This window comes from Stenotrophomonas sp. 05N423 (assembly GCF_056397145.1).
In genome coordinates, this window is the sequence record NZ_JBFTMV010000002.1 from 282647 (window position 1) to 509714 (window position 227068).

The following is a 227068-nucleotide window of genomic DNA, read 5'->3' on the forward strand; positions in this document are numbered from 1 at the left end:
CAGCCCGGGGTCAGGCGCTTGATGTCGTCGAAATTGGCCAGCGCATCGGTGGCCACGACCTGGATCGGAGCGAAGCCGGAGCCGTCGCTGACATTGACGAAGGCCAGCCCGTTGGAGGCACGGACCGTGCGAACCCAACCGCGAACCGTGACTTCTCCGCCTTCCGGGATCTTCCCGGCCAGGGCGTGCGCAACGCTGACCACCGTCATGACTTGAATCCTCTGCTGATCGACTCGATCTGTGAACACGGAATTCTAGCGGCTGCGCGGCCGGACAGGCGAGGAATCCGCCATCCGGGGCTCGTACAGCCGGGTTTTCCTATAATCGCCCCCGCAATTCCCCGGAGTCGTTCCCCCATGGCCATCCATCTCACTCCCGTCGCCTTCGCCCGCGTCCAGCGTTTCGTCGAGCAGACGCCCGGCGCGCTGGGCCTGCGTTTCGGCGTGACCCGCACCGGCTGCTCGGGCTGGGGCCACATCACCGACCTGGCGCGCGAACAGCGCGAGGACGACACCGTGTTCGAACAGGACGGCGTGCGCATCTTCGTCGACGCCGACAGCCTGGCCCTGGTGGACGGCACCGAGATCGACTTCGGCAAACAGGGCCTGAGCGAGACCTTCACCTTCAACAACCCCAACGCCACCGCCGAGTGCGGCTGCGGCGAGAGCTTCACCACCGACGAAACCCACCGCTGAGGCGGAGCGGGAGGGCGCCGCCTCGGCCGCGCCCGGCGGTTCACTGGCAGCAGGCCAGCGGCCGCGCCGCGCGGCGGCGGTCCAGCCAGGTCGCCGCGATCCACAGCAGCAGGCCGATCGCAGCGGTAGCCGCACCCACGTAACCGGTGGAGGCATGGCCGTAGCCGGCGCCAATCGCCATGCCGCCAAGCCAGGGGCCGAGCGCATTGGCGGTATTGAACGCGGCGTGGTTGGAGGCTGCGGCCAGGGTCTGCGCCTCGCCGGCCGCGTCCATCAGCCGGGTCTGCAGGGCGACGGCGAGCGCGCCCATGGTGCCGACCGCGATGATCGCCGGGGCCATGGCCCAGCCCGAGCGGGCGGCCAGCGGGAACAGCATCAGGACCAGGATCGACCACGCCAGCAGTACGCCAGCGGCGCGGAACTGCAGGCGGTCGACCAGCCAGCCGCCGGCCACGTTGCCGATGATCGCGCCCACGCCGAACAGGCCCACCGCCACCGGCATCCAGCGCTCGTGCACGCCAGTGACGTTGACCAGGGTCGGCGCCAGGTAGGTGAACACGCAGAACATGCCGGCGAAGCCGATCGCGCCGATCGCCAGCGCCAGCCACACCTGCGCGCGGTTGAAGGCGCGCAGTTCGCGCATCGGCGAGGTGCGGACCTCGTCCGGATCGGGGCGGAGGTGGCGCGCGACCATCGCCACGGTGGCCAGTGCCAGCAGGCTGACCAGGGCGAAGGCGGTGCGCCAGACGAACTGCTGGCCGAGCCAGGTGGTCAGTGGGTTGCCGACCAGGATGGCGACGGACAGGCCCAGCAGCACCCGCGAGACCGCTGCGCCGCGCTGCTCGGGCGGGCTGATCGAGGCGGCCACCAGCATCGCCACGCCGAAATAGGCGCCGTGCGGCAGACCGGCCACGAAGCGCGCCAGCAGCATGGTGGCGTAGTTGGGCGCCAGAGCGCTGGCCAGGTTGCCGGCCGCGTAGAAGCCCATCAGCCAGAGCAACAGGGTGCGGCGGCTGACGCCGGCGCCGGCGAAGGCCAGCAATGGCGCGCCGACCACCACGCCGATGGCGTAGGCGCTGATCAAGTGGCCCACCTGGGCCTCGCTGATCGCCAGCCCGCGGCTGATGTCCAGCATCAGGCCCATGCTGGCGAACTCGCTGGTGCCGATGGCGAAGCCGCCCAGGGACAGGGCCAGCAGGATGAGGGTGCGTTGCCGCGGGTTCAGCGTCGCGGCCAGGGAAGAGGGGGAGGGCACGGCGTATCCGGGATCGGCGTGGAAACGGTTCCCGATTGTAATATTGCGGCGCAGCAAAGAATGTGCCGGAGCCGGCGCGCAGGGCGAACGCTGTGTTCAGGCCCGGATCGGTCCCGCACAGGGTCGACTTGTCTGGCGCGCGCGTGCAGTGGATAATGCGCGGCTCCCTGCGCTCCTTGTGCGGGGATCCTTGCCCCACCGCGTTCCATGGCGGGGGGCTGTCCGGCCCGACAGGGCTACATCCGAAAGGTAGAAAAACATGAGTCGTCATTACGAAGTCGTGTTCCTGGTCCACCCGGACCAGAGCGAACAGGTCCCGGCCATGGTCGAGCGCTACAAGTCGCTGGTCGAGAACGGCAACGGCAAGATCCACCGTCTGGAAGACTGGGGCCGCCGCCAGCTGGCCTATCCGATCCAGAACCTGGTCAAGGCCCACTATGTTCTGATGAACATCGAAGCCGACCAGTCGGTGCTGAACGAACTGACCGAAAGCTTCCGCTTCAACGACGCCGTGCTGCGCAACCTGGTCATCAAGCGTGACGAGGCCGACACCGAGCAGTCGCTGATCATGAAGAGCAAGGACGAGAAGGGCGACAAGCCCGAGCGTGGCGAGCGCCGCCGTCGCGACGACGACGAAGCTGCCAATTCCAACAATGAAGAAGCCGGCGACGACGCCGCCTCTGCCGAATAAGGAGTCAGCTCATGTCCAAGTTCTTCCGTCGCCGCAAGTTCTGCAAGTTCACGGCTGAAGGTGTGAAGGAGATCGACTACAAGGATCTCAACACCCTGCGCCAGTACCTGACCGAGAACGGCAAGATCGTGCCGAGCCGCGTCACCGGCACCAAGTCCAAGTACCAGCGTCAGCTGTCCACGGCGGTCAAGCGCGCCCGTTTCCTGGCGCTGATCCCGTACACGGACAACCACGACGTCTGAGAACAGAAGTGAGTGGCGGCGCGAGCGCCGCAGAAGTGAGGAGTGAGATGTTTTCTCTCGCTTCTCACTCCTCTTGACTCACTCCTGGCCTCACCCCGTCCATTCGGACAGCAAGCGTTGCGGTGCACCTACGGTGCATCGCTAACGAATAACGGAGCAAGAAAATGAAGCTGATTCTTCTGCAGAAAGTGACCAACCTGGGCAACCTGGGCGATCTGGTCGACGTGAAGCCGGGCTACGGCCGCAACTACCTCGTGCCGCAGGGCAAGGCCGTGCCGGCCACCGAGGCCAACGTTGCTTCCTTCGAAGCCAAGCGCGCCGAGTACGAAGCCAAGGCCAAGGCCTCGCATGACGGTGCCGAAGCCCGCGCCGCCAAGTTCGCCGACGCCAGCGTCACCATCGGCGCCCACGCGTCGACCGAAGGCAAGCTGTACGGTTCGGTCGGCCCGCGCGACATCGCCGAGGCTTTCACCGCCGCCGGCCTGCCGCTGGAAAAGAGCGAAGTCATCCTCGGCGAAGGCGCTTTCCGCGCTGTCGGCGAGTACGACGTCGTCATCAAGCTGCACGCCGACGTGGAAGCCACCGTCAAGGTCATCGTCGAAGCCGACGCCTGATCCCTGCGGTTCAAGCTGTATCCGGAACGGGCGCCGCAAGGCGCCCGTTCTTTTTATCCTTTCCCCCGTGGCGGCGGGGCATGCCCCCGGGCCGGCGCCCTGGCGGGAGAGGGGCTTATACTCCCTGCGGATTGCGATCCACCCACCCCTGATTCCCCGGAAAACCCACGGTGCCGCCCCCTCGGCCCGGCACTGGAACCTCCTGCCACATGCGTCTATCCACGATCAAACTTTCCGGTTTCAAGTCGTTCGTCGATCCCACGACGCTGCACCTGCCGACCAACATGACCGGCGTGGTCGGGCCCAACGGCTGCGGCAAGTCCAACATCATCGATGCGGTGCGCTGGGTGATGGGCGAAAGTTCGGCCAGCCGCCTGCGTGGCGATTCGCTGACCGACGTGATCTTCTCCGGCTCGGCCGGGCGCAAACCCGTGTCGCAGGCCACGGTCGAACTGATCTTCGACAACACCGACCACACCATCGCCGGCGAGTACGCCGCGTTCAACGAGATCTCGGTCAAGCGCCTGGTCAGCCGCGACGGCAGCAGCAACTACTACCTCAACGGCACCAAGTGCCGGCGCCGCGACATCACCGACCTGTTCCTCGGTACCGGCCTGGGCCCGCGCAGCTACTCGATCATCGAGCAGGGCATGATCAGCCAGATCATCGAGGCGCGCCCGGAAGACCTGCGCGTCTACCTGGAAGAGGCGGCCGGCATCTCCAAGTACAAGGAGCGCCGCAAGGAGACCGAGACCCGCATCCGCCATACCCGCGAAAACCTTGACCGGCTCAACGACCTGCGCGAGGAAATCGGCAAGCAGCTCGAGCACCTCCGCCGGCAGGCGCGCCAGGCCGAGCAGTACCAGGCCCTGCAGGAAGAGCGCCGGGTCAAGGACGCCGAATGGAAGGCGCTGGAGTACCGCGGGCTGGATACCCGCCTGGGCGGCTTGCGCGAGGCATTGGCGCGCGAGGAAACCAAACTGCAGCAGCTGATCGCCGAACAGCGCGAAGCCGAGAGCCGCATCGAGACCGGCCGCGTGCGCCGCGAGGAAGCAGCCGAGACGCTGGCCCGCGCGCAGGCCGACGTCTACCAGGTCGGCAGCACGCTGGCCCGGCTGGAACAGCAGATCCAGCACCAGCGCGAGATGGCGCAGCGCCTGCACAAGGCGCGCGACGAGACCCGTCAGGCCCTGGCCGAGCTGGGCCAGCACATCAGTGGCGACGAAGCGCGGCTGATGGTGCTGCGCGAGGCGGTGGCGGACGCCGAGCCGCAGCTGGAACAGCAGCAGGAAGAGAACGAATTCCGCCAGGAAGGGCTGCGCGAAGCCGAGGCCGCGCTGCACGACTGGCAGCAGCGCTGGGAGGCGCACAACCGCAATACCTCCGAAGCCACCCGTTCGGGCGAAGTGGAGCGCACCCGCGTCGATTATCTCGATCGCCAGATCCTGGAGGCCGACCGCCGCCGCGAGGCGCTGGCGGCCGAGCGCGCCGGTCTCGACGTGGAAGCGCTGGCCGAGGCATTCGAGCAGCTGCAGCTGCAGCACGAATCGCAGGCCGCGGCGCTGGACGAACTGAACGAACAGGTGGAACTGCGCAAGGAAAGCGCGGCGACGCTGCAGGAGCGGCAGCGTACCAGCCAGGCCGAACTGGCCGAAGTGCGCAAGCAGGCGCAGGCCGCACGCGGTCGACTGTCTTCGCTGGAAACCCTGCAGCAGGCCGCGCTGGGCCAGGAGCAGGGCGCCGCGGTCGCCTGGCTGAAGGCGCAGGGGCTGGATTCGGCCGCGCGTGTCGGCGAGCGCATCACTGTCGAAAGCGGCTGGGAAAACGCGGTGGAAAGCGCGCTGGGCCAGTTGATCGAGGGCGTGCTGGTCGATGCGCCCGAAGCGCTGGTCGATGCGCTGGGCGAACTGGGCGAGGGCCGCATCGCGCTGGTGTCCGATGCCGGAGGCAGCGCCGATTTCGCGCCGACCTCGCTGGCCGCGCGCGTGCAGGGACCGCTGGCGATCCGTCGCCTGCTGGCGCGCCTGCATGGTGCCGAGGATCTGGCCGCCGCGCGCGACCTGCAGCGACGGCTGGACGAGGGCGATTCGATCATCACCCGCAACGGCGAGCGCCTCGGCGAAGGCTGGGTGCGGGTGTCGCGGCAGGGCGCGGCCAAGCAGGGTGCCCTGCTGCGCGAGCGCGAGATCGTCACCCTGCGCGAGCAGATCGAAGGCCTGCAGGAGCGCGAAGGCGAACTCGAGCGCCAGCTCGGTGCGTTCCGTGAACAGCTGCTGGCCGCCGAGCAGCAGCGCGAGGAAGCGCAGCGGGCGCTGTACCAGGCCCATCGCGGCGCTTCGGAACTGGCCGGGCAGATGCAGAGCCAGCGCGGCCGGCTGGAATCGGCGCGCACCCGCATCGAGCGCATCGAGGCCGAACTTGCACAGTTGCTGGAAGCGCTGGACAACAGCCGCGAGCAGGCCGGCGAGGCGCGCGTGCGGCTGGAAGACGCCGTGTCCAGCATGGGCGACCTGGAAACCACGCGGCAGGCGCTGGAAGGCGAGCGCCGCCAGCTGACCGAGGCCCGCGATCTGGCGCGCGACGCCGCGCGCAACGTGCGCGACGGCATGCACGCGCTGGCGCTGACCCTGGAATCGCAACGCGCGCAGATCGCCTCGCTGTCGCAGGCGCTGGAACGCATGAGCACCCAGCGTGGCCAGCTGGACACGCGCCTGGGCGAGCTGCATTCGCAGCTGGACCAGGGCGACACGCCGGTGCAGGCGCTGGAGGTCGAGCACCAGAACACCCTGGGCGAGCGCGTGCGCGTGGACCGCGTGCTGGCCGAGGCGCGCGCGCAGCTGGACGGCATCGATGCCGAGCTGCGCACGCTGGAGCAGACCCGCCACCAGCGCGACGAACAGGCGCTGGCGCAGCGCGAGCGCATTTCCCAGCGCCGGCTCGACCAGCAGGCGCTGGTGCTCAGCGCCGAGCAGCTGCAGGCGGCGGTGGAGAAGGCCGGCTTCGTGCTGGAGGACGTGGTCAACACCCTGCCCGAGGAGGCGCGCATCGGCGAATGGGAGCAGGCGGTGCAGCAGATCGATGCGCGCATGCGCAGGCTGGAGCCGGTCAACCTCGCCGCCATCCACGAGTACGGCGAGGCCTCGCAGCGCTCGGAGTACCTGGAATCGCAGAACGTGGACCTGACCACCGCGCTGGAAACGCTGGAAGAGGCGATCCGCAAGATCGACCGCGAGACCCGCGGCCGCTTCAAGGACACCTTCGACCGCGTCAACGCCGGCGTGCAGGCGCTGTACCCGCGCCTGTTCGGCGGCGGCCACGCCTATCTGGAACTGACCGGCGAGGACCTGCTCGACACGGGCGTGACCATCATGGCGCGCCCGCCGGGCAAGCGCGTGTCCAGCATCTCGCTGCTGTCCGGCGGCGAGAAGGCGATGACCGCTGTGGCGCTGGTGTTCGCCATCTTCCAGCTCAACCCGGCGCCGTTCTGCCTGCTCGACGAGGTGGACGCGCCGCTGGACGAGGCCAACGTCGGCCGCCTGGCCAACATGGTCAAGGAGATGAGTGAAAAGGTGCAGTTCCTGTTCGTCAGCCACAACAAGGCGACGATGGAAGCCGCACACCAGCTTTCCGGCGTCACCATGCGCGAGCCGGGCGTCAGCCGCCTGGTCAGCGTGGACCTTGAGGAAGCCGCGCGTTTGGCGGGCGCGGCCTGACGTGCCATTCTTTATAGACCTGAACACGTTGACCGGAGAACCCACCGCATGTCCGACATGGCACTGTTGCGTATCGGCATCCTGGCCGCCGGAGTGCTGCTGATCGCGGCGATCTTCCTGTTCGGGCGGCCGAAGAAGCCGGCGCAGGGCAAGCGCCGCGAGCCGGTGGAAAGCGGCGAGCGGCCACGGCGCGAACCGGTGCTGGGTGCGGAGGGCGAAGGCGGCGACGCGCCGGCCGATGCGGAAGCCGGCGCCGAAGTGGCCCAGCAGGAACTGGGATTGCCGGATGTGGAAGCGGCCGGCAGCGAACTGGGCAAGCGCGCCAATCAGGATTTCGACAAGATCGTCTCGCTGTACGTGGCCGCGCGCGCCGGCCTGTCGCTGCGCGGCGAGGATATCGTGGTCGCCGCCGAGAAGACCGGCCTGGTGTTCGGCTACATGAATGTCTTCCACCGCCTGGTCGAAGGCCACTCCGAGCGCGGGCCGATCTTCAGCATGGCCAGCATCATGAAGCCGGGCAGCTTCGACATGGCCCACATCCGCGAGATGGAAACCCCGGCCATCGCCTTCTTCCTGACCCTGCCGGCGCCGATGACCGCGCTCGATGCCTGGGAGAAGATGCTGCCCACCGTGCAGCGCATGGCCGAGCTGCTGGACGGCGTGGTGCTGGACGACAGCCGCAACGCGCTGGGCCGCCAGCGCATCGCCCACATCCGCGACGAACTGCGCGCCTACGACCGCCAGCACCAGGCACCGCCGCTGACCAAGCCGCCGCGCTGGTGAATCCGGCCGGATGAGCCAGGAAGGGGCGCCGCTTGCGGCGCCCCTTTCCGTTTCCGCTGCCCGCCACACGCATTGCATACACCCGTGCGCGGGTAAAATCGGCGCATGACTTCCGACGCCACCGCCCGCCAGCGCATCGCCGAACTCCGCCAGCAGCTGGCCACGGCCGCACAGGCCTACCACGAGCGCGACGAGCAGCTGATTCCCGACGCCGACTACGACCGGCTGATGCGCGAGCTGGAGGCGCTGGAAGCGGTGCATCCGCAGCTGGACAATGCTGATTCGCCCAGCCACCAGGTCGGCGGCAAGCCGTCCTCGCGCTTCGCCGAGGTGGTGCACGCGATGCCGATGCTGTCGTTGGGCAATGCCTTCAGCGACGAGGAGGTGCGCGACTTCGTGCGCCGCATCGACGAGCGCCTGCATCGGCGCCATCTGCTGTTCTCGGCCGAGCCCAAGCTCGACGGCCTGGCGATCAGCCTGCGCTACGAGGATGGCGTGTTCGTGCAGGGCGCGACCCGCGGCGACGGCGCCACCGGCGAGGATGTCACCGCCAACCTGCGCCAGATCCGGGTGATTCCCGCCCGGCTCGACGGCGAAGGCTGGCCGGCGGTGCTGGAGGTGCGCGGCGAGATCTATATGCCGCGCGCGGATTTCGAGAAATACAACGAGCAGGCGCGACTGCACGGCGGCAAGGTGCTGGCCAACCCGCGCAACGGCGCGGCCGGTTCGCTGCGCCAGCTCGACCCGAAGGTCAGCGCGCAGCGACCGTTGAGCTTCTTCGCCTACGGCACCGGTGAGGTCGACGGCGGCGGACTGCCGGCCACGCATTCGGCGACGCTGGCGCAGCTGGCGCAGTGGGGGTTCCCGGTCAGCGACCTGTGCCGCGTGGTCGAGGGCGCCGATGGCCTGCTCGACTACTACCGCGACATCGGCGCGCGCCGCGACGGACTGGCCTTCGACATCGACGGCGTGGTCTACAAGCTCGACGACCGCGACGGCCAGCAGGAGATGGGTTACGTCGCCCGTGCGCCGCGCTGGGCCATCGCGCACAAGTTCCCGGCGCAGGAACAGACCACCACGGTCGAGGCGATCGAGATCCAGATCGGCCGCACCGGCGCGGCCACGCCGGTGGCGCGCCTGCAGCCGGTGCAGGTGGCCGGGGTGACCGTCACCAATGCCACCCTGCACAACGCCGACCAGATCGCGCGGCTGGACGTGCGCGTGGGCGATACGGTGATCGTGCGCCGCGCCGGCGACGTGATTCCCGAAGTGGTCAGCGTCATCGCCGAGCGCCGCCCCGAAGGTACACAGCAGTGGACGATGCCCGCGGCCTGCCCGGTCTGCGGCGCCGAGATCGTGCGCGAGGAGGGCGCGGCGGTGTGGCGCTGCTCGGGCGAACTGAGCTGCCCGGCGCAGCGCAAGGAAGCCATCGCCCATTTCGCCTCGCGCCGCGCGATGGATATCGACGGGCTGGGCGACAGGTACATCGAGACCCTGGTCGATGCCGGCATCGTCCGCGGCGTCGCCGACCTGTACCGGCTCACCCGCGACCAGCTGCTGCACCTGAAACTGGTGCTCGACGCTGACGACTCGTCCGCGCTGGCCACCAGTCTCAAGCCGCACCTGCAGGCCGAAGGCAGTGGCGCGGTGCTCAATGCCGTGCTCAGGCTTGAGGGTGAAGGCGGCAACTGGCGCGCGCAGGCGTTGGCATTGCCGGTGGCCTTCGAATGGAACACGAAGAAGATCGCCACCAAGTGGGCCGACAATCTCATCGCCGCCATCGACGCCAGCCGCGACGCCACGCTGGAGCGGCTGCTGTTCGCGCTGGGCATCGAGCATGTCGGCGAGAGCACCGCCAAGGCGCTGGCGCAGTGGTTCGGCGACCTGGAGCTGATCCGCCATCTGCCGTGGCCGCTGTTCAAGCGCGTGCCCGACATCGGCGGCGAGGTGGCGCGCTCGCTCGGCCACTTCTTCGAACAGGAAGGCAACCAGCAGGCCATCGATGCCCTGCTGCAGGTCGGGCAGGTCCGCATCCGCGACACTCACCTGCCATCGGCGCGGCTGCGCGAGGGGCTGGACCTGCCGCAGTTGCTGGTCGAGGCCGAGATTCCCGGCATCACCCGCCTGCGCGCCGAGAAACTGGTGGCCATGCTGCCGTCCAGCCAGCAGATCCTCGACGCCGAACCGGAGCGCTTCGTCGCCGCCGGTCTGCCGGAGGACACCGCGCGCGGGTTGGCGCAATGGCTGGATAGCGACAACCATGGGCAACTGCTGCTCAAGGGCGAAGAGAAAATGCAGCAGTTGCTGGAGCTGGCGCCGGTGCAGGCCGCGCAGGCGGCCGGACCGCTGGATGGCCAGACCGTGGTGCTGACCGGCACGCTGTCGGTGCTGACCCGCGACGCCGCCAAGGCGCGGCTGGAAGCGCTGGGCGCCAAGGTCGCCGGCAGCGTGTCGAAGAAGACCGCTTTCGTGGTCGCCGGCAGTGAGGCCGGCTCCAAGCTGGACAAGGCCAACGAACTGGGCGTGGAGGTGTGGGACGAACCGCGCCTGCTCGCCTTCCTCACCGGACAGGGACAACAGCCATGAACCTGCGCTTCCGCCTCGCCGCACCCGAGGATTTTCCCCGCCTGCTCGCCATGGTGCGTGCGTTCTATGCCGAGGACCAGATCGCCTACGACGCGGCGCTGGTCGAGCCCGGCCTGCGCACGCTGCTGGCCGAACCGGCCTGCGGGGCGGTGCTGCTGCTGGAGGGCGACGACGTGGCCGAGGCCGGCTATATCACCCTGGGCTGGTGCTTCAGCGTGGAGCAGGGCGGCCGCTTCGTGCTGCTGGACGAGCTGTACCTGGCGCCCGCCGCGCGCGGCCGCGGCTGGGGCCGGCTGGCACTGGCGCTGGCGCGCGACTGGGCGATCGTCGAGGGCGCGAGCGTGATGCGGCTGGAAGTGAACCACCACAACGCCAGGGCCAGGGCGCTGTACCTGTCGGCCGGCTATCGCGACGACGAGCGCGACATCCTGACCCTGCCGCTGGCCGCCACACCGAAGGGACTGCATCCATGAAAAAACGACAGGACAGGCGCTTTTCACAGCGAAGCCGCCCGCAGGGGGGCGCACGGCCGGTTTCTGCTCCTGCAGAACCGGCATTCCCGCCATCCATGGCGGTCAGGTGTGCGCCATGAAAAGACGGCAGGACAGCCGTTTTTCACGGCGAAGCCGCCCGCAGGGTGGCGCACAGGGATGTGCGCCATGATCGAGGCCCTGCGCCGGCGCGCGCGCCTGAATGCCCTGATCCGCGATTTCTTCGCGCGCCGCGACGTGCTGGAAGTGGAGACGCCGATCATGTCAGCGGCCGGCAACACCGAGCCGAACATCGATGGCTTCCAGACCCGCTTCAGCGGCCATGTCGATGCCGGCTCGCCGGTACGCTGGCTGCGCACTTCGCCCGAGTATCCGCTCAAGCGCCTGCTCGCCGCCGGTGTCGGCGACTGCTACGAACTGGGCCGGGTATTCCGCAACGGCGAGGCGGGTGCCCGCCACAACCCCGAGTTCACCATGCTCGAGTGGTACCGCGTCGGCTGGGACCACCACCGCCTGATCGGCGAGACGGTGGAACTGGTGCGGGCGGCATTGGCGATGGTCGGGCGCGAAGCCGCGCTGCAGGTGCTGACCTATCGCGAACTGTTCATCGACGCGGTGGGCGTGGACCCGTTCAGCGCCGACGAAGTGCGGCTGCGCGAACCGCTGGCCGGCATCGGCATCAATCCCGAAGGTCTCACCCGCGACGACTGGCTGGACCTGCTGATGACCCATCGCATCCAGCCGCATTTCCCGGACGACCGCATCACCGTGATCCACGACTGGCCGGCCACGCAGGCCGCGCTGGCCCGCATCCGCCCGGGCGAGCCTGCGCTGGCCGAGCGCTTCGAGCTGTACCTGGGGGCGGTGGAGCTGGCCAATGGCTACCACGAGCTGAACGACGCTGCGGAACAGCGCCAGCGCTTCCAGCGCGACCTTGCGGTGCGTGCCGCGCGCGGCGACGTGCAGCCGCCGCTGGATGAGCCGTTCCTGGCCGCACTGCCGGCATTGCCGCCGTGCGCCGGCGTGGCGGTGGGCGTGGACCGGCTGCTGATGGCGCTGGCCGGTACCGGCCGCATCGCCGATGTGCTGGCCTTCGATTTCGCCTGCGCCTGAGCGCGTCTTTCCACGGCGGCGGCATGGGGGCGCTGGCCTTCCCGCATTCCGCGTCTTGCCGTTTCTGCTGCATCGCTCGTGCATGTATTGCCTGCGCGCCGTGGATGATGCTCTGATCACGTCTGCGGATGCAGAGTCTGTATCCACGGAGTCCATCGGATTGCAGGGTGGGAAGGTCGGATGAAAGGTGTTTGCGGCCCATTGCTGTGGCTGATGCCGATGCTGGCCCTGGCCGGGCAGGATGATGCGTCGCCCGCGGATGCGCCGGTGGTGCGTTGCGAATCGGACGGCAGCGCACTCCAGCGTTGCGCGATGGACGTGTCGCGCGGCGTGCAACTGGTGCGCCAGCTTTCCACGCAGAGCTGCATCCGCGAGACCAGCTGGGGCGTGGAGGAGCGGGGCGTGTGGGTCAGCCTCGGCTGCCGCGCCGAATTCGCCGCTGAACAGCCGGCGCCCGGGCCGCGCCTGGTGCGGCGCATGGTGCGTTGCGAATCCAAGGGCAGGACCGTCACCTGCCCGGTACTGCTGCGTGGCGCGCCGGTGCGCTTGATCCGCCAGCAGTCGCTGCTGCCATGCCGGGAAGGGCGCACCTGGGGATACGGGCGCAACGAGATATGGGTGAGTCGCGGCTGCCAGGGACAGTTCGAGGTCGGCGCTGAGGATGGCTCCGGGTTCGTTGACGTCCCGCGCCAGGTCACCTGCGAATCGAAGAGCGAGATGCGCAGGGAATGCGGGGTGAGCGTCGAGCGCAGGGTCACCTTGGTCAGGCAGTTGTCCAATGCCGCCTGCGAGGAGGGCCGCAGCTGGGGCTGGGACCGCACCGGCATCTGGGTGGACAAGGGCTGCCGCGCCGAGTTTTCCGCCGACTGACGGCGGCACCGATACAATGGCGCCATGAACGAGAACCACGCCATCGATTACGCCCGCTACGACCATATCCGCCCGATCCGCTGGACCGGCGACGCGCTGGAACTGCTGGACCAGCGCAAGCTGCCCTTCGTCGTCGAGCATGTGCCGTGCCGCGACAGCGATGCGGTCGCCGGGGCCATCCACGCGCTCACCGTGCGTGGTGCGCCAGCCATCGGCATCGCTGCCGCCTGGGGCGTGGTGTTGGCCGCGCGCGAGGTCGACGCCGATGATGGCGCCGCTGCGTTGCATGCGCTGGCGCCGGCGATGGCGCGTCTGAATGCCGCGCGTCCGACCGCGGTCAACCTGGCCTGGGCGCTGGCGCGCATGCGCCGCGTGCTGGCTGATGCCGGCAGCGACTGGAAGCAGGTGCTGGCGCTGGAAGCGCAGGCCATCGCCGACGAAGACCTTGCCGCCAACCGCCACATGGGCGCGCTGGGCGCCGGCCTGATCGCGCCTGGCAGCGGCGTGCTGACCCACTGCAACACCGGCTCGCTGGCCACGGCCGGCTTCGGCACCGCGCTGGGCGTGATCCGCGCGGGCATGGCGCAGGAGCGCATCGCACGCGTGTTCGCCGGCGAGACCCGGCCGTGGCTGCAGGGCGCGCGCCTGACCGTGTGGGAACTGCAGCAGGACGGCATCGACGCGACGCTGGTCGCCGACTCTGCCGCCTCGCACCTGATGAAGACCGGCGCGGTGCAGTGGGTGATCGTCGGCGCCGACCGCATCTGCGCCAATGGCGACACCGCCAACAAGATCGGCACCTACCAGCTGGCCATCGTCGCGCGCCATCACGGCGTGAAGTTCATGGTGGTGGCGCCGTCCTCGACCGTGGACATGGGCACCGCGCATGGCGATGAAATCGAGATCGAACAGCGCGACCCCGGCGAGCTGTTCGGCGTCGGCGGCGTGCGCACCGTGGCCGAAGGCATCCAGGCCTGGAACCCGGTGTTCGACGTGACGCCGGGCAGCCTGATCGATGCCATCGTGACCGAGAAGGGCGTGATCCTGGATCCGGATATCGAGGCCATGCGCGCCGCGTTCGGCGGCTGAATCCGGCCGCCCGCGCGCCGTCCGCATCGGCGCGGGCGGCCGCCGCCGGGCGGCGCTCCGCGCAAACCGGCGCAAGTGGCCGCGAAGGGCGGCTAAGTCCCTGATTTATTCCGTTAAAAGTACTGCCGCCTGAGGCGGCAGACGGCGCCGTGTGGTAAACTCGGCCACTTGAATCGGGCTTGTGCCGGGACCGCCCACAAGGGCCGTCGGCGCCGCTCCGGACCGCTACCAGAATACGGAATCCGAATGGCAGAAACCGCCAAGGAAATCATCCAGGTCAACCTGGAAGACGAGATGCGCAAGAGCTACCTCGATTACGCCATGAGCGTGATCGTGGGGCGCGCGCTCCCCGACGCCCGCGACGGCCTCAAGCCGGTCCATCGCCGCGTCCTCTTCGCGATGCAGGAGCTTGGCGCGCACGCCAACAAGCCGTACTACAAGTCGGCGCGCATCGTCGGTGACGTCATCGGTAAATACCACCCGCACGGCGACAGCGCGGTCTACGACACGCTGGTGCGCATGGCGCAACCGTTCTCGCTGCGCTACATGCAGATCGACGGCCAGGGCAACTTCGGTTCGGTCGACGGCGACAGCCCGGCGGCGATGCGTTACACCGAGTCGCGCCTGTCGCGGATCAGCCACGAGATGCTGGCCGACATCGACAAGGAAACCGTCGACTTCCAGCCCAATTACGACGAGAAGGAACTGGAGCCGACGGTCCTGCCGACGCGCTTCCCGAACCTGCTGGTCAACGGTTCGGCCGGCATCGCGGTGGGCATGGCCACCAACATCCCGCCGCACAACCTCACCGAATCCATCAATGCCTGCATCGCGCTGATCGACAACCCGTCGATCGACGTCGACGGCCTGATGGAATACATCCCGGGCCCTGATTTCCCGACCGCGGGCATCATCAACGGCACCGCGGGCATCATCAACGGCTACCGTACCGGCCGCGGCCGCGTGCGAATCCGCGCCAAGGCCGACATCGAAGTGGCCGACAACGGCCGCGAATCGATCATCGTCACCGAGATTCCGTACCAGGTGAACAAGGCGCGGCTGATCGAGAAGATCGCCGAACTGGTCAAGGAAAAGAAGCTCGAGGGCATCAGCGAGCTGCGCGATGAGTCCGACAAGGACGGCATGCGCATCTACATCGAGATCAAGCGCGGCGAGTCCGCCGAGGTCGTGCTGAACAACCTGTACCAGCAGACCCAGATGGAGTCGGTGTTCGGCATCAACATGGTGGCGCTGGTCGACGGCCGCCCGAAGCTGCTGAACCTCAAGGAGATGCTGGAGGCGTTCGTCCGCCATCGCCGCGAGGTCGTCACCCGCCGCACCATCTTCGAACTGCGCAAGGCGCGCGCCCGCGCGCACGTGCTGGAAGGCCTGACCGTCGCGCTGGCCAACATCGACGAGATGATCGAACTGATCAAGACCTCGTCAAACCCCGCCGAGGCCAAGGAGCGCATGCTCGCCAAGGTGTGGACGCCGGGCCTGGTCGGTGCGCTGTTGGGCGCTGCCGGCGCCGAGGCCTCGCGACCGGAAGACCTGCCCAAGGGCATCGGCCTGGTGAACGGCAGTTACCAGCTGTCCGACGTGCAGGCCACGCAGATCCTGGAAATGCGCCTGCACCGCCTTACCGGCCTGGAGCAGGACAAGCTCACCGAGGAATACAAGCAGCTGCTGGAAGTGATCGCCGGACTGATCCACATCCTGGAAAACCCGGACCGCCTGTTGCAGGTGATCCGCGAGGAGCTGGAAAGCGTGCGCGCCGAGTACGGCGACGCGCGCCGTACCGAGATCCGCCACAGCGAGGAAGACCTGGACATCCTCGACCTGATCGCGCCGGAGGACGTGGTGGTGACGCTGTCGCGCGCCGGCTACGTCAAGCGCCAGCCGGTATCGGCCTACCGCGCGCAGAAGCGCGGTGGCCGCGGCCGCAGCGCGGCGGCGACCAAGGACGAGGATTCGATCGAGCAGCTGTGGCTGGTCAACACCCATGACACGCTGCTGACCTTCACCAGCTCCGGCAAGGTGTTCTGGCTGCCGGTGTACCAGCTGCCGGAAGCCGGCTCCAGCGCGCGTGGCCGCCCGATCATCAACTGGATCGCGCTGGAGAACGGCGAGCGCGTGCAGGCGGTGCTGCCGGTGCGCGAATACGACGACAACCATTTCGTGTTCTTCGCCACCCGCAACGGCACGGTGAAGAAGACTCCGCTGAGCGAGTTCGCGTTCCGCCTGGCGCGCGGCAAGATCGCCATCAACCTGGATGAAGGCGATGCGCTGGTCGGTGTCGGCCTGACCGACGGCGAGCGCGACATCCTGCTGTTCGCTTCCAACGGCAAGACTGTCCGCTTCGGCGAGGACAAGGTCCGCTCGATGGGGCGTACCGCTACCGGTGTGCGCGGCATCAGGATGGTCAAGGGCGAGGAAGTGGTCAGCCTGATCGTGGCCGAAAGCGCCGGCGGCGGCGAGGATGAGAGCGAGGACGACAGCGGCGTCGAGGACGTGTCGAGTGAGAGCGGGGCGGTCGAGGGCGGCGAGATCGTCGAGTCCACCGACGATGCGGGCGTGCAGTACATCCTCACCGCCACCGAGAACGGTTATGGCAAGCGCACCCCGCTGGCCGATTACCCGCGCAAGGGCCGCGGCACGCAGGGTGTGATCGGCATCCAGACCAGCGAGCGCAACGGCAAGCTGGTCAGTGCGGTGCTGCTGGGCACGGGCGACGAAGTGCTGCTGATTTCCGATGGCGGTACCCTGGTCCGCACGCGCGGCTCGGAAATCTCGCGCGTGGGCCGCAACACCCAGGGCGTGACCCTGATCCGCCTGTCCAAGGGCGAGAAGCTGCAGGCGGTCGAACGCCTGGATGCCTCGCTGCAGTCGGCCGACGATGCGGACGAAGAGACTGTCGTGGGCGACACGGAGCAGGCAATAACGCCGGAAGCGCCGGAAGCCTGATCGACAGCGGTTGAAATGAGGCAGGGAAAAGGCGCCGGTGAAAGCCGGCGCTTTTTTCTTGTCGCCATCCACGGCGACAACCTTGCGGGCCATTGGCGGGCGACGTCAAAAACCGCTCCGGCGGTTTTTCTGTTGTCTTCTTTCCCTGCCACTGATGAGCCGGGGTGTGGGCTGTCATCGAGTGACGCGCAGGTACGGGGCTCCCCCCCTTGCTGGATGAACAGCAGGCGCCGGCGAAAGAGGGGCCATCGTCGAGACGAAAAAAAACAGCAGGCCAAAGGCCTGCTGTTCGATGTAATGGTGCGCCCGGAGAGATTCGAACTCCCGACCGCCTGGTTCGTAGCCAGGTACTCTATCCAACTGAGCTACGGGCGCACTTTACTTTCAATTTTCTGACGGGGAACGCTGCAAGAGCAATGTTCCGACTGGTGCGCCCGGAGAGATTCGAACTCCCGACCGCCTGGTTCGTAGCCAGGTACTCTATCCAACTGAGCTACGGGCGCGTCGTCAGGAGCGGAATTATGCGGATATGACGCGCATGCGTCAATGCTTTTGTGAAATTTTCCTAAGACGATGCCGATGCCAGCGCGGCGGCCACGATTGCCGGTGATTTCATCCAGCTGAAATGGTCGGCGCGCGCGCCCAGTTCGTTACCGCACATGATCCGCAGCGTCGCCGGTGCGGCCGGCATCTTGGACAGCAGGTGGCGCATGGAGCCGGCGGGGGCGAGCCAGTCGGCATCGAACAGCAGCGCATGCACCGGCAGCGCGAGCGCCTGCATCGCCGCTTCCAGGTCGACCGACAGGCCCGTCGCGGCATAACGGCCGCTGAGGCCGACGCGGGCCCAGTCGCGGATCAGGCCGCGTGCCTCGGTGCCGCCGAAACCGAGCCTGCGCCCTGGCAGTGCGCCGCGCCGTTGTGCGAGCCATGGCAGGAAGCGGTAGGCCAGCGGCAGCAGCCAGCGTCGGGGTGCGGGAAAACCATGCCACCACGGAGTACCGCTGGCGACCAGCCAGAGCGCGGCGAACGCACCCGGATGCAGGCCCGCATGGCAACACGCGAGTTGCCCGCCCAGGCTGTGCCCGCCCAGCCGCAGCGGGACGCCGGGCACCGCCATGCGGGCGGCTGCTTCGGCAGCGGGGATGTCGTGCAGCAGCAGTTCGCGGTAGCCCCAGTCGGTGTTCCGGTCGGCGCGCAGGCTGCTGCTGCCGTTGCCGCGCCATTCGTGGACGAACACGGCGACGCCGCGCGCCGCCAGTGCGTCGGCCAGCGGCAGGTAATGGCGGGCGGCCACACCGAGCGCGGGCAGCCACAGCACGGCCGCCCCGGGCCGGGGCGGTACATGGGCGAGCAGTTCGAAGCGATGTCCGTCCGCCGCGGTGACGTCGAGCGTGATGTGGGCGTTCATGCCGGGCCGGCCGCGCCGAAATGATCCAGCACCATGACCTCGCCGCGACCGGGCTGGTAACCGCCGCGCAGGCCGCGCGCCACATAGTCGATGGCGGCCTCGCAGGCGTTGGGCAGGGACAGCCCGCGGCACAGCTGCGCGGCGATGGCCGAGGCCAGCGTGCAGCCGGTGCCATGCGCATCCACCGGCAGGCGGACGTGGCTGAACTCCTCGCCGGTGACGCCATCGAAGTAGCGGTCGATCACGCGCGGGCCTTCGTCCAGATGCCCGCCCTTGAGCAGCACGGCCCCGGCGCCCAGGCCGAGCAACGCGGCGGCGGCATCCTCGGCTTCGGCGGCGCGGGTGATGGGGCGTTCGAGCAGCAACTCGGCCTCGGGCGTGTTCGGCGTGAGCAGCGTGGCCAGTGGCAGCAGGCGCCCGCGCAGCGCCTGCAGGGCACTGGCTTCCAGCAACCGGGCGCCGCTGGTGGCGACCATCACCGGGTCCAGCACGACCTGTGGCGGGCGATGTTTTTCCAGGACATCGGCGACCAGGTGGATCACCTCGGCGTTGGCGAGCATGCCGAGCTTGACCGCATGGATGTCGAAGTCGTCGAAGCAGGCGTCGAGCTGCGCCTGCAGGAATTCCAGCGGGGGCACATGCACGGCGGTAACGCCGCGGGTGTTCTGCGCGGTCAGCGCGGCGATGGCCGACAGGCCATGCACGCGGTGCGCGGCGAAGGCCTTGAGGTCGGCCTGGATGCCGGCGCCGCCACCGGAATCAGAACCGGCGATGGTGAGGGCGGAAACGGGGGTGGAAGGCGTCATGCCCGGATTGTGCAGTGTTTCGCCTGCCGCTGCCGTCAGGGCGCGGTGTACAGGCGTCGCGACAGCCGGTAGACGATGTAGGTGGCGCCGGTACAGCCGGTCAGCAGCGCTGGCGCGAGCAGGGCGTCATAGCCGAAACGCTGGAACAGCCACGCGCCGATGACGCCGCCGGCGAGGAAGCCGCCGATGATCAGGCCACTGAGCGTCAGCCGCCGTACCTGCAGCGGCAGCCCGCGCAGCAGATGGCCCAGGCCGATGCCCAGGTCGGTGAACATGCCGCTGAGGTGGGTGGTGCGCACCACTGCGCCGCTGAAGGTGGTGACCATGGCGTTCTGCAGGCCGCAGGCCATGGCCGCGGCCAATGCGCCCCAGATCTGCTGCTGCTTGAACAGCGGGATCGCCGCCAGCAGCAACAACGACTCGAGGGTCAGCACCACGCCGTAGCGCCGGCCCAGCCGCAGCGCGCCGTCCTGCACGATGAGCCCGCTCAGCATCGCGCCCAGCGAGAACGCGATCAGCATGCCCCACAGGTGCGCGACGCTGCGCCAGTCGCGCTGCACCAGCGCCATGCCGAGCTGGCTGGTGGTGCCGGTGAGATGGCTGACGGCCTGGTGCTCGAAACCGAGGAAGCCGACCACGTTGACCATGCCGGCCACGCAGGACAGCGCGATCGCGCCGATCCACACCCAACGGGGAAGCTGTATGCCCATGTCGCGGACAGTATCGCCGATCGGTCAGAAGCCGCCGTTGGTCGCGATGCCGGAGAAGGTGCCGGCCTGCGGGTCGTACACCGCGCCCCAGAACGCGGAGCCGCCGTCGCAGACCCGTACCGCTTCGCGCGCCGGGTTGGTCTTGTCGTGGTCGGGCAGGGTGAAGGCATTGATGTAGATCAGCTGCCGGCCCTGCGCGATGAAGCCCACGTACTGGCGTCCGGACTGCGCCGGTTCGGCGATGGTGGGCTGCAACTGCTGCAGCCGGCTTTCCAGCGCGTCGATCTGCGCGCGGCTGGGGGCCCAGTAACCGCTGACGCCATCGGCATGCCGGGCCGGACTGTCGCGCGAACAGGTGTCGAGCACCTGGGCAGCGACGATCGGGCGCGTGACCACCCACGACTGCCCGGCCTTGATCGCCGTCGGCACGCTGCCGGGGCGGGTGTTGGCCGGCGTGCAGGCCGTCAGCGCGAGGGCGCCGGCGGCCAGCAGGGCGAGGGCGTGGTGCGTTCTCACAGGACCTCCGACGCGTAATCGGCCAGCCGTGAGCGCTCGCCGCGGCGCAGGGTGATGTGCGCGCTGTGCGGCCAGTTCTTGAAACGGTCCACGGCGTAGGTCAGGCCCGAGGTGGTTTCGGTCAGGTAGGGCGTGTCGATCTGCTCGACGTTGCCCAGGCAGACGATCTTGGTGCCGGGACCGGCGCGGGTGATCAGGGTCTTCATCTGTTTCGGGGTGAGGTTCTGCGCCTCGTCCAGGATCAGGTAGCGCGACAGGAAGGTGCGCCCGCGCATGAAATTCAGCGAGCGGATCTTGATGCGCGAGGCGAGCAGGTCGTTGGTGGCCGCGCGGCCCCAGGCGCCGCCTTCCTGGTTGTGGGTGAGTACTTCCAGGTTGTCGGTGAGCGCGCCCATCCACGGCGTCATCTTCTCTTCCTCGGTGCCGGGCAGGAAGCCGATGTCCTCGCCGACGCTGACCGTGGCGCGGGTCATGATGATCTCGCGGTAGCGCTGGGTATCCATGGTCTGCGCCAGGCCGGCGGCCAGCGCCAGCAGGGTCTTGCCGGTGCCGGCGGTGCCGAGCAGGGTGACGAAATCGATCTCCGGGTCCATCAGCGCGTTGAGCGCGAAATTCTGCTCGCGGTTGCGCGCGGTGATGCCCCATACCGAATGCGCGCCGTGGCGGAAATCGTCGACCAGTGTCAGGGTGACGCGGCCGTCGGCCTCCACCTTGGCGACCTTCAGCTCGACCTCGTCCTCGCCCGGCAGGTAGACGTACTGGTTCGGGAACCACTGCTCGTCGTCGGTGGTGCGCACCTCGTAGCTGGTGCGGCCCTTGTCGCTCCAGCTGCGCAGGTCGCCGGAATGCTTCTTCCAGAAATCCTCGGGCAGGGGCGTGGCGCCGGTGTACAGCAGGCTGAAGTCGTCCAGCGCGCGGTCGTTCTCGTAGTCCTCCGAATCGATGCCGGCGATGGCCGCCTTGATGCGCAGGTTGATGTCCTTGGAGACGAACACCACCGGCACGTCGGGCGTCTGCTCCTTGAGCGCAAGGATCGCGCCGAGGATGGCGTTGTCCGGGATCACCGCGCCGAAGCTCTTGCCGGCCTCGAAATGGCTGGTCTGGAAATACAGGTGGCCGGCGCTGCGCGCGCCGCGCAGCTGCAGCCCATGCGGCAGCACCAGCGGGACGCCCCTGGCGATGCCGCCGATGCCGGAGGCTTCGATCAGTTCATTGAGGAAACGGCTGACCTGGCGCGCGTTGCGGCTGGCCTCGGAGGTGCCCTTCTTGCCGTTGTCCAGTTCCTCGATCACCTGCATCGGCAGGTAGACGTCGTGCTCCTCGAATTTGAACAGCGCGGTCGGATCGTGCATCAGCACGTTGGTATCCAGCACGTAGATGCGCTTGCCTCGGGTCATCGTCGATTCCTGGTTACGGGCAGGGAAAAACCGCCACGGCCTGCGGGGCAGGTGCGCGGCGGACGAGGTGGGCGATGGGGTTCACTTGGACTGGGCGGCCTTCAGCGCGTCGAGCACGGCATCGGCATGGCCGGCGACCTTGACCTTGCGCCATTCCTGCACCAGCGTGCCGTCGGGCGAGACAAGGAAGGTGCTGCGCTCGATGCCGCGCACCTGCTTGCCGTACATGTTCTTCATGCGGATCACGTCGAAGGCGTTGCACAGCGCCTCGTCGGCATCGCTGATGAGCGGGAACCTGAAACCCTGCTTTGCGCAGAAGTTGTCGTGCGACTTCACCGAATCGCGCGAGACGCCCATCACTACCGCGCCGGCGCGCTTGAACTTCGGCAGCAGGGCGTTGAAGTCGATGCCCTCGGTGGTGCAGCCCGGGGTGCTGTCCTTCGGATAGAAGTAGAGCACCAGCCAGTGGCCGGCCTGCGCGGCGAGGGTGGTGGTGTCGCCGCCGGACAGCGCCAGCGGCAGGTCGAGGGTGGTGCGGTCCAGGGTATCGCCGATGTTCATCAGATCCTTTCCGGAGCCTGGGGTATTTCGATTGCAGTTACATGAAACGCCGCACGCCCGTGACGGGCGCGCGAATACTCAGAATTTCATCGGATCCATGATCGCGTCCAGGTTGAGGTGGTCGCAGAACTCGAGGAAATCGTCGCGCAGGGCGGCGATGTGCATGTTGGCCGGCACGCCGATGGTGATCTGTGCGGAGAACATCTCCGCACCGGTCTGCATGGCCTGGTAGCGGGTACTCTGCAGGTTCTCGATGGTGATGCCCTGGCGGTCGAAGAAATCGGCCAGCTGGAACAGGATGCCGGGCTTGTCCGCGGCGATCACCTCGACGATGTAGGGCAGCAGGTTGGACTGGGCCTGCTTGGCGGCGGTGCGGTACCACACCAGCTTCAGGCCTTCCTCGCGCTCCAGCCGGGTCAGCATCGCCTCGAGCTTGGCCACCGAATCCCACGAACCGGTGGCCAGCGTGGTGACCGAGACGTCGCGACCCACCGTGGACAGCCGCGCATCGACCAGGTTGCAGCCGCTGTCGGCGATACGGCGGGTGACGGACAGCAGGGGGGACTCCGGATGCGTCGTGTAGGCGTTGATCAGGAGGTGGTTTTCGGTCGGCTGCGGCCGCGGGGTGCTGTTGGTCAAGGTGGTTCCGGGATGCTCTGTGAGTCTGAACGGCGCCGGCGCTGGCACGTTCGCTGGCACCCAGCATACTTGCCCGTGCTTTCGACCGGCAAGTAACATGCCCCCGGTCACGAACCCGCCTCCAGGCGGGATTCCCAGCCCCCACGAAGAACGGCGTTTTCCTTGTCCATTTCCGGCCTCATCACCGCCCTGGCGACGCCTTTCCTTGCCGATGGCGCGCTCGATACCGAGGGTTGGCAGCGCCTGCTGGCGCTGCAGGTGGCCGGCGGCGCGCAGGGCGTGGTGGTAGCCGGCTCCACCGGCGAGGCGGAGATGCTGTCCGCGGCCGAGTGCGACGCCCTGCTGTGCGCGGCCGTGGACCTCATCGGCGGCCGCATGCCGGTGCTGGCGGGCACCGGGCAGTCCGGTACCGCGAAAACCATCGAGGCGACCCGCCGCGCCGCGCGCAATGGCGCCACCCATGCGCTGGTCGTCACGCCGCCTTATGTGCGCCCGACCCAGGAAGGGCTGCGCCAGCATTATCTGGCCGTGGCCGACCAGGGTGGCCTGCCGGTGGTGCTGTACAACGTGCCTGGCCGCACCGGCTGCGACATGCTGCCGGAAACCGTGGCCGGACTGGCCTCGCACCCGAACATCGTCGGCATCAAGGAAGCAGTCGGCGACATGGCGCGCATGAAGGCGCTGCTGGCGCTGCGCGGCGATGGCTTCGCCATCCTTGGCGGCGACGATGCCAGTGCCGCGCGCTCGATGCTGGCTGGCGCCGATGGGATGGTGTCGGTCGGGTCCAATGTCCTGCCCGGCACTTTCCGTACCCTGTGCGACCTGGCCCGTGCCGGCAACCACGCCGCCGCCGAGGCCTGGGACGCGCGCTTGCAGCCTTACCACGATTTCTTCACCCTCGAGTCCAATCCGATCCCGGTCAAGGCGCTGCTGCAGCGTCTGGGCATCGGCCATGGACTGCGCCTGCCGCTGTTGCCGCTTTCCGCCTCGCATCATGCCGCCGCCGACCATCTGGCGGCCGACGTGGGCGCGCTGGAAGAACTATCCAGCCACTGAACTTGCAGTGGCCAGAACCAGGAGATCCACCATGCGTCATTCCCGTTCCGCCGTACGCGCACTTTCGCTGGCATTGCTCGCCATCGCCACCACCGTCACCGCGACCGGCTGCTTCCATCGCGGCGCGCGTGGGGACTATGCACTGGCGCCGGAAATGCGTCCGCTCGAAGTACCGCCGGATCTGAACCTGCCCAACACCGCCGGTGCGTCGCAGGTGCCGGCGCTGGCGTCTGCCGCGCGTCCGGCCCAGGCCGCAGCGGCCCAGCCCGCGCAGGGCGGCTTCACCGTCAAGGGCAGCCGCGACGAGGTGTTCGGCAAGGTCGGCGATGCGCTCGCCACCGTCGAGGGTGTGACCATCGCCAGCCGCGCGCAGCTGCTGGGCTCGTACGACGTGGCCTACGAAGGCAGCAACTTCCTGGTGCGCGTGGTCGGCGTCGAGGCCGGTGCCTATGTGTCGGCGGTCGATCCGCGTGGCCTGCCGGCCACCGATCCGGCGGCGATCAAGCTGCTCGGGGCATTGAAGGCCAAGCTGGCGCAGTAAGCGCTGGCATCGCGGCCCGTGGCGGTGTCCGCCACGGGCGCGGTTGTCCACGGCGGGCTGCATCGCCGGCGACAGGAACACCGGAAACAAAAAGGGCGCCGATGGCGCCCTTTTTCATGTGGCCCGCCGGGCGGGTCAGCGTTCCAGCAGCTTGAGCTTGTCCGGCTTGCCGTCCCATTCGGCGGCATCGGCCGGTGGGTCCTTGCGCACGGTCAGCACCGGCCAGGCCTTGGCCAGTTCGGCGTTCAGTGCGACGAAGCCTTCCTGCCCCGCGGGCACGTCGTCCTCGGGGTAGATGGCGTTGACCGGGCATTCCGGCTCGCACAGGGTGCAGTCGATGCATTCGTCCGGGTCGATCACCAGGAAGTTGGGGCCTTCATGGAAGCAGTCCACGGGGCAGACTTCGACGCAGTCGGTGTGTTTGCACTTGATGCAGTTTTCGGTGACGACAAAGGGCATGGCGGGGTCCGGCGTTGAACCCCGCAATTCTAGTTCAGTAAGCGGAAGATGGGCGCAGGCATTCTCATTCCGCGCATGGATGGCGCAGGGGAGTGCCGGACGTTGGCCGGCAGCCGCACGATGCGGGGTCGGTGAGGTTGGAGGCCTGCGGCCGGCACTACGGGCAGGTGGGCAGGCAGACTTTTTTCGGCGCCGCCTCTGGTGGCCCAAGGGAAGGCCGGCAGGATTGCGGACAACAAAAAAACCGCCGGGAGCGGTTTTTGACATCGCTTGTCGATGGTCCGAAGGGGTGCCGCCAGGGATGACGGCAACAAAAAACCCCGCGCATGGCGGGGTTTTTTGATTTCGCGGACGGAGTTGGCGCTCCCTAGGGGACTCGAACCCCTGTTTTAGCCTTGAGAGGGCCACGTCCTAACCACTAGACGAAGGGAGCGTTTGGTCGCGTCCGGCGAGCGCGCTAGTATATGCACCTGTTTGCCGCTCGGCAACCCTGCAACCCCAACCGGAATCGCCACCATCAATTCCACAGTTACAACGCCGTTCACCCTGCGCGTCATCCCGCGCGACCAGCACACCATTTCGCGCAAGGACGTCAGCCCGAACGCACTGCGTGTGCTCTACCGCCTGCGCGAGGCCGGGTTCGGTGCCTATCTGGTCGGTGGCGCGGTCCGCGACCTGCTGGTGGGGGGGCGACCCAAGGATTTCGACGTGGCCACCGATGCCACGCCGGAGCAGGTCAAGCAGCTGTTCCGCAACTGTCGGCTGATCGGCCGCCGCTTCCGCCTGGCGCACGTGGTGTTCGGCCGCGAGATCATCGAGGTCGCCACCTTCCGCGCCAACAGTGACGACGGCAGTGGCGACCGCGAGGTCGAGAACGGCATGCTGGTGCGCGACAACGTCTACGGCAGCATCGAGGACGACGCGGTACGCCGCGATTTCACCTGCAACGCGCTTTATTACGCCATCGAGGACTTCTCGGTGCGCGACTACGTCGGTGGCTTCGAGGACGTGCTGGCGCGGCGCATGAAGCTGATCGGCGATCCCGAGCAGCGCTACCGCGAGGACCCGGTGCGCATGCTGCGCGCGGTGCGCCTGGCGGCCAAGCTCGATTTCGAGATCGAGGCGGCCACCGCCGCGCCGATCGCGCGCCTGGCCAGCCTGCTGGAAGAGGCCGCGCCGGCACGGCTGTTCGAGGAAGTGCTCAAGCTGTTCCTGTCCGGCCACGGCGTGGCGAGCTTCGAGGGATTGGAGCGCCATGGCCTGCTGGCGGCGCTGTTCCCGGAGAGCGCGGCTGCGCTGAAGAGCAACCGCAGCGGCGCGCTGCGTCGCTTCGTGGTCGAGGGGTTGCGCAGCACCGACGAGCGCGTGGCCAACGACGAGCCGGTGTCGCCGGCCTTCCTGTTCGCACTGCTGCTGTGGCCGGCGTTCTGCCGCGCCCTGATCGCGCTGCAGCGGCAGGGGCTGGCGCCGGAAGAAGCGCAGCGCCGCGCCGCCGACCGGGTCACCCTGCACCAGCTCACCACCATCGCCCTGCCGCGCCGGTTCTCGCTGCCGATGCAGGAGATCTGGCTGCTGCAGTCGCGTTTCGCCTCGCGCCAGCGCAAGCGCGTGTTCCGTACCTTGACCCACCCGCGCTTCCGCGCCGCGTTCGATTTCCTGGTGCTGCGCCAGGCTGCGTCCAGCGAGCATGCGGCCGACATCGAGTTCTGGCGCGAAGCGCAGCAGCAGTCCGGGCGTGAACTGGAATCGGCGTTGGATTCGCTGCATGTCGAAGGCATTGCCGAAGAGGGTGCTCCCAAGCGCCGTCGCCGTCGCCGCCGTCGCAGCAGCGGCGCCGCAGCGGGCGAGTAAGCCGCATGGTCATGGCGTGCGTCGGGCTGGGCGCCAACCTCGGCGACGCGCCGGCGACCGTGCGTGCGGCGATACAGGCGCTGGCGGCGTTGCCTGGTTGCCGGCTGCTCGCCGCCTCGCGGCTGTACCGCACGCCGGCGTGGGGCAATGAAGACCAGCCGGATTTCATCAATGCCGCGGTGGCGCTGGAGACCGCGTTGCCGGCGCCAGCGCTGCTGGAGCGGCTGCTGGCCACCGAACAGGACTTCGGTCGCGTGCGCCTGCCGGGCGAACGCTGGGGGCCGCGCACCCTCGATCTGGACCTGCTGCTGTATGGCGGGCAGGTGATCGACCTGCCGCAGTTGAAGGTGCCGCACCCGCACCTGCACGAGCGCGCCTTCGCCCTGCTGCCGCTGGCCGAGGTGGCGCCGGATGCGTCGATTCCCGGCCATGGAACGGTGCGTGGCGCGCTGGCCGGCATCGAAACCTGCGGTATCGCGCCGATAGGGGGATAATGCGCGGCTCATCACCGATCGTTATCCCCACATGAGCACCCACGCAGACAGCAAGCCCTGGACCGTTCCGGCGCTGGCCGAGGCCAAGCGCAATGGCCAGAAACTGGTGATGTTGACCGCCTACGACGCGGGCTTCGCCCGTGCCTTCGACGCCAACGGGGTCGACCTGATCCTGATCGGCGACTCGCTGGGCATGGTGGTGCAGGGCCACGATTCGACGCTGCCAGTCACCGTGGCCGACATCGCCTACCACACCACCGCCGTGGCGCGCGTACTGCAGCGCGCCCTGCTGGTGGCAGACCTGCCGTTCGGCGCCGACGCCACGCCAGAACGCGCGTTCGAGGCTTCGCTGCAGCTGCTGCGCGCCGGCGCGGAGATGGTCAAGATCGAGGGTGCCGGTTTCAAGCTGGATGTGATCCGCTACCTGGTCGAGCGCGAGATCCCGGTGTGCTCGCACCTGGGCCTGACCCCGCAGTCGGTGCTGACCCTGGGCGGTTTCAAGGTACAGGGCCGGGGCGAGGCCGCCGAACGGCTGCGCGCCGATGCGCGTGCCGTGGCCGAGGCCGGTGCTGCGCTGCTGGTGCTCGAATGCGTGCCGTCGCCGCTGGCTGCGCAGGTCACCGCCGAGGTGGCGATCCCCACCATCGGCATCGGTGCCGGCGCCGGCTGCGACGGCCAGGTGCTGGTGATGCACGATTTCCTCGGCCTGGACAGCGGCCACCGCCGGCCCAAGTTCGTCAAGGATTTCCTTGCCGAAGGCGGTTCGGTGGCCGGCGCCGTCCGCGCCTACGCCGACGCGGTGCGCGCCGGTACCTTCCCCGACGCGGAGCATGCGTACGCATCATGATCGAGACCGTCACCGAACTTTCCCGGCTGCGCGCCATCGTCGGCGGCTGGAAGCGCGAAGGCCTGCGGGTGGGCTTCGTGCCGACCATGGGCAACCTGCACGCCGGCCATTATTCGCTGGTGACGCTGGCGCGGCAGCATGCCGACCGCGTGGTCTCCAGCGTGTTCGTAAACCCGACCCAGTTCGGCCCGAACGAGGATTTCACCCGCTATCCGCGCACGCCGGAGGCCGATACCAGCGGCCTGGAGCAGGCCGGCTGCGACGTGCTGTGGCTGCCCACGGTCGAATCCATGTATCCGTTCGGCGTCGAACTGGCCGCCAATGTCCACGTGCCGGGCGTGAGCGCGCTGCTTGAAGGCGCGCACCGGCCTGGCCATTTCGACGGCGTATGCACCGTGGTCTCGCGCCTGTTCAACCAGGTGCAGCCGGACATGGCCGCGTTCGGCCGCAAGGACTACCAGCAGCTGGCGGTGATCCGGCAGATGGTGGCCGACCTGGCATTCCCGATCGAGATCGTCGGTGGCGACATCGTGCGCGAGGACGACGGCCTGGCGATGAGTTCGCGCAACCAGTACCTCACCGCGGACACGCGCCCGCAGGCCGCGGTGATCCGCCGCGTGCTGCTGGGCATGCGCGAGGCCAGCCTGGCCGGCACCCCGCGGGCACAGGTCGAGGCGGAGGGCGCGGCGCGGCTGCAGGCGGCCGGGTTCCAGGTGGATTACGCGGTGGTGCGCCTGCCGGATCTGGGCGAGCCCGGCGACGGGACGGCCGGGGCCCGCGTGGCGCTGATCGCGGCCAAGCTGGGCAATACCCGCCTGATCGACAACATCGAGTTCTGAACCGGCAGCCGCCGGGACTTTTCCTGTCCCGGCCGATGTGGCCGGATGTCATGCGATGGCGCCTTCGTGGCGCCATTTTCATGTCCGGCCGGCCGGGCTGGACAGCCCATGTTGCAGTGCGGGCAAGGGCCCGCGCCGGTGCTAGACTGCGTGCTTTCTTCCGTAGTTTTCCGGCACCGCCATGCAACTTTCCCTGCTCAAGACCAAGATCCACCGCGCCACCGTCACCCATTCGGAGCTGAACTACGAAGGCTCCATCGCGATCGACGGCAACCTGCTGGAAGCCACCGGCATCCGCGAGTTCGAACAGGTGCACATCTGGGACGTGACCAATGGCGCGCGTTTCTCGACCTACGCCATCCGCGCCGAAGCCGGCAGCGGCGTGATCTCGCTCAACGGCGGCGCCGCGCGCCACGTGCAGGTCGGCGACGTGATCATCATCGCCGCCTTCGCCAGCATGAGCGAAGCCGAAGCCGACAGCTTCCAGCCCAGGCTGGTCTATGTCGACGGCAGCAATCGCATCACCCACACCAACCACTCCATCCCCACACAGGCCGCATGACCAAGCACAACGGATTGACCGCATTGCACGCCCACGCCCAGCGTCTGCAGGGCACGGGTATTCCCTCGCTGTTGGCCGCCGAGCCGGACCGGGTGAAAACCCTGGCGCTCAAGGTCGGTCCGTTGTACGTGAACTTCGCGCGGCAGAAATACGACCGCGCGGCCCTGCAGTCGCTGCTCGATCTGGCCGCCGCGTGCGATGTCGCCGGCGGCTTCGCGCGCCTGTTCGGCGGTGAGAGGATCAACATCACCGAAGACCGCGCCGTGCTGCACAGCGCACTGCGCGGCGATGCCAGCCCGAAGGCGTCGGCCGAACATGCCGAAGCGGTGGCCGTGCAGCAGCGCATGGGCGAACTGGTCAAGGCGCTGGAAGCCAGCAGCGTCACCGACATCGTCAGCGTCGGCATCGGCGGCTCCGACCTGGGCCCGCGCCTGGTGGCCGACGCGCTGCGCCCGGCCAGCGGTGCGCGTTTCCGCGTGCACTTCGTCTCCAACGTCGATGGCGCGGCGATGCAGCGCACGCTGGCCGCGCTGGACCCGGCGACCACCGCCGGCATCCTGATCTCCAAGACTTTCGGCACCCAGGAGACCCTGCTCAACGGCGCGATCCTGCGCGACTGGCTGGGCGGCAGCGAGCGCCTGTACGCGGTCAGCGCCAACCCGGAGCGCGCTGCCAAGGCGTTCGACATCGCCGCCGCGCGCGTGCTGCCGATGTGGGACTGGGTGGGCGGCCGCTACTCGCTGTGGTCGGCGGTGGGCTTCCCGATCGCGCTGGCGATCGGTTTCGAGCGCTTCGGCCAACTGCTGGCCGGCGCGGCGGAAATGGACGCGCACGCGGCCAGCGCGCCGCTGGAGCGCAACCTGCCGGTGCTGCATGCGCTGACCGATATCTGGAACCGCAATGCGCTCGGCTGCGCCACGCATGCGGTGATGACCTACGACCAGCGCCTGGCGCTGCTGCCGGCCTACCTGCAGCAACTGGTGATGGAAAGCCTGGGCAAGCGGGTCAAGCTCGACGGCAGCCCGGTCGATGCCGACACCGTGCCGGTGTGGTGGGGCGGGGTGGGCACCGACGTGCAGCACAGCTTCTTCCAGGCGCTGCACCAGGGCACCAGCATCGTGCCGGCCGATTTCATCGGCTGCGTGCATAACGATGATCCCTATACCGTCAACCACCAGGCGCTGCTGGCCAATCTGCTGGCGCAGACCGAGGCGCTGGCCAATGGCCAGGACAGCGACGATCCGCATCGCCAGTACCCGGGCGGCCGCCCGAGCACGCTGATCCTGCTCGACGCGCTGACCCCGCATGCGCTGGGCGCGCTGATCGCCATGTACGAGCACGCGGTCTACGTGCAGTCGCTGGTATGGGGCATCAATGCCTTCGACCAGTTCGGCGTCGAACTGGGCAAGCAGTTGGCCAACCAGCTGCTGCCGGCGCTGCAGGGCGGGGCGGTGGAAATCGCCGACCCGATGACGCGCGAGGCGCTGGCGCAGCTGCGCGGCTGATCCGCGCAGTACGGCAACGACGAACGCCGCGCAGCGATGCGCGGCGTTTTTTTATTCCCGCCATCCCTGGCGGGAACCCTTCGGGCCATCGGCGAACGATGTCAAAAACCGCTCCCGGCGGTTTTTTGTCCTGCAGCCGAACCCGCGGAGCTGCCCTGTAGAGCGGGGCATGCCCGCTGAGGCTCTACGGGAAATGCCCCGGTGCTCTACAAGGCGCCTGAGGGCACGTGGTCAATCGCCGGAACGTCGCGCCTCGCTCGGCGCGCGTCCGGTCCAGCGCTTGAACGCGCGGCGGAATTCGCGCGCGTCGTTGAAGCCCAGCCGGCCGCCGATGGCGACGATGGACAGCTTCGGATCGCGCAGCAGTTCCATCGCGCGCTTGGTGCGCACGCGGTCGTGGACCGCACTGAACGAGGTGCCCTCATCGGCCAGCTGCCGGCGCAGGGTGCGTTCGCTCAGGTGCAGCGCGGCGGCCATTTCGGCCATCTGCGGGTTTTCGCGCAGGCGCGTGCGCAGGTGGCTTTCCAGCGCGGCGGTGGTTTCCCCGCACGGCGGCTGCACGTCCATCTGCATGCGGCACAGGGTCATCACCTGGTTCGAGGTCGCCGGGTTGTAGCTGGCGAAGGGCAGTTCCAGCCAGCGCCGTTCGATCACCAGCGCGTGCCGCGGCTGGTCGAAACATATTTCGCAACCGAACAGGTCGCGGTAACGCTGCGCGTAGCGCGGCGCCGGATAGCCCAGCTCCAGGCGCCGCGGGTGGAAGCCGGCGCCGACCAGTTCGCGGACCAGCTGCAGCACGCTGGAGAACAGCTCCTCGCAGAGGAACGGCAGCAGGTCGCGCGCCTCGTCCGGCGCGGTGGCGACCGCGGCGACGCAGCCGTCGCCGTGCTCGGCCAGGGCGATGTCCATCAGCGCGCCGCTGTTGCGCTGGTAGGCCAGGCCGACCCGCACGGATTCGCCGAAGTCGGGAGCGGTCTTCATCGCCAAACCGAGCAGCCCGAAGTTGCCGAGGTTCTGCCGGTCGCCCAGTACCAGGCCAACGCCCTCGACCGACAGCGAGGGCAGGGCGCGGCGGATCACGGTGATCGCCTGCCGGTACGACATGCGCGTGTCGGGATTGCTGATTTCCTCGGGTTGCAGACGGGTTCCGGCAAACCAGCCGGTGCAGTCGATTCCCCGCTCGGCGGCGAACTGCATCAGGCCGCAGAGGATGTTGGTAGGCCGGTCGACGGCGGACAGGTCGTCGCCGATTGCGGTGTTCAAACGCATCCGAAGTCCTTCCGATTGTCCGTTTTGCCCCCCTTTGTATGCCGCTTATGCCCTTCGCGCAATGTATCCATACGCACCAGACTGCGGCGCAGACTTGGCGAGCACGTACGGGAGAGAATTCATGCAACGCAGCATTTTTGTCGGCACGATCGGCGCTCTTGCGCTCCTCCTGTCCGGTTGCCAACAGAAGGCCCCCGACGCGCCGGCACCGCCGGCGGGCGACGCCGGCTTCGCCAGGGTCCTGCAGGAAAAACTGCTGGACGCCAAGCCAGGCGACGTCATCGAAGTACCGGAGGGCACCTTCCAGTTCGACCGCAGCCTCAGCCTGCGGGTGGACAACGTCACCCTGCGCGGGCAGGGCATGGACAAATCCATCCTCAGCTTCAAGGGCCAGAAAACCGGCGCCGAAGGCCTGCTGGTGAACGCCAACGGCTTCACCCTGGAGAACCTGGCGATCGAGGACAGCAAGGGCGACGGTTTCAAGATCAGCCAGTCCGAGAACGTCACCATCCGCGGCGTGCGCGTGGAGTGGACCGGCGGGCCGAAGACCAGCAACGGCGGCTACGGCCTGTACCCGGTGCTGTGCAAAAACGTGCTGATCGAGAATTCGGTGGCGATCGGCGCCTCGGATTCGGGCATCTACGTCGGCCAGTCGCGCGATGTGATCGTCCGCAACAGCCGCGCCGAGCGCAACGTGGCCGGCATCGAGATCGAGAACACGATCAACGCCGACGTCTACGACAACGTGGCCACCGGCAACACCGGCGGCATCCTGGTGTTCAACATGCCGGCGCTGACCCAGCAGGGCGATGCGGTCCGCGTGTTCAAGAACAAGGTGGTGGCGAACAACCTGGACAACTTCGGCGCCAAGGGCACGCCGGTGGCCAGCGTGCCGGCCGGCAGCGGCGTGGTGATCAACTCCAACGACAACATCGAGATCTTCGACAACGACATCGCCGACAACCAGACCGCCAACATCATCGTCTCCAGCGTGTATTCCACCGGCTACAAGGACGACAAGGCCTCGGGCGAGTTCGATCCGTACCCGGAGCGCATCCATATCCACGGCAACCGCCTGTCCGGCGGCGGCGACTCGCCCGACCGGATGGACTTCAAGGCCTTGAAGGTGGCGATGTACGGGCTGACCGGCCACTTCCCGGACGTGCTGTTCGACGGCTACGTCAATCCGCAGCGCAAGGAAGGCCCGCAGATCTGCCTGCGCGACGTGTCCGGCGTGCTCAATGCCGACGGTCCCGGCGGCTACAAGAACCCGAGCAAGGACGCCAAACCCTACGACTGCACGTTGCCGTCGTTGCCGGCGATCGACCTGAAGCGCGGTTGAGGTGGGGCGCATGGCGTTGCATCGAATCCCCCTGAAGCTTGCCGGGCTGGCCGCGCTGTTGATCCTGGCCGCCTGCGCACGCACCCCGGCGCCGAAGCCTGTGCATTTCTTCGCCGAGGGCATGCCCGAGCGCCTGTCCGACTGGAACGTGGTGTACGTGGCCGACGGCAGGCTGAGGCTCAACGCGCAGGTGCTGCCCTACGACCTGGATTCGGCGCTGTTCACGGACTATGCGCACAAGCTGCGCACGGTGTGGATGCCGGAAGGCGCGTCCGCACGCTACCAGCCGGACGAAGCGATGGATTTCCCGGTCGGCACCATCATCAGCAAGACCTTCTATTACCCGCGCGGCGAAGGCGACACGGTACTGCGCAGCGACGACGCCGGCGCCGAGCCGGATGGCGGGCTGACGCTGGGCAAGGTCCGGCTGGTGGAAACGCGGTTGCTGGTGCGCCGCGCGTCGGGCTGGATCGCGTTGCCCTATGTGTGGAACGCCGAGCAGAGCGAAGCCCGGCTGATGCGCACCGGCGACCTGGTGCCGTTGACCCTGGCAGGCAAGGACGGCAGGCACGAGCGGATCGAGTACATGGTGCCGGACGAGAACCAGTGCGCCGGCTGCCACGGCGTCGATCTCAAATCCAAGGAGATTTTCCCGATCGGTCCGAAGGCGCGGCATCTCAACCACGACTTCGCCTATGCCGATGGCAAGGCCAACCAGTTGCGGCACTGGCAGGACGTCGGCTACCTGGGCGAGGTGCCCACCGGCGAACTGCCGCGGAACGTCGCCTGGAACGACGGCGCGGCTCCGCTGGAAGCGCGCGCGCGTTCGTACCTGGACATCAACTGCGGGCATTGCCACAGCCAGAAGGGCGCGGCGCGCACGTCGGGCATGTGGCTGGATTCGAACACCCACGATCCGCTGCGGGTAGGCCGCTGCAAGCTGCCGATCGCCGCGGGGCAGGGCACCGGCAACCGGGCCTGGGACATTGTGCCCGGCAAGCCGGACGATTCGATCCTGACCTACCGGATGGAGAGCACCGACCCCGGCGTGATGATGCCGGAACTGGGGCGCAGCCTGGTCCACGAAGAGGGCGTGGAACTGATACGGCAGTGGATCGCGGCCATGTCCGCGCAGGAGTGCGGCGCGTAGCGCGGGGCAGGCACACACGCAATGGAAAGGGCGCGGCCTTGGCATTGCCGCGCGCAACCATCGGCAAGGGAACTCAATGGGAAAGGGGAACTCGATGACCTACAACAGATTGTCGCGCGGCGTCCGCAAGGCGCTGCTGACCTCGCTGCTGGCTTCGCCGGCATTGGCCGCACAGGCGCAGGCGCAGCATCCGCCGCCAGCGCAGCCCGAAGCGATCGAGCTGGACCGGATCGTGGTGACCGCGCAGAGCCGCGAGCAGGAGCTCAAGGACGTGCCCATCGCCCTGCAGGTGATCGGCGAGAACGTCATCGAACAGACCATGGCCGAGAACCTGGGCGACCTGGACAGCTTCGTCCCGGGCCTGTCGATCAGCGATGAGCAGCCGACCCAGGCCAGCTTCAAGCTGCGTGGCCTGAGCACCGGCGATTTCGGCATCGGTACCGATCCGACCGTCGGCGTCTATGTCGATGGCGTCTATGCCGGCCGTGGCGGCGGCACGGTGCTGCCGTTCCTCGATGTCGAACGCATCGAAGTTCTCAAAGGCCCGCAGGGCACCCTGTTCGGGCGCAATACCGCCGCCGGCGCGGTGTCCATCGTGACCAAGCGGCCCGGCAACGAACTCGAAGGCCGTGCGCGCGTGCGCATGGGCAATTACGGCAAGCAGTATTTCGACGGCATGCTCAACCTGCCGGCCGGCGAAACCACGGCCTTCCGCATCAACGCGATGAGCAGCCAGACCGATGGCTGGATGAAGGATGCCGCCACCGGCAAGCCGCTGGACGATGGCCGCAACTGGGCCACGCGCGCGGCATTCCGCTGGGACATCGGCGACAACACGCAGATGCTGCTGAGCTGGGACCATGAGGACATGGACCAGCGCTCGCGTCCGGCCATCGGCATCGTCGCGTTGCCGCCGGCGCCGGGCGTACCGCCGGTGCCCGCCGATCCGGCGCAGTACCAGAACCCGATCGGCCATGCCGCCTACACCGATGTGCCGGACAACAACGAGACCCGCAAGTTCGATGGCGCCACCCTGATCCTCGACCATGCGTTCGAGTGGGGCCACCTGAGCTCGATGACCTCCTGGCGCAGTTTCGATACCTACAACCGCGCCGAGGAAGACGGCACCAACCGCCGCGAACTGTACCTGGACACCATCAACATCGAGGACAACACCACCTGGTATCAGGAGTTCAAGTTCAGCGGCAACACCGAACGGCTGGACTGGGTGGCCGGTGCGAGCTGGTTCCAGGAGAAGGCCAGCCAATCCAGCGTGGTCGATTTGACCAGCGACAGCATCAATACCGCCGCCGCGGGTCTGTACGGCATGCCGCTGTTCGGCATGCTGCAGGAGGCGGCGGACTACTACGGCATCCCGGTGCAGCTGTTCGGCCATCCGTGGCGCGAGGCCTATGACAACACGGTCGACTCCACCGCCTATGCGGCCTTCGGCGATGTGATCTGGCACGCCACCGACAAGCTCAACCTGACCTTCGGCCTGCGCTATACGCGCGATGAGAAGAAATTCACCTGGTTCAACGACCACCACCGCGCCGACGCGCTGAACCAGGCATTGCAGACCCTGGAGCAGTACGGCGTGCTGCCGCAGCCGGTACCGTGCGAGGCGTTGGGCCTGTGCGCGATGGATGAGGATGGCGACGGCCTGATCCCGCTCGACGCGGCGTTCCTGGCCGGCTTCGACCTGGCCTTCAGCGACCCGATCTCGATGGCCAACAAGGGCGTGACCAACCGCGCCAGGCATGCGTGGAGCGACTGGAGCCCGCGCCTGGTCATCGACTACCACCCGTCCGACGACACCATGCTGTTCGCCTCGGTGGCCAAGGGCTACAAGGCCGGCGGCTACAACGTGTTCTCGCCCGGTGCCGCCTTCGACAACGAAAGCGTGTGGAATTTCGAGACGGGCATCAAGCGCGATCTGCGCGACCTGCGCATCCAGTACGAAGCCTCGGCGTTCTACTACGTGTACGACAACCGCCAGGCGATCCGCCTGGATACCTCGGCCGACATCCCGCGTTACGTGGTCAGCACCAGCGACCTGACCGCACGCGGCGTGGATTTCAGTGCGCGCTGGCAGGCCAGCGACCGCCTGAGCGTGGATTTCGCCGCCGAATGGATCGACTCGACCTACAAGGACTTCATCACCCCGGACGGCGTGGATCTCAGTGGGCAGCCGACCGGCGAGGCCAACCTGTCCTTCGCCGCCGGCGCGGCCTACACCCTGCCGCTGGGCGGGCATGGCGACCTGACGTTCTCGGCGCGCCATTCCTATGGCGGACGCGGACGCTGCAATTCAGGCTCCTCCAGCCAGGGCAACTGCGGGCGCTATGCCACCTTCACCATCGGCGAGGAACGCAACCGCACCGACCTGTACCTGCGCTGGCGTTCGCCGTCCACGCAGTGGAGCGTGGCGGCCTACGTCAACAACGCGTTCGACAACCGCTACGTGAACGGCTTGTACACCTATGGCACCACGGTGGTCGGCACTACCGCCGCCGGCGTCAGCGAGCCGCGCTTCTATGGCATGGAGCTGGCGTACCGGTTCTGAACCGGCTTGCCGCTAAAGCCCCCGCCGGGCAATACCCGGCGGGGGCTGGCCAGCGAAACCCCGGCGGGGCGCTGCCCCGCGCTGCAAGGCGCGGAGCAGACCTTCGCCGCTGCGCTGGACGCGGCAACACGTGCCGGCCCATCCTCCCGATGCAATGCCGGATCACCGGCTTCCACAGGCTTCACCGCATGGACACCATCACGCCCGTTTCCGAACTGCGCCCGACCCTCGACCGCCTGCGCACCGCCTGGCAGGCGCACAAGCCGGACCGCGCGCAGCGCAGCGCCGACCTGCTGCGCCTGCGCGAGGCCCTGAAGCGGCGGCTCGACGTGATGGCGCAGACCATCGCGGCCGATTTCGGCCACCGTTCGCTGCACGAATCGCGCATCGCCGATGGCATGACCGTGCTCAACGAGATCGACCACCTGCGCCGGCACCTGCGCGGCTGGATGAAGCCGCGGCGCGTCGGCGTTGGCTGGCGTTTCCTGCCGGCGCGCGCGGAGATCCGTTCCGAGCCGGTCGGCGTGGTCGGCGTCATCTCGCCATGGAACTATCCGGTCAACCTGGCACTGATCCCGCTGGCCACCGCCATCGCCGCCGGCAACCACGTCTATCTGAAACCCTCCGAGCACACGCCGCGCACGGCGGCCTTCCTGCGCGAACTGCTGGCCGAGGTGTTCCCCGCCGGGCGCGTCGCCGTCGCCGAGGGTGGCGCCGACGTGGCCGGCGCGTTTGCCGCGTTGCCGTTCGACCACCTGGTGTTCACCGGGTCCACCGCGGTCGGGCGCAAGGTGATGGCCGCCGCCGCGCCGAACCTGACCCCGCTGACGCTGGAGCTGGGCGGCAAGTCGCCGGCCATCGTCTGCGACGACTATCCGCTGGAGCAGGCCGCGGCGCGGCTGGCGACCGGCAAGTGGTTCAACTGCGGGCAGACCTGCATTGCCCCGGACTATGTACTGGTCGGCGCGTCGCGCCGCGATGCGCTGGTGCAGGCGCTGCGCGGACAGGTGCACGCGCGCTATGGCGAGGGCCTGGCCGGCAACGGCGACTACAGCCGCATCATCAACGCAGGCCAGTACGCGCGCCTGCAGGGCTATGTGGACGATGCCCGCGCGCGCGGGCTGGAAGTGATCGTGCTGGGCGAGGCCGATCCGGAACAGCGCCTGTTCCCGCCGACCCTGGTGCTGGAGCCGGGCGACGATGCGACGGTGATGCAGGAGGAAATCTTCGGGCCGGTGTTCCCGATCCGCAGCGTGCGTTCGCTGGACGAGGCCATCGGTTACGTCAACGCGCACGACCGTCCGCTGGCGCTGTACCCGTTCAGTCACGACCGTGCCAGCGTGGAGAGGATACTGAGCGGCACCCTGGCCGGTGGTATCTCGGTCAACGACACGCTGTTCCATTTCGCCATCAACAATCTGCCATTCGGCGGCATCGGCCCCAGCGGCATGGGCGCCTACCACGGCCGCGTCGGCTTCGATGCGATGAGCAAGCAGCTGCCGATCCTGTGGCAGGCCCGCCGCACCGGTGGCGACCTGCTGAAGCCGCCGTACCGGCAGGCGCAGTGGCTGATCGACCTGATCGTGCGTTGACGCGACCTGGACTTGGGTAGGAGCGCACTTCAGTGCGCGAAGGCTTTCCCGGGAATGCCCCATCGCGCACTGAAGTGCGCTCCTGCACGGGAGTTCATTGCTCGCGGACGGCAGGCACAAAAAAACCGCCGGGAGCGGTTTTTGACATCGCTTGTCGATGGCCCGAAGGGTTGCCGCCATGGAGGGCGGCAATAAAAAACCCGCCATCCGGAGCCGTGAGGGGAGGGAGACAAACGGCGCGGTACTGCTGGCGGGTCGAGTTGATTCTTGCTCAGTTTATGTTGCTTTGCAACATCAGTGTTCTTCAGGCGCCTGCCGCGGCGTGGCGTTGGCTTCGGCGCGGTTCAGGCGATGGTTGAGTGCGTCCAGGCGCGCGTTGAGCGCTTCGATGTCCGAGCGGCTGGGAATGTCCATGCGCCGCAGTACCCGATGCACCCGGTCCTCGAAGGATTTCTCGACCCGGTCCCAGGTGCCGGCCGCGCGCTCGCGGGCCTGCTCCAGCGTGCTTTCCACCGAATCGCGCAGGTTCCCACCGCGGGCCGGATCCTCGCGGTTGCGCGCCTCCATCGATTCGCCTTCCCTGACCAGCGATTCGAACAGCCGGCCGCCCTCGGCCTGGGCCCGCGACAGCGCACCGAGCCCGGCCAGCCAGACCTGCTGCGCCGATCCGGCGAGGGTGCGGCCCGTGCGTGCGTTGCGCTCCTGCGCGGCCGCGCCCGGGTCGCGGCCGGCATCATGGTGTTCGTGGGTATTCATGGCGGTGTTCCTCCGTGCAAGGCGACCGGGAATACCGTAGCGGCGGCGATGCCTGCGCCGCGTGATGGCGCCCGGCATCCGGGCAGCTTCGTTCAGCCCAGCTTTTCGGCCAGCACCCGCTGGATCTCGGATTCGACCATGCCCTTCATCGCCGACAGCAGGAAGCCGAGCTCGGCCTTCACCCGCACCGCGCCGGGCAGCATCTCGATCACGCCATCGACGCCGGAACGGGCGAAATGCAGGTTGGCGCCTTCCCAGCGGGCATTGACGTCGAAACGCTCCTGCAGCTTGCGGGCGACCTCGGCGATGGCGTCGCGGGCGCGCTCGTCGGACAGGGAATGGGCGTGGCGGATGTCGATGGTGGACATGGGAAGCTCCTGGCGGGCGGGCATGGAACAAGGGTGCGGCATTGTGCGGACACGCGTCGCGCAGTCCAAGTCCCGCGACCACCTTCTGCATGTCCTGCCAACCTGCTAGGCTGCCGCCGGTGCGCACCCTGCAAGTCCATTTCAGCAATCGCCAGCAGCCCGATCAGTCCCTGGCGCCGGGGGTGCAGCGCATCGTCCGCGATGCCAGCGGGCAGGTCAGGCTGGGCGACGACAGCGTCGGCCCGTTGCTGCTGGCGCGCTTCTGTACCGACGAACGCGGTGTCTGGCTGCAGGTGGCCAGCGGCAGCCGCGGCATTCATGTCAACGGCCGCCCGGTGCGGCGCATGGCCTTGCTGCGCGCCGGCGATTCGGTCTATGCCGACGGCGTGGAGATGCTGCTGCGCGGGGAGTGCGAGCCCGTCGTGCAGCCGCCGGCGGCGGCCGGCGATGACGGCGAGGACCTGCGCGTACTGCTGCGCGGCGTCGGCGGCCGCCACCACGGCCGCTGCTATCCGCTCGACCGGCCCCGCACCATCGGCCGCGATGGCACGGTGGACGTGGTGATCGACGATCCGGTTTTCCCCGAGCGGCAGGCACGGTTCGAGCGCCATGGCGACCGGGTGCTGCTGCGCGACCTCGGTTCGCCGGAAGGGTGCCGGGTCAACGGCGTCGCGGTCCGGCACTGCTGGCTGCAGGGCGGCGACCAGGTGGTGTTCGAGGGCAACCAGCGTTTCGTGCTGGAAGTCCCGCTGGATGCCCATTCGGCGGTGTTTTCCGCCGCGGCCGATGCTCCTGGCGCGGAGCAGGAGGCACGCGCGGACGACCTCCCGCCGCCGCGCGCGCGGCGCTGGCCGTGGCTGCTGCTCAGCGCGCTGCTGCTGGGCGGCGCGATCAGCGCGTTGCTGTTGTTCGGCGTCCGCTGACGTCCTTTCCGCTTCCCTGCGGAACCGCCTTCCCGGCATCCGGGCACGCCCGGTCCGGATTGGCTGCAGATGCAACTTTTCCTGTGTCCCCAAAGCCTGTTGCGCTGCGGCATACTTGGGGTTCCCCTCGGACAGGTGTGACATGACGCGCGCGTTCAATTTCAGTGCCGGCCCCGCGACCCTGCCGGAATCGGTCCTGCGCCAGGCGCAGGCGGAGATGTTGGAATGGAACGGCGTGGGCGCGTCCATCGTCGAGATCAGCCACCGCAGCGCCGATTTCATGGCGGTCGCGGCGCAGGCTGAAGCCGACCTGCGTGCCCTGGTCGGCATCCCCGACGACTACGCCGTGCTGTTCCTGGGCGGTGGCGCGACCACGCAGCAGGCCCTGCTGCCGTTGAACCTCGCCGCGCCGGGGCAGCGCGTGGACCATGTGGTCAGCGGCCACTGGGGCAAGACCGCGGTCAAGCAGGCGCGGCCCTACGTGGACGTGAACATCGCCGCCGACGGCGAGGCCGGCGGCTTCCGCGACATTCCCGCGCGTGCGCAATGGCGGTTGTCCGACGACGCGGCCTACGTGCATATCACCGCCAACGAGACCATCCACGGCGTCGAGTTCCGCGACGTGCCGGACGTGGGCGCGGTGCCGCTGGTGGCCGACTTCAGTTCGTCGATCGCCTCCGAGCCGATCGACGTTTCGCGCTATGGCGTGATCTACGCCGGCGCGCAGAAGAACCTCGGCCCGGTCGGCATCGCCGTGGTCATCATCCGCCGCGACCTGCTCGAACGCGCCGGCCAGCCGCGCGCGGACATCTTCGACTACCGCTCGCACGCCGCGCGCGATTCCATGCTCAACACCCCGCCGACCTGGAACTGGTACCTGCTCGGCCTGACCGTGCAATGGATGCTGGCGCAGGGCGGCACCGCCGAATTCGCGCGCCGCAACGCGGCCAAGGCGTCGCTGGTCTACGCGGCCATCGACGGTTCCGGCGGTTTCTATCGCAACGAGGTGGCAGCGGCGGTGCGTTCGCGGATGAACATCCCGTTCTTCCTGCCCAGTGCCGAACTGGACGCGCGCTTCGTCGCCGGGGCCAAGGCCGCCGGCCTTCTGGCGCTCAAGGGCCACAAGGCGGTCGGCGGCATCCGCGCCTCGCTGTACAACGCCATGCCGCTGGAAGGGGTGCAGGCATTGGCGGCATTCATGCACGACTTCCAGCAGCGCAACGGCTGATCCGCACATCCCGCCGCGCGCACCGCGCCGGCACGCAACAGGCAGACGAGAACCATGGCATCCAAGCCACCCAAGACCACCGCCAAGGCGAAGCAGGCACCCACGAAGAAGGCAGCCGCCAGGGAAATGGGCATCGCCGTGGCCAAGCCGGTGCTGGCCGACGTGCGTGCCAAGATCGACCAGATCGACCGCAGCATCCAGTCCCTGATCGCCGAGCGCGCGCAGTTCGCCCACCAGGTCGGCAAGGCCAAGGGCAAGCTCGCCGCCGCCGTCGACTACTACCGGCCCGAGCGCGAGGCGCAGGTGCTGCGCATGGTGGTCGACCGCAATGAAGGCCCGCTCTCGGACGAACTGCTGGTGCACGTGTTCCGCGAGATCATGTCGGCCTGCCTGGCGCAGCAGGAGCCGCTGAAGATCGGCTACCTCGGCCCGGAAGGCACCTTCAGCCAGCAGGCCGTGCTCAAGCATTTTGGCCGTTCGGCGCTGGGCCTGCCGCTGGCCAGCATCGAGGAAGTGTTCCAGGAAGTGGAAGCCGGCAATGCCGACTTCGGCGTGGTGCCGGTGGAGAACTCGGGGCAGGGCACGATCCAGATCACCCTGGACATGTTCCTGACCTCCAACCTCAAGATCTGCGGCGAAGTGGAACTGCGCGTGCAGCAGTTCCTGATGTCGCGCGGCGGCCGGCTGGAGGATATCGAACGCGTCTACGCGCACCCGCAGTCGTTCATGCAGACCTCGGCATGGCTGCGCGCCAACCTGCCCAAGGCCGAAAAGATCCCGGTGTCGAGCAATGCCGAAGGCGCGCGCCGCGCGCGCAACGCCGACGATGCGGCGGCGATCGGCGGCGAGAGCGCCGGCCATGTGTATGGCCTGAAGAAGGTGGTGACCAAGCCGATCCAGAACGACGCGGACAACACCACGCGCTTCCTGGTGATCGGCCGCCAGTTCTTCCCGTCCTCGGGCCATGACCGCACCTCGGTGCTGGTGTTCATCCACGACAAGCCCGGTGCGCTGTTCGACGTGCTCAGCCCGTTCGCGCGCCACGGCATCAGCATGAACCGCATCGAGTCGCGCCCCTCGCACCAGGCCAAGTGGGAATACGGTTTCTTCATCGACCTGGCCGGCCATATCGAGGACGCATCGATGCAGGCGGCGCTGGCCGAGCTGGAAGCGCATTCGGCGCAGATCAAGGTGCTGGGGTCATATCCCGTCGCCGTGCCGTGAACCGCTGAAGCCCCTCTCCCCACGGGAGAGGAGTCGGGGAGAGGCAGGGGCGAAGCCCCTCGCAGATCCGGACTCCCCGGGGCTTGGCCTCGTACCCTCATCCGCCCTTCGGGGCACCTGCATACGGCACATCCCTGTGCCGTACCCTCCGGGTGGCTTCGCCGTGCAGTCCGGCAATCCTGCCGGACTGTCTCCCGGCAGGGAGGGAGAAGGAACAATGGACAACCAGAGAGAGCCCGCATGACCTCCCAGCCCCACTGGATCGCAAGCAAAGGCCAGCCCTTGCAGGGCACGCTCGATATTCCCGGCGACAAGTCGGTGTCGCACCGGGCAGTGATGTTCGCCGCGCTGGCCGATGGCGTATCGCACATCGATGGTTTCCTCGAAGGCGAGGACACCCGCGCCACCGCGGCGATCTTCGCGCGCATGGGCGTGCGTTTCGAAACCCCGTCGCCGTCGCGGCGCATCGTGCATGGCGTCGGCGTTGATGGCCTGCGGGCGCCTGACGGCGAACTGGACTGCGGGAACGCCGGCACCGGCATGCGCCTGCTCGCCGGCCTGCTGGCCGCGCAGCCGTTCGACACCGTGTTGGTGGGCGATGAATCGCTGTCCAAGCGGCCGATGCGCCGCGTCACCGGCCCGTTGGCGCAGATGGGCGCGCGCATCGATACGCAGGACGACGGCACGCCGCCGCTGCGCATTCATGGCGGCCAGCCACTGCACGGCATCGACTACGAGCTGCCGGTGGCCAGCGCGCAGGTGAAATCGGCGGTGCTGCTGGCCGGCCTCTACGCGCAGGGCGAAACCTCCGTGGTCGAGCCGCACCCGACCCGCGATTACACCGAGCGCATGCTGCGCGCCTTCGGCGTGGAGATCGCGTTCGAGCCGGGCCGGGCACGCCTGCGCGGCGGCCAGCGGCTGCGCGCCACCGACATCGCGGTGCCGGCGGATTTCTCCTCGGCCGCGTTCTTCATCGTCGCCGCCAGCGTCATCCCCGGTTCGCAGGTGCGCCTGCGCTCGGTGGGCCTGAACCCGCGCCGCACCGGCCTGCTGGCCGCACTGCGGCTGATGGGCGCGGACATCACCGAGGAGAACCATGCCGAACACGGTGGCGAGCCGGTGGCCGACCTGGTCGTGCGTCACGCGCCGCTCAAGGGCGCGGAGATTCCGGTGGAGGTGGTGCCGGACATGATCGACGAGTTTCCCGCGCTGTTCATCGCCGCGGCCGCGGCCGACGGCCCGACCGTGGTGCGCGGTGCGGCCGAACTGCGGGTGAAGGAGTCCGATCGTCTTGCGGCCATGGCCACCGGCCTGCGCACGCTGGGCCTGCGCATCGACGAGACCGACGACGGCGCCACCATCCATCCGGGCCCGCTCGGCAGCGGCACCATCGAAAGCCATGGCGACCATCGCATCGCCATGGCGTTCTCCATCGCCGGCCAGCTGAGCGGGGGACAGGTGCGGATCAACGATGTCGCCAACGTCGCCACGTCCTTCCCCGGCTACGATCAACTGGCGCGCGACGCCGGTTTCGCGCTGGCGGCCGGCTGATCAGGACGTGCTACGGGCCGGCAGCATGCCGCTGCCGGCCCGTTCGCGTAATCACAGTGCGCTCAGTGCGCGGTGCGGAAGTCCACCGGGACGCGCACCACGGTGGCTACGGCGCGGCCGTTGCGCACCGCCGGCTCGAACTTCCAGCCACCCAGCGTGTTCAACACCGCGCGGTCCAGGTCGCGGCTGCGTTCGCCGTCGTGCGACACGATGCTGGCGTCGGTGACCTTGCCCTGCGCATCGACCTGCAGGCTGGCCACGACGCTGCCTTCGACCCCGGCGCGCAGCGCGGCAGGCGGGTAGGCCGGAGCAGGATTGCCGGCCAGCGGACGTGCCTGGCGGTCATGCACTACAGCCGCCGGCCTGCGCTGGCTGTGCGATGCGGCCGCGGGAGTATGCGCGGCCGCTGTTGCATCCGCCGTCGGCGCTATGACGACCGGCGTGGTTTCCACACTGGCAGGAATCGGGGTGGCCCGCTCGGCGTGCCGCCACATCAGGGTCAGCACGCCGACCAGGATCGCCAGAAGCAGGGCCATCCACAGCAGGGGCGAGGTGGAAGGGCTGCGTGGTTGCCCGCTCTGCGCGGCGGCATTCAGTTCATGGGCATGGGTGGCACTCATGGTCAGGCTCCTTATGCGTCCAGTGACGCTTGGAGTCTGGCCCGGTGTGCGGGGTGCGGGTGTCAGCGCGACGTCAATGCGCCGCCCGCGGGTCCGCCGCAGTTCAGCGTGCGCCGCGGGTGGCGTTCAGTTTACTGGGCCGGTTGGAAATCGAAGGGGATTTCCAGGCTGCCGGCCATCGGCTGGCCATTGCTCTGCGCCGGCTGGAAGCGCCAGCCGCGCACGGCGTCCAGCGCCGCGCGGTCGAGGTCGCGCGAGCCGCTGCGCTGGATGATCTTCGCGTCCAGCGGCATGCCGCTGGCGTCGACATCCACGCGCACCACCACGGTGCCGCTCTCGCCGCGCCGCAGTGCGGCCGGCGGATAGGCCGGAGGCGGGCTTTGCCCTGGCAGCGGCACCGGGCGGTCGCTCGCCGCGGCGGTGGGCGGTGCTGCGGTGGGAGCGGAGGGGGCTGCGGCCACGGGCGATTCGGGTAGTGGCTGCGGCGCAGGCGCGCTCTCCACCACCTGCGGGGCTTCTTCGGCCGGCGCTTCCGGACGCGCATCGGGCATGTCGCTGGCGCCGCTGCCGGCGGGCAGCGGTTCGGGCAGGGGCATGGCCTCGTCGGCCTGGACCTGTGGCTGCGCCGGGTCGGCCCGGTAGAAATCGTTGTGCCGGCGCGCGTTCAACCACACCAGCACGAACAGCAGCAGGCCGGCGCAGAAGGCGATGCCAGCGATCTTCAGGGCGTTGCGGGGCAACTGGAAGGTGATGTTCTGGTCGGAGCGGGAAGCGGGCATGGGCAGCGCAGGCGGGGAGCTTGACCGGAAGGAACGTCCGGATTCTGGCACAGGAAGGTGCCGGCGCGCGGCAGAGCGGCGCGGTTCGGGCGATAATCGCGTTCCGTATCCGTTTACAGTGCCGCCCCATGCTCGATCCCGCCCTTCTCCGACAGCAGCCCGCCGAACTGGCGCAACGCCTGCGCGACACGCGCGGCTACGAACTCGACGTGGCCGCGATCGAGTCCCTGGAGGCCGACCGCAAGTGCATCCAGGTGCGCACGCAGGAACTGCAGAGCCTGCGCAACAGCCGTTCCAAGGCGATCGGCCAGGCCAAGGCCAAGGGCGAGGACGTGTCGGCGATCATGGCCGAAGTAGCTGGCTTCGCCGACGAGCTGAAGGCCTCGGAAGTCCAGCTGGACGAGCTGCGCGCGCAGATCGAGGCGCTGTCGCAGGGCATTCCCAACCTGCCGGCCGACGACGTGCCGCGCGGCAGGGACGAAAGCGACAACGTCGAACAGTCGCGCTGGGGCACGCCGCGCACGTTCGATTTCGCGGTGCTCGACCACGTCGAACTCGGCGCCCGCAACGGCTGGCTGGACGGCGAGACCGCGGCCAAGCTGTCCGGTGCGCGCTTTACCGTGCTGCGCGGGCCCATCGCCCGCCTGCACCGCGCGCTGGGCCAGTTCATGCTGGACCTGCACATCAACGCGCACGGCTACGAGGAAACCAACGTGCCGGTGCTGGTCAACGCCGATTCGCTGCGCGGCACCGGCCAGTTGCCCAAGTTCGAGGAAGACCTGTTCAAGACCGCGCTCGGCGACGCCACGCGCTACCTGATCCCGACCTCGGAAGTGCCGCTGACCAATATCGTCCGCGACGAGATCGTCGAGGCCGAGCGCCTGCCTCTGCGCATGACCGCCCATTCGATGTGCTTCCGTTCCGAAGCCGGCAGCGGCGGCCGCGATGTGCGCGGCATGATCCGCCAGCACCAGTTCGAAAAGGTGGAACTGGTGTCGGTGTGCCGCCCGGAGGAAAGCGACGCCGAGCACCAGCGCATGACCGCCTGCGCCGAGACCGTGCTGCAGAAGCTGGGCCTGCCGTACCGGCGCATGCTGCTGTGCACCGGCGACATGGGTTTCTCGGCGATCAAGACCTACGACCTGGAAGTTTGGCTGCCCTCGCAGCAGACCTACCGCGAGATTTCCTCGTGCTCGAACTGCGGCGATTTCCAGGCCCGGCGCATGCAGGCGCGCTGGCGCAACCCCGCCACCGGCAAGCCGGAGCTGGCGCATACGCTCAACGGTTCGGGCGTGGCCGTGGGCCGGGCGATGATCGCGGTGATGGAGAACTACCAGAACGCCGATGGCTCGATCACCGTGCCCGAGGCGCTGCGCGCGTACATGGGCGGGGTGGAGCGGATCGGCTGAGGCTGGCCGTCATCTTCGTCTCTCTGAAAGGCCCGCAGCGATGCGGGCCCTTTCGTTTGCAGGCCCGCAATGCCGCCCTGTAGAGCGGGGCAGTTCCCTGCTGGAACCGTCCCGGCGAAGCTGCCGCCGGGAGCAGTACGTGGCATATCGGACCGATCGTGGCCTGATTTGTAAAATCAGGACAAAGGTGGTTGAATTTACCGATTCGTTCCAGTTGTGGGATCAATCCATGCAGGACCTCAACGACCTCTACTACTTCGCGATGGTGGTGGACCATGGCGGCTTCGCCGCCGCCGAGCGCGCGCTGGGCATCCCCAAGTCGCGCCTGAGCCGGCGCATCAGCCAGCTGGAGACCGACCTGGGCGTGCGCCTGCTGCAGCGTTCGACCCGTCGTTTCGCGGTGACCGACGTGGGCATGAGCGTGCACCGCCACGCACAGACCATGCTGGCCGAGGCGCAGGCCGCGCGCGAGGTGGTGGACCGCCTCAGCGCCGAGCCGCGTGGGCTGGTGCGCGCCAGCGTACCGGTGTCGCTGGCGCAGATGCAGTTGCCCAAGCTGCTGCCGAAGTTCCTCGAGCAGTACCCGAAGGTGCGCCTGCAGCTGAACATCAGCAACCGCCGCGTGGACATCATCAACGAGGGCTACGACGTGGCGCTGCGCGTGCGTTCGCGGCTGGATGACGACGGCAGCCTGGTGATGCGCAGCTTCGGCCAGGTGCAGGAGCTGTTGGTGGCCAGTCCGAAATACCTGGACCGCGCTGGCCGCCCGAAGACACCGGACGACCTGGCCCAGCATGTCACCCTGAGCATCAGCGAGGACGAGGCGCGGCAGCGCTGGGAACTGCACGGCCCGGGCGGCGTGGTCAGCCGCGTGGACCTGCAGCCGCGCGTGGCCGGCTTCGATTTTCCGCTGCTGCAGAGCATGGTCAAGGACGGCTTCGGCATCACCATGCTGCCGGAAACGGTCTGCGCCGACGCGGTGCGCAACGGCGAGCTGGAGGTGGTGCTGCCGGACTGGTCGCTGCCGCAGGGTATCTGCCATGCGGTGTTCGCCTCGCGCCGCGGGCTGCTGCCGGCGGTGCGGGTGTTCATCGACTTCCTGGCCGAGCACCTGCCGCCGCAGCTGGAGGCCTCGCGCCTGGATTGCGGTGGTGCCTGCGAGCGCGCCAAGGAGAAGATCCGCGCCTCCACCATGGGCGCGCTGGCGATCGAGGCCGGTTGAGCAGAATCGGCGGCGGCGTGCGAGAATGCGCGCCCCTGGCCGGTGCGCAGGCATCGGCACGACAGTCACGGGCAGATGGCCGAGCGGTTTAAGGCACCGGTCTTGAAAACCGGCGAAGGGTCAAACCTTCCGTGGGTTCGAATCCCACTCTGCCCGCCATCCTGGCGACCCGGGCGCTTGCCGCGCCGGGCGCGTTCCCGGGACTCTTCCGGACTCCGAGCCATGCCGACACTGCGTCCATCGCGCCCGCAAGACGATGCCCGCGTCATCGACATCTGGCGCCGCGCCGTCGATGCCACGCATCCCTTCCTCGCCGCCGCCGACCGCCAGGCCATCGAGGCCGAGGTCCGCGGTTTCCTGCCCCATGCGCCGCTGCTGCTGGCGGTGGACGCGGACGACGTGCCGATGGCTTTCATGCTGGTCGTGGATGGCCACATGGAGGCGCTGTTCGTCGATCCGGCGCATCACGGCCGCGGGCTGGGGCGCCGGCTGGTGGAGCAGGCGCTGCGCGAATACCCGCGCCTGGGTACCGACGTCAACGCACAGAACCCGCAGGCGATGGCGTTCTACGCGCGGCTGGGCTTCGTCGAGACCGGCCGTTCGCCGCTCGATGGCCAGGGGCGGCCGTATCCGCTGGTGCATCTGCGCCACGCCGGCGCACCGGCCGTATCGGAAGACACACGATGAACGCAGCGATGGCCGGCCCCGGTCCGGAAACCGACCAGCGCTGGATGCGCCACGCGCTGGCGCTGGCCGAGCGCGCGCAGCGCGAGTTCGACGAGATCCCGGTGGGCGCGGTGCTGGTCGGTGCCGACGGGCAGCTGTTGGGCGAGGGCTGGAACCTCAACATCGTTCGCCATGATCCCAGCGCACATGCCGAGATCGTGGCGATGCGCGAAGCCGGGGCACGGCTCGGCAATCACCGGCTGGTCGGTTGCACGCTGTACGTGACGCTGGAGCCCTGCGCGATGTGCGCGATGGCGCTGGTGCACGCGCGAGTGGCGCGCGTGGTGTATGCAGCCACCGATCCGAAGACCGGTGCCTGCGGCAGCGTGTTCGACCTGCTCGGCGACCCGCGCCACAACCATCGCGTCGAGGTCGCAGGCGGTGTGCTGGCACGCGAGGCGGGCCTGCGCCTGACCAACTACTTCCGCGCCAAGCGCGGCCGGCCGCTGCTGCCGGACGACGGCGGCTGACGTCCCGGGAACGCGCGGCCGGGCGGACGTGCGGCGTATCATGAAGGCCCGATATCCCGCCGGCGCCGTTGCCGCCGGCCCCCGCACGAGGCGCTACATGACGGACAACAGCACAGGCAACGACCGGTTGATCTGGATCGATCTGGAAATGACCGGGCTGGACACGGACAACGATTCGGTCATCGAGATCGCCACCGTGGTCACCGATGCCCAGCTCAACGTGCTGGCCGAAGGCCCCGAGTTCGCCATCGCCCATCCGCTGGCGACGCTGGAGGCGATGGACGAGTGGAACCGCAACCAGCACCGCCGTTCGGGCCTGTGGCAGCGCGTGATCGACAGCGACATCACCCTCGGCCAGGCCGAGGCGCGGACCATCGCCTTCCTGCAGGACTGGATCAAGGCCGGCGCCTCGCCGATGTGCGGCAACTCCATCTGCCAGGACCGTCGCTTCCTGCACCGGCAGATGCCGCGCCTGGAGCGCTATTTCCATTACCGCAACCTGGACGTTTCCACGGTCAAGGAACTGGCCCGGCGCTGGGCACCGGCCATCGCCTCGGGCGTGGGCAAGAATTCCAACCACACCGCACTGAGCGACGTGCACGATTCGATCGCCGAACTGCGCCACTACCGCCAGTACATGGGGGCGCTGGCCGGGTTGCCGGAGACGGTTTGAGCACGATGGGCGAACTGGCGCCGACGCTGGCCGACAGCCCGCTGGACATGGCCGACCTGCGGCGTGCGGTGGCGCTGCTGGAAGCGCCGACGCTCAGCGCGCGCATGGCCAACCTGGTCGGCTCGCCGCTGGAGTTCGCCGTGCGCCGCCTGCCTTCAGGCGTATCGAAACGCATCCAGGGCGCGACCGAGGCCGCGCTGCACAAGGCTGCGCAGGCCGCGTTGTGGAGCATGGACAGGAAGCAGCCCGGCAAGCCGGCCTCGCCGCGGCTGCACAAGCTGGCCGCCGCCGCGTCCGGCGCGCTGGGCGGTGCCGGTGGCCTGCCCGCGCTGGTGATCGAGCTGCCGCTGTCCACCACCATCATCATGCGCGCGGTGGCCGACATCGCCCGCAGCGAAGGCTTCGACCTGGATGACTTCGCCACCCGCCAGGCCTGCCTGGAAGTGTTCGCGCTGGGCGGCAATTCGGATGGCGACGATGCCAGCGAAACCGGCTATTACCTGGCGCGCGGCTTCACCACCGAGCTGATGCGGCATCTGTCGGCGGAACTGGCCGGCACCACGCTCAGCAGCAGCCACGGCCTGTTGCTCGGACTGGGGCCGAAGGAGGCCGGCAAGTGGCTGGCGCGGATCGTGGAGAAGATCGCCGCCCGCTTCGGCGTGGTGGTCTCCGAGAAATTCGCCGCGCAGGCGGTGCCGGTGATCGGCGCGGTGGCCGGCGCCACCTTGAACACGATGTTCACCGGCTACTACCAGGACATGGCGCGCGGGCATTTCATCGTCCGCCGTCTGGAACGCAAGCACGGTTTCGATACCGTGCGCCTGGCCTATGGCGCCATCAGCGGACGCATGACGGCCTGATTCCGCGCCGGGTGGTAGCGTGGCGGGCCGGAGACATGGAGAGGCCCGCGATGAGCATTTTCGACCTGCGCGTGGAAACCGAGCGGCTGCTGCTGCGGCCGCCGTCGGCGGAGGACTTCGATGCGTTCGCCGCGTTCTGCGCCGACCCGGTGGCGATGGAGCACCTGGGTGGCGTGCAGGCACCGCCGGTGGCCTGGCGCAGCCTGGCTGCGTTGACTGGCAGCTGGCAGTTGCTGGGCTATTCGATGTTCTCGGTGATCGAGAAGGACAGCGGGCGCTGGGTGGGCCGGGTAGGGCCATGGCAGCCGCATGGCTGGCCGGGACCGGAAGTGGGCTGGAGCATCGTGCCGGCGCGCTGGGGCCGCGGCTATGCGCCCGAGGCCGCGCGTGCCGCCATCGACTGGGCGTTCGATACGCTGGGCTGGAGCGAGGTGATCCATACCATCGCGCCGGACAACATCAATTCGCAGGTCGTCGCGCGCAAGCTGGGCTCGCAGGTGCTGCGCGCCACGCGCCTGCCGCCGCCGCAGGAAGTTGAGGTCGATGTGTGGGGGCAGTCGCGGCAGGCGTGGCAGGCCCGCCGCTGAGGCATCGTTTCAGCGGCATCCATCGGCGGGCGAGGGGCACTGGCCCGTGCCCGCTGGCCGGCCGCTGATCCGTCGTCGCCGCAGTTGACGGCGTCACGCCGGTGCGCGCCGGATTCTTCCGTGGATTTTGCTGCGGTCGCAGCTTTACCAAACGGCCCCGATTCCGGTCAGATGGCCGGATCGCGCGCCACGTCGGCGGCGTGGGGAAGCGTGTCGTTGAGCAATCCAGGTGCTGCGTTGACGGTGTATGGCATGTCCACTTCGGGCAACTGCCACAAGGTCCGCTTGTTGCTGGAGCAGCTGGGCACGCGCTACCGCTGGGTCGAGGTGGACAGCGCCGGCGGCCAGACCCGCACGCCGGCCTTCCTCGCGCTGAATCCGAACGGCAAGGTGCCGCTGGTCGAACGCGACGACGGGCGCGTGCTCGCCGAATCCAACGCGATCCTGTTCTGGCTGGCCGAGGGCACGCCGTTCCTGCCGGCCGATGGCTGGCAGCGCGCGCAGGCGCTGTCGTGGATGTTCTTCGAGCAGTACAGCCATGAGCCGTACATCGCGGTGGCGCGTTTCATCAGCGGCTGGACGCCGCCGGATTCGCCGCGACGGCAGGAACTGCCGCGGCTGCGCGAGCGCGGCCACGCGGCGCTGGCGGTGATGGAACGGCATCTGTCGGAGCATGACTGGTTCACCGGACCGGACTACGGCATCGCCGACATCGCGCTGTACGCCTATACCGCGGTCGCCGCCGATGGCGGCATCGAACTGTCCTGCTGGCCGGCCATCGGCCGCTGGCTGCAGGCGCTGCGCGCCCAGCCCGGCTTCGTGGCCATGCCCGATCCGCCGCCGGAGGTGCTGCGCAACTTCGCCGCGTCACCCTGATCCGCCCCTTTTCCCAACCTGCCTGCACCGTGGAGTCCCGCCTGATGTTCGCCCGTGTACCCAATCCCATTCCGGCCCGCATGAAGGGTCTGAACCGCGCCGAGATCTGCGATACCAATTTCATCGAATTCGTGAAGGGCCTGGCGCAGGGGCCGGCCGGCGCGCCGCAGGAGGGAGCCCCGGTGCTGCCGGGCAGCGGACTGGACGTGCGGGGATTCCGCGAGCTGTTCGAATCGCAGCTGATCAGTCGCCACCTGGACCTGATGGCGCGCGTGCTGCGCGTGCAGAACAAGGTCTTCTACACCATCGGTTCGTCCGGCCACGAAGGCAATGCGATGGTGGCCCGTGCCGCCCGCCATACCGATCCGGCGTTCCTGCATTACCGCTCCGGCGGCTTCATGGCCGAGCGCTTCCGCAAGCTGCCGGGCATGGACCCGATCATGGACTCGGCGCTGAGCTTCGCCGCCAGCGCCGAGGACCCGGCCAGCGGCGGCCGCCACAAGGTATGGGGCAGCAAGCCGTTGTGGGTGCTGCCGCAGACCTCGACGATCGCCTCGCACCTGCCCAAGGCCATGGGCACGGCCATCGCCATCGAGGCCGGCAAGCGGCTCGGCCTGTCCCTGCCGGTGCCCGAGGACAGCATCGCCATCTGTTCCTTCGGCGATGCCTCGGCCAACCACGCCACCGCGCAGACCGCGTTCAACGCGGCCTCGTGGACGGCCTACCAGAAGCTGCCGGCACCGGTGCTGTACGTATGCGAGGACAACGGCATCGGCATCTCGGTGAAGACGCCCGGCGGCTGGATCGCCGAGAGCTTCCGCAACCGTCCGGACTTGGACTACTTCTTCGCCGACGGCCTGGACCTGGCGGCCGGTTATGCCGACGTGGAGCGCGCGGTCGAGCACTGCCGCCGCACGCGCCGGCCGACCTTCCTGCACCTGCGCACCACCCGCATCATGGGCCACGCCGGCACCGACTTCGAGATCGAATGGCGCGCGCTGGAGGAACTGTGCGCGGTGGAGGCCAGTGACCCGCTGCTGAGGTCCGCGCAGATCGCGGTCGAGTCTGGTGCGATGAGCGCCGGGGAGGTGCTGGCGTTGTACGAAAGCACCCGTGCGCGCTGCTTCGAGGCCGCCGAGGACGCGGACAAGCGCCCGCGCCTGACGGCATTGAAGGACGTGATGGCGCCGCTGGCGCCCTATACCCCGGACAAGGTGCGCGCCGAGGCGACCCGTGCCGACTATGGGCAACGCCGTCTGGAAGTGTTCGGCAGCGAGGCATCGCTGCCGGAAAACCTGCCGCCGCGGCACCTGGCCATCCAGATCAACCAGGGCCTGCACGAGCTGTTCTGCAAATACCCGGAAACCCTGCTGTTCGGCGAGGACGTGGCGCAGAAGGGCGGCGTCTATACAGTGACCAAGGGCCTGCACAAGGCCTTCGGCCCGCGCCGGGTGTTCAATACCCTGCTCGACGAGACCATGATCCTGGGCATGGCCCAGGGCTTCGCCAACATGGGCATGCTGCCGGTGCCGGAAATCCAGTACCTGGCCTACCTGCACAACGCCATCGACCAGGTGCGCGGCGAGGCCTGTTCGCTGCAGTTCTTCTCAAACGACCAGTACCGCAACCCGATGCTGATCCGCATCGCCGGGCTGGGCTACCAGAAGGGCTTCGGCGGCCATTTCCACAACGACAACTCGATCGCTGCCATCCGCGACATTCCCGGCCTCGTGGTCGGCTGCCCATCGCGCGGCGACGACGCGGCGATGATGCTGCGCACGCTGGCGGCGCTGTCGAAGGTGGACGGGCGCGTATGCGTGTTCCTCGAGCCGATCGCGCTGTACATGACCAAGGACCTGCACGAGGCCGGCGACGGCCAGTGGCTGTTCCCGTACCCGGCGCCGGAGCAGGCGCTGGAACTGGGCCAGGGCCGCGTCTACGGCGAGGGCAACGATGATCTCCTGGTCATCACCTACGGCAATGGCGTGCCGATGGCGCTGCGCGCGGCCAGGGCCATCGAGGCAGCGCAGGGCTGGAAGGTGCGGGTGGTGGACCTGCGCTGGCTGGTGCCGCTCAACGCGGCCTACATCGCCGAACAGGCGCGCGGCGCCAGAAGGATCATCGTGCTGGACGAGGGCCGTCACAGTGCCGGCGTGGGCGAGGGCGTGATCACCGCGCTGGCCGAGGCCGGTTTCGGCGCGGTGCCGCTGCGCCGGGTCACCGGCGCCGACACCTACACGCCGCTGGCCGGTGCCGCATTGCTGGTGCTTCCGGGCGACAATGACGTGGTGAGCGCCGCAGCCGAGCTGGCGCGTGGATAACGATTCGTATGTGCGGACTGGCGGGAATCCTGCAATCGCAGGCGCGGTTGCAGGAGGCGGAACTGGTGGCGCTGGCCGGCGCGATGGGCGATGCGCTGGCCCATCGCGGCCCGGATGACCGCGGCGTCTGGGCCGATGCCGCCGCCGGCGTGGCGCTGGCGCACCGGCGGCTGAGCATCCTCGACCTGTCGCCGCTGGGTCACCAGCCGATGGCGTCCAGCGATGGCCGCTACTGGCTGGCCTACAATGGCGAGATCTACAACTTCGCCGCGCTGCGCGCCGAGCTGGAACCGCTCGGCCACGGCTTCCGCGGCCATTCCGATACCGAAGTGCTGCTGGCCGCGGTCGTGCAGTGGGGGCTGGAAGCGACGCTGCGGCGCTGCAACGGCATGTTCGCCATCGCCCTGTGGGACCGTCGCGAACAGCGTCTGTCGCTGGCCCGCGACCGCGTCGGCAAGAAGCCGCTGTACTACGGCTGGGCCGGCGACACGCTGGTGTTCGGCTCCGAGCTGAAGGCGCTGTGGCGCCACCCCGCCTTCGACAACGGCATCGACCGCGACGCGCTGACCCTGCTGCTGCGACTGGACTACATCCCGGCGCCGCACTGCATCCACGAGCGCGCCTTCAAGCTGATGCCGGGCCGCGTGCTGCACCTGGACGCGGCGACGGTGGCAGCCGGCGCCGCCGCGCACCGGCCCGGACAGGCGCAGGTGGCGTACTGGGATGCGCGCGAACGCATGGCCGCCTGCCTGGCCGCGCCGTTCACCGGCAGTGAGGCCGAGGCCATCGACGCGCTGGATGGACAGTTGCGCCAGGCGGTCGCGCTGCGCATGGTGGCCGACGTGCCGGTGGGCGTATTCCTGTCCGGCGGCACCGATTCGGCCATCGTCGCCTCGATGATGCAGGCGCAGAGCGCGCAGCCGGTGCACAGCTTCAGCATCGGCTTCGAGGACTCCGACCACGACGAGGCGCCGCTGGCGAAAGAGGTGGCCCGCCATCTGGGCTGCGACCACACCGAGCTGTACGTCAGCGGCGCCGACGCCCTGGCGGTGGTGCCGCAGTTGCCGGCGATGTTCGACGAGCCCTTCGCCGACGCCTCGCAGGTGCCGACCGCGCTGGTCGCGCGGCTGGCGCGGGGCGGTGTCACCGTGGCCCTGTCCGGCGATGGCGGCGACGAACTGTTCTTCGGCTATACCCGCTACCAGCGCGCGCTGCGCAACTGGCGCGCCCTGCAGCGCGTGCCTGCGCCGCTGCGGCGCTGGCTGGGGCGCCATGCCCACGCCCAGGGCGAGGATTCGCGTGCTGGCGGCCTGGCCGCGCTGCTGGCCGAGATAGGCGCGACCGGCATCGGCGATGTCTACCGCAACCGCATCTCGCGTTGGCGCGACCCGGCCGCGGCGGTGCGCGGCGCGCGCGAGCCGGCCACCTTCTACAGCCAGCCCGATCCGCTGCGGGGGCAGGGCAGCCCGGCAGACGCGATGATGCTGGCCGATTTCACTACCTATCTGGCCGACGACCTGCTGTGCAAGGTCGACCGCACCAGCATGGCGGCGAGCCTGGAGGCGCGCGCGCCACTGCTGGACGGGAACGTGGCCGAGTTCGCCTGGTCGCTGCCGCTGGGCATGAAACTGCGCGACGGCACCACCAAATACCTGCCCAAGCAGGTGCTGCGGCGCTATCTGCCCGATGCGATGGTGTTCCGCGGCAAGCGCGGCTTCGGCGCGCCGGTGACGCAGTGGCTGCGCGGCGACCTGCAGGCCTGGGCCTGCGACCTGCTCGATCCGCGGCGGCTGCAGCAGGACGGCGTGTTCGAGGAAGCCGCGGTCTCGGCGCTGTGGCAGCGCTTCGGCCAGGGCGAGCGCAAGTGGCATACCCACCTGTGGAACGTGTTGATGTTCCAGGCCTGGCAGGCGCACTGGCAGGCGCAGCGGGCACAGGTCCACGCCGCCTGAGAATCCCTGCGGCCTTCACCGGCCGCGAAGGAGCGGCCGGCTAGGCTGGCCCGATCTTTCCCGGAGCGAGGTCGTCATGGAACCGTATCGCATCGCCGTACTCGTGGGCAGCCTGCGCAAGGAGTCCCATAACCGCCGGTTGGCGCTGGCCCTGGAAAGACTGGCCGGCGAGCGCGCGCGCTTCGATTACCAGCGCATCGACGATATCCCGCTCTACAACCAGGACCACGACGGCGACTTCCCGGCGCAGGGCACCCGCCTGAAGGACGGAATCCGCAAGGCCGACGCGGTGCTGTTCGTCACTGCCGAATACAACCGCTCCATCCCCGGCGTGCTCAAGAATGCCATCGACACCGCCTCGCGCCCGTATGGCGATGGCGCCTTCGACGGCAAGCCGGCGGCGGTGATCGGCACCTCGCCCGGCGCGGCCGGCACGGCGATGGCCCAGCAGCACCTGCGCAACGTGCTGGTGTTCGTGAACCTGTCGGTGATGGCCCAGCCCGAAGCCTTCCTGCAGTACAAGGAAGGGCTGATCGAGGCCGACGGCAGCGTCGTCAACGACGGCACCCGGCGCTTTCTGCAGGGCTATGTTGACCGCTTCCTGGACTGGGTCGGGACACATCACCGGCGCTGAAGGCCGCTGTCGGGCGATAATCGCGTCTCCGGCGCCCCTGGTGGCGCCGGGTGCGTTCTGCCGGCTCCGGCTCCCGGCCCTTGCGATGCTGGCCCGGCGGCCACATTCACCGGCTGCGGACAGGTTGTCCACAGAGCTATCCCCACACCGAGAGCCGGCGTCCGCCTACCATGGGCGCCTGGCTTTTCCGCAGTAGCAGGTTCCCATGTCCGCCCGTCCCAGCTTCCGTTCCGACCGCAACGACCGCGCAGAGCGCGGCGAACAGCGCATCGACAGCCTGCGCGTGCCGCCGCATTCGGTCGAGGCCGAACAGGCGGTGCTGGGCGGCCTGATGCTGGCACCGGAGGCCTACGACCGGGTCAACGAGGCGCTGACCGAAAAGGATTTCTACCGCCGCGACCACCAGCTGATCTACCGTGCCATCCGCGAACTGTCCGAGCGCGACCGCCCGTTCGACGCGGTGACGCTGGGCGAGTGGTTCGAGTCGCAGGGCAAGCTGGAACAGGTCGGCGACGGCGCCTACCTGATCGAACTGGCCAGCACCACGCCGTCGGCGGCCAACATCGGCGCCTACGCCGAGATCGTGCGCGACAAGGCGGTGCTGCGGCAGCTGATCCAGGTCGGTACCGACATCGTCAACGACGGCTTCCAGCCCGAGGGCCGCGACAGCACCGAACTGCTGGCTACCGCCGAGAAATCCGTGTTCGCCATCGCCGAGCAGGGCGCGCGTGGGCGCACCGACTTCGTCGCCATGCCCGGCGCGCTGAAGGATGCGTTCGAGGAACTGCGCAACCGCTTCGAGAACGGCGGCAACATCACCGGCCTGCCGACCGGCTATAACGATTTCGACCAGATGACCGCCGGCCTGCAGCCGACCGACCTGATCATCCTTGCCGCGCGTCCGGCAATGGGCAAAACCACCTTCGCGCTGAATATCGCCGAGTACGCGGCAATTAAGTCGAAGAAGGGCGTGGCGGTGTTCTCGATGGAAATGTCGGCCTCGCAGCTGGCGATGCGCCTGATTTCCTCCAATGGCCGCATCAACGCCACGCGCCTGCGTACCGGCCAGCTCGAGGACGAGGACTGGAGCCGCGTCACCAGCGCCATCCGCATGCTCAAGGAAACCAAGATCTTCATCGACGACACCCCTGGCGTGTCGCCGGAAGTGCTGCGCTCCAAGTGCCGCCGGCTCAAGCGCGAGCACGACCTGGGCCTGGTGGTGATCGACTACCTGCAGCTGATGAGCGTGCCGGGCAACAGCGAGAACCGCGCCACCGAGATCTCGGAGATATCGCGTTCGCTCAAGGGCCTGGCCAAGGAACTGAACGTGCCGGTGATCGCGCTGTCCCAGCTCAACCGCTCGCTGGAAACGCGTACCGACAAGCGCCCGGTGATGGCCGACCTGCGCGAATCCGGCGCCATCGAGCAGGACGCGGACATGATCGTGTTCATCTACCGCGACGAGTACTACAACAAGGAAAATTCGCCGGACAAGGGCCTGGCCGAGATCATCATCGGCAAGCATCGCGGCGGCCCGACCGGCTCGTGCAAGCTGAAGTTCTTCGGCGAATACACCCGCTTCGACAACCTCAGCCACGACAGCGTCGGTTCGTTCGAGTAACGGCTGGCACAGGCTTCAGCCGCTTCCCCATATGTCGCCCAGGGCGCGGGAGAAATTCGCGCCCAGCACCTTCTCCACCGCGCGCGGCGTGTGCCCGCGACGCAGCAGGGCCTCGGTCACCAGGGCGAGCCTGCGCGGGGTGTTGGCGTCGGGCAGGTAGGGCGTGCGGTTCTCGCCCGGCGCACCGGTGCCGGCGAGCCTGCGCTCGCGCATCTGTTGGTCCATCTCGCGGATGTCCTCCTCGCCCACGGGGAAGAACAGCGCGTCCGTGCCGATGCCGACGTGGTCCTCGCCGCAGACGCGCAGCGCGTGCTCAATGTGTGCGATGTAGTCGGCCAGCAGTGGCTGGCGGCTGTCCTCGGTGAGGAAGGGAAGCATGTAAATGCCGACCACGCCGCCCTTGTCGGCCATCGCCCGCAGCTCCGCATCGCGCTTGTTGCGCGGATGGTCGAAGACCGCGCTGCAGCCGGCATGGGTGATGAGCGGCGGCGTGCGGCTTGCTTCGATGCCTTCCTGGGTGGTGCGCGCGTTGGAATGGCTCAGGTCCAGCGCCACGCCCTGTGCGTTCATCCGCGCGATGGCTTCGCGCCCGAGCGGACTCAGACCGAGCGCTGCATCATCCAGGCAGCCGCCGCCGAACGCGGAGGCATGGTTGTAGGACAACTGCATGACTCGTATGCCGAGGCCGCGGAACAGGTCGATGCGCTCGACCCTGTCCTCCAGCATGGTCGTGGCCTCGAACGAGAAGATCAGCGCGACCTTCCCCTCGCGCCTGGCGCGCGCCATGTCGTCCCGGGTGACGACTTTCAGGAACAACCCCGGATGGGACTCGACCAGTTGCTGCGCCCGGGCGATATCGGCCACGGCGTCCTCGAATGAGCCGGCCGCACCGCCGAGCGTGGTCTTGATCACGCTGATGCCCGATTCGCGGATCTGGCGCAGATGCAGGGCCTGATCATCGTCGTGCAACAGCGCACCGACCGAGGCCAGTGTGTTGGCGTCCACGACCAGGGCGCGGGCGTACAGCGCGGCGCTGTCGGTGACGGGAGCGGTGAAAGCGGCGTGGGTTCCCGCGATGGCTGGAGGCAGGGCCAATCCTGCCAGCATGCCGCTGCCCCATCCCAGAAACCGGCGGCGTGACGCGTCCGTACCCATGGAGCTCCCTTCCCGGCGATGACAGGAACCGATGATGGGCCATGGCCGCCGTGCGGTACAGGCAAGGCCCCGCGCGCTGCGCGGGGCCGGTCTTCCGCCGTTCAAGAGGCGATCACGCCGCCTTCTTTGCTGCCGGCTGGCGGAGTACGTATTGCAGCAGGCCGCCGTTGTGGGTGAGGCCGGACCGCTTGCGCGGCACTGCCGCGCGGTCCGGTCGAACGCCCTGCGCGCTGCGCGGGGCCGGTCTTCCGCCGTTCAACAGGCGATCACGCCACCTTCCTGGCTGCCAGCTGGCGGAGTACGTACTGCGGCAGGCCGCCGTTGCGGGTGAGGCCGGACCGCTTGCGCGGCACTGCCGCGCGGTCCGGGCGAACGCCCCGCGCGCTGCGCGGGGCCGGTCTTCCGTCGTTCAAGAGGCGATCACGCCGCCTTCTTTGCTGCCAGCTGGCGGAGTACGTACTGCAGCAGGCCGCCGTTGCGGAAGTACTCCACTTCCTTCGGCGTCAGCAGCAGCACGTGCGCCTGGAAGGTGGCGCGGCTGCCGTCGGTGCGGGTCGCGGTGATGGTGGCGCGCTTGGCCCTGCCATCGTCCAGCCCGGTGACGTCGAAGGTCTCCGAGCCATCCAGGCCCAGCGTCTGCGCGTTCTCGCCCGGCAGGAACTGCAGCGGCAGCACGCCCATGCCGACCAGGTTGGAGCGGTGGATGCGCTCGAAGCTCTCGGCGATCACCGCCTTGACCCCGAGCAGGTTGGTGCCCTTGGCCGCCCAGTCGCGCGAGGATCCGGTGCCGTATTCCTTGCCGGCGACCACCACCAGCGGCGTGCCCGCCGCCTTGTACTTCATCGCCGCGTCGTAGATCGACATCTTTTCCGGCGGCTGTGCGCCGAAGTACAGGGTGTTGCCGCCTTCCTCGCCGCCGAACATCAGGTTCTTGATGCGGATGTTGGCGAAGGTGCCGCGCACCATCACGTCGTCGTTGCCGCGGCGGCTGCCGTAGCTGTTGAAGTCGACCGGCTGCACGCCGCGCGACTGCAGGAAGCGGCCCGCGGGCGAGTCCTTCTTGATGTTGCCGGCCGGGGAGATGTGGTCGGTGGTGATCGAGTCGCCGAACAGCCCCAGCACGCGCGCGCCATGGATGTCGGCGATGCTGCCCACGGCCATGGTCATGCCGTCGAAGTAGGGCGGGTTCTTGATGTAGGTCGAGTCGCCGTTCCACCGGTAGGCCTGGCCTTCCGGCGATTCGATCTGTGCCCAGCGGCTGTCGCCCTTGAACACGTCGGCGTAGTTCTGCTTGAACATCTCCGGGCCGACGGTGGCGGCGATCACGTCGCCGATCTCCTTGTTGCTCGGCCAGATGTCGCGCAGGTAGACGTCGTTGCCGTCGCGGTCCCTGCCCAGCGGCTCGCGGGTCAGGTCGATGTTGACCGTGCCGGCGATGGCGTAGGCCACCACCAGCGGCGGCGAGGCCAGGTAGTTGGTCTTGACCTCCGGGTGTACGCGGCCCTCGAAATTGCGGTTGCCCGACAGCACCGAGGCCACCACCAGGTCACCGGCCGCGATGCCGGCGCTGACCTCGGTGGGCAGCGGGCCGGAGTTGCCGATGCAGGTGGTGCAGCCGTAGCCGACCACGTAGAAGCCCAGCTTCTCCAGTTCCTTCAGCACGCCGGCCTTTTCCAGGTAGTCGGTGACCACGCGCGAACCCGGCCCGAGCGAGGTCTTGACCCACGGCTGGCGGGTCAGGCCGCGCGCGGCGGCGTTGCGGGCCAGCAGGCCGGCGCCGATCATCACCGCCGGGTTGGAGGTGTTGGTGCAGGAAGTGATCGCGGCGATCACCACCGCGCCGTCGCGCAACCGCACCTTGCGGCCCTCGACTTCGATGTCGGCATGGCCCTTGGTCAGTTGTTCGTTGCCGACCGCGGCGCCGCCGCCCTCGCTGATGAAATCGGCGATCTCGTCGTTGCGGCGGTCGCGGTTGACGGTCAGTCCGCCCAGCGCGTCGGCGAAGTTCTGGCGCACGTCCTGCAGCAGCACGCGGTCCTGCGGGCGCTTGGGGCCGGCCAGCGACGGCTTCACTTCGCCCATGTCCAGTTCCAGCGTGGCGCTGTACTGCGCATGCGGGCTGTCGGGCTCGTGCCACAGTCCCTGCGCCCGGGCGTAGGCCTCGACCAGCGCGATCTGCACGTCGCTGCGCCCGGACAGGCGCAGGTAGTTCAGCGATTCGGCGTCGATCGGGAAGATGCCGCAGGTGGCGCCGTACTCCGGCGCCATGTTGGCGATGGTGGCGCGGTCGGCCAGCGGCAGGTGCTGCAGGCCGTTGCCGTAGAACTCGACAAACTTGCCGACCACGCCGAGCTTGCGCAGCATCTGGGTGACCGTCAGCACCAGGTCGGTGGCGGTGGCGCCTTCGGGCAGGCGGCCGGTGAGCTTGAAGCCGACCACCTGCGGAATCAGCATCGACGAGGGCTGGCCGAGCATGGCGGCCTCGGCCTCGATGCCGCCCACGCCCCAGCCGAGCACGCCGATGCCGTTGATCATGGTGGTGTGCGAGTCGGTGCCGAATACCGTGTCCGGGAACGCCCAGCGGGTGCCGTCGACGTCGCGTTCCATCACCACGCGGGCCAGGTTCTCCAGGTTCACCTGGTGCACGATGCCGGTGTTCGGCGGCACCACCTTGAAGTTCTCGAACGCCTTCTGGCCCCAGCGCAGGAAGCTGTAGCGCTCGCGGTTGCGCTCGAACTCGATGCGGCCGTTGACATCCAGCGCGTCGGGGCGGCCGAATACATCCACCTGCACCGAGTGGTCGATCACCAGTTCGGAGGGGATCAGCGGGTTGATCTGCTCGGCGCGGCCGCCCAGGCGGGTGACCGCATCGCGCATCGCTGCCAGGTCCACCACGCAGGGCACGCCGGTGAAGTCCTGCAGCACCACCCGTGCCGGCATGAAGGCGATCTCGGTGTCCGGTTCGGCCTTCGGATCCCACTTGGCCACCGCCTCGATGTGTTCCGGGCCGACGGTCTGGCCGCCGTCCTCGTGCCGGAGCAGGTTCTCCAGCAGGATCTTCATCGAGTAGGGCAGGTGCGAGATGTCGAAGCGCTCGCCCAGCCTGGGCAGGCTGCAGTAGGTGTAGGTCTGGTCGCCGATGGTGAGTTGGCTGCGGGTGGAGAACGAATCGCTCATGGCTGACTCCTGTTGCGGATGGCGTGCGACGGCGCGAAGGCGCGCCCGCTGGCTGGGGCGGAGCCCCGTTCAGTAACCGGTCGCCCGAGTATGGACGATCTTCCCGTGGGCGAGGCCGCGCATGGCCTTCAGCATACGCACCGGTTTGTTGCAGTCATGTCACGGGGCGGGCGCCAGCCCTTGTGCCGCAAGCCTCGCGCCATCGTGGACGGGGCAGGCGGGGTTTGGGTATGCGGGTGGAGGTATGTATAATTCGTACATACTTTGGAGGGCGCCCGATGGAAGCCACCGTTGCTGAACGCGGACAGATCACCCTGCCCAAGGCCGTACGCGATGCGCTCGGCCTGACCAAGGGCACGCTGCTGAAGGTCGAGCTGGAAGGCAGCCGCATCATCCTGCGCAAGAGCGTGGACGACGCCATTTCCCGTGCCCGCGGCAAGTTCGCGCTGGATGGCTTCGAGTCGGCCGAGCAGGCCGTGCGCGATGTGCGCGACGAGGCCGGCGAGGCATGATCGCGGTCGACTCCCCGGTCCTGATCGAACTGCTCAGCGACGGCCCCCGCGCCGACGCGGTGGAGGCCTGCCTGCGGCAGGCCCTGGTCGGTGGCCGTGTGGTGGTCTGCGGCACGACCCTGGCCGAGATCTGCGCCTCGCTGCGTGGCGGCGCGCAGGTGCAGGAAGCGCTGGAGGAGATGGGTATCCATTTCAGCCCGCTGGAGGCCAAGTCCGCGCTGCGCGCCGGCGAGATGCATCGCCGCCACCGCCAGCGCAACGCCGGCGACACCCGCCGCATCGACGATTTCATGGTCGGCGCACATGCGCTGCTGCAGTGCGACGGCCTCATCACCTGGAGCGACACGTTTTACCGCGACTACTTCAAGGGCCTGAAGCTGATCGTGCCGCAAGCCTGAGCCCATACCCCATTCCTCATCCGTACCACCCCGGGAGTTGTCATGTTGGAAGCCTACCGCCACCACGTAGCCGAGCGCGCCGCGCTTGGCATCCCGCCGCTGCCGCTGAGCGCACAGCAGACGGCCGACGTCATCGAACTGCTGAAGAACCCGCCGGCGGGCGAGGCCGGGTTCCTGCTCGACCTGATCACTCACCGCGTGCCGGCCGGCGTGGACGATGCCGCCAAGGTCAAGGCGTCGTATCTGGCCGCCATCGCCTTCGGCAGCGAGAAGAACTCCCTGATCAGCCGCGAGCGCGCCACCGAACTGCTGGGCACCATGCTCGGCGGCTACAACGTCGCGCCGCTGATCCAGCTGCTGGACGACGCCCAGGTCGGCGCCATCGCCGCCGACGCGCTGAAGAACACCCTGCTGGTGTTCGATGCGTTCCATGACGTGCAGGAAAAGGCCAAGGCCGGCAACGCCAACGCGCAGGGCGTGCTGCAGAGCTGGGCCGACGCCGAGTGGTTCACCGGCAAGCCGGAAGTGCCGCAGAGCCTGACCATCACCGTGTTCAAGGTGCCGGGCGAGACCAACACCGACGACCTGTCGCCGGCGCCGGACGCCACCACCCGCCCGGACATCCCGATGCATGCCCTGGCGATGCTGAAGAACAAGCGCGACGATGCGCGGTTCACCCCGGAAGAAGACGGCAAGCGCGGCCCGATCCAGCAGATCCTCGATCTCAAGGACAAGGGTCATCTGGTGGCCTACGTCGGCGATGTGGTCGGCACCGGCTCCTCGCGCAAGTCGGCCACCAACAGCGTGCTGTGGTGGACCGGCGATGACATCCCGTACATCCCGAACAAGCGCGCAGGCGGCGTGTGCCTGGGCGGCAAGATCGCACCGATCTTCTACAACACCATGGAAGACGCCGGTGCGCTGCCGATCGAGCTGGACGTGTCGAAGATGGAGCACGGCGACGTTGTCGAGCTGCGTCCGTACGAAGGCAAGGCGCTGAAGAACGGCGAAGTGATCGCCGAGTTCGAAGTGAAGTCCGACGTGCTGTTCGACGAAGTGCGCGCCGGTGGCCGCATTCCGCTGATCATCGGCCGTGGCCTGACCGCCAAGGCGCGCGAAGCGCTGGGCCTGCCGGTCACCGACCTGTTCCGCCTGCCGGTGCAGCCGGCCGATACCGGCAAGGGTTACTCGCTGGCGCAGAAGATGGTGGGCCGCGCCTGTGGCCTGCCGGAAGGCAAGGGCATGCGCCCGGGCACCTACTGCGAACCGAAGATGACCTCGGTGGGCTCGCAGGACACCACCGGCCCGATGACCCGCGACGAGCTGAAGGACCTGGCCTGCCTGGGCTTCTCGGCCGACCTGGTGATGCAGTCGTTCTGCCACACCGCCGCCTACCCGAAGCCGGTGGACGTCAAGACCCATCACACCCTGCCGGAGTTCATCTCCACCCGTGGCGGCGTCTCGCTGCGCCCGGGCGACGGCGTGATCCACAGCTGGCTCAACCGCATGCTGCTGCCGGACACCGTCGGCACCGGTGGCGACTCGCATACCCGTTTCCCGGTGGGCATCTCGTTCCCGGCCGGTTCGGGCTTGGTCGCCTTCGCCGCCGCCACCGGCGTGATGCCGCTGGACATGCCGGAGTCGGTGCTGGTGCGCTTCAAGGGCCAGATGCAGCCGGGCGTGACCCTGCGCGACCTGGTCAACGCGATTCCGCTGTACGCGATCAAGTCCGGTCTGCTGACCGTGGCCAAGGCCGGCAAGAAGAACATCTTCTCCGGCCGCATCCTGGAAATCGAAGGCCTGCCGGACCTGAAGGTGGAGCAGGCGTTCGAACTGTCCGACGCCTCGGCAGAACGTTCGGCAGCCGGTTGCTCGGTGCGCCTGAACAAGGAGCCGATCATCGAATACCTCAACAGCAACATCACGCTGCTGAAGTGGATGATCGCCGAGGGTTACCAGGACGCCCGCTCGCTGGCGCGCCGCGTCGAGAAGATGGAAGCCTGGCTGGCCGACCCGCAGCTGCTCGAACCAGACGCCGACGCCGAGTACGCCGCCGTCATCGAGATCGACCTGGCCGACATCCACGAGCCGATCGTGGCCTGCCCGAACGATCCGGACGATGTGAAGACCCTGTCCGAGGTGGCCGGCGCCAAGATCGACGAAGTGTTCATCGGTTCGTGCATGACCAACATCGGTCACTTCCGCGCCGCTGCCAAGCTGCTGGAAGGCAAGCGCGACATCCCGACCCGCCTGTGGGTGGCACCGCCGACCAAGATGGATGCCTCCGAGCTGACCAAGGAAGGCGTGTACGGCACCTTCGGTGCCGCTGGCGCGCGCATGGAAATGCCGGGCTGCTCGCTGTGCATGGGCAACCAGGCGCAGATCCGCGAAGGCTCCACCGCGATGTCGACCTCGACCCGCAACTTCCCGAACCGTCTGGGCCGCAACACCAACGTGTACCTGGGTTCGGCGGAACTGGCGGCGATCTGCTCGCGCCTGGGCCGCATCCCGACCAAGGAGGAGTACATGGCGGACATCGGCGTGATCAATGCCAATGGCGCGGAGATCTACCGCTACATGAACTTCGACCAGATCGCCGACTACAAGGACGTGGCCGACACCGTCGCGGCGTAAGCCGCGCGGAACGCAGCAAAGCGGAAAGCCCGGCGCAGGCCGGGCTTTCTCTTTTCCGTGTCCCTCGATGTCGCGTCCGATACCGGCGAGCACCGCGCCCGCCGCGCCGTCACTCTCTGTGCTCCATCCATCGGGAGAGCAGGACATGAAGGCATTGCACGACAGGACCGTATTGATCACCGGTGCCAGTTCCGGCATCGGCCGCGCTGCCGCGCTGCTGTTCGCCGCCGAAGGCGCGCGCGTGGTGCTGGGCGCGCGGCGTGGCGCCGAACTGGAGACGCTGTCGGCGCGGATCCGCGCGATGGGCGGTACCGCCACCTGGCTGGCCGGCGACGTGCGCGAGGAGGCGTATGCGCAGGCGCTGGTGCGCCATGCCGAGGACACGTATGGCCCGCTGCACGCGGCGTTCAACAATGCCGGCGCGCTGGGGCCGCTGCAGCCCACGCCCGACGTCGCGCTGTCCGATTGGCAGCACGCGATGGACGTCAACCTGACCGCCGCCTTCCTTGGCGCCAAGCATCAGATTCCCTCGCTGCTGCGCGCTGGAAGCGGCGCCAGCCTGGTATTCACCTCGACCTTCGTCGACCACACCGCCGGTTTTCCGTGTACGGCCGCGTACGCGGCGAGCAAGGCCGGCGTCATCGGCCTGGTGCAGGCGCTGGCGGCCGAGTTCGGGCCGGCCGGGGTGCGGGTCAACGCGCTGCTGCCTGGCGGCACCGACACACCGATGGCGCGCGAGATGAATCCCGACGAGGCTGCATTGGGTGCGGTGGCGCGCCTGCATGCGCTGCGGCGGCTGGCGCAGCCGGAGGAAATCGCGGCTGCGGCGCTGTTCCTGGTGTCGCCGGCTTCCTCGTTCGTCACCGGTACGGCGATGCGGGTGGACGGCGGTGTGTCGATCCAGCGCGGTTGAGCCGGTACGGGCACGAGGCTGTGCCGTCAGCGGTTCGGGTCGCGCTCCGGGCTGGGGCGCTTGAGCAGCTTGCGCTGCAGCGAACGGCGGTGCATGCCGAGCAGGCGCGCGGCGGCCGAGACGTTGCCGCCGGTTTCGTGCAGTGCCTGCTGGATGTGCTCCCACTGCAGGCGGCTGATCGGCGTCATCGCATCGGGCGGTTCGATTTCCTCGTGTTCCTCGCCGCCTTCGTCGGCCTCGCCCAGCGCGCGCAGGATCATCGGCACGGTGGCGGGTTTGGGCAGGTAGTCGTCGGCACCGAGCTTGATCGCTTCCACCGCGGTGGCGATGGAGGCATAGCCGGTGACCAGCAGGATGCGCATGTCCGCGCGCAGCGTGCGCAGCGGCTGGATCAGCGCCAGTCCGGATTCGCTGCCGAGCTTGAGGTCGATCAGCGCGAACGCCGGCGGTGAGCGCGTGGCCTGTTCCAGCGCGCTGGCGATGTCGTGGGCGGTGGCGGTCTCGATCTCGCGGCGGGCCAGGCTGCGCTGCAGGGTGCGCAGGTACAGCGGATCGTCGTCGACCAGCAGGCCGTGGGTGGAAAGGACGGTCATGTGTTGTTCGCTTCCAGATGGGCAAGGGGCAGGCGGAAACCGACGCGCGCGCCGCGGCCTTCGGCCGGGCGCATCCACAGTTCCCCATGCAGTCGTTCGATGGTGGCATGCGACAGCGCCAGGCCCACGCCCATGCCGTCGGTCTTGCCGCTGTTGAACAGGGTGCCCGGCAGGGCGGCGTGAGCGGCATGGTTGGCGTTGAAGCCGGGGCCATAGTCGCGGACTTCGCCATACAGCTGTCCGTCGCGGATGCGGATGTCCAGGTCCACCTGCTCGTGTCCGGTCTGCTCGCCGGCGTCGGCGGCGTTGTTCAGCAGTACCTGCAGCAGGTGGCCGACGCCCGGATCCAGCGCGAGCTGCAGCGGGGCGTCGGCGTTGCGGTGCAGGTGTACGGTCGGGCGTACCAGCCGCCATTGCTCCAGCACGTTGCCGATCGACACGCGGGCGCGGCTGCGCGCGCCCTCCGCAGGTGCCGCCAGCGCCAGCACCCGCTCGCGGCACTGCACGAGCAGGCCGCGCAGGGTGTCCATGTCCTCCTGCATCGCCGGGTCGCCGGCATACTGCTCGGCGATGTCGTCGGCGAGCAGGGTCATGGTCGCCAGCGGAGTGTTCAGCTCATGCGCCACCGAGGCCGCGTGCGTGGCCAGCGCGACGATGCCCTCGTTGCGCACGAAGCGCTCGCGCAGCAGCGCCAGCTGGTTCTCGCGTTCGCGCAGGGCGGCGGCCAGGCGCGTGGAGAACACCAGCACGACCACGCTGGACAGCAGGAAATTGGCTGCCGCACCCCACAGGTGCAGGCTCATCGAATCGAAATGGCCGCCGCGCAGCGGCAGCCCGAACACCGCGCTCACCGCATAGCCGGCCACGCAGGCCGCGGCCACCGCATGGGTCCAGCGCAAGGGCAGGGCGAGTGCGGCCAGCGCGATCAGGATCAGGAACAGCGAGCCGAACGGGTTGGCGATGCCGCCGCTCCAGCCGACCATCCAGGTCAGCACGGTGACATCGACCAGGATGTGGCCGAAGGCGGTGACCGGCGCCGGGTCGCTGTCGTGTACGCGCAGCTGCACGTACAGGTTGAACAGCGCCAGCATGCAGACGCCGCTCCACAGCGGCAGCAGCGGCAGGTCCAGCCCCAGCAGCCAGGTGGCGACGAGGATCGCGCTGGCCTGGCCGGCGGTGGCCAGCCAGCGCAGGCTGCACAGGGTGCGCAGGAACGAGGTATCCGGGGAATCCATGGGATGCATCGTAATGCGTCCGGGGCCATAGGCGCTCGCGGGGGTTCATGCGATGGGACGGGCGGGCGCGCTAAAATGCGCGCCATGCACGACGCCGTCACCCGCCCGACTCCTCCCGCCGACGCCACGGCCTGGCCCCGCCGCATCACCCATGCCGTCGACATCGGCGGAGTGAAAGTCGGCGGTGGTCATCCGGTGGTCGTCCAGTCGATGACCAATACCGGCACCGCCGATATCGCCGCCAGCGTCCGCCAGGTGGCCGAGCTGTGGCGCGCCGGTTCGGAGATGGTGCGGCTGACCGTCAACAACGCCGAATCCGCGGCGGCCATCCCGCGCATCGTCGAGAAGCTGCGGATGATGGGCATCGACGTGCCCCTGATCGGCGATTTCCACTACAACGGCCACCAGCTGCTCACCCAGGAGCCGGCCTGTGCCGAAGCGCTGGCCAAGTACCGCATCAACCCGGGCAACGTCGGCTTCGGCAGGAAGAAGGACACCCAGTTCGCGCAGCTGATCGAGTTCGCGATCCGGTACGGCAAGCCGGTGCGCATCGGCGCCAACTGGGGTTCGCTGGACCAGGCCCTCGCGGCGAAGCTGATGGACGAGAACAGCCAGCGCGAGCAGCCGTGGGACGCCGGCCGCGTGCTGCGCGAGGCGCTGATCCGTTCGGCGCTGGATTCGGCGCAGACCGCGGTGGAGCTCGGCCTTCCGCGCGAGCGCATCGTGCTGTCGGCCAAGGTCAGCGGCGTGCAGGAACTGATCGCGGTCTACCGCGACCTGGCCAGCCGCTCCGATTTCGCCCTGCACCTGGGCCTGACCGAGGCCGGCATCGGCAGCAAGGGCATCGTCGCCTCGTCGGCGGCGCTGGCGGTGCTGCTGCAGGAAGGCATCGGCGACACCATCCGCATCTCGCTCACGCCCGAACCGGGCCAGCCGCGCACGCAGGAAGTCATCGTCGCGCAGGAACTGCTGCAGACCACCGGGCAGCGTGCGTTCACGCCCATGGTCACGGCCTGCCCGGGTTGCGGCCGCACCACGTCCGAGTTCTTCCAGGAACTGGCCAAGGTGGTGCAGAACCACGTCCGCGAGAAGATGCCGGTGTGGCGCGTCAGCCACCCGGGTGCGGAGAACATGACGCTGGCGGTGATGGGCTGCATCGTCAACGGCCCTGGCGAATCGCGTCATGCCAACATCGGCATCTCGCTGCCCGGCACCGGCGAGGCGCCGGCCGCGCCGGTATTCGTCGATGGCGAGAAAAAGGTGACGTTGCGGGGCGAGAACATCGCGCAGGAGTTCGTGGCGCTGATCGACGATTACGTCGAGAACCGCTATGCGCGCCACGCCGGCTGAGTCCCGTCGCGAAGCGGCCGGCGTGCGCGACTGGCTCGCGCACAACGCCTGGCGCATCGTCGTGCTGTTCTTCTGCCTGCTGTTGCCGCTGGCCGGTTTCGTGACCCTGGCCGACGAGATCCACGAGGCCGAATCGCTGCATTTCGACCAGGCGCTGTTGTGGCGCATGCACGGGCTTGCCTCGCCCGCCCTGGATGCTTTTTCCGTGCTGATGTCGCGGCTGGGCTACCAGTGGGGCGTGATTCCGCTGGACCTGCTGCTGGTCGCCGCGCTCGCATTCCAGCGGCGCTGGCGCGACACACTGTTCGCGGTCACCGCCTGCGTCGGCTCGGCGCTGTTGAACATCGGCAGCAAACACTTGTTCCAGCGCGAGCGCCCAAGCCTGTGGGAATCGATCGCGCCAGAAAGCACCTTCAGCTTTCCCAGCGGACACGCGATGGGTTCGATGACGCTGGCCGCTACTGCGGTGTTCCTGGCGTGGCATACGCGCTGGCGCTGGCCGGTGCTGATCGCAGCGGTCGTTTTCGTGCCCTGTGTCGGCTTGTCGCGCGTCCATCTGGGCGTGCATTACCCGTCCGACATCCTCGGCGGCTGGTGCGCCGCGTTGGTGTGGGTGACCGGCGTGCACGCGCTGCTGTTCCGCCGTCGCTGGTCGCCATTGGCTGCGGCGAATCCCTAATTGCATGCGAGGGATGCACTGATGGTTGCATGCCGCGCTGGCGTACAACGTGTCAGTGTCGGCCACCCGGCGCCGAGCAGGGCCGGGTCACATGCGGGCAGGGGAGTTGTCCGCGCGTGTCGTTCCCCGTGGGGCGGGGCCGACATCTTTGATTGATAATAGGCGTGGCTTGCGCGATGGCGGGCATTGGGACCCGCTGCCCGGTACCCGGGGATCCGGAGCACAGGCCAGGCTGCAACCGTCATTGGGGTGTCGGGGAGGAAGCAGGTTTTGACCATCAAGGTATTTCTCATAGACGACCATGCGCTGGTGCGCACCGGTCTGCAGATGATCCTCGCCGGCGAGACCGGGATCGAGGTCGTTGGTGCCGCCGACAGCGGTGAAGCGGCGTTGCCGCAGATTCGCCGGCTGCGGCCGGACGTGGTGCTCTGCGATCTGAACCTGCCGGGGCTGAGCGGGCTGGAGATCACCGAGCGCATCGTCAAGGGTGACCATGGCACGCGCGTCATCATCGTATCGGTGCTGGAAGATGGTCCGATGCCCAAACGGCTGCTGGAGGCCGGGGCCTCGGGCTATGTCGGCAAGGGCGGCGATGCCAGGGAACTGGTCCGCGCCATCCATGATGTCGCCCAGGGGCGGCGCTATCTGGCCAACAACATCGCCCAGAACCTGGCCCTGTCCAATATCGGCGGCGACGTGTCGCCCTTCGATGGGCTCTCGCCGCGCGAACTGGAAGTGGCCCTGCTGCTGGTGCAGGGACGCCGCCAGGAGGAGATCGCCCGCCGCCTCAGCCTGAGCGCAAAGACCGTCAACACGCACAAGTCGCGGCTGTTCCAGAAGACCGGCGTGCAGGACAACATCGCACTGGCCCGGCTGGCGGCCCAGTACGGCGTGGGCGATCCGTCGAAGGCGATCTGATCCGTCCCGGCCGCGCTGCCCGAAGTGGAGCCCACAAAGATATGCGCCATGAAGAAGCGGCCCGAAGGCCGCTTTTTCATTCCAGGGCGTGATGCGCTCAGGCGATCTGGTCCGTCATGCGGTGCCGGAGGCAGATGAAAGGACGGCAGGAAAGGTGGTTGTGCGGTAACGCCGCCCGAAGGGAGCGGGGCACACGGGAAAGTGCGCCATGAAAAAAGCGGCCCGAAGGCCGCTTCTTCATTCCAGGACGCGGTGCGCTCAGGCGTTGCGATGCGGCTCGTCCGCGTTCGCCTCGGCATCGGCCGTCGCGACCGTGGCTTCCCCGGACTCAACGTTCGGGACATGCGGCGCCTCGACGGCAACCTCGCGCTTTTCCTCGCTTACCGGTGCCTGCGCCGCCGCTTCGGCGAACAGCTGGCCGTTCTCCGGCAAGGTCGGTTCCGGTGCGGCCGGGGCGATGGCCACAGCAGCAGGCGCAACGGCAGCCGGTTCCTCGGCGACGACGACCACTTCCACCGGCGCGGCGGGTTCGGCGGCGGCGACCGGTTGCGGGCGGGTTTCCGGCTGCACCGGCGTGGCGACCGGCCGCGCAGCTTCCACCACCACCACCGGTTCGGCGACAGGCGCAGCTACTGCCGCTTCCACCACCGGTTCCGGCTGGGTGGGGGCGACTGCAACGGCGACGGGCTCGATGGCCGCAGGCGCGGTTTCGGCCGCGACGACAGCCTGTCCGATGGGCTCGACCTGCTGTGCGACAGGCGCATCGGTCTGCATGGCGCGTGGCGCGCGGGCAGGCGCTTGCACGATGGCCGGCTCGTCGTCGAAATCGAACTCGGGCTGGGCCGCGGCTGGCACGGCTGCCGGTTCGCCGGCCTCGTGGCCGATGTCATCGCCCTCATCGGCGATGTCATCGTCATTGCCCAGCACATCGGTATCGGCGTTGCCGGTGCCTTCCGCATTGCCGCGGCGGCGGCGGCGGCCACCACGGCGACCGCGACGGCGGCGGCTGGCGCCGTCGCCATTGGCGTCATCGGCGGCGGGAGCTGCATTGGCGTTATCGGCGCTGGCGACAACTGCCTGTTCGGCCAGGGCGGCCACCGGCGCGCTGTCTTCCACGACCACCGGCGGCAGTGCCTTGACCGGCGCTTCAGGCGTTTCCGCGCCCACGGCGGTGACTACCGTGGCAGCGACGGCGACCGGGGCGACCTGCGCGGCAGGAGCGACCGGACGCGGGGCTTCGGCCTGCGGCTGCCGTGCTGGCTTCTCGCTCACCGGTGCGGTGGCCTTGTCCGCTTCCTGCTGCGGCCGGGGCTGCTTGGGCTGCTTCTGCTGCTTGGGCTGCTGCTGTTCGTTGTTGCGTTGCGGCTTGCCCTGCTGCGCCTGCTGTTCATTGCGCTGCTTGGGCTGCTGCTGGCCGGCATTCGGGTTCTGGCCCTGCTGCGGGTTGCCGGCGTTCTGGCGACGGTCGTCACGACGCTCTTCGCGGCGCTGCTGTTCGTCGCGGCGGTTGCCGTTCGCGTTGCCGCTGTTGCGTGCCTGCTGGCCGTTGTTGCCGTTGCCATTGCGGCCGTCGCGGCGCTGGTTGCGGTCGTTGCGGTTGCCGCGGCCATTGTCCTGGCGCGGCTGCGGCTGGGCTGGCGCGGCCGCAGACTCGCCACCGAAGACACGCTTGAGCCAGCCCATCACGCCGCCACTCGCCGGAGCAGCGGGAGCCACCGCGGCGACAGGTGCCGGAGCCGGCGTCGGTTCCGGAATCTCGCGCACCGGAGCCGGCTGGCTGTGCTTGACATGGGTCACCGCCGGCGCCGGCGGGATGTTCAGCTGCGCCTTGGTCAGGGCGTGCACCGGCAGCTTGCGCGGGGTGCCGCGCTGGTAGCTCGGCTTGCCCGATTCCTCGCCCAGCTCGTTCTCGCGCAGGCGGGTGACTTCATAGTGCGGGGTGTGCAGCTGCTCGTCGGCGACGATGATGATCGGCGCGTCGTGGCGCTTTTCGATCTCGCGCAGTGCACCGCGCTTCTCGTTGAGCAGGAAGTTGGCGATCTCGACCGGCGCCTGGACCAGCACCTGCCCGGTGTTCTCCTTCATCGCGTGCTCTTCGGCGACGCGGATGATCGACAGCGACAGCGACTCGACGCTGCGCATGCGGCCCTGGCCGTCGCAGCGCGGACAGACGATCTGGCTGGATTCGCCCAGGCTCGGGCGCAGGCGCTGGCGGCTCATTTCCATCAGGCCGAAGCGCGAGATGCGGCCCAGCTGCACACGGGCGCGGTCGTACTTGAGGGCGTTCTGCAGGCGGTTCTCGACTTCGCGCTGGTGCTTGTTCGAGGACATGTCGATGAAGTCGATCACCACCAGGCCGCCCAGGTCGCGCAGGCGCAGCTGGCGGGCCACTTCCTCGGCGGCCTCCAGGTTGGTCTGGAACGCGGTGTCCTCGATATCGCTGCCCTTGGTGGCGCGCGCCGAGTTCACGTCCACCGCGGTCAGCGCCTCGGTCTGGTCGACCACGATCGAGCCGCCGGACGGCAGGCGCACGTTGCGCTCGTAGATCGCCTCGATCTGCGATTCGATCTGGAAGCGGTTGAACAGCGGGATGTCGTCCTTGTAGTGCTTGAGCTTGCGCAGTGTCTGCGGCATCACCTGCTGCATGAACTCGCGCGCGGTCTCGTACAGCTCCTCGGTGTCGACCAGGATCTCGCCGATGTCGGCGCGCAGGTAGTCGCGAAGGGCGCGCACGATCAGGCGCGATTCCTGGTAGATCAGGAACGGCGCCGGCTTGGCCAGCGCGGCCTCGGCGATGGAGCGCCAGACCTGCAACAGGTAGTCCAGGTCCCACTGCAGCTCTTCGGCGTCGCGGCCGACGCCGGCGGTGCGGATGATCACGCCCATGTCGTCGGGGATGTTCAGCTTGTCCAGCGCGTCCTTCAGCGCGGCGCGGTCCTCGCCCTCGATGCGGCGCGAGACGCCACCGGCCGACGGCGAGTTGGGCATCAACACCATGTAGCGGCCGGCCAGGGAGATGAACGTGGTCAGGGCGGCGCCCTTGTTGCCGCGCTCTTCCTTGTCCACCTGGACAACGATTTCCTGGCCTTCGCGCAGCAGCTCGCGGATGCCGGCCTTGTTGTGGTCGATGCCAGCCTGGAAGTAGTCGCGGGAGATTTCCTTCAGCGGCAGGAAGCCGTGCTTGTCACCGCCGTACTCGACGAAAGCAGCTTCGAGGGAAGGCTCGAGCCGGGTGATGCGGCCCTTGTAGATGTTGGACTTCTTCTGTTCCTTGGACGGCTGTTCGATATCGATGTCGTACAGGGTCTGGCCGTCCACGATGGCCACGCGCAGCTCTTCAGCCTGCGTGGCATTGATCAGCATTCGCTTCATTGTGCGTTCCTCGCGCGCTGCTACCGCGCGGAACGCCATGGCGTTTCGCCTCTGGACACGGGTCGCTGCCCCTCGCGCAGGCGCGGGTAGGGCGGCTTGGGTTTCCAGCGCTACGACACCACGGCAGGCCGCGGGAGCGCTTGTGTACTTGGTTTCAGGTGTTTCGGGGCCGGCGGCCGCCCCGGCCGGGGCCAGGGCGTCGCACGGGACATGTGTTTTCGTCCAGCTCGGATGCTTTTGGCATCCGGCGATGGCCGGGAGCGCCGACGAGCCGCTAACATGGCCGCCCCGGGGGCGGTGGCCGCGCACTGTGCCGGATCCGTCGGAAGCCGGGCTTCTGGCCCTGGTCAACTTCCAACGAAATCAAACCCTTATATCGCTCCCCGAGTGTAACAGAATAAACAGGCAGATGACTGACTCCGAAGACCGCCGCATACCGCCTGCGGGCAAATCCAGCGTGCGCCTGATCAAGGTTCCGGAAGACCGGGCCGGGCAGCGCCTGGACAACTTCCTGCTGGGCCAGCTCAAGGGGGCCCCGCGCAGCCTGGTCTACAAGCTGGTGCGCAGCGGCCAGGTACGGGTGAATGGCGGCCGCGCCAAGGCCGAGCGCAAGCTGGAGGCGGGCGAGGAGGTGCGCGTGCCGCCGGTCAATCTCGCTGAGGTGGGAGACAAGGTCCCGCCGCCGACCGGTTTCCTGCAGCGCATGGAACAGGCCATCGTCTTCGAGGACGCGCGGCTGCTGGTCATCAACAAGCCCTCGGGAGTAGCCAGCCATGGCGGCAGCGGCATCAGCCATGGAGCGATCGAGACCATGCGGGCATTGCGCCCGAACCAGAACCTGGAGCTGGTGCATCGCCTGGATCGCGACACCTCGGGGCTGCTGGTCATGGCAAAGAAGCGTTCGGCGCTGACCGAACTGCAGGCACTGCTGCGCGAGGACCACGACGGCAAAGGCCCCGGCGGCATCCGCAAGCGTTACCTCACCCTGCTGGCCGGGCGCATGCCCGATGGGGTGATGAGCGTGGACGCGCCGCTGCACATCGGCCTGCGCCAGGGCGGCGAACGCCACGTGCAGGTGAACGCGGCCGGCAAGCCGTCGCTCAGCCACTTCAAGGTGCTGGAGCGGCGTGGCGGCCATTCCTATTGCGAGGTGCGGATCGAGACCGGCCGCACCCACCAGATCCGCGTGCATGCCCAGCACATCGGCCACCCGGTCGCGGGCGACGACAAGTACGGCGATCCTGCCGTCAACAAGCGGTTCCGCGAGCAGATCGGGCTGAAGCGGTTGTTCCTGCACGCCGCTTCGCTGGAGTTCGCGCTCGACGGCGGCAAGACGCCCTATGTGCTCAATGCGCCGCTGGCGCCGGAACTGGTCGAGGCACTGGACAGGTTGAGGTGAGGTGAAAGGGGGAGTGCCGTCCGCTGGGCAGCACTACTGCTCTCACCACTTGAACAGCACCAGGCTGAGCGCGAGCGTCGCCATGCCGGCCACCAGCCCGTACACCGTCTCGTGGCCGCGCGCATAGCGCTTGGCCGCCGGCAGCAGTTCGTCCAGGGCCAGGAAGACCATCACCCCGGCGATCATCCCGAACACGATACCGAAGGTGGTGTGCGAGAGCGAGCCGGCCAGGGCGAAGTAACCCAGGGCGGCGCCCACCGGCTCGGCCAAGCCCGACAGCAGGCTGGCGGTGAAGGCATAAAGCTTGTTCCCGGTGGCGAAATACACCGGCACCGCGATGGCGATGCCTTCGGGGATGTTGTGGATGGCGATGGCGAAAGCCAGCGGCATGCCTACCGACGGGCTTTCCAGCGTTGCGAAAAAGGTCGCCAGGCCTTCGGGGAAATTGTGCGCGGTGATCGCCACCGCGGTCAGCAGGCCGACCCGCCGGACATAGCCGCGGTTGTCCTCGCGGAACAGCGGATCGCGCTTGTCCAGGCTTTCGTGCGGATTGGGGATCAGGTGGTCGACGGCGAGGATCAGCGCCATGCCGGCGAGGAAGGAAAACGTGCCGAGGGCGAAACCCAGCCGCTCACCATGCGCCAGCGCGAATGATGCGATCGACTTGTTCAGGATTTCCGACAGCGACACATACACCATCGCGCCGCCGGCGAACGCCAGCCCGAACGCCAGCAGGCGCGGTTCCGGGCGTCGGGAAAACAGCACCATCAGGCTGCCGATGGCGGTTGCCAGGCCGGCGGCCAGCGTGAGCGCAAACGCGATCCACAGATGTTCGGTGGAAACGGCCGGCATGGGCGACGCGCTCGCGGAGATGGGGGGCGGTCAGGCGCCGCGCCGCATGCGCTCCTCGATGGCGAAGCAGCTGTCCGGCTTGGGCTCGGGCGGGTTGAAGCTTACCGGCACCTGGATGGTGGTCGGCACGGCCTGGCCGTTGCGGGTGGCAGCCTTGAACTTCCACTCGCGCACGCGGTGGATCGCCGCGTCGTCCAGTTGGCTGTTGCCGCTGCTGGTGAGCAATGCGACCTCGGTGGGGGCACCCTGCGGGCCGACCACGACCTTGAGCACGCTTTGCCCACCGACGCCGCTGCAGGCCAGTTCGACGGGGTAATCCGGTGGCGGGGTCTGAACCGCCGCCACTTCGGTGGGGGCGATCACCGGCGGCGCCGGTTCGGAAGGGCCACAGGCGCTGAGCGCGACGGCGGTGGCGAGCGAGCCCAGCAGGAGATGCGCTTTCATGTCATTGCTCCACAAGTGCGGATGCCTTGGCGGCACAGATGAAATCGTTCTCGCTCAGGCCGCCCACGTCATGGGTGGAGAAGCGGACGATCGCCCGGTCGTAATGGACGCCCAGGTCGGGGTGGTGGTCCTCGCGGTGCGCGACCCAGGCCAGGGCGTTCACGAACGCCATGGTGCCGTGGTAGTTGTCGAAGCGGAATGTACGCATCAGCGCATGGCCGTCCTCGGCCAGTTCCCAGCCGGCAACCTGCGGCAGCAGTTCGGCCAGCCGTGCCTCGCCGAGGCGGTGCTCGCTGCCTTTGCGCGGAATGCAGTGCGCCTGCGCCAGCGGAATCAGATCTGCCATGGGGTACCTCCATCGGACAAGGGGCTGAACGGCGTCGCGCGTGGAATCAGTGTCCCATCAGCAGCAGCCAAGACACGGCTAGAATACCCCGCATGATCCAGATTTCAGATACCGCGCAGAGCCATTTCCGCAAGCTGATCGAACGCGAGGCCGTGCCCGGCATGGGCGTGCGCCTGAGCGCGGTCGAACCGGGGACGCCACGCGCCGACGCGCGCCTGGAGTTCGCCGAACCGGCCGACCTGCTGGGCGACGAATGGGCGGTGGATTGCGACGGCTTCACGCTCTATGTGTCGGCCACCAGCGTGGCATGGCTGGACGGCGCCGAGATCGACTATGTCACGCAGGCGGCCGGGACCCAGCAGCTGACCATCAAGGCGCCGAAGATCAAGGGCGAAGCGCCCGGCGAGGCAGCGTCGATGGTCGAGCGCGTGCACTGGGTCATCGAGAACGAAGTCAACCCGCAACTGGCGTCGCATGGTGGCCGGGTGGCGGTGCAGGAAGTGTCCGCCGACGGCGTGGTGCTGCTGCGTTTCGGCGGCGGCTGCCATGGCTGCGGCATGGCCGACGTAACCTTGAAGCAGGGGATCGAGAAAACCTTGATGGCCCGGGTGCCCGGCGTCACCGCCGTGCGCGATGCGACCGACCACGCCAGTGGCCAGGCGCCCTACATTCCGCGCGACGGCGCGGGCTGAGCGACCTGCCACGTGCCGGTGACGACGGTTGCCGACCTGATCGATCTGCTGGCCGCCCGGCGCAAGGCCAGCATCCTGCACGATCGTCGAACCGGCTTTCCCTATAGCTGGAGTGCTTGGCTGCGTGGAGGTTCGCGCGCGGACGGCATGGCATTCGCAGGTACCGACGCGGCGGCTGCGGCACCGCCATGGCAGGGGTGGCGATCCCGCGGCAGCGGACGCGGGTTGTCGTTCCAGCGGGCGCTGCTGCATCTGTTCCGCTGGGCGGGCGACGATCCGCCTCCCGACGACCAGCGCCGGGTCCGCTGGTTTTCCGCTTTCTGCAGCATTGCCCTGCATCTGTTGTTCGCCGTGCTGCTGGTATGGGTGGCGCTGGTGCGCAGCACGGTGCCGGAGCCGGGTGCGGAGGAGGGTGAACGCGTGCAGGTCGAGTACATAGGCCGGGGCACGCCGGAGGAAGAAGGCGGCGGTGCGCCGCAGGCCGCTGGCGCGCAGTCGTCCGCCGGTGCGCTGGTGCGGGGGGGCGGTGCGGCCGAAGCCGCGGTCTCCACTTCAGCTGCGGTCTCCACGTCGTTGTCGCAGCTGCAGTCCACACCGCCGGCGCCGCAGGACGGCGATGCGGGCACGGAGTTGGCCGCGATGCCGGTGGACATGTCCCGGCCTGCACCGGACACGGCGGCGGAACAGACGCTGCAGGTCACCGAAGTGCCGCGGCCGACCACCGATTTCGTGCTGCCGCCGCCAACGGTGGCAGCGCCGGCGCTGCGGGCGCATGAGCCCCAGGTGCGCGAACGCACCGTCGAGACCGCGGTGGAGCAGCCGACGCCGGTACGCACGCTGCCGACGCGCGACGTCGCGACGAAGGTGCCGGCGATGCCGCAGGTGCAGGTGCGCGAGCGGCAGATCGAGATCGTGCCCACGCAGCCGGTGGCGATGACGCAGGTCCGCCCGCGCGAGTCGGAAGTGCGCCTGAAGAGCGCCGAACCGGCGGTGCGCGAACGGCAGATCGAAACCGCGCCACGCCAGGACGTGACGATGGCGACGATGCCGGCGCGCGAAAGCAGCGTGCAGATGAAGACGGCGGACGTGGCGGTGCGCGAGCGGCAGATGCCGGGCGTCGCCGATGCCGCTCCTGCGCCTGCCACGGGTTCCGGCGTGGCACCGACGCAGGCTACCGAAGGCGGAGCGCAGGCGTCGCCGTCTGCGCAAGGGGCGGGGGCGAGCGGGCGGGCAGCGAAGACTGCGTTGCAATCGGGCACCAGCACGGGCGCCGGACCACGGCCGCAGGACCGCAGTGGCGGTTGGGCGGCACCGGTCCGTTCGGACGACTGGGGCGCCTCGCAGCGGCAGGCAGCCGGCGGCAGGGGCGCCGCGTCCGACCAGGGGCATGGGCTGTTCAACAACGATGGCAGCGCGCGCATGGCGGGCGACGCGGGAAAGGACACTGCGCCGGCGGGGCGGGGCGCGCCGGGCGGCGAGTCGGACAGCTGGAGCCGTGAGCAGATCGACCATGCCGGCACCTGGCTCAAGCGCCCGCCCTATGAGCACACGCCCACGTCGTTCGACAAATACTGGGTGCCCAACGAATCGTTGCTGGCCGAGTGGGTGCGCAAGGGCATCAAGAGCATCGACATCCCGATCCCGGGCACCGAGAACCGTATTTCCTGCGTGATTTCCGTCCTGCAGTTCGGCGGCGGCTGTGGCCTGAGCAACCCGAACATGCAGGAGCAGCCGGCCAGTGCGCGGCCACCGCCGGATATCCCGTTCAAGAAAGCGCTGCAGGACGACAACGGCAGCCGTTGAACGGCGCCGTGCCCAATCCCGCTGCATTGAACGTGGATTCCTGGGGGTTTCTGCTGCGCTGGATGGCCCGCGCCACGGCGGGCATCAGGAGCACGACGCAGACGGAAAGCGCGATGGTTCCGGCCGCTGCCGCGGGGCCGATCCATGTCGGATCTGTCTTGGGCATATCGGGCCGAGCGCGGATGCAAAGGAATCCGACAAGGCTGGCCAGCAGGGAAACTACGGCAGCCGCCGCATGTCTCCTGAAGGATGGTGGCGATGCTGCAGTCATTGCCGCCTCGACCAGGAAGCCTGGATCAACGGCGCCGGCACGGGGAGTGCCGGCGCAATGCGATCACTTCAAACCGTGCAGGTCGCGCAGCTGGCTCGGGCGCGAGCCGAAGTAGGCGGCCAGATCGGAGATGTCCTGGTCGCTCAGGCCGGCGGCCTGCGGCGACATCAGCATGTGCTCGCGGTCGCCGCCGCGGTAGGCCTGCAGGGCATGGGCGAGGTAGTCGCCATACTGGCCGCCGAGCCGCGGATAGCTGGGGTCGATCGGGGCGTTGCCATCGGCGCCGTGGCAGTCGATGCAACTCTGGCCGGTGGCCTTGCCCTTGCTGTTGGCCAACTGCTCGCCGGCGGCGATGCGCCCCTGCGGCAGGCCGGCCGAAGAACTGGAACCGTGTTCGCCGCTGGCATGGCCTGGATCGGCAGCGGATTTGCCGGTGGACTCCACCTCCGACTGCGTGCAGGCGGCCAGGGCACAGGCAGCGAACAGTGCGATGGCGAGACGCGAAGCGTGCTTGGCTTTCGACATGAGCGGTGCTTACTTGAGAGTGGACAGATAGGCGGAGAGATCAGCGATGTCCTGCGTGCTGAAGCTCATCGATTGCGCCTGCATGGTGGGATGCCTGCGCTTGCCTTCGCGGTATTCGGTCAACGCCTGGGTCAGGTACTGCGCCGACTGCCCGCCGATCTTCGGCACGCGGTAGCTCGGGTAGGCGTTCTTGTAGCCGGTGATGCCGTGGCAGCCCTGGCAGGTGTAGGCCAGGGTACGGCCGGCTTCGGCGTTGCCTGCGGCCTGCGGCGATGCCGCGGCGGCAGGAGCGGAAGGTTCAGGCTGCTGCGGATCGGCTTGGGCGGCGGCCCCGAACGGCAGGGCGAAAGCCAGGGCGAGACATACGGCAAACGGCTGCGAGCGCATGGTTTCCTTGTCCGGTATGCGGGTCTGTTGGTTCCGCCGTGGGACACGGAACGGTTCGAGTATAGCCCGCGCATTCACCAGTTCGGAACCATTCATGAATGCTGCGGTGCAGCGTACAGGCATGACCTTTGGGGCATGGTGTTACCGTGGGGTGGTGCAATACTTTGCTACAACACCAGCCACTGCATCTCCAGGGACCCCATGATGTCGCGACTCCTCACTCCGTACGGCCGCACCGGAAGCTGCGCCGCCGCTCTCCTCGTCACCACGGTGTTGCTGCTGGGAGGCTGCAAGGCCGGCGGCGAAGAGGCCAAGGACAACAAGCCCAAGGAAGAGCAGAAGGCCAGCGACGCGGTCCCGGTCGAAGTGGCCAAGGCGGCGCGGCGTGCCATCGCTGCCAGCTATACCGGTACCGCCTCCCTGGAGCCGCGGGCCGAGTCGCAGGTGGTCGCCAAGACCTCGGGCGTGGCGCTGGCGGTGATGGTCGAGGAGGGCCAGCGCGTCAGCGTCGGGCAGCCGCTGGTGCGGCTGGATCCGGACCGCGCGCGCCTGACCGTGGCGCAGAGCGAGGCGCAGATGCGCAAGCTGGAGAACAGCTACCAGCGCGCGCAGAAGCTGGTCCAGCAGCAGCTGGTCAGCGCCGCCGACGTGGACCAGCTGCGCTTCGACCTGGAGAACGCGCGCGCGCAGTACCGCATGGCGACGCTGGAACTTTCCTACACCACGGTGGTGGCGCCGATCTCCGGCGTGGTCGCCTCGCGCGACATCAAGCCGGGCAACTTCGTGCAGATCAACTCGCCGATCATCCGCATCGTCGATGCCGGCAAGCTGGAAGCCACGCTCAACGTGCCCGAGCGCGAGATCGCCAAGCTCAAGCCGGGGCAGGCGGTGGAACTGATCGCCGATGCCCTGCCGGGCCGCAAATTCGCTGGTGCCGTGGATCGCGTGTCGCCGGTGGTGGATACCGGCACCGGCACGTTCCGCGTGGTGGCCTCGTTCTCGGGCGAGAGCGAACTGCAGGCGGGCATGTTCAGCCGCCTGAGCATCAATTACGACCAGCGCGCCGATGCGCTGGTGGTGCCGCGCACCGCGCTGCTGGAGGACGGCGGCGAGCCTGCCGTGTACGTGGTGCGCGAAGGCAAGGCGGTGCGTACCCCGCTCAAGCTCGGCTACGACGATGCCGGTTGGATCGAAGTGCGCGAAGGCCTGAAACCGGGCGAGGAAGTGGTCGTGGCCGGCAAGGCGGCGCTGCGCGAAGGCAGCGCGGTGCAGGTGATCGGGCAGGAGAAGGAAAAGGCGGTCGCGTCCACCGCTGCCGCCAAGGCGCCGGCCGCACAGGCGGCCAAGCAATGAGTGCGCGCGACCCGTCGGTTCCCGGCGGTGGCGGTTTCGACCTGATCGAGTTCGCTACCCGCCGCCGCGTCACCATCGCGATGATGACGCTGACACTGGTGTTGTTCGGTGCCATCTCGCTGTCGAGCCTGAAGGTCGAACTGCTGCCCGACCTGAGCTATCCCACGCTGACCGTGCGCACCGATTATGAAGGCGCGGCGCCGGCCGAGGTGGAGACGCTGATCTCGCAGCCGGCCGAAGAAGCGCTGGGCATCGTCAAGGGCCTGCGCAAGCTCAAGTCGATTTCGCGCACCGGCCAGAGCGACGTGGTGCTGGAATTCGCCTGGGGCACGGACATGCAGCAGGCCGGGTTGGACGTGCGCGACAAGATGGAGACGCTGCAGCTGCCGCTGGAGGCCAAGCCGCCGGTGCTGCTGCGCTTCAATCCGTCCACGCAGCCGATCATGCGCCTGGCACTTTCTTCCAAACAGGATGGCGGCAGCGAAACCGACGCGGTGCGCCGGCTGATGGAACTGCGCCGCTATGCCGACGAGGATCTCAAGCGCAAGCTCGAGCCGGTCAGCGGCGTGGCCGCGGTCAAGGTCGGCGGCGGCCTGGAAGACGAGATCCAGGTGGACATCGACCAGCGCAGGCTGGCGCAGCTGGGGCTGTCGCTGGACAGCGTGATCCAGCGCCTGCAGCAGGAGAACGTGAACCTGTCCGGCGGCCGCCTGGAGGAAGGCTCGCAGCGCTACCTGGTGCGCACCGTCAACCAGTTCGCCACGGTCGAACAGATGCGCGAGATGCTGCTCAACACCGCAGGCGGCTCGGGCGCGGCCGCGGCGGGCGAGAACCGCCAGCTGATGACCGCGATCCTGGGCAGCCGCGATCCGAACGTGATCGCCGCCATGCGCAGCGACGGCAGCGGCGGCGGCACCTCGCCGGTGCGGCTGAAGGACGTGGCCGAGGTGCGCCAGGGCTACAAGGAGCGCGAGGCCGTGATCCGCGCCGGTGGCCATGAGGCCGTGGAGCTGGCCATCTACAAGGAAGGCGACGCCAACACCGTTTCCACCGCCGATGCGCTGGAAAAGAAGCTCGAGGCGATCCGCAAGCAGATGCCCAAGGACATCGAGATGACCACGGTGGAGGACCAGTCGGTCTTCATCCGCCATGCGATCAAGGACGTCAAGATCGATGCGGTGATCGGCGGCCTGCTGTCGATCCTGATCATCTTCCTGTTCCTGCGCGACGGCTGGAGCACTTTTGTCATCTCGCTGTCGCTGCCCATCTCGATCATCGCCACGTTCTTCTTCATGGGCCAGCTCGGCCTGAGCCTGAACGTGATGTCGCTCGGCGGCCTGGCCCTGGCCACCGGCCTGGTGGTGGACGATTCGATCGTGGTGCTCGAATCCATCGCCAAGGCGCGCGAGCGCGGCATGGGCATCCTCGAGGCCGCGATCAAGGGCACGCGCGAAGTGTTCATGGCGGTGGTCGCCTCGACCCTGACCACGATCGCGGTGTTCCTGCCGCTGGTGTTCGTCGAGGGCATCGCCGGCCAGCTGTTCCGCGACCAGGCGCTGACCGTGTCGATCGCCATCGCGGTGTCGCTGGTGGTGTCGATGACGCTGATCCCGATGCTGAGCGCGCTCAAGGGCCGTCCGCCGTTGGAGTTCCCGGCCGAGGATCCGCGCCAGCCGTGGCGCCCGGAGCGTCGCTGGCAGAAGCCGGCCGCGTTCGCCGGCCGTGGCATCGGTGCGATGTTCCGCTACGGCTTCTACGCCTCGGCATGGCTGGTGGTGCGCATCTTCCGCGGCATCGCCGCGGTGGTCGGCCCGGTCATGCGCAAGGCCAGCGACATCGCCATGGCGCCCTACGGCCGTGCCGAGCGCGGCTACCTGCGCCTGCTGCCCGCCGCGCTGGCGCGGCCGTGGCCGGTGCTCGGCGGCGCGGCGCTGGCGTTCGCGCTGACCCTGGCGGCGCTGCCGATGCTGGGTGTGGATCTGATCCCGCAGCTGGCGCAGGACCGTTTCGAGATGACCGCCAAGCTGCCGCCGGGCACGCCTTTGGCGCAGACCGACGCGCTGGTGCGCGAAGTGCAGCGCAGGCACGCCGGCGAAGACGGCGTGCGCCTGCTGTACGGCGTTTCCGGCACCGGCACGCGCCTGGACGCCAGCCCGACCGAGAGCGGCGAGAACATCGGCAAGCTGTCGGTGGTGATGAACGACACCTCGCGCGAGCCTGAGCTGACCGAGAAGCTGCGCCAGACCATGAAGGCCTGGCCGGCCGCGCAGGTGGATTTCGCGCGCCCGGAACTGTTCGCGCTGTCGCCGCCGCTGGAGATCGAGATCGAGGGCAATACGCTGGAGTCCATCCGCGTGGCCGGCAACAAGCTCGCCGGCATGCTGCGGCAGAACGCACACTACGCCGACGTCAAGTCGACGGTGGAGCAGGGCTTCCCGGAAATCCAGGTCGTGTTCGACCAGGAGCGCGCCGCGGCGCTGGGCCTGACCACGCGCCAGATCGCCGATGCGGTGGTCAACAAGGTGCGCGGCAACGTCGCTACCCGCTACAGCTTCCGCGACCGCAAGATCGACGTGCTGGTGCGCGTGCAGGAGTCCGAACGTTCCTCGGTCGAGGACATCCGCCGCCTGATCGTGCACCCGACCGGCGGCAAGCCGGTGGAGCTGTCGTCGGTGGCCGAGGTGGTGGCGACCACCGGGCCGAGCGAAATCCATCGTGCCGACCTGCGCCGCGTGGCCATCGTCTCGGCCAATCTGCGCGATATCGACCTGGGCACGGCGATCACCGAAGTGCAGAAAATGGTGGCCGACAGTCCGCTCGGCACCGACGTCGGCATGCACATCGGCGGGCAGGGCCAGGAACTGGGCGAATCGATCCGCTCGCTGCTGTTCGCCTTTGGCCTGGCGGTGTTCCTGGTGTACCTGGTGATGGCCTCGCAGTTCGAATCGCTGCTGCATCCGTTCGTCATCCTGTTCACCATCCCGCTGGCGCTGGTCGGCGCGGTAGGTGCGCTGTTGCTGGCGCGCTCGCCGGTGTCGGTGGTGGTGTTCATCGGCCTGATCCTGCTGGTTGGACTGGTGGTGAAGAACGCCATCATCCTGATCGACAAGGTCAACCAGCTGCGCGAGGAGGGCGTGGCCAAGCGCCAGGCGCTGGTGGAGGGCGCGCGCTCGCGCCTGCGCCCGATCATGATGACCACGCTGTGCGCCGTGTTCGGCTTCCTGCCGCTGGCGCTGGCCTTCGGCGAAGGCGCGGAAGTGCGCTCGCCGATGGCGATCACGGTGATCGGCGGCCTGCTGGTCTCCACCCTGCTGACCCTGCTGGTGATCCCGGTGGTGTACGACCTGCTGGACCGCAAGCCGGACGCGTTCTATGCCGAACGCGGCCGCCGCGCGCGGCAGCAGGCCGAACAGGTCGAGCAGGTGCTGGCGCACGAGCATGACGTGCTCGGCAAAGGCGCGGTCGACGGCGACGGACTGAAGGGCTGATGCGGATGAACATCACCGAGCTGTCCATCCGCCGTCCCGTCACCACCATCATGCTGTTCGTGTCGATGGTGGCGATCGGCCTGATCGCCGCCTTCCGGCTACCGCTGGAAGCCGAGCCGGAAGCGACCATTCCCTTCTTCTTCGTGTCCCTGCCGTATCCGGGATCGACGCCGGAGGAAGTGGAACGCAACGTGCTGCGACCGGTGGAGGAGGCCATCGCCACGATGCCGGGCATCAAGTCGATGAACGCCCGCGCCAACGCCGAGGGCGCGCAGATCCAGGTCGAGTTCAGCGACTGGAACCGCGATATCGCGATGGCCGCGTCCGAGGCGCGTGAGCGCATCGACGCGGTGCGCGACCAGCTGCCGGACGATTTCCGCCGCTACTTCGTGCAGCGCTGGAGCACCAGCGACCGCGAGGCGATGAGCCTGCGCCTGACCAGCGACGAAGACCTGACCGCGCGCGCCGACCTGATCGAGCGCAGCATCAAGCAGCGCCTGGAACGCCTGCCCGGCGTGGCCCGCGTCGAGGTCGAGGGCGTGGCCAAGCAGGAGGTGCTGGTGGCGCTGGACAAGGACCGGCTGAGCGCGCACGGGGTGGCGCTCAACGAACTGGTGCAGAAACTGCAGGCGGCGAATTTCTCGGTGTCGGCCGGGCAGATCACCGAGGCCGGCCGGCGCCTGCGCGTGCAGCCGCGCGGCGAACTGCTGGAGCTGCAGGCGCTGCGCAACCTGCCGATCGACAAGCGCGGCACGCGGCTGTCGGACATCGCCGAAGTCAGCCTGCAGCCGCAGCGCATGAACTACGTGCGGCAGATGGAAGGCAAGCCCAGCGTCGGCGTGGACGTGTACAAGGAGCGCTCGGCCAACCTGGTCGATCTCTCGCGCGCGGTGCGTGCCGAGATCGAGCGGTTGAAGGAAGACCCGGCCATGCGCGGCATCGGCATCGAGGTCACCGACGACCAGGGGCAGGCGGTGACCAGTTCGCTGCTGGCCCTGGCCGAGGCCGGCGCGATCGGCCTGCTGCTGTCGGTGATCGTGCTGTACGCCTTCCTGCGCCACTGGCCATCGACGCTGATGGTGTCGCTGGCCATCCCGATCTGTTTCATCATGACGCTGGGGTTCATGTACTTCGCCGGCATCACCATGAACATCATCTCGATGATGGGCCTGCTGCTGGCGGTGGGCATGCTGGTGGACAACGCGGTGGTGGTGGTGGAGAGCATCTACCAGGAGCGGGAGAAGTATCCCAACCAGCCGTCGATGGCTTCCATCATCGGCACCCGCCACGTGGCCATCGCGCTGTCGGCCGGCACGCTGTGCCACTGCGTGGTGTTCCTGCCGATGATGTTCGGCGAGAAGAACATCATCACCATCTACCTGTCGCAGTTGGCGGTGACGATCTCGGTCTCGCTGCTGGCCTCGTGGCTGGTGGCGGTGAGCCTGATCCCGATGCTGTCGGCCCGGATGAAGACCCCGCCGGCGCTGAAGTCGCCGTTGATCAACCGCCTGCAGGAGCGCTACGCGCGCGCGCTGCGCTGGACGCTGCAGCATCGCGGCTGGGCGGTGGGCGGCATCCTCGCCATCACCCTGGCCAGCGTGTACCCGATGACGCATACGCAGGGCGGCGGCGACGATGGCGATCCGAGCGAGGTCAACATCTTCTACCAGTGGCGCGGCGCCTATTCCAAGGAGGAAATGGGCCGGGAGGTGGCGCGGGTGGAGGATTTCGTCAATGCGCACCGCAAAGACTTCCACATCGACCGCGTGTTCAGCCGCTACAGCGAGCAGGGCTGGGCGCAGACGCGCCTGTTCCTGGACATCGAGGACCAGGTGCTGAGCGAGAAGATCAAGGAGGAAGTGCGCAAGGGATTGCCGCAGTCGGCGCGCGCCAAGATCGGCATCGGCTGGCCCGGCGGCATGGGCAGCGACGGGCAGGGCATCCGTTTCAGCCTGGTGGGCGATTCGACGCAGACGCTGAAGGAACTGGCCGACGACATCGTGCCGATGCTGGCGCGCGACCCCAAGCTGCGCGACGTGCGCGTGGACACCGGCGACGCCAACACCGAGCTCGCGGTGCGGGTGGATCGCGAACGCGCCGCGGCCTACGGCTTCAGCGCGCAGCAGGTGGCGCAGTTCGTCGGCATGGCGCTGCGCGGCTCCTCGCTGCGCGACTTCCACCGCGACGACGTCGAGATCCCGGTCAATGTGCGCTTCGCCGGTTCGGAGAGCTACGGCGTCGAGGACCTGTCGTCCTTCATGGTGCGCACCGCCGGTGGCAAGGAAGTGCCGTTGCTGGCGATGGTGGAGGTGGGCGTCAATCCGGCGGCCAGTTCGATCCAGCGCCTGAACCGGCAGACCATGCTGCGGGTCGAAGCGGGGCTGGCCAAGGACGTGCCGATGGACCAGGCGCGCAAGGCCATCGAGACCACGCTGGAGGGGGTGCAGTTCCCGCCGGGTTACGGCTATACCTTCAACGGCGCCGGCTTCAACATCAACTTCGACGGCATGCAGCAGATGGTGAACAGCATCTTCATCGCGCTGATCCTGATGGTGGTGATCATGGCCGCGGTGTTCGAGTCGCTGCTGTTCCCGGCCGCGATCATGTCCTGCGTGCTGTTCTCCATCTTCGGCGTGTACTGGCTGTTCTGGATCACCGGCACCGAGATGAACATCATGGCGGTGATCGGCATCCTGGTGCTGATGGGCGTGGTGGTGAACAACGGCATCGTGATGATCGAGCACATCAACAACCTGCGCCGGCGCGGCGTGGCGCGCACCGATGCGCTGGTGGAGGGCAGCCGCGAACGCCTGCGCCCGATCATGATGACGATGGGCACGGCGATCCTGGCGATGATCCCGATCGCGCTGAACACCAAGACCGCCGAGGGCATGCCGCCCTATTACCCGATGGCGCGCGCCATCGCCGGCGGCCTGGCGTTCTCCACCGTGGTCAGCCTGCTGTTCCTGCCGACCATCTACGCCATCCTCGACGACCTGCGCACGGGAACCGCGCGCCTGGTGCGTCGCGCGCGGGGGCTGTCGCCGGTACGGGAGGCGGAGCCCGTTCCCGCCCAGGACTGAGGCTGTCGCGCTCCCGCCATTCCGGCGGGAGCGTTTTTCCAGGAGATCGCGGATGACACATGCACTTCCCCCGGGTGGCCGGCTTGCCGGTCTCCTGTACCTGATTGTCGTCGTCACCGGATTCTTCTGCCTGGCCTATGTGCCCGGGCAGCTCGCCGGTCCCGACGCGCAGGCCGTGCTGGACAACGTGGTCGCCCGGCAGGCGCTGTTCCGGCAGGGCGTGGCGGCTTTCGTCGTCGAGCAGGTGGCCTTCCTGCTGCTGGCCCTGGCGCTGTACCGCGGTTTCAAGGATGTGAACCGCGCGGCCGCGATGCTGATGGTGGCGTTCGTGGCGATGGCGGTTCCATTGGCGCTGGCGGCGTTGTCGCACCGGCTGCAGGCGCTGTCCCTGCTGACCGACGCCGACAGCGCGCAGCTGCTGTCGCCGGAACAGCGCCAGCAGCTCGCGCATGCGGCGCTGAAGGCGTACCGCGGGGGCATGCAGCTGGTGCGCGTGTTCTGGGGGCTGTGGCTGCTGCCGCTGGGCTGGCTGGTGCTGCGGTCGCGGCGCCTGCCGCGCGTGCTGGGAGCCCTGCTGGTGCTGGGAGGGCTGGGCTACGTACTGGATGTGTTCGCGGAACTGCTGGTGCCGGGCTACGCGGCCTGGTGGATTTCCGGCTACATGACGCTGCCGGCAGCGCTGGGCGAGATCGGCACCTGCCTGTGGCTGCTGCTGTTCGGGCTGCGCGCAGGGCGTACGGCCGCAGCACCGTCTCCTGCTTCCTGAGGCCGCCATGCAGACGAATTCCCGCCGCGCGCTGTCCGATCCGCCGTTCCCGCTGCGCCTGAAGCTGTCCGCGCTATGGGCGAGCCTGACCTTCTGCTACCTCTACGGCGACTACTTCGGCCTTTACCGGCCCGGCAAGCTGCAGCACATGCTCGACGGTGCCGGCCCGATGGGACCGAGCAGCCAGGGCTCGCTGCTGTTCGTCGCCCTGCTGCTGGCGGTGCCGGGGCTGATGGTGTTCCTGTCGCTGGCGCTGCCGGCGCGCCTGGTCCGCTGGCTCAACATCGGGCTGGCATTGTTCTACGCGGCCTTCGTCGCGCTCACCCTGCCGGGCGCCTGGTGGTTCTACCTGGCCTACAGCGGCATCGAGATCGTGCTGTGCCTGCTCATCGCGGGCATGGCCTGGCGTTGGCCGCGGACCTGATGGCCGCTGCGGAGCAAGGTGTCGTTACACCAGCTTGCCGTAGACGGTGAAGCCGGTCAGCCACAAGCCGAGCATGCTGCCGATGTTGGTCAGCATGAAGGTCAGCACGATGCGGGTGACGCGGTTGCGGTACCAGCCTTTGAGCGTCTGTGCATCGTCACGCAGTTGCAGGAAGTCGGCGTAGGCTGGCCGGCGCAGGCGCGTTTCCACCAACGCGGAGAAGGCACCGGTTGGAATGCTCAGGCGGAACGGCTTGAACGGCGCCACGACGACCGCGGTCAGGATGCTCAGCGGATGGCTGCCGGCCAGCAGCGCGCCGAGGCCGGCCAGGCCGCCGGTATACAGCGCCCAGATCGCCAGCATGTGCGCGCCCATGTCCATGCCGCCCTTCCAGAAACCGACGCCGATGCCGGCCAGGACCACGGCGAGAATGGTCAGGGTGATCCATGGGATGTTGCGCTTCTTCGGCACCGACTCCAGTTCCTGGCGCAGCAGGCCGGGAGCTTCGGTGTCGGTTTCCAGATGGCGCGCAAGGCCGGCGAGGTGGCCAGCGCCGACCACCGCCAGCACGTTGCGCTGGCCGTCGCTGCGTTCCTCGCGCAGGCGCGTGGCCATGTAGCGGTCGCGCTCGCCGATGATGCTCTCGTACAGCGCCGGACTCTCGCTGGCGAATTCGCCGAAGCTGGATTCGAGCATGTCGCCCTGCTTGAGCTTCTCGATCTCTTCCTCGCCCACGTCCTCGGAGGAAAACAGGCCGGCGCCGAGGCCGGCGATCAATTTCAACTTGCCGAAGAAACCCAATCGCTGTGAAGCGCGACGAAAGGTCAGGCCGACGTCGCGGTCGATCAGGTGCACCGGCAGGCCATGCTCCTGCGCCAGCGTCACCGCGCGCTTGAGCTCGGCGCCGGGTTCGATGCCCAGCTGCTCGGCGAGCCGGCGCTGGTAGGCGGCCAGGGCTAGGTTGGCGGCGAACAGCGCGATGCGGTTCTTGCGGATCACCTCGATCAGGTCGAGCTGGGCCAGCGCGTCCGGGTTGGTCAGGGCCTGCAGGCGCTGTGGATCGAGCTCGACCGCGACGGCATCGTACTGGCCGCTGCCGATGGCCTGTTCCACGGCCTGCACGCTGGCGGCGGAAACATGGGCGGTGCCGAGCAGGGTATAGCGCACGCCATCGCGTTCGACGATGCGCAGCGGCTGGCCGGCGAGCAGTCCGCCGCCGGTTTCGGAGAGGGTATCGGTCATTGCGTCATTCATTGGAGGGGGCGGCGTCGGCGCCATCGCCGAGCGCGCGTTGCATCTGCACGGTATCGAGCCAGCGGCCGTGCTTGCGGCCCAGGCCGCGGAACACGCCCACCAGGTGGAAGCCGAAGCGTTCGTGCAGCTTGATCGAGGCGGTATTGGTGGGTTCGCCGATCACCGCCACCATCTGCCGGTAACCGCGCGCGGTGCAGGCGTCGATCAGCGCCTGCAGCAGCGTGCTGCCCACGCCCCGGCCCTGGAAGCGGGCATCGACGTAGACCGAGTTCTCCACCGTCCACTGGTAGGCGATGCGGCTGCGGTAGGTGTTGGCGTAGGCGTAGCCTGCGACCTGGCCGTCGACTTCGGCGACCAGGTAGGGAAAGCCGCGGGCGAGGATGTCCTGCATGCGCCGCTGCATCTCTGCCTCGTCAGGTACCTCGTATTCGTAGGTGTTGACGAAGTCGGTCACCTCGACCGCGTAGATCGCGGTGATGGCGGCGATGTCGGCCGCGCCGGCATCACGGATGTGCACGGCCATGCGCAGGTTTCCCGGTCAGTCGATGTAGCGCTTGAGCAGATCGCCGTAGGCGTCGATGCGGCGGTCGCGCAGGAACGGCCAGATACGGCGCACGTGTTCGCTGCGCTGCAGGTCCACCTCGCAGACCAGCACGGTCGGTTCGCCACCGGCTTCGGCCAGGAACTCGCCCTGCGGGCCGAGCACGTGGCTGTTGCCCCAGAACTGGATGCCCGACGCGCCAACGTGCTTGTCTGAAGCGATGGGCGACGGCTCGTGGCCGACGCGGTTGCACGACAGCACCGGCAGGCCATTGGCCACGGCATGGCCGCGGTGGCTCAGCACCCAGGCGTCGCGCTGGCGGTTCTTCTCGTCCTGCACGTCGTCCGGGTCCCAGCCGATGGCGGTGGGGTAGAGCAGCAGTTCGGCGCCGGCCAGCGCCATCAGGCGCGCGGCTTCCGGGTACCACTGGTCCCAGCACACCAGCACGCCGAGGCGGCCGATCGAGGTGTCGATCGGCTTGAAGCCGATGTCGCCCGGGGTGAAGTAGAACTTCTCGTAGAAGCCAGGGTCGTCCGGGATATGCATCTTGCGGTACTTGCCCAGCAGGGTGCCGTCCTTTTCGAACACCACGGCGGTGTTGTGGTACAGGCCGGCGGCACGGCGTTCGAACAGTGAACCGACCAGCACCACGCCATGCTTCTTCGCCAGCGCGCCCAGACGCTCGGTGCTCGGGCCAGGAATCGGTTCGGCCAGGTCGAACTCGTCCACCGATTCGTGCTGGCAGAAATACGGGCCGTTGTGCAGTTCCTGCAGCAGCACCAGCTTCGCGCCCTGCGCGGCGGCTTCGGCGACGCGGGCCTCGATGACGTCCAGGTTGGCGGCGGCATCGCCGTGGTTGCGTTCCTGGATCAGGGCGACGGTCAGGGTGTGGCGGGAACTCATCCGGTTACAGGTCCTGCGGGGAGAGCGCGCATGGTAGCGCGGAAGCCGTTGCGGCATGCCTGCAACGGCTGAACGCGTGACCGCCGGCCTGGCGCCGCGCGGTCACGTGGATGGCCGGCGTCAGCCGGCCAGCAGGCCGGCTGGCAGCTGCATGGTGATGCAGTGCAGGCTGCCGTTCTGCCAGATCAGCGGGCGGCAGGGTACCTGTACGATCTCGCGGTCCGGGAAGGCCTGCGCCAGCACATCGCGCGCGGCGTCGTCGGCAGGGTCGCCATAGGCAGGCATCAGCACCGCGCCGTTGACGATCAGGAAGTTGGCATAGGAGGCGGCGAGGCGGCGGCCCTCGTCGAGTACCGGCTGCGCCCACGGCAGCGGGTACAGACGATAAGGCTGGCCGTCGCGGGTGCGCAGCGCGGCCAGTTCCGCGCCCATGGCCTGCAGTTCGGCGTAGTGCGAATCCTGCGGGTCGTCGCAGTCCTGGTAGACGATGCTGTCGGCCGAGGCGAAGCGGGCGAGGGTGTCGACATGGGCGTCGGTGTCGTCGCCTTCCAGATAGCCGTGGTCCAGCCACAGCACGCGCTGCTGGTGCATCCACTGCGCCATGTCGGCGCTGAGCGATGCGCGGTCGCGCTCGGGGTGGCGTTCGTGCAGGCACTGCCAGGTGGTCAGCAGGGTGCCTTCGCCGTCGGTGTCGATGGCGCCGCCTTCCAGTGCGAACGGAATGCTGCGCACCTGCGCGTCGTTGAACGCGCCGGTTTCATGCAGCACGCCGACCAGCTGGTCGTCCAGACTTGCCTCGAACTTGCCGCCCCAGCCGGTGAAACGGAAATCCAGCAGCTGGAAGCCGCCATCGGCGCGCTTGAGGGTGATCGGGCCGGAATCGCGCAGCCAGGTGTCGTCGTACTGCGCGCCGATGAAGCGCACGCGCTCCATGTCGATGCGGTTGGAGCGCAGGCGCATTTCCGCATAGGTCTCGATGTCGTCGTCGGCCACGCAGATCAGCACCGGCTGGAAGCGGGTGATGGCGGCCACAAGGGCGATATAGGTCTCCTCGACCTCGGCCAGGCGGTCAGCCCAGTCGGTATCGGCGTGCGGCCAGGCGATCAGTACGCCCGACTGGGCTTCCCATTCGGCGGGAAAACGAAGTGCATCGGTCATTGCGGGGGATACTCGGGTCATGGCCGGACCGGAATCCGGGCGTTCTTCCGCCTCCCTGGAACGGGAGGCGCGGGTGGGAGGTGTCGTCCCGGCGGCCGCGAGGGGCCGATTCCGGGCGGCGCGGATCAGCGGATCGGCGGCTTCGGTCCAATCTCGTCGGGGCCGGCGTGGTTGGCGACCACGTCGATCACGCGCTGCTTCTCGAAATAGACGGTGAAGGCTGGATAGACCCAGCGGTTGATCGTCGGCCACTGGCGCTTCTGGCCGCCGCGCGGTTCGAGGCGTTCGGCGGGGGCGCCGAAACGCGCTTCCACCTGGCCCATCGCCTCGCCGCGCACCGGCAGCGCACCGGCCGGCTTTTCCTGCGCCCGCTCGATCAGCAGGGTATCGGCCATTGCCGTAGGGGCCGCGATGATCGCGGCGGTCAGGGCCAAGGCCCGGATGGTCTGCTTCATGGTCGCTTCTCCCTGGAGGACAAGTGGCGATTACAGCAAAAAAACGGCGGCAATAAAGCGGCAGGCGGCCCTGTTCCATGCAGCCGACGACGCCCATGCAGGGTAGTCCTGATGGATGGAAGATGCGCGGCCCGCCGCGAGCGGAAGAGGAGGATGCAAAAAGCCGCCCGGAGGCGGCTTTCTGCAAAGGCTGGAACCCTCGCGGATTCCGTTGGCGGCTTGCGCCGGCCGGCTCAGCGCTGGCGAGCCTTGAAACGCGGGTTCGACTTGCAGATCACGAAGATCTTGCCGCGACGGCGAACAACCTTGCAGTCACGGTGACGGGCCTTCGCCGACTTCAGGGAGGACAGGACTTTCATGGCATACCTCGGCGGATACGTTGGAGTTCTACAGGGAGCGTAGCCGCGGATATGCAGGTTGACGCTCGTTCAAGCCCGCCATTCTACGGGGTAATTCCATGTGGGTTCAAGTGGTTGCGTCCAATCGGCGGCGGCGGGGCCGGGCCGGGCGCTAGAATGGCCGGATTCCCGTCCCGATACAGGCCCCAGATGAGCCCACTTCCCCCCGTTCTCACCATCGACGGCCCGTCCGGGGCCGGCAAGGGTACCGTCAGCCGTATCGTCGCGCACCGGCTGGGCTGGCATTACCTGGATTCGGGGGCGCTGTACCGGGCGGTGGGCGTGGCTGCCAGCTGGGCGGACATCGACACATCGGACGCCTCGGCGCTGGTGCGCTGCACCTTCGATACCCGCATCCGCTTCGTCGAGCGTGGCGAGAGCCTGCGGGTGCTGGTCAACGATACCGACGCGACCGATGAGCTGCGCCTGGAGACCACCGGGGCGCTGGCCTCGGCCATCGCGGCGATCCCGGAGGTGCGGGCGGCGCTGAAGGAGCGCCAGCGCGCATTCAGGATGTTGCCCGGGCTGGTCGCCGACGGTCGCGACATGGGGACGGTGATCTTCCCCGACGCCCCGTTCAAGGTGTTCCTGACCGCCAGCGCCGAGGAACGTGCGCAGCGACGGCATAAACAGTTGAAAGAAAAAGGGGTTTCGGTTAACTTTGACGACCTCCTGCGCGAGATCATGGCCCGCGACGCCCGTGATGCACAGCGCGCAGTGGCGCCCCTGAGGCCGGCCGATGACGCCGTCCTCATCGACACCAGCGGTATCGGCATCGACGAAGTCGTTGCCAAGGTGCTGGGCCTGCTTCCCTCGCAGGAAGCGTGACCCGCGGTTCCGTGAGAGCGGCCGGTGACGGCCGCCGTCGCACAAACCGAAGTTGTACAAGGCTCCGTCGTGCAGGGTGCACGGCGGTTTTTCCACTCTACACACGGCCGCTTGCATGGGGTCGACCAACAGGCGGGCGGTACGCATTCCCCGAAGGGAACGAGCTGCCCATGTGTTCAATTGAGTAAATCCAATGACCGAATCATTTGCAGAACTGTTTGAAGCCAGCCAGGCCAATCTGGCCAAGCTGAAGCCGGGCGCCATCGTCGTCGGCACCGTCGTCGACGTCCGCGGCGACGTGGTGGTGATCAACGCCGGTCTGAAGTCCGAAGGCATCGTGCCGATCGAACAGTTCCGTAACGACGCTGGCGAAATCGACGTGGGCGTGGGCGACCAGGTGAAGGTCGCGCTCGACTCGATCGAGAACGGCTTCGGCGAAACCGTCCTGTCGCGCGAGAAGGCCAAGCGCGCGATGGTGTGGGACGAGCTGGAAGAAGCGTTGGAGAAGAACGAGACCATCACCGGCCGCATCAGCGGCAAGGTCAAGGGTGGTTTCACCGTCGACATCAAGGATGTCCGCGCGTTCCTGCCGGGTTCGCTGGTCGATGTGCGCCCGGTGCGCGACCCGGCCTACCTGGAAGGCAAGGAGCTGGAATTCAAGCTCATCAAGCTGGACCGCAAGCGCAACAACGTCGTGGTCTCGCGCCGCGCTGTCGTCGAGAGCGAGCACTCGGAAGAGCGCGAGCAGCTGATGGACAAGCTGCAGGAAGGCGCGATCCTGAAGGGTGTCGTCAAGAACCTGACCGACTACGGCGCGTTCGTGGACCTGGGCGGCATCGACGGCCTGCTGCACATCACCGACATGGCATGGAAGCGCGTGCGCCATCCGTCCGAAGTCGTGAACGTCGGCGACGAGCTGGACGTGCGCGTGCTGAAGTTCGACCGCGAGCGTAACCGCGTTTCGCTGGGCCTGAAGCAGCTGGGCGAGGATCCGTGGGACAACATCTCGCGTCGTTACCCGGCCAACAGCCGCGTGTTCGGCAAAGTCTCCAACGTCACCGATTACGGCGCGTTCGTCGAGATCGAGCCGGGCGTCGAAGGCCTGGTGCACGTCTCCGAGATGGACTGGACCAACAAGAACGTCAACCCGTCCAAGGTCGTGCAGGTCGGTGACGAAGTCGAAGTGATGGTGCTGGACGTCGACGAAGAGCGTCGCCGCATCTCGCTGGGCATGAAGCAGGTTGCCGCCAATCCGTGGGAAACCTTCGCCGCCACCCACAAGAAGGGCGACAAGGTGTCCGGCCAGATCAAGTCGATCACCGACTTCGGCATCTTCATCGGCCTGGACGGCGGCATCGACGGCCTGGTCCACCTGTCCGACATCAGCTGGAACACCACCGGCGAAGACGTCGTCCGCAACTTCAAGAAGGGCGACACCCTGGACGCCGTCGTCCTGGCCGTCGATCCGGAGCGCGAGCGCATCTCCCTGGGCGTGAAGCAGCTGGAGCAGGATCCGTTCGGCCAGTACATGGCCGCCAATCCGAAGGGCTCCAAGGTCGAAGGCGTGGTGAAGGAAGTCGACGCCAAGGGCGCCGTGATCGAGCTGGCCGACGGCATCGAAGGCTACGTTTCGGCCCGCGACATCAGCCACGATCGCGTGGACGACGCTTCGCAGCACCTGAAGGTGGGCGACAAGGTCGAAGCCAAGTTCGTGGGCATGGACCGCAAGGGTCGCACCATGCAGCTGTCGATCAAGGCCAAGGATGAAGCCGAGACCGCCGAAGCGCTGGCCGAGTACAACAAGTCCTCGATCGAAGCCGCTGCCGGCACCACCAGCCTGGGTGCGCTGCTGCGCGCGCAGCTGGGTGGCAACAAGTCCGAGTAATCGGCCTTGAGCTTGTCGTAGATGCAACCTGGGCGGCCCGGACGAAAGTCCGGGCCGCTTCTGGGGTTTTACCTTCGTGACGAGTCCGCAATGACCAAATCCGAGCTGATCGAAATCCTTGCGCGCCACCAGGCGCACTTGAAGGCCGATGATGTCGATCTGGCCGTGAAGTCGTTGCTGGAGATGATGGGCGGTGCGCTGTCTTCCGGCGACCGCATCGAGATCCGTGGTTTCGGCAGCTTCTCGCTGCATTACCGGCCGCCACGCATGGGACGCAACCCGAAGACCGGCGAATCGGTCGCGCTTCCGGGCAAGCATGTCCCGCATTTCAAGCCGGGCAAGGAGCTGCGCGAGCGCGTGAGCGACGTCGTGCCGCTGGAAAGCGACCCCGCCTGAGTTTCTTGTTTCCGTCATCCGCGGCGGCAACCCTTCGGGCCATCGGCAAGCGATATCAGAAACCGCTCCGGCGGTTTTTTTGTTTCCGCCATCCATGGCGGCAACCCTTCGGGCCATCGACAGGCGATGTCAATAACCGCTGCCGATGGTTTTTTTGATCCGCCTGCTGCGGATCGGCGCCACGGCCGTTAAGCTAGTGGCTCTATGGACATGGAGCAGGCTGCCGCATGAAGGCTGTCCGTCTGTTGATTCTGCTGGCCGTCCTTGTCGGCGGCCTGGTGATAGGTTCGCTCAATTCGCAGCCTGTCGATATCAGCCTGGCGTTCTGGGCGCTCCGGACCACCTCCGGAATCGCGATCATCGTTTCGCTCCTGCTGGGAGCGCTGGTGGGCGGTGGGCTGGTGCTGGCGGGAATGGTCATTCCCCTGTACGCCAGGCTCCGGCGGGCCAACAAGGTCGCAGCAGGCGCGGTGACCGCACCTGCACCGCAGACTCCTTCCCCTTTCGACGGACGCTGATCGACGATGGCCTTCATCAGTGAATGGTTCTGGTTTTTCCTGTTCCTGCCGATCGCCGCGCTGTGCGGCTGGATCGTCGGCCGGCGCGGCGGGCAGCGCCACAGCGAAAACCAGGTCAGCCGCCTGTCGAGCACCTATTTCCGCGGCCTGAACTATCTGCTCAACGAGCAGCCGGACAAGGCCATCGAGCTGTTCCTGCACATCGCCGAGCTGGACAAGGAAACCTTCGAGACGCAGCTCGCGCTCGGGCATCTGTTCCGGCGCCGTGGCGAGGTGGACCGTGCGATCCGTCTGCACCAGGGGCTGGCCAACCGTCAGGACCTGTCCGATGGCCAGCGCGTACAGGCCCTGCTCGCCCTGGGCGAGGACTACATGAAATCCGGCCTGCTGGACCGCGCCGAGACCGTGTTCACCGATCTGGCGCGCCTCGACCAGCGCGCGCCGCAGGCCTTGAAGCACCTGATCGGCATCTACCAGGCGGAACGCGACTGGGAAAAGGCGATCGAGAACGCAACCCGCTACGAGCAGGTCACCGATGAGCCGATGGGCAAGCTGATCGGCCAGTTCGAGTGCGAACTGGCCGAGCGCCACCGTGCCGCCGGGCGACTGGACGAGGCGCGCGCGGCCATCGGCCGCGCCAACGCGGCCGATGCGATGAGCGTGCGCGCCGGCATCATCGAAGGGCGCCTGGAAAGCGACTTCGGCAACGACGAGGCCGCGGTGCGCGCCTTCGAGCGGGCGGCGCGCAACGATCCGGACTACCTGCCCGAGATCCTGCCGCAGTTGCTCAAGAACTACCGCAACGTGGGCGACCTGGCGGGCGCGCGCGCGTTCCTGGCGGAGATGACCGAGCACTACCGCGGCATCGCGCCGGTGCTGGCCCTGTCGCGCCTGATGGAAGAGCAGGAGGGGGTCGGTCCCGCGCGCGCCTATCTGGGGCGCCAGTTGAAGGACCGTCCGTCGGTGCGCGGCGAATCGGCGCTCATCGACCTGACCCTCGCCGAGGGCGCCGACCCCGTGGCGACCTTGCAGGACCTGAAGCACATCACCGACCAGCTGCTGGTGCGCAATCCAGCCTATCGCTGCACCCGCTGCGGCTTCGGCGCGCGCACCCACCATTGGCAGTGCCCGAGCTGCAAGGAATGGGGGACGGTCAAGCCCCTGCTGAACTACGCGGTGCTCTGATCCATGCAGTCGGCATGGATGGTTCCGGGGCTGCTGGCGGTCGTTCTGGTCGCCGCCTTGCTGACGGCCATGGCGCGTGCCTATGCGCTGCGCCGGCAATTGCTGGACCAGCCCGGGGAGCGCAGGAGCCACGCGGTCGCGACGCCCCGCGGCGGCGGTATCGCGATCGTCGTCTCGCAGCTGCTGGCCTACCTTTGCATCGGCGTGCTGTTCCCGGGAGTCGCCGCCACGCTGGCGGTCTTTTCCGGCGGGTTGGTGATGGTGGCGGGAATCGGCTGGTGGGACGACCATCGGCCGTTGCCGGCGCTTCCCCGCCTGGGAATACATGTGCTGGCCGGCCTGCTGCTGGGGGCTCTGGTCTGGCACTGGACGGGCGAGGTGTCCAGGGCAGGCTTCAGCGCGCTCCTGGCCATCGCATTGATCAACGTCTGGAATTTCATGGATGGCATCGATGGCCTGGCCGCGTCCCAGGCGCTGCTGGCTTCGGTTGCATATGCCTTGCTGTTGCCGGCCCCCGTTGCCGGACTCGCACTGATCCTGGCTGCCGGCGTGCTGGGGTTCCTGCCGTTCAATTTTCCAAAGGCCAGGATCTTCATGGGCGATGTCGGCAGCGGTGCGCTCGGCTATCTGCTGGCCGGGCTGGTGGCATTGGGGCTGGGGACGCAAAGCGCGCCCTGGACCACCCTGTTGATACCATTGGCTGCTTTCCTCGTCGATGCCGGCCTTACCCTCGCGGGCCGCATGTCCAGGGGGGAGCGCTGGATGGAGGCCCATACCCAGCACCTGTACCAACGCTGGGTGAAATCCGGCTGCAGTCACGCCGCGGTCACATCCGGCTACGCATTGTTCGGCGTTGCCGGAATCATGCTCATGCTTGTTTCCATCCGGCTTTCCTCACCCTGGAGCCATCTGGCTGCCATGGCATGGGGGGCGGGGGCAGTGAGTCTCTGGTTTGTTCTCCGGAACAAGTCCATCGATAAGGAAGAATGAGCAATGGCGGTCTGGCGACGACAGCTGGCAGGAAATTTCCCGCGCATCGCGGTGATGTTGCACGACCTGATCATGGTGTGGGCATGCTGGCAGCTGCTGCACGTGGCCCGATACGCGATGCTGGATGTCGCACCGGTCGTCCCCCTGCTGAGCTTCGACATCGTGATGGTAATGCTGCTGCAGGCTTTGGCTTTCCGGTACGTCGGCCTGTACCGGGGACTCTGGCGCTTCGCCAGCGTCACCGACCTGGTGAACATCTTCAAGGCCTGCTTCATCGGCGTGGGCGCGATCGTTCTGGTATTCAGCTACAGGCGCCTGAATGGCATTCCCATGTCAGTGCTGGCGATCTATCCCTTCGCGCTGGCAGCCCTGCTCGGCGGGCCGCGCCTGCTCTATCGGGCGTGGAAGGACTACCAGTCGATCCACTCCGATGCGCGTGCGCGCCGGGTACTGGTGCTGGGGGCCGGGCATGCCGCCGAGGCGCTGGTCAAGGACCTGCGCCGATCGGGCGACTACGAGCCCGTTGGCCTGCTGGACGATTCCCCGCACCTGAAGGGTGCGAAGCTGCAGGGTATCCCAATCCTGGGAAGCATTGCGGACGTGGCTTCCGTGGCAAGGGAAACCGCGGCGAAACTGTTGGTGATCGCCATCCCCACGCTGGATGCGGCGGGGATGCAGCGGATCGTGGCGCTCTGCGAGAGCACCGGTCTGCCATTCAGGACCGTGCCGAGGTTGAGCGACGTCCTGGAAGGAAACACGCTGCCGGGGCAGTTGAAGGAAGTGGCCATCGAGGACCTGCTCGGCCGCAAGCCGATACAGCCCGACTGGGAGCTGATTCGTGGCTGGTTGCGCGGACGCACGGTGATGGTGACCGGAGCCGGAGGATCCATCGGCTCCGAGCTTTGCCGCCAATGCGCGCGCCATGGTGCGGGAAGGATCGTGCTGCTGGAAATCAGCGAGATACTCATGCTGAACATCCAGAGCGAGCTGTGCCGTAATTTTCCGCATCTGGAAATCGAGTGCGTCCTGGGTGACTGCGGAGATCCGGCGGTCGCTCGCCGTGCGCTGGCACTGTACCGCCCGGATACCGTATTCCACGCGGCCGCCTACAAGCAGGTCCCGCTGCTGGAAGGGCAGATGCGCGAGGCCATCCGCAACAACACGTTGGCGACGGAGTGCGTGGCCCGGGCCTGTCAGGAACATGGCGTGGACAACTTCGTGTTCATCTCCACCGACAAGGCGGTCGACCCGGCCAATGCGCTGGGCGCGACCAAGCGCTATGCGGAGATGATCTGCCAGAGTCTCAATGAGAAAAAGGGTACCCGCTTCGTCACCGTCCGCTTCGGCAATGTGCTCGGTTCGGTGGGCAGCGTGGTTCCTCTATTCCGCGAGCAGATCCGCAAGGGCGGGCCGGTGACCGTGACCCATCCGGAGGTCAGCCGGTATTTCATGACGATTCCCGAGGCCTGCCTGCTGATCCTGCAGGCGGCGGCCTCCTCCTCGCGCGGCGCGATCTACATGCTGGACATGGGCGAGCCCGTGCTCATCCGGGTACTGGCCGAGCAGATGATCCGTCTTGCCGGAAAGCAGCCGGGTATCGATATCGCCGTCGTGTACACCGGGTTGCGTGCGGGCGAGAAGCTGCATGAGCGCCTGTTCTATTCGGACGAGAACAGCCGGCCCACCGCGCACCCCAAGGTGCTGGAGGCTGGAGTCCGCGAGTTCTCGACCGAACGCGTGCTGGGCAGCCTGGTGCGGCTGCGCGAGGCGGTGGCCAGTTATGATGCCGAGGCCATGCAGGCGATCCTGGCCACGGTCATACCCGAGTATTCGCCAATGCTGGAAACGGCTAGGCCGAGCACGAAAACGAATATTGTTCCGTTTCCCAAAGAGGCTGGTAGGAACTGATGTCCCGACGCATTCGCAAGGCGGTTTTTCCTGTCGCAGGTCTTGGCACGCGCTTCCTGCCCGCCACCAAGACCGTCCCCAAGGAGATGCTGCCGATCATCGATCGACCGTTGATCCAGTATGCCGTCGATGAGGCGATCGAAGCCGGTTGCGACACCCTGGTGTTCATCACCAATCGTTACAAGCATGCGGTCGCGGACTATTTCGACAAGGCCTATGAGCTGGAGCAGAAGCTCGAGCGGGCCGGCAAGCAGGAGCAATTGGAAATGATCCGCCATGTACTGCCCGAGGGCGTGCGTGCGATCTTCGTGACCCAGGCCGAAGCATTGGGCCTGGGTCATGCGGTGCTGTGTGCCAAGGCTGTGATAGGCGATGAGCCGTTCGCGGTGCTGCTGCCGGACGACCTGATCTGGAACCGCGGCGCCGGTGCGCTCAAGCAGATGGCCGATCTCAACGAGGCCAGTGGCGCCAGCGTGATTGCGGTGGAAGACGTGCCGCATGAGAAGACGGCCAGTTACGGCATCGTGGCCACCGAGGCGTTCGATGGCCGCAAGGGCCGCATTTCGCAGATTGTCGAGAAGCCGAAGCCCGAGGACGCGCCAAGCGATCTGGCGGTGGTTGGCCGCTATGTGCTGAGCCCGAAGATCTTCGAGTTGTTGGAGCAGACCGGCAGCGGCGCGGGTGGCGAAATCCAGTTGACCGACGCGATCGCGACGCTGCTGAAGACCGAAGAGGTGGATGCCTACCGCTTCGAGGGCACCCGCTTCGATTGCGGGACGCATCTGGGGTTGGTGGAGGCGACGATCCGCTTCGCGCTGGACAACCCGAAGCTGGCCGGCCCGGCGCGCGAGAAGCTGGCGGCGATGCTGGCGGAATAACGGATTTTCAAGCACTCCGCTCGCGGCGCCTTGATTGATACGTGATGGGTGGGATGGCTGGGCCTTTGCAGGACATGCCGTAAACCCGTCCATGGGGCTCGATGGCACCATCCATGGCGCCAACGGCCCTGCAAAGGCCCAGCCATCCCGCCTGTCAGGTTTCCTGCGGGCCCGGACGGGGAGGGCGGAATCAAAGGCAGAAACAGAAAAGGCAGCCGATGGCTGCCTTTTCTGTTTCCAGAGCGAAAGTATCCACGCATGGCGTGGATCTACTGCTCTTGATTCCGCCTTTGCCCAACCCTCCGCCGCGCGGAATGTTGGGTGGCACGGGTGGGTGAGGCTGGCCGCCGGGACTGTCAGCGGCATGGATGCCGCTGCCAAGCCTGCAGGGATGTACTTGCGACGTGTCCCGGGCAGCCTCACCCACCTGGGCCATTCAGTACGCCGACATCCCGACCGGCAACGCTTTGAGCGTTACAGCGCCTCGAAAATACCTGCCGCGCCCATGCCGGTGCCGATGCACATCGTCACCATGCCGTACTTCTGCTGGCGGCGGCGCAGGCCGTGCAGGATGGTGGCGGTGCGGATCGCGCCGGTCGCGCCCAGTGGATGGCCCAGGGCGATGGCGCCGCCCAGCGGGTTGACCTTGCCCGGGTCCAGGCCGCAATCGCGGATCACCGCCAGCGACTGCGCGGCGAACGCTTCGTTGAGCTCGATCCAGTCCAACTGGTCCTGGGTCAGGCCCGCCTGCTTCAGCGCCTTCGGAATCGCGGCGATCGGGCCGATGCCCATCACCTCCGGGCGCACGCCGGCCACCGAGAAGCTGACGAAGCGGGCCAGCGGGGTCAGGCCGTAGTCCTTGATCGCCTGTTCCGAGGCCAGCAGCACCGCGCCGGCGCCGTCGCTCATCTGCGAGGAGTTGCCGGCGGTCACGGTGCCGCCGAACTGGCCGTTGCGGAACACCGGGCGCAGCTTGGCCAGGCCTTCGGCCGAGGAATCCGGGCGCGGGCCTTCGTCGGTGTCGGCGATCCTGTTGCGGGTGATGATGCGCTGGCCATCGGCCAGGTCCGGCAGGTGCGAGACGATCTCGTACGGGCTGATCTCGTCCTTGAACTCGCCGTTCTGGATCGCGGCCATGGCCTTCTGGTGCGAGGCCAGGGCAAAGGCATCCTGTTCCTCGCGCGAGACCTTCCACTCTTCGGCGACCTTCTCGGCGGTGATGCCCATGCCGTAGGCGATGGCAACGTGGTCGTTGTCGAACACGCTCGGTGCCATCGCGATCTTGTTGCCCATCATCGGCACCATCGACATCGACTCGGTGCCACCGGCCAGCATCAGGTCGGCGTTGCCCAGGCGGATCACGTCGGCGGCCTGCGCCACGGCCTGCAGACCGGAGGAGCAGAAGCGGTTCACGGTCTGTGCGGCGATGGTGTTCGGCAGGCCGGCCAGCAGCACGCCGATGCGCGCCACGTTCATGCCCTGCTCGGCTTCCGGCATGGCGCAGCCGATGATCGCGTCATCGATGCGGTTGACGTCCACGCCCGGGGCCTGGGCGACGACGCTGCGCAGTACGTGCGCAAGCATGTCGTCGGGGCGGGTGTTGCGGAACATGCCCTTGGGCGCCTTGCCAACCGGGGTGCGGGTGGCGGCGACGATGTAGGCGTCCTGGATTTGCTTGGTCATTGCAGTGATCTCTTGAATAGGGTGTGGAAGAGGTTGCCGGTCAGCGGCCGGCATTGCCGATGTCTTCCGTCAGTTCCGCAGCGGCTTGCCGGTCTTGAGCATGTGCGCGATGCGGGCCTGGGTCTTTTCCTGCTGGGCCAGCTCGACGAAGTGCCTGCGCTCCAGGGTCAGCAGCCACTCTTCGTCCACCAGGGTGCCGCGGTCGACCTTGCCGCCGCACAGCACGGTGGCGATGCGCTCGGCGATCTCGTAGTCGTACGGACTGATGAAACGGCCTTCCAGCATGTTGACCAGCATCATCTTGAAGGTCGCGATACCGACGTCGCCGGCCACCTGGATGCGGCGTGCCGGCAGCGGCGGACGGTAGCCGGCTTCGGCCAGGGCACGCGCTTCGGCCTTGGCGATGTACAGCGCCTCGTAACTGTTGAACACGACCTTGTCGGTGCCACGCAGCAGGCCCAGCTCCTTGGCGTTGACCGCCGAGTTGGACACCTTGGCCATCGCCACGGTCTCGAAGGTCTTCTTCAGTTCGGCGAACACGTCGCCGCCCGGGCCCGCAGCCTGCGAGGCGCGCACGGCCAGTTCCTTCAGGCCGCCACCGGCCGGCAGCAGGCCGACGCCGGCCTCGACCAGGCCGATGTAGCTTTCCAGGAAGGCCACAGTCTTGGCACTGTGCATCTGGAATTCGCAGCCGCCGCCCAGGGCCAGGCCGCGCACGGCGGCCACCACCGGCACCAGCGAGTACTTGATGCGCTGGCTGGTGCGCTGGAAGTTGGCCACCATCTCTTCGAACTGGTCGACCTTGCCGGCCTGCAGCAGGCCCAGTGCACCGGCCAGGTCGGCGCCGGCGGAGAAGGGTTCCTTCTGCTGCCAGATCACCAGGCCCCGGAAGTCCTTCTCGGCGCGGCTGACGCATTCCTGCAGGCCGTCCAGCACCTGGTCGGACACGGTGTTCATCTTGGTCTTGAAGCTGACCACGGCGATGCCATCACCGTCGTGCCACATGCGCAGGCCGTCGTTCTCGAACACGGTCTCGCCCGGCGCGAACGTCTCGCCCAGCAGCGGATCCGGGAAGCGCTGGCGCTGGTACACCGGCAGCGAGGAGCGCGGCAGCTTGGCGTTGCGCGACGGGCTGTAGCTGCCTTCGGCGGCATGCACGCCGTCGCGGCCATCGAACACCCAGTCCGGCAGCGGGGCGTTGCTCATGCTCTTGCCGGCGACGATGTCATCGGCGATCCACTGTGCCACCTGCTTCCAGCCGGCGGCCTGCCAGGTTTCGAACGGGCCCAGCGACCAGCCGTAGCCCCAGCGGATGGCCAGGTCGACGTCGCGCGCGGTCTCGGCGATGTCGGCCAGGTGGTAGGCGCTGTAGTGGAACAGGTCGCGGAAGGTCGCCCACAGGAACTGCGCCTGCGGGTGCTGGCTCTCGCGCAGCCTGGCGAACTTCTCGGCCGGGTTCCTGATCTTCAGGATTTCGACCACTTCCGGGGCGGCGGCGCGGTCGGCCGGGCGGTAATCCTGCTTCTCCAGGTCCAGCACGACGATGTCCTTGCCGACCTTGCGGAAGATGCCGGCGCCGGTCTTCTGGCCCAGTGCCCCCTTGGCGATCAGCGCGTCCAGCCACTTCGGCGATTTGAAGAACTCGTGCCATGGGTCGTTCGGCAGGGTATCGCCCATGGTCTTGATGACATGCGCCATGGTGTCCAGGCCGACCACGTCGGAGGTGCGATAGGTGGCCGACTTCGGGCGGCCGACCAGCGGGCCGGTCAGGCCGTCCACTTCATCAAAGCCCAGGCCGAACTGCTGGGTGTGATGGATGGTGGACAGGATCGAGAACACGCCGATGCGGTTGCCGATGAAGTTCGGGGTGTCCTTGGCATACACCACGCCCTTGCCCAGGGTGGTGACCAGGAATTCTTCCAGGCCTTCCAGCACGGCGGCATCGGTGGTGGTGGCCGGGATCAGTTCGGCCAGGTGCATGTAGCGCGGCGGGTTGAAGAAGTGCACGCCGCAGAAGCGGTGGCGCAGCTGCTCGGGCAGCACGTCGGCCAGCTTGTTGATGCCCAGGCCCGAGGTGTTGGAGGCCAGCACCGCGTGGTCGGCCACGAACGGCGCGATCTTCCTGTACAGGTCCTGTTTCCAGTCCATGCGCTCGGCGATGGCCTCGATGATCAGGTCGCAGTCCTTCAGTTGCTCCAGGCCCGATTCGTAGTTGGCCGGGGTGATGGCTTCGGCCAGCGACTTGCCGGCCAGCGGCGCGGGGCTCAGCTTGCCCAGGTTGGCGATCGCCTTCAGCACGATGCCATCGGCCGGGCCTTCCTTGGCGGGCAGGTCGAACAGCACGGTGTCGACGCCGGCATTGATGAGGTGGGCGGCGATCTGGGCACCCATGACGCCGGCACCCAGCACGGCGGCGCGGCGGATCAGCAGGGAATTGGACATGGTGTAGGCCTTTGTTGGTACCGGGTGGAATCAGGGGGAGGAGGGCGGGGTGGCGCCATGCGTACTGGCGCGGAACCCGGCCTCGGCGAAGTGGATCAGTTCGTAGGCGGCCTTGCTGCGGTGGGCAGCCTCGCTGATACCGTGCGGGCGCTTGATCAGGCCGAAATCGGCCATCGCATAGGTCAGTGCGCCGGCGAGGAAATCCAGCCGCCAGTACAGTTCCTCCTTGCTCAGGCCGGGCACGCAGGCGCCGATGGCCTTGCCGAACTCGCGCAGCACGTGGCCGTAGTGGTCGGAAAGGAACTTGCGCAGGTTGTCGTTCTTCTCGGCGTAGGCGCGGGCGATCACCCGCACGAAGGCGCCCCCGCTCTGCCGGTCCTGGGCCATCGCAAGCGCCGGTTCGACGAAGGCGGCCAGCACCGCCAGCAGATCGCCCGGATGCCTGGCACGGGCCTGCTCCAGCTGGTCCAGGCGGGCGGCGGTCATCTCGTCCATGCGGCGGCGGAATACCTCGTTGACGAGGTTTTCCTTGGAGCCGAAGTGGTAATTGACCGCGGCGATGTTGACGTCGGCGTGACTGGTCACCTGCCGCAGCGAGGTGCCGGCGAAGCCGTACTGCGCGAACAGTTCCTCGGCGGCGCCGAGGATGCGGTCCTTGGTAGAGAAGCTGGCGGGTTTGCCCATGGCGATGGAGTCAATCAAACGATTGTTTGGATGCTACGCCCGCCGGATGGGTCGGGTCATGCTGCCATGCAGCATCATTTATCTGCCGCTGTGCAAAATCCCGGGGCACCCGTTAGAATTGAGAACCGCAATTCAGGCTAAGCCCGCGTCCGCACGCGGGTTTTTTTCATGTACCCTCGGGCCCGACCGGCCCCAAATCCGGAGAATTCCCATGGCGCTGGAGCGCACCCTTTCCATCATCAAGCCCGATGCCGTCGCCAAGAACGTGATCGGCGAGATCTACGCCCGCTTCGAGAAGGCCGGCCTGAAGGTCGTGGCCGCCAAGTACAAGCAGCTGTCGCGCCGCGAAGCCGAAGGCTTCTACGCCGTGCACCGCGAGCGTCCGTTCTTCAACGCGCTGGTGGAGTTCATGATCTCCGGCCCGGTGATGATCCAGGCCCTGGAAGGCGAGAACGCCGTGCTGGCCCACCGCGACCTGCTGGGCGCCACCAATCCGAAGGAAGCCGCGCCGGGCACCATCCGCGCCGACTTCGCCGAATCCATCGATGCCAACGCCGCCCACGGTTCGGACTCGGTCGAGAACGCCGCGATCGAAATCGCCTACTTCTTCGCCGCCACCGAAGTGGTTTCGCGCTAAGTAGCAGTCAAAGGTTGAAGCCGTGAACGAGGTCGTACAGTCCCCCGCCGTCCAGCCGCTGCCGAAAACGGCACCGACCGCTGGCAAGCAGAACCTGCTCGACCTTGATCGCGCGGGCCTGGAGAAGTTCTTCGTCGAGACCCTCGGCGAGCAGAAGTTCCGCGCCCACCAGGTGATGAAGTGGATCCACCACCGCTACGTCACCGATTTCGACCAGATGACCGACCTCGGCAAGTCGCTGCGCGCCAAGCTGCAGCAGCATGCCGAGGTCGTCGTCCCCGGCGTCGTGTTCGACAAGCCCTCCGCCGACGGCACCCACAAGTGGCTGCTGGCGATGGGCATTGACGGCAAGAACGCCGTCGAAACCGTCTACATCCCCGACAAGACCCGCGGCACGCTGTGCGTGTCCTCGCAGGTCGGCTGCGGCCTGAACTGCACCTTCTGTTCGACCGCCACCCAGGGCTTCAACCGCAACCTGACTACCGCCGAGATCATCGGTCAGGTGTGGGTGACGGCGCGCCACCTGGGCAACGTGCCGCACCAGATGCGCCGCCTCACCAACGTGGTGATGATGGGCATGGGCGAGCCGCTGATGAATTTCGACAATGTCGTGCGCGCGATGAGCATCATGCGCGACGACCTGGGCTATGGCCTGGCCAACAAGCGCGTGACGCTTTCGACTTCCGGCCTGGTGCCGCAGATCGACCGGCTTTCGGTCGAGAGCGACGTGTCGCTGGCGGTGTCGCTGCACGCGCCGACTGACGAGCTGCGTGAAACGCTGGTGCCGCTCAACAAGAAATACCCGATCGCCGAACTGATGGCGTCCTGCGCGCGCTACCTGCGCGGCAACAAGAAGCGCGATTCGGTGACCTTCGAATACACCCTGATGAAGGGCATCAACGACCAGCCCGAACATGCCCGCCAGCTGGCGCGGCTGATGCGCCAGTTCGACAACGCAGTGCAGGCCAAGGACTCCGGCAAGGTCAACCTGATCCCGTTCAACCCGTTCCCGGGTACCCGCTACGAGCGTTCGGACGAAGAGCAGATCCGGGCCTTCCAGAAGATCCTGCTCGACGCGCAGGTGCTGACCATGGTGCGCCGTACCCGCGGCGACGATATCGACGCCGCCTGCGGCCAGCTCAAGGGGCAGGTGATGGACCGCACCCGCCGTCAGGCCGAGTTCAACCGCCTGCTGCAGGCCCAGGATGCGCTCCCGGCACAAAGGGACGCGCTTGGCTGAGCGCCTGCTCGCATCGGTGCTGGTCCTGCTGCTGCTCGGTGGCTGCGGGCATGGCGCCAAGGCGACCAAGGCGACCAAGGTCCGCTGGGGCCAGCAGATGGCGCAGCCGTTCGACGTGCACGATGACCCGCAGGCGCGTACGCGCCTGCGCTACCAGGAGCTGCTGCGGCTGGCCGGAGACCGGTTCGGCCGGGGCGAACTGGATGCCGCTTTCAATCACGCCCGTTCGGCGCAGAAGCTTGAGCCGGCCAATCCCGCGGCCTATACGATGCAGGCGGTGGTCGAGGGGCGGCGCGGCAGGATGGAGGCGGCTGGCGAGCTGTATCGCCGCGCCGCGGAACTGGCGCCCCGGCAAGGGGATGTGCTGAACAATTACGGTGCCTGGCTGTGCGCCAGCGGGCACCCGGCCGAAGCGCTGGTCTGGTTCGACCGCGCGGTGGCCGCCCCTGATTACCAGGGGCGGGCCGATGCGTTGGCCAATGCCGGTGGCTGCGCGCTGGATGCGGGGCAGCGCGAGCGGGCGGGGCAGGACCTGCGGCAGGCACTCGAACTTGCGCCTGACAATGCCTATGCGCTGGAGTCGATGGCGCGCAGCGAGTTCCAGCAGGGGCGGTATTTCGAGGCGCGGGCGTTCTACCAGCGGCGTCTGGCGGCTGCGCCAGCCACGGTTTCCGTGTTACAACTTGCCATTCAGATAGAAGAACGGCTGGGCGACAGGAGTGCCGTCGGCCGATACCAGCAGCGGTTGCGTGAGGAGTTTCCTGCCGGCGCAACCCCGAATTCCCAGGGCTGATGCATTGTGAGCAATGATCCGGGTATGAACGCTTTAGAGGGGGCGGTGGGCTGCGGGGAGCAGCTTCGCCAGGCGCGTGAAGCGGCCGGTCTGTCGTTGGCGGATGTCGCGGGGCGGTTGCACATGCCGGTGCAGGTGGTTGCCGCGCTGGAGGAGGAGCAATGGGAGCGGCTGGGGGCGCCGGTCTTCGTGCGTGGCCAGCTGCGCAGCTATGCGCGCCTGCTGGGCGTCGATCTGGGCGGGCTCCTGCAGCAGGCGCGGATCGCGCCGGTCGAACCGCCCAAGCTGGTCAGCCATACGCATACGCCGCGCGTCCGCCGCGTAGCCGAGAGCCTCGGTCGCCGGGCGGTGTACGTGGTCATCACTGCCGTGCTCGCGGTACCGGTCTGGTATGCCTTCCAGAGCAAGTTCGGCGATGTCCCGCCCAGCACCGCGTCGTTGGACGTGGTACCGGATGCGGCGTCGGTGGCGGCCGCACAGCACGCTGGTGGTACGGCTGCGGATGAAACCGCGGTACGCCCTGGGCCCGAGCGCGCGCCGTACATCGCATCGATGGCGCCGCTTGCGCGGCAGGCGGCGGAACCGCAGGCCTCCGCGGCATCGCCGGGCTTGGCCCTGGATTTCCGCGGTGACAGTTGGGTGGAAGTCTCCGCGCCGGACGGCTCCATCGTCGAGAAGGCCCTGATCCGGGCTGGCGAGAAGCGCAGTTACGCGGCCGGTCAGGTTGCGCGCATGAAAGTAGGTAACGCCTCGGAGGTCGACTTCCGCCAGGATGGCGGCAGCATCGATCTGGCACCGTATACAAGCGGTAATAATGTGGCCCGCTTTACGGTATCCTCTGACGGCTCCGTGGCGCCGGTTTCGCACTGAAACAAGCGCAGATCAAAACAACAAGGCTCCCCCGGCAGGATTGGAGCGAGAGTTACGCATGGCGATTGACGACCTGCTCGACGAGCATGAACAAGGCGAACGTGTCCGCACCTGGCTGCGCCAGAACGGCGCTGGAATCATTGGCGGAATCATCCTCGCGCTGGCCCTGATCGGCGGCTGGAGGTGGTGGCAGAACGAACAGGTGGGCAAGCTGGCCGAGGCCAACAGCCGCTACGACGCCGTTTCCCGCAGCCTGCAGTCCAAGAACCTGGACGAGGCGGTCAAGGAAGTGGCGGCGCTGGAAGGCAGCAAGGCCGGCATCTATGCCGATCTGGCGGCGCTGGAACTGGCCAAGGCACAGGTCGAAGCCGGCAAGAACGAAGATGCGATCAAGACCCTGCGCGGGTTGAAGGTCGAGGGCGAGTTCAAGACGCTGATCGACCAGCGCATCGCCCGCCTGCTGATCGAGACCGGCAAGCCCGCCGAAGCGCTGGCGCTGCTCGGCAATGCCGACGACAGCGCGGGTCTGGAGATCCGTGGCGACGCCCTGGTGGCGCAGGACAAGCGCGAGCAGGCGCGCGATCTGTACACGCAGTCGCTGGCCAAGCTCGACGTGGCCGCTCCGCAGCGTCGCCTGCTCGAAATCAAGCTGATGGACGCCGGCGGTACCGTCGCCGATCCCGCGGCGGAGAAGATCTGATGAAACTCAAGCATGTCGCGGGCATCGCGCTGGTCGCGGTGGCGCTGAGCGGTTGCTCGACGGTGAAGGGCTGGTTCGCCGGCAAGGATGCCGAAGCCAAGAAGGCGCTGGAACCCGTCGAGCTGGTCAAATTCGAACCCACCCTCAAAGTCGACAGGATCTGGTCGGCGAACGTCGGCAAGGGCGAAGGCCGGATCGGTGTGCGCCAGGCCCCGGCCGTGGCCGATGGCCGGGTCTATGCTGCGGCGGTGGAGGGCGGCGTGCACGCACTCGACCTGCAGACCGGCAAGCAGATCTGGGAATACAAGCCGGCCAAGGAAAAAAAGAAGGCCAAGCTGCGCCTGTCCGGTGGCCCGGGCGTGGGCGATGGTCTGGTCGTGATCGGTACGCTGGACGGCCAGGTGATCGCACTCGACGCGGCTGACGGCAGCGAGAAGTGGCGCGCGCGCGTGCCGGGCGAAGTGATTGCCGCACCGGCGGTTGCGCAGGGCCTGGTGTTCGTGCGCAGCAACGATGGCCGCACAACGGCGCTGGATGCCACCAATGGCGAGCGTCGCTGGTTCAACTCGCAGGAACTCCCCCCGTTGACCGTCCGCGGCAATGCACCGGTGGTGGCCGGCCCGGGCGTACTGTTCATCGGCAACGATGACGGCACGCTGAGCGCGCTTGCGATGCAGGATGGTCGTCCGTTGTGGGAGCAGACCATCGGTACGCCGGAAGGTCGCACCGAGCTGGAGCGCATGGCCGACGTGGACGGCGCCCCGGTGCTGGAAGGCAACAACCTGTACGTGACCAGCTTCAAGAACGAGACCATGGCGATCGAAGGCCCGAGCGGCCGTCCGCTGTGGTCGCGCGACCATGGCGGCGGTGGCGGCGTGGCGGTGTCGTCCGGCAATGTCGTGGTGACCGACGGCAAGGGTACGGTCTTCGGCCTGGACAAGACCTCCGGTTCGGCGATGTGGTCGCAGCAGGCGCTGGCGCGGCGTTCGGTGACCGGCCCGGCGATCCAGGGCGACTATGTCGTGGTCGGTGACTACAAGGGTTACCTGCACTGGCTGCATCTGGGCGACGGCGCCCTGGCCGCCCGCGAAAAAAGTGGACGCGACCGGGTGATCGCGCAACCCATCGTCGCCGACGGCGTCCTGCTGGTGCAGAACGTGGACGGCAAGCTGACCGCCTGGCGGTTGGCGAATTAAGGAGTCCTAGCGATGCTGCCTTTGGTCGCCCTGGTTGGACGGCCGAATGTCGGCAAGTCCACCATCTTCAATGCCTTGACGCGTACGCGTGACGCCCTGGTCCATGACCAGCCCGGCGTCACCCGCGACCGCAACTACGGCGTCTGCCGGCTCGACGAGGACAATCCGTTCCTGATCGTCGATACCGGCGGCATCGCGGAAGAGGAGGAAGGCCTGGCCGGCGCCACCGCGCGTCAGGCCCGTGCCGCCGCCGCCGAGGCGGACCTGATCCTGTTCGTGGTCGATGCCCGCGACGGCACCTCGGCACTGGACGACGAGATCCTGTCCTGGCTGCGCAAGCTGTCGCGTCCAACCCTGCTGCTGATCAACAAGATCGACGGCACCGACGAGGATGCGGTGCGCTCGGAATTCGCGCGTTACGGCTTCGGCGAGATGCTCACGGTTTCGGCCGCGCATCGCCAGGGGCTGGACGACCTGCTGGCGGAAGTCCTCGAGCGCCTGCCGGAAGAAGGCACGACCGAGACCCTGGACAACGATCCGGCACGGGTGCGCATCGCCTTCGTCGGCCGCCCCAACGTCGGCAAGTCCACACTGGTGAACCGGCTGCTGGGTGAGGAGCGCATGATCGCTTCCGATGTACCCGGCACCACCCGCGATTCGATCTCCGTGGACCTGGAGCGCGACGGGCGCCTGTACCGCCTGATCGACACCGCCGGCCTGCGCCGCAAGTCGCGCGTGGACGAGGTGGTCGAGAAGTTCTCGGTGGTCAAGACGCTGCGTTCGATCGAGGAATGCCAGGTCGCGGTGCTGATGCTGGATGCCAGCGAGGGCGTCACCGACCAGGACGCCAGCGTGCTCGGCGCCGTGCTCGATGCCGGCCGTGCGCTGGTGATCGCGATCAACAAGTGGGACGGGCTCACCGACTACCAGCGCGAGCAGGCCGAGACCCTGCTGTCGCTCAAGCTCGGCTTCGTGCCCTGGGCCGAGGTGGTGCGCATCTCCGCCAAGCATGGTTCGGGCCTGCGCGAACTGTTCCGCGCGGTGCATCGCGCGCATGCTTCGGCCACGCATGAATTCAGCACCAGCGAAGTGAACAAGGCGCTGGAAATCGCCTACGAGAGCAACCCGCCGCCCAGCATCCGCGGCCATGTCTCCAAGCTGCGCTACGTGCATCCGGGCGGCTCCAATCCGCCGACCTTCATCGTGCACGGCACGCGGCTGAAGGAGCTGCCGGATTCGTACAAGCGCTACCTGGAGAACTTCTTCCGCAAGCGCTTCAAGCTGGTGGGCACGCCGGTGACCTTCCTGTTCCGCGAGGGCGCCAATCCCTACGAGGGCAAGAAGAACGTGTTGACCGAGCGCCAGGTCAAAGCCAAACGGCGCCTGATGAAGCACGTGAAAGGCCGGAAGTGATCACGCAGGGGCGGCCGCAAGGCCGCCCTTCCTGCTTGTGGCCTGCACATGGCTGGATGGGTTTTCGCCAGCGCCCGGGGCATGGCCGATAATCCCGCCATGAGTATTCGCGAACTGACTCCGGAACAGGCCCATGCCCGCCAACTGGCCGGCGCGTTGGTGATCGACGTGCGCGAGGCGCACGAACGCGCCGGCGGCATGGCCGAAGGCGCGCGGGGCGCGGCCAAGGGTGAACTGCTGGTCGATCCGGCGCTGTTTCTGCCGTCGCCGGAGCAGGAGATCGTCCTGCTGTGCCAGAGCGGCAGGCGTTCGGCCGATGCGGCCGCGGCGCTGTCGGCCGCCGGCTACACCGATGTTGCTTCGGTCGCGGGTGGAACGCTGGCGTGGCGGGCGGCGGGGTTGCCGCTGGTGCAGCCCGAACTCGACGTCGGCGAACGCGACTTTTACGACCGCTATTCGCGGCACTTGCTGCTGCCGCAGGTGGGCGAGGCCGGGCAGCGGCGCCTGCAGCGCGCGCGCGTGCTGGTCGTCGGTGCCGGTGGGCTGGGTGCGCCGGCGGCGTTCTACCTGGCCGCGGCCGGCGTAGGGCGGCTGCGCATCGTCGATGACGACGTGGTGGAGCGCAGCAACCTGCATCGCCAGATCATCCACACCGAGGCAGGGGTCGGCATGCCCAAGGTCGAGTCGGCGCGGGCGCGCCTGCTCGCATTGAATCCGCATATCGAGGTGGAGGCGATCGGGGAGCGGATGACCTCGACCAATGTCGATGCCTTGATGGAAGGCGTGGACGTGGTGCTGGATGGCTCGGACAACTTCCCGCTGCGCTACCTGCTCAACGATGCCTGCATCAAGCACGCGCGGCCGCTGGTGTACGCGGCGATCGAGCGCTTCGACGGCCAGGTCGGCGTGTTCGATGCCGGCCGCCGGCGTGGGCAGGCGCCATGCTATCGCTGCCTGTTCCCAGAGCCGCCGCCGCCGGCGTTTGCGCCCAACTGCGCCGAGGCCGGCGTGCTCGGTGTGTTGCCGGGGCTGGCCGGGGTGATGCAGGCCACCGAGGTGCTCAAGCTGCTGCTGGAGATCGGCGAGCCGCTGGCCGGGCGCCTGCTTCGCTTCGATGCGCTGGGCATGCGCTTCCGCGAGACGCGCGTGCATCCGGATCCCGATTGTCCGCTCTGCGCACCGGGCCGCGCATTCCCGGGCTATATCGACTACGCCGCGTTCTGCGCGGCCAGCGACAGCCACTAGCTGCGGTTCCGGTCGTCGCATGCGCCCTTTGTGCCTGGCGCGAGCTTCCGTGCCACAAGTCATGGCGACTTGTGGACAGGCCTCCCGGTAAGGCTGACCAGCCTCACTGGCCGGGCATGCCGCCGCTGCCTAGTTTCGCTGCCCCGGCTTCATCGCCGACATGATCGGGTAGGAAACATGCAGCACCCCCTGCGCACGGGTACGAAACGATGGCTGGGCCTCTTCTTCCGCCCACGGCGGCGCCGTCACGCCGGCCTGGTGTTCGCGCTCCTTTGTTGCTGCGCCTGCGCCACGGCGCAGGCCGCGGACCCGTGTCCCCAGCTGCGTCAGCAGACGATGGCGTCCGAACTGCCTGTGCGGATAGCGGCCTTCGCCTGCCGCGAGAACCTGGACTGGTTCCGCCCCTTCATCGACGTGGACGGCCGCAGCGGCGGCCTGACCGTCTACGAAGCCGAAGACAGCCCGCTGGCCGATGGCTCCAGCGCATGGCGGCGGGTGGCGGCCTACTGGCGCGAAAGCGGGTTGGCCTATCCCGGCATGAGCCGCTGTGCCGGGTCGTCGTCCGCATGCCGTGCATTCGTTGTTGACACCCCGTGGTCGGCGGCCTTCATTTCCTGGGTAATGCGCCAGGCCGGTGTCGGCGGCTTCCGTGGCTCGGCCCGGCATATCGACTACGTGCGCGACGCCTGGCGCGACACGGGGAATAACCCCTATCGGGCGATGCCCCCGTCCGGCGCGGCGCCGGCCCCGGGCGATCTGCTGTGCTCGGTGCGCGTGGCCACGCGCGCGTATGGCTACCGGCAACTGGCGGGCGTGCTCGATGGGCCACCGGGCGGCCTGCCGATGCATTGCGACATCGTGGTCGGCAGCGTGGACGGCATCCTCTACATGGTCGGCGGCAATCTGCAGCAGGCGGTCACCCTGCGCATGCTGAAACTGGATGCGGATGGCCGGCTTGCCGGGTTGCCGATGCGCGACAGGGCAGATGCCCCATGCAGTCCCGACGTACCACAGGCCTGCAACGCCAACCGCCAGGACTGGGCCGTGCTGCTCAAACTCAAGCCCGGCGTAGTGGCGCTACGCGTGCGTCCGGCCATGCGCCTGGCGTCCGTCGCATCGGAGCTGGCCACTTGTGGCGACAGCGAGGAAAACCCGACGTGCGCTCCGGCGGACAGGGAGGTGCCCGACGAGGTGGCAGGATGAGCCGGTGTCGTGACGCCATGGCCGTGCTTGCCCCGGCACGACGCCAGGGCAATCGTGCGAGGCCCGCGCGGGGCAGGCCCGGGTGTCGCGCCCGGGCGGCCGAATCGGGGACAATAGCCAACCCGTTCCCGTCCCCACGCCCATGACCCTGCCTGCCGAAGCCTCCGCGGCGACCTCCCGCATCCTCGATGGCCGCCGCATCGCCGAAGAACTGCTCGACGATCTGAAGCTGCGGGTGGATGCGCGCCTGGCCGCCGGCGGCTCGCGCCCGGGACTGGCGGTCGTGCTGGTCGGCGGCGACCCGGCCTCGGCGGTGTATGTGCGCAACAAGCGTCGTGCAGCCGAGAAGGTCGGCATCGAAGCTTTCGACTACGACCTGCCCGAAGGCACCACCGAGGCGCAACTGCTGGACCTGATCGACCAGCTCAATGCCGACCCGAAGATCCACGGCATCCTGATCCAGCTGCCACTGCCGGGCATCCCCGACGCCAACCGATTGATCCAGCGCATCGATCCGCGCAAGGATGTGGACGGCTTCCACCCGCAGAACGTGGGGCACCTGGCGCTGCGCGAGTTCGGCCTGCGCCCGTGCACGCCACGCGGCATCATTACCCTGCTGTCGCATACCGACCAGCCGGTGCGCGGCCGCAACGCCACCATCGTAGGGGTCAGCAACCATGTCGGCCGGCCGATGGGGCTGGAGCTGCTGATCGCTGGCTGCACCGTCACCAGTTGCCACAAGTTCACCCCACGCGACGAACTGGAGCGTGCGGTGCGCAACGCCGACATCCTGGTGGTGGCAGTGGGCATCCCGCAGCTGGTGCCGGGCGAGTGGGTCAAGCCGGGCGCGGTGGTGATCGACGTCGGCATCAACCGGCTGGACGACGGCCGACTGGTCGGCGACGTAGGCTTCGAGGCGGCGTCCCGTCACGCCAGCTGGATCACCCCGGTGCCGGGCGGCGTCGGCCCGATGACGGTGGCCACGTTGATGCAGAACACCATCGAAGCGGCCGAAGCGGCCGGCTGAACCGGCCACCGGCAATGCCGGCTGCCAGCCGGCAAGCAGGAAGCCCTGCCGGATTTCACGAGGTTGCCGGCATTGGCCGAACTGCTGAACGACGCACGCCGGCGCGACACTGCGTCGCACCGGCCCCCTGCCATCGGCGCCCGAACAAGGGTAAAATGACGCGCTTCCCCACATCTCGGGTATGCCGATGCTGCGCATCCAGGCTGAAGCACTGACCTACGACGACGTTTCGCTCGTCCCCGCCCACTCCACGATCCTGCCCAAGGATGTCGATCTCGGCACGCGGCTGACCCGCGGCCTGCGGCTGAAGCTGCCGATCGTCTCGGCGGCCATGGATACGGTCACCGAATCGCGTCTGGCCATCGCTATGGCCCAGCTCGGCGGCATCGGCATCATCCACAAGAACCTGTCGCTGGAGCAGCAGGCGGCCGAAGTGGCCAAGGTCAAGAAATTCGAGTCCGGCGTGATTCGCGACCCGATCACGGTCGGCCCGGAGACAAGCATCCGCGAGGTGTTGGCGTTGACCCAGTCGCACAACATCTCCGGCGTGCCGGTGGTGGGCAGCGACGGCCTGCTGGCCGGCATCGTCACCCACCGCGACATGCGCTTCGAGACCGAGCTGGACGATCCGGTCCGCCACATCATGACCAAGAAGGACCGCCTGGTCACGGTGAAGGAAGGCGCGGCCTCGGACGAAGTGCTGTCGCTGCTGCATAAAAACCGCATCGAGAAGGTGCTGGTGGTCAACGACGCGTTCGAACTGCGCGGCCTGATCACCGTCAAGGACATCCAGAAGAAGACCGACAACCCGAACGCGGCCAAGGACGCGGCGACGCGCCTGCTGGTCGGCGCGGCGGTGGGCGTCGGTGGCGACACCGATCGCCGTGTCGAGGCGCTGGTCGCCGCCGGCGTGGACGTGCTGGTGGTCGATACCGCCCACGGCCATTCGCAGGGCGTGCTGGACCGCGTGAGCTGGGTGAAGAAGCACTTCCCGCACGTGCAGGTCGTCGGCGGCAACATCTGCACCGGCGAAGCCGCGCTGGCGCTGCTCGACTGCGGCGCGGATGCGGTCAAGGTCGGCATCGGCCCGGGTTCGATCTGCACCACGCGCGTGGTCGCCGGCGTCGGCGTGCCGCAGGTCACCGCGATCGACCTGGTCGCCGAGGCGCTGCAGGACCGCATCCCGCTGATCGCCGACGGCGGCATCCGCTATTCCGGCGACATCGGCAAGGCGCTGGCTGCCGGCGCGTCGACGGTGATGATCGGCGGCCTGCTGGCCGGCACCGAGGAATCGCCGGGCGAGACCGAACTGTTCCAGGGCCGTTCGTACAAGAGCTACCGCGGCATGGGCTCGCTGGCGGCGATGGAGAAGGGCTCCAAGGACCGGTACTTCCAGGATGCGGCCACCGCTGACAAGCTGGTGCCCGAAGGCATCGAAGGCCGCGTGCCGTACCGTGGCCCGGTCGGCGGCATCATCCACCAGCTGATCGGCGGCCTGCGCGCGACCATGGGCTATGTGGGCTGCGGCAACATCGAGGACATGCGCAGCAAGCCGAAGTTCGTGAAGATCAGCGGTGCCGGCCAGCGCGAGAGCCACGTCCACGACGTGCAGATCACCAAGGAACCGCCGAACTACCGCGCCTGACGCGGGACGAGCAAAGAGGAACGAGGACCGGCGTCCCGTTCCTCTTTCTCTATACGCCGCCGGCATCTGCATCGCCCCGTTTCCCGACTCATCGATCCGTTCCAGGCCCCATGACCAACATCCACAACGACAAGATCCTCATCCTCGATTTCGGCGCGCAGTACACGCAGCTGATCGCGCGCCGCATCCGCGAGTTCGGCGTGTACTGCGAAATCTGGGCGTGGGACCACGACCCGGCCGAGATCGCCGCGTTCGGCGCCAAGGGCATCATCCTGTCCGGTGGCCCCGAATCGACAACCGAGGCCGGCGCGCCGGCCGCGCCGCAGGAAGTGTTCGACAGCGGCCTGCCGCTGCTGGGTATCTGCTACGGCCTGCAGACCATGGCCAAGCAGTTGGGCGGCGGGACCGAGGCGGCCGACCAGCGCGAGTTCGGCCATGCCGAAGTGAAGCTGCTGGGCAATGACGGCCTGCTGGGCGGCCTGTCCGACCACAACGGCGAGCCGCGCCTGGACGTGTGGATGAGCCACGGCGACCATGTCACCCACGTGCCGCCGGGCTTCGCCATCACCGCGGTGACCGACCGCATCCCGGTGGCCGCAATGGCCAACGAGGATAAGCGCTGGTACGGCGTGCAGTTCCACCCGGAAGTGACCCACACCAAGCAGGGCTCGGCACTGCTCAAGCGTTTCGTCACCGGGATCTGCGGCTGCGCCACGCTGTGGACCGCGGCCAACATCATCGACGACCAGATCGCCCGTGTGCGCGAGCAGGTCGGCAGTGACGAGGTGATCCTGGGCCTGTCCGGCGGTGTCGATTCGTCCGTCGTGGCCGCGCTGCTGCACAAGGCCATCGGCACGCAGCTGACCTGCGTGTTCGTCGATACCGGCCTGCTGCGCTTCCAGGAAGGCGACCAGGTCATGCAGATGATGGCCGAGAACATGGGCGTCAAGGTCGTGCGCGTGAATGCCGCCGACCGTTACTTCAAGGCGCTGGAAGGCGTCAGTGACCCGGAAGCCAAGCGCAAGATCATCGGCAACCTGTTCGTCGAGATCTTCGACGAGGAGTCGAACAAGCTCAGCAACGCCAAGTGGCTGGCGCAGGGCACGATCTATCCGGACGTGATCGAGTCGGCTGGCAGCAAGACCGGCAAGGCGCACGTCATCAAGAGCCACCACAACGTGGGCGGCCTGCCGGAAGACATGAAGCTCAAGCTGGTCGAGCCGCTGCGCGAGCTGTTCAAGGACGAAGTGCGTCGCCTCGGCGTCGAACTCGGCCTGCCGCGCGCGATGGTCTACCGCCACCCGTTCCCCGGCCCGGGCCTGGGCGTGCGCATCCTGGGCGAAGTGAAGCGCGAGTACGCCGAACTGCTGGCCAGGGCCGATGCGATCTTCATCGAGGAACTGCGTGCGGCCGACCTGTACGACAAGACCTCGCAGGCGTTCGCGGTGTTCCTGCCGGTGAAGTCGGTGGGCGTGGTCGGCGACGCCCGCGCCTACGAATGGGTGATCGCGTTGCGCGCGGTGGAGACCATCGACTTCATGACCGCGCACTGGGCGCACCTGCCGTACGATTTCCTCGGCCGCGTGTCCAACCGCATCATCAACGAGCTGCGTGGCGTCTCGCGCGTGGTCTACGACATCTCCGGCAAGCCGCCGGCGACGATCGAGTGGGAATGATTCCGGTTGATCTCACGACGTCTAATGCAGTGCCAAGGTGGCAGTAAATCCCTTTATTTATAGCGGTTTATCGTCCATTTCCGTCTCGCGCGGACTCGTAGCAGCCCGCAGGTTTTGACGGTATCGCGGACGGTATCAAAAATTGTCGTCGATTTCGGTGGCGCTGATACCGTAAGCCTTGCCTACGGTGTCGGCTACGGTACCGTGGATTTGTCATCGCAATCCATGGCACCGGCCATGCTCACCGACACTGAGCTGCGGGCACTCAAGCCTACCGGGAAGATCTACAAGGTCGCCGATCGAGGCGGGCTGAACGCTGCTGTCACGGCAACTGGTCAGATCAGTTGCCGCTTCGACTACAAGTTGCATGGGCGACACGGGACGCTGGTGATTGGTCGGTACGATCCGAGTATCAAGACCCGTCAAGCGCGCGGCCCAATGACGTTGGACTACGGCATGCGTTTGTCGTTGGCCGAGGCGCGCTTTCTGCTGGATCATGCCCGCAGAACTCTGCAGCATGGGCAGAGCGGCCGCGGGGGTGACGTCGAGCACCAGCCAGGCGATGAACGCTCTAGGTACTCCCGGCTGAGCGGTGCGACCTACGAGGAGGTGGCCCGGACCCACCGACTCACGCGCACCGCGGTGGAGCGCCGGATCAAGGAGGTGGTGCGGCAGGTGAACCGATGCGTGGGCGTTCCGGGGCTGACCGAAAGTCCAGGGCGGGTCGAGCGTTCGAGCGTGGATGCGCGCGTGCCGCAAAGGGCAACATCGCGCACTGCGCTTGCCGCGCGTGCTCAGGGTGCCAGGCACCGGCGGCTGTCGGGATATGTCCGGCGGGCGTTCCATGCTTCAGCGTATGGAAGCCGCGGGGCAGGCCGTCGAGGCTTCTCCCCAGGGATGAGTTCTCCGGCCCAGGAAGCGCTACTCTTTTCCGAAGCCACGCTCCTTCTACAGGAGACCTACCGATGCTCGACCAGTCCCGTGTCACATCTGGCTATGACGTCGAGATCCTCGTCGGCGAGCGACACCTCAGCTACATCCTGCTGACGTTGGTCGACGCGGGCAGTATTCCTACGAGGGTCTGGGATGTTCCTGTTTCCGGTCCCAAAGTCGACCGGGCCTATGACCCGCATCTCGAAGCGGATCTGCTCGACATCCGCCTCGCGGATCACGACCCGTTCGGGGTTGAGATTCTCTTCGATCACCCGAGTGGCGCCGATGTGCGGGTGCACTTTCTCGCAGGCATAGAGGGGGATCTGTTCGTTCGGCTCTCGCCTCGGACCAAGCACGACGATGACGGCTTTCTCAGCGGAGCCGAGGCTGTCGTTGAGGTGGTGGATTTGGTGAGCCCGGGTCTTACTGATACGGACCCTACGAGCAAGTTCTACCGACCGAAAGTGCTCGCCACGCTGAAGGCCAAAGTGGATCGAACGATAGACCTTGGCGGCGTGGCTGCCTTCCGGCGCGTTCACGATTTGGTGGTTCGAAAGCTGCCCGCGGAGGGTGACCATGCGGCCGCCTACGGCCTCTATCTCAATCTCCGCCTGCGGAATGGCCCCGAGGAGAACGCGTTCGTTCCGGCGCGCGGCAATGCGACGGCAGGCCTCAACTTCCTTCCGGCCGATAGCGACCAGGCAATGGCGACACGTCCGGGCCTGTACAGCGATCTGGCTGCCGATGCCTGGCACCGGTTCGCAGTGATCGACGAGAGCGGAAACGTCTCTCACCCCTGGCACAAGGACCCCTATGACAAGGGGAGCAAGAAGCTCGGGTCCATCGTGGGCGTGTCGGTAGGCCCGGGACTGGCACCGAATTCCCTTCGAATCGACATTGAGGTCGAGTACACCATTGAGTACTTCCCCGATCCGAATGGACATCTTGTACTCAGGCTGACGCCGAGCGAGGGGCCTCAGGGCGCATTTCGCTGGCACATCGATGCCGATTTCCATGCTTCCCTCGGCTGGGAGCTGATCGGGCTGGTAGCGTTCATGGGGCTCTTCGCGATTGGGGGAGGGATCTTCGGCCTCGGTCTCGGAGCGGCCATATCGGCGGGCGTGATCGGCGGAATGCTCGGGGATGCCCTGACGCACGGTCTTCTCAACTACCTCTACGCCGGCCAAGCCGAGGCGGAGATGGATGCTGGGCTTCCCGACGTGGTGAGCGGAAGTGTGGCGGTACAGCGGCGGCGGTGGGATCCGTTCTACACCACGATCCATCAGGTGGGGATGAGGCCCGACGGGGCGCTCATAAATGAAGCGGGGCTGGCCCTCTGGGGACGTGCGCTGGTGGATCGCAAGATCGAGGTCGTCCCGCATGTGGTGATTCGCGACAAGCGGGCGACGGGTCCGAACCCTCCCACGCACCTTCGATACCGGGTCTCGGATGCACCTGCGCATGGTGAGGAACTCAAGCAGGTGGCGCCCGGTACGGTCCGCGGCGAGTTCGATTGGACGGCCGATCAGCCCGAACCCGATCTTGTCGACGTGTCCGTGGATACGCTGGCGGCGCGACTGGCTCAGGGGGGCCTACTAGGTGACATCGCCTATCACGCCAAACGCATCGATCTCAGGCAAGGGCAGGTGCATGCAATCCTTGGAATCAGCGATCGCGAGGTGCGTGAGACGACGAGCAGGGTCCTATGGGCGTTCGAGCGTGCTCGCCGGATCGAGATCCGCGCCAACGAGGGCGACGCGATTCGAGCGGAAGTGGCGCAGGAATTTGGGAGCGCGGGTGAAATGCCAACTCAGGAGGAGTTCGAGAAACGCGTGTCGGAGGTGATTGCCGCGCGCGCAGCGCCACTCGTGGATGAGTATCGCAAGACGCGGCTGGCTGGCGATGTAGAGGTGGCGCTCAAGCCGCTGTTTCGCCTGAGCATGGCTCCGGAGTACTTTGCGGCACTCCAAAAGCTAGGCGTCCTGCACCTTGAGGGCCTGGAGCTGATCACCATGCGCGCACCGGGGCATGCGGGCTTCATGTATTACCGCGATCATCCCGACGGTGACCTGCGGGATAACCTGCTTTCCCGGCCGCGCTATCGTGAAACGGATCTTGGCCCTGAGTTGCTCTGAGACGGACGAGGCAGGGTAGGAACTCGCACCGCGTTCGCGCCGTGTTTGAGCTTGAACGGCTCATACGCGTCAGCCTGAACAGGTGCCAGAAGCAGCGGACGAAACCCGACCAAGCCGTTGCTGGTGGCAAAACGGGAAGATTCGAAGGCTGATTCTCCTTGGACCTGCGGTCGCAGTTGCGCCAATCCTCGACCCTAAGGTTGTCCATACCGTTCTTCCCTCAAGGGCGAAAGGGTTGCAGCGACGTAGAGAGATCCGGCACATCACACACTGAGTGCCATGACGTCTCAGGGTAGCTCGCTTGTTTTCACGGTATCGAGCACGGTGTCGCTTGAGGGTGTGTTCGGTATGTAATTGATGCTAAAGGAATATTTTTGTGTGGTCGAGGATCGGGTGGGAGTGATCCTGGTTTCCAGGTTTTTCATGTGGCGCTGGAATGGCGATAAATCACTTTGATTGAAGTGGTTTATCGTTCCTCGTCATTTCGTTCCGTCTTGCCGCAATCCCCGGGCTTTGCCGGTACCGCCGGTTGTATCGCGAGCTGTCTTCGGTTTCGGTGGGTTGCCCGCGGTTTTGCAGGCGCCGGTGTTGCGCGTACGGCGGCCCGATACGGCGCAGCGAAAAAAAAGAAAAAAAGATCCTGCAAGTCGCGAGTCCTCTTCACGTCTGAAGCCTTCGAGCGATAGACAAATCCACTGGCCGGAGGGGCTTGGGGCGTGGCCGTTTTGCGGAAGAGCGCCGGCTACGGTCCGCCAAACGGCACGCTTCGCACTCCCGCCGCTTGGTTCCTGGCATGCCGCGAAAACGGAGCACAACCGACGGTTGGCAACGCCGCCGGAGAGTCGGTGCAAGGGCAGTATCGCGCCGGCATCTGGCTGTGATGGCGCAGGAATCCCGGCGCGACTCCGCCTGTTTCCCGCAGCACCGGCACGACCGGAATCAGCGCCCTCTACTTGCGGCCATCGCTGTATACAATCGCCGGATATTCAGGGGAACGGTGGGGACATGCAGGACGCTCCGCGAACTTCGCTCATGTGCGGCAGCACGCCAGAAAAATCGATCCCCGTCCGGGAAGTGCGAGGCGCTCCGTGAATCCTTTTACGCGATGGCTGAGAAGCGCCCCGTCGTCCAATCCGGTCGACCGGCGCAATGCGCCGTTCATCCAGCTGATCCTGCTGTTCTTCGGCATCTTCGTCCCGATCAACAAGGCCATCTTCCTTTATGCGGTCAGCACGGGACAGGCCGCGCGGCCGGGGGGGCTGCAGCTGTCCGCGGATCTCGCCACCGACGTTCTGCTCGTCGCCTCGGCGTGGGTGGCCCTGTGGTGCATCCGCCGTGGGCGTTTTCGCCAGGGCGTGGCGCTGTTCCTCTTCGTGGCGTCGATATGCGTGGGCATCGCCTACGCCAGCGTCGGGCTGATGCGGGTCGGGCTCGACCCGATCCCGCTGCTGCTGTTGTCGCTGGCCGGCCTGGTGATGGGGCGGCGGACGCTCTGGCTGATGTTGGGATCGCTGGTCGCAATGCTGCTGGCCTGCATGGTGTTGGACATGGTTCGCGCCGATGCCGGAGCGCCGGCCGCCACCATCGGCAAGACCGTATCCATCGGCGGGATCTGGATGATCATTGCGCTGGTGCTGGATCGCACCGTGGCCGCGCTGCGATCCAGCCTGGAGGAATCCGAGCAGCGCAGCCGGGCGCTGGAACGGGCCTATGCGCGCCTGGAGGACGAGATCGACGAGCGTGAGCGCACCCGCGAGCAGCTGATCCACTCGCAGAAGATGGATCTGGCCGGAAGACTGGCCAGCGGCCTTGCGCATGACTTCGACAACGTTCTTTCCGTCATCCTCGGCTACGCGCAACAGCGCGACCGGCTGCTCACGGAGGGAGGGGGGCCGGCGCTTGCATCGGTTCTCGAACGCGTCGAGCTGGCGGCCCGCCGCGCGATGGCAATCAGCAGGAAGCTGCTGAACTTCAGTCGCCTGGACATCTCGCAACCGGAGACGTTCGATGCAGGCGTCGTCCTGCAGGAACTGCAACCGATGCTCCGCCAGTTGCTCGGACCCGAGGTGCAGCTGGTACTGGAGCGCGTGGATGCCGCTCTGCCCGTGCACATGGACAAGGGCAACTTCGAACTGACGATCCTCAACATCGCCGGCAATTCCCGCGATGCTCTCCCAGGCAAGGGAACATTCCGGCTCCTCGCCCTGCGCGACGACGTGGCCGGCCTTCTCACCTTGGTGCTCAGCGACGATGGTCCGGGAATACCGGAATCGATAAGGGGCAGCGTGTTCACGCCGTTTTTCACGACCAAGCCCAAGGGCGAAGGAACCGGGCTGGGCCTGTCCGTGGTGCGGGACATCGTGATGGAGGCGGGGGGCGATATCGGTATCGAATGCCCGCCGGCGGGGGGGACATCTATCCGGATCGCGCTTCCGCTGGTGGCCTTCGCCGGGTAAGCCAGCGTCGGTGATGAGGCATCTCCGTCGTCGAGATGCATGGCCGATCGCGCGGCACCGTGAAGAAGAGGGCGCCGGAAGGCGCCTCTTCTATGATCCGGGCCGATCGTCAGAAGTGGTAGATGAAAGCGATGGATTCCTCCAGTTGGTTGCGGCTGCCGAACTGCCGCACCAGCGGACTGGAGGCCGCGCCGCCGAGCAGGCGCGAGTAGTCGAGCGAGAGCGCGAATCCGGTGTGCTGGCTGGTAGGGACGAAGGCCGAGTAGTTGGCCGACAGCTGCTGGCTGCCGCCGCCGGGTGACCAGGTGTCGGTCTGCAGTTGCGTGGCCGACTGTGCGGACACGCCGAAGTAGCGGTTCATCGCGGCGTGGTTCATGCCGCGCCAGCCCAGTTCCAGTGAATGCTGGATGTACCAGATCTGCGGCAGGTCCTGGTCGTAGTAGGCGCCCAGATAGGTGCCGCTGCCCTTGAGGTCGTGGCCGAGCCTGGCACCCAGCGCACTGTGCGGGGTGAACTGGTATTCGGTATAGAGGCCGCCATGTATGCGCGGTGACAGCGAGGGTACCTTGCCCGCCAGCTGTGGGCCCAGGTCGGCGCGGCTGCGGCCCCAGAGGTAGTCGCCGTAGATGCCCACTTCCCATGGCCCTTCATGCGGCAGGTGCAGGGTCAGGCCGTCGGTGCTGGAAAGCTCCCCAATGCCCCGCATCTCGATATCGAAGAACGGCACCGTCTGCCACTGGCGCTGGTCGGAGCCGAGCCAGTTGGGCAGGTACTGGCCACCGATGCCGAGCGCGATGTTGATCTTCCTGTCGCCATCGGTGGGGACATCGTCGGCTGCCCGCGCCTGCATCGGCAGCAGGAAGGCGTTGGCGATGCCCAGGGACAGGAGCAGGGGAAGCCGGGAAGAAGAGGGAAGCATCGGAGCGGCGCGCGGTGGGGAAACGTGATGGACCGCAGCATGCGGCCTGTGGTTCCCGACGTCCATGGCGGAATGCATGAACATTTTTTCGACATCACTTAACGCTTCAGCACTGGCTCCGCCCTGCGGGTGAAGAGAAAGGGACGCGAAAGAAACGCTGCCTAGAGTGCCTCCTCAAGCGGATACGACGCTTTCCGAAGATGCTGGAGCGATGCATGCGTTGGACCATCCTGTGTGATTTCGATGGCACGGTGAGCGTGGAGGACGTGATCGACTCGCTGTTGAACGAGTACGGCCGTCCGGGTTGGCAGCAACTGGAAGACGACTGGCGGGCGGGCCGCATCGGCTCGCGGCAATGCATGCGCGGGCAGGTGGAACTGCTGGAACTGGATCGCCCGACGCTGGACGCGCATCTGGACGCGGTGCGCATCGACCACGGCTTTCCCGACTTCGTCAGGCATGCCGTTGCCGCCGGGGTGCCGCTGCGCATCGTCAGCGATGGCCTGGACCATGCGATCCATCGCATCCTCGCCCGGTACGGCCTGCAGGACCTGCCGGTGTCGGCGAACCACCTGGTCGCACGCACGCCCGACCGCTGGACGCTGGAGTCGCCGCTGCAGGCCGAAGGTTGCGGCAGCGGTACCTGCAAATGCAGCTTCGCCGCGCCAGGCCGCAGGCGCGACGACGAACGCGTGCTGCTCATCGGCGATGGCGCTTCCGACTTCTGCGTCGCCAACCGCGTCGATTTCGTCTTCGCCAAGAACCGGCTCATCGAGCATTGCCGCGCCGCCGGCATTCCCTACATGCCCATCACCGGCTTCCAGGATGCCATCGAACTGCTGCCGCGCCTGCTCGATGGAAGCCTGGTGTCCCCCCATTTTCCGTTGCCGGCCGCGCTGCCGGCCTGACCGCCTCGAACCCACCAGGCCATCCCGATGAATGCATTCGACAAGAACGTTGCGCCCCTGATCGACGACTCCCAGCTGCTCGCCGACGAGGCGCGCTACAGCTCCTTCGGCGACACCGTGCACTATGTGGACCCGCCGAAGATCTTCCACCGCTGCGAAGGCAGCTACATGTTCGACGCGCAGGGCACGCCGTTCCTGGACCTGCAGATGTGGTATTCGGCGTGCAATTTCGGCTATTCCAACAAGCGCCTGAACGATGCGTTGAAGGACCAGGTCGACCAGCTCCCCCAGGTGGCCAGCCAGTACCTGCACCCCACCCGCGTGCAGCTGGCCAGGACCATCGCGGTGGATGCGAAGGAAAAATTCGGCCTTGATGGCCGCGTGCATTTCAACGTCGGCGGCGCGCAGGCGATCGAGGATTCGCTGAAGATCGTGCGCAATGCGCGCGGCGGCAAGAGCCTGATGTTCGCCTTCGAGGGCGGCTACCACGGGCGCACCCTGGGCGCCTCGTCGATCACGTCCAGCTACCGCTACCGCCGCCGCTACGGCCACTTCGGCGAGCGGGCGATGTTCATCCCGTTCCCGTATCCGTTCCGCCGTCCGAAGGGCATGACCCCGGACGAGTATTCGGACCACTGCGTGTGGCAGTTCGAGCGCCTGTTCGAAAGCGAATACAACGGCGTGTGGGATCCCAAGGTCGGCCAGGCCGAGTACGCCGCGTTCTACGTCGAGCCGATCCAGGGCACCGGCGGCTACGTGATCCCGCCGCGCAACTTCTTCACCGGCCTCAAGCGCGTGCTGGACAAGTACGGCATCCTGATGGTCGTCGATGAAATCCAGATGGGCTTCTGGCGCACGGGCAAGCTGTGGTCGATCGAGCATTTCGGCGTGACCCCGGACGTGCTGGTGTTCGGCAAGGCGTTGACCAACGGCCTGAACCCGCTGTCCGGCCTGTGGGCGCGCGAGGAACTGATCAACCCCACCGTGTTCCCGCCGGGCTCCACCCATTCCACCTTCAACTCCAATCCGCTGGGCACGCGCCTGGGCCTGGAAGTGCTGAAGCTGGGCAGGGAAATGGACTACGAGCGCACCGTGCCGGAGAAGGGCGCCTACTTCCTCGATGGCCTGCGCGGGCTGCAGAAGAAACATCCGGAAATCGGCGACGTCGATGGTCTGGGCCTGGCGCTGCGCGCGGAGATCTGCCAGGCCGACGGCTTCACCCCCAACAAGGAACTGCTCGACCGCATGGTCGACATCGGCCTGGCCGGCGACCTGCTCCACGACGGCAAGCGCATGGGCCTGGTGCTGGATGTAGGCGGTTGGTACAAGAACGTCATCACCTTCGCGCCGTCGCTGGACATCACCCATGAGGAAATCGATACCGCGATTGCCTTGCTGGACCAGTTGATCACCAAGGCCAGGTAACCGACGGTCCTTGCCCTTGTCGCGTCCCGCACGCCATGTGCATGCAGGGGCGCGCAGGTTCCGGACCGGACATGCAGCAACCAACCAGGAGGACGCATGATGAACGCAGTGCCGGACGTGGACGCCATCCGTGCCACGATCAATGAACTCATCCTCACGCACATGCAGGGCAAGGTCGACGCGGCGATACTGACGCCGCAGGCGACGTTGAAGGACATCGGTGTGGCCTCGCTGGATGCGGTCGAACTGATCTTCGATCTCGAGGAGAAGTTCGATTTCACCTTCCCCGACAGCCGCGCCGACAGCCTCGGCAGCGACACCCTGCAGGACCTGGTCGATGCCGTGGTGCAGGGGTTGCGCGACAAGGACCAGGCCGCCGGAGGCTGAGATGCGCGCCGATGCACAACGGGTGGTCGTGACCGGAATGGGTGCGGTCAGCCCCTTCGGCCTGGGCGTGCCGGCGCTGTGGGCCGGTTTGATCGAGGGCCGCTGCGCCATCGCGCCGCTGCGCCACGAGCGCGCGGCCGAGATGCGCGTGCGCGTTGCCGCGCAGGTGCCGGAGGACTACACGCCCGAACCGCATTTCAGCCGCGAGGTGCTGCCGCAGCTGGACCGCGTAGCGCAGTTCGCCCTGTTGGCGGCCGGCGAAGCGATCGCCCAGTCCAGCCTCGATTTCGGGTCCGGCGCCAGCGCCGAGCGCACCGGGTGCATCGTCGGTACCGCGGTGGGCGGCGAGAACACGCAGGACGAGCAGTCGCGCCGGCTCTATGCGGAGAATGCGCAGCGCCTGCACCCGCTGACCATCATCCGCGCCATGACCAATGCGGCAGCCAGCCAGATCAGCATGCGCCACGGCCTGCATGGCCCGAGTTTCGTCGTCGCCAGCGCCTGCGCGTCCAGCAACCACGCCATCGCCCAGGCGGTGCAGTTGATCCGCGCCGGTGCGATGGACGTGGCGCTGGCCGGCGGCAGCGAGGCCAGCCTGAGCTATGGCGCGATGCGTGCCTGGGAGGCGATGCGCGTGCTCGCCGACGATACCTGCCGGCCGTTCAGCGCTAATCGCAAGGGACTGGTGCTGGGCGAGGGCGCGGCCATGTTCGTGCTCGAATCGCTGGAACACGCGCGGCGGCGCGGCGCCACGGTGCTGGGCGAGATCGCTGGCGTCGGCATGAGTTCGGACGCCGGCGACATCGTCGCGCCGGACATGGCCGGCGCCGCATCGGCGATGAGGACCGCGCTGGCCGATGCGGGAATGGAGCCCTCGCAGGTCGACTACGTCAACGCGCACGGTACCGCCACACTGGCCAACGACATCAACGAGGTGCGCGCCATCGCGCAGGTGTTCGGTGCGCATGCGCGCGAGGTGGCGGTGTCCTCGACCAAGTCGATGCACGGCCATGCGCTGGGCGCGTCCGGCGCGCTGGAGCTGGTGGCGGTGCTGCGCGCGATGGCCGAGTCGCGCGTGCCGCCCACGATCAACATGGACAGCCTCGACCCGCAGTGCGAAGGCGTGGACCACGTGCTGGGCAGTGCACGCGCCATGCCGGTCGCCGCCGCACTGAGCAATTCGTTCGCCTTCGGTGGCTTGAACGCGGTGCTGGCGCTCCGGAGTGCCTGAGCGGAAATGAACGGCCGATACGACACCGCGCTGGAACCGGGCAGCCTTGTCCGGCAGTTCGTCGCGCATCCGCCACAGGGCTTCGAGGCTGCGTTGTCCGCCGCGGGCGTGCCCGTGTTCCTTGCCGACTACGACCTGACCACCACCCTGGACGAGGCGATGTGCCGGCGCCTGCAGGCATTGCCCGGCCATGGCCGCTGGCAGCATTGGCTGCGCTGGAGGACGCGCTTCATCGGCTGCACCGCCACCGAGTACATGCCGTTGCCGCATGGGGTCGACCCGCAGGTGCTGGTGGCCGAACTCCTCGATCGCCACGGTCGCGACAGCCGGCTGCTGATCGTCAAGGATCTGGCCGTGGACTCGCCGTTGCTGGGGGTGCGCGAGAACCGCCACGCCGGCGCCTTCGTCGAGGCCCTGCGCGAGGGCGGCTTCGTACTGCTGGAAGGCATGCCGCTGGCCTGGGTGGCGATCGATTTCGAATCGGTGGACGAGTATCTGTCGCGCCTGTCGGCGAGCCGGCGCAAGGACATCCGCCGCAAGCTCAAGGCGCGCGACGGGCTGGAGATCCGCTGCGTTGAAACCGGCGACGCCTGGTTCGACGAAGCGGCGGTGCGCCGCTGCCATGCGCTGTACCTCAACGTCCATGCCCAGAGCCAGGTGCATTTCGACCTGCTGACCGGAGACTATTTCAGGGCGCTGCTGCAGGACGGCGACAGCAGCGGCCGCATGTTCCTGTACTTCGAGGGCGACACGCTGATCGGCTGGAACCTGTGCTACCTGTACGAAGGCAAGCTCGTGGACAAGTACGTCGGCTTCCTCTACCCGCAGGCGCGCGAGCGCAACCTATATTTCGTCAGCTGGATGCACAACCTGCAGTACGCGCTGGATCATGGCCTGAGCCATTACGTCGCCGGCTGGACCGATTCGCGCATCAAGCGCTACCTCGGCGCCAGCATCACCCCGACCTGGCATGCGGTGCGCGCGCGCAATCCGCTGCTGCGGGCGCTGCTGCGCCGCTGCGCGCACCTGTTCCAGGGCGAGGCGGACGGTGGAGGCTAGGGGGCTGGGCGTGGAAACTGACACCGTGCGCATGCCGGTCGTACTCGATCTCGATGGTTCCGTGCTGCCGCTCGGTGGCGAACGGGTCGTCGCGCTGCAGGACTGGCAGGAGGAACTGCGCTTTGCCTGTTCGCGCGCCAGCCTGCGCCGCTTCTCGGCCCTGCTCGACGCACGGTTGCCGTCCCGCCATGGCACGGTGCTGTCCGGCAGCGGCGACTTCCATCACCTGAGCTACCCGCTGCTGCAGCGGTTGGATGCGCGCTGCCAATACCAGCTGGTGGTGCTGGACAACCATCCGGACAACATGCGCTACCCGCTCGGCATTCATTGCGGTTCCTGGATCAGCTGGGCAGCGGCATTGCCGCAGATCAGCCACGTGCACGTGCTGGGCATCACCTCGCACGACATCGGCGGCGCGCACGCCTGGGAGAATCGCTGGCGGCCGTTGCTGTCGGGCAGGCTCACCTACTGGAGCATGGGCGTGCCGGTGCACTGGGCGCGGCACATGGGCCTGGGCCGCGGCTTCCGCAGCTTCGATTCGCCCTCTGCGCTGGTGGAGGCTTTCGTCTCGGAGCAGCAGCGACGGCCGCAACCGACCTATCTTTCCATCGACAAGGATGTGTTCGCCGAAGAGGTCGCGCGCACCAACTGGGACCAGGGACGCTTCCGCCTGGGCCACGCGCTGGCGGTGATCCATGCGCTGCACGAAGGTGGGCTGGTGGGCAGCGACATCACCGGCGAGGTCTCGCAGTACCGCTATCGCAGCTGGATCAAGCGCCTGTTGTCAGCGCTTGACGGGCAGCCGGAGATTCCCGGCCAGACCCTGCACACATGGCAGGCGCAGCAGCGCGAAGTGAACCTGCGCCTGCTGTCGGCGCTGGCCGAAGTGCCGGGCGCGGGGCCGCGCTGAGATGGACATGCACGGCTGGGCACCGGTGGTGTGGCTGGCCGATCATGCGGTCGCGCCGGTACTGCAGCGATTGGGGCGCCACGACGATCCCCACGACATCGCCATCGCACTGCTGCTGACCGCGTTGCAGCTGACGTTGATCGCCGGCGTGTTCCGGCCGCTGGAAAGCCTGTGGCCGGCCGAGCGCTGGCACGACCGGCGCCTGACCCGCGTCGACCGAACCTACACCCTGCTGATGCTGCTGGGGCTGTTCCCGTTGTTCAGCTATCTGGTGCTGGCACCGCTGGCTTCATTGGGCGGCGCCGCCGAAACGGTGCAGGGGCCGCATGGCCTGCGCGCCTGGGTGCCGTGGTTCCAGCAGCATCCGTGGCTGCTGTTCTCGGTCTATTACCTGCTGTACGACTTCGTCTACTACTGGATGCATCGCGCCCAGCATGCGGTCCCGTGGTGGTGGGCGCTGCACAGCCTGCACCACAGCCAGCGCCAGTTGAGCTGCTGGTCGAACGACCGCGGCAGCTGGCTGGACGGCATGCTGCAGTCGGTGATCCTGGCCGGGGTGGGGCTGCTGGCAGGCGTGGAGGCCGATGAGTTCGCCGCGCTCATGCTGATCGGCGAGCTGGTGCAGAACTATTCGCACACCAACATCCGTTTCGGTTTCGGCCGCTGGGGCAGCCGCGTGGCAGTGGATCCGCTGTTCCATCGGCTGCACCACATGATCGTGGATCCGCGGCGGCCGGGCCTGCACAACTGCAACTTCGGCCAGGTGTTTGCATTCTGGGACGTGCTGTTCGGCACCGCACTGCATGGCGAGCCGATCCGCCCGACCGGCGTGGCCGACCCGGTGGTCGATGCCGACAACCAGCGCGGCGTGCTCGCCATGCAGTGGCATGCGGCGCGCCGCTTCTGGGGCACGGTGCGGCGGCCGCTGGGCTGGAAGTTCGGCGAGGTGGCCTTCAGCGAGGACTGCGAGCCTATTCCGGTCGAACATGTTTCCGTCCAGCATGTCGCCGTCGGGCAGGACGCGCAGCCTCCCGTCGAAGGGGCGGGGCAAATACCGTAGGTGCCGGGCTTGCCCGGCACGGGGCTTCACCGGGAAAGCTCCATGCGGGGCAAGCCCCGCATCTACAGGGGAAAGCGCGGTGCGCAGGTTCTCGACGTAGGTGCCGGGCATGCCCGGCACGGGCTTCATCGGGAAGGCTTCATGCGGGGCAAGCCCCGCATCTACGGGGCGAGCGCGGCGCGCAGTTCCTCGACGATGACCTCGAAGCGGGCGTTGTCCAGCCACGGGCTGTTGCCGATGGTCAGCGTGCGCGCGGCGAAGTCGCGTGCGTTGGGCATGCCCAGGGCGGGAACGATGCCGCGCAGGTAGGCGTAGTCGGGCAGGGCATGGATGAACATGCGGCTCACGCCGAGTCCGCGCGTCCACAACCGCCGCAGGGCGGCGTCGCAGTGGTCGGCATCGGCGAACCGCAGCATCAGCACCGGCCATATCCCTCGCGCTCCGGGCGGGTCGTCGTGGACCTGCACGCCCGGCAGCTCCTGCAGCCGGGCGTTCCAGACGCGCGCGCGGGTGCGGCCCTCGTCGAGGAAGGCCGGCAGGCGCGCGGCGGCGCGGTTGCCGATGGCGCGGCGCCAGCGGCCGACACGGTGTTGCGGGATCTGCAGTGGAAAGACATCGCCGACGGCGGCTTCAGGATCGCCAGCGGCCAACGCGCGCCGCAGCGGCCGGCCGTAGGCCAGCGGCAGCAGCGAAGGTCGATAGCACGCGGCGAGCCCGAGCAGCTCCACGCTCCGCCGCAGTTCCCAGCGCCAGTCGGTGCGGATGTGCTGCCGTGAGATCCGCGCCAGCAATGCGCGCAGGTCAGGGTCGCGGGCGAGCAGCAGGCCGCCTTCGAACAGACTCAGGCCCTTGCCGGCGGCGAGGCTGAAGATGCCGATGTCGCCGCGCAGGCCGACGCTGCGGCCGCGATCGACGGCACCCAGCGCCTGCGCGGCATCTTCGATGACGAAGATGCCATGGCGACCGGCGATGGCGCAGGCGCGCTCCACGTCGGCGACGCGGCCGCCGAGGTGGGTTGGAATCACCGCCAGCGTGTCGACATCGCAGAGGGCCGTGAGCGCGTGGTGGTCGAAGTCGAATTGCCCCGGCGCCAGATCGCACAGCCGCAGCTCCAGCCCGAGGCTGTGCACGGCGATGGCGACCAGCGGGCAGGTATAAGCGGGTACGATCACCGTGCGTCGCTGTGGTTGCAACTGCTGCAGGGTCTGCAGCGCGATGCGCAGCGCCGAGGTGCCCGAGCACTCCAGCTGCATCGGCGGCGTGCCGAACAGCCCGGCCAGCGTTTCGCCCAACGGGCCGCTCCCCGGCAGGAAATCCCGCCACCGCAGCGGCAGCCCCGCGGTGGGCGGCAGTTCGCCGGGAAAGCGCCGGCTCATCCCGGTATGTCGCCGGCTTCGGCCGGCGCGTGCGGATCGTCGGACTCGGCGACACCCAGGCAGACGATGCCGGCCACGATCAGCACCGCGCCAAGCAGGTGCAGCGGGCCGACCGGCTCGTGCAGCAGCCAGGCCGAGAGCAGCAGCACGCTGACTACCTCCAGGTGCGAAGCGGCGAACGCAGGCCCGATCGGGGCATGCTTGAGCAGGCTCATCCAGGTGAAGAACGCGCCGATGTAACCGAGGATGGCGCCGTACACCCAGGGCTGGGCCAGTACGCGCAGTACCCAGGCGAGGTTGGCTTCCACCGGCAGCGCGCCGTCGCCGGCCAGCTTGAAACACAGCTGGGCCAGCGTGTCGAAGGCCATCAGCAGCGGGAAGCCGACCAGGTACAGGCGCCTCATCCGGCTACTCCCACCACGGCCACGCCGAGGCTCACCAGCAACATGCCGGCCACGCGCAGGCGGGTCAGGCGTTCCTTGAACAGGAAGCGGCCGGCGAGCATCAGCGCAACGATGTTGATCGAGCCGAGCAGCACGCCGCGCGAGAGCGGCACCAGCGACAGGAAGGCGATCCAGACCACGAACTCCAGCACGTAGCAGGCGATGCCCAGGCCCAGCCACGGCCGCGACAGCATGTGCTTCCAGCGCGCGATGCCTTCGCCGGCATCGGGATCGCCCGCCGCCGCCTTGAACGCAAGCTGCCCGCCGGTATCCAGCACCACGTTGAGCAGCCACAGGGTGACGACGAGCGCGGACATCAGGCGGCGTCGGCCAGCGCCCGGCCGACGGCGATGGCGTTGAAGAAGTTGGCGCTGCGCTCGATCAGCAGGCGCCGTTCGCGGTCGATGGTGATCATGTGGTAGCTGTTTTCCAGGATCAGCATCTCGGTGGGGCCGGCGACGCGTGCGGCCACCAGCCGGGCGTTGTCGAGGCTGGCGATGTCGTCCTCGCGCGCGTGCGCGATCAGGCAGGGGGCGACCACCTTGGGCAGGCGGGGCTTGACCCAGGCCGCCAGCCCGTACATTTCGGCCAGTGCCGGCCATGGGTTGCCGGGCAGGCCGGCGGCGGCGCTGTCGCCGGACAGCATCGAAGCGCTGACCTGGGCACGGATGCGTTCGTCGCGCAGCCCGTACGGCGGCTCTTCCATGAACATGCGGTTGCGGCCGATGCCCAGCCGCTTCAGCAGGGGCAACAGGAACGACAGCCGCGCCACCGCCGGAATGTTCCAGCCGTCATAGCGGAAGGTGGCGCCGTATACGCCGACGCCCGCGACAAGATCCGGGCGCTCGGCGGCCAGCGCCAGCGCCAGCACCGCACCCATCGACAGCCCGCCGACGAACAAGGTGTCCACCCGCGAACGGAGCCGTTCGGCGGCGCATTCGACGCCGGTGTACCAGTCCTGCCAACGGGTGGTGATCAGCTCCTCGACGCTGCCGCAGTGGCCGGGCAGCTGCACGCCCTGCACGGTGAAACCGGCGTTGGCCAGGCCCTTGCCAAGCAGGCGCATCTCCATCGGCGTGCCGGTCAGGCCGTGGATCAACAACACGCCGCTGCGGCCGCCTTCGAACAGAAACTCCTGGGAACCGGGCATCGTCACGCATTCACCTTCCTGCAGTTGGGCGAAGGATCGCAGCCGGCCTTTTCGCCAGCCTTTCAGACCCTGCAATGGACCTGCAGGTATTCATGAACGGTAACAGTGGATGCTGCGCAGCGCCGGGCGGTGTCCGGCGGGACTCCACCGGCAGAGCCACAGCAGGGTGTTGCCCAGTTCTACAGGGCGAGCCGGGGCAGCAGGACGGAAACCTTCAGGCCGTGCGGAATCGCGGCCTGGTAGTGGATCGTGCCGTGGAAGTGCTCCACCGCCTCATGCGCGATCGCCAGCCCCAGCCCTGTGCCGTTTTCCTGGGTGCCAGCCACCCGGTAGAAACGTTCGCCCAGGCGTGCCATCGCCGCCTCGGGAACGCCGGGGCCATCGTCCTCGACGTAGAGTTCGACCTGGTCGCCGCGGGCGGCGACGCCGACGGTGACCGTCGCACCGCGACCGGCGTAGTGCAGGGCGTTGTCGATCAGGTTGTCCAGCGCTTCCTGCAGCACCGGCGCATAGCCGGGAACCCGCAGGGTTTCGTCCGGCGGCTGGTAGCCCAGGTCGACGCCGGCGCGGATCGCCTCGGGCACGCGCATCGCGACCCACTCCGGCACCAGCGCGGTCAGGTCCAGCGTCTCCACCACCGTCGGCACCGCCTGCGCGCGGGTCAGCGCCAGCAGCTGGCCGGAGACGCGGGCGGTGCGCTGGTTGAGGCGGCGCACGTATTCCAGCGCCTCGGTGCGGGTCTTGTCGTCGGTGGCGCCCAGCGCGCGGTCCACGTGCAGGCTGATGCCGGCCAGCGGCGTGCGCAGCTGGTGCGCGGCATCGGCGACGAACCGCTCCTGCAGCGCGATCATTTCCGCCAGGCGGCCGAACAGGCCATCGATGGTCTCGATCAGCGGCAGGATCTCGCGCGGCACGTCCGGGCTGGAGATCGGCGCCAGGTCGCGCTTGCGCTCGGCCAGTTGCCGGGTCAGCGGGCGCAGGATGCGCAGGCCGTGATTGACCCCGAACCAGACCAGCGCGCCGACGCACAGCATCAGCAGGGCCATCATCGGGATGGTGATCATCAGGATTTCCTGGGCGCGCTGGCGGCGGTCGTCGAAAGTCTCGCCGACGGTCACCGCCAGCCGGTCGCCCGGGTCGGTGGCGCTCTGGATGCACAGCGTGGCCAGGCGCACCTTCTGCTGGTTGAGGTGGGCGCTGTACAGCAGCGGGGTCGAATCGATGCAGTCCTGCGACTTGGCCACGGCGGTGAAGTCGGCATTGCTGACCAGGGTGCCATGGCGCAGGCTGTCCACGTTGAAGTAGCCGTGGCCGTCGGGGTCGTATTCGAGCAGGAAGCGTGCCTGCGGCGACAGTTCGCCGCTCAGCGGCATGGTCTGCAGCATCCGCGCGAAGGACTGCGTGTCGTCGAGCAGGTTGCGGTCGTGCAGGTGGTTGGAATAGGACAGCGCGATGCGGTAGGTGATCACCGCGTTGAGCAGCAGCAGGGCCAGCATCGGCAGCGCCAGGAATGCCAGCAGGCGCCGGCGCAGGCTGGGATGGCGCGCGCGCAGCGTGCTCACTCGGCCGCTTCCTCCAGCATGTAGCCCAGTCCGCGCACGGTGCGGATGCCCATGCCGCCGGGGCGCAGCTTGCGCCGCAGCCGGTGCAGGGCGATGTCCAGGCCGTTGTCGGTCAGTTCCTCGTCCCAGCTGCACAGCGCTTCGACCAGCTGTGCGCGCGAGCTGATGCGGTCCGGGCGCGTGGCCAGCGCCGAGAGCAGGCCGAACTCGCGCGCGGTGAGCTCCAGCGGATCGGTATTCATCCAGACACGATGCCCCGGCAGGTCCAGGCGCAGCCTGCCGATGCGCAGTTCCGGCTGCCCGTTGCTGGTGACGCGGCGCAGCTGGGCGCGGACCCGCGCTTCCAGTTCGTCCACCGCGAAGGGTTTGATCAGGTAGTCGTCGGCGCCGAGGTCAAGGGTGCGTACCCGTTCCTGCAGGCCGTCGCGCGCGGTGACCACCAGCACCGGCAGGCTGTCGCCGCGCTGGCGCAGGCGCTGCAGCACGGCAGTGCCCTCCAGCGACGGCAGGCCCAGGTCGAGGATGAGCATGTCGTAGCGGGTTGCGGCCAGCGCCGCGTCGGCCTGTGCGCCGTCGCCGACGTGGTCCACCGCGTGCCCCTGCCGCTGCAGCGAGGCACACACGCCGGCGGCGATGTCGCGGTCGTCTTCGGCAACCAGGATGCGCATGCGATCGTTCCCCGCTCGGGACCAGAGGCCATGGGCGGCAAGCGTGGCATGGCCGGTGTCCAACCAATGTCGGCGTGCCGGTGCCGGCATTGCCGCCGTTCACGATGGCGGCAGTATCGGCCGGGCCGGCTTTCAGGGCGCTTTCGGCCGCGCCCGGCGCGCCAGCACCGCTTCGCGGTGGGCGATATACGCATTGGCGGCGAGGATGATGGCCGCGCCCAGCAGGGTCCAGCGGTCCAGCGTCTCGCCGAACAGCAGCCAGCCCAGTACCACCACCAGCGGCAGCTGGGTGAAGCTGATCGGGGTCAGTGCCGAGACTTCGCCCAGCCGGAGCGCGCGCGTCCACAGCAGCTGCCCGACCGTGCCCAGGATGCCGGTGGCCAGCAGCCACAGCCAGGCGATGCCGGTCGGCCAGGTCCATACGAACAGTGCCGGCACCAGCGACAGCGGCACCCAGAACACATAGGTGTAGAACACCACCGTGTCCGGGCCGTCGACGCGGGTGAGCTGCTTGATCTGGATCGACACCAGCGCGCTGAGCATGGCCGCCGATACCGCGATCAGGCTGCCGGCCTGGAAGCCGTGCGAGCCGGGCCGCACGATCACCAGCACGCCGATGAAGCCGGCGATCACCGCTGCCCAGCGGCGTACGCGTACGATCTCGCCCAGCCACAGCACCGCGGCGATGGTCACGAACAGCGGCGTCGAATAGGACAGCGAGACCGCCTGCGACAACGGCAGGTGGCCCAGCGCCCAGAAGGCGCACAGCATCGAGGCCAGGCCGATCGCGCTGCGCAGCAGGTAGCGCGGCAGCTGTTGCGTGCGCAGCGGTGCGTGACCAGGGCGCAGCAGTACCGGCAGCAGGGCGAGCAGGCCGAAGGCGTTGCGGAAGAACGCCACTTCCTGGGTCGGCACGTAGGCGGTCGCCAGGCGGATGGCGATGGCCATCAGGCCGAAGGCCATGGCGCTGCCGAACATCAGCAGCGCCGCACGCAGCGGGGCAGGGGGGGCGGCGGCCGCGACGGCGCTCACCAGCGCGCGCCGACCAGCCGCGGTTCGGGTTCGATCGGCACGCCGAAGGTCTCCAGCACCGAGGCGGAGATGCGGCGCGCGAAGGCCAGCAGGTCGGCGCCGCTGGCGTTGCCGTGGTTGACCAGCACCAGCGCATGGTCCGGCGATACGCCTGCATCGCCCTCGCGCCGGCCCTTCCAGCCGCAGGCCTGGATCATCCACGCCGCCGACAGCTTGCGGTTGCCGTCGTGGTCGCCGGGGAATACCGGCAACGCCGGGTATTGCAGGGACAGCACTTCGGCCTGTTCGCGCGGCAGTATCGGGTTCTTGAAGAAACTGCCGGCATTGCCGAGCACGTCGGGGTCGGGCAGCTTGCGGCGGCGGATGGCGATGACCGCGTTGGCCACGTCGGCGGCCACCGGCAGTTCCACGCCCATGGCCTGCAGTTCCTCGCGGATGCCGGCGTAGTCCAGGCGCAGCTCGTGCAGCAGCGGCAGGCGGAACTGCACGGCGGTGATCAGGTAGCGGTCGGCTTCGCGCTTGAACAGGCTGTCGCGGTAGCCGAAGCGGCAGGCCGCCTGGTCCAGCTGCACCCATTCCTGCTGCCGGGTATCCCAGGCTTCGACGGCCTGGATGAACTCGCCGACCTGGGCGCCATAGGCGCCGATGTTCTGGATCGGCGCGGCACCGACGGTGCCGGGGATCAGCGCCAGGTTCTCCAGCCCGGACAGGCCTTCGGCCAGAGACCAGAGCACCAGCTCGTGCCAGACCACGCCGGCGCCGGCGCGGACCACGGCATGGTCGGCGCGGTGTTCGAGGATGGCGACCTCGCGGTTGTCGAAGCACAGCACGGTGCCTTCCGGGTCGGCGGCGAGCAGCACGTTGCTGCCGCTGCCCAGCACAAGCAGCGGCGACGGCGCCACCGCGGCCAGCGCCTCGGGCAGGGCGGTCGCGTCGGTCACGCGCAGCAGCCGCGGCGCACGGGCGGTGACGTGGAAGGTGTTTAGGGAGCGCAGCGGCGCGTTTTCGGTCAGCGACCAGGGTGCAGCGGTTGTCATAGCGGGGCGACGGCGCCTCGGGACGGGGCCTCGCGGCGGCGGCGGATGGCATCCACGCATTCGCCGATCAGCGCCGGGCCGCGGTAGATCAGGCCGCTGTAACACTGCACCAGGGTCGCGCCGGCGGACATCTTCGCCACCGCGTCGGCGCCGGACTGGATGCCGCCCACACCGATCAGCGGGATGCGCTCGGGCAGGCGCGCGCGCAGGCGGCGCAGCACCAGGGTGGACTGGCCCAGCAGCGGCGCGCCGGACAGGCCGCCGGTTTCGGCCGCACGCCGGTCATGTTCGACGCCTTCGCGGCCGATGGTGGTGTTGGTGGCGATCACGCCATCCACTTCCAGTTCGCCCAGCACGCGCGCGGCTGCTTCGATGTCACGGTCGCTCAGGTCGGGGGCGACCTTGACCAGCATCGGCACGCGCCGGCCATGCTGGGCAGCGAGGTGTTCCTGCGCTTCGCGCAGGCCGCCGACCAGCCGCCGCAGCGCCTGCTCTTCCTGCAGTTCGCGCAGGCCGGCGGTATTGGGCGAGGAGATGTTGACGGTGATGTAGTCGGCCAGCGGGTACACCTTCTCCATGCAGGCCAGGTAATCGGATAGCGCGTCCTCGTTGGGCGTGTCCTTGTTCTTGCCGATGTTGATGCCCAGCGGGCCGGTGCGCTGGCTGCTGCGCTCGACATTGCGCACCAGCGCATCGACGCCGGCGTTGTTGAAGCCCATGCGATTGATGATGGCCGCGTGCCGAGGCAGCCGGAACAGGCGTGGCTTCGGGTTGCCGGCCTGCGGGCGCGGGGTGACCGTGCCGATCTCGACGAAGCCGAAGCCCAGGCCGAACAGCGCGTCGATGTGCTCGCCGTTCTTGTCCAGCCCGGCCGCCAGTCCGACCGGGTTCGGGAAGTCCAGGCCGAACGCCGAGGTCGGCATCGGTGCCGGCCGCGCCGCGAGCAGCGGCGTGGTGCCGGTGCGCCAGGCCAGTTCCAGCGCGGACAGCGTCAGGCCATGGGCGCGTTCGGCGTCGAGGGCGAACAGGAAGGGGCGGGCAAGCGGATACATGCTGTTTCAGTCCAGCGTGCCGATGAAGGCACGGGTTCGGTATTCGAAGGCGACCCGTCCGTCCACCGCATGGGCATCGAACAGGGCGCGCAGGGCCTCAAGCATCGGCGCATGCCGTGGATGGCCGGCCTGCGGCGCGTAGGAGGAAGAAAGAAGGCGGCCGCGCAGGCCGTCGAAGTCCAGGTGCTGGGTGTTCGGCAGCTGGACCATGCCGCGCAGGCCATCGCCGAACCAGGCGCGCATTGTCGCGTCGTCCTGGTAGCGCTCGGCCACCGCGCTGTAGTCGGTACCGTAGTCCAGCAGCAGTTGTTCGTAGGCGGACAGGAACGGCGAGACGTCGAGCAGGCGCGAGTTCCAGTACACCAGCGCCATCCCGCCCGGCCGCAGGATGCGTCGCCATTCCGGCCGCACCGCCTCGGTGTCGAACCAGTGGAAGGCCTGGGCGACGCTGATCAGGCCGACGCTGGCATCGGTCAGGGTGGTGGCCTCGGCCGTGCCGGCGGCGAAGCTCAGTTGCGGGTGGTCGGGAGCCAGCCAGCACTCGGCGGCCTCGCGCATCGCGGCATTGGGCTCGACCGCCACCACCGGGTGGCCGGCGTCAAGGAACATGCGGGTGGAGATGCCGGTGCCGGCACCGATGTCGGCGACCGGCGTGGTGGCCGGCATGCCGATGTCACGATGCAACCAGTCCAGCAGCGCCGCCGGGTAGCCGGGGCGATAACGGACGTAATCCGCTACCCGGTTGCTGAAACGCTCGGTCGGATCGGTGTGCACGCCGGTCTCAGGAGCTCAGCGCGGCCAGCCAGGCCAGACCGCCGAAGAACAGGACGAAGGCGAGGATGCCAAGCACCCACATCGCCACCGACACCCAGCCCAGCACCAGACCGGTGATGGCCAGACCGTCGCCATCGAGCTGGCCATTGCTGCGGCGGATCTCGCCGCGCGCCATGTGGCCGAAGATGATGCCGCCGATGCTGCCCAGGAACGGCAGCAGGGTCCAGCCGAGAATGCCGGCGACCAGGGCGATCACGGCATAGCTGCTGGTCTGTCGTGGTGCGGGAATGCTCATCGGTGGGTCTCCAACGGGGGCGTGAACGTAGTGAACCGCAGGAGCGCACCAAGGTGCGCTCCTGCGGGAAAAGGACTCCCGCGGGGCGGGAGCCCGGCACCATCACAGGTCGAACTTGATGCCCTGGGCCAGCGGCAGCGAATCGGAGTAGTTGATGGTGTTGGTCTGGCGGCGCATGTAGACCTTCCACGCGTCCGAGCCGGACTCGCGGCCGCCGCCGGTTTCCTTCTCGCCGCCGAACGCACCGCCGATCTCGGCGCCGGAGGTACCGATGTTGACGTTGGCGATGCCGCAGTCGCTGCCGGCGGCCGACAGGAACTTCTCGGCCGACTTGAGGTTGGTGGTGAAGATCGAGGAGGACAGGCCCTGCGGCACGCCGTTCTGCATGTCGATGGCCTCGTCCAGGGTCGAGTACTTCATCACATACAGGATCGGGGCGAAGGTCTCGTGCTGGACGATCTCGTCGCTGTTCTTCAGGCCGGTGACGATCGCCGGCAGCACGAAGTTGCCCGGACGGTCGATGGCGGTGCCGCCGGTCTCGATGGTGCCGCCGGCGGCCTTGGCCCTGGCGATCGAAGCGAGGAACTGCTGCACGGCTTCCGGGCTGTTCAGCGGGCCCATCAGGTTGGCCGGGTCGGTCGGATCGCCGATCTTGCCTTCGACCTGCTTGTACGCCTTGACCAGCGTGGCCAGCACGTTGTCGTAGATCGATTCGTGCACGATCAGGCGACGGGTGGTGGTGCAGCGCTGGCCGGCGGTGCCGACGGCGCCGAACACGATGCCCGGCACGGCCAGCTTCTGGTCGGCGGTCTCGTCCAGGATGATGGCGTTGTTGCCACCCAGTTCCAGCAGGCAGCGGCCCAGACGCGCGGCCACCTTCTGGTTGACCAGGCGGCCGATCCGGGTGGAGCCGGTGAAGGAGATCAGCGGAATGCGCTTGTCGTCCACCAGCTTTTCCGACAGTTCGGTGCCGGCATCATTGATCAGGAAGAAGATGTCGGGGAAGCCGCCTTCGCGCAGCGCCTCGTTGCAGATCTTCATGGAGGCGATCGCGGTCAGCGGGGTCTTGTTGGACGGCTTCCAGATGCAGACGTCACCACAGATCGCCGCCAGGAACGAGTTCCATGCCCACACCGCGACCGGGAAGTTGAAGGCCGAGATGATGCCGACCAGGCCCAGCGGCTGGTACTGCTCGTACATGCGGTGGCCCGGACGCTCGGAGTGCATGGTGTAGCCGTACAGCATGCGGCTCTGGCCCAGTGCGAAGTCGGCGATGTCGATCATCTCCTGCACTTCACCGTCGCCTTCCGGCTTGGACTTGCCCATTTCCAGCGCGACCAGCGAACCCAGCGCGTCCTTGTGACGGCGCAGCGCTTCACCGCACAGGCGCACGGCTTCGCCGCGGCGCGGTGCCGGGGTGGTGCGCCATACCTTGTAGGCCTCCTGGGCGCGGGTGACGATGGTCTCGTAGTCGGCGTCGGTGGTGGCCTGGACCTCGGCGATCACTTCGCCGGTGGTCGGGTTCTGCGGCTTGAGAACGCCCGCGCCGGTGGCGGTGGACCATTCGCCATTGCCCAGATAGGTGCCAGCGTTGGAAGCGTCGAGGCCGAGCGCCTTGAGCATTTCGAAGGACATGAAATCTCCTGATTGCTTTGCGTTGGGGGGCGCAGCCGCTGGCAGAGGTGGGGTGCGGCATGCAGAACCCCGATTTTAGCAGAGCCGCGCATGTTTCTTGGCGCTGGGTGGATGCCGGATGCGGCGGCGGCATGCCACAATACGCGTCCGCAGGCCCCGTAGCTCAGCTGGATAGAGCGGTCCCCTCCTAAGGGACAGGTCGCACGTTCGAATCGTGTCGGGGCCACCATCGTTCCGCTTGCCGCGCGATGCCTGCGGCGGCCGCCGCCTCCTGCGCAGACCGCCTCCATGTCCGCCAGCACTCCCCACCTGCGCCGTTACCTCGGGCCCACCGGGCTGGAGTGCCACGACTATGCGCAGTGGGTGCTGCCGGTGCGCGGCGAGCTGCAGTTCGAGGTGGGTGGCGCCGGTGGCCATCTGGATGGGTTGCAGGGCGCCTTCGTCGCGCCCGGCCGGACCCATGAGCTGGAAGCGCTGGGCGACCACTGCTGCCTGATCGTCGACTGTCCGGCAGGCGTGCTCGACGACGACACGCTGGAACATCTGTACCGCAAGCCCTGGCTGGCGTTGCCGCTGGAGATGCGCCAGCGCCTGCAGGGGTTGCCGGCCAGTGGGCTGGCGGGCGATCCGTTGCCGCGCCTGCTGCGGCATTTCGCCCCGGCGGGCAGCGGTGCGCGGCTGCAGGGCGTGTGCATGGCCGTGGTTTCGGCGCCGGGGCTGGACTGGTCGGTGGCGCGCATGGCGGCCATTGCCGGGGTCAGCGGCAGCCGCCTGCATGCGCTGTTCGTCCGCGAATTCGGGCTGCCGCCGCTGGCCTGGGTCGGTGCCGCGCGCCTGCGCTGGGCCAAGCGGCAACTGCTGGGCAGCGATGCCAGCATCAGCGACATCGCCCAGCGCGCCGGCTATTCCGAACAGAGTGCGTTCACCCGCGCGCTGCGGCGGGAAAGCGGGCGCACGCCGCGACAGTGGCGTGCCCGGCAGTAGCCTCGGTCAAGACGTGCCGCCGGGGCGGTGCCTACACTGCGCGCCCTTCTCCATGGCAATGGTGCGGCAGGCGTGAGTCGTTCGATGAGTGTCGGGATCGCCAACGGCGTGGCCTCCGGGGCGCTGTGGGGCGTGGTGTTCCTGGCTCCGGCCATGCTGGCTGGATTCGCGCCGCTGCAGCTGGCGGCCGCGCGCTACCTGGTCTACGGCGCCATCGCGCTGGTGTTGCTGGTGCCGCGCTGGCCGGCGCTGCGTTCGCGCATCGGCCGCGCCGAATGGGGCGCGCTGGCCTGGCTCAGCCTGCTGGGCAACCTGCTGTATTACGTGCTGCTGTCCATTTCGGTGCAGTGGAGCGGTGGTGCGGCGGCGTCGCTGATCGTCGGCATGGTGCCGGTACTGGTGGCGGTCACCGCCTCGCGCGAGCCGGGGGCGCTGCCGCTGTCGAAACTGGCGCCGGCGCTGGCCCTGTGCGTGGCCGGGGTGGTGCTGATGGGGTGGGCCGCGATGGCCTCTTCGCATGTGCACACCGGTGCCGGGCAGCGCCTGGTGGGCCTGCTGTGCGCGGTCGGCGCGCTGGTGTCGTGGACGGTGTACTCGGTGGGCAATACGCGCTGGCTGGCGCGCTGCCCGGAGGTGTCCGGGCATGACTGGTCGTTGTTGACGGGTGTGGCGACAGGCGGCCTAGCGCTGCTGGTGGCGCCGCTCGCGTTCGCTGGCGGAGGGCAGGGGCGTCCGCCGACCGAGTGGGGGCAGTTCTGGTTGGCGGCCGCGGCGGTGGCGGTGCTGGCGTCGATCCTCGGCAACGCCTGCTGGAACCGCGCCAGCCGCGCACTGCCGCTCACCCTGGGCGGGCAGATGATCGTGTTCGAGACCTTGTTCGGCCTGCTTTACGGCTTCCTCTGGCAGCAGCGCTGGCCGTTGCCGCTGGAGCTGCTGGCCGCGGGTTGCCTGCTCGCCGGCGTGGTGCTGAGCGCGGCCGCGCATCGGCCCGCGGCCGAGGCACTGGCTCCGCATTGACCCGGCGTGGTGGGGCGGATGCGCCCGTTCCGCGCAGTTCCGGCGGACGGGGCTTCCCGGTGGGCGCTCCGCAGGCGGTCGCAGCACGGGGTGGCGCGATCGCCGGTCCCGATCCAGGAAGCGGCGTTTTGCCGATGCTTGCCGGATAGATGGGCGATGATCGGTGTTGATGACATTTGCAACCGATAAATGCGCGTTCGCCGACGATGGATGCAAGTGGTCTTTTGCGTCGCAACACTTGACAGCGCATTCATGGCTGGTGTCCTCTTGACCGCATGCACACGTCGCCGCCCCTCTTCGCCATCGTCCAGCCGCCTGCAGGCGCGCTGCCGGGCAGCGGCTGCATGTCCATTACCACCACCATTACCGTCACCACTCGCCCGGTGCGGCCCGTCGTCTTCGCGTAGTTTCCGAAAACCACGGCCCCGCACCCGGATCAGGATGCGGGGGCTCCCATCCTGATGCGTGTCGGGGCCTCCAGCCGAGGTTCATCCGATGTCGCCAGTTGCCGCTTCACCCCTCGCTCCCGTCGCGGACGTCGCCGTCCGCAGTGTCGTCCACAAGTTCGGCGGCACTTCGGTGGCCAACGCCGACCGCTACCGCCATGTGGCGCAGCTGTTGCTGGCGCGCGAGGAAGACGTGCAGGTCACCGTGGTTTCGGCGATGAAGGGCGTCACCGATGCGCTGATCGACCTGGCCCGGCTGGCTGCCGGCGCCGACGCGGCCTGGGACGAACGCTGGCATGAACTGCGTGCCCGCCACCGCGCGGCGGCGGTATCGCTGCTGGCCGAGAACTCCGGGCCGACCATCGAATGGCTGGACGCGCGCTTCAACCGGCTGCGCGAGATCCTCGCCGCGCTGGCGGTGATCGGCGAACTGCCGCAGGAAGTGCTGGACCGCGTGCAGGGCCTGGGCGAGGTGTTCTCGGCGCACCTGCTCGGCCACCACCTGCAGGCGCTGGGCGAGGACGCCGACGTGCTGGACGCGCGCGAGGTGCTGGTGGTCAACCACGGCGAACTCGGCGTGGACGTGGACTGGAAGTCCAGTGCCGCCAAGCTGGCGCTGTGGCGGCAGTCGCATCCGGCGCGGCGGCTGGTGGTGACCGGCTTCGTCGCCCGCGACCGCAAGGGCAACATCACCACGCTGGGCCGCAACGGCAGCGATTTTTCCGGCGCGATCTTCGCCGCACTGTTCGCCGCCGACGAGCTGCACATCTGGACCGACGTGGACGGCGTGCTCTCGGCCGACCCGCGCGTCGTGCCCGAGGCGGTGCAACTGGAAGCCCTGAGCTACGACGAGGCCTGTGAGCTGGCCTATTTCGGCGCCAAGGTCGTGCACCCGCAGACCATGTCGCCGGCGATCGAGCGTGGCCTGCCGATCATCATCCGCAATACCTTCCAGCCGCAGCATCCGGGCACCCGCATCACCGCGGTCAGCGCCGGCAGCGGGCCGATCAAGGGGTTGACGCTCAGCCCCGACCTGGCCGTGCTGAACGTCGAGGGCACCGGCCTGATCGGCGTGCCGGGCACCGCCGAACGCGTGTTCGCGGCGCTGCGCAACGCGCATGTGTCGGTGGTGATGATCTCGCAGGGTTCGTCCGAACATTCGATCTGCTGCGTGGTGCGCCAGGCCGAGGCGGCGCGCGCGCGCGATGCGCTGGTGCAGGCGTTCTCGCACGAACTGGCCGCCGGGCAGGTGCAGCGGGTGCAGCTGACCGAAGGCGTGAGCGTGCTGGCCGCGGTGGGCGATGGCATGGCTGGGCAGCCGGGCGTGGCCGCGCGCCTGTTCGAGGCGCTGGGACGGGCGCAGGTCAATATCCTTGCCATCGCGCAGGGCTCGTCGGAACGCAACATCTCGGTGGCCATCGATGCCCGCGACGCCACCAAGGCGCTGCGTGCCGCGCATGCCGGGTTCTGGCTGTCGCCGCAGACGTTTTCGGTGGGCGTGATCGGCCCGGGCAATGTCGGCGCCGCCCTGCTGGAACAGCTGCGCGTCGCCCAGCCGCAGTTGCTGGCGCGGGCGAAGCTGGACCTGCGGCTGCGCGCGGTGCTGTCGCGCAACCGCATGCTGCTGGACACGCGCGGCGTGCAGGGCGACTGGAAGGCCGCTTTCGAGGCTGCCGCGGAACCGGCCGACCTGGACCGCTTCACCGAGCACCTGCTGTCCGCGCGCCTGCCGCACACCCTGATCATCGACTGCAGCGGCAGCCCGGACGTAGCCGACCGCTATGCCGGCTGGCTCGCCGCCGGCATCCACGTGGTCACGCCGAACAAGCAGGCCGGCTCCGGGCCGTTGGCGCGCTACCAGGCCATCCGCGAGGCGGCCGGCGCCACCGGTGCGCGCTTCCGCTACGAGGCCACGGTGGGCGCGGGGCTGCCGGTGATCACCACGCTGCGCGACCTGGTCGATACCGGCGACGAGGTCACCGCGATCGCCGGCATCTTCTCCGGCACGCTGGCGTGGCTGTTCAACAAGTACGACGGCAGCGTGCCGTTCTCGCAACTGGTCGCGCAGGCGCGGGCGATGGGCTACACCGAGCCGGACCCGCGCGACGATCTGTCCGGCGTGGATGTGGCACGCAAGCTGGTGATCCTGGCGCGCGAGGCCGGCCATGCGCTCAGTCTCGAGGACGTGGCGGTGGAGAGCCTGGTGCCCGACGCGCTGCGCCAGGCCAGCGTGGAGGATTTCATGGCGCGGCTGCACGAGGTGGACGTCGCATTCGCACAACGCCTGGCCGACGCCCGCGCGCGCGGCCATGTGCTGCGCTACGTCGCGCAGTTCGCGCCGGGACAGGCGCCCAGCGTTGGCCTGGTGGAACTGCCGGCCGACCATGCCTTCGCCAACCTGCGCTTGACCGACAACGTGGTGCAGTTCACCACCCGCCGCTACTGCGACAATCCGCTGGTGGTGCAGGGGCCGGGCGCCGGCCCGGAAGTGACGGCTGCCGGCGTGTTCGCCGACGTGCTGCGGGTGGCTGCCGGGGAGGGCGCACGACTGTGAGTGCAGCGGTGATGAACAATGGCCTGCGCGAGGCGCGCGCTTTCGCCCCGGCGTCGGTGGCGAATGTGGCGGTCGGCTTCGACCTGCTCGGCTATGCCGTGGCCGGTGTCGGCGATACGGTGACGGTGCGGCGCATCGCGGCAGAGGAGGTCCGCATCGCGGCGATCCGTGGTACCACCGCGGAACTGCCCCGGGAGGCCGCCGGCAACACGGCCGGCGCGGCGCTGATCGCACTGCGGCAGGCGCTGGCGCTGCCGTTCGGCTTCGAGATCGAGATCGACAAGGGCATACCGCTGAGCTCAGGCATGGGCGGCTCGGCAGCCTCGTGCGTGGCCGCGCTGGTCGCGGCCAACGCCCTGCTGGATGCGCCGTTGAGCCGGGAGCAGTTGTACCTGTACTCGCTGGAAGGCGAGGCGGTGGCCAGCGGCAGCCGCCATGGCGACAACCTCGGGCCGATGTTCCTCGGCGGGCTGGTGTTGTCCACGCTGGAGCGGCTGGTGCCCGTGCCGGTGCCCGCGCAGTGGCACAGCCTGCTGGTGCACCCGGACGCGCTGCTGGAGACCCGCCGCGCGCGCGCGGCCCTGCAAGGCAGCTACGAACTGAAGGAGTTCGTCGCGCAGAGCGCCAATCTGGCACTGGTGCTGGCGGGCTGCCATGCCGGCGATGCCGGGCTGGTGCGCGCCGGCCTGCGCGACGTGCTGGTCGAACCGCGCCGTGCGCCGCTGATCGCCGGCTTCGACGCGGCCAAGCAGGCTGCGCTGGCTGCCGACGCATTGGGGGCCAGCATTTCCGGCGCCGGGCCCAGCGTGTTCGCATGGTTCCAGACGCGCGACGCGGCGGAGGCCGCCGCGCCGAAGGTGCGGGCCGCGTTCGCCGAGGCTGGCTTCGACAGCCAGAGCTGGGTGACGCCGTTGAACAGCCCGGGCGCACGGTTGCTTTGAAATCCCGCCCTCCTGCGGAGGGCACTTCACGGAATCTTCTCGATGCATTTCATCTCCACCCGCAACAATGCCCCCGCCGCGACACTCAGTCAGGCCATCGCCGCCGGCCTCGCGCCCGATGGCGGCCTGTATGTGCCGCAGCAGATGCCTCCGGCCCGTGCCCTGCAGGCGGGCGACGCGCTGGCCGATACCGCGGCCACGCTGCTGCAGCCGTTCTTCGCCGGCGACGGTCTGGAGGCGGACCTGCCGCGGATCTGCGCCGAAGCCTTCGATTTTCCGGCGCCGCTGCGGCGCCTGGCTACCCGCAACGACCATGTGCTGGAGTTGTTCCATGGGCCGACGGCGGCGTTCAAGGATTTCGGCGCGCGCTTCCTGGCCGCCAGCCTGTCGCGGCTGCGCGCGGGGCAGGAGCGTCCGCTGACGATTGTTGTCGCGACCTCCGGCGATACCGGCGCGGCCGTGGCCGCCGCCTTCCATAATCAACCCAACCTGCAGGTGGTGGTGTTGTACCCGGACGGGCGCGTGTCGCCGCGACAGGCGCACCAGTTGGGTTGCCTGGGCGGCAATATCCGCGCATTGCGCGTGGCCGGCGCGTTCGACGATTGCCAGGCCATGGTCAAGCAGGCGTTGAACGATGCCGGGCTGCAGGCGCAGGTGCCGCTGAGTTCAGCCAACAGCATCAGCCTCGGCCGCCTGCTGCCGCAGATGAGCTATTACGCGCATGCGGCACTGACCCATCACGCCGCGCAGGGCTCGCTGCTGAACGTCGTCGTTCCCACCGGCAATCTCGGCAATGCGATGGCGGCGGTCATGGCGCGCGCGCTGGGCGTACCGCTGGGGCGGATCGTGCTGGCCACCAACGCCAACCGCGTGCTGCCGGACTATTTCGCTGGCGGCGAGTACCAGGCCCGCACCAGCGTGGCCACGCTTGCCAATGCGATGGACGTGGGCGCGCCCAGCAACTTCGAGCGGCTGCGCTGGCTGTATGCCGGCGACGACGCTGTGCTGCGCGCGCAGTTCCTTTCGCGCGCGGTGGACGACGCCGCCATCCGCGACACCATCGCCGCCCGCCACCAGCGGCATGGTGAAGTGTTCTGCCCGCATACCGCTACCGCTGTGCGGGTGCTGGAGCAGCTGCGCGCCAGTGGCGAGGCTGCGGCGCACGAACACTGGGCGGTGGCGGCGACGGCGCATCCGGCCAAGTTCGAGACGGTGGTCGAGCCGCTGATCGGTCGCGAGGTGCCGGTGCCGCCGGCGCTGGCCGAACTGCTGCAGCGTCCGGCCCATGCCGAGCCCTGCGCGCCGGAGTACGCAGCGCTGCGCGACGCGCTGCTGGGTTGACCGTTACACCGCGTTGTCCACAGCGGATGTGGAGTGCGGCGAGGAAAGCCTGTGGACAAGTGCCCGCCGGGCCAATGCCGGCGGGCGTTCGCGCCGGTCTGGTCAAAATGGTGCCAGACCGGCGATCGGGCTAGGCGGTGCGTGTGCGTGGCTGGTCGCCGGAGCGGCCACGCCTGTTGCTGTGTCCGGGCAGCAGGCCGAGCAGCCATGTCGCCACCGGCAGGGCTGCCAGCATCAACAGCCAGCCGGCAACGATGAAGCCGCCAGCGGAGAACACCGGCAGGCCCGCCGCTGCGGTGAAGGCGGTGGCGAAAGCCAGCGTGGCCAGTGCACAGTGGAAACGGAGCCGGTCGCGTCCCAGCCGCCGCAGCAGCCAGGCGGCGGGCAGGGCGAGCAGCAGGTTGATCGCGAAGTCCTGCAGGGTCAGTGCGCTGTACCAGGCGGTGCCGGACAGCCCGGCCTGGGCGAGTCGCATGGGAACCGTGTTGTGGGCGGCGATCGGCGGCCAGGCATACAGAACCAGCAGCACGAAACCGATGCCGATGACGATGGAGAGCAGTGGGGCGACAGCACGCGACATGAGGCCTCCGGGGCGCCGCCAGTGGTGGCGGCCACGCCCAGCTTGCAGGCCGGGCGGTGGAGCGTCAAATGCCGGGCGGCTCAGCCCAGGTCGTCGTTGGCCAGCTTCTGCAGGCCAGCGAAGTCGAGTATCTCGACCACGTTCAGATGCGGCAGGGCGATCAGCCCCTGCTGGCGCAGCTTGGTGAAGGTGCGGCTGACCGTTTCCATGGTCAGGCCCAGGTGGTCGGCGATGTCGCCACGGCCCATCGGCAGCGCCACGCGGTTGCCGACCTGGCCCTGCATGGCCTCGCGCGCGGCCAGGCGCAGCAGGAAATCGGCGAGCCGTTCCGGCGGCTGCAGCCGCGCCAGCGCCAGGGCGTTGTCCTGGGCGGCGTCCAGTTCCTGGCAGGCGCGCTGCAGCAGCTTGCGTTCCAGGTGCGGGAAGCGCTGGCGCAGGTCGCGCATCTGCGAGGTCGATACGCGGCACACGCGGCTCTCGGCGATGGCCTCGATGTCGTAGCGGTGGCGGTCGCTGCCGCTCAGGCCCACGTAGTCGCCGGGCAGCACGAAACCGTTGACCTGGCGACGGCCGTCGGCCAGCGTGCGCACCAGCCGCAGCGCGCCTTCGGTCACGGTGAACACATGCGCGCGCGGCTCGCCGCTGCGGGCCAGGGTGGCCCCCATCGGCACCGGCATGGACGCGGTGATCTGCTCCAGCGCCTGCACCTCGTCGCAGGACAGCGCCGAGCACACCGACAGATGCCGCACCGAACACTGCAGGCACTCGCGCGCGCCGCTTCCTTCGGAAACGGAGGGCAATGCGGAGTTTGGCTCGGAACCGGGGACGGACCGGGTCATGGCTTCGGGGCGGGGGACGTGCGCACATGATACTTCATGCGGTCGGCCGGGGCGGCGTGGCGCTAGAATTGGCGTCCGCTCACCCCCACCGTTTGCAGGAGTTTCGCCCGTGATCAAGCCCCGTACGCCGCCCGGCATCATGGAATTGCTGCCGCGCGAGCAGATTGCGTTCCAGCGCATGCTGGACGTCATCCGCCGCAACTACGAGCGCTTCGGGTTCCTGCCGGTGGAGACGCCGGTGTTCGAGCTGTCCGACGTGCTGTTGACCAAGTCCGGCGGCGAGACCGAGCGCCAGGTGTATTTCGTGCAGTCCACCGGCGCGCTGGCCAACGCGGCCGCCAGCGCGGTTGAAGCAGGCGGCGAGAAGGGCCTGCCCGAGATGGCGCTGCGCTTCGACCTGACCGTGCCGCTGGCGCGCTACGTGGCCGAGCACGAGCACGAGCTGACTTTCCCGTTCCGCCGCTACCAGATGCAGCGCGTTTACCGCGGCGAGCGCGCCCAGCGCGGCCGTTTCCGCGAGTTCTACCAGTGCGATGTGGACGTGATCGGCAAGGACGCGCTGAGCATCCGCTACGACGCCGAAGTGCTGGCGGTGATCCACGCGGTGTTCTCCGAACTGCGCATCGGCAGCTTCGCGGTGCAGCTGAACAACCGCAAGCTGATGCGCGGTTTCTTCGAGGCGCAGGGCGTGTCCGATCCGCAGCAGCAGGCGCTGGTGCTGCGCGAGGTCGACAAGCTCGACAAGCGCGGTGCCGATTACGTGCGCGAAACCCTGGTCGGTCCGGACTTCGGCCTGCCCGCCGATGCCGTGGAGCGCATCCTTGCCTTCGTCGAGGTCCGCTCGCAGTCGCACGCCGACGCGCTGGCGAAGATCGACGCGGTGCTGGACGACGCCGGCGACGCCGCCAGTGAGTCGCTGCGTACCGGTGCCGCCGAACTGCGCGAAGTGCTGGAGCTGGTCAAGGCGCTGGGCGTGCCGGAAAGCGCGTATTGCCTGAATTTCTCCATCGCCCGCGGCCTGGACTACTACACCGGCACCGTCTACGAGACCACGCTGCTGGACCACCCGCAGATCGGCTCGATCTGCTCGGGCGGCCGCTACGAGGACCTGGCCAGCCACTACACCAAGTCGAAGCTGCCGGGCGTGGGCATCTCCATCGGCCTGACCCGCCTGTTCTGGCAGTTGCGCGAGGCCAACCTGATCGAGGGCATCGCCGGGAGCAGCGTGCAGGCGATGGTGGCGCTGATGGACGAGGCAGCGATGCCGCAGTCGCTGGACATCGCCCGCCGCCTGCGCGCCGGCGGCATCAACACCGAAGTGCAGATGGAGCCGAAGAAGATCGGCAAGCAGTTCCAGTACGCGGCCAAGGCCGGCATCCGTTTCGTGGTGCTGGCCGGCGAGGACGAACTGGCGCGCGGCGTGGTCGCGGTCAAGGACCTGCTGCGCGAGCAGCAGTTCGAGGTCGCCCGCGACGAACTGGCCTCCACGCTGCAGGTGGAATTGGAACAGGCCCGCGCCATGGCGCGTTGAGCGGTGCCGGGCAGGTCGTAGTCCTGCGGTCCCGCCCGCATCGTTCAGTCGGCATCCTGCGCGGGTGCCGGCAGCAGGCCGGCATGCCGCAACATCGCCAGCAGTGACCGGTGATGCGCGGGGTCCCCGGCCGGCCATCCGCTGAGCCGGTCGATCACTTTGCCGTCGCGGATCACCAGGAAGGTCGGCATCTCCCAGCCCTCGGGCAGCAGTGCCCATTGCTGTCTGTCATGGATCGGCAGGATCGGTTGCGTCGGGTGCCGCCGGTTCCATGCCTCCACGGCATCCATGTCCTCGATGCCCGGCGGCGCGGCCAGCCAGCGTGCATGGAGGGCGAACGAGGGACCGAGTACCGGATCACGCTCGATGGCGGTGGCCGCGTCGTCGGAGAAATGACAACCGGCCAGCACCAGGATCTGCGTCGGCGCGAGGTCGATGGCTTCCGGGCGCCATGTGCCTGTCGCCGGCTGCTGCTGCCATGCGGCTGCGACCTTGCCGGCCGCAGGACGATCATCGAAGCGTGCAGCCGGGTGGGTGGGCAGGGCGGCGGCATATCGTCGCGCATCATCGAACCTGCGTGCCAGCAGCAGAGTGTCGTAGGGGAGTTCCCGCAGATTGCCGGGGAGTGCATCCCGGTCCAGCAATTCCTTGCCGGCTGCCAGGACGGCGTCGACATGGCTGGCCTGCAGTTGGTCGAACTGCGCCTGTCTCAACAGGCGCAACAGCAACACCAGCTCGTAGCTGGACAGGCGCCGGATTGCGCCGGGCATCGCCAGCTCCGGGAAGGCCTCGTCCAGGGAGGCTCCCTGCGCGGCCCGCAGGTGATCGTTGTAGCGCGCTTCGAAGTCGCTGATGCCGGTGGGCACCTGCAGGGGCGCTTCGGCCCATTGCAGCGCCGGGTTCTCGGCCAGGGAAGAAAGTCCGAACAACGACAGGATCTCCTTGCCCTGTCGTTTCGGCAGCAGGGTGATATCGGCCAGCTGCGGGTGCGCCTGTCCGCGGTCGAAGCGGATGCCTGCCAGGAAACGGGCGCGAGCGCCCGCCGGCAGCGCGTCCAGCGGCGAGGGCTTCCCCTCATGCAGGACGAGGTAGTCGGCCAGTGCGTCCTGCGTTGTGATCGGTGGCGCGGCTGCCGCCATTGATGTTGCCGAAAGCAGGGCCAGAGCCATCCATGCGAAGCGTTTCATGCCGTGCCTTTGCCGGGGGCGCGAGGCATTGGAGCACCTGCCGGAAGGGGGCACAAGGAGGGCGGTTTGACGATGGCTGCCAGCTTGGATTAATGTATTAGCACGCTATTACATTGGTACGTATGAAGACGCGCCCCGACTCTGACCGCGAAAAGGCTTCCGACGCTTCCCTCAAGGCGCTGGCGTGCGCATTCGCCGCGCTGGAGCGGCCGCAGGACGTGCAGGCCTTCCTGCGCGATCTGTGCACGCCGGCCGAGCTGGAGGCGATGGCCGACCGCTGGCGCGTGGTGCCGCTGCTGCGCAAGGGCGTGCCTTACCGCGAGATATACGACCTGACCGGGGTGAGCGTGACCACCATCGGCCGGGTCGCGCGCTCGCTCGAGCACGGCGCCGGTGGTTATGCCGTCGCCATCGAGCGGCTGTCCGCGCGCAAAACCGAATCCAACTGAGACAAGATCATGAGTGCTTCCTCCACCGCGCCGGCCCGCGACCGGCTGCGTATCGCCATCCAGAAGAACGGGCGCCTGGCCGACCCGGCGCGCAGCCTGCTGGCCGCCTGCGGGCTGAGCTGGCGGCAGAGCCGCGACAAGCTGTTCTGCTTCGGCGAGTCGCTGCCGGTGGACCTGCTGCTGGTGCGCGACGACGACATCCCTGGGCTGATCGCCGATGGCGTCTGCGACCTCGGCGTGGTCGGCCTCAACGAACTGGACGAACAGGCCAAGGCGCGTCGCCAGCTCGGCCTGACCGACGCCTACCAGCCGTTGCGCGGTCTCGGTTTCGGTCAGTGCCGGCTGATGATCGCCGTGCCCGAGGAGTGGGACTGGCAGGGGCCGGCGCAACTGGCCGGCAAGCGCATCGCCACCAGCTACCCGGCCATCCTCGCCGCATGGCTGAAGGACAAGGGCGTGGACGCGCAGGTAGTGGAACTGTCCGGCTCGGTGGAGATCGCGCCGAAGCTGGGTACCGCCGACCTGATCTGCGACCTGGTTTCCAGTGGCGCCACGCTCGCGGCCAACCAGCTCAAGCCGGTGGAAACGCTGCTGGACAGCGAGGCCGTGCTGGCCGGCCCGGTCAACGAACTGGACGATGCCCGCGCCGGCTTGATGGCGATGCTGCTGCGTCGCCTGGACGGCCTGAGCAGGGTGCAGGACCGGAAACTGCTGATGTTCTCCGCGGCCGAAGAGCGCGTGGATGAGCTGGCGCGGTTGCTGCCCGATGCCGAGCCGCTGCTGCGCCTGCCGGGCAATGGCGGGGCGGTGCGGCTGCAGACCATGTGCAATGGCGCGCTTAGCTGGCAGCGGCTGGAGGAACTGGAGCGCGCCGGCGCGCAGGGGCTGATGGTGCTGGCAGTGGAGAAGTCGCTGGCATGAACATCCTCGACTGGAGTGCCCTGGATGCCGATGCGCAGGCGCGTGCGTTGACCCGGCCGGTGCAGGCCGTGGCCGCGCAGACCCGCGCCGCGGTCGCGACGCTGATCGAACAGGTGCGCGGCATCGGCGACCTTGCCCTGCGCGATATCACCGCGCGTTTCGACGGCGTGACGTTGGATGGCTTCGAAGTGGGCGAAGCCGAGTTCGCCGCCGCCGAACTGGCGGTACCGGCGGAGCTGCGCATCGCCATGCAGCAGGCGGCCGGACGCATCGACGCCTATCACCGCGCCGGCATGGCGCAGCCGTACTCGCTGGAGACCGCGCCGGGCGTGACCTGTGGCAAGGTCATCCGCCCGATCGGCCGCGTCGGCCTGTATGTACCGGCCGGCAGCGCACCGCTGCCGTCTACCGCGCTGATGCTGGGCGTGCCGGCCAGGCTGGCCGGTTGCCGCGAAGTGGTGCTGTGCACGCCGCCGCGCAAGGATGGCACGGCCGATCCGGCGGTACTGGTGGCCGCGCGCCTGACCGGCGTGCACCGGGTCTACAAGATCGGCGGCGCGCAGGCGATCGCGGCGATGGCCTGGGGCACCGAAACCGTGCCGTCCTGCGACAAGCTGTTCGGGCCCGGCAACAGTTACGTCACCGAGGCCAAGCAGCAGGTGGCGCAGGCCGGTGCCGCGGCCATCGACATGCCGGCTGGTCCTTCCGAAGTGCTGGTGATCGCCGATGCCGGCGCCAATCCGGCTTTCGTCGCCGCCGACCTGCTGTCGCAGGCCGAGCACGGCCCGGACTCGCAGGTGCTGCTGCTCAGCGATGATGCCGCGCTGATCGCCGCGGTGCAGGACGAGGTGGAAAAGCAGGTGGCGCAGCTGCCACGCGAGGCCATCGCCCGGCAGGCGCTGGCGGCTTCGTTGTTGCTCAGGGTCGAGTCGATCGAACAGGCGTTCGCCATTTCCAACCGCTACGCGCCCGAGCACCTGATCCTGGCGCTGCGCCGGCCGCACGACTGGCTGGACCGCGTCGAGGCCGCCGGTTCGGTGTTCCTGGGCGACTACACGCCCGAAGCGCTGGGCGACTACTGCTCCGGTACCAACCACGTGCTGCCCACGGCCGGCGCCGCGCGCGCCTACAGCGGCGTCAGCGTCGCCAGTTTCCAGAACCAGATCAGCGTGCAGGCGGCCAGTGCCGAAGGCATCGCCGGCATCGGCCCGTGCGCCTTGATCCTGGCCCGCGCCGAGGGACTGGACGCGCACGCCAATGCGGTCGCGCTGCGCCTGGGAGCGGCATCGTGAGCGGCGTACTCGATCTGGTGCGCGAGGACCTGCGCGGCTTCGCCGGCTATTCCTCCGCGCGCAGCGCCAAACTCGACGGCGAGGTATGGCTCAACGCCAACGAATCGGCATGGGCGAATCCGGGCGACGCGGCGGCCACGTGCCGGCGCTATCCCGAGCCGCAGCCGCAGGCGCTGCGCGAACGGCTGGCCGCGCTCTACGGCTGCACGTCAGCGCAACTACTGATTGGACGCGGCAGCGACGAGGCCATCGACCTGCTGGTGCGTGCGCTGTGCGCGCCCGGTCGCGATGGCGTGCTATATACGCCGCCGGTGTTCGGCATGTACGCGGTCAGCGCGCGGCTGCAGAACGCGCCGGCGCTGGAAGTGCCGCTGCGCGACGCCGAAGCCGGGCTGGTGCCGGACATCGAGGCCATCATCGCCACCGCCCGGCAGGGCAACGCGCGGCTGGTGTTCCTGTGTTCGCCCTCCAATCCCGGCGGCCTGGGTATCCCGCTGGCGCAGGTCGAACAGGTGGCCAGCGCGCTGCGCGGGCAGGCGCTGGTGGTGGTGGACGAGGCCTATGCCGAGTTCGCCGATGAACCCTCGGCGGTGAGCCTGCTGCCGCGCCACGACAACATCGCCGTGCTGCGTACGCTGTCCAAGGCGCATGCGCTGGCCGCCGCGCGCATCGGCTGCGTGATCGCCGATGCCGGCCTGATTGCGGTATTGCGCGCGTGTCAGGCGCCGTATCCGATTCCTGCGCCGTGTTCGGCATTGGCGGTGGATGGGCTGGACGATGCGGCGCTGGCGCGCACGCGCGAACGCATCGCCTTGGTACGCGCCGAGCGCGAGCGCCTGCGCATCGCGCTGGCGGCCTTGCCCGGCGTGCGCCGGGCGTACGCTTCCGACGCCAACTTCCTGCTGGTGCGCTTCGTCGACGCCGAAGCCGCATTCCAGCGCCTGCTGGCTGCCGGTGTGGTGGTGCGCGACCAGCGCGCCGCGCCGCAGCTGCACGATGCGCTGCGCATCACCCTCGGCACGCCCGAGCAGAACAACCGCGTCCTCGACGCACTGGCCGCGCTGGAGGCCGCCGCATGACCCCGATCCTGTTCGTCGACCGCGATGGCACCCTGATCGAGGAGCCGGCCGATTTCCAGATCGACGCCTACGAGAAGGTCCGCTTCGTCAGGAACGTCATCCCGGCGATGCTGCGCCTGCGCGACGCCGGCTACCAGTTCGTCATCGTCTCCAACCAGGACGGGCTGGGCAGCGAAAGTTACCCGCAGGCAAGTTTCGACGGCCCCAACGACCTGATGCTGCAGATCTTCGCCAGCCAGGGCATCGTCTTCCGCGACGTGCTCATCGACCCGAGCTGGCCGGCCGACAACAGCCCCAACCGCAAGCCGGGCATCGGCATGATGCTGCGCTACCTGCAGGACCGTTCCATCGACTGGGCGCGCTCGGCGATGGTCGGCGACCGGCCCACCGACATCCAGTTCGCCGACAACCTGAATATCCGCGGTTTCCAGCTGCGCACCGGACAGTTCGGGGGCGAGTGGGACTGGGACGGCATCGCCCACGAACTGGCCGACGCACCGCGCCGCGCCACCGTGCAGCGCGATACGAAGGAAACGCAGATCCGCGTAGCCGTCGATCTGGACAAGACCGCTGCGTCGAAGATCGATACCGGCCTGCCGTTCTTCGACCACATGCTCGACCAGATCGGCCGCCACGGCGGTTTCGCGCTGGAAATCCAGGCGCGCGGCGACCTGCACATCGACGAACACCACACCATCGAGGACACCGGGCTCGCCCTTGGCCAGGCATTGCGCGAGGCGCTGGGCGACAAGCGCGGCATCGGCCGTTACGGCTTCACCCTGCCGATGGACGAGACCCTGGCCAGCGCGGCACTGGATTTCAGTGGCCGCCCGTACTTCGTGTTCGAAGGCGCATTCAAGCGCGAGCGGGTAGGCGACATGCCGACCGAGCTGGTGCCGCATTTCTTCCGTTCGCTGTGCGATGCCGCCGGGCTGAACCTCAATCTGAAGGTCGAAGGCGACAACGATCACCACAAGGTCGAAGCCTGCTTCAAGGCGCTGGCGCGCGCATTGCGCCAGGCGATCCGCCGCGAGGGCACCGAACTGCCTTCGACCAAGGGGGCGTTGTGAACACGGTCGGGCTGATCGACGCCGGCGGCGCCAACCTCGGCTCGGTGCGTTATGCGCTGGAACGGCTGGGCGTGGCGGTGCGCATGGTGCGCGGACCCTCCGAGCTGGAAGGTGCGTCGCGGGTGATCCTGCCGGGCGTCGGCGCCGCAGCCGAAGGCATGCGCCGCCTGCACGCGCAGGGACTGGTGCAGCCGCTGCGCGGACTGCAGGTGCCGTTGATGGGCATCTGCCTGGGCATGCAGCTGCTGTTCGAGCGATCGGAGGAGGGTGGGGTGGACTGCCTGGGCCTGCTGCCGGGCGTGGTGCGCCGCCTGCATCCGGCGGTGGGCGTGCGTGTGCCGCACATGGGCTGGAACAAGCTGCTGGCGCTGCGCGAGTCGCCGCTGCTGGACGGGGTTGCGGCCGGTTCCAGCACCTATTTCGTGCACAGCTACGCCGCGCCGGTCACTTCCGACACGGTGGCGGCCTGCCATCACGGCGGCCTGTTCACCGCGGTGGTACAGCGCGGCCGCCTGTGCGGCGCGCAGTTCCATCCCGAACGTTCGGCGGGGCCGGGCGCACGCATCCTGCGCAACTTCATCGAGAACGATTTTCCATGAGCTTCGCCGTCTATCCCGCGCTCGACATCCGCAATGGCCAGGTAGTGCGCCTGCTGCAGGGCGACTACGCGCAGCAGACCACCTATGGCGACGACCCGCTGCCGCGCGCGCAGGCCTTCGCCGCGGCCGGCGCGCAGTGGATGCACCTGGTCGACCTGGATGCGGCCAGGGCCGGAGGCTACACGCTGGCGCCGTTGCTGGCGCAGGTCGCAGCGACCACGGCGCTCAAGGTGCAGACCGGCGGCGGCGTGCGCGGCCGCGACGACGTGGCGCGCATCCTCGACGCCGGCGCCAGCCGCGTGGTGATCGGCTCGCTGGCGGTGCGCGAGCCCGCGCAGGTGCTGGCATGGCTGCAGGAGTTCGGCGCCGACCGGCTGACCATCGCGCTGGACACGCGGCAGGGCGGCGACGGCGTGTGGCGGTTGCCGGTGCATGGCTGGACCGAGACCGCCGATGTCACCCTGGACGAACTCGCCGTCCGCTACGCGCAGGCCGGCATGAAGCACCTGTTGTGCACCGACATCGCCCGCGACGGCATGTTGTCCGGCCCCAATCTCGACCTGTACGCACATCTGTCGCGGCTGTTGCCTGGCGTGGCGGTGCAGGCCTCCGGCGGCGTGCGCGACGTGGACGACGTGGCCGCAGCGAAGGCCGCCGGCTGCGCGGGCGCGGTGCTGGGCAAGGCGCTGCTCGAAGGCCGGCTGCGACTGGAGGAGGCACTGGCATGTTGAGCCGCCGCATCATTCCCTGCCTGGACGTGCGCGAAGGCCGCGTGGTCAAGGGGGTGCGCTTCCGCGACCACGTCGACATGGGCGACATCACCGAACTGGCGCTGCGCTACCGCGACGAAGGCGCGGACGAACTGGTGTTCTACGACATCTCCGCCAGCCCGGAAGGGCGTTCGGTGGACCGGGCCTGGATCGAGCGCGTCGCGCGCCTGATCGACATCCCGTTCTGCGTGGCTGGCGGCATCGGCGACGTGGACACCGCGCGCGGCATCCTCAATGCCGGCGCCGACAAGATCTCGATCAACACGCCAGCGCTGGAACGGCCGGCACTGATCGGCGAACTGGCCGAGGCATTCGGCCAGCAATGCGTGGTGGTCGGCATCGATTCCATCCGCGAGCCGGACGGGCAGTGGCGGGTGCGTTCCTACACCGGGGACCCGGCCAGGACCCGCGACGAGGCGCGGCTGACGCTGGACTGGCTGCGCGAAGCGCAGCAGCGCGGCGCCGGCGAGATCGTGCTCAACTGCATGGACAGCGACGGCGTGCGCAAGGGCTACGACATCGTCCAGCTGCGCCAGGCCCGCGCCCTGTGCAGCGTGCCGCTGATCGCCTCCGGCGGCGCCGGGGAACCGCGGCATTTCGCCGAGGTGTTCGAGCAGGCCGACGTCGACGGCGCGCTGGCGGCGAGTGTGTTCCACTCCGGGGCCATCGCCATTCCGGAACTCAAGCGCTTCCTGCGCGGACAACAGATCGAGGTGCGCGATGTCTATTGAAAAACCCTTCGACCCGGCCGCGCTGGACTGGGACAAGGTCGGCGGGCTGATGCCGGTCGTGGTGCAGGACGCGGCCACGCTGCGGGTGCTGATGCTCGGCTACATGGACCGCGCCGCGCTGGAGCGGACGCTGCAGGGCGGCAAGGTCACCTTCTTCAGCCGCAGCCGGCAACGCCTGTGGACCAAGGGCGAGACCTCGGGCAATCATCTGGAACTGGTGGCGGTCCGCGCCGATTGCGATGCCGATACCCTGCTGGTCAGCGCGCGCCCGCACGGGCCGACCTGCCACACCGGCAGCACCAGCTGTTTCGGCGATGCACCGGGGCAGTTCCTGGGCGCGCTGGATGCGCTGGTCCGGCAGCGCGAGCACGACCGCCCGCTCAACAGCTACACCACGAAACTGTTCGAGAAGGGCACGCGCCACATCGCGCAGAAGGTGGGCGAGGAGGGCGTGGAGACGGCCCTGGCCGGTGTGGTCCAGCGCGACGACGAACTGCTGGGCGAATCGGCCGACCTGCTGTTCCACCTGATCGTGCTGCTGCGCGCACGCGGCCTGTCGCTGGACGACGCGGTGGCGGTGCTGGAGCAGCGCCACGCCAGGGCGGCGGAGAAGGCAGCGGGCTGAGCGCGGACGTCCTGCGACGCCCCTGCGATCGACCGTCCGCGGCAAAGCGGCCGCCATGCGCGTGTCGCATGGCGGCGCGATAATGACGGCCTGTCCGTTCGCCTGACGAGGCTTCCATGCGCCACTCCCTGCTCGCCGGCCTGCTGCTGGCCTGCGCACCGTTCGCCGCGGCCGCTTCCTGCGTGGAGGGCCTGGTGTTCGACGATGCCAACGGCAACGGCATGCGCGACGCGGACGAGCGGCCGCTGCCGGGCATCCGCGTTTCCGATGGCGAGCACATCGCCGTCACCGGCCGCGACGGCCGCTATCGCCTGCCGGATTCGGCGCAGTCCACGGTGTTCGTCATCAAGCCCGCCGGCCGTCGCGCCGCATCCCGTGCCGATGGACTGCCGGACATCTGGCGTCCGCGCGCGGGCGAAACCGAAGGCGGGCAGTGCCGGCCCTTTGCACTGGTGCCACAGCCGGACGCGCCGGCGAGCTTCCAGGCGCTGGTGATGGCCGACAGTCAGACCGCCAGCGCGCTGGACGTGGACTACTTCGAGCGCGACATCGTCGCCCCGCTGCGTGGCCGGCACGGCGCGCGGCTGGGCATGACCCTGGGCGACATCACCAACGACGATCCGTCGCTGTATCCGCTGCTGGTCAAGGCGGTGACCTCGCTCGGCGTGCCATGGCTGCACGTACCGGGCAACCACGACATGGACATCGGCGCGCGCAGCGATGCGCAGTCGCTGGACAGCTTCCACCGCCAGCTGGGGCCGGACACCTATGCCTGGGAAGAAGCGTCGATGGTGTTCATCGGGCTGGACGACATCGTCGCCCAGCCCGGGCAGAAGCCGGCCTACGTCGGCGGCCTGCGCGCGGACCAGTTCGCCTTCCTCGAACGCTACCTGCCGACGGTGCCGGAGGACCGGCTGGTGGTGCTGGGCATCCACATCCCGCTGTTCGACCATGTGTTCCGCGCCGGGGACCGTGCGCGCCTGTTCGCGCTGCTGGAGAAGGTGCCGCATCCGCTGATCCTGAGCGGCCATACCCACAACCAGAACCAGGTGTTCTGGAACGCGGCGCAGGGCTGGAAGGGCGCGCGGCCGCTGCACGAATACAACGTCGGCGCGGCCTGCGGCGCGTTCTGGTCGGGCGTGAAGGACGCGCAGGGTATTCCCGACACCACGATGTCCGACGGCACGCCCAATGGTTACGGCCTGCTCAACGTACAGCCGCAGGGAAGCTACAGCGTGGAATACCGCGTCGCGCGCGCACCGGCCGACGAGCAGATCGCCCTGCATGCGCCCAGGGTGCTGCGCCATGGCGCGTATCCGGCCTGGGGCGTATACGCCAACGTGTTCATGGGCCATGACGGCCTGCCGGTGGAGTTCCGCATCGATGGCGGCGACTGGCAGCCGATGAAGCGTGTCGAGCAGCCCGACCCGCGCCTGCTGGCCGAGAATGTGGCCGACGACCAGGCCGGGCGCCTGCGCGGTTACGACCGCTCGCCCGAGGCCACGCCGTCCTCGCACCTGTGGCGCGCCGCATTGCCGACGAAGCTGGACGTGGGGGAGCACGCCGTCGAGGTGCGCGTCACGCTCAATGGCAGGGAATACCGCAGTCGCACCACCTATCGCCTGCAGGACGCGCAGCCCTGATATCCGCCGGCAGGAGCGCACTTCGGTGCGCGATAGGGATTTCCCATCTGCCCCCACACAATGAGTGTGCGGGCTGTTGCAGAGGAATCTGCATGCAGGCCCCACCGCGCACCAGGGCGCGCTCCTATGGGGATTTGCGGTTGCTGTTGCCCGCCGCCGGCGAGTGCACGAAAGGATAGGGCACAGGCGCGCTCGCCGGCAGCCCGGCACGCCAGCGCGCCAGTACCGGCGCGATCGCCTTGCCGGCGAAGAACTGCGGTTGCGACGGCAGCTCGTCTTCTTCCTTCTCCCGCCGCCGCACGGTATCGCGGGCCATGCTGAAAGCGGCAGCGAAGTCGTTGGTGGCGTTCAACGCCTCGACCAGGAAGGCGCGGCCGAACCAGGTGGCGCTGTCGGTGTTGCCGCAGCCGAAGGACGGGCGGTCCTTGCGCGCGGCGGTGATGACCATGCGGTTGGGGGCTTTCAACGCCGGCACGAAGCCGCCCGAATAGCAGGCCGACACCACGATCACCGCATTGCCGATCTTCGCTTCGTCCAGCAACTGCGCCAGATCTTCCGGCGTCAGATAGTCCTCCTCATCCGGTCCGGTATGCAGGTAGAAGCTGCTGTCGTCCACGCCGTGGCTGCCCAGGTACAGGAACAGCACGTCCTCGCGTGGGTCCAGCTTCCGTCCCAGTGCGTCCAGCGCATGGCCGAGGCTGTCGTAGGTGGCCAGCGGCAGGGCCCCTTCACTGTCGAGCGTGTCCGGCTGGTTGGCCAGTGCCAGCATGCGCCCGTCCGCATCCCAGCGCTGTGCCGACAACTGCCGCAGATAGGCGACCTCGTTGCGGAACACGTCCTCGTCGGCATCGCCGGCCACGCCCAGCACGTACATGTCGGTCACGCCTGGCCGCTGCGGTGGCAGCCGGTCGAGCGCGGCATCGAGCAGGGCCAGTTGCGCACCTTCCAGTGCCGGCGTGGTCGGTTCCCATGGCGGAGTGTCCGGCGTCTGTGCCAGTGCCGGCCAGATGGCACAGACCAGGGCGCAGGCGAGGGCGACGGCGCGCGAGTGCCGGGCGAGGCGGGTCATGGCGATGGCGGCAGGAGGCATGGGAGCGGGCGGGACGGAACGGAACGCATCGTATGCGGTCTTCGCCCGGCCATGGAATCGTCGCCGCTCAATCCAGCGCATCGCGCCAGTTCAGCCACCAGGCCTTGGGCGGGCGCGGAATCTGCTCCCACCACTGGTTCATCGCATGCACGCTGCCGTGCAGCCAGGCGTCGCGGTGCCCTGGCGGAGGCGCCCCGTCGAACATCGCGGTGAGCCTGGGATAGAGCGGTCCGGAGGCCAGTGCCGGGTAACGGGTGAGCAGGGTGAGCAGGGTGAAGCGATCCGCAGCCGTGGCTTCGCGGGCAATGAGCGCCTCGGCGTCGGCAGGACGCTGCCCTGCCGCCATCGCCTGGTCGAACTGGCCGACGGCCGTCCGGAACCCTGCGGCGGCATCCACCGCCAACGGGATGCCGCTGCGTTCGCGGGTGAAATCCAGATCCGAACCGGCCGGTACCAGGGTCTCCTGGCCGGCCACGCTGTGCATGACCCAGCCGCTGGTGACGTGGATCCGGCCTTCGCCGTCGCGGTTGCGGTCCATCTCGAACGCGCAGCCCAGGTCGACGGTTTCGCCGGCACCGGTGGCGATGCCGAATTGGCCGGGCGGCGCCCAGATCCGCGCGCGGATGCGGCCTTCCAGCAGCTCGATGCGGTGGTGTCCGGTGCGGGTGTCCGTGAGCCGGATCCGTGTCAGCGGCATCACCTCCATCCGGCCGATGCGCGCCACCCGGATCGTGGCCGATTGCGTGGCTGCGGTCGCCAGCGTCTGCCCGACGCCCAGCGCTGCGGGAACCGCGGGGGCGCCGGTCTCGATTGCCCACTGCCGGTTCTCGCTCCAGTGCAGGCGCCACGGCACCCAGGCGGCGAAGCCGGCCAGGCAGGCGGTCAGGGCCACGGCTGCCGCCAGGGGAATGAAGCGCCTGCGCACGGTCGCCGCACCTGGCTGGCGGGCGTCCCGTACGGTGGGCACTGGCCCGGGTACGTGGCGGTAAGCGCCGAGCAACGAGGCAAGGCGCTGGAGTGCGTCGTCGCCGGGCAGGTCCGGGTCCCACAGCGGGTCGGGTTTCTCAACCATCGTTCGTCTCCTGCTGGCGGGCGATGCCCAGCGCGTCGCGCAACTGGTGCATGCCGCGATGAAGATTCACCCGGACCGACTGCGGCGTCAGTCCGGTGAGGCTGGCGATCTCCGGGCCGCTGAGGCCTTCGACCAGGCGCAGGATCAGGGTCTCGCGGTACGCCTCGGGCAGGTCGCGGATGACGCGCAGCGCCTGGCTTGCCTGCGCCATCGCATCGGGGCCCGTGCCCGTCCAGGCGGGCTCGTCCGCATCGGCCAGTTCCCGTTCGTCGATGGCGGCAGCGGGGCGGTTCCGGCGCGCGATCATCGCGATCCATGGGCCGAAGCGCGCCGGCTCGCGCAGCTGCTCCAGCTTGCCGAAGGCGATGACGAACGTCTCCTGGGTCAGTTCCTCCGCCCGCGCCCGCGTTGTCATGCCCAGGTGGATGGCGTGCACCAGCGGGGCGAAGGTGCGGTAGAGCCAGGCGAAGGCGGCCTGCGATCCACGGCGGGCTTCCTGTACCTGCCGGGCGATGTCCAGGGGAAGTGGCGCGGCCTTCATGTCCGGCAGGGTCTGGGAGACACAGGGAAGAGGGGGTTCTGGAGCGGAGTGTTAACACGCCGGGTCGGTTAACACCGCGCCGCGGAAGGCGCTCTTCATCGATGAGCCCATCCGGAGAACCCGCATGCACCATTCCCCGCCCCGCTTCCTGCCTCTGGCTGCCGGCACTGCCCGCGCAGCAACCCTGCTTCTGTTGCTGGCCGCCTGTCCGCGGGTCGATGCCGGCACGACGCCCGTCGTCGGGCTGCCCTGCGAGGACTGCGACGTGCCGCTGATCGGCATGCCGGATGCGCTGCCGGCCAACGCCCGGCTGGCGCCCGCCGATGAACCCGGGCAGCGCCTGCGTCTGGCCGGGCGGGTGACCGATGCGCAGGGACGGCCGCGTCCGGGTGTCATCGTCTACGCGCACCAGACCAACCAGCAGGGACTCTATCCGGGCGAAAGGACGGACGACGATCCGGGCGTCCGGCGGCACGGCCGGCTGCGCGCATGGGCCGTCACCGATGCCGGCGGACGGTATGCGTTTTCCACCATCCGCCCCGGCAGCTACCCCGGAACGCGCATGCCCCAGCACATCCACCTGTACGTGATCGAGCGCGGCTGCGCGCTGTACTACATCGACGACGTACTGTTCCGCGACGACCCGCACCTGACCCCCGCGGTCGCGCGCAGGGCAGCGCAGGGCCGCGGTGGTCCGGGCATCGTGACACCCGTGCGGGTCGCCGATGGCTGGGAGGCGACCCGCGACATCGTGCTGGGCCGCCGCATTCCCGGCTATCCGGGCTGCGCTCCGTGAACGGCCAGGCCATGGAGCGGTATCCGCTGGTCCTGCGGCTGCTGCACTGGCTGCTGGCGCTGCTGTTGATGGCGCAGCTTGCGCTCGGGTTCGCGGCCGAACACTGGACCCCGCGCGCGCTCTCCGATGCGCTGCTGCCGGTCCATTTCCGGCTGGGCGTGCTGATCCTGTGCCTGATGCTGCTGCGCCTGGGCCTGCGTCTGTGGCTGCCGATGCCCGGCCACGATGATGGATCGCGGCGGCGTCGTGTGGTCCGCACGTGGGTGCATGGACTGCTCTACGTCCTGGTACTGGTATTGCCGGTCAGCGGCCATGTGATCTGGGTATGGATGGGGGCGGACCGGGTACTGTTCGCGGGCGTGGAGGTTCCCGCGCTGTTCGTCCCGCCCGACGACGAAACGGGGCGGGCGGTTGCCTGGTACGTACATGTATACGGCGCCTGGCTGCTGTCGGCGCTGGTCGGCCTGCATGCCGCGGCCGCCGTGTTCCATCATGTGCGCCACCGGGATGGTTTCATCGTCCGGCGCATGGGCTTCGGGAGCATGGCCGGCAGCGGGTCCGCGCCGGCCTTTCCGCATCGCCGATCGGCCGGGATTCAGCGCCGCAGCCAGAAATAGATCGGCAGTCCGGCCACGATCAGGCCAGCACCCCACAGCAGCGCTTCGGCGCCGATGCCGCCGAGCGCATACAGGCTGAAGGCCAGCGCGCCGGCGGCGGCCAGCCGCGAGGCGCCGCGGTCGCCGCGCCACAGCCACGCGGCGGCGCCGGCGAGGTAGGGCAGCAGGGTGGCGGCAGTGGACAGCAGCACCGAGAACTTGAACAGGTCCACCAGCGAGCGGTTGTAGTTGCTGATCACCAGCACGGTGGCCAGCAGGCAGCTGACGATGACGCCGAAGACCGGGGCGCCGCGGCGGTTCTCGCGGGCGAAGGCGCGCGGCAGCACGCCATCGCGGGCGGCGGCCATCGGCAACTGTGCCGAGAGCAGGGTCCAGCCGTTGAGCGCGCCCACGCAGGACACCGCCATCACCACCGCCAGCAGCACGCCGGCCGCCGGCCCCCACAATGCGGCCGCGGCGTCGGCCATCGGCGCGCTGGAGCGGGCCAGCGCGTCGGCCGGCAGCAGGCCCAGCACGGTGGTGCAGGCCAGCACGGTGGCGATGCCGGCGATGGCGGTACCGGCCACGGTGGCGCGGGCCACGGTACGCGGGGCGTCGTCCACCGACCCGGCCGGTACGGTAGCGGCTTCGAGGCCGATCATCGCCCACAGCGTCAGGGCGACGGTGGCGCCGGCCACGCTGCCCAGTGATTCCCCGCTGGGGTTGAACGGCACGTAATGGCGGGTGTCGACGAACCACAACGCCACCAGCCCGAACAGCAGCAGCGGCACCACTTTCAGCACGGTGGTCAGCAACTGCAGCCGGCCGGCCTCGCGCAGCCCCACCAGGTTGACGCCGGCGCACAGCCACAGGGCGATCAGGCCGCAGCTGGCCGCGCGCACCGGCGTGGCGGTCAGTGCCGGGAAGATGGCGCCGACGCTGCCGGCGAAGGCAACGGCAATCGCGGCGATGGCGCACCACATCGAGATCCAGTAGCTCCACGCCACCACGAAACCGGGCAGTTCGCCGAAGGCGTTGCGCGCGAACACGTACGGGCCGCCGGTCTGCGGCCAGCGCCGCGCCAGCCGGGCGAAGGTGACCGCCAGCAGCAGCGCGCCGCACAGGGTGATGCCCCAGCCGATCAGGGTCGCCGCGCCATAGGGCGCCAGCGTGGCCGGCAGCAGGAAGGTGCCCGAGCCGATCATGCTGCCCACGACCAGGGCGGTGGCGGACCAGAAGCCCAGCGGGCGGTGCGAGGTAGTCATGGAAGGCGGCGTGGCAGGAGCGCGGTCACCGCCGCGGCGGGGCGGCGGATCGGGCGGATGGCGGGGAAGGGCGCGTGCCGGGGCGGGCGCCGGAATGGGCGCGGATTATGACGGTTTGCCGACCGGGCCGCGACGGCGCGGGCCGGACAATGACCTATGGCCCTTTCCGGCCAGCCGCCGCGCGTGGAGGCTGGCCGCTTCATTCCCCCGCTGGATTCCCCATGAAGCTGCGTCCGCTGGCCCTGTCCGTTTCGCTGTCGCTGGCCGTCGTGCTGGCCGCCTGTTCGCCCTCCGCGCCGCCGGCCGGCAGCGGCGATGCCGCCAACCCGGCATCGCAGGCCGACAAGGCCGCGCAGCTGAACCAGCTGTACGCCGACTACTGGGAAGGCGTGCTCAAGCTCAATCCGCTGCAGGCCACCTACCAGGGCGACAAGCGCTACAACGACCAGCTGCCGGACATGGGCTCGGCCGAATACCGCCGGCAGATGCACGACTTCACCGTGCAGTGGCTGGACAAGGTGCAGAAGATCGGCGACGCCGGCCTGGACGGCCAGGCCCTGCTGAGCTACCGCATCTTCGTCGAAGAACAGAAGCAGTCGCTGGAAGGCGAGAAATTCCCCGGCTGGATGATGCCGGTCAACCAGATGGGCTCGATCGTCAGCTATGCGGTGATGTTCGGTTCGGGCCAGGGCGCGCAGCCGTTCAAGACGGTGAAGGACTACGACGACTGGCTCAAGCGCGCCGCGCGCATCCCGGTGCTGCTGGATACCGAGATCGCCAACATGCGCGAAGGCATGAAGGCCGGCGTGGTGCAGCCGCGCGTGCTGATGGACAAAGTGGTGCCGCAGTTCGACGCGATCCTTGCCGCCAAGGCCGAGGACAGCCAGTTCTGGGGTCCGGTCAAGTCGATGCCGGCCGAATTCCCGGCTGCCGACAAGGAGCGCCTGACCGCCGCGTTCCGCACGCTGATCGATGCTCAGCTGATGCCGGCGATCAGGAAGGAGCGCGATTTCATCGCCAACGAATACCTGCCCGCCACCCGCGACAGCGTCGGCCTGGATGCGCTGCCCGACGGCAAGGCGTGGTATGCCTTCAACGCCAGGCAGAGCACCACCACCACGCAGACCCCCGAGCAGATCCACGAGATCGGCCTGAAGGAAGTCGAGCGCATCCAGGGCGAGATGCGCAAGGTGATGGAGCAGGTGGGCTTCAAGGGCTCGCTGCAGGACTTTTTCAAGTTCATGCAGCACGACAAGCAGTTCGAGTTCAAATCCGAGGACGCGCTGCTGGCGCACTACCGCGGGCTGGAGAAGACGATCGAGGCCAACGTGCCGAAGCTGTTCTCGCTCACGCCGAAGGCCGGTTTCGAGATCCGCCCGGTCGAGGCGTTCCGCGCGCAGTCGGCCGCCGGCGGCGAGTACATGTCGCCCAGCGAGGACGGCAGCCGCCCGGGCATCTTCTACGTAAACACCTACGACCTGCCGACCCGCAAGACCTGGGACGCGGAGGACCTGTTCCTGCACGAGGCGATCCCCGGCCACCACTTCCAGATCGCGTTGCAGCAGGAGCTGCAGGGCGTGCCGGCGTTCCGCCGCTTCGGCGGGCAGACCGCCTTCATCGAAGGCTGGGGCCTGTACGCCGAAAGCCTGGGCAGGGACCTGGGCGTCTACACCGACCCGTACAGCTATTTCGGCCGCCTGCAGGGCGAGCTGTGGCGCGCGGTGCGCCTGGTGGTGGACACCGGGCTGCATGCCAAGGGCTGGACCCGCCAGCAGGTGCTGGACTACATGTTCGCCAACTCCTCGGTCAGCGAGCCGGACGCCATCGCCGAAGCCGAGCGCTACATGGCCTGGCCGGGCCAGGCGCTGGCCTACAAGACCGGCGAGTTGAAGATCCAGGAACTGCGCAGGCGCGCCGAGCAGAAGCTGGGCGACAAGTTCGACATCCGCCAGTTCCACGCCGAAGTGCTCAAGGACGGCTCGGTGCCGCTGGACGTGCTGGACGAGAAGGTCGACCGCTGGATCGCCGACAAGAGCCGGTGATGCACGTGGCCGGGGACACCCCCGGCCTTTCCGCCTGCGGTGCGGGGTGCGGGACGACGTCCCGCCGGGGTCCCATGGCGGGATTCGGCGGGGCGTTCAACGGGCGGCCTGCGCATGTGGCGCGGGGGCGCGTGCCGCCGTGGTGCCTGGGCCAGGCATTGCCCGGCGCTACAGGGACGGCATGCGAGAGTAGCGACCTTCCCTCCATCCCATTCCGGCGGGGCGTTCGCTGCCGCCGTGGTGCATGTCGATGATCTTACTGGTACTGCTGGTTCCCCTGTTGCTCGCGTTCTGGCTGTGGTGGCCGGTGACCTCCGGGCGTCGCCAGCGCCGCGGGTACGTCGGCGTCACGCTGGCGTTCGGCCTGCTGCCGCTTTTGCTGGGCGTGCTGTGGCGTCTGCATGTCCTGGGCGACGTTGCCGGCGCCTGGGCGCAGTTGCTGTTCGGCTGGGTGCTGGTGGTGTTCATGCTCGCGCTGCCGCTGGTGCTGCTGCGCGATGCGCTGTGGCTGCCGTTGCGTCTGCTGAAGCTCGGAGCGCCGTTGCGTGCCTTCCTGCATGGCATGCGGATGAACCATGGCATCGCCGTGGCGAGCGTGCTGTTGGCGACACTGGGCGTGTTCAATGGCCTGAAGCCGCCGCAGGTGCACGAGCGCGAACTGGTGCTGCGCACCCTGCCGCCCGAACTGGACGGCCTGCGCGTGGCGGTGCTGGCCGATATCCACGCCAGCCCGGTCAAGGGCGCATGGCGCACACGGCGCATCGTCGATGACGTGCTTGCGGCGAAGCCCGACCTGATCGTGCTGCCGGGCGACATGGTGGACGGGCAGGTCGAGAGCAATGCCGGCAATGTCGCCGCCCTGGCCGGGCTGCATGCGCCGCATGGCGTGTGGCTCGCGCCCGGCAACCACGAGTACTACAGCAACTACATGGCGTGGATGGCGCACTTCCGGCAGATGGGGCTCGGTGTGCTGGAGAACCAGACGGCGACGCTCGACATCAACGGCCGCATGCTGGCGGTGTCCGGCGTGGGCGATCCCGCCTTCCATCGGCAGGGCGATCTGGCATCGGGTGGCATCGCCCCGGACATTCCGGTGGTGGTGCGACAGGCTGCGGGCAGTGATTTCCACATCCTGCTCGCGCACCAGCCCAGGCTGGCGCGCGCGGCCGCGGCCACGGGCGCCATCGACCTGCAACTGTCGGGGCATACCCATGGCGGCCACATCCTCGGCATGGACCGCTGGCTGGTGGCGCCGGCCAACGACGGCTATGTACGCGGCGACTATCGGGTCGGCGGCATGACCCTGTTCGTCAGTGCGGGTGCGGGCCAATGGGATGGCTTCACCGCGCGCCTGGGCGTGCCGTCGAGCATCGATGTACTGGTCCTGCGGCGGGCCGCTCACCCTTGAAACGACCGCCATCGAGGCCGCTCCCGCCCGATGCCTCTCCTGCAGGAACAACAGCGGTCGCGACCCCGGAGCAGCCCGTCCGTTGACGGGAGTCGTGGGCGGTCCGCGCCGCTGCCGCCTTGCACGCGGCAGCGATGGACACCGGTTGCCGGTGATCCGCGATGGAGGGCAGGGGTGCCGGGGAGTGAACCGACAGGAACCGATCACCTCATCGAGCCTCCCGGTCGACGAGCCGCGCCCTCCGGAGTGGACACATCCTGTGCCGGAGGCGACCGGGCCGACGATGGGCCCGGTTGTCTTCCTGCCGACGCCAGGGCCGGCCGTTACAGCTCGGCGGTGCTTGTGACGAACACCGGCAGTGGCACATCCAGCACTTCATCGCTCACCGGGCGGCCGGCAAGGAAATCGGCGATGTTCCCGGCAATGCCCGCATTGCCCAGCCACAGTTCGTTGTCATGGCTTGCGCCGCGTACCAGCAACTGCCGGCCCCTGCTGAAGCCGGGCAGCAGTGCCTGGGCATTTGCCGGCGGGGTACGGCCGTCGAGCGTGCCGCTGATGAACAGCACCGGGACATCGCTGCGCAGCGGTCCGCGGAACGATTCGCCCAGGTCGGTGAGTCCGAGGCCATCGGCCAGGTCCGGGAACGGGAAGTTCAGGGCGTCGCCGAACAGGCTTTCGCGCGCCTGCGCCTCGACCAGGGCGCGGCGCTGCGGGCTCTGGCCGGACGCCACGTCCATCGCCAGTGGCATGGCGCGGAAGGTGCCGAGATCTTCGCGCATCATCAGCACGAAGCTCGCCAGCAGGCTGTAGTCGCCCACCTCGGCCTGGCGAAGCAGCAGTGGCAGCATCCGCTGGGAAGAGCGTCGTCCGAGCGCGTTCGCTATCGCGATCTTCGTGTCGTATTCGCCGATGCTGACTTTCCTGCCGCCATGCATGGGGCTGCTGGCCTCCACGGGGTGGCGGCGAACCGTTTCCAGCACGCGCCGGACCGAACCCTGCATATCGTCGAACCCCTGCCTGCGGGCGACAGCGGCCAGATCCGCCAGCAGGGCATCCGCAGCCAACGGCAACTTGATCGTATCGTCCGGTCCCTCGGTTCCCATCAGCACCACGCGCTCGAGACCCGGGCCGTGCCGACGGACGGTGGCCAACGCCAGGTGCGTGCCGTAGCTCATGCCCCACAGGCTGATGCGCGGCAGGCCCATCGCGCGCCTCAGGTCGTCGATGTCGTCGGCGCTCTCTGTGGTGGTATAGGCGCCGAGGTCGACACCTGCCTTCCGCCATTCGGCGATGCAACCGGCCGCCGTGTCGCGCAGCGCGATCAATGCCGCCTCCCGCTGCAGCGGCTGGGCATCATCGAACTGATGCGCGTGCGAGCACTCCGGAGGCATCTCTGAAAAATCGGTGCCGCGCTGGTCGAGCAGGAGCACGTCGGTCTCGCGACGGACGCGGTCGAATACCGGCCAGCGCGGTCCGAGCGCGGTCCCGAAACCGGAGTCGCCCGGGCCGCCGGCCAGATAGACCACCGGCGCGGCGCGGCCATCGCCGCCAGTGGCCGGCAGCCGCACCACCCGCAGGCGGATACGTGGGCCATCGGGCTCGCTGTGCCGGCGCGGTACCTCCAGGAAGGCCTCTTCGGCCGCGATCGTGCCGTGGCCCTTGGTCTTCATGGCATAGGGCGAGAACACCAGGGGGGCGTGTGCATCGCCTGCGAACGCCGGTGCGGCGGCGGTCAGCGCGATGCACGCCGCCACCAGCCTTCCAGCCCAATGCAGGGACGGGCCACGGTTGCCGGAAGCGGGAAGCGGTTTGCTGGACATGTCGGACTCCGGTTTCGTTGGGAAACGTGGACGGGGATCGGCCCACGGCGCCCACGATGGGCATGCCGGGGTCCACGTCACGGGACCAGCATCTCCTCCGCCACGGCGCCCCGGTCGGCCCCGTCCGCCGAACGGCTCCAGAGGCCCGTCCAATGTCTCCGCACAGCCGATACGATGGACGCATGCAGATTCCACGAACCCTGGCCGTCCTTGTCGTCCTGATCGCCGCCGTCGCCGCATGGCTGGTCGTCTCGACGCCCGACATGGCGACGGTGCAGGTACTGGCGGGAGAGATGGCGCCTGCGAAGGTGCCGGCGTCCGGTGACCTGCCGGCGAGCCCGCCGGACGATGTGGAGTGGCGTCCTCTCGACCAGGGCGTCCTGGCAACCTGGCGCGATCCCTACTGGCTGCGCTGGCGATCGCCCATGGGTACGACGCAGAACACGGCAGGCCGCGCTCTGCGCCTGTCACTGCGCGGCGCCAGCCGGCTCTCCTGGAACGGCCAGGCATTGCCCGGCAACGGTGTCGTGGGCCGCACCGCCGTGGAGGAGCGGCCAGGCCTTGTCGACATCGTCCGCATATTGCCGGCTTCTCCTGCCGTCGGAATGGACGAACTGGTTGTGCTCGCTTCCAGCCATCACCAGAGCGTCCCCCTGCGCAGTGCCGATGCCCTTGCCATGGTGGCGCCGCCCGCGCTGCTGTACGGCCAGATCATCCATCCCTGGCTGATCGCGGCCTTCGCCACGGGAGCGCTCGCGGCGGCATGCCTGTACTTCCTGGCGGTGCAGCGCGGCCGCCTGCGCATGCCCGACGTGCGTCTGCTGCTCGCGCTCTGCATGGTTGGACTGGCCTTGCCTGTCGTCGAAGCCTGGCGTCCGCTGCTGGGCTATGCCTACCCATGGCATGGTCCGCGCCTGCTTGCGTTGCTGGCCCTGCACGTGGCTGCGGCGGTATTGTTGCCGGCCTATCTCGCGCGCCGTTTCGGTGCCGCGATACCCATCAGTGCCCGCATCGCCTTCCTGGCGCTCCTCGCGGCGGCCGTGGTGTTCATGTCCAGCTTCGATGGACGCTCCACGGTGGTGCTGTTGTCGAGCCTGCTTGCCTCGGCTGGAGTGCTGCTGCGCGTGTCCGGTGCGCGGGAGGAACGCTGGCCGATCCTGGCGCTGCTGCTGGCCGGTGCGTTGGCGCTGGCCATCGCGCGCGGCGCGTTTCTCGATGGGCCGTATTTCCTGCTGCTGTCGGTACTGATGGGCTTTCTGCTGCTGCGCCACGCGGCGCAGCTGCGTGCGCTGGACCGGCACAATGCGCGCCTGAGCGAAGAGCGCGCCCGGCTGTCGCTGCAACTGTTGCAGCGGGGCATCCAGCCGCATTGGCTCATGAACACGCTGACCTGCCTGCAGGAGCTGATCGAACAGGCGCCGTCGCGCGCCAGCCGCATGGTCGAGTCGCTGGCCGAGCAGTTCGATCGGCTGCGCGACAGCAGCGCCCGGCAGAGCGTCCCGCTGGAGGACGAACTGGCCCTGTGCCGCAGTCACCTGGACATCGTCGGCCTGGCCCTGGATCACCCCATGGCACTGGAGGTCGACGCCGATGACGTCCGGTTGTCGCTGCCCCCCGGCATCCTCCACGCCCAGGTCGAGAACGCACTGACCCATGCCGGCGCCATGGCCTGCGCGCAGCGTCCGTTCCGCCTGCGCGTGCAGCGTGAGAGCGACCGCTGGATTCTGGAGCTGCGCAGCGCACGCGGGTCGTCGCCACATCGTGGACGGGGTACCGGCACGCGCTACATCGAGGCCAGCCTGGCGGCCGCCTGCCCCGGCGGCTGGCGGTTCATCCAGGGCGCGGATGGCGCCGACTGGCACGGCCGGATCGAGATGGCATGCGCATCCTGATCGTCGAGGACGAACCGCTGGTCCGCCAGCGCCTGTTGCGCCTGTGTGCGGAACTGGCCGGCGCACGTGCACGTTTCGATGCGGTCGCAGATCTTGAATCGGCTGGCGACAGGCTCCAGCGCAATGTCTACGACGGTCTGTTGCTGGATCTGAATCTCGGGGGCGAGGATGGCTTCGAACTGCTGCGGCGCGCGGTGTCCGGGCGCTACCACTGCGTCGTGGTGTCGGCCCATCGCGAGCGTGCGTTGCAGGCCTTCGAACATGGCGTACTGGACTTCGTCCCCAAGCCCTTCCCACGCGAACGTCTCGGCCAGGCGCTGGAGCGCCTGCTCGACGTGGGGCGTTATCGCTCCGGGCGCGCGCGTTATCTCGGCATATGGCGCGCCCAGGGCACGGCGCTGGTTGAGCTGGCGGACGTGGTGTGGATCCGCGCGGACGGCGACTACAGCGAACTGCGCATGCGCGACGGCCGCAGCGAACTGCACGACAAATCCCTTGCCGGCCTGAGCGGCGTACTGCCCCCCGATTTCGTGCGCTGCCACCGCTCCTATCTGGTCAATCTGCGCCATATCCGCACCCTGCATGCCGCTTCCGGGAGCCGCTATTGGCTGGTGCTGGGCGACGGCGCCGAGCTCCCTGTGGGTCGTGCCCATGTTGCCGCCCTGCGGCATGAACTCGGACTTGAATGAGGGCGTCGCGGGCCTGTGGCCGCTGGCGGGAATGGATCGCCGGGGCGGTTGGACTGCCGTCCCCGTGCCATTGAACTGATCCCATGCTGATCGAGATCCGCGGAGCGATCGCTCGAGGAAATGGGGGCTCATTGAACACCGGCGGCCCGGAGGCGTTCAGCCATCCCCTGGAGCCGTTCGCTGGGCAGGCGTGCCGCAACCGCAAGGGCATGGGAGATGCTTGCGCGGGCTGATGGAAGGCACGACGACGGCTTCCGCCATGCCATGCAGCGCAACTCATGAAACGCCAGAAGGGCGGGACGCCATGCCTCACGAAATCGCTGGAAATCCGCCACGCAACCCGGCTTCGCCATTGATCGTGCCGTTGGTGGGCCTTGTGCTGCTGGGCGCATTCTGCGCCGGCGCACAGGCGTCGCCGCCACCGGCGCCACGGAATCTCCCGCCGTTCGCGCGGGTCATCGAGCGCGAGGTGCCGATCATCATGAAGGACGCCAGGATCCAGGGCGCTGCAGTAGGGTTGATCGTCGACGGGAAGCTGGCATACGCACGGGGGTTCGGCCATGCCGACCACGCGGGCAAGGTGCCGGTGACGCCCGATACGGTATTTGTCGCGGCGTCCCTGTCAAAGCCGGTCGCCAGTTGGGTGACGATGCGGCTCGCCGGCCAGGGGCGTGTCCACCTCGACGAACCGGTGGCGGATGTACTGTCGCCGTGGCCGTTGATGCAGGGACCCTATGACTACCGGAAGATCACGGCCCGCCATCTGCTCTCGCACACGGCGGGTACCAGTCTGGGAGGTTACGAGGGCTGGCTTGATTTCAGGGAATTGCCAACGCTCGAGCAATCGTTGGCGGGAAAGACGAACGGGCGCGGTGCGGTCGAACTTGTCGCGCCCGCCGGCAGCAGGTTCCAGTACTCCGGCGGCGGATACACCCTGCTGCAGCTCACCCTCGAGCGGGCGACCGGGCGCAGGTACCAGGACCTCGCGCGTGAGTTGATATTCACTCCGCTGGGCATGGCGCACAGCAGCGTCGCGATGACGCCGGCGGTGCTTGCCGGCGCGGCGGAAGGGCATGGAGACGATGGCGCTCCGGTGCCGATGCGTTATTACGTCGAGCAGGCGCCCTCGGCCCTGAGCACGACCGTCCACGACTTCACGCGCTGGATGATCGCGGGCATGCAGGGCAGTTCCGGCACGCATCCCCTGGATGATGCGCAGCTCTCACAGCTCTATACGCCCGCCGGATTGAGTACGCCGCGCACGCCTGGCGAGATGGTCTATGGCTTGGGCCACTTCATCGAAAGCCTCCCTGACGGCAGCGTCGCTGTCGGTCATGATGGGCGCAACCAGGCGGGCTTCCGCGCAAAATTCCTGATGCGTCCGGCGACGGGCGACGGCATCGTTTTCTTCAGCAACTCCCGCAGTGGGTTGGCGCTGGATCGCATCGTCTGCCTATGGGGCGCCGATGCAGCGAAAGCCGATCCCGTTCAAGCGTGCGGGAAATGACCCGCTGAGCGCGCCAGTCCTTGATCCGCACGCGGCGGCCATCGGTGGCGGGAGCGGCCGGACGCGGCTTCTGGCGGGGCTTGCCAAAGAATCCCCGGCGAGGCCTGCCCGGAGTCCGTCAGGCCTCGCCGGCCGGTGTGCGGGTCCGCCGATCGCGTTCCGCTGATGCCGGTGGTCGGAGGGGGGAGGCAGTCTGATGACAGGGGCCGGAGGGCGGAGTACCGCCATGACGAAGAGCCGTGCGGCCAGATGCATGCAGGTTCGCGCGCTCGTCCTGCAGGCATGGACGGGGAAGTCCGTACTGATGGGCAGGCAGGTTCGCCACTGGCGTCGCGCCCGTTGCCGTGAACGCGACGCGGGAGGCGGCCGCCCTACGGCGCGATCTGGCTGAAATCCTCCACGCGGGCGTGGCCATGCGTGGCGTCGCCGGTGCGCGGCACCGGGTAGTCGTCGCGGCGGTCCAGCAGCACGGTGCGCAACCCGGCTTCGCGTGCGGCATCCAGTTCCTCGACGATGTCGGACAGGAACAGGATGTCGCGCGGCGCGGTGCCGATGGCCGCGGCGATGCGCGCATAGCTGCCGGCTTCGCGCTTGCCGCCGATCTCGGTGTCGAAGTTGCCGGAGAACAGGCCATTGAGGTCGCCGGCGTCGCTGAACCCGAAGAACAGCTTCTGCGCCGGCACCGAGCCGGAGGAATACACGTACAGCGGGATGCCGGCGGCGTGCCAGCCGCGCAGCGCCGCGGCCACTTCCGGGTACAGGTGCGCGGTGTAGTCGCCGTTGCGGTAGCCGCTGTCCCAGATCATGCCCTGCAGCGCCTTGAGCGCGGTGTGCTTGCGGTCCTGGTCGATCCAGCCCTGCAGCGCCTCGACGATGACCTCGTCCTGGCAGGCGCTGGCGGCGATCTCGGTGGCGACGGCGTCGAGCCAGCGGCGTACCCCGGGTTCCTGTCCATGCGTGCGCACGAAGCCGGGCAGGGCGGCGCGGGCGTAGGGAAACAGCACTTCCTTGACGAAGGAAATGCTCGAGGTGGTGCCTTCGATGTCGGTGAGGATGGCGCGGACGGTCATGGCGGTACCTTTGCTTTTCTTCTCTCTGCGGGGGAGAACTCGACAAGACTGTCGATCTGCACAGCGAAGCTGCCCGGATGCAGGTGCCCCGCAGGGGCGGATGGGGTGTGGCGAAGTCGTGGAGCGTGAGGGAGATGGCGGGCAGGCTCGCTGCATTGCCGCTCCGCCCATCCTCATTCCCATCCCCCTCCCGAAAGGAGAGGGGCTTGGGGGATCAGGCGGACTCCGGCGCGTAGCGCGGGAATTTCAGCGCGATGTCGGTGCCTGTGAAGTGACCGACCCAGCCGTCCGGCTCGGTGAAGAAGCGGATCGCGACGAAGCTCGGCTCGGCGCCCATGTCGAACCAGTGGGTGGTGCCGTCCGGCACCGAGATCAGGTCGTCCTTGACGCATTCCACTTCGTAGACCCTGTCATCCACGTGCAGGGTGAACAGCCCCGAGCCGGCGACGAAGAAACGCACTTCGTCCTCCTTGTGGTAATGCTCGTCGAGGAACTTCAGGCGGATCTCGGCGCGGTTGGGGTTGTCCGGCGCGATCGAGGCCACGTCCACGCTCTTGAATCCATGCGTGGCGACCAGGCGGTCGATGTCCTCGCGGTAGGCCGCGAACACCTCCTCCTGGCTGGCGCCCGGCATGACCGGGTGCTTCGCCTGCCAGCGCTCGAAGGTGACGCCGATCTTCTTCAGTTCGGCGCTGATGACCTGGCCGTCGCGGCTGTCCAGCAGCGGGGTGGCGGGATCGGTGTCGTTGAAGATGCGCAGTCGGCTCATGGCGGCGGCTCGAGGCGGGGGGAGGGAAGGTTAGCAGCCCCCCTGTAGGAGCGCACTTCAGTGCGCGAGGAGGTTCAGCCGGGTAGTGCCACGTCGCGCACTGAAGTGCGCTCCCACCGATGCGATGGGGTCAGTTGGCGCGCAGCCGGCGCAGCTCCAGCTCACAGTGGAGCAGGAACTCGAAGGCCTCCAGGTGGCGACGCGCCTCGGCCATGTCGCGGCCCCAGGCATACAGGCCGTGGCCGTCGATCAGGTAGCCCCACATCGGGCCCTGGTCCAGTTGGGCCTCCACCTGTGCGGCGAGCACGTCCATGTCCTGGGTGTTGGGGAATACCTTCAGGTCCACCGCGGTCTCGTGGGTGGAATTGCCGTGCAGCGCCTTGAGCAGCTCATAGCCTTCCAGGCGGATATGCCCATCGCCGCCATGCAGGCGCGAGGCGATGGTCTGCACCGGCGAGTGCGTGTGCAGCACGCAGTTCACTTCCGGGAAGCGCGCATAGAGCTGGGTGTGCAGCAGGGTTTCGGCCGACGGGCGCAGCGGCCGGCCCACGGCCTTGCCGTCGAAGTCCACGACCATGATGTCGGCCTCGACCAGCCGCCCCTTGTCCTTGCCGGACACGGTGATCGCGGCATGACGGTCGTCCAGGCGGTGCGAGAAGTTGCTACTGGTGGCCGGCGTCCAGCCGGCCTGCGCCAGTTCGCGCACGTTGTCGATCAGCAGCTGGGCCAGTTCGCTCAGGCGCTGGGCGTCGTAGGGAGCAGAGGGGGCGTTCATGCCCCCCATTCTACGTTGCTCAGCCCTGCTTGTTGGTCTGGCGCAGCTTGCTGTGGCGATGGCTGTAGGTGAAGTAGATGACGAAGCCGGTCAGCGTCCACAGGCCCATCAGCATCCAGTTGTGCAGGGTCATCGCGGTGAGCAGGGCGATGCAGCTGAGCACGCCCAGGCTGCACAGCAGCCAGGCCGCGGGCATGCGGAACGGGCGCGGCAGTTCGGGGTGGGTACGGCGCAGCACCAGCACGCCGGCGCAGACCGCGGCAAAGGCGATCAGCGTGCCCATCGAGGTCAGCTCGCCGAGGATGTCCAGCGGGAACAGCGCCGCCAGCAGGGCGATGCCGATGCCGGTGATGACCGTGTTGATGTGCGGCGTGCGGTACTTCGGGTGGATGCGGGTGAATACCGGCGGCAGCAGGCCGTCGCGGCCCATGATCATGAAGATGCGCGGCTGGCCGATGATCATCACCAGCACCACCGAGGACAGGCCGATCAGTGCGCCGACCTCGACGATGATGCGCAGCCAGCCCAGTTGCGGGTGCGCGGCCACCGCGGTCACCACCGGCTCGGCGGTGCCGAGCAGCTTGTACGGCACCAGGCCGGTCATCACCGCCGCCATGGCGATGTACAGCACGGTGCAGACCACCAGCGACAGCAGCATGCCGATGGGCATGTCGCGCTGCGGCTTGTGCGATTCCTGCGCGGCCACCGACACCGCCTCGAAGCCGATGTAGGCAAAGAACACCATCGCCGCGCCGCGCAGCACGCCTTCGAAGCCGTATTTGCCCGGGCCTTCGTTGGCGGGGATGAAGGGGGTCCAGTTGCCCGGGTCCACGTACTTCCAGCCGGCGAAGATCACCAGCACGATCAGCCCGGTCTTGAGGATGACCATGCCCATGTTCATCGCCGAGGACTTGCGGATGCCGACGTAGCACAGCCAGGTCAGCAGCAGCACCAGGCCGGCCGCCGGCAGGTTGGCGATGGCGCCGGTGGGGCGCAGCTTTTCGTCCAGCGGCGCGTTGACCAGCGCCGCCGGCAGGTGGATGTCGAAATGGCTGAGCAGGCTGAGGAAATAGCCGGTCCAGCTCACCGCCACCGCCGAGGCGGAGACGCCGTATTCGAGCACCAGCATCCAGCCGATGAACCAGGCCGACAGTTCGCCAAAGGTGGCGTAGGTATAGGTGTAGGCGCTGCCCGAGACCGGCACCATCGCCGCGAACTCGGCGTAGGCCATGGCGCAGAACGCGCAGCACACCGCGGCCAGGATGAAGGACAGCATGATCGCCGGGCCGGCGTGATTGGCCGCGGCCTGGCCGGTGATCACGAAGATGCCGCCGCCGATCACCGCGCCGATGCCCAGCGCGGTCAGGCCCCATGGGCCGAGGGTGCGGCGCAGGCTCAGGCCATTGGCCTCTTCATGGGCGGCGTGAGGATGTTTGGTGGCCCACAGTTGCTTGAACATCATGGTGCGTTTTCGCTCGTCGTGCGTGCAGGAACGGCCGGCGCAGGGGCCGGCCGGAAAGGATCAGGCGTTCTGGTTCAGCTTGCTGTGGCGCATGCCGTAGCCGAGGTAGATCAGCAGACCCAGCACGGTCCAGCCGACGAACAGGTGCCAATGCACCACGAAGGCCTGCAGGAACAGCGCCACGCAGGCCAGCGCACCCAGCGGGCAGATCAGCCACGGCAGCGGCACCTTGAACGGGCGCGGCATCTGCGGGCGGGTATAGCGCAGTACCAGCACGCCGACGCAGACGGTGGCGAAGGCCAGCAGGGTGCCCATCGAGACCAGCTCGCCCAGCACGTTCAGTGGCACCATGCCGGCCAGTGCCGCGGCCAGCACGCCGACGACGATGGTGCTGACGTACGGAGTGCGGAAGCGCGGGTGGACCTTGCCGAACGCCTTGGGCAGCAGGCCGTCGCGGGAGATGGTGTAGGCGATGCGCGACTGGCCCATCATCATCACCAGGATCACCGAGGACAAGCCGGCGATGGCGCCGATCTCCACCGCGGTCTTGAGCCAGGACAGGCTGGCGTAGGGTTCCAGCGCGGTGGCCACCGGCTTGTCGGTGCCCAGCAGGTTGTACGGCAGCATGCCGGTCAGCACGGCGCAGACCACGATGTAGACCACCGTGCAGATCGCCAGCGAGCCGAGCAGGCCGATCGGCATGTTCTTCTGCGGGTCCTTGGTTTCGCCGGCCGCGGTGGAGACCGCGTCGAAGCCGATGTAGGCGAAGAACACGATGGTCGCCGCGCGGAACACGCCACTCCAGCCGAACTGGCCGAAGGTGCCGGTGTTCTCGGGGATGAAGGGGTGCCAGTTGGCCGGATCGATGTAGTGGATGCCGAAGCCGACGAACAGGCAGATCACGGTGATCTTGATCGCGACGATGATCGCGTTGACGAAGGTCGACTGGGTCACGCCGATGTACAGCAGGCCGCTGATGGCCGCCACGATCAGCACCGCCGGCAGGTTGAACAGCTTGCCCGAGGCGACGAACTCGCTGCCGGTCCAGGCCAGTGGCGCCGCGCTCAGCGCGTCCGGGAAGGGGACGTGCAGCGTGGTGGTGATGAAGCTGATCAGGTAGGCCGACCAGCCCACCGCGACCGAGGCCGAGGCGAACAGGTATTCCAGCACCAGGCACCAGCCGATGAACCAGGCCATGCCCTCGCCGAGGGTGGCGTAGGAATAGGAATAGGCGCTGCCGGAGACCGGCATCATCGCCGCGAACTCGGCGTAGCACAGGCCGGCCAGCGCGCAGGCCAGGCCGGCGAACACGAACGACAGCATCACCGCCGGTCCGGCATGGTTGGCCGCGGCCTGCCCGGTGAGCACGAAGATGCCCGCGCCGATCACCGCGCCGATACCCAGCATGACCAGGTGCTTGGCTGTGAGGGTACGCTTGAGCGTGGCTTCGCCCTGCAGGCTGCCTTCCACCGGTTCGCCGGCATCCACGTGTGCGGTCGGCTCGACCGGTTTGACCCTCAACAGTGTTTTGAGCATTCGCTGTTTTCCAGACCTGGGTGTTGTTCCGCGCATCCGCGGGGGATGCGCAAGGGACGATGCAAGCTGAACCGCTGGCAACGGCCTACCTTGCCAAAGGCGAGGGAAACCGACAAGCGCAGGTGCAGCATGGACGGCGATAATGGGCGCCGGATCGGACCGATGGGATGTGCCTGCAGTCATGCACGAACACGATGGGAACCTGCGCGGGGCGCTGCAGGACTACGCGCGGCGGGTGCCGGAACACAGGGCGGTGGCGGACGAGTTCCTGCAGCTGCTGGACGAGGGCGGCGGCGACCCGTTCGGGCGCTCGCGCCTTGCCGGCCATTTCACCAGCAGCGCCTGGCTGGTCAGCGCCGACGGCCGCCGGGTGCTGTTGACCCACCACCGCAAGCTGGAGCGCTGGCTGCAGCTGGGTGGCCATGCCGACGGCGATCGCGATCTGGCCGAGGTGGCGCTGCGCGAGGCGGAGGAAGAGTCGGGCCTGCCCGGGTTGCGGCTGGAGACGCGGATGCTGTTCGACCTGGACCGGCACTGGATTCCCGAGCGCGGGCAGGTGCCGGGCCACTGGCACTATGACGCGCGCTACGTGGTGCGCGCCGGGGCGGACGAGCGTTTCGTGGTCAGCGAGGAGTCGCTGGACCTGGCATGGCGCGACATCACGGCCATCGCCGCCGACGCGCGGGCGGACGAATCCCTGCGGCGCATGGCGCTGCGCTGGCTTGCCGCGTAGGAGCGCACCGAGGTGCGCTCCTAAGGGTGCGGGGCCGGTTCAGTACAGGATGCGGGTGCGCAGCGTGCCTTCGATTGCGGCCAGTTCGTCGCGGATCGCGTTGGCCTGCTCCTCGGTGGCGGTGATGTCCACGACCACGTAGCCCAGCTTCGGGTCGGTGCGCAGGAACTGGCCGTCGATGTTGAGGTTGTGGCGCGAGAACACTTCGTTGAGCCGCGACAGCACGCCCGGCACGTTGCGGTGGATGTGCAGCAGGCGCAGGCTCTGTTCGTGCTCGGGCAGGGTCACTTCCGGGAAGTTGACCGCCGACAGGGTGCTGCCGTTGTCGCTGTAGCGGACCAGTTTGGCGGCCACCTCGATGCCGATGTTGTCCTGCGCCTCCAGCGTGCTGCCGCCGACGTGCGGGGTCAGGATCACGTTGTCGTGTTCGATCAGCGGCGACTCGAAGCGGTCGCCATTGCCCTGGGGTTCGACCGGGAACACGTCCAGCGCGGCGCCGCCGATGTGCCCGGAACGCAGCGCCGCGTCGAGCGCATCGATCACCACCACGGTGCCGCGCGCGGCGTTGATCAGGTGCGCGCCGCGTTTCATCTTCGCCAGCTGGGGCGCGCCGATCATCCATTGCGTGGCCGCGGTTTCCGGCACGTGCAGGGTGACGACGTCGGCGCGGGCGAGCAGGTCGTCCAGGCTGGCGGCCGGCTGCGCGTTGCCCAGCGACAGCTTGGTCTCGATGTCGTGGAAGATCACCTGCATGCCCAGCGCCTCGGCCAGCACGCCGACCTGGGTGCCGATGTGGCCGTAGCCGACGATGCCCAGGACCTTGCCGCGCACCTCGTGGCTGCCGGCGGCCGACTTGGACCAGCCGCCGCGGTGGCATTGCGCGTTCTTCTGCGGCACGCCGCGGGTAAGCATGATCGCCTCGGCGATCACCAGTTCGGCCACCGAGCGGGTGTTGGAGTAGGGCGCGTTGAACACCGGGATGCCGGCCAGCTCGGCGGCGTCCAGGTCCACCTGGTTGGTGCCGATGCAGAAGCAGCCGGCGGCGATCAGGCGCTTGCCGTGCGCCAGCACCTCGGCGGTGAGCTGGGTACGCGAGCGCAGGCCGACGATGTGCGCCTCGGCGATGCGCGCCTTCAGCTCGTTTTCCGGCAGGGCCTTGGTGTGGTATTCGATCTGCGTGTAGCCGGCCGCCTTGAACGTTTCCACCGCGGTCTGGCTGACCCCCTCCAGCAACAAAACACGGATGTCCTGCTTCGGGAACGAGGTTTTCTTCGGCGACATGGCGGTGGCGGCTGTGCGAGCGGAGGGAGTTGCCGACTATGCCAGAAGCGGCCGGCTTTTGTGCACTGCGACAGTTGGTAATGTCTTGATAACCCGACAGTTTCAGCTGAATCCATTGCCGCCGCGCGCGGCCGCTGGACGTGCCGTGCCCCGGCTGGCAGGCTTGCCGGTTTCCCCTGCCGAGCACGCCGCCGCCATGACCGATCCGCGCCTGGATACCCTGCTGCAATCCTGCCCGGGGCTGCGCCTGAAGACCGATCCGGCCGACCTGGAGCACTACGGGCGCGACTGGACCCGGCGCTGGGCGCCTGCGCCGCTGGCGATCGCGTTGCCGGGCAGCGTCGAGGAAGTGCAGGCGGTGGTGCGCTGGGCCAATGAACACAAGGTCGCGGTGGTGCCGTCCGGCGGCCGCACCGGCCTGTCCGGCGGCGCGGTCGCGGCCGACGGCGAGCTGGTGCTGAGCCTGGAACGCCTGAACAAGGCGCTGGATTTCAACGCGGTGGACCGCACCCTGACCGTGCAGGCCGGCATGCCGCTGGAAGCCGTGCACAACGCCGCCCGCGAGCACGGCCTGCTTTACCCCGTGGACTTCGCCGCACGCGGCTCCTGTTCGATCGGCGGCAACATCGCCACCAATGCCGGCGGCATCCGCGTGATCCGTTACGGCAACACCCGCGAATGGATCGCCGGGCTCAAGGTCGTGGCCGGCAACGGCGAACTGCTCGAGTTCAACAAGGGTCTGATCAAGAACTCCAGCGGCTACGACTTCCGCCAGCTGCTGATCGGTTCGGAAGGCACGCTCGGCATCGTGGTCGAGGCGACGCTGAAGCTGACCGACCCGCCGCCGGCGACCAACGTGATGCTGCTGGCGCTGCCATCGTTCGAGGTGCTGATGCAGGTGTTCTCCGCGTTCCGCGAACGCATGCAGCTGGAGGCGTTCGAATTCTTCACCGACCGCGCGGTGCATCACGTCACCGCGCATGGCGCGCCGTACCCGTTCGCCGAGACCTACCCGTATTACGTGGTGACCGAATACGCCGCGGCCGACGAAGCGGGCGAGGCCGCGGCACTGGCCGCGTTCGAGCACTGCATGGAGCAGGGCTGGGTGCTGGATGGCGTGATCAGCGCCAGCGAGGCGCAGGCGCAGCAGCTGTGGCGCCTGCGCGAGGGCATCACCGAGTCGCTGGCGCGCTACCGGCCGTACAAGAACGACGTGTCGGTGCGCATCTCGGCGATGCCGGCCTTCCTGGACGAGGCGCAGGCGCTGATCAGCGGCGCCTATCCGCATTTCGACGTGGTCTGGTTCGGCCATATCGGCGACGGCAACCTGCACATCAATGTACTCAAGCCCGAAGACAGCTCCGATGCCGAATTCCTCGGCCAGTGCGAGCAGGTGACCAAGCTGCTGGCGCAGGTGCTGCACCGCTTCCACGGCAGCATTTCGGCCGAGCACGGCATCGGCCTGGTCAAGAAACCTTACCTGTCCAGCACCCGCGATGCGGCGGAGATCGCGTTGATGCGCGGGGTCAAGCAGGCGTTCGACCCATTGGGTTTGATGAACCCGGGCAAGCTGTTCGATCGCTGAGGGCGCATCGCCGGGCCGCCGGGAACGGCAGCCCGTTATGCTTGCTTCCCGTTCCACGACTCCCGCACGCCGATGATCCGCCCGATCCTGCTCCTTGCCCTGGCCATCCTCCCGTTGTCGGCCCTGTCCTCCAGCTTCGCCGGCACCACCGCCGGATCGGCGGCGGGCGCGTCGTCGCATTCCAGCAGCAGTTCGTCCGGCGACGACAAGGTGGTGCTGGACGCGCGCGATGATGCCGCCGCGTTCGTCGCCAGCGAGGGCGCCATCCGCGGCGCCTGGCTGGAAGCGGCCCTGGTCCACCTGCGCGAGCGCGACGCCGCCGCGCGCGATGCCAGCGACATGGCGCTGGCGCGGAAGATCCTGGCGTTGTGACCGCCGCCTGCCGGCGGCTGCGCCGGCCTTGCTGGACATTGCTGCTGTGCGCGGCCATCGCCGCGCCGGTGCAGGCGGCGCTGCGGATCGACGTCGCCGCCGACGGATTGTCCCCGCAGGAACTGCAGGCCAGCCGGCAACTGGTCGGGCAGGTGCTGGTACGCGTGCCCGTGCCGGTACGCGACGAGCGTGAACTCATGCTGCACCTGCGCTGGCGCGACGACCTGCCCGGACATGTCGCCGGTCGCGCGCGCGGCAGCGAACTCGGGCTGGACCGCAGGCTGCTCGCGGCATTGCTCAACGACGGGGCAGGCGCATCGACGCCGGCGCGGCGGCAGGCGCAGGCGGCGCTGATCCACGAACTGGCGCATGCGCTGGACCGCTCCGCGATGGGCAACTGGTCGCGAGATGCGCGCTTTCTCGATCTCGCCGGATGGCAGGTGCGGCCCCTGCTGCCGGGCCGCGGCCGCAACCGCTTCGCGCTGCGCAGCCCCGACCGCTACGAACTGCACAGTCCAGCCGAGTTCTTCGCGGTCAACCTGGAGCACTACCTGCTCGACGCCGACAACGCCTGCCGGCGGCCGGCGCTGCACCGCTGGTTCGCCGCGACGCTGGGGCCGCCGCCGGAGCCGGCGCCAGCGTCATGTCCAACGGCGTTGCCGTTCGTGGAAGCCGGCGAGCGGGACGGCATGGCCGGCCTGCTGGAACTGGACCCGGCGCGTGTATATGAGGTCGATTACCTGCTGGCCGAGGGCAACGGCCAGCCGATGAGCCGCTGGGGCCACAGCATGCTGCGGCTGGTGATCTGCGCGCCAGGGCGTGCGCCGGGGCCGGCGTGCCGGATGGACCTGCAGTACCACAGGGTGCTGTCCTTCCGCGCTTTCGTCGGCGACGTGCAGTTGTCCAACTGGCGCGGCCTGACCGGCTCGTATCCTTCGCGCCTGTTCGTGCTGCCGCTGGATCGGGTGGTCGAGGACTACACCCGGGTCGAACTGCGCAGCCTTTCGTCCGTGCCGCTGCGGCTGCGGCGCGACGAGATCGCCGCGCTGCTGGAACAGGCCGCGCACGTGCACTGGTCCTACGATGGCCGCTATTACTTCGTCAGCAACAACTGCGCGGTGGAGACCTGGAAGCTGCTGCACGACGGCGTGCCGCGCCTGGCCGGGCAGCGCCTGTCTTCGATCACGCCGGTCGGCCTGCTGCGCCGGCTCGAGCGCGGCGGGGACGCGGTTCCGGTGTCGCCCGGCGACCGCGCCGCGGCGGTGCGCGCCGGTTATTACTTCGAATCGGATGCGCCGCGCTACCGGCAGCTGTTCGACGTGGTGCGCGCGGGGCTGCAGCCGCCGGTGGCCGGTGTGGAACGATGGCTGGACCTGCCGCCGGGCGAGCGCCGCCGCTGGATGGACGCGGACAACGAGCGCCTGCTGGCCGCGCTGCTGGTGCTGGAGCAGGCGGCGTGGCGCCGCGGCGAGCTGCGCGTGCGCGACCTGCTCAAGCGCAGCCTGCTGGCGCGCGATGGCGATGCTGCTGCCTTGGGGCGCGTCCGCGGACTGCTCGAACAGGCGGGCCTGCTGCTGGCGCCGGGCGCGCTGGCCGGCGACGGTTATGGCCTGCCGTCGGAGCGCGAGCGCGCCACTCTCCGCCACGACGTGGCCGGGCGCACGCAGGCCGCGGACGATGAATGGCGTTCGCTGAACAGCGCACTGCGGGACCTGTTGCCCGAGGCCGAACGCGCACGCCTGCAGGGCGTGGAATCGAACCTGGATCACCTGCGCCAGCGCCTGCGGTTGCGGTACGGTAGCGAAGCCGCCGGCGTGGATGCGACGCTGCGGCCATGAACGCCACCGGAGACCGGGTTTGAACCAGCCGCCGCACTACCTGCCGCGTCACGACGACGACAGCCGCCTGATGGAAGGCATGATGCAGCTGCGCTCCTGCGCGATCCTGGAACTGGACGACGATGGTCTGATCCATGACGGTACCGCGGGCGTGGAGGCCATCTACGGCTATGCCCGCGAGGAGCTGCGCGGGCGCAGTTTCGCCGGCCTGTTCAGCCGCGCCGACCAGGAGCGCGGAATGCACCTGGCGCTGCTGGCGCGGGTGCGGGAGCAGGGCATCGAGCAGTCGGCCTGCCCGCTGGTGCGCAAGGACGGTACCCGTTTCCGCGCGGCGCTGACCATGGAGCGGGGCGTGTTCGATGGAGGCGCTCCGCGCATCCTGATGGTGGTGCGTGACATCACCGAGTTCTTCCAGAACCAGAAGCGCGTGCAGGAGGCGCAGGAAAGCGCGATGCGCGCGCAGCGGCTGGACGCCTTCGGCAAACTCACCCTGGAGCTGGCGCACGACTTCAACAATCTGCTGTCGGTGATCGCCAACAGCCTGGACATGCTGTCCGTGCGCCGTGCCGAGGACGAAGGCACGCGGCGGCTGCTGGACCTGGCGCATCGCGCGGTCGAGCGCGGTACCGGGCTGACCCGGCAGATGCTGGTGTTCGGCCGCGGCCAGGCGCTGGTACCGCAGCTGTGCCGGATCAACGAACTGCTGGCGGCCTCGCAGGATCTCTACCAGCGCGTCTGTGGCGATGGCGTCCGGGTGACGCTGGATCTGGCAGATGGCCTGCCGCTGGTCGCGGTGGATGTCGGCCAGCTGGAAGCGGCCCTGCTCAACCTGCTGGGCAACAGCCGCGATGCGATGGGCGGGCACGGCAGCGTGTCGCTGCAGGCGCGGCTTGAGCAGCGTCCGCCCGCTTCCGGGATCGGCAGCGCCGCCGGCTATGTCCGCGTCACCGTTGGCGACAGCGGGCCGGGCATCGGCCGGGAAATCCGCGACACGGTGTTCGAGCCGTTCTTCACCACCAAGCCCGAAGGCGAGGGCAGCGGATTGGGGTTGAGCCAGGTGCACGGCTTCGCCGCGCAGTCCGGTGGCATGGCCGATATCGGCACGTCCGCGCTGGGCGGCGCGGCGGTATCGATGTATTTCCCGGTGGCGCAGGACGCGCCCGGCGCATAGCGCCGCAGGTGGCGGCCACTCAGAAGTCGTAGGCCAGACTCAGTCGGTTTTCCCGGTAGCCGGCGCTGCGCCCGCGCTGCTGCTGAACGGCGAAGTAGTCGCTCACGCTAAGGCCCTTGAGCGCGCCATCGAAGCGGTAGCTGGCGAAGGCCATGTACTCGCGCTGGCCGATGGACGGACGGTCGCCCGCCGGGCTCAGGTCCATGTACGACCAGCGCGCGCCCCAGCGCAGCCGTTCGTTCGCGGCAACGTCCAGATCGACCGACCACGCATCGCCGCTGCCCAGGTCCTGGGTGCTGGTCAGATAGGGCTGGGCGAACAGCGGTCCGGAGGTCTGGTAGCTGGCGTAGGGCGTGGCCAGCGTGCCGTTGCGGAACGCGCCGGCACGGTGCGGCATGCGGTTGTGGTTGAGCGTCGCCGTCGCCCGTTGGCCGCGCAGGCCGAGCCGCAGGCCGTAGGTGTGGTTGTCCACCGGCCCCAGCAGCGCGGCGCCCTGTTCGTGCTGGCGGGCGAACTGCACGGCCGCGAACGGGCGCAGTGCGCCGTTGCGGGCAGCCAGCTCGACCTGGGCGTAGTACAGGTCGGCGTAGTCGAGGTAGCGGATCAACCAGGCCTGGCCGCTGGCGTCGACCGCACCGTACGCGGCCCGGCGGGCGCCGCCCAGCGCCCAGAAGCCGTCGGTGGCGGTGTCGCCCACGCCCGGGTGCAGCGGCGAAAAGCGGCGGTTGTAGTTGGTGGCGCGCGCGAACGATTCGTCGATGCGCGACTTGTAACGGAACATGCGCATCGCGCTGAAATGGCTGCCGCCCTGGCCGTAGCGCAGGCGCGCGCCCTGGTAGAGCTGCGGCACGATGCGGAAGTCGTAGCTGGAGGTGAAGGGCACATCGTCGATGGCCTGGTTGCCGGCGCGCAGCAGCAGGTTTCCGCCCTGCCACTGCAGCCAGCTTTCGCCCATAGAGGTGAGATCGCGGTCCAGGTCGCGGTCGCGGCCGGTGCCGGCATGGACCAGGCTGCGCTGCAGGTAGGCGCTGGCGCGCAGCGATACGCCGTGCAGCGGCGCGCTGGTGAAGCCGAGCCGGCCGCCGGTGGCGAGGGTGTCGCGGTCGACCCCATCGGCGAAGAAGGCGTTGCCGGTGGCGTAGTACTGCCCACGCAGGCTGCCGTCGGCCCGGCCGAGGGCGAACATCTGGCGCAGGTCCTGCGCCGGTTCCGCGGCGATGGCGGTGGCGTGAAGCAGCAGGAGGGGCAGGAGGCAGCGGCGGCAGGAGCGCATCGGTCGGTCCGGGCAGGGGAAGGCCCCGCGCCGCCGTGGCGGAGAGGGAGGTGCCGGGTTATCGGCGCGCCGCCGCCGATCTTCACAGACGACGACGGCGCCACCGGGGCGCCGTCGCTTGCCGCTGTGTCGTGCGCCGGGTCAGTCGGCGCGGCCGCCGAACTCGCCGGTGGTCGTGTTGACCAGGATGCGCTCGCCGTTGGTGATGTACTCCGGCACCATGATCTCGATGCCGGTGTTCAGCTTGGCCGGCTTCGGGCGCTTGGTGGCGGTGCCGCCCTTCAGTTCCGGCGGGGTTTCCACCACTTCCAGGGTCACGTGCTGCGGCATCTGGATGGCGACCGGCTGGTCGTCGATCACCTGCACGTAGATGCCGGTCAGGCCCTCGGTGATGTAGCCGGCGTCGTCGCCGATCACGTCCGCGTCCAGCGTGTACGGGGTGTAGTCCTCGTCGTCCATGAACACGAAGGCGTCGCCATCCATGTACGAGAAGGTGGACTGGCGGCGCAGCAGCTCTACTTCCGGCAGGTTGTCGTCGGCGTCGAAGCTGGCGTCGAGCTTGTTGCCGCCCGGCACGCTGTACATGATGAAACGGAAGCGGACGTTGCCGCCGCGGCCCTGCGGCGAGCTGCGCTCGATGTCGCGGATCTGGTAGACGCCGTTGTTGTATTCGACGACGTTGCCTTTCTTGATATCGCTGGCTTTCATGCTTGGAAAGTCGGTTGGGGTAAGGGATGAATTGAAACGGGCGCCTTGTGGGCGCCCGCGGAGTGGATCACTTGGGCGCCAGGCGCACGGCGCCATCCAGGCGGATGGTTTCGCCGTTGAGGTAGGTATTGCCGATGATGTGGCCGACCAGCGCGGCGAAGTCGTCCGGCTGGCCCAGGCGCGACGGGAACGGGATCGAGGCAGCCAGCGATTCCTGCACGTTGGCCGGCATGCCGTCCACCATCGGCGTCCAGAACACGCCCGGTGCGATGGTCATCACGCGGATGCCGAAGCGCGATAGTTCGCGCGCCATCGGCAGGGTCATGCCGACCACGCCGCCCTTGGAGGCGGAGTAGGCGGCCTGGCCGATCTGGCCTTCGTAGGCGGCGACCGAGGCGGTGTTGATGATCACGCCGCGCTCACCGTCGGTGCCGGCCTCGTTGTGCTGCATCAGGTCGGCGGCGGCCTTGGCCACGTTGAAGCTGCCGACCAGGTTGACCATGACCGTGGCCTGGAAGTTGGACAGCGGCATCGGCGCCTCGCGGCCGAGCACGCGGCCCGCGCCGAGGATGCCGGCGCAGTTCATCACCACGTTCAGCCCGCCCAGGAACTCGCGCGCGGCGGCGAGGTTGGCGGCCACGCCGGCCTCGTCGGTGACGTTGGTGGTGAAGTAGCGGGCGTTGTCCGTGCCCAGTTCGGCGACCGCGGCGGTGCCTTTCTCCTCGTTGAGGTCGAACAGGGCGACCTTGCCGCCGTTGGCGACCAGGTGCCTGGCCACGGCCAGACCGAGGCCGGAGACGCCGCCGGTGACGACGGCGCGGACGGAGGACAGCTGCATCGGGACGCTACCTGCAATGGGTTGGCCGGTGATTCTAGCCGATGCCGCCGTCTCCACAGCGGGACGGCGGCCCGTTAGTACTGTCGGGGCACGGGGACAGGCATCGGCGGGTGCGCGGGCACGCGCAGTACGGCAGGCACCGGCCTTTCCCGCCACAGGAACTCGAGCCGGCAGTCGTCGGCCGTGCGCCGGCACATGGCCAGGGCCTTGTCGATGGCGGTGCGTTCGTCGCTCTCGCCCAGCGCATGGCCGAAAGCAGCGCTGCCGCTGGCGATGGCCGAATACCCCGCATCGGCCGACGTGCTGGCGACCTGGGTGCAGTTGGCCGAACGGCGCGCGCAGTGGCCCAGGGCGGTCTGCAGGGCGAGGCTGGCGGAGGGGTGGTGGTAGGCGAAGCCGTAGGCGCCGGAGTCGGAGAAGGCCACGGCCGAAGCGGCCAGGGCCTGCCCTGCCGGGAGCAGGGCGAGGACGATCAGAGCTGTGCGGATCATGCCGGGGAGTCCTTTCGGTGTATCTGTCAGTGGTTCATGGCCTTGCCGGCCTTGCTGCCGTTGTCGCGGCCCAGCACGCCGGCCAGCCAGCGCCCGGTGGCCGCCAGCGCGGGCAGGTCGATGCCGGTTTCCATGCCCATGCCGTGCAGCATGTAGACCACGTCCTCGCTGGCGACATTGCCACTGGCACCGCGCGCATAGGGACAACCGCCGGTACCGGCGACGGCCGCGTCGACCACGCGCACGCCGTCCTCCAGGCAGGCGGAGATGTTGGCCAGCGCCTGCCCGTAGGTATCGTGGAAATGCACCGCCAGCGCGGCCATCGGTACTTCCGTGGCCACCGCGCGCAGCATCGCGCGGGCCTTCAGCGGCGTGCCGACGCCGATGGTGTCGCCCAGCGAGATTTCATGGCAGCCCATGTCGTGCAGCGCGCGGGCCACCCTCACCACGTCGGCCAGCGGCACCTCGCCCTGGTAGGGGCAGCCGAGCACGGTGGAGACGTAGCCGCGCACCTGGATGCCATCGGTCTTCGCCCGTGCCAGCACCGGCGCGAAGCGCTGCAGCGACTCGTCGATGCCGGCATTGGTGTTGGTGCGGTTGAACTGCTCGGAGGCGGCGGTGAACACGGCCACCTCCCGCGCTCCGGCCGCCAGCGCGCGTTCGTAGCCCTGTTCGTTGGGCACCAGCACCGGGTAGGCGATGCCGGGGCGGCGCTGGATGCCGGCCATGACCTCGGCGGCGTCGGCCAGCTGCGGCACCCACTTCGGGCTCACGAAGCTGGTGGCCTCGATGGTGCGCAGGCCGGTGGCCGACAGGCGGTCGATCAGCGCGATCTTGTCGGTGGTGGCGACCTGCTGCTTCTCGTTCTGCAGGCCGTCGCGCGGGCCGACCTCGACGATGCGGACGAAATCGTTCATCGCGCTTCCCCCGCGACCCAGCGTGGCGGGCGCTTCTCGAGGAAGGCCGACAGGCCTTCGCGGCCTTCGTCCGAGGCACGCAGCGCGGCGATCAGCCCGGCATTGGCGCGGTCGAGCGCGTCGCGGTCGCCGCCGGCGGCTTGCACCTCACGCACCAGCACCTTGGCCGAGGCCGCGGCGACCGGGCCGGCCTTGCCGATCAGGTCCAACTGCGCCTGCACCGCGGCGTCGAGCGCGTCGGTGGCAACCACCTGGTGCACCAGACCCATGCGCAGGGCGGTGGCGGCGTCGAAATGCTCGCCGGTGGCGAACCAGCGCCGCGCCTGGCGTGGGCCGATGGCGGCGATGACGTAGGGTGAGATCACCGCCGGCAGCAGGCCCAGGCGGCTTTCGGTCAGGCCGAAACGCGCGCCCTCGGCGGCGATGGCGATGTCGCAACAGGCCACCAGGCCGACGCCGCCGCCGAAGCTGGCGCCGTGCACGCGGGCGATGGTCGGCTTGGGCAGTTCATCCAGGGTGCGCATCAGCCGCGCCAGTGCCAGCGCGTCCTGGCGGTTCTCCTCCTGCGAGGCGCCCGCCATGGCGCGCATCCACTGCAGGTCGGCACCGGCCGAGAACGAGGGGCCGTGCCCGGCCAGGACCACCGCCCGCACCGCCGGGTCGGCGCCGAGGGCTTCCAGCGTGGCGGTGAGGGTGGCGATCAGCCCGGCGTCGAACGCGTTGTGCAGCCCGGGGCGGTTCAGGTGGAGCGTCGCCACGGCCCTGTCGTGGTGAACGCGCAGTGCATCGCTCGCAGGTTCCGGCGCCCTGCCGGTTGTCGAATCGTTTTTATCTTCCATAAATCAATCGCTTGCCTGATCTGAATTTGTCTGTCTTTAAAAGAGATGCTCGGGCGGCGGAAGGTCAGGCCAGCCTCTTGCTCATGAATATCCGTTCATGGCCTGCTGGATAGTCGCCGAGACGGCCAAAACATGCATAGCCCTGGCGGACGTAGAACCCCTCGGCTTGCCAGTCGAAAGTGTCCAGGCGGGCAGAGTGTGCACCCAGGGCGCTCGCCCTGCTTTCGCACCACCCCCAGTCCCGACGCCCTCTGGCCGGGTTCGACCCACAGCGCCTGGATCTCCAGCCAACCCAATGCCACGTCCGCCAGAATGCCGCCCAACAGCGCACCTTCCGGATTTCGGGCGACGATGCGGATCGCAGCCTCGGAGCATTTTCCCGTAAACGGTCGGTTGTACTCCTGGAGCGATTCGCAGAGGTGATCGACGTCCGCGGGGTCCGCCTGCATCAGAATGGCTTCGTGGGTGGTCACTCTCTTCCTGCCGGTCACCATGTTCCACCGGATCGTCTGGATACTAGCCTGCGCGCCAGGTCCGTGCTGCCTTGCCGGCTGTCGCCGGCCAACAGCGTAAGTCCACAACGCTGCTGGCAAGTCGCGCCCTGAGGTGCGGTAAAGGCGATGGCTACTTTATTTCCGGGAAAGCGACGTCATCGCCATAGACAATGCCCACGATGGCTTCCAGAAACGCATTGGTCGCAATGCGCTCGCCATTGGTCGAGTACGCGATGGCCACCTCGTCGGCCGGGTTGTAGATGACCCGCGAATGCGAGCCGAGCACGTCGCCGCCATGGCCGAGAAAACGATGCTCCCCGAACGTGAACTCCGCCAGTCCCCTTCCCCAGCCGCTGCCCAGGGCCGGCATCATCTGCTCCACGGTCTCCCTGCGCAGGATCCTGTACCCGAACAGGCTGGTTATCAGCACATTCAGATCCTGGGTGGTGCTTGCGATATCACCAACGCCGATCACATTGGAATAGCCGATATCCTTGATCTCCCCCCACTGTCCCACGAACGCATAGGACTTGAAGGTATTGGCGGGATGGGCCCCTGCCGAAGCGAAATTTCTGAGGCCAAGCGGTTCTGCAATCTCCTGCGCGACGATCTGGTGGTAGGCGCGCCCGTATTTCCGCTCGAGGATCATCCTCAGCAGGAAATACGCGGAGTTGGAGTAGGCAACGTGTTCGCCGGGCTCGAAGGCAACCCCTTGTCTCTTGATCTCCTCCAGGATCTCTTCCTGGCTCACTTCGTCAACCACCCAGACCGAGCCGTTCCTTATCGCGAAATTTCCCAGGCCGCTGGAATGCGCCAGCAGGTTCCCGATGGTGATCTTCCGCGATGACGGCATGTCCGGATGGAAGTCGGACAGCCTGTCGTCCAGGCTCAACCGCCCGTCTTCGATCAGCTTGAACGCCAGAATGGCCGTCACCATTTTCGTCACGGACGCGATCTGGTATTTGCTGTTCTCATCATGGAAAACGCCAGGCAGGTTCTTCTGCCCGAAGCTCCGGCCATAGACCTCGTGACCGCCCTTGAAAATGGACAGGCTGCCGATGCCGCCGTTGTTGTCTTCCACCTGGCTGAGGAATTCGTCCAGCCTTTCCTCATGCACCCCTTGCGGCGATACAGGGGCCGCATGCGCAAGCGCGAAAGCCGGAAGAAGCAACAACAGGGCAGCCAATCTCTTCATGTCGTTCGCCTGGATTCAGTTCTTCAACGGCTTGCGCGGCGTGATTGCCAATGCCTGCGACTGGGGCGCCTTGCGCGGAAGGCCAAGGACATCGAAGAGGCCACGGCCTGCCGACGCTACCGGGGCCGACCCGGATCTTCGGCATCCTCCCGCGCGGCGATTCTCTCGACCAGCGTATCGATCGCCACCTCCATGGCGCGCGCGGTCTGGTCGCCACTCTGGTTGGTGATGACGAATATGCCGAGATCGTACTTGGGCATGATGTAGATGTAGCACTGCGAGCGGGGCACGCCGCCATGGTGGGCGTAGTAGACGCCCTTCAAGCGGTCGCCGCTGACGATGTTCCAGAAATAGCCGATGCTGAATTCCGGATCGAATTCGACGAGGGGACGGTGCGATTCCGTCGCGACGGGCCCGCCGCCCAGCTGGAATTCAAGGTATTTCATCATTTCCGGGACGGTCGCCTTCACGTTTCCGGAGGCGCCCCAGGGCAGTTGCGGCATCGGCGTGGTCGGTACCGGGTTGTCGCTGTGATAGCCGACCGCAAGCCGGGTGGCTTCGGCGTCATCCAGCCTGATTCTGAGGCCGGGCATCGCCGCGGAACCGCGGAAGAATCCGCGCAGCAGCGACTCGTAGTCGCTCTTGTAGACCGTCTCCAGAATATGCGCGACCAGTTCGGTTCCGGTACTGGAATAGGCGTAGTCCTTTCCGGGTGCCTGGCCGATCTCGACGGCGTGCAGGTCCCTGAAGAAATCGGCCTTGCCGTAGCCCGTGTAGATGGCATTGAGTTCGCCGGGCGTACCTTGATCGGTAAAGTCGGCGAGTACCGTGTTCGCGCGTTCCGGCAACATGTTCGGCAGGCCGCTGGTATGCGACAGCAGGTGGCGGACGCGGATGGGATCGCCCTTGTATTGCAGGTTCGGATAGTCCCCGTGCAGATACATCCGGACATCGTCGTCCAGACCCACCCTGTGCTCCAGCACGGCATTGGCCATCAGGGTGCCGGCCAGGGTCTTGCTCAGTGATCCGATTTCATACAGGGTCGCATCGGTCGGAAAGCCGGGCTTCCCGGCTTCCATGTCGCCGCGATGACGGATGAATTGCTTGCCGCGATGGACGACTCCGATCGAGGTCGAGTGGAGCAACGGCTGCTCGATCAGCGTTGCGGCGACCTCATCGATGTCCGCCCCCAGGTCTTTCGCTGGCGCATGCTTCCCCGCGCAGCCCGCGGCCAGGAGCGCGGCGGACAAGGCGAAGCCGTGGAGCCACCGCCTGTTCCGAACAATCATCGAAATCGCTTGCATGCGTCGGCGCTTGAAGGGGAGGGCGGCAAGGGCGCTCACGATAGCCGATCGCCGAATCCCACGCCTGCGTCCGCTCCCGCGCTTGTGTTTGTCCGGGGCTGTGGCCATGGCCGCCGAAAGCAGGAGCCGGAATACGGTCTTGGGCATTTCCTGTGGGTCGGGCTTGCCCGGCGGTGCCGCCCGATCCGTCGGGCTGGGGGAGGCCGCCGGCATGGTGCGGCTGAGTGGTAATGGGAGTCCGGCCTGGCCGCGGCCATATGGTCGCTCAGGGCCTCGGAGCCATCGGATTCCACGCGTGCCCGGGCGCCCGGATCGTGGCGGAGCGTCCGGGGCAGCAAGACGCGGCGCGGCGGTGCTAGAATTGATAACCATTCTTATCAACTCATTCAAAGGCGCCATTCAGTGACGTTGTCAGATTTGCCGCTGCATGCACCCGCGCAGGTGGAGGCGGTGCAGGACCTGCATGCCAATGATGCGATCGCCCGGCGGTTGAGGGAACTGGGATTCGTCGATGGTGAGGACGTGCGCGTGGTCGCGCGCGGGCCGGTGGGCGGCGAGCCGCTGCTGGTACAGGTCGGTTTCACCCGCTTCGCGCTGCGGCGCAGCGAGGCCGCCCGCGTCCGGATCACGAAGGAGGATGCGGCATGAGCGCAGCGACGACCGTCGTGTCGCGTCTGGCCCTGGTCGGCAATCCCAACTGCGGCAAGACCGCGCTGTTCAACCAGCTCACCGGCAGCCGGCAGAAGGTGGCCAATTACGCCGGCGTCACCGTCGAGCGCAAGGAAGGGCGCATGCGCGGACCGTCCGGGCGTGAATACGCGGTGCTGGACCTGCCGGGCGCCTACAGCCTGCAACCGGCGAGCCTGGACGAGGCCATCACCCGCGACCTGTGCCGCGGCTTCTACCCCGGCGAGGCCGCGCCCGACGCGCTGGTGTGCGTGATCGACGCCACCAACCTGCGCCTGCACCTGCGCTTCGCGCTGGAAGTGCGCGAGCTGGGAAAACCAATGATCGTGGCGCTGAACATGGTCGACGCCGCGCGCCGGCGCGGCATCGAGATCGACGTGGCGGCGCTGGAGCAGGCGCTGGGCGTGCCGGTGGTGGAAACCGTGGCGGTGCGCCGCAACGGCGCCAGCGAACTGGTCGCGCGCATCGACGCGATGATGCCGCAGCTGGCGTCCATGGCGCCGCCGCAGGTCGTGCCGGCCGCCGACCATCATGCCCAGGTCCGTAACATCCTCGCCACGGCGGTGCGCATGCCCACGCGCACGGCGAAGATCGACGACGCGCTGGACCGCTGGCTGCTGCACCCGGTGTTCGGGCTGCTGACCCTGGCGGTGGTGATGTTCCTGATCTTCCAGGCGGTCTACGCCTGGGCCACGCCGCTGATGGACGGCATCGAGGCCGGCTTCGCCTGGCTCGGCGGGTTCGTTGGTTCGACCCTGCCGGCAGGACCGCTCAGCAGCCTGCTGGTGGACGGCATCATCGCCGGCGTCGGCAGCGTGGTGGTGTTCCTGCCGCAGATCCTGATCCTGTTCTTCTTCATCCTGGCGCTCGAGGAATCCGGCTACCTGCCGCGCGCGGCCTTCCTGCTGGACCGGATGATGGCCGCAGCCGGCCTGTCCGGGCGCTCGTTCATCCCGCTGCTGTCCAGCTTCGCCTGCGCGGTGCCGGGCATCATGTCCACGCGCAGCATCCAGGACCCCCGCGACCGGCTGGCGACGATCCTGGTCGCGCCGCTGATGACCTGCTCGGCGCGGTTGCCGGTGTATGCGCTGCTGATCGGCGCGTTCATTCCGCAGAAGACGGTATGGGGCGTGTTCAACCAGCAGGGGCTGGTGCTGTTCGGCCTTTATGCCGCCGGCATCCTCAGCGCGCTGGCGATGTCGTGGACGATGAAGAAGTTCCGCCGCGACAAGGGCGAGCACCCGCTGCTGCTGGAACTGCCGTCCTACCGCCTGCCGCATGCGCGCGACCTGGCGGTCGGCCTGTACGAGCGCGGCATGATCTTCCTCAAGCGCGTGGGCGGCATCATCCTGGCGCTGACCATCCTGCTGTGGTTCCTGCTGTCGTTCCCGGCAGCGCCGGCCGACGCCACCCTGCCGGCCATCGACTACAGCTTCGCCGGCCGCATCGGCCATGCGATGGCGGTGTTCTTCGCGCCGCTGGGCTTCAACTGGCAGATATGCATCGCGCTGATTCCCGGTCTGGCCGCGCGCGAAGTGGCGGTGGCCTCGCTGGCCACGGTGTACGCGCTGTCGGCGGCCGACGACGATGCGGCGGCACAGGCGCTGACCCCGCTGATCAGCGACGGCTGGTCGCTGGCCACCGCGCTGTCGCTGCTGGTCTGGTACATCTACGCGCCGATGTGCATTTCCACGCTGGCCACGATCAAGCGCGAGACCAACTCGTGGAAGCAGATGGCGTTCGCTGCCGGCTACCTGTTCGCCGCGGCCTGGCTGGCCTCGCTGGTGACCTACCAGGTCGCCGTGGCGCTGGGAGCGGGCTGATGGACCGGGGCCTGCTGCTGCAGTACGCGATCATCGCCCTGGCCGTGCTGGTCAGCGCGTGGGTGGTGCTGAAGAAGCAGTTCCCTGGCACCGTGCGCCGGCTGCGCGGGGCGTTGGCGTTGTGGCTGCTGAAGCCGCAGCGCTCGCCGCGGCTGCAGGCGCTGGGGCGCCGGTTGGCGCCGGCCGCGTCCGGCGGCGACAGCGCCTGCGGCGGCTGCGATGGCTGCGGGCCGACTCCACCCAGGCAGCATTGACGGAGCCTCCCGGCAGGCGCGACCCACGTCGCGACTGGCTCGCCGGGACGGCCCGATCGCGGCATGCATCGCGCCTGCGGTTGTTTCCGGCGGTCGAGGTACATCCGCCAGCGATTCGGATCATGCGGCCGCTGCTTGTCTCCGGTCGCTGCAAGGCGGTAGTTTGCGGGTTATGAACGAGACTCCCACACGGTTGCTGATCCATGGCGCCTCCGGTCGCATGGGCCAGGCCCTGCTGCGGCTGGCGGCGGCAGACCCTTCGCTGCAGGTCGTTGCTGCCGTGGTGCGCAAGGCGCCGGCGCAGCGCGTGATCGACGGCGTACCGCACTTCGCCGCCAGCGAACTGTCCGGTGCGCCGGCATTCGACGCGGCCATCGATTTCAGCCTGCCGGAAGGTTTCGACCCGGTGCTGGCGCTGTGCGTGGCGCGCGGGGCGGCGTTCGTCTCCGGTACGACCGGTATCGACGCGATGCAGCAGGCGGCGCTGGACGCCGCGGCGCAGCGGATCCCGCTGACCTGGGCGACCAATTTCAGCCTCGGCGTGGCGGTGCTGGCCGAGCTGGTGGAGCGTGCCGCGGCGAGCCTGCCGGGCTGGGACTGCGACATCGTCGAGTCGCACCACGTGCACAAGAAGGATGCGCCTTCCGGTACCGCCCTGACCCTGGGCGAGTCGGCCCGCCATGGCGGAGCCGAGCCGCATTACGCCAGCCTGCGCGCCGGCGACATCATCGGCGAGCACCTGGTCCAGTTCACCGGGCTGGGCGAGCGGGTGGAGCTGGTCCACCGTGCCACCAACCGCGACATCTTCGCCCGTGGCGCCCTGCATGTGGCGCGGCAGCTGCACGGACGGGCGCCGGGGCGCTATTCCGTGCGCGACCTGGTGGGCGCCGGCGCCAGCTGAACAGGCGCCGGCCGGAGGGTAGGGCGGGCTGGCGGCCGCCTACGCGGCGCTGGCGCCGGTGGCGCCCATGCCATTACAATTCCCGCTCGCCGAATCACGTCAGCCGGACCGGTTTCACACCGCCGTCCGCGCTTTTTTGCAACCGGTTTTTGCCGTGAGCGCAGGCGTGGCTTCGGAGCCCCCTCGGTAGCCAAAGTGAGATTCCCGTGACCCAAGCCGCAATCCTCGTGCTCGAAGACGGCACCGTATTCGAGGGCGAATCCGTAGGCGCGCCCGGCCTGTCCGTGGGTGAGGTGGTGTTCAACACCGCCATGACCGGTTACCAGGAAATGCTGACCGATCCGTCCTACGCCAGGCAGATGATCACCCTGACGTATCCGCACATCGGCAACACCGGCACCAACGCGCAGGACGATGAGGCATCGCAGGTGTGGGCGGCGGGCCTGATCGTGCGCGACGTGCCGCGCCGTCCGAGCAGCTGGCGCAACCAGCAGTCGCTGCCGGAGTGGCTGCAGCAGCGCGGCGTGGTCGCCATCGCAGGCATCGACACCCGCAAGCTGACCCGCATCCTGCGCGAGCGCGGCGCCCAGAACGGCGCGCTGATGGCCGGCCCGGACATCGATGTGGAAAAGGCGCTGGAAGCGGCGCGCAAGTTCCCCGGCCTGAAGGGCATGGACCTGGCCAAGGTGGTCAGCACCGCCAAGGCCTATCCGTGGACCGAGGGCCAGCTGGACCTGGACAAGGGCCGGTTCGTCCAGGCCGAGGCGAAGTTCAAGGTGGTGGCCTATGACTTCGGTGTGAAGACCAACATCCTGCGCATGCTCGCCGAGCGCGGCTGCGATCTCACCGTGGTGCCGGCGCAGACCCCGGCCGCGGACGTGCTGGCGATGAACCCCGACGGCGTGTTCCTGTCCAACGGCCCGGGCGACCCGGAACCGTGCGACTACGCCATCGCCGCGATCAAGGAGTTCGTTGACCGGAAGCTCCCGACCTTCGGCATCTGCCTGGGCCACCAGCTGCTCGGCCTGGCCTCGGGCGCGCGCACCATGAAGATGGGCCACGGCCACCACGGCGCCAACCACCCGGTGCAGGACATCGACAGCGGCCGGGTGATGATCACCTCGCAGAACCACGGCTTCGCCATCGACGAAAGCACGCTGCCGCCCAACCTGCGGGTCACCCAGCGCTCGCTGTTCGACCAGACCATCCAGGGCGTGGAGCGCACCGACGCGCCGGCGTTCTCCTTCCAGGGCCACCCGGAAGCCTCGCCCGGCCCGCACGACGTGGCGCCGCTGTTCGACCGGTTCATCGCGATGATGGGCCAGGCCAGGTAATCCAATCGCCGGACCGGCCTCCCGTTCCGGCAAGGCCGCGACGGATGCGGCCTTCCAGCGCACGTTTTCACTCACTGCGGCACGCCGCAGCCCCCATGCGAGTATTGAAATGCCAAAGCGCACCGATCTAAAAACCATCCTGATCATCGGCGCCGGCCCGATCGTCATCGGCCAGGCCTGCGAGTTCGACTACTCCGGCGCGCAGGCGTGCAAGGCCCTGCGCGACGAGGGTTACCGCGTGGTGCTGGTCAACTCCAATCCGGCCACGATCATGACCGATCCGGAAATGGCCGACGCGGTCTACATCGAGCCGATCAACTGGCAGACGGTCGAGAAGATCATCGACAAGGAGCGCCCGGATGCGCTGCTGCCGACCATGGGCGGCCAGACCGCGCTGAACTGCGCGCTGGACCTGGCTGACCACGGCGTGCTGGAGAAGTACAACGTCGAGCTGATCGGCGCCAAGCGCGACGCCATCCGCATGGCCGAGGACCGCGAGCTGTTCCGCGTGGCGATGGGCGAGATCGGGCTGGAGTGCCCGAAGGCCGCCGTCGCCCACACGCTGGAAGAAGCGCTGGAGATCCAGACCCGCGTCGGCTACCCGACCATCATCCGTCCGTCCTTCACCCTGGGCGGCAGCGGCGGCGGCATCGCCTACAACCGCGAAGAACTGGTCGAGATCGTCAACCGCGGCCTGGAGCTGTCGCCGACCACCGAAGTGCTGGTCGAGGAATCGGTGCTGGGCTGGAAGGAATTCGAGATGGAAGTGGTCCGCGACACCGCGGACAACTGCATCATCGTCTGCTCGATCGAGAACCTCGACCCGATGGGCGTGCACACCGGTGACTCGATCACCGTGGCCCCGGCGCAGACCCTGACCGACAAGGAATACCAGCGCCTGCGCGACGCCTCCATCGCCGTGCTGCGCAAGATCGGCGTGGACACCGGCGGCTCCAACGTGCAGTTCGGCATCAGCCCGACCACCGGCCGCGTGGTGGTGATCGAGATGAATCCGCGCGTGTCGCGTTCCTCGGCGCTGGCCTCCAAAGCCACCGGCTTCCCGATCGCCAAGGTCGCGGCCAAGCTGGCCGTGGGCTACACCCTGGACGAGCTGAAGAACGAGATCACCGGCGGCCTGACCCCGGCCTCGTTCGAGCCGTCGATCGACTACGTCGTCACCAAGATTCCGCGATTTGCCTTCGAGAAGTTCCCGGCCGCCGACGCACGCCTGACCACCCAGATGAAGTCGGTGGGCGAGGTGATGGCGATGGGCCGTACCTTCAAGGAATCGCTGCAGAAGGCGCTGCGCGGGCTGGAAACCGGCAAGATCGGCCTTGATCCGACCGGCCTGGACCTGGGCAGCGAGGACGACATCACCACGCTCAAGCGCGAACTGAAGGCCCCCGGCCCGGAGCGCCTGTTCTACGTGGGCGACGCCTTCCGCGCCGGCATGAGCGTGGGCGACGTCTATGGCCTGTCCTGGATCGATCCGTGGTTCCTCGACCAGATCGAGGACATCATCGCCGACGAGAAGCAGGTGCATGCCGAAGGCATCGACGCGCTGGACGGCGAGCGCCTGCGCACGCTCAAGCGCGCCGGTTTCTCCGACGCGCGCCTGGCCCAGCTGACCGGCACCAACGAGGCGGCGATCCGTGCGCTGCGCCGCGCGCACAAGGTGCGCCCGGTGTACAAGCGCGTGGACTCCTGCGCCGCCGAGTTCGCCACCAGCACCGCCTACCTGTATTCGACCTACGAGGACGAGTGCGAGGCCAACCCGAGCAACCGCGACAAGATCATGATCCTCGGCGGCGGCCCCAACCGCATCGGCCAGGGCATCGAGTTCGACTACTGCTGCGTGCATGCCGCGCTCGCCCTGCGCGAGGACGGCTATGAAACCATCATGGTCAACTGCAACCCGGAAACCGTGTCCACCGACTACGACACCTCCGACCGCCTGTACTTCGAGCCACTGACGCTGGAAGACGTGCTGGAGATCGTCGAGCTGGAGCAGCCCAAGGGCGTGATCGTGCAGTACGGCGGCCAGACCCCGCTCAAGCTGGCGCGTGCGCTGGAAGCCAACGGCGTGCCGGTGATCGGCACCTCGCCGGACTCCATCGACCTGGCCGAGGACCGCGAGCGCTTCCAGAAGCTGGTCAATGAGCTGGGCCTGAAGCAGCCGCCGAACCGCACCGCGCGCACCGCCGACGAGGCGCAGGCGCTGGCGCGCGAGATCGGCTTCCCGCTGGTGGTGCGCCCGAGCTACGTGCTGGGCGGCCGTGCGATGGAAATCGTCTATGGCGAAGCCGACCTGGCCCGCTACATGCGCGACGCGGTCAAGGTCTCCAACGACTCGCCGGTGCTGCTGGACCACTTCCTGGACGCCGCCGTCGAGGCCGACGTGGATATCATCTGCGATCGTGAAGGCAACGTCCTGATCGGCGGCGTGATGGAGCACATCGAAGAGGCCGGCGTGCATTCCGGTGACTCGTCCTGCTCGCTGCCGCCGTACTCGCTGTCGGCGCAGACCCAGGCGGAGCTGCGCCGCCAGGTCACCGAGCTGGCCAAGGCACTGAAGGTCGTCGGCCTGATGAACACCCAGTTCGCGATCCAGACCGATGCCGACGGCAACGACGTGATCTTCCTGCTGGAAGTGAACCCGCGCGCCTCGCGCACCGTGCCGTTTGTGTCCAAGGCGACCGGCATGGCGCTGGCCAAGATCGCCGCCCGCTGCATGGCCGGCATGAGCCTGGCCGAGCAGGGTGCGACGAAGGAGATCGTGCCGGACTACTACTCGGTGAAGGAAGCCATCTTCCCGTTCGCCAAGTTCCAGGGCGTGGACCCGATCCTCGGGCCGGAGATGCGCTCCACCGGCGAGGTGATGGGCGTGGGCCGCAGCTTCAGCGCCGCCTTCGCGCGCGCGCAGGAAGCCGGCGGCATCAAGACCCCGCCGCCGGGCAAGGCCTTCATCTCGGTGCGCGACGCCGACAAGCCGCGCGTGCTGCCGGCGGTGCAGGGCCTGGTCGAGCGCGGCTACTCGGTGGTCGCCACCCGCGGCACCGCCGCATGGCTGCAACAGCAGGGCATCGCCTGCGAAGTGGTCAACAAGGTGGTTGAAGGCCGTCCGCACATCGTGGACAGCATCAAGAACGGCGAGATCGTCTACATCGTCAACACGACCGAAGGCCGTGCGGCGATCAACGACTCGTTCTCGATCCGCCGTGAAGCGCTGCAGCAGCGCGTCACCTATTCGACGACGGTGGCCGGCGCCAAGGCGCTGGTGCAATCGCTGGAATTCCGCGGCACCGGCCCGGTCTGGTCGCTGCAGGAACTGCACAAGGAGTTGAACGCATGAGAGCCCCCATCACCCTGAAGGGCGCGCAGCGCCTGCGCGACGAACTGGACCACCTGAAGTCGGACAAGCGCCCGAAGGTGATCGCCGCGATCGCCGAGGCACGTGAGCACGGCGACCTGAAGGAGAACGCCGAGTACCACGCCGCGCGCGAGGAACAGGGTTTCATCGAAGGCCGCATCAAGCAGCTGGAAGGCGAGCTGTCGCATGCCGAGATCATCGACATCAGCAAGCTCAATGCCGGCAGCAAGGTGGTGTTCGGCGCGACGGTGACGCTGGCCGACGTGGAGAGCGACGAGGAAAAGCGTTACCAGATCGTCGGCGACCTGGAAGCGGACATCAAGCTGGGCCTGATCGCCATTTCCTCGCCGGTGGCGCGTGCGCTGATCGGCAAGAACGAGGGCGACACCGTCGCCATCGCCGCGCCAGCCGGCCAGCGTGAGTACGAGATCGTCGGTGTCGAGTATCTCGACTGACGGGCAGGTGCGGGGCTTGTCCCGCACGATACCTTCCCGGTGGTGATGCCACATGCGGGGCAAGCCCCGCATCTACATTGAGTGTCCCGACGGGAAGCAACGCAAGCCATGACCCACGCCAAAGCTACCCTGCTGCTGCCCGCCCGCAACCGCTTCCCGGGCGGCACATTGCCGGCACACGTGGCGACCGCGCTCGGCCGCGCCGAGCGCAGCGAGGGCGAAGCCGGTGAGTCGGCGCAGTTGCGCCGGCATTTCGAGGTGCAGCCGGATGCCTGGCCGGTGGCCGCGCTGACCCGCCAGGTCGACGCCGGTGATGCCGCCAGCAGCCTGTGGTTGCGCGCCGATCCGGCCAACGTAATGCCGGACATGCAGGGCGCGCGGCTGATGGCCTGGGCCGAAACCCTGCGCCTGGAGCCGGCCGACACGGCCGCGCTGCTGCCGGCGCTGCAGCCCTTGTTCGCCGGCTTCGGCTTCCAGCTCGACGCGCCGTCGCCGTCGCGCTGGTACCTGCGCCTGCCCGACGACACGCCGCTACCCGCATTCACCGCGCCCGACACCGCGCTCGGCGACGACCTGTTCGAACACCTGCCCGGGGGCGACAACGGCCGCCGCTGGCGGGCGCTGCTGACCGAGGCGCAGGTGGCGCTGCACCAGCACCCGTGGAACGAGGCGCGCGTCGCGCAGGGCAAGCGCACGGTCAACTCGCTGTGGTTCTGGGGCGCCGGCCGCCTGCCGCAGTCGGTGCGCACCGGGCATGCGCAGGTGCGCAGCCGCGACGCGCTGCTGCAGGGGCTGGCGGCGATGGCCGGGGTCCGTGTCGACGGCCCGGGCGCCGATGACAGCCGGACCGTCGATGCGCTGGTGGACCTGCGCCAGCTGCGTTCGCTGGACCAGCTCACCCGCGATGCCATCGCTCCGCTGCTCGATGCCATCGGCCGCGGCGAACTGCGCGAGCTGCAGCTCGATTTCGAGGACGGCGTGCGTTACCGCATCCATCGCGGCCAGCGCTGGCGTTTCTGGAAGAAGCCGCAGGCGGCGCTGCGTGATGAGTGAGGCATTGACGATCGTCCGTCGCGACGCCGTCGAAGGCGGGACGTGGGACGAGGGGACGCTGCCGCTGCTGCGCCGCATCTATGCCGCGCGCGGCGTGCGCTCACCCGAACAGGCGCAGCCGAAGCTGGCGCAGCTGCACGCGCCGGAACTGCTCGGCGGCATGCAGGCCGCGGTGGAACTGCTGGCCGCGGCGATCGCCGCAGGCAGACGCATCCTGATCGTCGGCGACTTCGACTGCGATGGCGCCACTGCCTGCGCGGTCGGCGTGCGCGGCCTGCGCCTGCTCGGTGCGGGCAACGTGGTGCACGCGGTGCCCAACCGCATGGTGCATGGCTATGGCCTGTCGCCGTCGCTCGTGGCCGAACTGGCCACGCTGCAGCCGGACCTGTTGGTGACGGTGGACCATGGCATCGCCTGCCATGCCGGTGTCGCCGCGGCCAAGGCGCTGGGCTGGCAGGTGCTGGTGACCGACCACCATCTGCCCGGCGAACACCTGCCGGCGGCCGATGCCATCGTCGATCCCAACCTCGGCGGCGACGCGTTCCCGAGCAAGGCACTGGCCGGTGTCGGCGTCATTTTCTATGTGTTGATGGCGCTGCGGCGGCACCTGCGCGAGGCCGGCGCGTTCGCCGACGGCAAGGGCCCCGACCTGACCCCGCTGCTGGACCTGGTGGCGGTGGGTACCGTCGCCGACCTGGTCGTACTGGACGACAACAACCGGGCGCTGGTGGCGGCGGGCCTGCGCCGGTTGCGTGCGGGGCAGGGCTGCGTGGGCCTGCGGGCGTTGATCGAAGCCAGCGGTCGCGACGCGCGCCGGCTGACCGCCAGCGACATCGGCTTCGCCCTCGGGCCGCGCCTGAATGCCGCCGGGCGGCTGGAGGACATGGCCCTGGGCATCGAGCTGCTGTTGACCGAGGACGCCGCGCAGGCGCGCGAGATCGCCGCGCTGCTGGAAGAGATCAACGCCGAGCGCCGCGCGGTGCAGCAGTCGATGACCGACGATGCGGAACTGGCGGTGTCGCGGGTGTTGCTGGATGACAGCGGCGGGCGCCCGATCACGGCCTGCCTGTTCGATGCGGACTGGCACCCCGGCGTGGTCGGGCTGGTGGCCTCGAAGATGAAGGACCGCCTGCACCGCCCGGTGATCGCCTTCGCACCGGCCGAGCCGGGCGCAGATGTCCTGCGTGGTTCGGCACGCTCGATTCCCGGTTTCCATATCCGCGACGCGCTGGCCGCGGTGGATGCGCGGCATCCCGGCCTGATCGAACGTTTCGGCGGGCATGCGATGGCAGCGGGCATGAGCCTGCCGCTGGAGCGGCTGGATGCCTTCCGCAGCGCCTTCGAGCAGCAGGTGCTGGCGACGCTGGACCCGGCGCTGCTGCAGCAACACCTGCTCAGCGATGGCGAGTTGTCCGCCGCCGAACTGGATTTCCGCCACGCCGAGGCGCTGCGCCTGGCCGGGCCCTGGGGGCAGGGCTTCCCCGAACCGCTGTTCGACGGCCATTTCGAGGTCGCGCAATGGCGGGTGCTCAAGGAGCGCCACCTGAAGCTGGAACTGCGCCTGCCCGGCATGGCCGGTACGCTCAACGCCATCCACTTCGGTGGCTGGACCGGCAACGCACCGGGCCGCCATGTGCACCTGGCCTATCGGCTGGTCGGCGACGATTACCGGGGCGGCGGTGCGATCCAGTTGATCGTCGAGCACTGCCAGGCGGGGTGACGCTTCAGTCGCCGCGCTGCGCAAGCCGCGCCAGCAGTTCGTCCATCGGCATCGACCGGGCGTAGAGCCAGCCCTGCGCGTACTGGACGCCGTGTTCCTGCAGGTAATCGGCCTGCGCCTGGGTTTCGACGCCTTCGGCGACGGTCATCGTGCCCAGCGATTTCGCCATCGCGATGATGTGGTCGATGATGTTGCGGGTGACCGAACCGGTCCCGATCGAGTCGACGAAGGACTTGTCGATCTTGAGGTAGTCGAACCTGAGCTGGGCCAGGTGCGACAGGCTGGAATAGCCGGTGCCGAAGTCGTCGATGGCGATGCTGATGCCGGCCTGGTGCAGGGTGTTGATGGCGGCGCTGGCGTTGTCCGCATCCATGCACACCATCTCGGTGATCTCGACGATGAGGTTGCGCGGCGTGGCGCCGATGCGCGTCGTCGCCTGCTGCAGGCGCGCCAGGATGTCGGTGGGGTCGCCCAGGTCGTTGGCGCTGAAGTTCAGCGCGATGTGGAAGGCAGGATGCCGCGCGAACAGCGGCGGCGCGTCGCGTTCGAGCAGCTGGATCAGCCGGTTGCGCAGTTCCGGCGCGAATCCGTTCTTCTCCGCTATCGGGACGAAGAGGGCCGGGCCGATGATCTCGCCGTTGGGGCGCCGCCAGCGCATCAGCGCCTCGGCGCCCACCCAGCGGCCGGAGGCAAGCTCCACCACCGGCTGGTACTCCAGGAACAGTTCCTCGCTCTTGAGCGCACGGCGCAACTGGGAGCGCAGCGAACTGCTGCGCTTGATGCTGCGGGTCATCAGGCTGGCCAGGAACACGCCCAGCGCCAGGCCGATGCCGCCGAGGAGAAGCGATGCCTTGATCCAGCTCTTCTCCCAGGTGCCGTAGGGCAGGGCGGCGAACACGGTGTAGGCGCCGATACGCGAGTGTTCCCAGGCCACCAGGTGGCCGCCCTGGACGAAGAAGCCCGAATTCCCGGCATCGACCCGGCCGAGCCAGCGTGCGTCGAAAGCGCCGTGCTGCGCCAGCACGGTGTCCTTGGCGCCATGCCCGATCACCGCCACCTGCCACGGCTGGTCGGTGGGAATGATGTTCAGGACGGCATTTTCATGGGTGAACAGGGTCAGGCCGCTGGCCGGGTCGGTGGCCGCGACCAGCGTGGTGTCCATGGCATCGTGCAGGCGCACGCCGCGCCGCAGCCAATAGCCATTGCGGCTCCTGAACGCCGGTTGCTCCAGCGGCCGGTCCTGCGGCCCGAAGCTGGAGCAGACCAGCCGGTCGTCGTGTACATAGCCGACATCGGCCAGCATGTCCGAGCGCAGCAGCGTTTCGCGCATCAGCGCGATGCCGGCCGGGGTGCACGGATCACCCTGCATCAGTGGCGACAGCCCGGCCAGCCCTTTGCGCATCTGGATGCCGACAGCGTCGGTGCGGGCGACCACCTGCCGGGTCATCAGCGCGGCGATTTCCTGGAACCCGCCGAGGCTTTCCCGGTAGGCGAACAGCAGCGCGGCGAATGTCGGCAGGGCGATGACGAGCGCCATCGTCAGCGACAACAGCGGCGGGCGGCGTTTCCTGTGTTCCAGCAGGGTCATGCGGAGAGATGTCCGGCGCTGTCCGTGGTGCCATTCGGGGACGGCTTTGCGGGCGCTGCGCACCGGTACCGGGCGGTCCGTCCCCTGCGATGGCGCCCGCTTCCCTGCGCGTGGCCTGGCCCTGGTGCGTGATGGATCGGTTGCGATCGCGGACGGACCAAGCCAGGCATCCCCATGCCAGCCTCGGCCCACCGGACCGCCATGACGGGAACTTCGGATGAAGAAACCGTGAAGGCGGCCTGCCGTCGAATGTAGACCAGGAATATCCCCGGCACCAGCGCGGGCGCGGGATCAGTTGCCGGCGTCGAGCCTCGTCCGCGCCGCCCGCGTCCATCTGCGCGACGGCAGGGCCGCCGTGCAGCCGCCGTTACCGGGCCTGGCTGCGTGCGCGCGGCGGCGAAAGCATGCAGGAGCGTGTAGGAGCGCACTTCAGTGCGCGATGGGGCTCTACCGGGAAAGCCTCATCGCGCACTGAAGTGCGCTCCTACGAGTGCGCTGCTGCCGGCTTTGAAATCTGCCGGGGGGCGGGCAGGGCCGCCCCCCGGGTGATTGCTTACTTGCGACGGACCATCAGCCGGTAGGCGCCGGCAGCGGATGGGTCGAAACTGTGCGCCATCAGCACGTAGTGGCCGGCTTCCAGCTCGATTTCCAGTTGCGGGTCCAGGCTGGTATCGCTGTCGTCCTGCGAGGCGACTTCCTGGCCGTCGCGCATCAGGGTGACCATGCCGTCCAGACCGTTGCTGCCGGTCATGCTGATGACATAGCGGCCCTTGCGCGGGATGTCGAGCGTGTACAGGCTGCGCGAACCGGGGATCAGCTGGCCGCTGGTCTCGCGGCCCAGGGTCAGGACCGGCCGGGTCGGGCCATCCGGCGCCGGCGCGGTGCTGCTGGCGAGCTGGAAAATGCCGCCGCGGCCGTTCACCGAACGCACCGAGACGTTGTATTCGCCCGGGTCGAGCACCTGCGACAGGCGCGAATTGACCCCGCCGCCGCCATCGTCGTCGCTGAGTGTGATGTCGGCGCCCTGCAGGGTCAGGAAGGTATCGATGTCGCGGCTGCTGGCGTCGAGCTGCACGCGGCGACGGTCGGGGAGGGAGAACACGAAGCTGCGGGTGTCGCCACCGTTGATGAAGCCGCTGGCCATGTCGTCGATCGGCAGGGCGTGGCCGTCCTCGAACGCCAGCCCCTCCGGGAGATCGGCCTGCTCCACGTTCAGGTAGAACGCGCCGCTGTTCTGGCTGAAACCGCCGGCGCTCAACGTATAGCGACCCGGCTGCAGCGGGGTGACCAGGCGGGAATTGGTGTTGTTGCCGCCGTCGTCGTCTTCCAGCTCCACGCCATTGCCGCTCAGCCCCAGCACGGTGTCGAAGGCGTCCGATTCCAGGTTGATGGTGTACAGGCCGGGCTTGTCGACCTGCAGCGCATAGGTCTGGCGGGAATCGACCAGCCAGTCGGCGATGCGCTTGCCGGCGACCAGCGGCTTGCCGTCATAGGCGACGATCGGCGTGGCGGTCAGCTGGAACGGACCGAAGGCGTTCGCGTCGGCGCCGCTGACTGCGATCAGATACTGGCCGGCCTTGTCGGCGCGCACGCTGAGCTGGCTGCTCCCGCTGCAGTTGCAGCCGGAGCCGGTACGGTTGACCAGCTGGTCGCGGTGGAACACGGCGAGCGTGCCGTTGAGTGGGCCTTCCAGCTTCAGCGACACCGCCTGGCCGGCGGCCAGTTGCAGGCTGAACAACTGGCTGCGGCTGCCGTCGCTGTAGTTCAGCGCGGTGGCGGAGGTGATTTCGCCCGAGGTCTCGCCATTGCTGGCAAGCGGACGGGCGGCGGGTGCGGCATGAACGGGGGAATTCAGGCTGGCGGCGATGGCGAGGGTCAGCAATCCTGCTGCGAGTCGCTTCACTATGGTTTTTCCTTGGTTTGGAACAGGGAACGGCCACCGCCGGACGCTGCGCGCGAACGGACAGGAAGTGGCCGGTGGGGAAGCTCCGGCCGGCAGGCACTCGCCCGCCGGCCGGGAGCGGTCAGTTCGCTACCGCGGCCGACGCGGCAGCCGCAGCTTCGGCCGCCGCGTCGGCGGCGTCCTTGCGGTTGCTGTTGGCCGGTGCGGCCATGTCGCCGCCCATGTCGGTGGTTTCCAGCTCGAACACGCCCTGCTGGCTGCCGAAGCTGGAGACGGTCACGGTGTAGCGGCCCGGGCCCATGTGCAGGGTCAGGCGGGCATTGGTGCCGTTGCCGCCATCGTCGTCCTCGGCATCGATGCCGGGGCCACTGATGCGCAGCACCGAGTCGAAGTTGTCGGCGACGGCATCGAACTGCAGGTGGCGCGCACTGTCCAGGTTGAGCACGAAGCTGCGGCGGCCGCGGGAATCGACCATGCCCTGCGCGGCCTGGCCGATGGTCAGGGCGCTGCCGTCGCGGATGATCAGGTCCTTGTCGACCGGAGTCAGGCCGACCTTCAGCTTGAACGAACCGGTGCTGCCGTTCAGCGACGAAGCACCGATGGTGTAGTCGCCCGGCTCCAGGTAGGCGCGGATGCGGGCGTTGAGGTTGTTGCCGCTGTCGTCATCCTCGATGTCGACGTTGCGGCCGGTCAGGTGCAGGTAGGAATCCAGCGCCCCCGACTCCATGCCGATGGTGTAGATGCCGGCCTTGTCCACCTTGAACTTGTAGTCCTGCCTGTCGCCCATCAGCCAGTCGATGGCCTCGCTGTCGGCGCCCAGCGGCTTGCCGTCGTACGGAGTGACCGCGCTGCTCCTGAGCTTGAACGGGCCGAACGAATCCGAACCGGCGCTGTTCACCGCCACCAGGTAAGTGCCGTCCTTCGGCGCCTTGAACGCCAGGCTGACGTCGCCCGAACCGGCTTCGCCTTCGTAGCCGCGCGCGGAGGCGGTGGCCAGCAGGCTCTGGCCGTCGAACACCGACAGCTGGCCGTTGAGCGAACCGCCCAGCTCCAGGGCGACGGCCTGGCCGCTCTTCAGGGTGACCTTGTAGCCCTGGTGGCGGCTGCCGTCGTTGTAGTTCAGGCGACTGGAAGAGGTGATTTCACCGGAGACGCTGTCGCCCACGGCAAGGCTGGGGGCATTGTCGCCACCGCCGCCGGGCTTCTGGCAGGCGGCCAGGGCCAGAGTGATCAGGGAAAGGGCGGCGAACAGGCGGGTGGGGCGTGTATTCAAGCGAGAATCCTTGTCGGTTGAAAGGGCCGCGCGGGGGCACGGCTGGCCGGGATTCTAACGGCAAGCGCCGGTCGTTCCGTGAGAACCAGGCCCGCTTCCTGCATCGCCGACGAGGCGGGTGCGCGATGCTAGAATTGCCGGCTTGTCTGCACCTGCATGGACCGACCATGATCGAACTCAATCCCATCCGCCAGCGAATCACCGATCTGACCGATCGCGTGGTCTCGCTCAGGGGGTATCTTTGACTATGACGCCAAGAAAGAGCGTCTTGAGGAAGTAACCCGGGAGCTGGAAAACCCGGACGTCTGGAACAACGCCGAATACGCCCAGAACCTGGGCCGCGAACGTTCCAGCCTGGAAAAGAACGTGGTCGGCATCGCCACCGTGCTCGATGGCATGGTCGAATGCGGCGAACTGCTGGACCTGGCCGAGAGCGAGCAGGACGAAGACACCGCGCTGGCCGTGGTCGCCGACCTGGACAAGTACCAGGTGCAGATCGAAAAGCTGGAGTTCCAGCGGATGTTCTCCGGGCAGATGGACTCGGCCAACGCCTTCGTCGACATCCAGGCCGGCGCTGGCGGCACCGAAGCCCAGGACTGGGCCGAAATCCTGCTGCGCATGTACCTGCGCTGGGCCGAGAGCCGCGGCTGGAAGACCGAACTGCTGGAAGTCTCCGGCGGCGACGTGGCCGGCATCAAGTCGGCGACCTTCCGCGTGGAAGGCGATTTCGCCTATGGCTGGCTGAAGACCGAGATCGGCGTGCACCGGCTGGTGCGCAAGAGTCCGTTCGATTCGGACAACCGCCGCCACACCAGCTTCACCTCGGTGTTCGTGTCGCCGGAAGTGGACGACAACATCGACATCACCATCAATCCGGCCGACCTGAGGACCGACGTTTATCGTTCGTCCGGCGCCGGCGGCCAGCACGTCAACAAGACCGAGTCGGCCGTGCGCATCACCCACGTGCCGACCAACACGGTGGTGGCCTGCCAGACCGAGCGCAGCCAGCACGCCAACCGCGACCGCGCGATGAAGATGCTGGCGGCCAAGCTGTACGAGCTGGAGATCCAGAAGCGCAACGCCGAGAAGGACGCGGTGGAGGCCACCAAGTCCGACATCGGCTGGGGCAGCCAGATCCGCAACTACGTGCTGGACCAGAGCCGCATCAAGGACCTGCGCACCGGCATCGAGCGCAGCGACACGCAGAAGGTGCTGGACGGCGACCTGGACGAGTTCGTCGAGGCCAGCCTCAAGTCCGGCCTGGAAGCCGGCTCCAAACGCATCGACGCGTAAGAACGGCGCGGCCGCACGGGCGGCCGCGTCCATTCGCCCTCCCGCCCGTCCATCGGCATGATGGTCGGGCCTGTTTCCTTCCCCCCGCAACCACCAAGCCAACGCCATGAACGACCAGACCCCCGCGCAGCAGCCCCCCGCCGACGAGAACAGCCTCATCGCCGAGCGCCGCGCGAAACTCACGGCGTTGCGCGGGCAGGGGATCGCCTACCCTAACGACTTCCGCCGCGAGCACTTCGCCGGCGCGCTGCAGGCCGAATTCGCCGACGCCGATACCTGGACCGCCGAGGCGCTGGAAGCCTCCGGCCGCAGCGTGAGGATGGCCGGCCGGCTGATGGCCAAGCGCATCATGGGCAAGGCCAGCTTCGCCCAGATCCAGGACGAATCCGGCCGCATCCAGCTGTTCCTGCAGGCCACCGCGCTGGACGAGGCCTATGCCGCGTTCAAGGGCTGGGACGTGGGCGACATCATCGCCGTCGAAGGCGGCCTGACCCGTACCAGGACCGGCGAGCTGTCGGTCAAGGCCAGCGCGATCCGCCTGCTGACCAAGTCGCTGCGCCCGCTGCCGGACAAGTGGCACGGCCTGGCCGACGTCGAGCAGCGCTACCGCCAGCGCTACGTGGACCTGATCGTGACCCCGGAGTCGCGTGAGGTGTTCGTCAAGCGCTCCAGGATCATCCGCGCCATGCGTGCGTGGCTGGACGCGCGCGACTTCCTCGAAGTCGAGACGCCGATGATGCATTACATACCCGGCGGCGCCACCGCCAAGCCGTTCACCACCCACCACAACGCGCTGGACCTGGACCTGTACCTGCGCGTGGCGCCGGAGCTGTACCTCAAGCGGCTGGTGGTCGGCGGCCTGGAGCGCGTGTACGAGATCAACCGCAACTTCCGCAACGAAGGCGTCAGCACCCGCCACAACCCGGAATTCACCATGATGGAGCTGTACGAGGCCTACGCCACGTACAACGAAGTGATGGACCTGACCGAGGGCGTGATCCGCGACGTGGCGCAGCAGGTGCTGGGCACCACCACGGTGGAATGGGACGGCGCGCCCATCGACCTGGCACCGGCCTTCCGCCGCTGGCGCATGGACGAGGCGGTGCGCCACCACAACCCGGAGATCAGCGCCGCCGACTGCACCGACCGCGACGCGCTGCTGCGCCACTGCGAGCGGCTGAAGATCAAGGTCAAGCCCTCCTGGGGCTGGGGCAAGCTGCTGCTGGAGATCTTCGAGGCCACGGTCGAGCACACCCTGGTGCAGCCGACCTTCATCACCGATCACCCGGTCGAGGTCTCGCCGCTGGCCCGCGCCAGCGACGCCGAGCCGGGCTACACCGACCGCTTCGAGCTGTTCATCAACGGCAAGGAGATCGCCAACGGCTTTTCCGAGCTGAACGACCCGGAGGACCAGGCCGCGCGCTTCCAGGCGCAGGTGGAGGCCAAGCAGGGCGGGGACGACGAGGCCATGCATTACGACTCGGACTACATCCGCGCCCTTGAATACGGCATGGCGCCGACCGGCGGCCTGGGCATCGGCATCGACCGGCTGGTGATGATGCTGACCGGCCGCGCCTCGATCCGCGACGTGCTGCTGTTCCCGTACATGCGCCCGGAAAACTGACCGCGGGCGGTGTCCGTCCCGAGCGCCGCCCGCCGGCCTCCGGTCATCGCCCGGGCGCCGGCGTATTGCAGGGCCGGCGCATGCAGTTGATGATGCGATGTCCGCCGGATCGTGCCCGCAAGGGCCGGTGAGGAGGCGCGGCGTGCCGGGAGCCTCCCTTCCCGGCAACAGCGGTTTCATCGGACAGACAGTCACATGCGCTTGGAAATCGTCATCGTCGACGACCAGACATCGGCCCGCAGCATGGTGCGGCATGTGCTGGAAGACATCTCGCCGGAACTCGGAGTGCACGACTTCGCCGATCCGCTGGAGGCGCTGGCCTGGTGCCAGTCGCACGAGACCGACCTGCTGCTGCTCGACTACCGCATGCCGAACATGGACGGCCTGGAGTTCGCGCAGCGCTTCCGGCGCCTGCCCGGCAACCGCGATGTGCCCATCGTGCTGATCACCGTGGTCGGCGACGAACCGCTGCGGCAGAGCGCGCTGGAAGCCGGGGTCATCGACTTCCTGGTCAAGCCGATCCGGCCGCGCGAACTGCGTGCGCGCTGCAACAACCTGCTGCAGCTGCGCCGCCACAGCCAGAGCGTGCGCCAGCGCGCACTGTCGCTGGAACAGCGCCTGCTGGCCAGCATGCACGAGGTCGAGGAGCGCGAGCGCGAGACGCTGTCGCGGCTGGCGCGCGCCATCGAGTACCGCGATGCCGGTACCAGCGCCTTCCTGGAGCGCATGGCCCACGTCGCCGGGCTGATTGCCGACGAGCTCGGCCTGCCCAGCGAGGACGTGCGCACCATCGAGATGGCCGCGCCGCTGCACGACATGGGCAAGATCGCCATCCCCGATTCCATCCTGCTCAAGTCCGGCAAGCTGGACGAGGAGGAGATGGCGGTCATGCGCCGCCATCCGCGCATCGGCCACGAACTGCTCAGCGGCAGCAACAACCGCTTCATCCAGATGGGCGCGACCATCGCTCTGCGCCACCACGAGCGCTTCGATGGCAGCGGTTACCCCGATGGCCTGGTCGGCGATGCGATCCCGCTGGAGGCGCGCATCGTCGCGGTGGCCGACGTGTTCGACGCGCTGCTGTCGCCGCGTCCCTACAAGGAAGCCTGGTCGATGGACGCCGCGCTGGCCTATCTCTATGCCCAGCGCGGGCGCCTGTTCTGCCCGCGCTGCGTCGATGCGCTGCTGCAGGCGCGCGAACGGCTGGAAGAGGTCTGCGCGCGCTACTCGGCGGCCTTCCCGAGACCGGAAGCCTGAAATGACGAGCGCGTTCGCCTGGCTCCGGCAGCGCCTGCGGCAACGCGGGGACAGCGAGCACGCGCAGGCGCTGGTGCGCATCGTGATGATCGCGCTGATCCTGTGCTACGTGCTGCTGTCGGCCGGCCGCTGGAGCCTGCCGCCGGCGCAGCTGCGGCTGGTGATCGTCCTGATCCTGATCGCGCAGGGCCTGTCGCTGGCGTTGATGGGCTGGCTGCTGTGGAAGCCCGGGCGCTCGGACCTGCGCCGCATCCTCGGCATGGTCGACGACTACGCGCTGATGTCCGCGGCGATGAGCACCATCGGCGAACCGATGGCCTGCATCTACGTGGTGGTGATGTGGGTGACCGTCGGCAACGGCATGCGTTTCGGCAACCGCTACCTGATGCTCGCCGTGGTCATGGCCACCGCCAGTTTCGGCATCACTCTGGCGCTGAGCGATTACTGGCAGCGCAACCTGGGCCTGGGCATCGGCCTGCTGGTCGGGCTGGCCGCGATCCCGCTGTATTTCTCCAGCCTGCTGCGGCAGCTGACCGAGGCCATGGCCGAAGCGCGCCGCGCCAGCGATGCCAAGAGCCGCTTCCTGGCCAATATGAGCCACGAGTTCCGCACGCCGCTCAATGGCCTGTCGGGCATGACCGAACTGCTTGCCACCACCCGCCTGGACGATGAGCAGCGTGAATGCCTGGGTACGATCCAGGCCTCGGCGCGGACCCTGCTGGCGCTGGTGGAGGAAGTGCTGGACATCTCCGCCATCGAGGCCGGCAAGCTGCGCATCAACGCGCAGGATTTCTCGCTGGCCGAGCTGGTCCAGTCGATCGGCCTGATCCTGGGGCCGCAGGCGCGCGGCAAGCGGCTGGATTACCGGGTGTTCGTGGAGTCCGGCGTACCCGATGGGTTGCACGGTGACGTCGGCCACCTGCGCCAGATCCTGCTCAACCTGGCCGGCAACGCGGTCAAGTTCACCGATCACGGCCAGGTGGAGATCCGCGTGTCGGTGAGCCCGTCCGCGGAGGGCGGGCCGCTGCGGCTGCGTTTCGAGATCCTCGACACCGGCATCGGCGTGGCGCCTTCGCTTCGGCCGCGCTTGTTCGACGCGTTCGAGCAGGCCGATGTTTCCATGGCCCGGCGCCATGAGGGCACCGGCCTGGGTACGGCGATCGCCAAGGGCCTGGCCCAGGCGATGGGCGGCGAGATCGGCTACCGCGAGAACCTGCCGGCCGGCAGCTGCTTCTGGGTGGAACTGCCGCTGGGCCGCGCCGTGGCGCCGGTGGCGACCGATGGCGAGGCACCGGCGGAGGCGGAACCGGCGACCACCGAGGACCCCGGCAACGTCATCGCCTTCACTGATCCGTTCCGCCGCCACCGCGCGCGCGTGCGCAGCCTGGACATCCTGGTCGCCGACGACCACGAGGCCAACCGGATGGTTCTGCAGCGGCTGCTGCAGAAGGCTGGCCACCGCGTCACCTGCGTGCAAGGGGCCGAGGAGGCGCTGGATGCGATGGCCGCACGCGATTTCGACGTGGCCATCACCGACCTGCACATGCCGGGCATGAGCGGCCTGGATCTGCTCAGACAGCTG

At 68.2% G+C, this 227068-nt stretch carries 199 protein-coding genes and 5 tRNA genes (2 of these 204 cut by a window edge); 129 read left to right on the forward strand and 75 right to left on the reverse strand.

The annotated features are described in order from the left end of the window. Window positions 1–209, reverse strand: the 5' end (the start) of a protein-coding gene (asnS, locus tag AC1DGW_RS05150) for an asparagine--tRNA ligase (RefSeq protein WP_478020156.1). Its footprint begins 1186 nt before the window's first position; only the first 209 of its 1395 coding nucleotides appear in the window; the start codon lies at window positions 207–209; its stop codon lies beyond the left edge, outside the window. A 147-nt stretch (window positions 210–356) separates the two neighbouring features. Here asnS and AC1DGW_RS05155 point away from each other — a divergent pair, with 147 nt between their 5' ends. Continuing rightward, window positions 357–695 (forward strand): HesB/IscA family protein, encoded by a 339-nt coding sequence (locus AC1DGW_RS05155; RefSeq protein WP_478020158.1) that lies wholly within the window; start codon window positions 357–359, stop codon window positions 693–695. 40 nt (window positions 696–735) lie between these two features. On the opposite strand, the gene AC1DGW_RS05160 is transcribed toward AC1DGW_RS05155, so the two are convergent. Next, entirely contained in the window at window positions 736–1950 is a 1215-nt protein-coding gene (locus AC1DGW_RS05160; protein ID WP_478020160.1) for an MFS transporter, read from the reverse strand. Between the two features lie 259 nt (window positions 1951–2209). Here AC1DGW_RS05160 and rpsF point away from each other — a divergent pair, with 259 nt between their 5' ends. The 11 genes from rpsF (at window position 2210) to gyrA (ending at window position 17106) form a co-directional block, all read left to right on the forward strand. After that, on the forward strand, window positions 2210–2641 hold the full coding sequence (rpsF, locus tag AC1DGW_RS05165) for a 30S ribosomal protein S6 (protein WP_478020162.1): 432 nt from the start codon (window positions 2210–2212) through the stop codon (window positions 2639–2641). Between the two features lie 11 nt (window positions 2642–2652). Then, a complete protein-coding gene (gene rpsR / locus AC1DGW_RS05170; RefSeq protein WP_054666474.1) occupies window positions 2653–2883 on the forward strand; it encodes a 30S ribosomal protein S18 in 231 nt (76 codons plus the stop codon). 164 nt (window positions 2884–3047) lie between these two features. Then, on the forward strand, window positions 3048–3497 hold the full coding sequence (rplI, locus tag AC1DGW_RS05175; protein WP_478020168.1) for a 50S ribosomal protein L9: 450 nt from the start codon (window positions 3048–3050) through the stop codon (window positions 3495–3497). Between the two features lie 209 nt (window positions 3498–3706). Further along, window positions 3707–7210, forward strand: a complete 3504-nt coding sequence (gene smc / locus AC1DGW_RS05180; RefSeq protein ID WP_478020171.1) for a chromosome segregation protein SMC — start codon at window positions 3707–3709, stop codon at window positions 7208–7210. Between the two features lie 48 nt (window positions 7211–7258). Beyond that, on the forward strand, window positions 7259–7993 hold the full coding sequence (gene zipA / locus AC1DGW_RS05185; protein WP_478020173.1) for a cell division protein ZipA: 735 nt from the start codon (window positions 7259–7261) through the stop codon (window positions 7991–7993). 105 nt (window positions 7994–8098) lie between these two features. Then, window positions 8099–10579, forward strand: coding sequence for an NAD-dependent DNA ligase LigA (ligA, locus tag AC1DGW_RS05190; protein WP_478020175.1), 2481 nt, complete (start codon window positions 8099–8101; stop codon window positions 10577–10579). Next, the gene (locus tag AC1DGW_RS05195) at window positions 10576–11052 is read left to right on the forward strand and encodes an N-acetyltransferase family protein (protein ID WP_478020177.1); all 477 of its coding nucleotides are present in this window, start codon (window positions 10576–10578) and stop codon (window positions 11050–11052) included. The genes ligA and AC1DGW_RS05195 overlap by 4 nt, the downstream gene beginning before the upstream one ends. Window positions 11053–11238: 186 nt before the next feature. After that, window positions 11239–12183, forward strand: a complete 945-nt coding sequence (gene epmA, locus AC1DGW_RS05200; RefSeq protein ID WP_478020179.1) for an EF-P lysine aminoacylase EpmA — start codon at window positions 11239–11241, stop codon at window positions 12181–12183. A 180-nt stretch (window positions 12184–12363) separates the two neighbouring features. Next, window positions 12364–13053, forward strand: a complete 690-nt coding sequence (locus tag AC1DGW_RS05205; RefSeq protein WP_478020181.1) for a DUF3011 domain-containing protein — start codon at window positions 12364–12366, stop codon at window positions 13051–13053. Window positions 13054–13077: 24 nt separating this feature from the next. After that, entirely contained in the window at window positions 13078–14142 is a 1065-nt protein-coding gene (mtnA, locus tag AC1DGW_RS05210) for an S-methyl-5-thioribose-1-phosphate isomerase (RefSeq protein ID WP_478020183.1), read from the forward strand. Between the two features lie 246 nt (window positions 14143–14388). Further along, window positions 14389–17106: a DNA gyrase subunit A gene (gyrA, locus tag AC1DGW_RS05215; protein ID WP_478020185.1), complete on the forward strand. Its 2718-nt coding sequence runs from the start codon at window positions 14389–14391 to the stop codon at window positions 17104–17106. A 298-nt stretch (window positions 17107–17404) separates the two neighbouring features. Here the strand turns inward: gyrA and AC1DGW_RS05220 are convergent. The 9 genes from AC1DGW_RS05220 to AC1DGW_RS05260 form a co-directional block, all read right to left on the reverse strand. Continuing rightward, a tRNA-Arg gene (locus AC1DGW_RS05220) sits at window positions 17405–17481 on the reverse strand. Window positions 17482–17532: 51 nt separating this feature from the next. After that, window positions 17533–17609: transfer RNA gene (locus AC1DGW_RS05225), tRNA-Arg, on the reverse strand. A 62-nt stretch (window positions 17610–17671) separates the two neighbouring features. Continuing rightward, window positions 17672–18514 (reverse strand): alpha/beta hydrolase family protein, encoded by an 843-nt coding sequence (locus AC1DGW_RS05230; RefSeq protein ID WP_478020187.1) that lies wholly within the window; start codon window positions 18512–18514, stop codon window positions 17672–17674. Then, complete coding sequence (gene thiD / locus AC1DGW_RS05235) at window positions 18511–19320, reverse strand: bifunctional hydroxymethylpyrimidine kinase/phosphomethylpyrimidine kinase (RefSeq protein ID WP_478020189.1); 810 nt, start codon at window positions 19318–19320, stop codon at window positions 18511–18513. The genes AC1DGW_RS05230 and thiD overlap by 4 nt, the downstream gene beginning before the upstream one ends. A gap of 35 nt (window positions 19321–19355) precedes the next feature. Next, the gene (locus AC1DGW_RS05240) at window positions 19356–20030 is read right to left on the reverse strand and encodes a YoaK family protein (RefSeq protein ID WP_478020191.1); all 675 of its coding nucleotides are present in this window, start codon (window positions 20028–20030) and stop codon (window positions 19356–19358) included. 24 nt (window positions 20031–20054) lie between these two features. Continuing rightward, window positions 20055–20546: a hypothetical protein gene (locus AC1DGW_RS05245; RefSeq protein WP_478020194.1), complete on the reverse strand. Its 492-nt coding sequence runs from the start codon at window positions 20544–20546 to the stop codon at window positions 20055–20057. After that, complete coding sequence (locus AC1DGW_RS05250) at window positions 20543–21943, reverse strand: PhoH family protein (RefSeq protein ID WP_478020198.1); 1401 nt, start codon at window positions 21941–21943, stop codon at window positions 20543–20545. The genes AC1DGW_RS05245 and AC1DGW_RS05250 overlap by 4 nt, the downstream gene beginning before the upstream one ends. 81 nt (window positions 21944–22024) lie before the next feature. Continuing rightward, complete coding sequence (locus AC1DGW_RS05255) at window positions 22025–22504, reverse strand: peroxiredoxin (protein WP_478020202.1); 480 nt, start codon at window positions 22502–22504, stop codon at window positions 22025–22027. A 78-nt stretch (window positions 22505–22582) separates the two neighbouring features. Then, the gene (locus AC1DGW_RS05260; RefSeq protein ID WP_425477797.1) at window positions 22583–23242 is read right to left on the reverse strand and encodes a glycine cleavage system transcriptional repressor; all 660 of its coding nucleotides are present in this window, start codon (window positions 23240–23242) and stop codon (window positions 22583–22585) included. 63 nt (window positions 23243–23305) lie between these two features. On the opposite strand from AC1DGW_RS05260, the gene dapA reads away from it, so the two are divergent. Both dapA and AC1DGW_RS05270 read left to right on the forward strand, forming a co-directional pair. Further along, window positions 23306–24199: a 4-hydroxy-tetrahydrodipicolinate synthase gene (gene dapA, locus AC1DGW_RS05265; RefSeq protein ID WP_478020204.1), complete on the forward strand. Its 894-nt coding sequence runs from the start codon at window positions 23306–23308 to the stop codon at window positions 24197–24199. Window positions 24200–24230: 31 nt separating this feature from the next. Further along, the gene (locus tag AC1DGW_RS05270) at window positions 24231–24740 is read left to right on the forward strand and encodes a hypothetical protein (protein WP_478020206.1); all 510 of its coding nucleotides are present in this window, start codon (window positions 24231–24233) and stop codon (window positions 24738–24740) included. A 135-nt stretch (window positions 24741–24875) separates the two neighbouring features. Here the strand turns inward: AC1DGW_RS05270 and fdxA are convergent, their stop codons facing one another. Together fdxA and AC1DGW_RS05280 are read right to left on the reverse strand one after the other, a co-directional pair. Continuing rightward, window positions 24876–25199, reverse strand: a complete 324-nt coding sequence (fdxA, locus tag AC1DGW_RS05275; RefSeq protein ID WP_153190166.1) for a ferredoxin FdxA — start codon at window positions 25197–25199, stop codon at window positions 24876–24878. 358 nt (window positions 25200–25557) lie between these two features. Continuing rightward, window positions 25558–25632: transfer RNA gene (locus AC1DGW_RS05280), tRNA-Glu, on the reverse strand. Window positions 25633–25673: 41 nt separating this feature from the next. Between AC1DGW_RS05280 and pcnB the strand changes: the two genes are divergently transcribed. From pcnB to pgi, 6 genes are all read left to right on the forward strand, one after another. Beyond that, on the forward strand, window positions 25674–27050 hold the full coding sequence (gene pcnB, locus AC1DGW_RS05285; RefSeq protein ID WP_478020674.1) for a polynucleotide adenylyltransferase PcnB: 1377 nt from the start codon (window positions 25674–25676) through the stop codon (window positions 27048–27050). A gap of 5 nt (window positions 27051–27055) precedes the next feature. Beyond that, entirely contained in the window at window positions 27056–27544 is a 489-nt protein-coding gene (gene folK, locus AC1DGW_RS05290) for a 2-amino-4-hydroxy-6-hydroxymethyldihydropteridine diphosphokinase (protein WP_478020209.1), read from the forward strand. A 31-nt stretch (window positions 27545–27575) separates the two neighbouring features. Continuing rightward, a complete protein-coding gene (gene panB, locus AC1DGW_RS05295) occupies window positions 27576–28391 on the forward strand; it encodes a 3-methyl-2-oxobutanoate hydroxymethyltransferase (protein WP_478020211.1) in 816 nt (271 codons plus the stop codon). Then, complete coding sequence (panC, locus tag AC1DGW_RS05300; RefSeq protein WP_478020213.1) at window positions 28388–29230, forward strand: pantoate--beta-alanine ligase; 843 nt, start codon at window positions 28388–28390, stop codon at window positions 29228–29230. Before panB ends, panC begins: the two co-directional genes overlap by 4 nt. Window positions 29231–29411: 181 nt before the next feature. Further along, window positions 29412–29792 carry an aspartate 1-decarboxylase gene (panD, locus tag AC1DGW_RS05305; RefSeq protein WP_478020215.1) on the forward strand — a complete coding sequence of 127 codons (381 nt, stop codon included), beginning with the start codon at window positions 29412–29414 and terminating at the stop codon, window positions 29790–29792. Then, complete coding sequence (pgi, locus tag AC1DGW_RS05310) at window positions 29789–31297, forward strand: glucose-6-phosphate isomerase (RefSeq protein WP_478020217.1); 1509 nt, start codon at window positions 29789–29791, stop codon at window positions 31295–31297. Before panD ends, pgi begins: the two co-directional genes overlap by 4 nt. A gap of 231 nt (window positions 31298–31528) precedes the next feature. Here the strand turns inward: pgi and AC1DGW_RS05315 are convergent, their stop codons facing one another. After that, the gene (locus AC1DGW_RS05315) at window positions 31529–32566 is read right to left on the reverse strand and encodes an AraC family transcriptional regulator (protein WP_478020227.1); all 1038 of its coding nucleotides are present in this window, start codon (window positions 32564–32566) and stop codon (window positions 31529–31531) included. A 121-nt stretch (window positions 32567–32687) separates the two neighbouring features. Between AC1DGW_RS05315 and AC1DGW_RS05320 the strand changes: the two genes are divergently transcribed. The 4 genes from AC1DGW_RS05320 (at window position 32688) to AC1DGW_RS05335 (ending at window position 39216) form a co-directional block, all read left to right on the forward strand. Then, the gene (locus tag AC1DGW_RS05320) at window positions 32688–33908 is read left to right on the forward strand and encodes a parallel beta-helix domain-containing protein (RefSeq protein ID WP_478020229.1); all 1221 of its coding nucleotides are present in this window, start codon (window positions 32688–32690) and stop codon (window positions 33906–33908) included. Window positions 33909–33918: 10 nt separating this feature from the next. Continuing rightward, window positions 33919–35058 carry an SO2930 family diheme c-type cytochrome gene (locus AC1DGW_RS05325; RefSeq protein ID WP_478020232.1) on the forward strand — a complete coding sequence of 380 codons (1140 nt, stop codon included), beginning with the start codon at window positions 33919–33921 and terminating at the stop codon, window positions 35056–35058. 94 nt (window positions 35059–35152) lie between these two features. Next, entirely contained in the window at window positions 35153–37624 is a 2472-nt protein-coding gene (locus tag AC1DGW_RS05330; RefSeq protein ID WP_478020234.1) for a TonB-dependent receptor, read from the forward strand. A 188-nt stretch (window positions 37625–37812) separates the two neighbouring features. Continuing rightward, window positions 37813–39216 carry a coniferyl aldehyde dehydrogenase gene (locus tag AC1DGW_RS05335; protein WP_478020236.1) on the forward strand — a complete coding sequence of 468 codons (1404 nt, stop codon included), beginning with the start codon at window positions 37813–37815 and terminating at the stop codon, window positions 39214–39216. Window positions 39217–39510: 294 nt separating this feature from the next. On the opposite strand, the gene AC1DGW_RS05340 is transcribed toward AC1DGW_RS05335, so the two are convergent. Next, entirely contained in the window at window positions 39511–39972 is a 462-nt protein-coding gene (locus AC1DGW_RS05340; RefSeq protein WP_478020238.1) for a phasin family protein, read from the reverse strand. A 92-nt stretch (window positions 39973–40064) separates the two neighbouring features. Then, window positions 40065–40340: a polyhydroxyalkanoic acid system family protein gene (locus AC1DGW_RS05345; RefSeq protein WP_478020240.1), complete on the reverse strand. Its 276-nt coding sequence runs from the start codon at window positions 40338–40340 to the stop codon at window positions 40065–40067. 119 nt (window positions 40341–40459) lie between these two features. Between AC1DGW_RS05345 and AC1DGW_RS05350 the strand changes: the two genes are divergently transcribed. The 4 genes from AC1DGW_RS05350 to aroA all read left to right on the forward strand — a co-directional run bounded on the left by AC1DGW_RS05350 (window position 40460) and on the right by aroA (window position 45266). After that, window positions 40460–41263 (forward strand): FHA domain-containing protein, encoded by an 804-nt coding sequence (locus AC1DGW_RS05350; protein WP_478020242.1) that lies wholly within the window; start codon window positions 40460–40462, stop codon window positions 41261–41263. Window positions 41264–41405: 142 nt separating this feature from the next. Then, entirely contained in the window at window positions 41406–42491 is a 1086-nt protein-coding gene (gene serC, locus AC1DGW_RS05355; protein WP_478020244.1) for a phosphoserine transaminase, read from the forward strand. Between the two features lie 54 nt (window positions 42492–42545). After that, window positions 42546–43715, forward strand: coding sequence for a prephenate dehydratase (pheA, locus tag AC1DGW_RS05360; RefSeq protein WP_478020246.1), 1170 nt, complete (start codon window positions 42546–42548; stop codon window positions 43713–43715). A gap of 240 nt (window positions 43716–43955) precedes the next feature. After that, window positions 43956–45266, forward strand: a complete 1311-nt coding sequence (gene aroA, locus AC1DGW_RS05365; RefSeq protein WP_478020248.1) for a 3-phosphoshikimate 1-carboxyvinyltransferase — start codon at window positions 43956–43958, stop codon at window positions 45264–45266. Window positions 45267–45328: 62 nt separating this feature from the next. On the opposite strand, the gene AC1DGW_RS05370 is transcribed toward aroA, so the two are convergent. Continuing rightward, window positions 45329–45886, reverse strand: coding sequence for an energy transducer TonB (locus tag AC1DGW_RS05370; RefSeq protein WP_478020250.1), 558 nt, complete (start codon window positions 45884–45886; stop codon window positions 45329–45331). Window positions 45887–46017: 131 nt separating this feature from the next. After that, window positions 46018–46671: an energy transducer TonB gene (locus AC1DGW_RS05375; protein WP_478020676.1), complete on the reverse strand. Its 654-nt coding sequence runs from the start codon at window positions 46669–46671 to the stop codon at window positions 46018–46020. A gap of 122 nt (window positions 46672–46793) precedes the next feature. Between AC1DGW_RS05375 and serS the strand changes: the two genes are divergently transcribed. From serS to AC1DGW_RS05440, 13 genes are all read left to right on the forward strand, one after another. After that, window positions 46794–48074: a serine--tRNA ligase gene (gene serS / locus AC1DGW_RS05380; RefSeq protein ID WP_478020252.1), complete on the forward strand. Its 1281-nt coding sequence runs from the start codon at window positions 46794–46796 to the stop codon at window positions 48072–48074. A 229-nt stretch (window positions 48075–48303) separates the two neighbouring features. Next, window positions 48304–49296 (forward strand): LysR substrate-binding domain-containing protein, encoded by a 993-nt coding sequence (locus tag AC1DGW_RS05385; protein WP_478020254.1) that lies wholly within the window; start codon window positions 48304–48306, stop codon window positions 49294–49296. A 69-nt stretch (window positions 49297–49365) separates the two neighbouring features. Further along, window positions 49366–49455 (forward strand) — tRNA-Ser (locus AC1DGW_RS05390). A 63-nt stretch (window positions 49456–49518) separates the two neighbouring features. After that, window positions 49519–49983 carry an acetyltransferase gene (locus AC1DGW_RS05395; RefSeq protein ID WP_478020256.1) on the forward strand — a complete coding sequence of 155 codons (465 nt, stop codon included), beginning with the start codon at window positions 49519–49521 and terminating at the stop codon, window positions 49981–49983. Further along, complete coding sequence (gene tadA / locus AC1DGW_RS05400; RefSeq protein WP_478020258.1) at window positions 49980–50492, forward strand: tRNA adenosine(34) deaminase TadA; 513 nt, start codon at window positions 49980–49982, stop codon at window positions 50490–50492. Before AC1DGW_RS05395 ends, tadA begins: the two co-directional genes overlap by 4 nt. 97 nt (window positions 50493–50589) lie before the next feature. After that, a complete protein-coding gene (orn, locus tag AC1DGW_RS05405; protein WP_478020260.1) occupies window positions 50590–51165 on the forward strand; it encodes an oligoribonuclease in 576 nt (191 codons plus the stop codon). 5 nt (window positions 51166–51170) lie between these two features. Further along, window positions 51171–52025: an EcsC family protein gene (locus AC1DGW_RS05410; protein ID WP_478020678.1), complete on the forward strand. Its 855-nt coding sequence runs from the start codon at window positions 51171–51173 to the stop codon at window positions 52023–52025. Between the two features lie 50 nt (window positions 52026–52075). Then, window positions 52076–52612, forward strand: coding sequence for a GNAT family N-acetyltransferase (locus AC1DGW_RS05415; RefSeq protein WP_478020262.1), 537 nt, complete (start codon window positions 52076–52078; stop codon window positions 52610–52612). A gap of 237 nt (window positions 52613–52849) precedes the next feature. Then, a complete protein-coding gene (locus AC1DGW_RS05420) occupies window positions 52850–53488 on the forward strand; it encodes a glutathione S-transferase family protein (protein ID WP_478020680.1) in 639 nt (212 codons plus the stop codon). Between the two features lie 44 nt (window positions 53489–53532). Next, a complete protein-coding gene (locus AC1DGW_RS05425) occupies window positions 53533–55809 on the forward strand; it encodes a thiamine pyrophosphate-dependent enzyme (RefSeq protein ID WP_478020264.1) in 2277 nt (758 codons plus the stop codon). An 8-nt stretch (window positions 55810–55817) separates the two neighbouring features. After that, window positions 55818–57761 (forward strand): asparagine synthase (glutamine-hydrolyzing), encoded by a 1944-nt coding sequence (gene asnB / locus AC1DGW_RS05430; RefSeq protein WP_478020266.1) that lies wholly within the window; start codon window positions 55818–55820, stop codon window positions 57759–57761. A gap of 76 nt (window positions 57762–57837) precedes the next feature. Then, on the forward strand, window positions 57838–58395 hold the full coding sequence (locus AC1DGW_RS05435; protein ID WP_478020268.1) for an NADPH-dependent FMN reductase: 558 nt from the start codon (window positions 57838–57840) through the stop codon (window positions 58393–58395). Between the two features lie 205 nt (window positions 58396–58600). Next, complete coding sequence (locus tag AC1DGW_RS05440; protein ID WP_478020270.1) at window positions 58601–60016, forward strand: replicative DNA helicase; 1416 nt, start codon at window positions 58601–58603, stop codon at window positions 60014–60016. Between the two features lie 15 nt (window positions 60017–60031). Here AC1DGW_RS05440 and AC1DGW_RS05445 read toward each other — a convergent pair whose 3' ends face one another. Together AC1DGW_RS05445 and acnA are read right to left on the reverse strand one after the other, a co-directional pair. Further along, window positions 60032–61123, reverse strand: a complete 1092-nt coding sequence (locus AC1DGW_RS05445; protein WP_478020272.1) for a dipeptidase — start codon at window positions 61121–61123, stop codon at window positions 60032–60034. Window positions 61124–61591: 468 nt separating this feature from the next. Then, on the reverse strand, window positions 61592–64348 hold the full coding sequence (gene acnA, locus AC1DGW_RS05450) for an aconitate hydratase AcnA (RefSeq protein ID WP_478020274.1): 2757 nt from the start codon (window positions 64346–64348) through the stop codon (window positions 61592–61594). A gap of 278 nt (window positions 64349–64626) precedes the next feature. On the opposite strand from acnA, the gene AC1DGW_RS05455 reads away from it, so the two are divergent. The 4 genes from AC1DGW_RS05455 (at window position 64627) to AC1DGW_RS05470 (ending at window position 68805) form a co-directional block, all read left to right on the forward strand. Then, complete coding sequence (locus tag AC1DGW_RS05455) at window positions 64627–64860, forward strand: AbrB/MazE/SpoVT family DNA-binding domain-containing protein (protein ID WP_478020276.1); 234 nt, start codon at window positions 64627–64629, stop codon at window positions 64858–64860. After that, entirely contained in the window at window positions 64857–65258 is a 402-nt protein-coding gene (locus tag AC1DGW_RS05460) for a type II toxin-antitoxin system VapC family toxin (protein ID WP_478020278.1), read from the forward strand. The genes AC1DGW_RS05455 and AC1DGW_RS05460 overlap by 4 nt, the downstream gene beginning before the upstream one ends. A gap of 42 nt (window positions 65259–65300) precedes the next feature. Then, entirely contained in the window at window positions 65301–67892 is a 2592-nt protein-coding gene (gene acnB / locus AC1DGW_RS05465; protein WP_478020282.1) for a bifunctional aconitate hydratase 2/2-methylisocitrate dehydratase, read from the forward strand. Between the two features lie 145 nt (window positions 67893–68037). Next, window positions 68038–68805, forward strand: a complete 768-nt coding sequence (locus AC1DGW_RS05470; protein WP_478020284.1) for an SDR family oxidoreductase — start codon at window positions 68038–68040, stop codon at window positions 68803–68805. 26 nt (window positions 68806–68831) lie between these two features. Here AC1DGW_RS05470 and AC1DGW_RS05475 read toward each other — a convergent pair whose 3' ends face one another. Further along, on the reverse strand, window positions 68832–69398 hold the full coding sequence (locus tag AC1DGW_RS05475; protein ID WP_478020286.1) for a response regulator transcription factor: 567 nt from the start codon (window positions 69396–69398) through the stop codon (window positions 68832–68834). Next, entirely contained in the window at window positions 69395–70633 is a 1239-nt protein-coding gene (locus tag AC1DGW_RS05480) for an ATP-binding protein (protein ID WP_478020288.1), read from the reverse strand. Before AC1DGW_RS05480 ends, AC1DGW_RS05475 begins: the two co-directional genes overlap by 4 nt. 84 nt (window positions 70634–70717) lie before the next feature. On the opposite strand from AC1DGW_RS05480, the gene ispG reads away from it, so the two are divergent. The 3 genes from ispG (at window position 70718) to AC1DGW_RS05495 (ending at window position 73580) form a co-directional block, all read left to right on the forward strand. Next, window positions 70718–71983, forward strand: a complete 1266-nt coding sequence (gene ispG, locus AC1DGW_RS05485) for a flavodoxin-dependent (E)-4-hydroxy-3-methylbut-2-enyl-diphosphate synthase (RefSeq protein ID WP_478020290.1) — start codon at window positions 70718–70720, stop codon at window positions 71981–71983. Next, on the forward strand, window positions 71964–72662 hold the full coding sequence (locus AC1DGW_RS05490) for a phosphatase PAP2 family protein (RefSeq protein WP_478020292.1): 699 nt from the start codon (window positions 71964–71966) through the stop codon (window positions 72660–72662). The genes ispG and AC1DGW_RS05490 overlap by 20 nt, the downstream gene beginning before the upstream one ends. A gap of 270 nt (window positions 72663–72932) precedes the next feature. Next, entirely contained in the window at window positions 72933–73580 is a 648-nt protein-coding gene (locus AC1DGW_RS05495) for a response regulator (RefSeq protein WP_478020294.1), read from the forward strand. Between the two features lie 258 nt (window positions 73581–73838). Here the strand turns inward: AC1DGW_RS05495 and AC1DGW_RS05500 are convergent, their stop codons facing one another. Further along, the gene (locus AC1DGW_RS05500) at window positions 73839–76952 is read right to left on the reverse strand and encodes an Rne/Rng family ribonuclease (RefSeq protein ID WP_478020296.1); all 3114 of its coding nucleotides are present in this window, start codon (window positions 76950–76952) and stop codon (window positions 73839–73841) included. Between the two features lie 409 nt (window positions 76953–77361). Here AC1DGW_RS05500 and AC1DGW_RS05505 point away from each other — a divergent pair, with 409 nt between their 5' ends. Further along, window positions 77362–78351: an RluA family pseudouridine synthase gene (locus AC1DGW_RS05505; RefSeq protein ID WP_478020298.1), complete on the forward strand. Its 990-nt coding sequence runs from the start codon at window positions 77362–77364 to the stop codon at window positions 78349–78351. A 42-nt stretch (window positions 78352–78393) separates the two neighbouring features. Here the strand turns inward: AC1DGW_RS05505 and zupT are convergent, their stop codons facing one another. From zupT to AC1DGW_RS05520, 3 genes are read right to left on the reverse strand one after another with little or no spacing between them, the layout of a single operon-like run. Continuing rightward, window positions 78394–79203, reverse strand: coding sequence for a zinc transporter ZupT (gene zupT / locus AC1DGW_RS05510; RefSeq protein WP_478020300.1), 810 nt, complete (start codon window positions 79201–79203; stop codon window positions 78394–78396). Window positions 79204–79233: 30 nt separating this feature from the next. Continuing rightward, complete coding sequence (locus AC1DGW_RS05515; RefSeq protein ID WP_478020302.1) at window positions 79234–79647, reverse strand: energy transducer TonB; 414 nt, start codon at window positions 79645–79647, stop codon at window positions 79234–79236. A 1-nt stretch (window position 79648) separates the two neighbouring features. Further along, complete coding sequence (locus AC1DGW_RS05520; protein WP_478020304.1) at window positions 79649–79993, reverse strand: 4a-hydroxytetrahydrobiopterin dehydratase; 345 nt, start codon at window positions 79991–79993, stop codon at window positions 79649–79651. 92 nt (window positions 79994–80085) lie between these two features. On the opposite strand from AC1DGW_RS05520, the gene AC1DGW_RS05525 reads away from it, so the two are divergent. Beyond that, entirely contained in the window at window positions 80086–80685 is a 600-nt protein-coding gene (locus tag AC1DGW_RS05525) for an NfuA family Fe-S biogenesis protein (RefSeq protein ID WP_478020306.1), read from the forward strand. Between the two features lie 18 nt (window positions 80686–80703). Continuing rightward, window positions 80704–82488, forward strand: a complete 1785-nt coding sequence (locus tag AC1DGW_RS05530; RefSeq protein ID WP_478020308.1) for a hypothetical protein — start codon at window positions 80704–80706, stop codon at window positions 82486–82488. Between the two features lie 334 nt (window positions 82489–82822). Here the strand turns inward: AC1DGW_RS05530 and AC1DGW_RS05535 are convergent, their stop codons facing one another. Next, window positions 82823–83284 (reverse strand): c-type cytochrome, encoded by a 462-nt coding sequence (locus tag AC1DGW_RS05535; RefSeq protein WP_055765022.1) that lies wholly within the window; start codon window positions 83282–83284, stop codon window positions 82823–82825. A 9-nt stretch (window positions 83285–83293) separates the two neighbouring features. Further along, window positions 83294–83671 carry a c-type cytochrome gene (locus tag AC1DGW_RS05540; protein ID WP_478020313.1) on the reverse strand — a complete coding sequence of 126 codons (378 nt, stop codon included), beginning with the start codon at window positions 83669–83671 and terminating at the stop codon, window positions 83294–83296. Window positions 83672–83875: 204 nt separating this feature from the next. On the opposite strand from AC1DGW_RS05540, the gene AC1DGW_RS05545 reads away from it, so the two are divergent. Genes AC1DGW_RS05545 through AC1DGW_RS05565 form a run of 5 tightly spaced genes read left to right on the forward strand, consistent with a single transcriptional unit; the run spans window position 83876 to window position 92785 of the window. Next, window positions 83876–85024: an efflux RND transporter periplasmic adaptor subunit gene (locus tag AC1DGW_RS05545; RefSeq protein WP_478020315.1), complete on the forward strand. Its 1149-nt coding sequence runs from the start codon at window positions 83876–83878 to the stop codon at window positions 85022–85024. Beyond that, window positions 85021–88512, forward strand: coding sequence for an efflux RND transporter permease subunit (locus AC1DGW_RS05550; protein WP_478020319.1), 3492 nt, complete (start codon window positions 85021–85023; stop codon window positions 88510–88512). The genes AC1DGW_RS05545 and AC1DGW_RS05550 overlap by 4 nt, the downstream gene beginning before the upstream one ends. 5 nt (window positions 88513–88517) lie before the next feature. After that, window positions 88518–91595 carry an efflux RND transporter permease subunit gene (locus AC1DGW_RS05555; RefSeq protein ID WP_478020321.1) on the forward strand — a complete coding sequence of 1026 codons (3078 nt, stop codon included), beginning with the start codon at window positions 88518–88520 and terminating at the stop codon, window positions 91593–91595. A gap of 52 nt (window positions 91596–91647) precedes the next feature. Next, on the forward strand, window positions 91648–92361 hold the full coding sequence (locus tag AC1DGW_RS05560) for a DUF4386 domain-containing protein (protein WP_478020323.1): 714 nt from the start codon (window positions 91648–91650) through the stop codon (window positions 92359–92361). Between the two features lie 7 nt (window positions 92362–92368). Continuing rightward, window positions 92369–92785 (forward strand): DUF6326 family protein, encoded by a 417-nt coding sequence (locus tag AC1DGW_RS05565; RefSeq protein ID WP_478020326.1) that lies wholly within the window; start codon window positions 92369–92371, stop codon window positions 92783–92785. A 24-nt stretch (window positions 92786–92809) separates the two neighbouring features. Here AC1DGW_RS05565 and AC1DGW_RS05570 read toward each other — a convergent pair whose 3' ends face one another. The 6 genes from AC1DGW_RS05570 to ykgO form a co-directional block, all read right to left on the reverse strand. Then, a complete protein-coding gene (locus tag AC1DGW_RS05570; RefSeq protein ID WP_478020328.1) occupies window positions 92810–94039 on the reverse strand; it encodes a TraB/GumN family protein in 1230 nt (409 codons plus the stop codon). Continuing rightward, window positions 94032–94562, reverse strand: coding sequence for an N-acetyltransferase family protein (locus AC1DGW_RS05575; RefSeq protein ID WP_478020332.1), 531 nt, complete (start codon window positions 94560–94562; stop codon window positions 94032–94034). Before AC1DGW_RS05575 ends, AC1DGW_RS05570 begins: the two co-directional genes overlap by 8 nt. A 15-nt stretch (window positions 94563–94577) precedes the next feature. Then, on the reverse strand, window positions 94578–95483 hold the full coding sequence (locus tag AC1DGW_RS05580) for a carbon-nitrogen hydrolase (protein WP_478020336.1): 906 nt from the start codon (window positions 95481–95483) through the stop codon (window positions 94578–94580). Between the two features lie 120 nt (window positions 95484–95603). Further along, a complete protein-coding gene (locus tag AC1DGW_RS05585) occupies window positions 95604–96641 on the reverse strand; it encodes an agmatine deiminase family protein (protein WP_478020340.1) in 1038 nt (345 codons plus the stop codon). Window positions 96642–96766: 125 nt separating this feature from the next. Next, window positions 96767–97096 (reverse strand): hypothetical protein, encoded by a 330-nt coding sequence (locus AC1DGW_RS05590; protein ID WP_478020342.1) that lies wholly within the window; start codon window positions 97094–97096, stop codon window positions 96767–96769. A 233-nt stretch (window positions 97097–97329) separates the two neighbouring features. After that, on the reverse strand, window positions 97330–97455 hold the full coding sequence (ykgO, locus tag AC1DGW_RS05595) for a type B 50S ribosomal protein L36 (protein WP_005409283.1): 126 nt from the start codon (window positions 97453–97455) through the stop codon (window positions 97330–97332). A 189-nt stretch (window positions 97456–97644) separates the two neighbouring features. On the opposite strand from ykgO, the gene cmk reads away from it, so the two are divergent. The 8 genes from cmk to galU all read left to right on the forward strand — a co-directional run bounded on the left by cmk (window position 97645) and on the right by galU (window position 106082). Then, window positions 97645–98322, forward strand: coding sequence for a (d)CMP kinase (gene cmk, locus AC1DGW_RS05600; protein WP_478020344.1), 678 nt, complete (start codon window positions 97645–97647; stop codon window positions 98320–98322). A 193-nt stretch (window positions 98323–98515) separates the two neighbouring features. After that, a complete protein-coding gene (gene rpsA / locus AC1DGW_RS05605) occupies window positions 98516–100207 on the forward strand; it encodes a 30S ribosomal protein S1 (protein WP_055765046.1) in 1692 nt (563 codons plus the stop codon). A gap of 90 nt (window positions 100208–100297) precedes the next feature. Then, on the forward strand, window positions 100298–100603 hold the full coding sequence (locus AC1DGW_RS05610; RefSeq protein ID WP_055765048.1) for an integration host factor subunit beta: 306 nt from the start codon (window positions 100298–100300) through the stop codon (window positions 100601–100603). Between the two features lie 227 nt (window positions 100604–100830). Further along, the gene (locus tag AC1DGW_RS05615; protein WP_478020347.1) at window positions 100831–101121 is read left to right on the forward strand and encodes a lipopolysaccharide assembly protein LapA domain-containing protein; all 291 of its coding nucleotides are present in this window, start codon (window positions 100831–100833) and stop codon (window positions 101119–101121) included. A gap of 6 nt (window positions 101122–101127) precedes the next feature. Then, window positions 101128–102306, forward strand: a complete 1179-nt coding sequence (lapB, locus tag AC1DGW_RS05620) for a lipopolysaccharide assembly protein LapB (protein ID WP_478020350.1) — start codon at window positions 101128–101130, stop codon at window positions 102304–102306. A 3-nt stretch (window positions 102307–102309) separates the two neighbouring features. Then, complete coding sequence (locus tag AC1DGW_RS05625; RefSeq protein ID WP_478020352.1) at window positions 102310–103296, forward strand: MraY family glycosyltransferase; 987 nt, start codon at window positions 102310–102312, stop codon at window positions 103294–103296. 3 nt (window positions 103297–103299) lie between these two features. After that, entirely contained in the window at window positions 103300–105204 is a 1905-nt protein-coding gene (locus tag AC1DGW_RS05630) for a polysaccharide biosynthesis protein (protein WP_478020355.1), read from the forward strand. Continuing rightward, window positions 105204–106082 (forward strand): UTP--glucose-1-phosphate uridylyltransferase GalU, encoded by an 879-nt coding sequence (gene galU, locus AC1DGW_RS05635; protein WP_478020359.1) that lies wholly within the window; start codon window positions 105204–105206, stop codon window positions 106080–106082. The genes AC1DGW_RS05630 and galU overlap by 1 nt, the downstream gene beginning before the upstream one ends. A 474-nt stretch (window positions 106083–106556) precedes the next feature. Here galU and AC1DGW_RS05640 read toward each other — a convergent pair whose 3' ends face one another. The 3 genes from AC1DGW_RS05640 to AC1DGW_RS05650 form a co-directional block, all read right to left on the reverse strand. Next, a complete protein-coding gene (locus AC1DGW_RS05640) occupies window positions 106557–107765 on the reverse strand; it encodes an acetyl-CoA C-acyltransferase (protein ID WP_478020361.1) in 1209 nt (402 codons plus the stop codon). Between the two features lie 69 nt (window positions 107766–107834). Continuing rightward, window positions 107835–110207 (reverse strand): 3-hydroxyacyl-CoA dehydrogenase/enoyl-CoA hydratase family protein, encoded by a 2373-nt coding sequence (locus tag AC1DGW_RS05645; protein ID WP_478020363.1) that lies wholly within the window; start codon window positions 110205–110207, stop codon window positions 107835–107837. Between the two features lie 30 nt (window positions 110208–110237). After that, window positions 110238–110891, reverse strand: a complete 654-nt coding sequence (locus AC1DGW_RS05650; protein WP_478020365.1) for a TetR/AcrR family transcriptional regulator — start codon at window positions 110889–110891, stop codon at window positions 110238–110240. Between the two features lie 211 nt (window positions 110892–111102). Between AC1DGW_RS05650 and ndk the strand changes: the two genes are divergently transcribed. The 15 genes from ndk to AC1DGW_RS05725 all read left to right on the forward strand — a co-directional run bounded on the left by ndk (window position 111103) and on the right by AC1DGW_RS05725 (window position 130060). After that, entirely contained in the window at window positions 111103–111528 is a 426-nt protein-coding gene (gene ndk / locus AC1DGW_RS05655; protein ID WP_005409295.1) for a nucleoside-diphosphate kinase, read from the forward strand. Between the two features lie 22 nt (window positions 111529–111550). Beyond that, window positions 111551–112768, forward strand: coding sequence for a dual-specificity RNA methyltransferase RlmN (rlmN, locus tag AC1DGW_RS05660; protein ID WP_478020372.1), 1218 nt, complete (start codon window positions 111551–111553; stop codon window positions 112766–112768). Continuing rightward, the gene (gene pilW, locus AC1DGW_RS05665; RefSeq protein ID WP_478020374.1) at window positions 112734–113561 is read left to right on the forward strand and encodes a type IV pilus biogenesis/stability protein PilW; all 828 of its coding nucleotides are present in this window, start codon (window positions 112734–112736) and stop codon (window positions 113559–113561) included. The genes rlmN and pilW overlap by 35 nt, the downstream gene beginning before the upstream one ends. 6 nt (window positions 113562–113567) lie before the next feature. After that, window positions 113568–114431, forward strand: a complete 864-nt coding sequence (locus tag AC1DGW_RS05670) for a helix-turn-helix domain-containing protein (RefSeq protein ID WP_478020376.1) — start codon at window positions 113568–113570, stop codon at window positions 114429–114431. 58 nt (window positions 114432–114489) lie between these two features. After that, a complete protein-coding gene (locus tag AC1DGW_RS05675) occupies window positions 114490–115131 on the forward strand; it encodes a YfgM family protein (RefSeq protein ID WP_478020378.1) in 642 nt (213 codons plus the stop codon). Beyond that, the gene (bamB, locus tag AC1DGW_RS05680) at window positions 115131–116327 is read left to right on the forward strand and encodes an outer membrane protein assembly factor BamB (protein ID WP_478020380.1); all 1197 of its coding nucleotides are present in this window, start codon (window positions 115131–115133) and stop codon (window positions 116325–116327) included. The genes AC1DGW_RS05675 and bamB overlap by 1 nt, the downstream gene beginning before the upstream one ends. Before the next feature lie 12 nt (window positions 116328–116339). Beyond that, window positions 116340–117740: a ribosome biogenesis GTPase Der gene (der, locus tag AC1DGW_RS05685; RefSeq protein ID WP_478020384.1), complete on the forward strand. Its 1401-nt coding sequence runs from the start codon at window positions 116340–116342 to the stop codon at window positions 117738–117740. A 99-nt stretch (window positions 117741–117839) separates the two neighbouring features. Further along, complete coding sequence (gene moeB, locus AC1DGW_RS05690) at window positions 117840–118985, forward strand: molybdopterin-synthase adenylyltransferase MoeB (RefSeq protein ID WP_478020386.1); 1146 nt, start codon at window positions 117840–117842, stop codon at window positions 118983–118985. Window positions 118986–119321: 336 nt separating this feature from the next. Further along, on the forward strand, window positions 119322–120188 hold the full coding sequence (locus AC1DGW_RS05695; RefSeq protein ID WP_478020389.1) for a DUF2272 domain-containing protein: 867 nt from the start codon (window positions 119322–119324) through the stop codon (window positions 120186–120188). A gap of 142 nt (window positions 120189–120330) precedes the next feature. Further along, window positions 120331–121215: a bifunctional methylenetetrahydrofolate dehydrogenase/methenyltetrahydrofolate cyclohydrolase FolD gene (folD, locus tag AC1DGW_RS05700; protein WP_478020391.1), complete on the forward strand. Its 885-nt coding sequence runs from the start codon at window positions 120331–120333 to the stop codon at window positions 121213–121215. A 187-nt stretch (window positions 121216–121402) separates the two neighbouring features. Further along, the gene (gene guaB, locus AC1DGW_RS05705; RefSeq protein ID WP_478020394.1) at window positions 121403–122860 is read left to right on the forward strand and encodes an IMP dehydrogenase; all 1458 of its coding nucleotides are present in this window, start codon (window positions 121403–121405) and stop codon (window positions 122858–122860) included. Between the two features lie 110 nt (window positions 122861–122970). Then, window positions 122971–124536 carry a glutamine-hydrolyzing GMP synthase gene (guaA, locus tag AC1DGW_RS05710; RefSeq protein WP_478020396.1) on the forward strand — a complete coding sequence of 522 codons (1566 nt, stop codon included), beginning with the start codon at window positions 122971–122973 and terminating at the stop codon, window positions 124534–124536. A gap of 237 nt (window positions 124537–124773) precedes the next feature. Beyond that, a complete protein-coding gene (locus tag AC1DGW_RS05715) occupies window positions 124774–125583 on the forward strand; it encodes an Arm DNA-binding domain-containing protein (RefSeq protein ID WP_478020398.1) in 810 nt (269 codons plus the stop codon). Further along, window positions 125502–127604, forward strand: a complete 2103-nt coding sequence (locus AC1DGW_RS05720) for a hypothetical protein (RefSeq protein WP_478020400.1) — start codon at window positions 125502–125504, stop codon at window positions 127602–127604. Before AC1DGW_RS05715 ends, AC1DGW_RS05720 begins: the two co-directional genes overlap by 82 nt. A 1088-nt stretch (window positions 127605–128692) precedes the next feature. Then, complete coding sequence (locus AC1DGW_RS05725) at window positions 128693–130060, forward strand: sensor histidine kinase (protein ID WP_478020402.1); 1368 nt, start codon at window positions 128693–128695, stop codon at window positions 130058–130060. A gap of 109 nt (window positions 130061–130169) precedes the next feature. Here AC1DGW_RS05725 and AC1DGW_RS05730 read toward each other — a convergent pair whose 3' ends face one another. After that, the gene (locus tag AC1DGW_RS05730) at window positions 130170–130979 is read right to left on the reverse strand and encodes a MipA/OmpV family protein (protein WP_478020404.1); all 810 of its coding nucleotides are present in this window, start codon (window positions 130977–130979) and stop codon (window positions 130170–130172) included. 215 nt (window positions 130980–131194) lie between these two features. Between AC1DGW_RS05730 and AC1DGW_RS05735 the strand changes: the two genes are divergently transcribed. The 7 genes from AC1DGW_RS05735 to AC1DGW_RS05765 all read left to right on the forward strand — a co-directional run bounded on the left by AC1DGW_RS05735 (window position 131195) and on the right by AC1DGW_RS05765 (window position 137959). Further along, the gene (locus AC1DGW_RS05735) at window positions 131195–131887 is read left to right on the forward strand and encodes an MtnX-like HAD-IB family phosphatase (protein ID WP_478020406.1); all 693 of its coding nucleotides are present in this window, start codon (window positions 131195–131197) and stop codon (window positions 131885–131887) included. Between the two features lie 27 nt (window positions 131888–131914). Beyond that, the gene (locus AC1DGW_RS05740; protein ID WP_478020408.1) at window positions 131915–133312 is read left to right on the forward strand and encodes an aspartate aminotransferase family protein; all 1398 of its coding nucleotides are present in this window, start codon (window positions 131915–131917) and stop codon (window positions 133310–133312) included. A gap of 99 nt (window positions 133313–133411) precedes the next feature. After that, window positions 133412–133699: a phosphopantetheine-binding protein gene (locus AC1DGW_RS05745; protein WP_478020410.1), complete on the forward strand. Its 288-nt coding sequence runs from the start codon at window positions 133412–133414 to the stop codon at window positions 133697–133699. A gap of 1 nt (window position 133700) precedes the next feature. Beyond that, entirely contained in the window at window positions 133701–134930 is a 1230-nt protein-coding gene (locus AC1DGW_RS05750) for a beta-ketoacyl-[acyl-carrier-protein] synthase family protein (RefSeq protein WP_478020412.1), read from the forward strand. Between the two features lie 6 nt (window positions 134931–134936). Then, window positions 134937–135989 carry a GNAT family N-acetyltransferase gene (locus AC1DGW_RS05755; RefSeq protein WP_478020414.1) on the forward strand — a complete coding sequence of 351 codons (1053 nt, stop codon included), beginning with the start codon at window positions 134937–134939 and terminating at the stop codon, window positions 135987–135989. Between the two features lie 31 nt (window positions 135990–136020). Further along, window positions 136021–136899 (forward strand): arginase family protein, encoded by an 879-nt coding sequence (locus AC1DGW_RS05760; RefSeq protein WP_478020682.1) that lies wholly within the window; start codon window positions 136021–136023, stop codon window positions 136897–136899. Window position 136900: 1 nt separating this feature from the next. After that, complete coding sequence (locus AC1DGW_RS05765; protein WP_478020416.1) at window positions 136901–137959, forward strand: sterol desaturase family protein; 1059 nt, start codon at window positions 136901–136903, stop codon at window positions 137957–137959. 161 nt (window positions 137960–138120) lie between these two features. Here AC1DGW_RS05765 and AC1DGW_RS05770 read toward each other — a convergent pair whose 3' ends face one another. From AC1DGW_RS05770 to amaB, 12 genes are all read right to left on the reverse strand, one after another. Further along, a complete protein-coding gene (locus AC1DGW_RS05770) occupies window positions 138121–139335 on the reverse strand; it encodes a DegT/DnrJ/EryC1/StrS family aminotransferase (protein ID WP_478020418.1) in 1215 nt (404 codons plus the stop codon). Further along, entirely contained in the window at window positions 139332–139739 is a 408-nt protein-coding gene (locus tag AC1DGW_RS05775; RefSeq protein WP_478020420.1) for a DMT family transporter, read from the reverse strand. Before AC1DGW_RS05775 ends, AC1DGW_RS05770 begins: the two co-directional genes overlap by 4 nt. Then, window positions 139736–140095, reverse strand: a complete 360-nt coding sequence (locus AC1DGW_RS05780) for an EamA family transporter (protein WP_478020422.1) — start codon at window positions 140093–140095, stop codon at window positions 139736–139738. Before AC1DGW_RS05780 ends, AC1DGW_RS05775 begins: the two co-directional genes overlap by 4 nt. Continuing rightward, complete coding sequence (locus AC1DGW_RS05785; RefSeq protein ID WP_478020424.1) at window positions 140095–140928, reverse strand: alpha/beta hydrolase; 834 nt, start codon at window positions 140926–140928, stop codon at window positions 140095–140097. Before AC1DGW_RS05785 ends, AC1DGW_RS05780 begins: the two co-directional genes overlap by 1 nt. Window positions 140929–141107: 179 nt before the next feature. Further along, the gene (locus tag AC1DGW_RS05790) at window positions 141108–142424 is read right to left on the reverse strand and encodes a sensor histidine kinase (protein WP_478020684.1); all 1317 of its coding nucleotides are present in this window, start codon (window positions 142422–142424) and stop codon (window positions 141108–141110) included. Window positions 142425–142486: 62 nt separating this feature from the next. After that, window positions 142487–143158 (reverse strand): response regulator, encoded by a 672-nt coding sequence (locus tag AC1DGW_RS05795; RefSeq protein WP_478020426.1) that lies wholly within the window; start codon window positions 143156–143158, stop codon window positions 142487–142489. Between the two features lie 132 nt (window positions 143159–143290). Then, window positions 143291–144154: a DMT family transporter gene (locus AC1DGW_RS05800; RefSeq protein ID WP_478020686.1), complete on the reverse strand. Its 864-nt coding sequence runs from the start codon at window positions 144152–144154 to the stop codon at window positions 143291–143293. A 32-nt stretch (window positions 144155–144186) separates the two neighbouring features. Further along, window positions 144187–145227, reverse strand: a complete 1041-nt coding sequence (murB, locus tag AC1DGW_RS05805; RefSeq protein WP_478020428.1) for a UDP-N-acetylmuramate dehydrogenase — start codon at window positions 145225–145227, stop codon at window positions 144187–144189. Then, the gene (locus AC1DGW_RS05810; RefSeq protein ID WP_478020430.1) at window positions 145224–146279 is read right to left on the reverse strand and encodes a quinone-dependent dihydroorotate dehydrogenase; all 1056 of its coding nucleotides are present in this window, start codon (window positions 146277–146279) and stop codon (window positions 145224–145226) included. Before AC1DGW_RS05810 ends, murB begins: the two co-directional genes overlap by 4 nt. A gap of 6 nt (window positions 146280–146285) precedes the next feature. Then, a complete protein-coding gene (locus tag AC1DGW_RS05815) occupies window positions 146286–147053 on the reverse strand; it encodes a class I SAM-dependent methyltransferase (protein WP_478020432.1) in 768 nt (255 codons plus the stop codon). Between the two features lie 7 nt (window positions 147054–147060). Then, complete coding sequence (locus AC1DGW_RS05820; RefSeq protein WP_478020434.1) at window positions 147061–147348, reverse strand: DUF4190 domain-containing protein; 288 nt, start codon at window positions 147346–147348, stop codon at window positions 147061–147063. Window positions 147349–147450: 102 nt separating this feature from the next. Continuing rightward, window positions 147451–148983, reverse strand: coding sequence for an L-piperidine-6-carboxylate dehydrogenase (amaB, locus tag AC1DGW_RS05825; protein ID WP_478020436.1), 1533 nt, complete (start codon window positions 148981–148983; stop codon window positions 147451–147453). Between the two features lie 152 nt (window positions 148984–149135). Here amaB and AC1DGW_RS05830 point away from each other — a divergent pair. The 6 genes from AC1DGW_RS05830 (at window position 149136) to thrC (ending at window position 156266) form a co-directional block, all read left to right on the forward strand. Then, a tRNA-Arg gene (locus AC1DGW_RS05830) sits at window positions 149136–149212 on the forward strand. Between the two features lie 59 nt (window positions 149213–149271). Then, a complete protein-coding gene (locus AC1DGW_RS05835) occupies window positions 149272–149967 on the forward strand; it encodes a helix-turn-helix transcriptional regulator (protein ID WP_478020438.1) in 696 nt (231 codons plus the stop codon). A gap of 84 nt (window positions 149968–150051) precedes the next feature. After that, a complete protein-coding gene (locus tag AC1DGW_RS05840; RefSeq protein ID WP_478020440.1) occupies window positions 150052–150984 on the forward strand; it encodes a DMT family transporter in 933 nt (310 codons plus the stop codon). A 495-nt stretch (window positions 150985–151479) separates the two neighbouring features. After that, the gene (gene thrA, locus AC1DGW_RS05845; protein ID WP_478020445.1) at window positions 151480–153984 is read left to right on the forward strand and encodes a bifunctional aspartate kinase/homoserine dehydrogenase I; all 2505 of its coding nucleotides are present in this window, start codon (window positions 151480–151482) and stop codon (window positions 153982–153984) included. A gap of 11 nt (window positions 153985–153995) precedes the next feature. Then, window positions 153996–154925, forward strand: coding sequence for a homoserine kinase (locus tag AC1DGW_RS05850; protein WP_478020447.1), 930 nt, complete (start codon window positions 153996–153998; stop codon window positions 154923–154925). A 42-nt stretch (window positions 154926–154967) separates the two neighbouring features. Further along, complete coding sequence (gene thrC, locus AC1DGW_RS05855; protein ID WP_478020450.1) at window positions 154968–156266, forward strand: threonine synthase; 1299 nt, start codon at window positions 154968–154970, stop codon at window positions 156264–156266. A 130-nt stretch (window positions 156267–156396) separates the two neighbouring features. Here the strand turns inward: thrC and AC1DGW_RS05860 are convergent, their stop codons facing one another. Continuing rightward, the gene (locus tag AC1DGW_RS05860; protein WP_478020453.1) at window positions 156397–156846 is read right to left on the reverse strand and encodes a hypothetical protein; all 450 of its coding nucleotides are present in this window, start codon (window positions 156844–156846) and stop codon (window positions 156397–156399) included. 80 nt (window positions 156847–156926) lie between these two features. Further along, window positions 156927–157685 carry a Crp/Fnr family transcriptional regulator gene (locus AC1DGW_RS05865; protein ID WP_478020455.1) on the reverse strand — a complete coding sequence of 253 codons (759 nt, stop codon included), beginning with the start codon at window positions 157683–157685 and terminating at the stop codon, window positions 156927–156929. A gap of 109 nt (window positions 157686–157794) precedes the next feature. On the opposite strand from AC1DGW_RS05865, the gene hisS reads away from it, so the two are divergent. After that, window positions 157795–159216: a histidine--tRNA ligase gene (gene hisS / locus AC1DGW_RS05870; protein WP_478020457.1), complete on the forward strand. Its 1422-nt coding sequence runs from the start codon at window positions 157795–157797 to the stop codon at window positions 159214–159216. A gap of 44 nt (window positions 159217–159260) precedes the next feature. Here hisS and AC1DGW_RS05875 read toward each other — a convergent pair whose 3' ends face one another. Further along, window positions 159261–160403 carry a hypothetical protein gene (locus AC1DGW_RS05875; protein WP_478020459.1) on the reverse strand — a complete coding sequence of 381 codons (1143 nt, stop codon included), beginning with the start codon at window positions 160401–160403 and terminating at the stop codon, window positions 159261–159263. Between the two features lie 122 nt (window positions 160404–160525). Between AC1DGW_RS05875 and AC1DGW_RS05880 the strand changes: the two genes are divergently transcribed. From AC1DGW_RS05880 to AC1DGW_RS05925, 10 genes are all read left to right on the forward strand, one after another. Beyond that, window positions 160526–160852 carry a YerC/YecD family TrpR-related protein gene (locus tag AC1DGW_RS05880; protein WP_478020461.1) on the forward strand — a complete coding sequence of 109 codons (327 nt, stop codon included), beginning with the start codon at window positions 160526–160528 and terminating at the stop codon, window positions 160850–160852. Between the two features lie 9 nt (window positions 160853–160861). Beyond that, a complete protein-coding gene (gene hisG / locus AC1DGW_RS05885; protein WP_478020463.1) occupies window positions 160862–161773 on the forward strand; it encodes an ATP phosphoribosyltransferase in 912 nt (303 codons plus the stop codon). Then, the gene (hisD, locus tag AC1DGW_RS05890; protein WP_478020465.1) at window positions 161770–163065 is read left to right on the forward strand and encodes a histidinol dehydrogenase; all 1296 of its coding nucleotides are present in this window, start codon (window positions 161770–161772) and stop codon (window positions 163063–163065) included. Before hisG ends, hisD begins: the two co-directional genes overlap by 4 nt. Next, window positions 163062–164144: a histidinol-phosphate transaminase gene (gene hisC / locus AC1DGW_RS05895; protein WP_478020468.1), complete on the forward strand. Its 1083-nt coding sequence runs from the start codon at window positions 163062–163064 to the stop codon at window positions 164142–164144. Before hisD ends, hisC begins: the two co-directional genes overlap by 4 nt. After that, window positions 164141–165214: a bifunctional histidinol-phosphatase/imidazoleglycerol-phosphate dehydratase HisB gene (gene hisB, locus AC1DGW_RS05900; RefSeq protein ID WP_478020471.1), complete on the forward strand. Its 1074-nt coding sequence runs from the start codon at window positions 164141–164143 to the stop codon at window positions 165212–165214. Before hisC ends, hisB begins: the two co-directional genes overlap by 4 nt. Then, window positions 165211–165813 carry an imidazole glycerol phosphate synthase subunit HisH gene (hisH, locus tag AC1DGW_RS05905; protein WP_478020473.1) on the forward strand — a complete coding sequence of 201 codons (603 nt, stop codon included), beginning with the start codon at window positions 165211–165213 and terminating at the stop codon, window positions 165811–165813. The genes hisB and hisH overlap by 4 nt, the downstream gene beginning before the upstream one ends. Next, window positions 165810–166544, forward strand: a complete 735-nt coding sequence (hisA, locus tag AC1DGW_RS05910; RefSeq protein WP_478020475.1) for a 1-(5-phosphoribosyl)-5-[(5-phosphoribosylamino)methylideneamino]imidazole-4-carboxamide isomerase — start codon at window positions 165810–165812, stop codon at window positions 166542–166544. Before hisH ends, hisA begins: the two co-directional genes overlap by 4 nt. Beyond that, window positions 166538–167314, forward strand: a complete 777-nt coding sequence (hisF, locus tag AC1DGW_RS05915) for an imidazole glycerol phosphate synthase subunit HisF (RefSeq protein ID WP_478020477.1) — start codon at window positions 166538–166540, stop codon at window positions 167312–167314. The genes hisA and hisF overlap by 7 nt, the downstream gene beginning before the upstream one ends. Continuing rightward, the gene (hisIE, locus tag AC1DGW_RS05920) at window positions 167304–167939 is read left to right on the forward strand and encodes a bifunctional phosphoribosyl-AMP cyclohydrolase/phosphoribosyl-ATP diphosphatase HisIE (protein ID WP_478020479.1); all 636 of its coding nucleotides are present in this window, start codon (window positions 167304–167306) and stop codon (window positions 167937–167939) included. Before hisF ends, hisIE begins: the two co-directional genes overlap by 11 nt. A 116-nt stretch (window positions 167940–168055) precedes the next feature. Further along, window positions 168056–169582, forward strand: coding sequence for a calcineurin-like phosphoesterase C-terminal domain-containing protein (locus AC1DGW_RS05925; protein WP_478020481.1), 1527 nt, complete (start codon window positions 168056–168058; stop codon window positions 169580–169582). A 124-nt stretch (window positions 169583–169706) separates the two neighbouring features. Here AC1DGW_RS05925 and AC1DGW_RS05930 read toward each other — a convergent pair whose 3' ends face one another. The 3 genes from AC1DGW_RS05930 to AC1DGW_RS05940 all read right to left on the reverse strand — a co-directional run bounded on the left by AC1DGW_RS05930 (window position 169707) and on the right by AC1DGW_RS05940 (window position 172285). Beyond that, window positions 169707–170651, reverse strand: coding sequence for a C13 family peptidase (locus AC1DGW_RS05930; protein ID WP_478020483.1), 945 nt, complete (start codon window positions 170649–170651; stop codon window positions 169707–169709). A gap of 88 nt (window positions 170652–170739) precedes the next feature. Further along, on the reverse strand, window positions 170740–171744 hold the full coding sequence (locus tag AC1DGW_RS05935) for a FecR domain-containing protein (RefSeq protein ID WP_478020487.1): 1005 nt from the start codon (window positions 171742–171744) through the stop codon (window positions 170740–170742). Further along, a complete protein-coding gene (locus tag AC1DGW_RS05940; protein ID WP_478020489.1) occupies window positions 171737–172285 on the reverse strand; it encodes an RNA polymerase sigma factor in 549 nt (182 codons plus the stop codon). Before AC1DGW_RS05940 ends, AC1DGW_RS05935 begins: the two co-directional genes overlap by 8 nt. Before the next feature lie 124 nt (window positions 172286–172409). Between AC1DGW_RS05940 and AC1DGW_RS05945 the strand changes: the two genes are divergently transcribed. Then, window positions 172410–173081 (forward strand): dioxygenase family protein, encoded by a 672-nt coding sequence (locus AC1DGW_RS05945; protein ID WP_478020491.1) that lies wholly within the window; start codon window positions 172410–172412, stop codon window positions 173079–173081. Then, window positions 173078–173698 carry a cytochrome b gene (locus AC1DGW_RS05950; protein ID WP_478020493.1) on the forward strand — a complete coding sequence of 207 codons (621 nt, stop codon included), beginning with the start codon at window positions 173078–173080 and terminating at the stop codon, window positions 173696–173698. The genes AC1DGW_RS05945 and AC1DGW_RS05950 overlap by 4 nt, the downstream gene beginning before the upstream one ends. On the opposite strand, the gene AC1DGW_RS05955 is transcribed toward AC1DGW_RS05950, so the two are convergent. Then, window positions 173677–174942, reverse strand: a complete 1266-nt coding sequence (locus AC1DGW_RS05955; RefSeq protein WP_478020495.1) for an amino acid permease — start codon at window positions 174940–174942, stop codon at window positions 173677–173679. The two genes, AC1DGW_RS05950 and AC1DGW_RS05955, sit on opposite strands and share 22 nt — an antisense overlap. A gap of 221 nt (window positions 174943–175163) precedes the next feature. On the opposite strand from AC1DGW_RS05955, the gene AC1DGW_RS05960 reads away from it, so the two are divergent. After that, a complete protein-coding gene (locus AC1DGW_RS05960) occupies window positions 175164–176984 on the forward strand; it encodes a DUF885 domain-containing protein (RefSeq protein ID WP_478020497.1) in 1821 nt (606 codons plus the stop codon). A gap of 250 nt (window positions 176985–177234) precedes the next feature. Further along, window positions 177235–178392, forward strand: coding sequence for a metallophosphoesterase (locus AC1DGW_RS05965; RefSeq protein WP_478020499.1), 1158 nt, complete (start codon window positions 177235–177237; stop codon window positions 178390–178392). A gap of 323 nt (window positions 178393–178715) precedes the next feature. Here the strand turns inward: AC1DGW_RS05965 and AC1DGW_RS05970 are convergent, their stop codons facing one another. Then, window positions 178716–180212: an alpha/beta hydrolase gene (locus AC1DGW_RS05970; RefSeq protein ID WP_478020501.1), complete on the reverse strand. Its 1497-nt coding sequence runs from the start codon at window positions 180210–180212 to the stop codon at window positions 178716–178718. A gap of 62 nt (window positions 180213–180274) precedes the next feature. Here AC1DGW_RS05970 and AC1DGW_RS05975 point away from each other — a divergent pair, with 62 nt between their 5' ends. The 4 genes from AC1DGW_RS05975 (at window position 180275) to AC1DGW_RS05990 (ending at window position 184300) form a co-directional block, all read left to right on the forward strand. Further along, the gene (locus AC1DGW_RS05975; RefSeq protein WP_478020503.1) at window positions 180275–182104 is read left to right on the forward strand and encodes a histidine kinase; all 1830 of its coding nucleotides are present in this window, start codon (window positions 180275–180277) and stop codon (window positions 182102–182104) included. Then, on the forward strand, window positions 182092–182793 hold the full coding sequence (locus tag AC1DGW_RS05980) for a LytR/AlgR family response regulator transcription factor (RefSeq protein WP_478020505.1): 702 nt from the start codon (window positions 182092–182094) through the stop codon (window positions 182791–182793). The genes AC1DGW_RS05975 and AC1DGW_RS05980 overlap by 13 nt, the downstream gene beginning before the upstream one ends. Window positions 182794–182876: 83 nt before the next feature. Further along, the gene (locus tag AC1DGW_RS05985) at window positions 182877–183026 is read left to right on the forward strand and encodes a hypothetical protein (protein ID WP_478020507.1); all 150 of its coding nucleotides are present in this window, start codon (window positions 182877–182879) and stop codon (window positions 183024–183026) included. 71 nt (window positions 183027–183097) lie between these two features. After that, window positions 183098–184300, forward strand: coding sequence for a serine hydrolase domain-containing protein (locus tag AC1DGW_RS05990; protein WP_478020509.1), 1203 nt, complete (start codon window positions 183098–183100; stop codon window positions 184298–184300). Window positions 184301–184671: 371 nt separating this feature from the next. On the opposite strand, the gene mtnC is transcribed toward AC1DGW_RS05990, so the two are convergent. The 5 genes from mtnC to AC1DGW_RS06015 form a co-directional block, all read right to left on the reverse strand. Then, on the reverse strand, window positions 184672–185370 hold the full coding sequence (gene mtnC / locus AC1DGW_RS05995) for an acireductone synthase (RefSeq protein ID WP_478020511.1): 699 nt from the start codon (window positions 185368–185370) through the stop codon (window positions 184672–184674). 214 nt (window positions 185371–185584) lie between these two features. Then, window positions 185585–186139: a 1,2-dihydroxy-3-keto-5-methylthiopentene dioxygenase gene (locus tag AC1DGW_RS06000; RefSeq protein WP_478020514.1), complete on the reverse strand. Its 555-nt coding sequence runs from the start codon at window positions 186137–186139 to the stop codon at window positions 185585–185587. Window positions 186140–186269: 130 nt separating this feature from the next. Then, the gene (locus tag AC1DGW_RS06005; protein WP_478020516.1) at window positions 186270–186914 is read right to left on the reverse strand and encodes a methylthioribulose 1-phosphate dehydratase; all 645 of its coding nucleotides are present in this window, start codon (window positions 186912–186914) and stop codon (window positions 186270–186272) included. Window positions 186915–186933: 19 nt separating this feature from the next. Next, the gene (locus tag AC1DGW_RS06010) at window positions 186934–188373 is read right to left on the reverse strand and encodes an amino acid permease (protein WP_478020688.1); all 1440 of its coding nucleotides are present in this window, start codon (window positions 188371–188373) and stop codon (window positions 186934–186936) included. A gap of 63 nt (window positions 188374–188436) precedes the next feature. Next, window positions 188437–189912, reverse strand: coding sequence for an amino acid permease (locus tag AC1DGW_RS06015; protein ID WP_478020518.1), 1476 nt, complete (start codon window positions 189910–189912; stop codon window positions 188437–188439). 181 nt (window positions 189913–190093) lie between these two features. On the opposite strand from AC1DGW_RS06015, the gene AC1DGW_RS06020 reads away from it, so the two are divergent. Then, window positions 190094–190645, forward strand: a complete 552-nt coding sequence (locus AC1DGW_RS06020) for an NUDIX hydrolase (RefSeq protein ID WP_478020520.1) — start codon at window positions 190094–190096, stop codon at window positions 190643–190645. Window positions 190646–190684: 39 nt separating this feature from the next. Here the strand turns inward: AC1DGW_RS06020 and serA are convergent, their stop codons facing one another. Further along, window positions 190685–191926, reverse strand: a complete 1242-nt coding sequence (gene serA, locus AC1DGW_RS06025; protein WP_478020522.1) for a phosphoglycerate dehydrogenase — start codon at window positions 191924–191926, stop codon at window positions 190685–190687. Window positions 191927–192122: 196 nt separating this feature from the next. Here serA and AC1DGW_RS06030 point away from each other — a divergent pair, with 196 nt between their 5' ends. From AC1DGW_RS06030 to AC1DGW_RS06045, 4 genes are all read left to right on the forward strand, one after another. Then, a complete protein-coding gene (locus AC1DGW_RS06030; protein ID WP_478020690.1) occupies window positions 192123–193511 on the forward strand; it encodes an FAD-binding oxidoreductase in 1389 nt (462 codons plus the stop codon). Window positions 193512–193583: 72 nt separating this feature from the next. Next, window positions 193584–193883, forward strand: a complete 300-nt coding sequence (locus AC1DGW_RS06035) for a DUF2388 domain-containing protein (RefSeq protein WP_478020524.1) — start codon at window positions 193584–193586, stop codon at window positions 193881–193883. Then, a complete protein-coding gene (locus AC1DGW_RS06040; RefSeq protein WP_478020525.1) occupies window positions 193880–195721 on the forward strand; it encodes a DUF7844 domain-containing protein in 1842 nt (613 codons plus the stop codon). Before AC1DGW_RS06035 ends, AC1DGW_RS06040 begins: the two co-directional genes overlap by 4 nt. 19 nt (window positions 195722–195740) lie before the next feature. Next, window positions 195741–196892: a two-component system sensor histidine kinase NtrB gene (locus tag AC1DGW_RS06045; protein ID WP_478020526.1), complete on the forward strand. Its 1152-nt coding sequence runs from the start codon at window positions 195741–195743 to the stop codon at window positions 196890–196892. A gap of 19 nt (window positions 196893–196911) precedes the next feature. Here AC1DGW_RS06045 and AC1DGW_RS06050 read toward each other — a convergent pair whose 3' ends face one another. The 8 genes from AC1DGW_RS06050 to AC1DGW_RS06085 form a co-directional block, all read right to left on the reverse strand. After that, window positions 196912–198165 carry an OprD family outer membrane porin gene (locus AC1DGW_RS06050; RefSeq protein WP_478020528.1) on the reverse strand — a complete coding sequence of 418 codons (1254 nt, stop codon included), beginning with the start codon at window positions 198163–198165 and terminating at the stop codon, window positions 196912–196914. A gap of 141 nt (window positions 198166–198306) precedes the next feature. Beyond that, window positions 198307–198873, reverse strand: a complete 567-nt coding sequence (yeiP, locus tag AC1DGW_RS06055; RefSeq protein ID WP_153193128.1) for an elongation factor P-like protein YeiP — start codon at window positions 198871–198873, stop codon at window positions 198307–198309. 67 nt (window positions 198874–198940) lie between these two features. Continuing rightward, window positions 198941–199711: an SDR family NAD(P)-dependent oxidoreductase gene (locus tag AC1DGW_RS06060; protein WP_478020531.1), complete on the reverse strand. Its 771-nt coding sequence runs from the start codon at window positions 199709–199711 to the stop codon at window positions 198941–198943. 74 nt (window positions 199712–199785) lie between these two features. Beyond that, window positions 199786–200202: a DUF4189 domain-containing protein gene (locus tag AC1DGW_RS06065; protein ID WP_478020533.1), complete on the reverse strand. Its 417-nt coding sequence runs from the start codon at window positions 200200–200202 to the stop codon at window positions 199786–199788. A 26-nt stretch (window positions 200203–200228) separates the two neighbouring features. Continuing rightward, a complete protein-coding gene (locus AC1DGW_RS06070) occupies window positions 200229–201119 on the reverse strand; it encodes a hydroxymethylglutaryl-CoA lyase (protein WP_478020535.1) in 891 nt (296 codons plus the stop codon). Beyond that, on the reverse strand, window positions 201116–201958 hold the full coding sequence (locus tag AC1DGW_RS06075) for an enoyl-CoA hydratase-related protein (protein WP_478020537.1): 843 nt from the start codon (window positions 201956–201958) through the stop codon (window positions 201116–201118). The genes AC1DGW_RS06070 and AC1DGW_RS06075 overlap by 4 nt, the downstream gene beginning before the upstream one ends. 624 nt (window positions 201959–202582) lie before the next feature. Then, window positions 202583–203647, reverse strand: coding sequence for a serine hydrolase domain-containing protein (locus AC1DGW_RS06080; protein WP_478020539.1), 1065 nt, complete (start codon window positions 203645–203647; stop codon window positions 202583–202585). A 116-nt stretch (window positions 203648–203763) separates the two neighbouring features. After that, complete coding sequence (locus AC1DGW_RS06085) at window positions 203764–204990, reverse strand: serine hydrolase domain-containing protein (RefSeq protein WP_478020541.1); 1227 nt, start codon at window positions 204988–204990, stop codon at window positions 203764–203766. 363 nt (window positions 204991–205353) lie between these two features. Between AC1DGW_RS06085 and AC1DGW_RS06090 the strand changes: the two genes are divergently transcribed. The 9 genes from AC1DGW_RS06090 to recJ all read left to right on the forward strand — a co-directional run bounded on the left by AC1DGW_RS06090 (window position 205354) and on the right by recJ (window position 216548). Next, window positions 205354–205599, forward strand: coding sequence for a FeoA family protein (locus AC1DGW_RS06090; RefSeq protein WP_478020543.1), 246 nt, complete (start codon window positions 205354–205356; stop codon window positions 205597–205599). Next, on the forward strand, window positions 205596–207461 hold the full coding sequence (gene feoB / locus AC1DGW_RS06095) for a ferrous iron transporter B (RefSeq protein WP_478020545.1): 1866 nt from the start codon (window positions 205596–205598) through the stop codon (window positions 207459–207461). Before AC1DGW_RS06090 ends, feoB begins: the two co-directional genes overlap by 4 nt. After that, window positions 207461–207715, forward strand: a complete 255-nt coding sequence (locus AC1DGW_RS06100) for a DUF6587 family protein (RefSeq protein ID WP_478020547.1) — start codon at window positions 207461–207463, stop codon at window positions 207713–207715. The genes feoB and AC1DGW_RS06100 overlap by 1 nt, the downstream gene beginning before the upstream one ends. Before the next feature lie 172 nt (window positions 207716–207887). Further along, window positions 207888–208616: a 4-hydroxy-tetrahydrodipicolinate reductase gene (gene dapB / locus AC1DGW_RS06105; protein WP_478020549.1), complete on the forward strand. Its 729-nt coding sequence runs from the start codon at window positions 207888–207890 to the stop codon at window positions 208614–208616. Window positions 208617–208822: 206 nt separating this feature from the next. Further along, a complete protein-coding gene (gene carA, locus AC1DGW_RS06110) occupies window positions 208823–209950 on the forward strand; it encodes a glutamine-hydrolyzing carbamoyl-phosphate synthase small subunit (protein WP_478020552.1) in 1128 nt (375 codons plus the stop codon). A 109-nt stretch (window positions 209951–210059) separates the two neighbouring features. Then, the gene (gene carB, locus AC1DGW_RS06115; RefSeq protein WP_478020554.1) at window positions 210060–213302 is read left to right on the forward strand and encodes a carbamoyl-phosphate synthase large subunit; all 3243 of its coding nucleotides are present in this window, start codon (window positions 210060–210062) and stop codon (window positions 213300–213302) included. A gap of 8 nt (window positions 213303–213310) precedes the next feature. After that, complete coding sequence (greA, locus tag AC1DGW_RS06120) at window positions 213311–213775, forward strand: transcription elongation factor GreA (protein ID WP_478020692.1); 465 nt, start codon at window positions 213311–213313, stop codon at window positions 213773–213775. 108 nt (window positions 213776–213883) lie between these two features. Next, a complete protein-coding gene (locus tag AC1DGW_RS06125) occupies window positions 213884–214828 on the forward strand; it encodes a phosphoglycerate mutase (RefSeq protein WP_478020556.1) in 945 nt (314 codons plus the stop codon). Further along, window positions 214821–216548, forward strand: coding sequence for a single-stranded-DNA-specific exonuclease RecJ (gene recJ, locus AC1DGW_RS06130; protein ID WP_478020558.1), 1728 nt, complete (start codon window positions 214821–214823; stop codon window positions 216546–216548). Before AC1DGW_RS06125 ends, recJ begins: the two co-directional genes overlap by 8 nt. Before the next feature lie 4 nt (window positions 216549–216552). Here the strand turns inward: recJ and AC1DGW_RS06135 are convergent, their stop codons facing one another. From AC1DGW_RS06135 to AC1DGW_RS06145, 3 genes are all read right to left on the reverse strand, one after another. Continuing rightward, window positions 216553–218136, reverse strand: coding sequence for an EAL domain-containing protein (locus tag AC1DGW_RS06135; RefSeq protein WP_478020560.1), 1584 nt, complete (start codon window positions 218134–218136; stop codon window positions 216553–216555). Window positions 218137–218689: 553 nt separating this feature from the next. Then, window positions 218690–220039: an ABC transporter substrate-binding protein gene (locus AC1DGW_RS06140; protein ID WP_478020562.1), complete on the reverse strand. Its 1350-nt coding sequence runs from the start codon at window positions 220037–220039 to the stop codon at window positions 218690–218692. Window positions 220040–220160: 121 nt separating this feature from the next. After that, the gene (locus AC1DGW_RS06145) at window positions 220161–221312 is read right to left on the reverse strand and encodes a PPC domain-containing protein (RefSeq protein ID WP_478020573.1); all 1152 of its coding nucleotides are present in this window, start codon (window positions 221310–221312) and stop codon (window positions 220161–220163) included. A 167-nt stretch (window positions 221313–221479) separates the two neighbouring features. On the opposite strand from AC1DGW_RS06145, the gene prfB reads away from it, so the two are divergent. The 4 genes from prfB to AC1DGW_RS06165 all read left to right on the forward strand — a co-directional run. Continuing rightward, a protein-coding gene (gene prfB, locus AC1DGW_RS06150) for a peptide chain release factor 2 (RefSeq protein ID WP_478020576.1) occupies window positions 221480–222605 on the forward strand; the annotation gives its coding sequence in 2 pieces (ribosomal slippage) (window positions 221480–221554 and window positions 221556–222605; 1125 coding nt in all). 106 nt (window positions 222606–222711) lie between these two features. Continuing rightward, entirely contained in the window at window positions 222712–224229 is a 1518-nt protein-coding gene (gene lysS, locus AC1DGW_RS06155; RefSeq protein ID WP_478020579.1) for a lysine--tRNA ligase, read from the forward strand. A 195-nt stretch (window positions 224230–224424) separates the two neighbouring features. Beyond that, window positions 224425–225486, forward strand: a complete 1062-nt coding sequence (gene rpfG / locus AC1DGW_RS06160; RefSeq protein ID WP_478020581.1) for a cyclic di-GMP phosphodiesterase response regulator RpfG — start codon at window positions 224425–224427, stop codon at window positions 225484–225486. A 1-nt stretch (window position 225487) separates the two neighbouring features. Beyond that, window positions 225488–227068, forward strand: the 5' portion of a protein-coding gene (locus AC1DGW_RS06165) for a response regulator (protein WP_478020584.1). The gene runs 597 nt beyond the window's last position; the window shows 1581 of its 2178 coding nt (coding positions 1–1581); its start codon is at window positions 225488–225490; the stop codon falls past the right edge of the window.

What these genes read in the sequence shown, in the direction of transcription:
- AC1DGW_RS05155 (WP_478020158.1), top strand. Translation starts at nt 357, where the DNA reads ATGGCCATCCATCTCACTCCCGTCGCCTTCGCCCGCGTCCAGCGTTTC.
- rpsF (WP_478020162.1), top strand. Translation starts at nt 2,210, where the DNA reads ATGAGTCGTCATTACGAAGTCGTGTTCCTGGTCCACCCGGACCAGAGC.
- rpsR (WP_054666474.1), top strand. Translation starts at nt 2,653, where the DNA reads ATGTCCAAGTTCTTCCGTCGCCGCAAGTTCTGCAAGTTCACGGCTGAA.
- rplI (WP_478020168.1), top strand. Translation starts at nt 3,048, where the DNA reads ATGAAGCTGATTCTTCTGCAGAAAGTGACCAACCTGGGCAACCTGGGC.
- smc (WP_478020171.1), top strand. Translation starts at nt 3,707, where the DNA reads ATGCGTCTATCCACGATCAAACTTTCCGGTTTCAAGTCGTTCGTCGAT.
- zipA (WP_478020173.1), top strand. Translation starts at nt 7,259, where the DNA reads ATGTCCGACATGGCACTGTTGCGTATCGGCATCCTGGCCGCCGGAGTG.
- ligA (WP_478020175.1), top strand. Translation starts at nt 8,099, where the DNA reads ATGACTTCCGACGCCACCGCCCGCCAGCGCATCGCCGAACTCCGCCAG.
- AC1DGW_RS05195 (WP_478020177.1), top strand. Translation starts at nt 10,576, where the DNA reads ATGAACCTGCGCTTCCGCCTCGCCGCACCCGAGGATTTTCCCCGCCTG.
- epmA (WP_478020179.1), top strand. Translation starts at nt 11,239, where the DNA reads ATGATCGAGGCCCTGCGCCGGCGCGCGCGCCTGAATGCCCTGATCCGC.
- AC1DGW_RS05205 (WP_478020181.1), top strand. Translation starts at nt 12,364, where the DNA reads ATGAAAGGTGTTTGCGGCCCATTGCTGTGGCTGATGCCGATGCTGGCC.
- mtnA (WP_478020183.1), top strand. Translation starts at nt 13,078, where the DNA reads ATGAACGAGAACCACGCCATCGATTACGCCCGCTACGACCATATCCGC.
- gyrA (WP_478020185.1), top strand. Translation starts at nt 14,389, where the DNA reads ATGGCAGAAACCGCCAAGGAAATCATCCAGGTCAACCTGGAAGACGAG.
- AC1DGW_RS05230 (WP_478020187.1), bottom strand. Translation starts at nt 18,514, where the DNA reads ATGAACGCCCACATCACGCTCGACGTCACCGCGGCGGACGGACATCGC.
- thiD (WP_478020189.1), bottom strand. Translation starts at nt 19,320, where the DNA reads ATGACGCCTTCCACCCCCGTTTCCGCCCTCACCATCGCCGGTTCTGAT.
- AC1DGW_RS05240 (WP_478020191.1), bottom strand. Translation starts at nt 20,030, where the DNA reads ATGGGCATACAGCTTCCCCGTTGGGTGTGGATCGGCGCGATCGCGCTG.
- AC1DGW_RS05250 (WP_478020198.1), bottom strand. Translation starts at nt 21,943, where the DNA reads ATGACCCGAGGCAAGCGCATCTACGTGCTGGATACCAACGTGCTGATG.
- AC1DGW_RS05255 (WP_478020202.1), bottom strand. Translation starts at nt 22,504, where the DNA reads ATGAACATCGGCGATACCCTGGACCGCACCACCCTCGACCTGCCGCTG.
- AC1DGW_RS05260 (WP_425477797.1), bottom strand. Translation starts at nt 23,242, where the DNA reads ATGTTACTTGCCGGTCGAAAGCACGGGCAAGTATGCTGGGTGCCAGCG.
- AC1DGW_RS05270 (WP_478020206.1), top strand. Translation starts at nt 24,231, where the DNA reads ATGCGTCATTCCCGTTCCGCCGTACGCGCACTTTCGCTGGCATTGCTC.
- fdxA (WP_153190166.1), bottom strand. Translation starts at nt 25,199, where the DNA reads ATGCCCTTTGTCGTCACCGAAAACTGCATCAAGTGCAAACACACCGAC.
- folK (WP_478020209.1), top strand. Translation starts at nt 27,056, where the DNA reads ATGGTCATGGCGTGCGTCGGGCTGGGCGCCAACCTCGGCGACGCGCCG.
- panB (WP_478020211.1), top strand. Translation starts at nt 27,576, where the DNA reads ATGAGCACCCACGCAGACAGCAAGCCCTGGACCGTTCCGGCGCTGGCC.
- panC (WP_478020213.1), top strand. Translation starts at nt 28,388, where the DNA reads ATGATCGAGACCGTCACCGAACTTTCCCGGCTGCGCGCCATCGTCGGC.
- panD (WP_478020215.1), top strand. Translation starts at nt 29,412, where the DNA reads ATGCAACTTTCCCTGCTCAAGACCAAGATCCACCGCGCCACCGTCACC.
- pgi (WP_478020217.1), top strand. Translation starts at nt 29,789, where the DNA reads ATGACCAAGCACAACGGATTGACCGCATTGCACGCCCACGCCCAGCGT.
- AC1DGW_RS05315 (WP_478020227.1), bottom strand. Translation starts at nt 32,566, where the DNA reads ATGCGTTTGAACACCGCAATCGGCGACGACCTGTCCGCCGTCGACCGG.
- AC1DGW_RS05320 (WP_478020229.1), top strand. Translation starts at nt 32,688, where the DNA reads ATGCAACGCAGCATTTTTGTCGGCACGATCGGCGCTCTTGCGCTCCTC.
- AC1DGW_RS05325 (WP_478020232.1), top strand. Translation starts at nt 33,919, where the DNA reads ATGGCGTTGCATCGAATCCCCCTGAAGCTTGCCGGGCTGGCCGCGCTG.
- AC1DGW_RS05330 (WP_478020234.1), top strand. Translation starts at nt 35,153, where the DNA reads ATGACCTACAACAGATTGTCGCGCGGCGTCCGCAAGGCGCTGCTGACC.
- AC1DGW_RS05335 (WP_478020236.1), top strand. Translation starts at nt 37,813, where the DNA reads ATGGACACCATCACGCCCGTTTCCGAACTGCGCCCGACCCTCGACCGC.
- AC1DGW_RS05340 (WP_478020238.1), bottom strand. Translation starts at nt 39,972, where the DNA reads ATGAATACCCACGAACACCATGATGCCGGCCGCGACCCGGGCGCGGCC.
- AC1DGW_RS05345 (WP_478020240.1), bottom strand. Translation starts at nt 40,340, where the DNA reads ATGTCCACCATCGACATCCGCCACGCCCATTCCCTGTCCGACGAGCGC.
- serC (WP_478020244.1), top strand. Translation starts at nt 41,406, where the DNA reads ATGACGCGCGCGTTCAATTTCAGTGCCGGCCCCGCGACCCTGCCGGAA.
- pheA (WP_478020246.1), top strand. Translation starts at nt 42,546, where the DNA reads ATGGCATCCAAGCCACCCAAGACCACCGCCAAGGCGAAGCAGGCACCC.
- aroA (WP_478020248.1), top strand. Translation starts at nt 43,956, where the DNA reads ATGACCTCCCAGCCCCACTGGATCGCAAGCAAAGGCCAGCCCTTGCAG.
- AC1DGW_RS05370 (WP_478020250.1), bottom strand. Translation starts at nt 45,886, where the DNA reads ATGAGTGCCACCCATGCCCATGAACTGAATGCCGCCGCGCAGAGCGGG.
- serS (WP_478020252.1), top strand. Translation starts at nt 46,794, where the DNA reads ATGCTCGATCCCGCCCTTCTCCGACAGCAGCCCGCCGAACTGGCGCAA.
- AC1DGW_RS05385 (WP_478020254.1), top strand. Translation starts at nt 48,304, where the DNA reads ATGCAGGACCTCAACGACCTCTACTACTTCGCGATGGTGGTGGACCAT.
- AC1DGW_RS05395 (WP_478020256.1), top strand. Translation starts at nt 49,519, where the DNA reads ATGCCGACACTGCGTCCATCGCGCCCGCAAGACGATGCCCGCGTCATC.
- tadA (WP_478020258.1), top strand. Translation starts at nt 49,980, where the DNA reads ATGAACGCAGCGATGGCCGGCCCCGGTCCGGAAACCGACCAGCGCTGG.
- orn (WP_478020260.1), top strand. Translation starts at nt 50,590, where the DNA reads ATGACGGACAACAGCACAGGCAACGACCGGTTGATCTGGATCGATCTG.
- AC1DGW_RS05410 (WP_478020678.1), top strand. Translation starts at nt 51,171, where the DNA reads ATGGGCGAACTGGCGCCGACGCTGGCCGACAGCCCGCTGGACATGGCC.
- AC1DGW_RS05415 (WP_478020262.1), top strand. Translation starts at nt 52,076, where the DNA reads ATGAGCATTTTCGACCTGCGCGTGGAAACCGAGCGGCTGCTGCTGCGG.
- AC1DGW_RS05425 (WP_478020264.1), top strand. Translation starts at nt 53,533, where the DNA reads ATGTTCGCCCGTGTACCCAATCCCATTCCGGCCCGCATGAAGGGTCTG.
- asnB (WP_478020266.1), top strand. Translation starts at nt 55,818, where the DNA reads ATGTGCGGACTGGCGGGAATCCTGCAATCGCAGGCGCGGTTGCAGGAG.
- AC1DGW_RS05435 (WP_478020268.1), top strand. Translation starts at nt 57,838, where the DNA reads ATGGAACCGTATCGCATCGCCGTACTCGTGGGCAGCCTGCGCAAGGAG.
- AC1DGW_RS05440 (WP_478020270.1), top strand. Translation starts at nt 58,601, where the DNA reads ATGTCCGCCCGTCCCAGCTTCCGTTCCGACCGCAACGACCGCGCAGAG.
- AC1DGW_RS05445 (WP_478020272.1), bottom strand. Translation starts at nt 61,123, where the DNA reads ATGCTGGCAGGATTGGCCCTGCCTCCAGCCATCGCGGGAACCCACGCC.
- acnA (WP_478020274.1), bottom strand. Translation starts at nt 64,348, where the DNA reads ATGAGCGATTCGTTCTCCACCCGCAGCCAACTCACCATCGGCGACCAG.
- AC1DGW_RS05455 (WP_478020276.1), top strand. Translation starts at nt 64,627, where the DNA reads ATGGAAGCCACCGTTGCTGAACGCGGACAGATCACCCTGCCCAAGGCC.
- AC1DGW_RS05460 (WP_478020278.1), top strand. Translation starts at nt 64,857, where the DNA reads ATGATCGCGGTCGACTCCCCGGTCCTGATCGAACTGCTCAGCGACGGC.
- acnB (WP_478020282.1), top strand. Translation starts at nt 65,301, where the DNA reads ATGTTGGAAGCCTACCGCCACCACGTAGCCGAGCGCGCCGCGCTTGGC.
- AC1DGW_RS05470 (WP_478020284.1), top strand. Translation starts at nt 68,038, where the DNA reads ATGAAGGCATTGCACGACAGGACCGTATTGATCACCGGTGCCAGTTCC.
- AC1DGW_RS05475 (WP_478020286.1), bottom strand. Translation starts at nt 69,398, where the DNA reads ATGACCGTCCTTTCCACCCACGGCCTGCTGGTCGACGACGATCCGCTG.
- AC1DGW_RS05480 (WP_478020288.1), bottom strand. Translation starts at nt 70,633, where the DNA reads ATGGATTCCCCGGATACCTCGTTCCTGCGCACCCTGTGCAGCCTGCGC.
- ispG (WP_478020290.1), top strand. Translation starts at nt 70,718, where the DNA reads ATGCACGACGCCGTCACCCGCCCGACTCCTCCCGCCGACGCCACGGCC.
- AC1DGW_RS05490 (WP_478020292.1), top strand. Translation starts at nt 71,964, where the DNA reads ATGCGCGCCACGCCGGCTGAGTCCCGTCGCGAAGCGGCCGGCGTGCGC.
- AC1DGW_RS05500 (WP_478020296.1), bottom strand. Translation starts at nt 76,952, where the DNA reads ATGAAGCGAATGCTGATCAATGCCACGCAGGCTGAAGAGCTGCGCGTG.
- AC1DGW_RS05505 (WP_478020298.1), top strand. Translation starts at nt 77,362, where the DNA reads ATGACTGACTCCGAAGACCGCCGCATACCGCCTGCGGGCAAATCCAGC.
- zupT (WP_478020300.1), bottom strand. Translation starts at nt 79,203, where the DNA reads ATGCCGGCCGTTTCCACCGAACATCTGTGGATCGCGTTTGCGCTCACG.
- AC1DGW_RS05515 (WP_478020302.1), bottom strand. Translation starts at nt 79,647, where the DNA reads ATGAAAGCGCATCTCCTGCTGGGCTCGCTCGCCACCGCCGTCGCGCTC.
- AC1DGW_RS05520 (WP_478020304.1), bottom strand. Translation starts at nt 79,993, where the DNA reads ATGGCAGATCTGATTCCGCTGGCGCAGGCGCACTGCATTCCGCGCAAA.
- AC1DGW_RS05525 (WP_478020306.1), top strand. Translation starts at nt 80,086, where the DNA reads ATGATCCAGATTTCAGATACCGCGCAGAGCCATTTCCGCAAGCTGATC.
- AC1DGW_RS05535 (WP_055765022.1), bottom strand. Translation starts at nt 83,284, where the DNA reads ATGTCGAAAGCCAAGCACGCTTCGCGTCTCGCCATCGCACTGTTCGCT.
- AC1DGW_RS05540 (WP_478020313.1), bottom strand. Translation starts at nt 83,671, where the DNA reads ATGCGCTCGCAGCCGTTTGCCGTATGTCTCGCCCTGGCTTTCGCCCTG.
- AC1DGW_RS05545 (WP_478020315.1), top strand. Translation starts at nt 83,876, where the DNA reads ATGTCGCGACTCCTCACTCCGTACGGCCGCACCGGAAGCTGCGCCGCC.
- AC1DGW_RS05550 (WP_478020319.1), top strand. Translation starts at nt 85,021, where the DNA reads ATGAGTGCGCGCGACCCGTCGGTTCCCGGCGGTGGCGGTTTCGACCTG.
- AC1DGW_RS05555 (WP_478020321.1), top strand. Translation starts at nt 88,518, where the DNA reads ATGAACATCACCGAGCTGTCCATCCGCCGTCCCGTCACCACCATCATG.
- AC1DGW_RS05560 (WP_478020323.1), top strand. Translation starts at nt 91,648, where the DNA reads ATGACACATGCACTTCCCCCGGGTGGCCGGCTTGCCGGTCTCCTGTAC.
- AC1DGW_RS05565 (WP_478020326.1), top strand. Translation starts at nt 92,369, where the DNA reads ATGCAGACGAATTCCCGCCGCGCGCTGTCCGATCCGCCGTTCCCGCTG.
- AC1DGW_RS05570 (WP_478020328.1), bottom strand. Translation starts at nt 94,039, where the DNA reads ATGAATGACGCAATGACCGATACCCTCTCCGAAACCGGCGGCGGACTG.
- AC1DGW_RS05575 (WP_478020332.1), bottom strand. Translation starts at nt 94,562, where the DNA reads ATGGCCGTGCACATCCGTGATGCCGGCGCGGCCGACATCGCCGCCATC.
- AC1DGW_RS05580 (WP_478020336.1), bottom strand. Translation starts at nt 95,483, where the DNA reads ATGAGTTCCCGCCACACCCTGACCGTCGCCCTGATCCAGGAACGCAAC.
- AC1DGW_RS05585 (WP_478020340.1), bottom strand. Translation starts at nt 96,641, where the DNA reads ATGACCGATGCACTTCGTTTTCCCGCCGAATGGGAAGCCCAGTCGGGC.
- AC1DGW_RS05590 (WP_478020342.1), bottom strand. Translation starts at nt 97,096, where the DNA reads ATGAAGCAGACCATCCGGGCCTTGGCCCTGACCGCCGCGATCATCGCG.
- ykgO (WP_005409283.1), bottom strand. Translation starts at nt 97,455, where the DNA reads ATGAAAGTCCTGTCCTCCCTGAAGTCGGCGAAGGCCCGTCACCGTGAC.
- cmk (WP_478020344.1), top strand. Translation starts at nt 97,645, where the DNA reads ATGAGCCCACTTCCCCCCGTTCTCACCATCGACGGCCCGTCCGGGGCC.
- rpsA (WP_055765046.1), top strand. Translation starts at nt 98,516, where the DNA reads ATGACCGAATCATTTGCAGAACTGTTTGAAGCCAGCCAGGCCAATCTG.
- AC1DGW_RS05610 (WP_055765048.1), top strand. Translation starts at nt 100,298, where the DNA reads ATGACCAAATCCGAGCTGATCGAAATCCTTGCGCGCCACCAGGCGCAC.
- AC1DGW_RS05615 (WP_478020347.1), top strand. Translation starts at nt 100,831, where the DNA reads ATGAAGGCTGTCCGTCTGTTGATTCTGCTGGCCGTCCTTGTCGGCGGC.
- lapB (WP_478020350.1), top strand. Translation starts at nt 101,128, where the DNA reads ATGGCCTTCATCAGTGAATGGTTCTGGTTTTTCCTGTTCCTGCCGATC.
- AC1DGW_RS05625 (WP_478020352.1), top strand. Translation starts at nt 102,310, where the DNA reads ATGCAGTCGGCATGGATGGTTCCGGGGCTGCTGGCGGTCGTTCTGGTC.
- AC1DGW_RS05630 (WP_478020355.1), top strand. Translation starts at nt 103,300, where the DNA reads ATGGCGGTCTGGCGACGACAGCTGGCAGGAAATTTCCCGCGCATCGCG.
- galU (WP_478020359.1), top strand. Translation starts at nt 105,204, where the DNA reads ATGTCCCGACGCATTCGCAAGGCGGTTTTTCCTGTCGCAGGTCTTGGC.
- AC1DGW_RS05640 (WP_478020361.1), bottom strand. Translation starts at nt 107,765, where the DNA reads ATGACCAAGCAAATCCAGGACGCCTACATCGTCGCCGCCACCCGCACC.
- AC1DGW_RS05645 (WP_478020363.1), bottom strand. Translation starts at nt 110,207, where the DNA reads ATGTCCAATTCCCTGCTGATCCGCCGCGCCGCCGTGCTGGGTGCCGGC.
- AC1DGW_RS05650 (WP_478020365.1), bottom strand. Translation starts at nt 110,891, where the DNA reads ATGGGCAAACCCGCCAGCTTCTCTACCAAGGACCGCATCCTCGGCGCC.
- ndk (WP_005409295.1), top strand. Translation starts at nt 111,103, where the DNA reads ATGGCGCTGGAGCGCACCCTTTCCATCATCAAGCCCGATGCCGTCGCC.
- pilW (WP_478020374.1), top strand. Translation starts at nt 112,734, where the DNA reads ATGCGCTCCCGGCACAAAGGGACGCGCTTGGCTGAGCGCCTGCTCGCA.
- AC1DGW_RS05675 (WP_478020378.1), top strand. Translation starts at nt 114,490, where the DNA reads ATGGCGATTGACGACCTGCTCGACGAGCATGAACAAGGCGAACGTGTC.
- bamB (WP_478020380.1), top strand. Translation starts at nt 115,131, where the DNA reads ATGAAACTCAAGCATGTCGCGGGCATCGCGCTGGTCGCGGTGGCGCTG.
- der (WP_478020384.1), top strand. Translation starts at nt 116,340, where the DNA reads ATGCTGCCTTTGGTCGCCCTGGTTGGACGGCCGAATGTCGGCAAGTCC.
- moeB (WP_478020386.1), top strand. Translation starts at nt 117,840, where the DNA reads ATGAGTATTCGCGAACTGACTCCGGAACAGGCCCATGCCCGCCAACTG.
- AC1DGW_RS05695 (WP_478020389.1), top strand. Translation starts at nt 119,322, where the DNA reads ATGGCGTCCGAACTGCCTGTGCGGATAGCGGCCTTCGCCTGCCGCGAG.
- folD (WP_478020391.1), top strand. Translation starts at nt 120,331, where the DNA reads ATGACCCTGCCTGCCGAAGCCTCCGCGGCGACCTCCCGCATCCTCGAT.
- guaB (WP_478020394.1), top strand. Translation starts at nt 121,403, where the DNA reads ATGCTGCGCATCCAGGCTGAAGCACTGACCTACGACGACGTTTCGCTC.
- guaA (WP_478020396.1), top strand. Translation starts at nt 122,971, where the DNA reads ATGACCAACATCCACAACGACAAGATCCTCATCCTCGATTTCGGCGCG.
- AC1DGW_RS05715 (WP_478020398.1), top strand. Translation starts at nt 124,774, where the DNA reads ATGCTCACCGACACTGAGCTGCGGGCACTCAAGCCTACCGGGAAGATC.
- AC1DGW_RS05720 (WP_478020400.1), top strand. Translation starts at nt 125,502, where the DNA reads ATGCTCGACCAGTCCCGTGTCACATCTGGCTATGACGTCGAGATCCTC.
- AC1DGW_RS05730 (WP_478020404.1), bottom strand. Translation starts at nt 130,979, where the DNA reads ATGCTTCCCTCTTCTTCCCGGCTTCCCCTGCTCCTGTCCCTGGGCATC.
- AC1DGW_RS05735 (WP_478020406.1), top strand. Translation starts at nt 131,195, where the DNA reads ATGCGTTGGACCATCCTGTGTGATTTCGATGGCACGGTGAGCGTGGAG.
- AC1DGW_RS05740 (WP_478020408.1), top strand. Translation starts at nt 131,915, where the DNA reads ATGAATGCATTCGACAAGAACGTTGCGCCCCTGATCGACGACTCCCAG.
- AC1DGW_RS05745 (WP_478020410.1), top strand. Translation starts at nt 133,412, where the DNA reads ATGAACGCAGTGCCGGACGTGGACGCCATCCGTGCCACGATCAATGAA.
- AC1DGW_RS05750 (WP_478020412.1), top strand. Translation starts at nt 133,701, where the DNA reads ATGCGCGCCGATGCACAACGGGTGGTCGTGACCGGAATGGGTGCGGTC.
- AC1DGW_RS05755 (WP_478020414.1), top strand. Translation starts at nt 134,937, where the DNA reads ATGAACGGCCGATACGACACCGCGCTGGAACCGGGCAGCCTTGTCCGG.
- AC1DGW_RS05760 (WP_478020682.1), top strand. Translation starts at nt 136,021, where the DNA reads ATGCCGGTCGTACTCGATCTCGATGGTTCCGTGCTGCCGCTCGGTGGC.
- AC1DGW_RS05765 (WP_478020416.1), top strand. Translation starts at nt 136,901, where the DNA reads ATGGACATGCACGGCTGGGCACCGGTGGTGTGGCTGGCCGATCATGCG.
- AC1DGW_RS05770 (WP_478020418.1), bottom strand. Translation starts at nt 139,335, where the DNA reads ATGAGCCGGCGCTTTCCCGGCGAACTGCCGCCCACCGCGGGGCTGCCG.
- AC1DGW_RS05775 (WP_478020420.1), bottom strand. Translation starts at nt 139,739, where the DNA reads ATGAGGCGCCTGTACCTGGTCGGCTTCCCGCTGCTGATGGCCTTCGAC.
- AC1DGW_RS05780 (WP_478020422.1), bottom strand. Translation starts at nt 140,095, where the DNA reads ATGTCCGCGCTCGTCGTCACCCTGTGGCTGCTCAACGTGGTGCTGGAT.
- AC1DGW_RS05785 (WP_478020424.1), bottom strand. Translation starts at nt 140,928, where the DNA reads ATGCCCGGTTCCCAGGAGTTTCTGTTCGAAGGCGGCCGCAGCGGCGTG.
- AC1DGW_RS05790 (WP_478020684.1), bottom strand. Translation starts at nt 142,424, where the DNA reads ATGCTGGCCCTGCTGCTGCTCAACGCGGTGATCACCTACCGCATCGCG.
- AC1DGW_RS05795 (WP_478020426.1), bottom strand. Translation starts at nt 143,158, where the DNA reads ATGCGCATCCTGGTTGCCGAAGACGACCGCGACATCGCCGCCGGCGTG.
- murB (WP_478020428.1), bottom strand. Translation starts at nt 145,227, where the DNA reads ATGACAACCGCTGCACCCTGGTCGCTGACCGAAAACGCGCCGCTGCGC.
- AC1DGW_RS05810 (WP_478020430.1), bottom strand. Translation starts at nt 146,279, where the DNA reads ATGTATCCGCTTGCCCGCCCCTTCCTGTTCGCCCTCGACGCCGAACGC.
- AC1DGW_RS05820 (WP_478020434.1), bottom strand. Translation starts at nt 147,348, where the DNA reads ATGAGCATTCCCGCACCACGACAGACCAGCAGCTATGCCGTGATCGCC.
- amaB (WP_478020436.1), bottom strand. Translation starts at nt 148,983, where the DNA reads ATGTCCTTCGAAATGCTCAAGGCGCTCGGCCTCGACGCTTCCAACGCT.
- AC1DGW_RS05835 (WP_478020438.1), top strand. Translation starts at nt 149,272, where the DNA reads ATGTCCGCCAGCACTCCCCACCTGCGCCGTTACCTCGGGCCCACCGGG.
- AC1DGW_RS05840 (WP_478020440.1), top strand. Translation starts at nt 150,052, where the DNA reads ATGAGTGTCGGGATCGCCAACGGCGTGGCCTCCGGGGCGCTGTGGGGC.
- thrA (WP_478020445.1), top strand. Translation starts at nt 151,480, where the DNA reads ATGTCGCCAGTTGCCGCTTCACCCCTCGCTCCCGTCGCGGACGTCGCC.
- AC1DGW_RS05850 (WP_478020447.1), top strand. Translation starts at nt 153,996, where the DNA reads ATGAACAATGGCCTGCGCGAGGCGCGCGCTTTCGCCCCGGCGTCGGTG.
- thrC (WP_478020450.1), top strand. Translation starts at nt 154,968, where the DNA reads ATGCATTTCATCTCCACCCGCAACAATGCCCCCGCCGCGACACTCAGT.
- AC1DGW_RS05860 (WP_478020453.1), bottom strand. Translation starts at nt 156,846, where the DNA reads ATGTCGCGTGCTGTCGCCCCACTGCTCTCCATCGTCATCGGCATCGGT.
- AC1DGW_RS05865 (WP_478020455.1), bottom strand. Translation starts at nt 157,685, where the DNA reads ATGACCCGGTCCGTCCCCGGTTCCGAGCCAAACTCCGCATTGCCCTCC.
- AC1DGW_RS05875 (WP_478020459.1), bottom strand. Translation starts at nt 160,403, where the DNA reads ATGAAACGCTTCGCATGGATGGCTCTGGCCCTGCTTTCGGCAACATCA.
- AC1DGW_RS05880 (WP_478020461.1), top strand. Translation starts at nt 160,526, where the DNA reads ATGAAGACGCGCCCCGACTCTGACCGCGAAAAGGCTTCCGACGCTTCC.
- hisG (WP_478020463.1), top strand. Translation starts at nt 160,862, where the DNA reads ATGAGTGCTTCCTCCACCGCGCCGGCCCGCGACCGGCTGCGTATCGCC.
- hisD (WP_478020465.1), top strand. Translation starts at nt 161,770, where the DNA reads ATGAACATCCTCGACTGGAGTGCCCTGGATGCCGATGCGCAGGCGCGT.
- hisB (WP_478020471.1), top strand. Translation starts at nt 164,141, where the DNA reads ATGACCCCGATCCTGTTCGTCGACCGCGATGGCACCCTGATCGAGGAG.
- hisA (WP_478020475.1), top strand. Translation starts at nt 165,810, where the DNA reads ATGAGCTTCGCCGTCTATCCCGCGCTCGACATCCGCAATGGCCAGGTA.
- hisF (WP_478020477.1), top strand. Translation starts at nt 166,538, where the DNA reads ATGTTGAGCCGCCGCATCATTCCCTGCCTGGACGTGCGCGAAGGCCGC.
- hisIE (WP_478020479.1), top strand. Translation starts at nt 167,304, where the DNA reads ATGTCTATTGAAAAACCCTTCGACCCGGCCGCGCTGGACTGGGACAAG.
- AC1DGW_RS05925 (WP_478020481.1), top strand. Translation starts at nt 168,056, where the DNA reads ATGCGCCACTCCCTGCTCGCCGGCCTGCTGCTGGCCTGCGCACCGTTC.
- AC1DGW_RS05930 (WP_478020483.1), bottom strand. Translation starts at nt 170,651, where the DNA reads ATGACCCGCCTCGCCCGGCACTCGCGCGCCGTCGCCCTCGCCTGCGCC.
- AC1DGW_RS05935 (WP_478020487.1), bottom strand. Translation starts at nt 171,744, where the DNA reads ATGGTTGAGAAACCCGACCCGCTGTGGGACCCGGACCTGCCCGGCGAC.
- AC1DGW_RS05940 (WP_478020489.1), bottom strand. Translation starts at nt 172,285, where the DNA reads ATGAAGGCCGCGCCACTTCCCCTGGACATCGCCCGGCAGGTACAGGAA.
- AC1DGW_RS05945 (WP_478020491.1), top strand. Translation starts at nt 172,410, where the DNA reads ATGCACCATTCCCCGCCCCGCTTCCTGCCTCTGGCTGCCGGCACTGCC.
- AC1DGW_RS05955 (WP_478020495.1), bottom strand. Translation starts at nt 174,942, where the DNA reads ATGACTACCTCGCACCGCCCGCTGGGCTTCTGGTCCGCCACCGCCCTG.
- AC1DGW_RS05960 (WP_478020497.1), top strand. Translation starts at nt 175,164, where the DNA reads ATGAAGCTGCGTCCGCTGGCCCTGTCCGTTTCGCTGTCGCTGGCCGTC.
- AC1DGW_RS05965 (WP_478020499.1), top strand. Translation starts at nt 177,235, where the DNA reads ATGATCTTACTGGTACTGCTGGTTCCCCTGTTGCTCGCGTTCTGGCTG.
- AC1DGW_RS05970 (WP_478020501.1), bottom strand. Translation starts at nt 180,212, where the DNA reads ATGTCCAGCAAACCGCTTCCCGCTTCCGGCAACCGTGGCCCGTCCCTG.
- AC1DGW_RS05975 (WP_478020503.1), top strand. Translation starts at nt 180,275, where the DNA reads ATGCCGGGGTCCACGTCACGGGACCAGCATCTCCTCCGCCACGGCGCC.
- AC1DGW_RS05980 (WP_478020505.1), top strand. Translation starts at nt 182,092, where the DNA reads ATGCGCATCCTGATCGTCGAGGACGAACCGCTGGTCCGCCAGCGCCTG.
- AC1DGW_RS05985 (WP_478020507.1), top strand. Translation starts at nt 182,877, where the DNA reads ATGCTGATCGAGATCCGCGGAGCGATCGCTCGAGGAAATGGGGGCTCA.
- AC1DGW_RS05990 (WP_478020509.1), top strand. Translation starts at nt 183,098, where the DNA reads ATGCCTCACGAAATCGCTGGAAATCCGCCACGCAACCCGGCTTCGCCA.
- mtnC (WP_478020511.1), bottom strand. Translation starts at nt 185,370, where the DNA reads ATGACCGTCCGCGCCATCCTCACCGACATCGAAGGCACCACCTCGAGC.
- AC1DGW_RS06000 (WP_478020514.1), bottom strand. Translation starts at nt 186,139, where the DNA reads ATGAGCCGACTGCGCATCTTCAACGACACCGATCCCGCCACCCCGCTG.
- AC1DGW_RS06005 (WP_478020516.1), bottom strand. Translation starts at nt 186,914, where the DNA reads ATGAACGCCCCCTCTGCTCCCTACGACGCCCAGCGCCTGAGCGAACTG.
- AC1DGW_RS06010 (WP_478020688.1), bottom strand. Translation starts at nt 188,373, where the DNA reads ATGTTCAAGCAACTGTGGGCCACCAAACATCCTCACGCCGCCCATGAA.
- AC1DGW_RS06015 (WP_478020518.1), bottom strand. Translation starts at nt 189,912, where the DNA reads ATGCTCAAAACACTGTTGAGGGTCAAACCGGTCGAGCCGACCGCACAC.
- AC1DGW_RS06020 (WP_478020520.1), top strand. Translation starts at nt 190,094, where the DNA reads ATGCACGAACACGATGGGAACCTGCGCGGGGCGCTGCAGGACTACGCG.
- serA (WP_478020522.1), bottom strand. Translation starts at nt 191,926, where the DNA reads ATGTCGCCGAAGAAAACCTCGTTCCCGAAGCAGGACATCCGTGTTTTG.
- AC1DGW_RS06030 (WP_478020690.1), top strand. Translation starts at nt 192,123, where the DNA reads ATGACCGATCCGCGCCTGGATACCCTGCTGCAATCCTGCCCGGGGCTG.
- AC1DGW_RS06035 (WP_478020524.1), top strand. Translation starts at nt 193,584, where the DNA reads ATGATCCGCCCGATCCTGCTCCTTGCCCTGGCCATCCTCCCGTTGTCG.
- AC1DGW_RS06050 (WP_478020528.1), bottom strand. Translation starts at nt 198,165, where the DNA reads ATGCGCTCCTGCCGCCGCTGCCTCCTGCCCCTCCTGCTGCTTCACGCC.
- yeiP (WP_153193128.1), bottom strand. Translation starts at nt 198,873, where the DNA reads ATGAAAGCCAGCGATATCAAGAAAGGCAACGTCGTCGAATACAACAAC.
- AC1DGW_RS06060 (WP_478020531.1), bottom strand. Translation starts at nt 199,711, where the DNA reads ATGCAGCTGTCCTCCGTCCGCGCCGTCGTCACCGGCGGCGTCTCCGGC.
- AC1DGW_RS06065 (WP_478020533.1), bottom strand. Translation starts at nt 200,202, where the DNA reads ATGATCCGCACAGCTCTGATCGTCCTCGCCCTGCTCCCGGCAGGGCAG.
- AC1DGW_RS06070 (WP_478020535.1), bottom strand. Translation starts at nt 201,119, where the DNA reads ATGAACGATTTCGTCCGCATCGTCGAGGTCGGCCCGCGCGACGGCCTG.
- AC1DGW_RS06075 (WP_478020537.1), bottom strand. Translation starts at nt 201,958, where the DNA reads ATGGAAGATAAAAACGATTCGACAACCGGCAGGGCGCCGGAACCTGCG.
- AC1DGW_RS06080 (WP_478020539.1), bottom strand. Translation starts at nt 203,647, where the DNA reads ATGAAGAGATTGGCTGCCCTGTTGTTGCTTCTTCCGGCTTTCGCGCTT.
- feoB (WP_478020545.1), top strand. Translation starts at nt 205,596, where the DNA reads ATGAGCGCAGCGACGACCGTCGTGTCGCGTCTGGCCCTGGTCGGCAAT.
- AC1DGW_RS06100 (WP_478020547.1), top strand. Translation starts at nt 207,461, where the DNA reads ATGGACCGGGGCCTGCTGCTGCAGTACGCGATCATCGCCCTGGCCGTG.
- dapB (WP_478020549.1), top strand. Translation starts at nt 207,888, where the DNA reads ATGAACGAGACTCCCACACGGTTGCTGATCCATGGCGCCTCCGGTCGC.
- carB (WP_478020554.1), top strand. Translation starts at nt 210,060, where the DNA reads ATGCCAAAGCGCACCGATCTAAAAACCATCCTGATCATCGGCGCCGGC.
- AC1DGW_RS06125 (WP_478020556.1), top strand. Translation starts at nt 213,884, where the DNA reads ATGACCCACGCCAAAGCTACCCTGCTGCTGCCCGCCCGCAACCGCTTC.
- recJ (WP_478020558.1), top strand. Translation starts at nt 214,821, where the DNA reads ATGAGTGAGGCATTGACGATCGTCCGTCGCGACGCCGTCGAAGGCGGG.
- AC1DGW_RS06135 (WP_478020560.1), bottom strand. Translation starts at nt 218,136, where the DNA reads ATGACCCTGCTGGAACACAGGAAACGCCGCCCGCCGCTGTTGTCGCTG.
- lysS (WP_478020579.1), top strand. Translation starts at nt 222,712, where the DNA reads ATGAACGACCAGACCCCCGCGCAGCAGCCCCCCGCCGACGAGAACAGC.
- rpfG (WP_478020581.1), top strand. Translation starts at nt 224,425, where the DNA reads ATGCGCTTGGAAATCGTCATCGTCGACGACCAGACATCGGCCCGCAGC.